We start from the raw sequence: 229,382 nt of genomic DNA on the forward strand, positions 1-229,382 counted from the left end.
CCGAGGCGCTCGACCTGGCCGCCGACCTGCACCGCGACGACCGGCGGGTACGCGAGCCGTACCTCAACCACCTGCTGCGGGTGTCGATCCGGCTGATGCACCACTACCAGGTGCGGGACGTGGACGTGATCGTCGCCGGGCTGCTGCACGACGCGGTCGAGGACCACCCCGCCGAGCTCGCCGGGCTCGACCCTTCGGCCACCGGGCCCGACGTGACCTCGGCGGCACTCGCCGCGCTGTCCGGCCGGTTCGGGTCGCGGGTCGCCCGGCTGGTCGCGGCGGTCACCAACCCGGCGTACGACCCGGGCCGGGACCGCGACGAGCAGTACCGGGAGCACGTGGCGGCGAGCCTGGAACGGGAACCCTGGGCGCGGGTGATCAAGGTGTCCGACTTCACCGACAACGGCGTGGGCGTGATCCACACGGTCGGGCCGAAGGTGGCCCGCGCCGCCGCCAAGTACCGCCCGCTGGTGCCGCTCTTCCGTGACCTGGTCACCCGGCCCGACACACCGCTGTCACCACCGGTCAAGCAGCACATCCTGGCCCAGCTCGACCTGGCCGAGGAACGCTTCAGCGCCATCCTCGACCACCCCGCCTGACGCCACCCGCGCACCACCCGGCTCGCACTCATCCTCACCTCGCCACTTCCCCGACCTGGCGCCCGGCTCGCCAGTTCCCCGAAGTGGCCGCATCCCCACTCACCGGACCCCACCACTTCCCCGACCTGGCGCACGGCCCACCACTAGGCCGGGGAAGTGGCGGGGAAACGGCACCCGGTCAGGCGGGCGCGGGTGGGCCGGCGAGCCGTCCGCCGAGCACGGCGGCGACGCGGTCGCGCAGGGCGGGCAGGCGGTCGGGGTGGTCGTGCAGCACCACCCGCAGCGTCTCGTGGCCACCGGCGGCGACCGCGCCCAGCACGTCCAGCAGCGTGCCGAGCTGGGCGGGCGGCTCGTCGGCGAGCAGGTCCGCCGCGTCGGTCACGACGACTGTCAGCGGACCGGCGTCGAGGCGGTCGGCGAGCGCGTCGGCGAGGGCGTCCCAGTTGCGGCCGTACCAGTCGGGCAGTTCCAGCGCACCGGCCAGCGTCTCGTGCAGCCCGGCCCGGGTGCGGCCGGCCGTACCGGAGACCGGCACACCGTCCGGTTCGGACGGAGTGCCGACGTACACGAGCCAGGCCGGCAGCCGCGTACCCATGATCCGTCCTTTCCCGACGGCGCCGACCGGGCACTGCGGGCCCGGCCGGCGTCGAGGCTGCTCAGAGCCGGTAGAAGTTGGCGTAGTGGTCGGGTGAGAACCAGGTCGCCCCGGTGCTCTTGTTGACCACGATCCGGTACGCGTCCCGGGAGGCGTTGCAGGCGCGCGGGTACACGTCGTACTCGTAGTAGGTGGCGCCGGTGGGCAGCTGTCCCTCGTAGTTGTAGAACCGGCCGCCGGCGAAGTTGCACTTGCCGCCGCTCCACGAGTACCAGCCGCGGCTGGTCGGGAAGCTCTTCGCGGACCAGCCGGATCGCGCGGTGCGCGCGTCGGCGCAGCGGGACTGCGTGCAGGAGCCGTAGACGGCTGCCGCAGCGGGCTCGGCGAGGCGGGTGGAGACCGTGGACGGTGCGACGAGCGCGGCGGCGGCCACGGCGGTGACCAGGGCGGACGCGGCGAGGGCGCGGCGTACGCGGGCGACGGCGGCGCGGAGCGGGGTCAAGGGATCCTCCTTGAACGGGACGACAGCGCATCGATCAGCATTGATGGCCGAACGATGCTCAGTCTGTCCGGGATCCTGCCCGCCGTACAGTCCCGATCCGGCGACGGCGATCCGAACCGCGCGTGAACACACGGTGGCGGGTGCGGACGGACGACAACGGCCGCCCGTCCGCACCCGCCGTGTGTGTCAGCGCGTGAACGCCTGGAACTCGGCGATCCGCACGTTCTGCGCCTGCGGGCTGGCGGTGGCGCAGTCGGTCGCCGCCCGCGGGTCGTCGTCCTGCTCACCGGCGTAGTCCGGCGCGCCCGTGCACTGGTTGGTCAGCACCTCGACGCGCAGGTGCGTGGCAGTGGTGCGCGGGATGTCGAACGACCGCATGATCAGCTCCGGCGCCCGGGGACGCGGCGCGACGGCCGGGAACGCGTCCGGCCGGCTGGTGTAGACCGGCCGGAAGTCCGCCGCGTCGGCGCAGGTCACCGGCCCCGTCGCGGTGCACGCCAGGACCCGGAACTGCCGCACCGCGGAGTACCGGCTCTGGGTTCCGGCGTCGGCGTCACCGGCGACCGGCGGGCGCAGCATGGCGCTCACCTGCACCCGGCGTACCTGCTGGACGTCACCGGCCAGGTCGACTGTGACCTGCCGGCCGGCGACCGGCGCGCCGAGCGCGGCCCAGTTGGTGGCCTCGTCCTCGTCGGCGATCTGCGGCAGGTTGATCCCGTCGCCGCTGACCGCCGCGCCCGCGGTGGCCGAGGCCAGGTTGGGTCGCAACGTCACCGGCAGTGTCCGGCTCTGACCCGCCTTTACGGTCACCGGGCCGATCCGGGTGTGACCGTAGCCGGGCGCCCGTACCACGAACTCGTACGTGCCGGGCACGAGGTCGACCCGGTCGGTGAGCGGGGTGGCCGCGTCGGTGTCCGCCACCGGCACGGCCCGGGCCTGGTAGCGCCCGACGAACAGCTGCGCGCCGGCCACCGGCCCGCGCTCGCCGACCGGCAGGAACCGCAGCGCGGCCTCCCGCGCGTACGGCGAGGTGAAGCCCGGCGTGGGGTCGGCGTCGGTGTGGCCGACGCTGGCCGCCGTCTCGCCGAGACCGCGCTTGGCGAACGCGTTCCAGAGCAGGTCCTGGTTGGCCCCGCCGAAGCGGATCCGGTCGGCGGCGAGCATCGCGTCCCGGGCGTCGACCATGCTGACCTGGCTGACCGACATCAGCAGGAACGAGTCGAAGACCAGCTGGATCCAACGCCGGTTACCGGGGCAGGCGGTGACGTCGCGGGCGCCGGTGGCGCACGCCTTCTGCACGGCCGGGGTGCCGCTGCCCCAGCGGCGCATCATGCCAGCCCGGATGTCGGCGTTCGTCGCGCTCCACAACTCGCCGGAGGCGTGCACCTGGAGGCCGACGAAGTCGTAGTCGACCGAGCTGTAGTTGAGCGGGCTGTCGCTCATGTTGTAGTTGCGGATACCCGCGTTCGGGTCCCCGGTGGTGTACTCGCCGATGGTGAAACCGCGCCGGCCGGGCGCGGCGTACCCGTGCTCGAAGAGGTACTCCATAGCGAGCTGGTCCGACCAGCTCTCGCTCATGCCCTGCGGCGAACTGACCCCGGCGCTCGGGCCGGCGATCATGCGGTTGGTGACCGCGTGGCCGTACTCGTGGGCGATCACCGACATGTCGAAGTCGCCGTCGACGCACGGCGCGTAGAACGAGCCCGCCATCGGCTGCCACAGGTACATGTTGGTGGTCGGCGCGACGCCGTCCGGCGGGGTGATCTGGTTGGCGTTGTTACGCGCCGCGAACGCGGGCGGACCGCCGCTGATGCCGCCGGCCTGAGCGTTGCCCTGCTCCGGGTCGTTACCGAGCCCGCCGCGGCCGAGGTTGTCCTGCTGCATGTTCCAGGTCTCCTCGGTGAACCCGAGGTGATAGGTCCAGTCGTGCATCCGGTTGTGCATGGCGAACAGGTTCGCCCGCGCCGCGTCGATGTCGTTCGCCTGCGGCGACGTGAACACCTCCGGGTTGCAGCGCTGCTCCTGCCACTGGTTCGTCCACGGGTAGTCGTACCGGCGGTCCGGGCGGGGCGTCGCGGTCTCGGTGCCGACGCTGAACGGGTCGTTGCTGTTCCAGTTCTGCACCGCGATCGCGTTGTTGCCCTTGGTCGTGGTGGTGGACTGGCCGGTGGCCGGGTCCACGTCCCACGCCGGGTGCCCGGGCACGCCCACCACCTCGGCGCAGCCGCGCGCCGGCACGGCGCACCACCGCTTGCGGGTGTCGGCCGACGACTTGTCGACACGCGGCGAGTTCGGGAAGACCTCCCACGAGGGGTGGTCGGCGTCGTGGTCGATCAGGTCCTCGCGGACCAGCACCGCGCCGTCGCGGGCGTCCACGTAGGTGGAGTAGGCAGCCGGGTCCGCGCCGGTGGTGTCCGCGCCGAGGACCACCTCCCACGCCGCGCGCGGCCCACGGTCCGCGGTGGGCACCGCGACCAATGAGGTACGCACGACCTGCGCGTCGGCACGGCCGGCGTCGGCGATCGCGGCCTGGCGGGCCTGCTCGGCGCTGATCGTGGCGGGGGCCGGTGTACCGGCGTCACGGGCGAGCGAGGAGCTGACGTGCCACACCGCTCCGTCGCGTACGCCGATCGACAGCATGCCGTCGACGGCGGCCGGCAGGTCACCGAAGCGCTGCCGGAACAGTACGGTGGCGCCCTGCCCCATCGGCGCCACGGTGAGCAGTTCCAGCGCGGCGGCACCCTCGGCGGTCAGGCCCAGCACGTCCCGGTTGGCTGCGACGTACGCGCGCGCGGCGGCGGCCGGGTCGGCGGGCAGCCCGGTGGCCAGGGGCTTGCCGGTGGAGGTGAGCGTGGCGGGCGTGCCGAAGTCGGTCCAGCGCACGCGGGCGCCGAGCGCGGCGGCGCGGTCGCGCTGCCGGTCGCTGGCGAGAACGCGGCCCTTGCGGTTGTCAGTGGCCTTGGTGTCGTGCCGGTCGCCCGGCAGGTGGTCGGGTGGCGCCTGGGTACGGGTCTGTTCCCGGGGTGCCGCCTGGCCGCCGCCAGCGGCGGTCAGGACCAGACCGGCTGCCAGCAGCAGCGCGGTGGTCCCCGTCAACGCACGGGATGGTGTGCGCACGGTCCCTCCTGTCATCGTCGAACGGCGATGTCCGTTCCGCCATCCGACCAGGACGATCAACCGTTCGACACCAGCCGAACATCCATAAATGTTGCTGCGTCGATTTCTCTGCGGCGCTGTCTCACCAGACGAGACACGAATAGATCTTGGTACGAGACGGCCCCCATGAGGGCCCTTTCGTACCAAGATCTCCACAGCGTCAGCAGCTATCAGGTCACGTTCTCTCCTGATCAAGCGTCGCCACTCTTCTCCTTGAGTTCGTCGTCCTCCCCGCGCCGACGCAGTGCCCACCCGCCGACCCGCCCGGAGAGCTTGCCGGTCGCCCATTTCGCCCGGTCGAAGGTGTCGTTGCCGAGGCGCCGAGCGGCGTCCACGCCGTCTGCTCCGGTCTCGAGAGCCTTGTCTCTCGCCTCCTTGGCCGCGTCCGTCCATCGTCTCGCCTCCGACGACTGCCGATCACCCTCGATCCCGAGCCGCCCGTGGAAGGTGACGATGGCGGCGGAGACGTGGTTGCTCGACTTCACCACCGCCGGTGAGTCCATCGGGTTCAGCAGCACCTTGGCGTTCGCCCTGCCCGCGGCCGCTTCCATGCGAGCCAGCAGACGCTCGGTGCACCGGGAGATGAGTTCGAGCCGGTTCTGCCGGGCGTTCCTCAGCCCGACGCGATGCCCGTCCAACTCGTCCGGCGACGCATCCAGCACCCGGTCGAGTTCGAGCACGGCGATCGCGTCCTGCAGCTGGAAGCAGCGGGCCAGGACGACGAGCCACTCCTGCGCCTTGGACTCCGCTTCCCTGGCCGCCTTGGCGAGATCACCGATAGCGGCTTTACGCTCCAACTTCTCCGCGAGCGCGTCGAGCTGACGCAACGCGTACGCCTGGGTTTCTGCGATCGTCGCCGGCGCGCCCTGCACCTTCGACCACGTGACCTCGTCGACCCGACCCCGCTGCTCGCGAATGGTCATGGACTCCTCGATGACGAAGCCCACGCCGATCATTCGGGCCAGCACCGCGTCCTTCTGGGCGCGGAGCACATCGTCGACCTTCTCGTCGATTGTGGCGAGATAGTCGGTGATCTCCTTCATGCTCTGCTGCATCGCGAGCTGCGCCATGAGTCCGGCGGCGCCGGCCAGCAGCGCCGGATTGCCGACCATCGACGCCTTGTCGATTTGGAGCCATTTGTGGATCGAGCCCGGATCGCCGACCATCGCGTGGCTGACACCTGGAGTCTTGGTCGGCATCAGCCCGTGCTTGTGCACGAGTTGGGCCGATTCCTTTGTCAGCTGCACCCAGCGGCCCGAGTTGGCGGCGATCTCGGAACCGGCCTGAGCCGCTGCCGTCCCCACCGTGAGCACAGACCCGAGCCGAGGCAGCCCGAGGTCCTTCGACGGCAGGCCCTCGGAGACGAGGAAACGTTCGACAGCCCTCGGCTCTCCGATGACCGCCAGTCCGTCGCCGTCGCTGATCAGCTGAATCTCGTTACCCATTGCCGGCTCCTGACAGCTGGGAGGGGAGAGCGACCCTGTCCGCTCTGTTCGCTGTGGCCTTGGGACTCTAGCCGTCCCGCCGACGGGACGGGTGTACCCGTACGTATCGATCTCCGCGACACGCCGCTACCGATGGCTCCCGCTTTCAGGTTCCGGACGTCGGCTCACACCGTCGCATCGAGGAAGGTGGCCACGACCCGACGGAAGCCGTGTGGATTCTCGACCCACGGCAGGTGACCGGACCCGGGGAGGCTGACCCGCTCGCAGTTCGGCAGCGCCTGCTCCAGCGAGTCGACGCCCCAGCGGGGACGGATGTCCTCGGGTCCGTCGATGATCAGCACGGGCAGGTCGAGTGTCCGGCACCGCGCCGCGATGTCGCAGGTGCGGAGTTCCTGCTTGACCTCGGCGTTGATGGCCCGGTTGCAGTCGTGGTTGATGCCCAGCCACGGCGTGGCCATGCCCTCGGCGTGCGTCATGGAGGCGTCAGGGTCGGCGAAGTCGGCCGACCATTGCAGGACCGCCCGTTCGCGTTCCTCCGCAGGAGTGAGGGTGCGCGCACCCAGCGCCTCCCACCGGTTCAGATGGGGCCCGAGCCGCCGCCGGAGATTCCGCTCGTAGTGCGGGTGCCAGCCGCGATCGGGGTCGATGCCGGTGCCGGACACGTAGATCAGGTGACTGACCCGTTCCGGGTGCTCGATCGCGTACCGCAGCGCCAGGTGCGCGCCCCACGAGTGGCCCAGCACCGCCGTTCGCGGTCCGGCCAGGTGTTCGCGTACCACGTCGAGGTCGGCGACGAAGCGGTCGATCGTGTACGGACCGCGCCGCTCGGAGCGCCCGCAACCACGCTGGTCCCACCGGATGACGCGGGCGCGATCGTCGAGCAGCCGGGCGACCGGGCCGAGGTAGTCCCACATGCCCGGGCCGCCGTGACAGAGCACCAGCGGCGCGCCGGCGCCGACCCGGTCGGCCCACAGGCGACAACCGTCTTCGGTACGCACGTCCGCAGTCATCGCCGACAGTATGGCGAGTCGCGCGCCGGCCGGTGGACCTGCTGGGCTGACGCCGGTTACGGCTCTCTCATCCAGGTCTTCGGGTCGGTCACGAAGACGCCCTTGCCCTGCTGCCGCCGGATCACCCGCAACGCTTCGAGACGCGCATACGCCATCTGCACGGTCCCATGACTGACGTCGTAGCGATCGCGCAGTTCAGCGATCGAGGGCAGCTTGTCCCCCGGCTTCAGCTTCTTTCCCCTGACGTCGGCGATCACATCGTCGGCGATGCGCCAGTAATCCGGCACTTCTCGCATGGCACTCCTCGCGTGGCGATCCGATTCGATCACACCGCGACTCGCCTAACAAGCAGCGTTGACTCATCTGACATGTCTAGTTAAGTTGCTTCCGGGCCGTTCCTCGCGTGGCAACGAGTTCGGCTCATCCCCCGGTCGGGGCGGGTGTGCGTACCCGTCCCGACCCTCCGGACAGCTCCGCCTCCGTACCGCCGATCCGGGCTGCGAGGGCGGAGCGGGCGGGCCGCCCGCGGCCGGCGTGCGGACGGCCCGCCCTTCCAGACCCACCGCGTCTCCGCCTGCCCTGGAAAGGACCGAAGTGACGCAGTATCGATCCGGCCGGATCTACTTGACCGGCCTACCGGCCCGGATGACCCCGCACGAGGTGCGCACCCACGTCTTCGACGCCCGCAGGCGCGGCGTCGACCCCGATCAGGTACGCGAGTTCCAGGCCCGGGTCGCCGACGAGCTGACCGAGCTGAACCGGCAGGTACGCCTGCTCGCGCAGGAGAACGAAAGGCTGAAGCGCGCCCTGCGGGACTGGCAGACCATGCACGCCCGGGAGTGCCGCCCGCCGAACGACGGCCACTGGTAGCGGTGCGCCCACAGCCCGGCGACCTGCTGCGCGTCGACGGCCGCGCGTCGGTGCAGTTCGGCGGCGACCGGGAGCTCACGTTCCGGGTCGTGTCGGTCGGCGCCGAGATGACGCACATGGGCTGGATCTGGCTGACCGGCTACGTGCTCAACCGCCGGGGCACCGCGACCGCGAAGCGGGACATCTTCGTGCAGCTCGCAGGGCTGCGCCGGGCCGGCGAGCCGATGCCGCACTGTCAGTCCTGGGTGCCGGCGAACAGCATCCAGGCGTCGATCTCGGTCGGTGCCAGCGGCCGCGCCGGCAGATAGGACGCCAGATCACGGAAGTCCGCCACGGCGTTGTGCACGCACACCGCGAGCGAGAAGTGCAGCAGTTCCCGCGCCACCTGCGCGTCGGGCGCCGTGACGTCGCCGAGCAGCGGGCTGCGCACGTCGAGCGCGAACACCACGTGACAGGCGCTCTGGTCGGCCTTCACGACGCAGTAGTAGCGCCCCGCCTCCGCCAGCCGGTTACGGATGTTCGCCCAGGCCATCGCCCCGGAGATGTCCGGCACGTCGGCGCCGGCCACGCAGGCCATCCGGAACACCCAGCGGGCCGGGTCATCCGGCGAGACCGCGCCGTAGACCAGCACCAGGCCGCCGCGGTGGAACACGGCGAAGCCCTGCACGTCGGGGGTGAGGTGCAGGAAGTCCGGGATCCAGACCCGGTCGTACTGCCGCTCGGCCAGGGACCGTAGGTATGTCACGGCCTGGCCGGCGGCCTGACGAGCGTCTACGCCCATGCGTTCTGGTCCTCCCCCGAAGGATCGCGGAGCCTCACGCTACGAAGCGCTTCGATCACGGATCAAGGTGCGCCGATCGACTCTGGATGGTCGGTCCCGTGAACGGGACCGAAACCGCCCTGAGTCCCACGGATAGGACTACGGGACGGCTCGTCCGATCGGTCAGCGCCCGCCCCTGAGCCGGGCGGAAGCGCCGTGCGCGCGGCTGCGCGCGTACACCGGTCGGGGTTGTTAGCGTGGATCGCGGACCGCCACGGCGGTCCGGCCACCCCTCGCCCGACGGCCCGCGCGTCCCGGTGACGCCGCGGGACGCGGTGCTGCGATCCGGCATGGAGGGGGTGCGATGACCGCGGTGCCGGAGGGGCCCGAGCCGGGCGGCGGCCGGCCGAAGCCCGGCGCGCCGGTGGACAGCCGGCGGCGGCGGTGGGCCGGACGGGCGCGGGCGCTGGGCGAAGCGGCGCGCGTGCGGACCCGGCGTTTCTGGGACGGCGCGCAGCCGACGCTGCGGCAGCTCTGGTGGACCGAGGAGCCGGTGACGGCGGTGACCACAGTCGACCGGCGCGTCCCGGAGCCGCTCGCGGTGCCGGCGCAGGGCCAGGTGTACGTGTTCCTGGTGCGCGCCACCTACACCTGGTCGTCGGAGACGGCCCGGCCGGAGTTGTTCGGCTGGTACGTGGACTACTTCCAGCAGCAGGCCACGCAACGCCTGCACCGGCTGGCCGTGCGGTGCGCGGCGGAGGTGCCGCCGCACCGCCCGCGCGACCTGCACGCCGCGTTGACCGCCGCGCTCGCCGACGAGGATCCGCCGCCCTGGACGTACGCGCGCGGCGAGGTGACGTTCGCCTGCGAGCCGGACGTCACCGTCCACCTGGACGAGCGGGTGCGCAAGCTGCTCCAGCCGTACTGGGAGCAGCGCATCGCGCTGGAGTGCGAGCGTGACCTGGCCCGGCGTCGCGCCGAGTACGCCGAGGAACGCGACCGGCGTGAACGACCGACGACGGCGCGGGCCGGGAAGGACGGCGAGCCGGCCGCCACGGCACCGCCTGCCGACGGGAGCGGACCGGCGGGAGCGGTACGGGACGCGCGAGGGAGGCCCGGCGAGGCGGGGCGGGCGCGGCGTGGAGCGCGGCCGGACGGACCGGTGGAGTCGTTCACCCCGCTGGAACCGCTGCTCCCCCCGCCCGTGCCGCGCACCGCTCCGGGACAGCGGCCCCGCCCGGGCGAGCCGGAGCCGCCCCAGGGCTGAGCCGGGACTGGCCCAGGTCCGAGCCGCGACGGTCAGCCCGGAACGGCGGCCGCCTCGGGGCGGGCCTGCCGGGCGGCCAGGTACGCGGCGAGCCCGGTGGCGTCCTCGGTGGCCAGGAACGCGCCGCGCGCGTTGACCAGCGTCTCGTCGGCGTGGGTGAGGCAGCCCCAGACCGTGTCGCCCCACGAGTCGGCGAGCTTGACCTCGGCCGGCTCGGTGCAGGGCTCGCCGCGCGGACCGCCGATCTGGCAGTGCGCGGGCGCGCCGTCGCGCCGGGCGGCGACCTGAGCGGCCCGGCGGACCGGCGCGGGCCGCCCGTCCGGTTCGGCCTGGGGTGCGGGCACTTCGAGCGCGCGGGTGAACAGGATCGTGTTGCCGGCGGGGTCGACTGTGCGGCACTCGCCGCCGGGAGCGGTCTCGACCCGGTGACCCGCCGCGACGAGGCGTTCGGTGGTCGCGGCGACGTCGTCGACGTGGAGGTACAGCGTGGCCGGGGCCGGGGCGCCCTCGACGATCAGCAGGTTCAGGTCGCCGCAGCGCAGGCGCGACCGGCCGTCCTCGCCGGGCTGCCCGGTGTAGCCGAACAGCGCGTAGAACCGGCCGGCCGCGTCGGCGTCACCGACGTTCAGCACCGGGACCTGACCCTGAACTCCGCTGCGCACCGCGCCACTCTACCCATTGGTGCTCTGTAAATCACGTCTTGCAGATCGGGTTTCTGCCCCGGCGGCCCGACCCCGGATCAGCAGCCGTTGGTGCTGGTCTGGTTGCGCTTCAGCCCGTCGGACCAGGTGACGCCCTGGACGACGGCCACCACCACGCTGCCGTCGTGGATCTGCTCGTAGTGCAGGTGCGGGCTGAGGTCGTACTTCGCCGACGTCGCGCCGACCCGGCCGATGACGTCTCCGCGCTTCACGGTGTCGCCAGTGGCCACGGCGCGCGAGTCGAGGTGGGCATACCGGGTGCGCCAGCCGTCGCCGTGTCCGATGACGATGGTGTTGCCGTAGCCGGAGGTGGTGGAGTAGTACGACTCCAGCACGGTGCCGGCGGCGCTGGCGACGGTACGGCGACCGAGATCGTCGGGGCTGCCGTTGGCGTCGTAGTGGTTCCAGTCGATGGCGTGGGCGGGGCTGTGCCCGTTCCAGTTGTTGCCCTGCCAGGTCTGGCCGCACAGGAACGGCATCCGGAAGCCCGGCCGGGCGGCCTGCGCGGGCTGCACACCGAGCATCGCACCGGCGACGACGGCGGTCGTGAGCAGCGCCGGCACGCGCCGCCGGGCGGCGGTGGTCATCAGCGACATCGTTCCCCTCCTCGCATCGAGTGACACGGATCGATGCTAGGGGTGGCGCAGGGTCAGGTAAATACCTACAGCAATGAACGCCCGATCAAAACTTTCCTACGTTCAACCGACCAGGGCGGCGTAGCGGCCGCGACGGTCCAGCAGCGCGTCGTGGGTGCCTGATTCGACGATCCGGCCGTGGTCGAGCACCGCGATGCGGTCGGCGCCGCGGACGGTGGAGAGCCGGTGCGCGATGGTCACCACCGTGCGGCCCCGGGCCAGCTCGTCCAGCGCCCGCTGGACCGCGCGTTCGGTCTCGGTGTCCAGCGCGCTCGTCGCCTCGTCCAGCACCAGGATCCGCGGGTCGCGCAGCAGCGTGCGGGCGATCGCCAGGCGCTGCTGCTCGCCGCCGGAGAACCGGTGGCCGCGCGAGCCGACCAGGGTGTCGTACCCGTCGGGCAGCGCGGCGACGAGGTCGTGGATGCGGGCGGCGCGGGCGGCGGCCTCGATGTCGGCGTCGGTGGCGTCCGGGCGGGCGTACCGGAGGTTGTCCCGCACGGTGCCGTGCAGCAGGTACGTCTCCTGGCTGACCACGCCCACGACGGCGGCCAGGTCGGCCGGGCGCAGGTCGCGCAGGTCGATCCCGTCGATGGTGATGCGGCCGGCGTCCGGATCGTGCAGCCGGCTGATCAGCGCGGCGAGTGTGCTCTTGCCGGAGCCGGTCTCCCCCACCAGGGCGAGGCTGGTGCCGGCCGGGACGTCCAGGCTGACGCCCGCGAGGGCGGCGGTGTCGCTGCCCGGGTAGCTGAAGGTGACGTCCTCGATCCGCAGGTGGCCGCGGGCGGTGGCCGGGTCCAGCGGGACCGGGCGGGCCGGCTCGGCGACCTCGACGGGCAGGTCGAGGTATTCGAAGATGCGGGCGAACAGGGCGAGCGACGCGGTGAGCGTGACGCCGACGTTGAGCAGGCCCATCAGCGGCCGGAACAGGTTGCCCTGGAGCGCGGTGAACGCGACGAGCGTGCCGATGGTGAGCGTGCCTGCGGTGCCGGGCAGGCCGGCGCTCAGGTAGATCACCGCGGGGATGGCGGCGAAGACGATGCTCATGGCGGCCATCCGCCAGCGCCCGGCCAGCTCCGAGCGCAGTTCCAGGTCGACCAGGCGGGCCGAGGAGGCGGTGAACCGGTCGACCAGGGCCGGGCCGGTGCCGAGCGTTTTGGCCAGCCGTACGCCGCTCACCGACAGCCCTTCCTCGATGGTCACGGTGAGGTCGGCCAGTTCACGCTGGCGCTGGGCGGTGATCTCCCGGCGCAGCCGGGCGACCCGACGGGTGAGCCAGAGCGCGGGCGGCAGCACGACCGCCGAGACGAGGGTGAGGCGCCAGCTCAGCGCCAGCATGGCGATGGTGGTGGCGACCACTGTGGTGAGGTTGGCGGCGATCGAGGTGGCGGTGGAGGTGACGACCGACTGCATGCCGCCGATGTCGTTGGTGATGCGGGACTGGACCTCGCCGGTGCGGGTGCGGACGAAGAAGCCGATCGACTGGCGCTGGAGGTGGGCGAAGACGTCGGTGCGCAGCCGGTGCATGACCTGCTGGCCGACGCGGGTGGAGATCAACGTCTGGGCGACGCCGAGTACGGCGGTGACGGCGGCGACCGCGACCATGCCCGCGACCAGCCAGGCCAGCAGCGTCAGGTCACGCTCGGGCAGGGCCCTGTCGATCACGGTACGCAGCAGGAACGGCGTGGCCATCGCGATGATCGAGGACGCCACGATGATCGCCACCACGGTGGCGAGCGGGCCGCGGTGGGCGGTGAACAGGCCGCCGATGCGGCGCAGGGACACGTCGCGGGCCTGGGCCTTCTCGGCGGGGGAAACGGTGCGGCCGTCACGGCGGCCGTCGGGGATGCGATCCAACTGTGCTCCTCGTGTGGGGGACGATGCTGAGGTTACCTCAACATGAGGGAACAACACGAAAGCCTGTTACCGTATTCCCCGTGGACGGCAGCGACGAGAGCCTGGCCGAGACGTTCTGGGCGGTGACCCGGCGGCTGCGGCACCAGACCAAGCGCGCGCTGGAGCCGTGGGAGATCAGCCCCGGGCACGCGCGGGCGCTCGGTGTGCTGATGCGTCACGGCGCGCTGCGGCCCGGCGCGCTCGCCGAGCACCTGCGCATCGCCCCGCGCTCGGCAACCGAGGTGGTCGACGGGTTGCAGGAGCGTGGCCTGGTCGAGCGCCGGCCCGACCCGGCCGACCGGCGGGCCACGCTGGTCGCCCCGACCGCCGAGGGCGAGCGGGTGGGCACGGCGATCCGGCAGGCCCGGGCCACCGAGGCGGAACGGTTCTTCGGCGCACTTTCGCCGGAGGACCGCGGCGAACTGACCCGCATCCTGCGCCGCCTGCGCGAGGACTAGCCCCGATTTCACCCGTTCCGGGTGAGGCGACGGGCCCCCTGGCGGGGAATAGCGCCATCGGGAGGAGGGCCGATGGCCGACGCCACCGAAGAGTTCTTCCGGGGCCTGGGGCAGCGCAGGCAGCGTGGGCTGACAGCGCTCCACGAGGGCACCGTCCGGTTCGACATCGCCGGTGACGGGTCGGTCGACCACTGGCTGGTCTCCATCGCCCGGGGCGAGGTCACCGCGGCACGGCAGGCCACCGGCGGGGACGCGGTCGTCCGGGCGGACCGGGCCGTCTTCGACCGGATCGCCCGGGGCGAGGCGTACTTCCTGACCACCGTCCTGCGCGGCGAGGCCGAGGTGGAGGGCAGCCCCCGGCTGTTCGCGACCGTACGCCGGCTGTTCCCCTCCCCGCCCGGCTCGCGCCCGGAAGGACACCGGGGAGACGAGCATGGGTGACGACCACGTCGGCATCTTCGACGGGACGATCTTCCTGGTCTGCGACCGGGCCGGCGACATCGTCCCGGCGGCCGACGGCACCCACGGCCTGTTCGCCCACGACACCCGCCTGCTGTCCCGGTGGCAGCTCACCATCGACGGCGAGCGGCTCAGCACGCTGTCCATCGACGACATCCAGTACTTCGAGAACCGGTTCTACCTGGTCCCGGGCGCGCAGGACGTCTACGTCAACAGCACGCTCGAGGTGCGCCGCACCCACAGGCTGAACAGCGGACTCCACGAGGAACTGGTCCTGGTCAACAACGACCGGCGAGCCGTCGACCTGACCGTACGGATCGAGGTGGACGCGGACTTCGCGGACCTCTTCGCGGTCAAGGAGGGCACGACGAACCGGGAGGGGCGGCACTACCGGCGGGTCGACGGCCCGCGACTCGTCCTGGGTTACCAGCGCGAACGCTACCGCCGCGAGACGATCGTGTCGGCGACGGCTCCGGCGGAGGTGGACGAGAACGGCCTGACGCTGCGCGTGCACATCGAACCGCACGGCCGGTGGCAGACCCGGCTGACCGCCGAGCCGGACCTCCCCCTGCCCCGCGGGCTGGAACGGCTCAGCCTGCCCGGACGGGTCGAGGGCAACGCCCGGGACAAGCCCGCCGAGCTACGGGAGTGGCTGGACCGGGCGCCGCGACTGGAGACCAGCTGGGGGCCGTTGCAGAACACCTACCGGCAGAGCCTCATCGACCTGGCCGCGCTGCGGTTCAGCCCGTTCCTCGCCGGGACCGGGTGCGTGCTGGCCGCCGGGCTGCCCTGGTTCATGAGCCTGTTCGGCCGCGACAGCATCCTCACCAGCCTCCAGGCGCTGCCGTTCGCACCGGAACTCGCCGCCACCACGCTCACCGTGCTCGCGTTCCGCCAGGGCAGCCGGATCGACGACTTCCGGGAGGAGGAGCCGGGCCGGATCCTGCACGAGATGCGCTACGGCGAGCTGACCGTCTTCGACGAGACGCCGCACAGCCCCTACTTCGGCAGCGCGGACGCCACTCCCCTGTTCCTCGTGCTGCTCGACGAGTACGAGCGGTGGACCGGCGACGCCGCCCTCGTGCGCGCGGTGGAGCAGGAGGCGCGGGCGGCCGTCGACTGGATCGACCACTACGCCGACCGGGCCGGCAACGGCTACGTCTCCTACGAGCGGCGCAACCCGGTGAACGGCCTGGAGAACCAGTGCTGGAAGGACTCCTGGGACGGCATCTCCTACCGCGACGGCCGGCTGCCGGGCTTCCCGCGCGCCACCTGCGAACTCCAGGGGTACGCGTACGACGCGAAGGTGCGCACCGCCCGGCTGGCCCGCGAGATCTGGCACGACGCGGCGTACGCGGACCGGCTGGAGCGGGACGCCGCCGACCTCAAACGCCGCTTCAACCACGACTTCTGGATCGACGACGGCGAGTACATGGCGCTGGCGCTGGACGGCGACGGCAGCAAGGTGGACGCCCTGTCGTCGAACATCGGCCACCTGCTGTGGAGCGGCATCGTCGAGGAGCCGAAGGCCGAGGCCCTGGTGCGGCACCTGATGTCACCGGCGTTGTTCAGCGGCTGGGGTGTCCGCACGCTGGCCGAGGGCGAGGCGCGCTACAACCCGGTCGGCTACCACGTCGGGACCATCTGGCCGTTCGACAACTCGTTCATCGCCTGGGGACTGCGGCGCTACGGGTACGCCGACGAGGCGGCCCGCATCGCGGCCGGCATCCTGGACGCGGCGGCCTTCTACGACGGCCGGCTGCCGGAGGCTTTCGCCGGGCACGCCCGGTCCGAGACCCGCTACCCGATCCGGTATCCGACCGCGTGCAGCCCGCAGGCCTGGTCGGCCGGGGCTCCACTGCTGCTCCTGCGGACGATGCTCGGCCTGCGGCCGGTCGGCGACGATCTCGTGGCCCGGCCCGCCCTGCCTGCTAGCCTCGACTACGTGGCATTGCTCGACGTCCCCGGCCGCTGGGGGCGCCGGGACGCCTTCGGCAGGAGCACCGCCGCCGGCGGCCTGAGCCGCTACGAGCTGGCGCCGCAGCAGCTCTCCGCACCCTGACGGGACCGACATGCAGCGCATCGACTGGGCATACACCGCAGTCGTGGGCGTCCACTGGCAACCCGAGGTGGTCAGCCCCGACGGCGTCTTCGGCGCGTACTTCGCCGACCAGGTGGCCCGGCACGGCGTGGCGGCGAACGCGGCGCGGGTCGCCGCAGCCGCTCGGGCCGCGGGCGGTCTCGTGGTCTTCACCCGGGTCGCCTACCGGCCCGGCTATCCGGACCTGATCGCCAACACCCCGAGCTTCGCGATGATCGCCGAACGCGGGGCGTTCCTGGAGGGCGACCCGAAGACCCGGATCGTCGACGAGGTCGCGCGGCAGCCCGGCGACGTGGTCGTCACCTCCACCCGGCTCGGCGGGTTCACCGGCACCGACCTGGACCTGATCCTGCGCGGCCGGGGCGTGCGGACCGTGGTGCTCACCGGCGTCGCGACGAACCTGGCCGTCGCCTCCACCGCCTACCAGGCGGTCGACAACGGATATCGCATCGTCACCGTCGCCGACGCGTGCACGGCGGCCACCGACGAGCTGCACGACGCCTACCTGAGCACGCTGGGCCAGCTGGGCGAGGTGGCCACCACCGGCGAGGTCGCCTGACCGGCCGCCGGAACGCTCAGCGCGGGCCGGCGGGGCGCTCAGCGCAGGCCGGCGGCGATCGCGTCGACCAGCAGCGCGCCCAGCATGCGCGCCATCACGGCGCGGGCGGTCTCCACGTCGAGCCCCATCGAGTCGCGCATCATCGACCACGAAGACCAGGTGCCGGCCACCGTCAGCGCGTCCAGCAACTGCGCCCGCCCCGGCCCGGCCTGCGCCAGCTCCGGGGCGAACACCGCCTCGATCTCCTGCCGGACCCGGGTGACCGCCGCCTCCCGGTTGCGCCGCAACTGCGGGGAGAACGGCTCCCGCAGCGCCGACGCGCGGGCCGAGGGCGCCAGCACCTCCAGCAGCCGGGCGCGCTGGTCGCAGAACGCGGCGATCCGGGCGGTCAGCGGCAGCTCCGGCGGCACCGGCTGCCAGAGCGCGGCCTGCCGTTCGCCGACCCGCCGCCCGGTCGCGGCGAACAGCGTCTCCATGTCCTTGAAGTTGGTCCAGAGCGTACGCAGCGACACCCCGGCCCGCTCGGCGATCCGTTCCCCGGTGGGCCGCAGGTCACCGGAGTCGATCAGGGCCAGGTGCGCCTCCACGATCGCGGCCCGGGTCCGCTCGGCCCGCGCCGCCCGGCCGTCCACCCGCTCCGGCGGGTCGGCCTCCACCTCGATCATGGGTACGGAATCTCCTGTTGCTCGGGTACCGGCGGCCACTCTACGTGCGTGCCACCGGGCGACCGGCACCCGGCCGCCCGGCGGGACGCCTCAGGCGGTCGGCACCGCGTCGGCGGGCGGGTTCGTCGGCGGCTCGGTGAACTCGGTGACCGCGCCGTCGCCGTCGTCCGTGGTGTACGCAGGGCCGAAGTACTCCTGCACGCCGTTGCTCACCTTGGTGAGCCGCACACCGCCGTAGCCGGCGTGCACGCCGTCGGCGTACCGGAAGGGGACCAGGCCGGGCCCGCGGAAGCCGCCCTTGCGCACGGCCTCGACCAGCTTCTCCCGGGTGGGGTCGGGCCCGGCGGCGAGCATCGACTGCACGAACGTGTACGCCATCGAGTAGCCGTAGATCGCGTTGCCGTCGACCGGGTTGCCCGCGTTGTACTTCTGGTGGATCTTGGTGAACTCCTGGATCCACGGGTTCGCGGTGTCGGCCACGTTCGGCAGGTAGTTGTCGGCCACCATGCCCTCGAGGATCACCTTCTTGTCGCCGAGCTGGGCGGCCAGCGTGGTGTAGTCGGCGCCCACGTTGGAGACCACCCACTGCGCCTTGAAGCCCTGTCCGGCGGCCTGGCCCATGGCGAGCGCGGTGAAGCCGGGGATGGTCGCCGAGATGACCACCTGGCAGCCGGCCGCGCGCAGCGCCCCGATGGCCGGGCCGACCTGCTGATTGGTGGTGGTGTACGTCTGCTTCGCCGCGACCGGGCCGAGGATCTGCTCGACGCCGGCCAGGGAGTCCCTCCCGAAGTCGTCGTTCTGCCCGAAGTGGCAGACCTTCGCGCCGGGGAACTCCTTCTTGACGTAGGTGGCCAGGATCTTGCCCTCGACCGTGTAGTCGGGCTGCCAGCCGAACGTGGTCGGGTACTTGTCCGGATGGTTCCAGTTGCGGCTGCCGGAGGCGACGAACAGGTCCGGCACCTTCTGCGTCTTGACGAACTCCAGCACGTTCGTGTGCGTCGGCGTGCCGAGGCCGCCGAGCAGCGCGAAGACCTTGTCGTCGAGCACCAGCTTGCGAACCACGTTCTCGGTGTTGGCGGGGTTGTAGCCGTCGTCCATGACCTTGTAGACGATCTTCCGGCCGTGCACACCGCCCTTGCTGTTGACGTGCTCGAAGTACGCCTTGGTGGCGGCGGAGATCTTCGAGTAGCCGGGGGCGGCCGGTCCGGTGAGCGGTTGGTGGGTGCCGATGACGACCTCGGAGTCGCTGACGCCGGGGACGTTCTCGGCGGCCTGCTTCTCGTCGTCGGCGCAGGCAGGCAGCGCGGCCAGCAGGGCCAGGCCGGCGGCGGCCGCGAGAACGCGGCGGGTGGTGGGGCGCATGGTTCTCCAATCCGGTGCGACGGTGCGAACGGTGTGGGTGGAACCGGTGAGGTCAGCGGTCCGGCGACCGGCGGGTGGCGGGACGACGGCGGACGGCCCTGCGCAGGCGGGTGGAGAGGGCACGCACCCCGCCCTGGAGGCCGCCCGGGGCGGCGAGCATGACGACGATGAGGATCAGACCGAACACGGCGAGCGCGAGGTTGCCCTCGAGCCGCTGGGTCAGCCCGGCGGAGAGGCTGAGGTGTTCGGTGAGCAGGCCGGGCAGGTCCTGGAGCGCGACCAGCAGCACCGCTCCCCAGACCGCACCGGCCAGGCTGCCCAGCCCGCCGATCACGATCGCCATGAGCAGGAAAAGCGACAGGTCCAGCGGGAACTTGCCGGGCGCGACGGTGGCGGTGAGCATCGCGTACACGCCGCCGCCGAGGCCCGCGCAGGCGGCGCTGACCACGAACGCGAGCACCTGCGTGCGGGCCACCGGGATGCCGGCGAGCCGGGCCGCGACCTCGTCGTCGCGGACCGCCCGCAGGGACCGGCCGAAGCGGCTGCGCACCAGGTTGGCCAGCAGCAGCATGGTGAGCAGCGCGGCGGCCAGCGCGATCCAGGCCAGCCAGCGTTCCGGCTGGAAGTAGGCGCCGAGCGCCGCCGGTGGCGTCGGCGCCGGGAACCGCAGCCCCTGCTCGCCGTTGAACACGCCGGTGAAGATCGTGGTGACCGCCGGGACGAGCGTCGCCACCGCCAGGGTCACGCCGGCCAGGTAGGGGCCGCGCAGCCGGGCCGCGGCCAGCCCGACGACCAGCCCGCCGAGCGCTGTCACCGCGACGGCGACGAGCAGCGACGCCGGCAGCGTCCACCAGCCGCGTACCGCTCGCTCGTCGAGGGCCTGCTGGGTCAGCGCCACGGTGTACGCGCCGGTGGCCATCAACGCGCCGTGCCCGAGCGAGAGCTGGCCGTTGAGTCCGACCAGGACGGTGTGCCCGGCGGTGACGCAGAGGAACGCGCAGACGCGCGCCACCTGGAGGTTCTGGTACGGCGCGAGCTGGTTGGTCACCAGCACCACGAGCGTGCCGGCGAACACCGCGAGCGCCAGGTGGCGCAGCAGCGTGGAGCCGCGCGCCTCGCGTCCGGCGGGGGCGCCGGGGAGCAGCCGCCGCAGCGGGGACGGCGCGGCGGGCGCGATCTCGGTGGGGGTGCTCGTCACACGTGCCTCGCTCTCGCCGCGGAGAAGAGCCCGCCGGGGCGGACCAGCAGGACGGACAGCAGCAACACCAGGACGGCCAGCGGGGTGGTGTCCGGTCCCAGGTAGCCGGTGACGTAGGACAGGATCAGCCCGACCAGCAGGCCGCCGACCACCGCGCCCACCGGGCTGTCCAGGCCGCCGACCACGGCGGCGGTGAACGCGACCACGAAGACCAGGTCCATGGCGTGCGAGTGCAGGCCGAGTCCGGTGGGGACGACGAGCATGCCGGCGAGTGCGCCGACCCCGGCGGCGAGCGCCCAGCCCAGCGTGAGCATCCGGCCGACGCTGACGCCGAGCAGCCGGGACACCTCGGGCGCGAACGCGGCGGCCCGCATCCGCAACCCCACCGGGGTACGGGTGAACAACAGCGCGAGCAGCGCCACCACTGTGAGCGCCGCGCCGAGCACCCACAGGTCGTACGGGGACAGCGCGGCCACCCCGCCGATGGTGAGCGCGTCGGTGTCGAACGGCGCAGGCGCGGGCCGGTAGTCGTTGCCGAAGACCATGCCGAGCACCGCCTGGATGACGAGCACCAGGCCGAGCGCGACGATCACCTGGTTGAGCGGGCCGCCGGGGCCGGCGAACCGCATCAGCACCCGCTCCACGAGCGCGCCCAGGGCCAGTCCGGACAGGATCGCGGCGGCCAGGCCCAGCCAGTACGAGCCGGTGGCGGACACGACCGCGTACCCGACGTAGGCGGTGGCCACGGCCATCGCGCCCTGGGCGAAGTTGACCACCCGGGCGGCCCGCCAGATGAGCACCAGCGCGAGCGCGAACGCCGCGTAGACCGCCCCGGAGGCGAGCCCGTCGAAGGTGAGGAACCAGAACCGCTCCATCCGCGACCCCTTCCTAGAATCCGAGGTACGCGTGCCGGAGCTGGTCGTCGTCGCGCAGCCGGGCGGCCGGCGCGGCCGTCACCACCCGCCCGAGCGACATGACGATGCCCTGGTCGGCGACGGACAGCGCGGAGCGCACGTTCTGCTCGACGAGCAGCACGGTGAGCCCCCGCTCGTCGCGCAGCCGCCGCAGCAGCGCCATGATCTGCGCGGCCACCTTGGGCGCCAGGCCCAGCGACGGCTCGTCGAGCAGCAGCAGGCGGGGCCGGGCGATCAGCGCGCGGCCGATCGCGAGCATCTGCCGTTCCCCACCGGAGAGCTGGTGCCCGGCGTGGTCGCGGCGGCGGGCCAGCGCGGGGAACAGCTCGTACACCTCGTCCTGCGCGCGCCGGGCGTCGGCCCGGTCGCGCCGCCACAGCCCGCCCAGGCGCAGGTTCTCCGCCACTGTCAGCTCGGTCACCACGCCGCGGCCCTCGGGCACGTGTGCCAGGCCGCGCCGGACCAGGTGTTCCACCCGGACGCCGCGCAGGTCCTCGCCCGCGTACCGGACCCGGCCGGCGGTGGGCCGCAGCAGACCCGAGAGGGTCCGCAGCAGCGTGGTCTTCCCCGCGCCGTTGGCGCCGAGCACGGCGGTGACGGTGCCGGCCGGGACGGTGAAAGCGACGTCGCGCAGCACCGGCACGGGCCCGTAGCCGCAACTGAGCGCCTCCACCTCCAGCACGGCGGTCACGACGCGCTCCCGGTCGGCTCGGCCGGCACGTCGGCACCCAGGTACGCCTCGGTGACCCGGGGGTCGTCGCGGATGCGCTCCGGCGGCCCGGCCGCGATCACCTTGCCGAAGTCGAGCACCACCAGCTCGTGGCAGACCGACATGACCAGGTCCATGTGGTGCTCGACGAGCAGCACGGCGCAGCCGTCGTCGCGTCCGGGCAGCGCGCGGACCAGGTCGGCCAGTTCGGCCACGTCGTCGGCGCCGAGACCGCCGGCCGGTTCGTCGAGCAGCAGCAGCCGGGGCCGGGCGATCAGCGCGCGGGCCAGCGCGACTCGCTTGCGCACCGGGTACGGCAGGGTCGCGGGCGCCGCGTCGGCGTACTTCTCGATGCCCAGCTCGGTGAGCAGGTCCAGCGCCCGGGCGCGCAGCCGCCGTTCGTCGTTGTCGCTGCGGGGCAGGCCGAACAGGGCGGCGGTGAAGCCTGCGCGGGCGGTGTGGCTGGCACCGGCGACCACGTTCTCCAGCACGCTCAGCCCGGCGAACAGGCCGACGCCCTGGAGGGTGCGGGCGATGCCGAGGCGGGTGAGGGCGTGCGGGCGGGGCCGGAACGGCCGCCCGTCGAGGGTGAGCGAGCCCTCGGTCGGCCGGACGAAGCCGCAGACCACGTTGAACAGCGTGGTCTTGCCGGCGCCGTTGGGGCCGATCACGCCGACGATCCGGCCGGGCGGCACCCGCAGCGAGACGTCGTCGAGGGCGACCAGGCCGCCGAAGCGTACGCCGACGTGGTGCAGCGCCAGGCCCGGTTCGTCGGTGGCTGTGGCCGGTGGGCTCATCGTCACCTCGTGCCGGTCGACGGAGCGCGGAAAGACTAATTACATCGGGAGTGTACTTTTCTCTGCCGCCGCGTCAATGCCCAGGCAATCGCCGCTCGCTTCTGGGGCGTTGCCGGCCTCCTACGTGCACTGTCGGTGTGATCATCCCGGCATACGGTCGCGGGCGCGGCGCAGGAACGTCTGCTCCGCCGCGTTGCCGGTGCCGGCGATCGCCGCGTCGTACGCCGTCCGCGCCTGCGCCGGGCGGTTCAGCCGGCGCAGCAGGTCGGCCCGGATCGCGTGCCACACGTGGTAGCCGGCCAGGTCCAGACGCTCCACCTCGGCCAGTCCCGCCGCCGGTCCGCGTACCTCGGCCAGGGCGACCGCCCGGTTCAGCGCGACCACCGGCCCGGGCGCGACGGCGGCGAGCTGGTCGTAGAGCGCGAGGATCTGTCCCCAGTCGGTGGCGGCGGCGGTGGGCGCGTCCGCGTGCACCGCGCCGATCGCGGCCTGGATCTGATACGGGCCGGGCCGGCCCCGCCGCAGGCACCGGCGGACCAGGTCCTGCCCCTCGGCGATCAGCTCCCGGTCCCACCGGCCACGGTCCTGCTCGGACAGCGACACCGGCACGCCGTCCGGGCCGGTACGGGCAGCGCGGCGCGCCTCGGTGAGCAGCATCAGCGCGAGCAGGCCGAGCGCCTCCGGCTCGTCCGGCATCAACGTCACCAGCAGCCGGCCCAGCCGGATCGCCTCGGCGCCCAGCTCGGCGCGGCCCAGCCGCTCCCCCGCGCTCGCCGTGTGCCCCTCGTTGAAGATCAGGTACACCACGGCGAGGACCCCGCGCAGCCGGTCCGGCAGGTCGGCGTCGCGCGGCACCCGGTACGGGATACCGGCGTCGCGGATCTTCGCCTTGGCCCGGACCAGGCGCTGCGACATGGTGGGCTCCGGCACCAGGAAGGCGCGCGCGATCTCGGCGGTGCTCAGGCCGCCGAGCAGGCGCAGCGTCAGCGCCACCCGGGCGGGAGCGGCGAGCGCCGGGTGGCAGCAGGTGAAGATCAGGCGCAGGCGGTCGTCGGGCACGGGCCCCTCCTCGGCGGGCGGGTCGTCGTCGGCGTGCAGCAGGGCGGCCTCGGCGTGCCGGGCGGCCCGGGTCGCCTCGCGCCGCAGCCTGTCGATCGCGCGGTTGCGGGCGGTGGTGATGATCCAACCGGCCGGGCTGGCCGGCGGCCCGTCGGCGGCCCACCGCGACACGGCGACGGTGAACGCCTCCTGGACCGCCTCCTCGGCGAGGTCGATGTCGCCGAGGAGGCGGACCAGGACGGCTACCGCGCGGCCGTACTCGGCCCGGAAGACCCGTTCGACGTCGGTCATCCCTCGCCCTGGAACGGGCGGACCTCGATCGGCAGCGTGGTCGCGAGGGCGTAGCGGCGGCCCCAGTCCAGCGCGGCGTCCAGGTCGGGCGCCCGGATGATGGTGACGCCGCCCAGGTACTCCTTGCCCTCGGCGAACGGCCCGTCGGTGACCAGTACCTCGTCACCGGCCGGGCGCAGCACGGTGGCGGTCTGCGGGTCGTGCAGGCCGTTGCCGAACACCCAGCACCCCGCCTCCCGCAGGTCCCGGCCGATGGCCTCGACCTCGCGCATCACCCCGGCCAGGAACTCCGGGTCGGGACGGCCCTGACCGGCCGGCTGGTACATGCTGATCAGGTACTGCTTCATCGGTGTCTCCTCACCGCCGGGGACGGCCCCGCGCCGCCCTCTCACCCTCCACACGAACGACTGATGCCGGTTTCGACACGCCGGGCCGGGTGAATCCGGCCGGGAGCGGGGTACGCCGTTGCGTGCGCCGTCACCGGGTCGTCGTCGTGGGCGCCGGGTTCTCCGGTCTGGCCTGCGCGCTCGCACTGGACGCGGCGGGCGCCGAGGTACGGGTGCTGGAGGCGCGGGACCGGGTGGGCGGCCGGACGCGCAGCCGCCCGCTACCAGACGGCGGCTGGCTGGATCTCGGCGCGCAGTGGATCGGCCCGACCCAGGACCGGATGTACGCGCTCGTCGCCGCGTACGGCCTGACCACCTTCCCCTCCCCCGCGCAGGGTGCGGCGGCGCTGCTGCTCGGCGGACGTCCGGCCACCGGCGAGCCGCCGGGGCTGTCCGCGCTGCTGGGCACGCTCGACGAGATGGCGGGCACGCTCGACCCGGCCGCGCCGTGGCGGGCCGCCGAGGCGGCACTGTGGGACCGGATCACGTTCGGCGGCTGGCTCGACGCGAGCGCGGCCGGCCCGGTCACCGCCGGATACGCGGGCCGGATGCTCGCCGGTGGCCTGCTGGCCGCCTCGGCGGACGAGGTCTCGCTGCTGCACATGCTGTTCTACCTGCGCAGCGGCGGCGGCACCCGGTCGCTGCTGCGCATGGCCGGTGGCGCCCAGCAGGACCGGATCGCCGGTGGTCCGGCCGCGCTGGCCGAGCGGATGGCCGCCGCGCTGCCGCCGGGGAGCCTGTGCCTGCACGCCCCGGTGGACGGCGTCGCGCAGGACGGCGACGGCGTGCGGGTGCGCGCCGGCGGCGAGACCTACCGCGGCGACGCGGTGGTGGTCGCGCTGGCACCGACGCTGGCCGGGCGCATCCGGTACGACCCGCCGCTGCCCCCGCTGCGCGACGGGCTGACCCAGCGGATGCCGATGGGTGTGGCGCTCAAGGTGCACGCGCTCTACCCGGAGCCGTTCTGGCGCGCCGACGGCCGCTCCGGCGTGTCCAGCACCGACACCGGGCCGCTCACCGAGACGGTGGACAACTCGCTGCCGGACGCGCCGGGCGGGGTGCTCACCGCGTTCAGCTACGGCGCGCAGGCCCGGGCGCTGCGCCGGCTTCCGCCAGACGCCCGCCGGGACGCGCTGTGCGAGGCGCTCGCCGCGATCTTCGGCCCGGCCGCCGCGCACCCCGACGACCTCGTCGAGTACGACTGGTCGGCGGACGAGTGGACGCGCGGCTGCTTCTGCGGTGTCCTGCCACCCGGCGCGTGGTGCGCGTACGGCCCGGAACTGCGGACGCCGGTGGGCCGGGTGCACTGGGCCGGCACCGAGACCGCGACCCGGTGGAGCGGCTATCTGGAGGGCGCGGTGACCGCCGGCGAGCGCGCCGCCGCCGAGGTGCTCGCCCAGCTCGGCTGAGCACCCGATTCAGTGAGATTCTTCGATGCAGTCTATTGAAAAGTTTCTCCGCCCTGTGCCCTAATGACGACAGTTCCTTTCGTCATACTCCCGCCGCCGAAGCGCGGCAACCCCCAGGGAGGACAGATGCACAGATCGATCCGATCGGCGCTGCGCGCGGCCGGAGCCGCACTGCTCGTCACCGTCACCGTCGCCGCCGCGACCCTGACCGGGGCGGCCCCCGCCGGCGCCGCCCCGGCCGGGCTACCCGGCATGGACGTCTCCAGCTACCAGGGCAACGTGAACTGGTCCGGAGCGTGGGCCAACGGCGCCCGGTTCGCCTACGTCAAGGCGACCGAGGGCACCTACTACACCAACCCGTACTTCGCCCAGCAGTACAACGGCTCGTACAACGTCGGGATGATCCGCGGCTCGTACCACTTCGCCCGCCCCGACACCACCAGCGGCGCCACCCAGGCCAACTACTTCGTCGACCACGGCGGCGGCTGGTCGAAGGACGGGCGGACGCTGCCCGGCGCGCTGGACATCGAGTACAACCCGTACGGCGCGACCTGCTACGGCCTGAGCCAGGCGTCGATGCGCAGCTGGATCGCCTCGTTCGTCAACCAGTACCACGCCCGCACCGGCCGGTGGGCCACCATCTACACCACCACCGACTGGTGGAGCACCTGCACCGGTAACACCTCGCAGTTCGCCGCAAACAACCCACTGTGGATCGCCCGCTACTCCAGCAGCGTCGGCACGCTGCCGGCGGGCTGGGGCACGTACTCGTTCTGGCAGTGGTCCTCCTCCGGGGTCTTCCCCGGTGACCAGAACGTGTGGAACGGCTCGCTCGACCGGCTGCGCGTCCTGGCCTGCAACGGACCCTGCTGAGACCGGCCCGGGCGTGGCGGGCGGTGCCGGTCCCGCCACGCCCGGCCGCCCCTCTCTCCCGAGGAGGTTGCGATGTCCCTTCCCGTACCCCGGCGGACCGTGCTGCGCGGCGCGGTCCTGCTCGGCGCCGCCGCCGGCGTCGGCGCGCTGACCCAGATCGGCTCCGGCCCCGGCGCGCGGGCCGCCGCCACCCGGGTCGACCAGCCGACCATCGCCAACTGCGCGACCTGGGGCGCCCGCCCGCCCTCGTCGCCGGTGAGCGTGGTGACCAGCCGGCCCAACAAGATCATCGTCCACCACACGGCGTTCCCGAACACCACCGACTACAGCCTCGCCCAGGCGTACCGCAACTCCCGCGACATCCAGGACCTGCACATGGACGGCAACGGCTGGCTCGACTCCGGGCAGCACTTCACCAACAGCCGGGGCGGCTACCTGACCGAGGGCCGGCACGGCAGCCTCTACGCGCTGCTGCACGGTCAGACGATGGTGCAGGGCGCGCACTGCGTCGGGCAGAACAGCCAGGCCATCGGCATCGAGAACGACGGCATCTACCTGGACGTGCAGCCGCCGCAGGCGCTCTGGAACAGCCTCGTCACGTTCTGCGCGTTCACCTGCGAGCAGTACGGCATCGCGCCCACCGAGATCTACGGGCACAAGGACTTCAACGACACGCAGTGCCCGGGCCTGCTGCACGACCGCCTGCCGGAGCTGCGCCGTACCGTCGCCGCCCGTCTGGGCGGCTGACCCACGGGGGTACGCGGGGCGCCCGGGTGCGACGGGCGCCCCGCGACGCGTCAGTCCTCGCTTATATAAGCTACCCGTGATACAAAGGGGTCGTGCACGCCTTCGACGTTCTCGGCGACCCGGTCCGCCGCCGGATCCTGGAGCTGCTCGCCGACGGCGAGCAGCCCGCCGGCGCGCTCGGCGAGACCGTGCGGCGCGAGTTCGGCATCAGCCAGCCCGCCGTCTCCCAGCACCTCAAGGTGCTGCGCGACCACGGCTTCACCACGGTACGCGCCCAGGGCACCCGCCGCCTCTACGCCGTGGATCCCGGCCCGCTGCGCGAGATCGACGCGTGGCTGGACGGGTTCCGCCGCTTCTGGACGCCACCACTGGCGGCGCTCGCCACCGAGCTGGCCCGGGGCCGCCGCGAACGACGGCTGCGCGAGGACACCACAGACGACGAGAGGACCGAACCATGATCGACGTGACCGGACAGATCAGCGCCGTCGAGCGCCGCATCGGCGACCGCACGCTCCCCGCCGGGCAGGCGCGGGTGCTCACCATCGCCCAGACGTACGACGCACCCGTCGCCGACGTCTTCGACGCCTGCACCAACCCGGAACGGATACCCCGCTGGTTCCTGCCGGTCTCCGGTGACCTGAGCCTCGGCGGCCGGTACCAGCTGGAGGGCAACGCCGGCGGCACCGTCGAACGCTGCGATCCGCCGCACGGCTTCGCCGCCACCTGGGAGTTCGGCGGCGAGGTGAGCTGGATCGAGGTGCGGCTGCGCGAGGCCGGTCCGGGGCGTACCCGCTTGGAGCTGGAACACGTCGCGCACGTCGACGACCAGCGGTGGGCCGAGTACGGTCCGGGCGCGGTCGGCATCGGCTGGGACCTGGCGCTGGTCGGGCTGGCCTCCCACTTCGCCGCCGACGGCACGGGCGTCGATCCGGCCACCGCAGCCGAGTGGATGGCCTCACCCGAGGGCCTGCGCTTCGTCACCGAGTCGAGCAACAGCTGGACAAGGGCGAGCATCGAGTCCGGCACCCCCACCGAGCAGGCACAAACCGCAGGCACCCGAGTAACCGCGTTCTACACAGGCGCCCCCACTCCCTAACCCTCCCGCCCTCGCCTCGCCTCGCAGATCTTGCAGTTCGGGCCCTTGTGATGCCCCTTTCCGCCTGGATTGCGGGGCACTAAAGCGCAAGATCGGCGAGGACCACGGGGCGCGGTGGAGAGTTGGCGCCCGCCCCGGCGAGAGATCTTGGTAGGAAATGGTCCCTACAGGGGCCTCTTCCTACCAAGATCTCTCGCGATCCCGGGATACGGAACGCGTTTCCCTCGGCGTGGGACGTCGCGCCTCGTGAGGCGGGTAGGAGGCAGGCTTCGGGCGACTGCGTCGACGGGTGACGCGCGACGGGCCGCGAGACGGTCAACGTCGGTGCGCGGGAGGCGCGCGGTGCCTTGCCGGGGGCGAAAAGCGGCGGTGGGATGTCGGTGGGTTCGGGCAGACTGCGGGGCATGTCGATCCGTACCGTCGCCGACCTGACCGCCGCGCTCGACGCCGGTCGGACGGTCAAGTACCTGCACTTCTGGGGGCACCGGCCACGGCCTGACGGCAGCATCGGCGCGAGCTGCCTGAGCCAGTGGTGGCCGGCGGCGTTCACTGTGGACGGCCGGGAGTTCGCCACCGCCGAGCACTGGATGATGTGGCACAAGGCGACCCTCTTCGGTGACCACGCGATCGCCGAACGCGTGCTGGCGGCCGGGCATCCGCACCGGGCGAAGGCGCTCGGCCGGCAGGTCCGCGACTTCGACGAGGCGACCTGGGTGGCCCGCCGGTACGAGATCGTGGTGGCCGGCAGCATCGCCAAGTTCGGCCGGCACGAGCCGTTGCGGCGGTTCCTGATCGGCACCGGCGACCGGGTGCTCGTCGAGGCCAGCCCGACCGACCGGGTCTGGGGCATCGGCCTGACCGCCGACGATCCGCGCGCCGACGACCCGGCGACCTGGCGGGGCGACAACCTCCTGGGGTTCGCCCTGATGGAGGCGCGCGCCGCGCTCGTCGCCCCGAGGGGTGACGCCTGACCTCGGGCGACAGGTGCGGGTAACGTGCTGCGGCGTGACCGCGTACTCGCACTGCTCGTTCTGCGGCGCGGCCTACCCGGCGGGCGCCGGGTGGCCGCGTGTCTGTTCCTCCTGCGGGGAGACGGTGTGGCGTAATCCGCTGCCGGTGGCGGTGGCGGTGCTGCCGGTCCGCACGCCGCAGGGGCTCGGGGTGGTGGTGGTGCGCCGCGACATCGAGCCGGCGCGTGGGCAGCTCGCGCTGCCGGGCGGCTTCATCGAGTACGGCGAGGAGTGGTCCGAGGCGCTCGTCCGTGAGCTACGCGAGGAGACCGGGCTGCGAGCCGAGGCCGCCGAGGCGCGCCTGTTCGCGGTGCACGGCGCCCCGGCCGGCGGCACCATGATGGTCTTCGGGGTGCTGCCCGAGCGGCCGGTCGGCGACCTGCCGCCGTCGGCGCCGACCGAGGAGGCCACCGAGTGGCTGGTGCTCACCGATCCGGTCGAGCTGGCCTTCTCCACGCACACCCGGGTGCTTGCCGACTTCCTCGCCGGGCAACGCCCGCTCTGACCGGACCGAGCACGGCAGTGGCCGCCGTCGCCACACCACACAGCGGCGGCCACGAATCCGCGACGGTCAGCCGCGGGCCGGGACGGGCTGGGGTGAGAACGGCACGGCGGCCGGCGCCTCGGCCTCCGGCTCACCGGCCGGGTGCCGCCACAGCCCGCGCCGCCGCAGGATCGGCAGCACGCCCTCGCCGAACCAGTACGCCTCCTCCAGGTGCGGGTGGCCGGAGAGGATGAACTCGTCCAGGCCGAGCGCGTGGTACTCGGCGATCCGGTCGGCGACCTCGGTGTGGCTGCCGACGAGTGCGGTGCCCGCGCCGCCGCGTACCAGCCCGAATCCGGCCCACAGGTTCGGCGAGACCTCCAGCCCGTCGCGGGAGCCGCCGTGCAGGTCGAGCATCCGCCGCTGCCCCTCGGACTCGCTGCGCCGCAGCCCTTCCTGCACGGCGCGCACGTCGGCCTCGGGGATGCCGTCGAGCAGCTTGCGTGCCTGGGCCCACGCCTCCTCGGCGGTGTCCCGGCTGATCACGTGCAGCCGGATGCCGTACCGCAGCTCGCGACCGGCCTCAGCGGCGAGCCCGCGGATCCAGTCCAGCTTGCCGGCCACCTGCGCGGGCGGTTCGCCCCAGGTCAGGTACACGTCGCTGTGCCGGACCGCCACCGGCCCGGCCGCGCCGGACGACCCGCCGAAGTAGACCGGCGGCACCGGGTCGGGCACCCGGCTGAGCCGGGCGCCCTCGACCCGCACGTGGGCGCCGTCGTGGTCGACCGTCTCGCCGCGCCACAGCGCCCGCACCACGTGCAGGAACTCGTCGGTACGCGCGTAGCGGGCGTCCTTGTCCAGGAAGTCGCCGTACGCGCGCTGCTCGGCGGACTCGCCGCCGGTGACCACGTTGAGCAGCAGCCGCCCGCCGGACAGGCGCTGGAACGTGGACGCCATCTGCGCGGCGAGGGTGGGTGAGAGCAGGCCGGGCCGGAACGCGACGAGGAATTTCAGCCGCTCGGTCACCTCGGTGAGCATGGCGGTGGTCAGCCAGGCGTCCTCGCACCAGGCGCCGGTCGGGGTGAGCGCCCCGGCGAAGCCGAGCTGTTCGGCGGTGCGGGCGATCTGCCCCAGGTACGCGACGCTGGCCGGTCGCGCGCCACCGGCCGTGCCGACCGGCACGCCGTGACCGCCGCCCACGATGTCCCGGCTGTCGCCGTAGGTCGGCAGGAACCAGTGGAAGGTGAGCGACATGGTGTACCTCCGGTGCGTGGTCGGACGGGCCGCCTCCTGAGTGGTGGGACGACCACGCCGACACACTACCCATAAAACCTATCGGGTTGGTAGGTTGCTGTCGCCCGCCGACGGCCGGGCCCATCCCTCCCCGAGGAGTCGCCATGCGTACCCCCAGATCGCGCCGCCGGCCGGTGGCCGCGCTGCTCACCACCCTCGCGCTGCTCGCCGCGACGGCGCTGACGGCCTGCGGCGGCGAGGCGGCCGACGCCAGCGGCGGCGACGGTCCGCTGCGGATCGGCTATCAGCGCTTCGGCGGGCTCAGCCTGGTCAAGGCGCGCGGCGACGCGAAGAACGTCACCTGGTCGCTGTTCGAGAGCGGCCCGGCCCTGACCGAGGCGCTCAAGGCCGGCTCGATCGACATCGGCCAGGTCGGCGAGGCGCCGCCGGTGTTCGCCGCCGCCGGGAAGATCCCCTTCTCCGTGATCGGCACGTCGGCGCCGATCCCGCAGGGCGAGGCGGTGCTGGTCAAGGCGGACAGCCCGTACCGCGGCTTCACCGACCTGCGCGGGAGGACGGTCGCGCTGAACAAGGGCTCCAACGTGCACTGGCTGCTGGTGAAGCTGCTGGAGGCGAACAGGATGACGCTCGCCGACATCAAGGTGAAGTACCTCAAGCCCGCCGAGGGGCGGCCCGCGTTCGACAACGGGCAGGTCGACGCGTGGATCATCTGGGATCCCTACTTCGCGCTGGCCGAACAGCCCGGCGTACGGGTACTGGCCGACGCCACCGGCCTGGCCGGCAACCGCGAGTACGTGCTGGCCGCACCGGACGCGGTGAAGAACCGCACCGACGACGTACGCGCGTTCCTGGACACGTACCGGCAGACCACCGACTGGGGCATCGCCCACCCGGGCGAGCGGGCCGCCGTCCTCGCACCGGAGCTGAAGATCCCGCTCGACGTGACCACCCGGGCGCTGGCCCGCAGCGCCAAGCCGCTCGCCCCGGTCACCCCGGAGATCGGCGCGGAGTTGCAGGCCATCGCGGACAGCTTCGTGGAGCTGAAGCTCGTGCCCGGACCGGTCGACATCGCCGGACGGGTGGACGGCCGGTTCAACGAGGCGTTCCAGTGAGCGGTCCGGCGCTGGCCGAGGCCGCCCCTGCTCTCGTACCCGATCGGGTGTCGCCGCGGCGGTCGCGGGCCCGCGCGTCGCTGCGGTGGCGGCGCGCGGTGAGCCCGGTCGTGCTGGTGCTCGCCTGGGAGGTCGCCGCGCGGACCGGGCTGCTCGCCCCGGAGAAGCTGCCGGCGCCCAGCGCGGTGCTGGCAACCGGGTGGCGGCTGGCGCGCGACGGGACGCTCGGCGTGCACCTGCTCGACTCGCTCACCCGCGCCGCCCTCGGCCTGCTCATCGGCGGCGGCCTGGCGCTGGTGCTCGGCGCGGCGGCCGGGCTGCTGCGCCTCGGCGACGACCTGGTCGACCCGCCGGTGCAGATGGCCCGGATGCTGCCGCACCTGGGCCTGGTCCCGCTGCTGATCATCTGGGTCGGCATCGGCGAGTCGCTGAAGGTCACGCTGGTCGCGCTCGGCGCGTTCTTCCCGATCTACTTCAACACGTACGCCGGCATCCGCGACATCGACGAACGCCTGGTGGAGGCGGCGCGCACCTGCGGTCTCGGCGCGGCGGCCCGGCTGCGGCACGTGGTGCTGCCCGGCGCGCTGCCGTCGCTGTTCCTCGGGCTGCGGCTGGCCATCGGCGCGGCCTGGCTGAGCCTGGTCGTCGGTGAGCAGGTGAACGCGCAGACCGGCGTCGGGTTCCTGATGATGGAGGCGCGCGAGTTCAGCCAGACCGACGTGGTGGTGCTCGGCCTGCTCATCTACGCGCTGCTGGGCCTCGCCTCCGACCTGCTCATCCGGTACGCGGAGAGGAGGACGCTGGCGTGGCGACGCGGACTGCGCGCGACCTGACCGGGCCGGTGCTCACCGCGCGGGCGGTGACCCGGTCCTTCGGCCCGGCCGTGGTGCTGGCCGGGGTGGACCTGACCATCGCCGCCGGGGAGACGGTGGCGCTGCTCGGCGGCAGCGGATCCGGCAAGAGCACGCTGCTGCGCGTGCTGGCCGGGCTCGACGGCGACGCGGGCGGCGAGCACGCGGTGCACGGCACCGCCGCCGTCGTGTTCCAGGAGCACCGGCTGCTGCCGTGGAAGCGGGTCGCCGACAACGTGGCGCTCGGCCTGACCGGGCCGGACGTGAACGACCGGGTCGGTCGCGCGCTGGCCGAGGTCGGGCTCGCCGGCCGGGGCCGGGCCTGGCCCGCCGAGCTGTCCGGCGGGCAGGCGCAGCGCGTCGCGGTGGCCCGCGCGCTGGTCCGCGAACCGGACCTGCTGCTGCTGGACGAGCCCTTCGGCGCACTCGACGCGCTGACCAGGCTGCGCATGCAGGGGCTGCTGCGGCGGCTGCGCGCCCAGCACGGCTTCGCCGCACTGCTCGTCACACACGACGTGGAGGAGGCGCTGCTGCTGGCCGACCGCGTACTGCTCCTCGACGACGGCGTGATCGCCGAGGAGGTGCCGGTACGCCTCGGCCCCACCCCGAGCCCCGACGACCCGGCCCTCGGCGCGCTGCGCCGCCACCTGCTCGACCGCCTCGGCGTACCCGCCGGCTGACCGCGAGGGAGAACCGATGACCCGCTGGACACCCGACCCGACCTTCTACCCCTCCCCCGCGCTCGCCGCCACCGCGCCGGCCGAGAAGCTCGCGTACGTCGCCGCGTTCGACCGCGCCGGGCAGCGCCCCGACGCCATCGCGGTGCTCGACACCGACCCGGACTCCGGCTCGTACGGCCGGGTGGTGGGCTGGACCGAGCTGCCGAACACCGGCGACGAACTGCACCACTTCGGGTGGAACGCGTGCAGCAGCGCGCTCTGCCCGACCGCGCCGCACCCGCACGTGGAACGCCGCTACCTGATCGTGCCGGGGCTGCGCTCGTCCCGGATCCACGTGCTCGACACCAAGCCCGACCCGCGCCGGCCGAACCTGGTCAAGGTGATCGAGGCGAAGGAGCTGGGCGAGCGTGCCGGGTACTCCCGCCCGCACACCGTGCACTGCGGGCCGGACGGCATCTACGTCTCCGCGCTCGGCGGCGCGGACGGGCAGGAGGGGCCCGGCGGCATCGCCGTGCTCGACCACACCACGTTCGAGGTGCGCGGCGCGTGGGAGGCCGACCGGGGGCCGCAGTTCCTGGCGTACGACTTCTGGTGGCACTACACGCAGGACGTGCTTGTCACCAGCGAGTGGGGCACGCCGTCGATGATCGAGGACGGCATCATCGGTGAGCTGCTGCTGGGCCGCAGGTACGGGCACGCGATCCACTTCTGGGACCTGCCCAGGCGCCGGCACGTGCAGCGCGTCGACCTCGGCGACCAGTACCAGATGCCGCTGGAGCTGCGCCCCGCGCACGACCCGACGAAGTCGTACGGCTTCGTCGGCGTGGTGATCAGCGTCGAGGACCTGTCCGCCTCGATCTGGCTGTGGCACCGCGACGGCGACACCTGGGCGGTGACCAAGGTGATCGACATCCCGGCCGAGCCGGCCGACCCGGCCGACCTGCCGGACCTGCTCAAGCCGTTCGGGGCGGTGCCGCCGCTGGTCACCGACATCGACCTGTCGGTGGACGACAGGTTCCTGCACGTCTCCTGCTGGGGCACCGGCGAACTGATCCGCTACGACGTCAGCGACCCGTTCCACCCGGTACGCGTCGGCTCGGTGCGCCTGGGCGGCATCGTCAACCGCACCCCGCACCCGGCGTACCCGGACGAGCCGCTGGCCGGCGGCCCGCAGATGGTCGAGATCAGCCGCGACGGCCGCCGCGTGTACGTCAGCAACTCGCTCTACGGCGCCTGGGACGACCAGTTCTACCCCGACGGCGTGGGCGCCTGGGTGGCGAAGCTGGACGTCGACCCGGCGACCGGCGGCCTCGTGCCGGACCCGCGGTTCTTCCCGCGCGGCGAGGAGTTCCGCGGCCTGCGCGTGCACCAGACCCGGTTGCAGGGCGGCGACGCCTCGTCCGACTCGTACTGCTTCCCGTGACCGGCGCGACCTGGGCGGCGCTGGCCGGACTCGGCGCGTTCCACGGCCTGAACCCGGCGATGGGGTGGCTGTTCGCGGTGGCCCGGGGCCTGCAGGAGCGCCGCCGGGCCGCGCTGCTGGCGGCCCTGCCGCCGATCGCCGCCGGTCACCTGGCGTCGGTGGCGGTGGTCGCCGCCCTGGTCAGCGCCACCCGGTCGGTCACCGCGAGCACACTGGTCGCGGTGACCGGCGGGGTGCTGCTTGTCGGGTTCGGGATGTGGCGGCTGCTGTCCCAGCGGCACTTCCGGTGGGCCGGGATGCGGCTGTCGGCGGCGCAGCTCACCGCCTGGTCGTTCCTGATGTCGGCGGCGCACGGCGCGGGCCTGATGCTGCTGCCGGTGCTGCTCGCCGAACCGGCGGCCGGCGGAGGCCCGCACGCCGGGCACCTCGCCGCCGCGCCGGCCGGCGCGCTGACCGGCCTGCTCGCCGCCGCCGTGCACACAGTCGCCATGCTCGCCGTCGCGCTGGTCGTGGCCCTGCTGGTGTACGAGGTGCTCGGCGTCGGTGTGCTGCGCCGGGCCTGGTTCAACGTCGACCGGCTCTGGGCCGGTGTGCTCGTGGCGGCCGGGGTGGTGACGCTGATCGCTGCGGCGTGAGTCGCCACCACCTGCGACGGATCGACGAAAAGTCCTACTGATTGAATAGGAAAGGCAGCGTCGCCTACCCCGGAGGTCAGCAGTGAGTCACTCCCCGTCCCCCGCCGAAGCCGTCCACGACGCCGACCGGAGCCGGCAGTGGCTCGCCGGGCAGGCACACGGGCCGGGCGTCGACCGCGACCGGCTGCTGGAGGTGGGTGCGGCGATGGCCGCGGTGACCGCCGCCGCCGCGGAACGCGAGCCGGTCGCTGTGGCGTCCGCGCCGGTCGGCGTCGACCCCGGCGCGCCGATCGTCAAGCCGCTGCCGGCGGAGCTGCTGCGCCCGCTGGACACCAACGCCGAGATGCGCTGGCCGTCGATGGCCGGCCAGGGGTACGTGGTCCCGATCGACCGCTTCTTCGTCCGTAACCACACCGTCACGCCGCACCTGGACGCGGCCACCTGGCGGCTGCGCCTGTTCGGCGACGGCCTGCGCGGCGCGCCGACCCGCGACAATCCGGTCGAGTTCGACTTCGACGAGCTGCGCCGGCTGCCCGCCGAGGAACACGCGGCGCTGCTGGAGTGCGCCGGCAACGGGCGGCGCTACTTCGCCGAGCAGCAGGACGAGCCGGCCCCGGGCGTGGCGTGGGGGCTCGGCAGCGTCGGCGTGGCCCGGTGGCGGGGCGTGCGGCTCGGCACGGTGCTGCGCCTGGCCGGGCTGCGCGACGAGGCGGTCGACGTGATGCCCGAAGGACTCGACCCGGACTACGTCAGCGGCGGGGTCAACCTCGGTCGGGTACGCCGGCCGATGCCGGTCGCCAAGGCGCTCGACGACGTGCTGCTGGCGTACGAGATGAACGGCGAGCCGCTGCCAGCCGACCACGGCTTCCCGGTACGCGTCGTGGTGCCCGGCTGGGTCGGCATCTCCTCGATCAAGTGGGTGGGCGCGATCGAGGTCTCCACCACTGCCCTGTTCTCGCCGTGGAACACGCAGTTCTACCGCATGTTCGGCCCCGGTCACCCGGCCGACGGCACCGTGCTCACCGTCCAGCCGGTCCGCAGCGCGTTCGAGCTGCCCTGGGACGCCCGGGTGCCGGCCGGCGAGGAGATGCTGCTGACCGGCCGTTCCTGGTCCGGCAACGGCCCGATCGCGCACGTCGAGGTGGACACCGGCGACGGGTGGCGCCCGGCCGACCTGGTCGCCGCCGACCGGGGTGGGGCCTGGCAGCGCTGGACCGTCCGCTGGTGCCCGCCGGCCGCGGGCCGGCACGTGCTGCGCGCCCGCGCCACCGACTGCACGGGCGCGGTCCAGCCCGACCGGGCCGCGCCGAACGACCTCGCGTACCTGTTCGACGCCGTGGTGGCCCACCCGGTGACCGCCTGCTGACCGCCGCTCAGGTGGTGCCGAGGTAGGGCGGCGGCACGGTGTCGGTGAGCCACACCCCGTTCGCCGAGCGGTAGAACAGGTACCCGGCCTCCGCCATCGCCGCCGCGTCCACGGTCAGCACCACCACCGCGCCGCCCCGGCGCGCACCGACGCGCCGGGCCGTCGCCACATCAGGCGACAGGTGTACGTGGTGCCGCCCGCCCCGGCGCAGCCCCTGCGCCCGGATCGCGTCCAGCACTGCCTCGCCGGTGCCGTGGAACAGCCGGGGCGGCGGCGCGGCCGGGGTCAGACCGAGGTCGACCGGGACGGAGTGCCCCTGGTTGGCGCGGATCCGGTCGGCCCCGTCCGGGCCGGCCTCCACGGCGAAGCGCTGCTTGTCGTTACCCGCGACCACGGCGTCCAGTTGGGCGCGGCTGATCCTCAGCCCGGCGAGCACGTCGGCCACCGGCACCCAGCCGGCCCGGTCGAGTCGCAGCCCGTACGCGTCGGGCCGGTGCCGCAACGCCAGCGACAGCCGCTTGCTCACCCGAACGAGATCCCGATGTTCCACCGGCTTAGTGTGGAGCCACCCCCGTCCCATGTCGACGCAGTTCCCCCGCCCGCCCTCGCCCCGCCTCGCCTCGCCCCGCCTCGTCGATCTTGCGGTTTGCGCCCCTCGAGTGTCCGGTTCGCGCTTACTGCCGGGGCCGGAACTCCATGATCGACGGGCTGGGGAGCTGAGGGCGGAGGCGGGGGACGCGACCGGGGTTGGCGGGAGGAGCGGGGTCAGGCGGCGGCCCGCTCGGGGAGGGGACGGCGGCGGTGGGACGGGTCGGTCAGGGTGGGCGGGGACCAGGCGCCGTCGGGCTGGTAGAGGTTCGTACCGGGCGGGACGATCTCGTCGATACGGTCCAGCACCGCGTCGTCGAGCGTCAGCTCCGCCCCCGCCAGCAGCGCGTCCAACTGGTCCATCGTGCGCGGCCCGATGATGGTCGACGTGACCGCCGGGTGCACGGCGGTGAACGCCACGGCGAGCTGCGGCAGCGTGCAGCCCACCTCGTCGGCGAGCGCGACCAGTTCCTCGACGGCGGCGTACTTCGCGGTGTTGCCCGGTAGCGCCGGATCGAACCGGGCCGGGGTGAGTGCCGGACGGCCCGCGCCGAGGTCGACGGGCCGCCCCTGCCGGTACCGGCCGGACAGGAACCCGGAGGCCAGCGGGCTCCACACCAGCACACCCATCCGGTAGCGGCGGCAGACCGGCAGCACCGACGTCTCGATACCACGCGCCAAAATCGAGTACGGCGGCTGCTCGGTGCGGAACCGGGCGAGCGCCCGCCGTTCGGCGACGTGGTGCGCCTCCACGATCTCCTCGGCCGGGAAGGTCGAGCAGCCGAACGCACGGATCTTCCCGGCCCGGACCAGGTCGGTGAGCGCGCCGAGCGTCTCCTCGACGTCGGTGGTGTGGTCCGGGCGATGCACCTGGTAGAGGTCGATCCAGTCGGTGCCCAGCCGGCGCAGGCTGTCCTCGACCGCACGGACGATCCAGCGTCGCGAGTTGCCGCCCCGGTTGGGCCCCTCCCCCATCGGGAAGTGGACCTTCGTGGCGAGCACCACGTCGTCGCGGCGGCCGCGCAGGGCCTTGCCGACGATCTCCTCCGACTCGCCGGCCGAGTACATGTCGGCGGTGTCGACGAAGTTGATCCCACGGTCGAGTGCCGCATGGACGATCCGGGCGCAGTCGTCGTGGTCGGGGTTGCCGACCGCGCCGAACATCATGGTGCCGAGGCAGTGGACGCTGACCTCGATGCCGGTGCCGCCGAGGACGCGATAGCGCATGTGAACTCCCTGGGTCGCACCGCGCCGGCCGGGTGGCGCGCGGTCCGGTCACGGTAGGAGTTCGAGTGCGCTGGAGGTCAACCGTCGGCGGGTTCCGCGCTGCCGGCGAGGTAGCCGGCCGCCTGCAACTCGAACAGCTCGCGGTAGAGCCCGCCCTGCGCCATCAGCGTGTCGTGGTCGCCTGACTGCACGAGCCGGCCGTGGTCCATCACGAAGATCCGGTCGGCGTGCCGGACGTTCGCCAGGCGGTGGGTGATCAGCACGACGGCCCGGTCCGGGTGCCGCCGCAGATGCTGGAAGAGGGCGTGCTCGGCACGCGCGTCCAGCGCGGCGGACGGCTCGTCGCAGATCAGCAGCCGGGCGTCGCGGTAGAGGCCGCGTGCGGCCACCAGCCGCTGCCACTGCCCGCCGGACAGGTCCTGGCCGTCCTTGAACTGCCGGTCCAGCAGCGTGTCGTATCCGAACGGCAGCTCGCTGATCATGTCGTGCGCGGCGGCGTCGCGGGCGGCGGTCTCCACGCTCGGTCCGGGGCCGTCGGCGCGGTCGTGGCGGCCGACGCGAATGTTCTGCCGGGCGGTGAACGGGAACTTCCACCAGTCCTGGCTCATCACCGCGACCTGGGCGGCGGTCTGGCGTGGGTCCAGTTCGGCGGTGTCCACGCCGTCCCAGCGGATCGTGCCGCCGGTGGGCCGGTAGAGGCCGGCGATCAGCTTGGCGAGCGTGGTCTTGCCGGAGCCGTTCTCCCCCACCAGCGCGATCACCTCACCGCGCCGGAACGTGAGGCTGACCTCGTCGACCGCCGCGCTGTCGGTGTCCGGGTAGCGCAGGCTGACCCGGTCGACGTCGATGCGCGTGAACCCGTCGACGGGCAGGTGCCCGCCGGCCGGGATCCGCCGTGCCGCCCGGTCGAGGAAGTCGCGGTAGTCCTGGTAGTAGAGAGCGTCCTCGTAGAGCGAGTTGGTGGCGAAGATCGCGGTGCGCAGGCTCGTACGCGCGGCCTGGAGCGCGAGCAGCGCGGTGGCCGCCGCCGCGAGCGCCACCACGCCGCCCATCAACAGCCCGCCCAGTACGGCATAGACCGCGAACGCGGCCACGCCGGTCACCGACAGGCCGAGTCCTCGGGTAACGGTCTGCGAACGGGCCAGCCGGAGCTGCGCCTGGGTCTCGACGGTCATCATCCGGTGGTACTCGGCCAGCAGGAAGTCCCGCATCTGGTAGGCACGGATCTCGGCGGCGGTGTGCCGATCGGCCATCAGACGGGCCAGCAGGTACATCCGGCGGCGACGGGTGATCCAGGCCAGCAGCGCCAGGTACTGCCGCCGCGCCAGTTTGACCGCGGTGACGGCCTCGGGCACCGCGGCGAGCAGCAGGCACGGCAGCAGGACGGGCTGGATGACGGTGACCGCGGCGGCGGTCGCCAGCACACCCACGACGCCGGTCACCAGGTTCACGGTGTGGTCCACGATCGACGCGGCCTCGGCCATGCCCCGATCGCGGGCACGATCCATCTCCTCGGCGAAGCCCGCGTCGTCGAACGCGGCGAGTTCCACAGCGGTGGTCGCCTCGAACAGCCGGAGTTCCACCTGGTAGTTGATCTGCGGGATGAGCCGCGCCTGCGCCCAGCCGGCGGCGACAGTCAGCGCTCCCCGGGCCGTCACGGCGGCGGCCGCGAGCAGCAGCGCGGGCAGGGCCGCCCGGATCCGGTCCGGTGTGGGCCCGTCGGCGAAGAGTTGCTGGAGCACGCCGGTGGTGGCGAGCAGCCCGAAGGTGGTGAGCAGGCCGGCGACCACGTTGAGCCCGATCGAGGCGAGCGTGTCCCGGCGGCTGGTCGCCCAGGCCAGGCCGATGGCCTCGCGGACGAGGGCGGGCAGCCGGCGCGCCACCGACCAGAAGCTGGTGTGGGCGAACTCGGTGGCGCGGTTCATCCAGTGCCCGTCCGCCAGCTCCGGCAGCGGCGTTTCGTCGCCTGCCGCGCTCCCGGCCGGGGCGGATTCGTCCGGCGGGTGCTCGTCCGAGGGGCGCCGAGGACCGAAAACCGCTGCCATACGCGTCTCCTCCGGTACGCCGACGACTCCGGAGCTTACGTTCCGCAATCGACAGATGTCTCCCCGTGTTCGGCGTGTCGTACAGGCGTCCCAACGGCGTGTCCCGTGGCGGTGGCCGGAAAGACCCGCCCGCACGGTGGTCGCCGCCGGGTCGCGTCGCGCGCGACCAGTCCGGGTGGCAGGCTTGTGGGGTTCGCCGGCGTGCGCCGGCCGACCGCCCGTCGTGAAGGAGAAGATCGACCCGATGGCTGTGGACGTCACCACCACCGACGAATGGCAGGCGCTGCGCAAGCACGCCGAGGCGATGCGCGCCACGCACCTGCGCGACCTGTTCGCCGCCGACGGGCAGCGGGGTGAGCGGCTCACCGGTGAGGTCGCCGACCTGCACGTGGACTACAGCAAGAACCTCGTCACCGACGAGACGATCGCGCTGCTCGGCGCGCTCGCCGAGCGGGTCGGCCTGACCGACCGGATCGCGGCCATGTTCGCCGGACGGCACATCAACGTCACCGAGGACCGGGCCGTGCTGCACACCGCGCTGCGCCTGCCGGCGGACGCGTCGCTCACCGTGGACGGCCAGGACGTGGTCGCCGACGTGCACGCCGTGCTGGACCGCATGTCGGCGTTCGCGCAGCGCCTTCGCTCCGGCTCGTGGCGGGGCCACACCGGCGAGCGGATCACCACAGTGGTGAACATCGGCATCGGCGGGTCGGACCTCGGGCCGGTGATGGCGTACGAGGCGCTGAAGGCGTACCGGGATGCGGGCATCAGCTGCCGGTTCGTGTCGAACATCGACCCGACCGACATCCACGACAAGACCGCCGATCTGGACCCGGCGAGCACGCTGTTCGTCGTGGTCTCCAAGACGTTCTCCACCCAGGAGACGCTCGCCAATGCCGACCAGGCGCGGCGCTGGCTGCTCGCCGGGCTGGACGCCGACGACGACGCGGTGGCGCGGCACTTCGTCGCGGTCAGCACCAACGAGCAGCGGGTCCGGGACTTCGGCATCGACCCGGAGAACATGTTCGGCTTCTGGGACTGGGTGGGCGGACGCTACTCGCTGCCGTCGGCGGTCGGCCTGTCGGTGATGCTGGCGATCGGGCCGGACCGGTTCCGCGAGATGCTGGCCGGCTACCACGCGGTCGACGAGCACTTCCGGTCCGCTCCGGTGGAGCGCAACGTGCCGGCGCTGCTCGGCCTGCTCAACGTCTGGTACACCGACTTCCTCGGCGCGGAGACCCACGCGGTGCTGCCCTACTCGCAGTACCTGCACCGGTTCCCCGCCTACCTTCAGCAGCTCACCATGGAGAGCAACGGCAAGTCGGTACGCGTCGACGGCTCGCCGGTGACGTACCCGACCGGGGAGATCTTCTGGGGCGAGCCGGGCACCAACGGGCAGCACGCCTTCTACCAGCTCATCCACCAGGGCACCCGGCTGATCCCGGCGGACTTCATCGCGTTCAGCCGGCCCAACCACGACCTGGGCGACATGCACGACCTGTTCATGTCGAACTTCTTCGCCCAGACCGCCGCGCTGGCGTTCGGGCGGACCCGGGAGCAGGTGGAGGCCGAGGGCACCGCGCCCGAGGTGGTGCCGCACCGGGTGATGGCGGGCAACCACCCGACCACGTCGATCCTGGCGCCGAAGCTCACCCCGGCGACGCTGGGCCAGCTGATCGCGCTCTACGAGCACATCACGTTCACCGAGGCCGCGATCTGGGACATCAACGCCTTCGACCAGTGGGGTGTGGAGCTGGGCAAGGTGATGGCCAACCAGCTCGCGCCGAAGCTCACCGGGCCGGACCCGGACCTGGCCGACGTGGACACCTCGACCGCCGAGCTGATCCGCCGCTACCGGGCCGAGCGCGGCCGGAGCTGACCGCACCCCGTGGCGTCCCGCGTACACAGGCGGGACGCCACGGGTCAGCGGCGCAGCAGGTCGGCGTGGGCGGCGCGCAGCCGGGTCAGCGCCGCGTCGCCGGCCGGCGCGCGGCGGTCGAGTTCGGCCCACGCCTCGGCGAGCGCGTCGGCCAGCGCCCGCAGCTCGGCGGCGTGCCGCCGGCTGGACTGCCGGTGCAGCTCCTCCAGGCGGCGGGCCCAGCCGGCGCTGATCGCGGCGACGCGTTCGGCGTCCGCGCGCGCCTGAGCGCCGGTGCGGGCGGCGGACGCGGGCACGATCGCGGCGACCGGCCGCGGATCGCCGTCGCGGGTGACGACTGTGACGGTGTCGGTCAGCTCGGCCAGGGAGACGAGCTGGGTGAGCCGGGTGCGGACCTCGCGCAGCGGCAGGGCGCGCGGCTGGGGGGACCGGTCGGCCAGTGCGGGGACAGCCATGGACAGATGTTCACGTCCGGGTACGACAATTTCGGCGGTCAGCCGGTCCACTCCGGCGCCAGCACGGACCAGACCTCCAGGTCGGCGCGGCCGTCGGGCGTCGGTGCGGCGCCGCGCATGACGCCGTCGCGGCTCATGCCGAGCCGTCGCGCGACGGCGACGCTGCGGTCGTTGCCGGCCTTCGTGACCCACTCGACGCGGTGGATGCCGCGCTCCCGCACCGCCCAGTCGATGACGAAGCGGGCGGCGCGGGTGACCAGGCCCTGCCCCTCGGCGCCGGGTTCCAGCCAGCAGCCGGCCTCGCACACCCCGCGTTCGGTACTCAGCGACACGAACAGCACGCCGCCGACGAGCGTGCCACGCTGCCAGATGCCCCAGATGCCGCCGTCGTCGCGGGCCCACCTGTCGGCGTACGCCTGGAGGACCTTGCGGGCCGACGCGGCGTCGGTGGCGACGAAGGACGCGCCGACCCAGGGTGAGATGTGGTCGCGGCAGCGGTCGAGGTTGGCCAGGAACTCGTCGGCGTGCCAGGGCGACAGTGGACGCAGCTCGGCGTCGTCGGTGAGAGCGTGGGCGAACATCAGGGGAAGCTAGCAGGACCGTTCCGCTTTTGTCGGTCGGTCCCTCTACGGTCTGCGCCGTGAACGCCGTCCAGACGTACCGATACCTTCAGCCGTCCGCGCTGCGCGCCGCCGGTCTCGATCTGCAGACCTGTGGCGGCCCGGCGGCCAACCCGCGCTTCTTCGCCGGGTTCCTCACCGCCCCGGCCGCGTCGGCGGCCGGGCTGCTCGCCGTCGCCGAGGTGGCCCGCACCCGCTACCACCAGCCGGTCAACCCGGCCAGCCTGGACCCGGTGGTGACCGGCAGCCGCGACCGCCTGCGGTTCGAGTCGTTCTCCGGCTGCTGCGGGGTGTACGCGCGGATGGACGTCCTGCCGGCCGGGCTGGACGGGGAGATCAGCGGCCACGGCACCACGAACGTGGATGTGAACCCGCCGCTGCGGGAGGCGCTGGCCCGGGTGGGTGGCATCGAGCCGCTGCACGTGGCGGTCGGCCCGGACGACCTGACGGTCTCCACCGTGGACGGCGCGGTGGTCGAGCGGAAGGTGCCGCTGCCCGGCCGCTGGCTGCGCGGCTTCGCCGAGGTGCACGTGCTCACCGCCGGCTTCGAGCCGCGCGCCGAGATCGCGGCGGCGGAGGCGGCGGCGTTCCTGCGCCGGCTGCCCGCCGCGAACGACCGAAGCGTGCTGTGGGCGGTGCCCGCCGGGCGTACGCTGCGGCTGACGTCCCGCCCGGTGCCGGGCGCTGTCTGCCTGGCCGGTGCGGGCCGGCTGGCGGCGCTACGCGGCGTGCTGCGCCACGCCCGCACCCTGCGGGTGTACGGCCCGGCGGTGCGCACCGGGTCGCCGGCCGTGCCGAGCACCTGGGAGCTGGACGCCGGGGCGCTGCGGGTGTCGCTGACGCTGTCCCCCGAGCCGTACCGGGGGTTCTCCGGTGAGGGCGCCGCCCTGGCGGCGCTCGCCGGTGACGACGTGGTCGACGACGCGGAGCTGGTGGGCGCGCTGCTCAACTGGGATCCGGCGATCGACGTGGCCGCGCTGGCCGACGCCGCCGCGCTGCCCGACGAGCGGGTGCGGGCCGCGCTCGCCCAGCTGGGCACCGCCGGGCGGGTCGGATACGACGTGGCGGACGGGGCGTACTTCCACCGGGTTATGCCCTACGACGCGGGCCGCGCGGAGCGGGACAACCCGCGGCTGGTCGGCGCGCGTGCGCTGGTCGAGCGCGGCGCCGTCGAGCGCGACGGCGCCGACGCGACGGTCCGCACCGACGCCGAGACCTACCGGGTACGACGGCACCCGGACGGCGCGTACTCCTGTTCCTGCCGCTGGTGGGCGCGGCACCGCGGGCAGCGGGGGCCGTGCCGGCATGCGCTGGCGGTGTCGATGGTCGCGGCGCCGGTGGGGGCGCTGTCGTGAGCGGCTTCGTCGAGGCTGTGGTGCGCGGCCGGATGTCGGAGGTCCGGTCGGCCCTGGCCGGGTTGGACGAGCCGGCCCGGCGGGCACTCGGCGACGACCTCGTCGCCGACGTGCGCCGCAGGCGGGACGCCTGGTGGTGGCAGGGCGAGGCGGCCACACTGGCGGTCGCAGCGGTGGGGACGCTGAGCACCCCGACGAAGGTGGCCGCGCTGCTCGGCCGCCGCTCGGTCTGGCTGAGCGGCGTCGACGCGGCGCCGGTGGTCGACGTCGCCCGGGAGCGCGGGGTGACCTGGCTGGCCGACGTGGCGTACAAGCTGGCCGACCGGCTCCCCCGGGACCGGATGGTCGCGGGCTGGCGGTTCGTCGCCGGTCTCCTGCTGGCCGAGAAGGCTCCGCCGCCGACGGGGGACGACTTCGTGCGAGGCTGGGCCGCTGCGCAGGGCTGGCCGGATCCGCGCGGAACGCGTCCGCCGACTGTGGACCGGCTGCGTGCGGACCCGTTCCTCGACGCGCTGTTGCCGCGCCTGTTCGAGGTGGACGGGGTCGGCACCGAGCTGGCCCGCGGCGACGGCGCGGGCACGGAGGCGCTGCCCCGGGCGCTGGCGGCGCTGGCGGCGGAGGGCCGGCTCGACCGGGCGGTCCTGCTCAACGGCGTCCTCGGCCGGCTGCTGCGCGGCGACCGTCCGGGCGCGCTGCGCCCGTTCCTGGTCCTGCACGACCTGCTGACGCCGACCCCGGACGAGGTGGCCGTGCGGTCGAGCGCCTATCTGCGGCTGCTCGCCGACGGTCCCGGGCCGGTGGCCCGCGCCGCACAGCGGACGCTACGGCAGGCCGGTGACGCCGCCGAGCCGGAGGCGCTGTGGGAGACCGCCCGGACGGTGCTGGCCCGGCCGGAGAAGGCACTGGTCCGGGCGCAGGTGTCCTGGCTCGACCGGCTGGCCCGGCAGCACCCGGACCAGGCTGCGGAGATCGGCGCGGTGCTGGCCGTGGCGGCCGGCCACCCGGACGCCGGCCTGCGCGAACGCGCGCTGACGCTGGCGGCGCGCCACGGTCACCGGCCGGTGGCCGTCGCCACCGTGGCCGAAGCCCGCGACGACCTGCCGCCGCCGCTGCCGGCGGCGGCCGCGCCGCCACCGATCCAGGATGTGGACGAACTGGTGGAGGAGATCGCGGCGTCGCTCGGCCGGCGCTGGCCCGCGCTGACGACGGAACGCGTCATGGACGGCCTGGTCCGGCTCGGCACCGCCGACCGCGAGCGGCTCACGGCGGCGCTGCTGCCTGTGGTGCGCCGCGAGCAGGTCGGCGCGTACGACCATCCCTGGTCGGTGTTCAACATCTCGGTCCAGATGCACGGGCTCCTGCTGGCCGTCTGCGGCGACGCCGAGGCGGCGACCCGCCGCGACCAGTGGAGCACGCTGCTGGCCGAGTCCCGCCCACGCGCGCCGCTCCCGTTCCGGGGTGGTCCGCCGGTGCCGGCCACACGCCGGCCCGCGCCCGTCCAGCTCGCCTGCGCCCGCCTGGCCGAGATCGGGCAGCGCCTGGACGGCCGCGACGACCCGGGCCTGCTGTCCACGCCGACCTCGGTCACCGGGGCGATCGAGCCGGTGGCGCTCTACGAACGGCTGGCCGCGCTGGGTGGCCGTCCGGTGTGGCGCTGGGATCTCGCGCAGGCCCTGCTGCGCCTGCCGACCGGCGTCGACGGGCCACTTGCCGAACGTGCCGCGGCGCTGCGCACGCCGGCCGGTGACGAGCTGGCCCGCTGGCTGCGTGGCGACGCCGTGCCGGCCCCGGCGCAGCAGGTGGTGACGGTGGGCCGGCGGGCGCGGTCGGCCGGGTACGACTGGGGCTACGACCGGCTACCCGAGGGCCGGACGCTCGTCGCGCTCACCCCGCCGGATGGCGTCGAGGACCGGCTCGGCCTGCTCACCCTGACTCCCACGCCGATCGGCCGGTGGACCGACGGCTGGGGTGACGTCTGGCCGGCCGTCCTGCCCGGGCACCGGGGCGTGGTCGCCGCCCACCTGCTGCCCGAGGTGGCCGGCGCGGCGCAGGAGGACACCCTCGGGCACGCCGCCGCCCTGCCGGTGCTGGCCGAGTGCACGGGCGCGGGCGGACCGGCCCTCGACCTCGCGCTGGCCTACGGGTTGTGCGCCCGCCACGAGGCGGACCGGGTGGCCGCGCTCGACGCGGTGCTGATCCTGGCCGCCGCCGGTGACCTGGACGCGCCGGCGACCGGCGAGCACCTCGGCACGCTGGCGGCCGGCGGGCAGGTGACGCTGACCCGGGCGGTCACGCCGCTGCGCGACGCGGTGGCGGCGGGTGCTCCGCTGAGCGTGTGGCGGCTGCTCGCCGCGGCGTTGCCGCCGTTGCTGACCGCGCCGACGCCGCCCCGGGGCACGCCCGACCTGCTGGCGCTGGCAGCGGAGACGGCGACCGCGACGGGTGTCCGGACCGAGGTACCCGGACTGGCCGACGTGGTGGCGCGGGGCGGTGGCAGCCGACTGGTCGCCGAGGCCCGCCGGCTCGCCGCCACCCTGGCCGCCTGAAACGGGGCCGCACCGCCCGAGCGGCCACGCAGTGCCGAACGGGCAGCGGGCCGGCATGCGGACGTGTCGGTCCGCCGCGCCTACCTGCCCCGCGCCGGACGGGCCGGTCAGCCGCCGCCGTCGCGGGGCAGGTAGGCGCGCAGCGCGTCGAACTCGGCCACGGTCAGGTAGGACGGGTTCGCCGCCTGCGGCTGCCGGAGCACCTCCGCGCCGGCCAGCCGCGGGTCTGCGCGCAGCACCTCGCGGCGTACCCGCAGCGGCTCGTCCAGGATCGTCAGGTCCAGCGGCGCGGTCCACGCCTCGCCCGGCGCACCTGGCTCCGGCGGGGCGGCGATCCGGCCGACGCCCCAGACGCCGTACAGCGCCCGGCCCCTGCTGCCGCTGGCCCAGAACACGACCGGCTGACCGGCGCGCATCAGCCGTAACCGGTAACCCGGGCGGACGCACCAGCCGGTGACGCGCGGGTCGGCGGAGAAGCGGGCCGTCAGGTCCACCGCGTCCGCGTTGCCCTTGATCAACCAGGCGCCGAGGTCGTCGACTGTCACCCGCCGCTCGGTCATCCACCCATTCTGCGGCCCGCCCCGCGAACCCGCCGGGCAGCGCCCACGGCCACAGCCGCGGCGGTCAGATGATCAGGTGAGTCCAGTAGGTGAGCCACACCGCGAACAACGCGCCCTGCAGCAGCGTCAGCGCGGCGGTGAGCCAGCCGTCGAGGCCGGGCAGCCGCGCCCAGCGGGCCAGCACGAACGCGACCGGGAAGGCGGCGAGCAGGTAGCGCAGCAGGCTCTTGTACACCGGCGGGCCCATCGACAGCGGCACCAGCACCATGACGAGCGTGTAGACCAGGTATGGCCAGTCGGCGCGCCGGCGCAGCCCGACGACCGCCACCGCCAGCATCGCCACCGCGATCCAGACCCGCAGCGCGTCGGCCGAGTTGCCGCCGGTCAGCGCGGACGCGGCGGTCCCGAGCGGGCTCTGCAGCCGGATCCCCCAACCCGTCTCCTGGGCGTGCTGGTAGGCGAACCAGTCGCCGCTCTGCCAGCGGCAGAACGCCATGAACGTCAGCCAGCCCGCCGGGACCAGCAGCAGCGGCCAGCCTTGCCGCAGCAGGCGCGGCCACGCCCGGGGTCCGGCCCGCCAGCCGTGTTCGCGCAGCAGCACCAGCGTCAGCGGCACCACCACGAGGAAGCCGACCGAGCGGCTCATCGCCAGGAAGTAGCCGACGACGCCGACGAGCAGCCAGCGGCTCCGCTCGGCGTACCAGAAGGCGGCCAGCGTCAGACAGACGAACAGCGACTCGGTCAGCGCCGCCTGGAACAGGAACGCCGTCGGCAGGAGCAGCAGGTACCGGACCGCTCGCCGGCTGCCGGCCGGTCCCGCGCCGCCGAGCAGCAGGCCCCCCAGCCGGTACGCGTAGTAGAGCTGGAACACCAGCGCCACGTTGCTCACGAGCAGCAGCGCCCACGCGGTGTGCCCGCCGAGCAGCGGTGCGATCGGCCGGGCCAGGAACGGGTAGAGCAGCGGGAAGCCGAAGTCCGGCCAGGGCCGGTCCAGCGGCAGCCGGGCCAGGTGCTCGTAGAGGAACGAGTCCCAGGCGAACCAGAGCGAGAACCAGCGGTGCGGCGAGATCGCGTCCTGCTGGGCCCGCATCGAGGTCTCGCCGGGCGGCGGCGCGCCCGGCACCCCGTCCCAGGCGGTGAGCACCAGCACGCCGATCAGGCTGAGCACGAGCTTCGAGCCGGCGAAGACGGCGAGCACGAATCCCCACGGCTCAGGCAGCCGGCGGACCGGAGACCCGCGCGACCACCACCGGGTACGCCCGGAGCGCGCAACGCCGCGGAGGCCGCCCGCGCGGCCGGCCTCGGCCGTGCCGCCGGCGTCGGCCCGCCGCTCCTCCGCCATCGCGCTCCCACCGGTCGACCCTGGCCGACGTGCCCGGCCGGAAACCCGGCCCGCATTCCCCATCCCACCCCGCCCACACCCGCCCCGCCTCGGCCCCACCCCCACCCCCGGCCCCGGCCCCAGCCCCGGCCCGGCCCGGCTCCGGCCCCGTCGATCATGAGGTTGGCGGCGACAAATCGGACGCCAACCGCCGCCAACTTCATGATCGACGGGCCCGGGGGGTGGGGCCGGGCAGGGCCGGGCGGGGCCGGGCGGGGCCGGGCGGGGCGGTCGGCGGATCGGTATGGACCGGCAGGTGAGAACGCGGTCAGGGTGGGTATGCGCGCTGCCGCATCGGCAGGCGGGGGGCACGCACGGCATGAGCGACGGCGACGGGACCGTGGTCATCGGGGCGGGGCCGGCCGGGCTCACCGCGGCGTACGAGTTGCTGCGGCACGGCGAGCCGGTCCGGGTCTACGAGGCCGACGACGTGGTGGGCGGGATCAGCCGGACCGTGGAGCGCGACGGCTGGCGCTTCGACATCGGCGGGCACCGCTTTTTCACAAAGGTGTCCCGGGTCGAGGACTTCTGGCACGAGATCCTCCCCGACGAGGACTTCCTGCTCCGGCCGCGGATGAGCCGGATCTACTACCGGGGCGCGCTGTTCGACTACCCGCTCAGCGCCGGCAACGCGCTGCGCAACCTCGGCCTGCTGGAGGCGGTGCGCTGTCTGGGCTCGTACGGCCGGGCCCGGCTGCGGCCACCGAAGGACCAGTCGCACTTCGAGGGGTGGGTGTCGGCGCGATTCGGCTGGCGGCTCTACTCGATCTTCTTCAAGACGTACACGGAGAAGGTCTGGGGGATGCCGGCCGACCGGTTGCAGGCCGACTGGGCCGCCCAGCGGATCAAGAACCTGTCGCTTGCCACGGCGATGCGCAACGCGCTGCTGCCCCGGCGCAACCGCACGGACGTGACCAGCCTGATCGAGGAGTTCCAGTACCCGAAGCACGGCCCGGGGATGATGTGGGAGCGCTGCGCCGAGGAGGTCGTCAAGCGGGGCGGCACGGTGCGTACCGGTGCCTGGGTGACCGAGGTGCACCGCTATCCGGCCGCGCGGCGGGCCACCGCCGTGACGGTGGCCGACGCGGGCGGGGAGCGCACCGAGCCGGCCGACCACGTGATCTCCTCGATGCCGATCTCCGCGCTGGTGCGGGCCATGCGCCCGGAGGCGCCGTCCGAGGTGCGGGCCGCCGCCGACGACCTGCGGTATCGGGACTTCCTGACCGTGGCACTGGTGGTGCCGGAGGAGTTCTCGTTCCCGGACAACTGGATCTACGTGCACGACCCGGCGGCCCGGGTGGGCCGGATCCAGAACTTCGGCTCGTGGTCGCCGTACCTGGTGAAGGACGGGCGGACCTGCCTGGGGCTGGAGTACTTCGTGTTCGAGGGTGACGAGATGTGGCGGACGCCGGACGCCGAGCTGATCGCGTTCGCCACCGCGGAGCTGGAGCGGCTGGGCCTGGTCAAGCCCGGGTGCGTCGAGGCGGGCTACGTGGTCCGGATGCCGAAGGCGTACCCGGTCTACGACGAGCGGTACCAGCACAACGTCGACGTGATCCGGGACTGGCTCGCAGCGAACGTACCGAACGTGCACCCGGTCGGCCGCAACGGCATGCACCGGTACAACAACGCCGACCACTCCATGCTGACGGCGATGCTGACCGCGGAGAACATCGCGCACGGCGCGGAGCACGACGTCTGGACCGTCAACGTCGAGCAGGACTACCACGAGCAGCGCAGCCCGTCGCGGCACGGCACGGGCCGGGACGCGCCTGTCGTCCCGGCCCGGCGGTGAGGCCCCGGGCGTGAGGTGGTCGTGACGGGCGGCGTTGTGCCGGTCACCTAGTGTGGATCGGGACCGGCCCCCTTCCGGCGTCGCCACCTCCGGGCCCTGCGAGGACTGATGACCTTCAGCATCGGCATCTTCGACCTCTTCACCTACCTCACCCCCGGGTCGCTCTACCTCACATTGACCGCCTACCTCGCGGTCCGGCAGGACTGGGTGCGGCTTGACGACCTGAGCCGACAGCCCACGCCGCTGCTCCTGCTCCTGGCCCTGCTGCTCGCCTACGTGCTGGGCAATGCCACGTACGGCCTCGGTCGTGTCGTCGACCGGGCGCTGCCGTTCTGGAACTGGGGCCGATTCGACGCCCGCCGAGTGTTCGCGGAGCAGGCCCTCGGCGCGGCCGGCTCGCGGATGCTCACCGCGCCCTGGGGGGTGCTGCTCGCCGCGGCCGAGTTGCACAACCGCGAGGTGGCCGCCGAGGCGACGCGGATGCGGGCGATCGGGTTGATGATGCGGAACGGCACGGTGCCGCTGCTTCTCGGCGCGGTCCTGGCCGTGGTCGAAGCCGGTCGCGGGTTCGGCGGGACCGCGGCGGTCCTCGCCGGGCCGGCTCTGCTCGCCGTCGCGGGTGGCGCCGCCTGGCGGAGCGTGGTGCTGCGGTTCTGGGCCGAGTTGAAGACGTTGGAGATCTGCTTCGTCATCCCGGACATCGAGGACCGGCTCCGCGGTCCGGCCGGAACGGAACCGGCTGGAGGCCCCCGCGCGTGAGGGTGGTCATAACCGCTGGACGACCGCCGCGGCGGTGCTGCTAGCCTTCTGGGCAGGTCATGAGCGCCAGCGCGAAGCCCCGGCTCGCTGGCCGGCAACCCTCCTCCGCGGTGGGGTGCCCCGGGTGAAGACCAGGCACCGGCAGCCGCCGGTGCAAGCGTGGCCTGGCACCCAGGTCAGCAACAGACCAGGGAGACCGATGTCCGCACCACCCTCCACCCCGTCCGGCGATGTCGCCGCGTACCCGGCCCGCTTCGCGCTGGTCAAGCGCCGCCACGTCGACCTGATGCGGGTGTGCAGCGACGCCTGTCGCCTCGCGCGCTGAGCGAGCGCCACCCCTCCTTTCCCCGTTCCACCCTTCTCCGGCCCGGCCGTCCGTCCGGCGGGCCGGCGCCGACGCGCACCTCCGCGCGTCCATCCACTCTGGAGAGACATCGTGCGTTTCCGTACCGTCCTGACCCGTGCCGCCGCCGTCGGCGCGGCCGCCCTGCTCGCCGTCACCGCGCTCACCGCCTGCGGCAGCGACGACACCGCCGCGGCCGACAACCCGTACGGCCTGCTCCAGCCCGGCGTGATCCGCGCCGGCACGCTCACCGACGCCCCGCCGAACGTCTTCCTGAAGGACGGGAAGTTCACCGGCTTCGACAACGAGCTGCTGCGTGCCGTGGCCGACAAGATCGGCCTGAAGGTGGAGTTCGTCGGCACCGACTTCTCCGGCCTTCTCGCCCAGGTCAACAGCGGCAAGTTCGACGTGGGCAGCTCCTCGATCACGATCACCGAGGCGCGCAAGAAGACAGTCGACTTCGGCAACGGCTACGACTTCGGCTACTTCGGCCTGGACGTGCCGGCCGGCTCCTCGATCACCGGCTTCGACCAGCTCGCCGGCAAGCGCGTGGTGGTGGTCCAGGGCACGGTGCAGGACGACTACGCCACCAGGCAGAACCTCGACCCGGTGCGGGTGCCCGACTACAACAGCGCGATCAACCAGCTCAAGGCCGGTACCGCTGACGCCTGGATCGCCCCGGCCGAGATCGGCGACAAGTCCGCCGCCGACAGCAACGGCAAGATCAAGGTCGCGGCGAAGCAGCTCAGCCCCACCCCTACCGCGTACGCGGTGGCGAAGGGCGACGACAAGCTGCGCGAGGCGCTGAACAAGGGCCTCGACGAGGTCATCGCCGACGGCACGTGGAGCCGCCTGCAGGCCGAGTACTACCCGGGGCGGCCGATCCCGGCCGACTTCAAGCCGGGCAGCGGGTCGGTGGCGGTGCCGTCGCCGTCGGCCGCCTCCTGAACCGGTAACCGAGCACGAGCGGGGCGGACGGAGCGGACATGGATCCACTGAGCACGCTGTGGGAGACGTTCTTCGACTGGGACTCGATGCGCGAGGCGCTGCCCGAGATGCTCACCGTCGGGCTGCCCAACACGCTCACCCTGGCGGTCTCCGCCGCCCTGCTCGGCTCGGTGCTGGGCATGCTGCTGGCCGTCGCCGGCATCTCGCGTACCCGATGGTTGCGGTGGCCGGCACGGGTCTACACCGACGTGTTCCGCGGCCTGCCGGCCGCGGCGACCATCCTCCTGATCGGCGTGGGCCTGGCGCCGCTCGGCATGCAGGTGTGGGGCCCCAACCCGTATCCGCTGGGCGTGCTGGCGCTGTCCCTGATCGCCGCCGCCTACCTCGGTGAGATCTTCCGGGCAGGCATCCTCAGCGTGGAGGCCGCCCAGTTGGAGGGCGCGCGGGCGCTCGGCTTCTCCTGGGGCGAGGCGATGCGCCTGGTGATCATCCCGCAGGGCGTACGCCGGGTGCTGCCCGCCTGGGTCAACCAGCTCATCGCGCTGATCAAGGACTCCAGCCTGGTCTACTTCCTCGGCCTGCTGGCCAGCCAGCGGGAGTTGTTCCGGATCGGGCAGGACTACGCGGCCAACACCGGCAACCAGTCCGCGCTGCTGCTGGCCGGGCTGTTCTACCTGGTGCTGACCGTGCCGCTGACCCACGCGGTCAACTGGCTGGACCGGCGGCTGCGGCAGGGCCGCCCGGCCGCGCCGCCCGAGCCGGAGCCGGATGCCGAGCCGATCGACCTCACGCCGTCCGGAAGGGACCCGCGATGACCACCACCACGACCTCGGTCAGCCTGGCCGTCCGCGACGTGCACCTGGCCTTCGGCGCGCACCGGGTGCTGCGCGGCGCGGACCTGGACGTGGCCCGGGGCCGGGCGGCCTGCGTCATCGGCCCGTCCGGCTCCGGCAAGTCGACTCTGCTGCGCACCATCAACCGGCTGATCGAGCCGGACCGGGGTGACGTGCTGCTGGACGGGCGCAGCGTGCTGCGCGACGACCCGGACGCACTGCGTCAGCGCATCGGCATGGTGTTCCAGCAGTTCAACCTGTTCCCGCACCTGAGCGTCCTGCGCAACATCACGCTGGCGCTGCGCAAACTCAAGAAGCTGAGCGAGGACGAGGCGGTGGCGCTGGCCCGCGCCCAGCTCGACCTGGTGGGCCTGGCCGGCAAGGCGGACGCGCGACCGGCGCAGCTCTCCGGCGGCCAGCAGCAGCGCGTCGCCATCGCGCGGGCGCTCGCGTTGCGCCCGCAGGTGATGCTGTTCGACGAGGCGACCAGCGCGCTGGACCCGGAGCTGGTCAAGGGCGTGCTGGCGGTGATGGCGGACCTGGCCGCCGCCGGGATGACGATGGTCGTGGTGACCCACGAGATGGGGTTCGCGCGCAGCGTCGCGGACACGGTGGCGTTCATGGACGCGGGCGTGGTGCTGGAGTCCGGCCCGCCGGAGGCGGTGTTCGAGGCGCCCGAGCATCCGCGGCTGCGACGCTTCCTGTCCCAGGTGCTGTGACAGACCCGCGGCCTCAGCCCTTCACCGCGCCGATCAGCACGCCCTTGACGAAGTGCCGCTGGATGAACGGGTAGACCGCGACGATCGGCGCGACGGTCAGCACCACCACCGCCATCTTGACCGCCTCGGTCGGCGGCATGGTCACCCCGCTGCTGCCGCCGGAGGTGTGCGGGGCCTGCCCGGCCAGCAGGTAGCTCTGCAGCACCCGCTGGATCGGATACATGTCGTTGCGGTCGATGAACAGCAGCGCGTCGAACCAGACGTTCCAGTAGCTGACCGCGTAGAACAGGCCGACCACCGCGATCACCGCGCGGGACAGCGGCAGCACGATGCGCGCGAGCGTCCGGAAGTCGCTCGCGCCGTCGATGCGGGCGCTGTCCAGCAGTTCCGACGGGATGCCCTGGAAGAACCCGCGCACCACGACCAGGTTGAACACGCTGATCGCCGGTGGCAGGACCAGCGCCCAGATGGTGTCCTTCAGCCCCAGCCCGGTGACCACCAGGTAGCGCGGCACCAGCGGCGGGTAGACCAGGAACGGGATCAGGAAGTACGCCAGCAGCCAGCGGTGTCCCAGCGAGCCGGGGCGGGACAGCCCGTACGCGGCCAGCACGGTGACGGTCAGTGCGATGGCGGTGCCGAAGACGGTGACCAGCGTGCTGATCCACAGCGCCCGGGTCACAGCGCCGCCGGCGAAGATCGTCTCGTACGCGGACGTGTCGATGCCGCGCGGCACGACCACCAGGCCGCCGGCCCGGGCGATGGTCTCCCGGGAGGAGAGGCTGGTCACCAGGATCACCCAGAGCGGGAAGAGTACGCCCGCGACCAGCACGGTGAGCATGACGGCCTTGAGCCCCTGCCCGACCGGGGTGGGTGGTTCCTGCCACACCGGCCGGCGGGATCGGTCACCGGCGGCCCGGCGGATGAGCGTGGTCATGACTTCGAGTAGATCCCTCGTTCGCCGAGCATGTGCGCCACGCGGTTCGCGGCCAGGATCAGCACCAGCCCGATGACGGCCTTGAACAGTCCGGCCGCCGCGCCGTAGCCGTAGTTCCCGGTGGCGATGGAGAAGTGGTAGACGAAGGTGTCGAGCACCTCGGCGGCCTGCCGGCCGACGGCGTCACGTTGCAGCAGGAACTGCTCGAAGCCGACCGAGAGCGCGTCGCCCAGCCGCAGGATGAGCAGCAGCACGATCACCGGGCGCAGGCCGGGCAGCGTGACGTGCCACAGCCGCCGCCACCGGCCGGCGCCGTCCGCGGCGGCGGCCTCGTAGAGGTTCTGGTCGATGGTGGACAGCGCGGCGAGGAAGACGATGGTGCCCCAGCCGACGTCCTTCCACACCGCCTCGACGGTGACCAGGACGATGAACGTGTCCGGGTTGGTCATCACGTTCCACGGTTGCATCCCGGCCTCGCGCATGCTCTGGGCGAGCAGCCCGGCGCCGCCGAGCATCGCGACGAAGAACGTCACCACCAGTACCCAGCTGAAGAAGTGCGGCAGGTAGACGATGGTCTGGATCAGGCCGCGCAGCCGGCTGGACAGCAGGTTGTGCAGCGCGATGGCCAGCAGGATCGGCAGCGGGAAGAAGAACACGAGCTGGAACGCGGTGATCGCCAGCGTGTTGCGGAACGCGTCCCAGAACGCCGGGTCGTCGAACAGCAGCTGGAACTGCCCGAAGCCGATCCAGTCGCTGTGCAGGAACGCCTGCCACGGGTTGTCGCCCAGGTAGGGATTGTAGTCCTGGAACGCGATCACGTTGCCGGCGATCGGCAGGTAGCTGAAGATCAGCAGGATGAGGAAGCCGGGCGCCACCATGGCGAGCAGTTGCCAGTCCCGGCGCAGCCGGGTGCGCAGCGGCACACGGCGGCGGGACGGGCGGCGTCGGGGCGGGCGGCCCGGTGGGGCCGGCGCGTCCGGCCGGGCCTGTTCGGGCCCGGCCAGGACGGCCGGCTCATTCACCGGCCCTCCTTGGGCAGCGAGTCGGCGAGCAGCTTGCGGGCCTCCTCGCCGCCGTTCGCCTTCCACTCCTTGACGATGGCGTCCACGTCGGCGAGCGGCCGGCGGCCGCGCAGCACGTCGGTGAACTTGTCCTCGGTGGGCACCTGGTTGGCCTTGTAGGCCGCGGGCATCTCCAGCTTCACCCCGGCCCAGGGGTTGGGCTCCATGTGCTTGACCATCTCGTTGGAGTACGCGAGCACGTCCGGCACGAAACGCGGGGTGTCCGGGAACGGCCCGATGGTGGGGTTGCGGCCGCTGATGAAGAAGTACTGGTTGGCGATCTCCTTGAACGCCAGGTCGGTCTTGACGGGCCCGTTCGGCGACGGGGTGTGGTGCTTGCCCGCCACGCCGAAGTCCCGCAGCTGGGCCTCCTGGCTGCCGAGCGGCGCGGAGCACCAGTTGATGATCCGCAGCAGCTCCTGGACCCGGTCCTTGCCGAGGCCCTTCTTGACGAACGTGTAGGAGATCGGCTCGTCGTCGCCCCAGACCAGCGGGTCGCCCCCGGTGGCGGAGAAGACCGGCACCGGCTGGATGTTCAGCTTGGGGTTGGTCTTCTGGTGCTCGGCCTGGGCGCCCTGCCAGAAACCGACGCCGTCCTGGAGGAACACGATCGCGCCGTTCTTGGCGAACAGCTGCTTGGCGTCCGCGCCCTTGCTGGCCACGACGTCCGGGTGGACCAGGCCGTCCGCGTAGATCTTGGCCATGACCTCCAGCGCGCGGCGGAACTCCGGGGTCTCGTACTTGAACTCGGGCGTACCGTCCGGCTTGACCCGCCATCCGCCCTTGTGGCCCGGCACCTTGTGGAACATCTGGATCATGGCGAACACGTCGTTGAACGCCCACACCTTGCGCGCCGGGTCGGTGACCTGCTTGGCCGCAGCGAGCAGGTCGTCCAGGTTCGACGGAACGCCCAGGCCGCGGGCGTCGAGCACGTCCTTGCGGGTGAACAGCGCCCACGGGAACGGCCCGTCCGTGGGGTTGGGCACGGACATGATCCGCTCGTTCCACACCGCCCGCCGCCAGGCCCCGGTGGGGAAGCTCGCCAGCATCGGGTACGCGGCGGCGGCGTCGCCCTTCAGGTGGTCGGTCAGGTCCTCGAAGAGCACCTTGATCGCCTCGGCGAAGCGCGGGATCTTCTCCACCTCCCACCCCGGCACGCACAGCAGGTCCGGTACGTCCCGCGCGCCGAGCATCGCATTGAGCTTGTCGGCGTACGTGTTGCCGTCCTGGATGGTGAAGTTGACCGGCACGCCCAGCTCGGCGTTCACGGCCTGGAGGTAGGCGCTCTGCGCGGCTCCGGGCGGCGCCGGGCCCCAGGCGGGGGTCATCGCGGTGACCTGCTTGCCGCTGGTGCCGGGCTTGTCGGTGATGGCGTCGACGAGGTTCGCCGGGTAGCTGGTGTAGCCGTCGGGCACCGGGCGCGTACCCGTGATGTCGGGTTTGATGCCGCCGGGCAGGTCCTTGCGGGTGGGCAGCAGGCCGGAGACGGCGTCGAGGTTCTGGGCGGCGCCGGAGCCGGCCGGCTTCTCCGAGCAGCCGGCGAGCAGCGGGCCGGTGGCGGTGGCGGCCACGCCGAGGCCGACCAGGCCGAGGAAGCGGCGGCGGGAGGAGCCCGGGTCGGGGTGGTGCGCGGTCATCGGTCCCCCTTCGGGAAGGGAAGCGCAGTGGATTAGTTCGTATGGATGGTCAACAAACTAATCACGACCGTGAGCTTGCACAAGGGCGGACCGGATCGACACGGCGGTCAGGCCGGGCAGCGGTCGGACAGCGCGTACCGGGTGAGGACCACGTCGCCGATCTGGCGCACCTCGACCACCCGGGCCCGACGCCCCGGGTGCCACGGGAAGCGGCCGTCCCCGACGAAGCGCGGCGCACGCCCGTCCCCCACGAAGAACGGCGCCACGACCAGGTGCAACTCGTCGGCCAGGCCGGCGGTGAGGAACTGGCGGTGGACCGTCCCGCCGCCCTCCACCATCAGGCGCGTCACCCCGCGCCCGGCCAGGTCGGCCACCACCGCCTCCGCGGTGGCCGGATCCCCCGCGTCGACCACCGTGGACACCGCGCCCACCTGCTCGCGGGCCTTGTCCACCACGCCGCTCGGGCAGTACACCAGCTTGAGCCCGTCGCCCGCGGTGAAGAACCGGGCCCGCGGGTCGAGGTCGCCGCTGCCGGTGACGGTCACCTTCACCGGCGACGGCGGCAACCCGCGCGTCACCCGCGCGGCGCGCCGGTGCTCGCTGCGCACCAGCAGGCGGGGGTCGTCGCGGCGCACTGTCGCCGCGCCCACCAGGATCGCGTCGCATCCGGCCCGTGTCGCGTCCACCCGGTCCAGGTCGTCGTCGTTCGACAGCAGCAGCCGCTCGGTGCTCGCGTCGTCGATGTAGCCGTCGATCGACATCGCGCAGCTGAGCAGCACGTACGGGCGGGTGGTCACGGCACGAACGGCAGGTCGAGGGCGTGATCGGCGCGGGTCACCTTGGCCGCCAGGTAGCCGGCGTTGGCGGGCGACAGGTGCACGCCGGTGGACACCCGGTCGGCCACCGTCACGCCCAGCCGTTCGAGCTGGGCCGCCTTGTCCGGATTGTTGCTGAGCAGGGACACCCGGTCCACGCCCAGCGCGGCGAGCATCTGCGCGGCCACCGTGTAGTCGCGCTCGTCCGCGCCGCGCCCGAGCGCCAGGTTCGCCTCGTACGTGTCGAGGCCGCCGTCCTGCAGGGCGTACGCGTCGAGCTTGGCGTACAGGCCGATGCCGCGCCCCTCCTGCCGCAGGTAGAGCAGGTAGCCGCCGGCCTGGGCGATCCGCTCGACCGCCTCGCGCAACTGCGGGCCGCAGTCGCAGCGCTGGCTGCCGAACACGTCCCCGGTGAGGCACTCGCTGTGCGGGCGGACCAGCGGCGGGTCGGCGTCGGCGTGCTCACCGAGACCGAACGCCAGGTGCTCGCGGCCGTCGACGAGTCCGTGGAAGGTGTGCACGCGGGCCGTGGTCACGTAGCCGTCGGGGAACCGGAGCGGAACCGTCACGCGGGTCCGGACCGTCGCGGTGGGCAGCGTTTCGTCCATGGTTCTCCTGTCGTCCGGTCGCCGGGCGGACCCGGCGACGCACACCTCGCTCCCCCACCGTAGGCGGGATCACCGACAGTTGCCGGGCTCGCGCCGGGGCAGCCGCCGTGCGAGCAGCACCGCAGCGCCGGGGAGGCTGGCCACCAGGACCAGCGCGCCGTACACCGTGCCGGTCGCCACACCCTGCGCGGCGGTCAGCCCGGCCGAGGCGAACGCCCACGCGGCCACCCCCTCGCGCGGCCCGAAACCACCCACGTTCAGCGGCACCGCCATCGCCAGCAGCGCCAGCAGCGTCAGCGGCAGCAGGTGCGACAGCGGGGCGTCCGCGCCGGCCGTGCGGGCGGCCACCACGAACGTGGCCAGGTGACCGGCGAACACCACTGTCGAGGCGATCACCACGCCGGCCCAGGTCCGGCGGCCCAGCACCCCGGAGCGCACGTCGGTCAGCGCGGTGCGGGCCGCCCGGGCGAACCGGGACGCCCCGGAGCGGGGCACCGCGCGGGCGGCCAGCACCAGCGCCAGCGCGACCACGGCGAGCACTGCCGCCAGCGCCGGCAGGTACCGGCGGACCGGCGACGGGAACGCGGCGAGCAGTGCCACCGCGATGACCACCTGCACCACCTGCCCGGCGGTGCGCTCCCACACCACCGCCCGCACGCCCCGGGCCACGTCCCCGGCGTCGCGGCCGTGCCGTACCGCCCGGTGCACGTCGCCGAGCACGCCGCCGGGCAGTGTGGAGTTGAGGAAGACCGCCCGGTAGCAGTGCGCCACCGCGGCGCGCATCGGCAGCCGTACGCCCAGCCCACCGGCGACCAGCGACCAGCGCCAGGCGCAGCAGACGGTGGTGATCACGCCGATGCCGAGCGCGGCGGCCAGCGCGGGCGCGTCGATCAGCCGCAGCCCGGCCAGGAACGGGCCGGTGCCCACCGAGGCGACGAGCGCGGCCAGCAGCGCGAGCCCGAGCAGCGGGCGGAGCCAGGCCCCGCCCGTCCGGGCCCGGCGCGGTGGCGCGGGCGTGACAGCCGGTACGGGTCCGGCAACGGCGACGTGTGACAAACGGTCCTCCCTCGTTCCCACCGGTTGTCACGTGCCAGCAGCCGGTTCGGTTCAGCCGGTGAGCAGGTCCGCGTGGTGCAGCACGACGTCGAGCCGCCCGGCGGCGGCCTCGGCGAGCCGCCACTTCTGATACGTCGCGGCGGGTCCGGACAGATGCGGTCGTTCCTCGATCGCCGCGTCGACCCAGCCGGTGAGCCACTCGGCGGCCAGTTCCGCCTGCTCCGGGCCGAGCCGCCAGGGGGTGGATCGCACCAGCGTCTCGACCCCGTGGCGGCGGAACGCGACCACCGTGACGTCCACGGCATCCGGCCCGAGCAGCACCCGGCCGTCGACGGTGCGGCGCTGGTGGGCGTTGAACGCCGCGGTCAGCTCGGCGTCCAGCGGATCCGGCGGGGTGAAGTCGACCCGTCCGGTCACGGTGAGCGCGAACAGCGTCGGGTGGCCGGCGCAGGCCGCCGCCATCCGCTCGATCTCCTCGGCGGTGAGCATGTCCAGCAGCGCCGACGCGGTGATCAGGTGGGCGTCGGCCAGGTCGGCGGCGGTCAGCCGGGTCACGTCGGAGCCGCGCGTGGTCACGGTGACCTCGGCGCCGTCGGCGGCGGTGAGCCGCCCGGCCCGGGCCAGCGCCAGCAGGTCCGCGTCGCGTTCGTGCAGCACCCAGCGCTGCGGGCCGGGCAGCCGGGGCGCGAGCCAGCGCGCCATCGATCCGGTGCCGCTGCCCAGGTCGTGCACGACGAGCGGCCGGCCGGCGGGCAGCCGGTCGCGGACCGCGTCGGCCAGCTCGGTGCTGCGGGCCGCCGCGTCGGCCGGCTCGCGCAGTCGCAGCCAGTCCGCGAAGCCGGGCGGGAGTGAGGTGGTCATGCCGCGGTCGCCTCCTTCAGTGCCGTCGCCAGCCGGTCCACGGTGACCGGCCAGCCGGTGAGGGTGTGCCGCCGCTGCCGGGCGGCGCGGCGCAGCCGGTCCCGCAGGCCCGGGTCGGTGAGCCAGCGGCGCAGCGCCGCGGCGGTCGCGCCCGGGTCGCCCGGCGGCACCAGCAGGCCGGGCCGGCCGCCGCCGGGGGCGTGCCCGAGCGTGTCCGGCAGGCCGCCGGTGTCGCTCGCCAGCACCGGTACGCCCCGGGCCAGCGCCTCGGTGACCACCATCCCGTACGTCTCCCGCCGCGACGGCTGAACCAGCAGATCGGCTGCCGCGTACGTGGCGGCCAGGTCGGGGCCGGTGCGCGGCCCGGTGAGCCGGACCCGGCCGGCGAGACCGGTAGCGGTGAGCCGTCCGCGCAGCCGGTCGGCGAACGCCCGGTCCCGGTCCGGTGGACCGACCCAGTCGCAGGTCCAGTCCAGGTCGGCCACCTCGGTGAGCGCGGCGGCGAGCACGTCGTGGCCCTTCACCGGGGTGACCGCGGCGACGCAGAGCAGCCGTCCCCCGCCGGGCGTGCCGTCGGCGACGGGCGCCGGGTCGACCCCGGGTGGCGCGACAGTCACCCGTTCGGGGCGCAGCCGGTAGCGGTCGAGCAGCCGGTCACGGGTCCACGCGCTGGTGGCGACCACTACGGTGGCCGCCGCCAGCGACCGTGCCTCCGTCTCACCCTCGATCGGCAGGTGCACCAGGATCACCAGGCGCAGCCGCGCGGCGTGCGGGGCGAGCACGTCCGGCACGGTCGAGGCGACCAGGCCGTCGAGCAGCACCGGTACGCCATCGGGCAGCCCGCCGAGCAGCCCGGTCAGGTCGGCGCGTTCCCCCGGCCCCGGATGCGGCCAGCCACCGGGCACCTGGTGTTCGCGTACCGTCCAGCCGCGCGCGGCCAGGCCCCGGCAGACCCGGCGGTCGTAGGCGTTGCCGCCGCTGGGGTCCGCCGGGTCGTCGATGTCGCCCGGCAGCACCACGTGGACGACTGTCATCCGGTCAGAGCGACCGCTCGTAGCTCGCCCAGGCGATGTGCGACTCGTGCAGCGTGACGGTGATGCCGGCCAGGCCGCGCGCGCCCTCCCCCAGCCGGCCGTCGTGCACCGCGTCGGCGAGCCGGTCGGCGATCGTCCGCGCGAGCACCTCAGTGGTGGTGTTCACCCCGGCGAAGGCGGGCTCGTCGTCGAGGTTGCGGTAGTTCAGCTCGGCGAGCACGGCCTTGAGCTGCTCGGTGGCCAGCCCGATGTCGACCACGATGCCGTCGTCGTCCAGCTCGGCGCGGCGGAACGTGGCGTCGACGACGAACGTCGCCCCGTGCAGCCGCTGGGCCGGGCCGAAGACCTCGCCGCGGAAGCTGTGGGCGACCATCATGTGGTCCCGGACGGTCACGCTGAACACGATCACTCCTCGCCGTAGGTGATGAGATGACACAGCGCCGGCAGCTCACCGGAGGCGAGCCGGTCCAGCACGTCGGGCAGGTCGTCGAAGCGGGACCGGCCGGTGAGCAGCGCGTCGAACGCCGGGTCGGCCAGCAGGTCCAGGGCGAGCGCGAGCCGGTCGGCGTAACTGCGGTCGGCCCGCCGGGGCGACACGGTGCCGACCTGGCTGCTGCGGATGCCCAGCCGTCGGGAGTGGAACGCGCCGCCCAGCGCCAGCGTGACCGGCCGGTCGCCGTACCAGCTCAGTTCCAGCACGGTGCCCTCGGGGCGCAGCAGTTCCAGGCCGCGTTGCAACCCGTCGGCGGTGGCGCTGACGTGCACCACGAGGTCGCGCTCGCCGGTCGCGTCGGCGGGCGTGGCGAAGTCGGCGCCGAGCGCGGCGGCCACCTCGGCGCGGGCCGGGTCGATGTCGACGAGTTCGACCCGTACGCCGGGGAAACGGGTCAGCAGCGCGGTGACCGCGCAGCCGACCATCCCGCCGCCGATCACCGTGACCCGGTCCCCGACCAGCGGGGCGGCGTCCCAGAGCGCGTTGACAGCGGTCTCCACGGTGCCGGCCAGCACCGCGCGCTGCGCCGGCACGGCGTCCGGCACGACGGTCACGGCGTCGGCCGGGACCACATACGCGCTCTGGTGCGGGTAGAGGCAGAACACGGTACGGCCGAGCAGCCGCTCGTCGCCCGCCTCGACGGTGCCGACGCTGAGGTAGCCGTACTTGACCGGCGCCGGGAAGTCGCCCTCCTGGAACGGCGCGCGCATGGCGGAGTGCTGGTCGGCCGGGACGCGGCCGGTGAACACGAGCGTCTCGGTGCCGCGGCTGACGCCGGAGAAACGGGTCCGGATCAACACCTCACCGGGGCCGGGCGCGGCGAGCCGGACCGGCCGGATCTCGCCCTGGCCGGGCGCGCGGAGCCAGAACGCGTGGGCGTCGACCGTCACGAACTCTCCTCTTCCCCGCATTCCGACCGAGTTGTCGATCATAAACACGGAAGCGGGGCGTCAGCGGTTCGAACCGCCCGCGACCCGATGCTCAGGCGGCACGCCGGCGCTGCTCCGTACGCCAGGTCTCGGCCTCGACCCGGTCGGAGTCCCGGTCCCCGGCCAGTTCCATGGCCCGGTGGGCGGCGGTCAGCGCGTCACACGGCGCGACCTGACCGTCACACAGCAGGCTCTCGCACCGCCCGGACCGGTCGGGCCGGTGGGCGACTGCAACGTCGTACGCGGCCCGCCAGAGCAACGGGTCGGTGACTCCCCGTGGCAGGTCGGCGTCCAGACTGGACCTGTTGCGGATCGTGTCGGGCACCGTGTCCCCCTTTGCGTCGTCGCTACCGTCCCAGTGACCGGTTGAGCGCAGATCAAACCTCTCACCTGCGCACATGCTCTGACCAGCGGTGTTTGTCACGCCGGATAGGCGCGCGTCTCGGCTGCCTTGACCGCCGCCCACACCGGGCGACCGGGGATCAGTCCGAGATGGGCCGCGGCGGCGGGCGTGACGTCGGCGGCGACCTCGACCGGCCCGGCGAGCTGCACGCGCAGGTTGTCACCGTGGCGTTGCACACCGCTCACGGTGGCCGCCCACACGTTGCGCGGGCTGCCCTCGGGCCGGGACGGGTGCAGCGCGACGGCAGCCGGCGGGTATGCGACGAACGCCTCACCGTGGACGGTGTCGGCGGTGGTGAGTGTCAGCTCACCGACGGTGACCGTGCGCCCGTCGGCGCGGCCGCGGTGCAGGTTGAGGCCGACCAGCCGGGCCACATAGTCGGTGCGCGGCCGGCCCGTGACGGTTGCGGCGTCGCCCTCCTGCACCACCCGGCCGTGCTCCACGATGACCAGTCGGTCGGCGAGCACCAGGGCGTCGAGGGGGTCGTGGGTGACCAGCAGCGTCGCGCCGGAATGCGCGCCGAGGTGGCGCTGGAGTTCGGCGCGGGTGTCCAGCCGGGTCCGGGCGTCGAGCGCGGCGAGCGGCTCGTCGAGCAGCAGCAGCGCCGGGTCGACGGCGAGCGCGCGGGCCAGCGCGACCCGCTGCGCCTGCCCGCCGGAGAGCTGCCGGGGCCGGCGCCGGGCCTGGTCACCGAGGCCGACCCGGTCCAGCCACTCCTGGGCCCGGGTGCGGGCGGCACGCTTGCCGGCGCCCCGGCGGCGCGGCCCGAACGCCACGTTGTCCAGCGCGCTGAGGTGCGGGAACAGCAGGTAGTCCTGGAACACCACGCCGACCGGCCGGCGTTCCGGCGGCGTCCACACCCGGCGGTCCGGCCGGTCCAGGTCGGCGCCGCCGAGCGTGAGGTGACCGGCGCTGAGCGGGTGCAGCCCGGCGAGCACCCGCAGCGCTGTGCTCTTGCCGGCACCGTTGGGGCCGAGCAGCGCCACCACCTCACCGGCGGCGATGCGAAGCCGCACGTCGAGGGTGAACCCGTCCCGCTCGGCGACCAGATGCGCGTCCAGCAGCGCGCTCATGTGCTTCCGACCCACCTGTCGCGCAGCGCGGCGAGGATGACCACGGAGACGGTGAGCAGGATCAGGCTCAGCACGATCGCCGCCTGCAGGTCGGTCTCCAGCGCCAGGTACACCGCCAGCGGCATGGTCTGGGTGCGGCCGGGATAGTTGCCGGCGAACGTGATGGTGGCGCCGAACTCACCGAGCGCCCGGGCCCAGCAGAGCACCGCCCCGGCCGCCACGCCCGGGGCGACGAGCGGCAGCGTGACCCGGGTGAAGGTGGTGAACCGTCCGGCGCCGAGCGTGGCGGCGGCCTCCTCGTACCGGGGGTCGGCGCCGCGAAGCGCACCCTCGACGGCGATGACCAGGAACGGCATCGCCACGAACGCCTCGGCCAGCACCACTCCGGCGGTGGTGAACGGCAGCGTCACGCCGAAGGTCTCGTCCAGCCACGACCCGATCAGCCCGCGCCGGCCGAAGACCAGTAGCAGCGCCACGCCGCCGACCACCGGCGGCAGCACCAGCGGCACCGTGACCAGCGCCCGGACCAGCCGCCGGCCGGGGAACTCCACCCGCGCCAAGAGCCAGGCCAGGGGTACGCCGAGCGCCACGCAGAGCAGCGTGGCGACGGTGGCGGTCTCCAGCGACAGCCGCAGCGCGGTGAGCACGCCCGGTTCGGTCAGCCGCCGGGGCAGCGTGGTCCAGGGTGCCCGGAGCAGCAGGCCGGCGAGCGGCAGGACGAGGAAGGCGAGTCCGAGCCCGGCGGGCACGAGCAGGGCGATCGGCACCCGCTGCCGGCGTACGGTGCGGCTCATGCGCCGGGCGGCGCCTGGAACCCGGCGGCGGTGAGCACGGCGAGCCCGGCGTCGGAGCGGACGAAGTCGACGAAGGCGCGGGCGCCGGCCGGGTTGCCGGCGGTGCGCAGCACCACGATCGGGTAGTCGTTCACCGCGCGCGCCGACTCGGGGAACTCGACGGCGTCGAGTCCGGGGGCGGCGCGGACGTCGGTGCGGTAGACCAGTGCCGCGTCGACCTCGCCGAGGCGCAGCTTGGCCAGCGCGCCCTTGACGTCCTGTTCGAGCGTGGCAGGCGTGAGCCGCACACCAGCGGCGTCCAGCGCGGTGCGCGCGGCGGCGCCGCAGGGCACCTGCTCGGCGCAGATCGCCACCTTCACTCCGGGGCGGGCGAGGTCGGCCAGGCCGCCGACCCGGGCCGGGTTACCAGCAGGTACGGCGACGACGAGCTGGTTGCGCACCAACACGGCAGGTTCACCGGCCGCGTCACCGGCGTCGGTGACCGTCTTCATGGTGGCCGGGGAGGCGGCGGCGAACACGTCGGCGGGCGCCCCCTGGGTGATCTGGGTGGCGAGCCCGGAGCTGCCGCCGAAGTTGAACGTGACGGTGCTGCCGGGGTGCGCGGCCTCGTAGTCCTTGCCGAGCCGGGTGAACGACTCGGTGAGCGAGGCGGCGGCGAACACCGTCACCGGGCCGGCGCCGTCCGGATCGGCCGGCCCGTCGGTGCTGCCGCAGGCGGTCAGGCCGAGCGTCGTCACCAGCGCGGCGGCGAGCGCGGCGCGGATCCACCGTACGGTCACGGGCTGGTCCTTCCCCTGGGGGTGGCCGGGGCGCGCTCGACCACGACGGTGGTCGACTTGATCACCGCGACGGCGACGGAACCGACCTGGAGGTCGAGGTCGTCGACGGCCTCGCGGCTCATCAGCGACACCACCCGGAACGGCCCGGCCTGGATGTCGACCTGGGCCATCACGGTGTCCTTGACGACGGCGGTGACGATGCCGCGCAGCCGGTTGCGGGCCGAGGACAGCTCGGGGTGGCCGGGGGCGCGGACGAACGCGGCCACGTCGGCGCCGTCGAGCACCCGGTGACCGTGCTCGTCGCGGGTCGCAGGCAGCTTGCCGGCGTCGATCCAGCGGCGGACCGTGTCCGCGCTGACCCCGAGCAGCTCGGCCGCCTCGCCGATCCGGAACACCGTCACGCGCTCACCCTAGCGGCCCGCAGGTGCGAGCCGGAAGGGGCATCCTCGCTCGCATCGGCGAGCCGCCAGGCGGATCGGGACCCGGAACTGCGGTTCAGTCGGCCGGGGCGATCCGGACCCGGCGCAGCAGTTGGGCGTTGAGCGCGACCACGATCGTGGAGGCGGACATCAGCACCGCGCCCAGCGCCGGGCTGAGCGCGACGCCCGCCCACGCGAGGACCCCGGCGGCGAGCGGGATCGCGACGACGTTGTAGCTGGCCGCCCAGGCCAGGTTCTGCCGCATCTTCCGGTACGACGCGCGGGACAGCCGGATCACGCCGCCGACACCGCGCGGGTCGGAGCCGGCGAGTACCACCCCGGCGGACTCGATCGCCACGTCGGTCCCGGCGCCGATGGCCAGCCCGACGTCGGCGCGAGCCAGCGCCGGCGCGTCGTTCACGCCGTCGCCGACCATCGCCACCGTCAGTCCCCGGTCGCGCAGCTCGGCCACCGCCTTGTCCTTGTCGGCGGGGAGCACCTCGGCGAAGACCTCGTCGACGCCGGGCCGGAACCCGAGGTCGGCGGCGACCGCCTCAGCGACCGGGCGCGCGTCGCCGGTGATCATCACGATCTTGCGTACGCCGAGGTCGCGCAGCTCGGCCACGGCGGCCCGCGCCTCCGGGCGGACCTGGTCCTCCAGCCCGAACGCGGCGGTCACCTCCGGCGGGCCGCCCTCGGGCAGCCGGACCAGGTGCAGCACCGCGGCACCGCGACCCGACCACTCCTGCGCGGCCCGGGCCAGGTCGTCCGGCACCGGGGCGCCGAGTTCGCGCAGCAGCGCCGGCCCGCCGACCGCCCAGTCGACGCCGTCCACCGTGGCGCGCACGCCCCGGCCGGTCAGCGCCCGGAAGCCGCGCGCGGCCGGGCGGGCACCACGGGCGTCGGCGGCGGTCACGAGCGCCCGGGCCAGCGGGTGCTCGCTGTCGGCCTCCACCGCGCCGGCCAGGGCCAGGGCGGCCGTCTCGTCCGTCCCGCCGGTGGCGGCCACCCCGGTCACCGTGTGCCGGCCGGTGGTGAGCGTGCCGGTCTTGTCGAACAGGACGGTGTCGACGGTGCGCATCCGCTCCAGCGCGAGCCGGTCCTTGACCAGGATGCCGGCGCGGGCCGACAGCGCTGTGGACAGCGCCACCACCAGCGGGATCGCCAGACCGAGCGCGTGCGGGCAGGCGATCACCAGCACGGTCACGGTGCGTACCACCGCCTGGTCGGGGTCGCCGAGCAGCGCCCACACCGCGAACGTCGCCAGGCCGGCGAACGCCGCCAGGTAGAACAGCAGCGCGGCGAACCGGTCGGCGAGCACCTGCGCGCGCCCGCCGGAGGCCTGCGCCTGCGCGACGAGCCGCCCGATGCCGGCCAGCGCGGTGTCCGCGCCGACGGCCTCGACGCGTACCCGGAGGGTGGAGTCGGTGGCGACGGTGCCGGCCACCACCCGGTCGCCGGCGGCGCGCGCCACCGGCCGCGACTCGCCGGTGATCATCGACTCGTCCAGCTCGGCGGCGCCCTCGACGATCCGCCCGTCGGCCGGCACCCGCCCACCGGGGCGCACCAGCACCAGGTCGTCCACCCGCAGCTCACCGACGGGCACCGGATGCGGCTGCCCGGCGTCGTCCAGGCGCTCGGCGTCGTCGGGCAGCAGCGCGGCGAGGGCGCCGAGCGCACCACGCGCCTGCCCGACCGCCCGCATCTCCTGCCAGTGGCCGAGCAGCATGATGGTGACCAGCGCGGCGAGTTCCCACCAGAAGTCCAGGTCGAACAGGCCGAGGCTGGTGGCGGCCGAGGCGAGGTACGCGACCACGATCGCCATCGAGATCAGCAGCATCATCCCGGGGGCGCGCTCGCGCAGCTCACGCAGCCCGCCGGTGAGGAACGGCCAGCCGCCGTACGCGAACACCACGGTGCCGAGCACCGGGCCGACCCAGCGCACGCCGGGGAACTCCAGCGAGTAGCCGAACCAGTCCATCACCATGTGGCTGGTGGCGACGATCGGCACGGTCAACGCGAGGCTCAGCCAGAACCGGCGGCGGAACTGCTCCGGGTCGTGCCCCGCGTGCGCGCCGTGGTCGCCGTGGTGGGCGGTGTCGTGACCGGATCCGTGCTCCATGCCGCCCACCATACCCCCTGGGGGTACCCGTCCACATCAACTCGGCGAAGTGGCGTGGGCGACAGCGGAGGTCACTACCTGTCGTAGACGGTCACCGGGATGCCGCGGTCGGACAACGCACGCCGGATCAACGGCTCGATCCGTTGCCACGAGCCGCCGGCCAGCCCGCAGCCGATGCGCGGCATGTGGACCGACGCGCCCAGTTCCTCGGCGTGGCCGGCAACTGTCGCGAGGCAACGCTCCACCGCGTCGTACCGGATCGGCGGCCCGGCGCTGCCCCGGCGCATCCCGCGCTGGCCCAGCATGTTGGCCACCCACAGGTCCGGCGCGACCCGGACCAGCCGGACGGCACCCAGCCCGAAGTCGTTGCCGGCCCGGTGCCGGTGCCACTCCCGGTAGTCGCGTTCCGGCTCCGGCCAGCGCCGCGAGACGGCGAGCACGAAGCCCTTCCCCCACCCGCCGAGATCGTTGCAGACGTGGGCGACGATCTTGGGGCCCTTCGCCTGCGGGCTCGTCGCGTCGCCGCGCACGATCCGGAACTCCGCCATGCCCCGCATGCTGCCGCAGGGGTACGACGCTCAGCGCTGGGGGCGGGCGCCGACGCTCGGCCGGTCGGCCGGAGTCCGGCCCTGCCAGGGCCAGCGACCGTCCAGCTCCACCTCGAGGGAGAAGCTGAGGAACGTGCGGACCAGCACGATCAGCGCCAGCACGCCGACGCTGGTGAACGTGGGCGACACCGCTACCGTCCGGATGATGTCGCCGCCGACCAGGAACTCCAGGCCGAGCAGGATGGCCCGGCCGACCCCCTGCCGGTACGCCCGGTAGTGCGCGACCACCTGACGGGTCCGGGCGCAGCGCACCGCGAACACCGCCGTGGCGACCGCGACGCCGACCGCGATGACGAACACCCCGGCCAGGTCCAGCAGCGCCCCGACGTGCTGGACGATCTCCTTCGTCGACACCCGGCACCCCCGCACCAGCCTGGCGTACGGCCGGTCGCGGGGGCGGCGTTTCCGCGCTCCCGGTCGACGGGAGCGCGGAGCATGCTCAGTCCTGAGCCTGCCAGCGGTAGAAGACGGTGGCCACCGAGTCCTGCGGGCCCTGCCACTTCTCCGGCCGGTACGGCTCGATGTACGGGCCCAGGTCCTGCATCACCTTGCCGAAGGCGGGCTTGTCGCCGTGCTGGTCGCGGGTCGCCTCGGCCGCCGACGACTCCTGTTCGAGCAGGTGCACGTAGACGTCGTCGATCGAGTAGAGCCAGCGCCCGGTGACGCCGAGGTCGGTCGGGAGCGACCCGGCGTCGGACTCGCCGAAAACCCGGGCCACGTCCGGCTCGGCGCCCGGCTTGATCCGCCCGACGATCACGGTGAGCGTGGTGTCGACTGGCGGCTCCCCCTCGGGCGCCCAGTGGTAGAACTCCTTCGCGACCGAGTCCGACGGGTTCTTCCAGTAGCGCGGGTACGGGGTGACGTACGGGCCGATCTCCTCGGCGATCTTCTGGAAGGCGGGCAGGCCACGGGTCTGCCCGGAGATCCGCGGGTCCTGCTCCCGCTCGATCACGTGGATGTAGAGGTCGTGGTGCGACAGCAGGTACCGGCCGATGACGCCCAGGTCCTGCGGCCGGGTGGCCTGGTCGTAGTGGCCGAACACGCCGCCGACGATCTGTTCGCTGCCGGGGACCATGTGACAGACGATCACGTTACGGAAGACCATGACTGCTCCTTGACGATTGCGACGAGGACGGGGGCGCGCGACGGCGGCGCCGTCAGGCGGTGAAGGTGACAGGCAGTTCCAACAGGCCGCGGAACGGCGAGGCGGCCGGGAGCCGGCGCACCTCGGCCAGCGGTACGCCGAGACGCAGTCCGGGCAGCCGCCGCAGCAGCGCCCCGAGCGCGACTTCGGCCTCCATCCGGGCCAGCGAGACGCCCAGGCAGTAGTGGACGCCGTGCCCGAACCCGAGGTGCGGGCCCCGGACCCGGCGCAGGTCCAGCCGGTCGGGGTCGGCGAAGTGCGCCGGGTCGTGGTTGGCCGCGTTGATCGCCACCCCGACGATCGCGCCGCGCGGGATGCGTACGCCCTGGTAGTCGACGTCCTCGGTGGCGATGCGCGGGCTGGCCACGGGCAGCGGCCCGTCGAAGCGCAGCAGCTCCTCGATCGCGGCGGGCAGCAGGCGGGGCGAGTCGCGCAGCAGTTCCATCTGCTCGGGGTGGGTGAGCAGGGCCAGCACGGCGTTGCCGAGGAAGTCGGCGGTGGTCTGGTGCCCGGCGAACAGCAGCAGGAACGTGGTGGTGACCAGTTCCGCCTCGGACAGCGTCCCGTCCTCGTCGACGGCCTTGATCAGCGCGGCGATGATGTCGTCGGCCGGGTCGTCGCGCTTGGCGCGGACCAGCCCGGCCAGGTAGTGGTGCAGCCGGAGCTGGGCCTCCTGCACCGCGGCCCGTTCCTGCGCCGGCGGCCGGCTGGTGGAGCCGGAGGTGCGGATCACCTGGGTCCAGTCGAGCACCCGGTCGTGGTCGGCCGGCGGCACGCCGAGCAGTTCGCAGATGACTGTCATCGGGAGCGGGATGGCGAACTCGTGCATCAGGTCCGCCTCGCCGTGCGGCGCCATCTTGTCGATGAGCTGGTCGACGGTCGACGCGATCCGGGGGCGCAGCGCCTCGATCCGCCGCGGCGCGAACGCCTGCGACACCACCCGGCGCAGCCGGGTGTGCTCCGGCGGGTCGGAGTTGAGCATGTTGCGGTTCAGGCCCTCGGAGTTCGGGCCGAAGATCTTCAGGTAGTGCTGCCCCGGGCCGTACAGGTCCTTGGACAGGCGCGGGTCGGTCAGCGCGGTGCGGGCGTCGTCGAATCGGGTGATCAGCCAGGAGTCGAAGCGCGGCGAGCCGACCGGGCAGACCGGCCGGTCGGAGCGCAGCCGGGCCAGCGCGGGGTACGGGTCGGCGGCGAACGCGTCGGTGTAGAGCTCGTTCGCCGGCATCACGTCGTCGGTCATCGCCTCTCCCCCGGCTCGCCGGCCACGCTGTGCAGCACCTGGTAGGTGTGCCGGTCGGCGGACTCGCGCAGCTCACGGATCATGCTCAGCAGCCGGTCGCGGTGCGTGCTGCGGCCGAACGCGTCGAGCCGCTCGCGGTCCGCCCAGTCGCTGATGATCAGGTAGCTGCGCGGGTCGTCGGCGTCGCGAACCAGGTCCTGGTGCAGGCAGCCGTCCAGCGTGCGGATCTGTTCGGCCGCGGTGAGCCACTCCGCCTCGAAGCGCTCCTCGCAGCCCTCCCGGGTCCGCATCGACAGCACGGTCCGGACCCGGCTCACCGGACACTCCCGAAGACCAGGTGCAGGTGCTTGCGCAGCGCGTCCGGGTCGACCGGCGCGCCCCGGAACCCGATGTGCCCGTCCGGGCGGATCAGGTACAGACCGGTGCCGGCCAGCCCGTACGCGCCGCGGAAGCGGCGCTCGGCGTCGCGCACCACCGGCGGGTCGAGCAGTCGCGGTTCGTCGGCGTCCGGGTCGAGCAGCAGGTACGCGTCGAGTTCCCCGCCGGCGAGCCGCCGCGCGTCGGCGCACAGGCCGGTGACCGCGGCCAGTTCCTCCGTGCCGGCCGTGCGGTCGGCGTAGAGCAGCAGTGTGTGCCGGGTGCCCCGGGTCAGGTCACGCAGCCGCAGCGGGTGGCCGACGCCGCGCCGGCGCAGCCCGTCCACGTCGGGCGCGATGTCGCCGGGACGGGGCGCGTCGCCGAGCGCGGCCGGGTCGGCGACGGTTTCCCCGACCAGTGGGCTGCCGGCGTAGCTGAGCAGCATGGACATCTCCTGGAGGAACTGCCGTTCCAGGTCGGCGCGGTCCACCTCCTCGGTGCCGGCCATCCGTACCGCCCGGCCGACGATCTCCTCGCCCTCCGGCCGCCGCTCGGTCTCGTAGCTGTCCAGCAGGCCGGGCGCGGCCAGCCCGCGTACCGCCAGGGCGAGCTTCCAGGCCAGGTTCCAGGTGTCCTGGATGCCGGTGTTCATGCCCTGGCCGCCGGCCGGCGGGTGCAGGTGGGCGGCGTCCCCGGCGACGAACACGCGGCCCTCGCGGTAGCGGTCGACGATGCCGTGGCTGATCCGGAACACCGACGACCAGCGCAGGTTGCTCGCCCGGGTGCCGGGCGGCGCCAGGCGGTCCAGCGCGGCCTGCACGTCCTCGATCGTCGGTTCGTCGAGTTCCTCGCTGAACCCGGGCGGGGCGTCGCGGCCACCGGTCTGGGCGAAGAAGCGGGGCGGCGCGAGGGTGGCGATGCGGTAGCGGTGCTCGCCACGCAGCGGTACGCAGACGAGCATCCCGTCCATCTGCCCGTCGGTCATGTGCAGGAACCGCAGCAGGTGCCCGTCCGGCATATCCCAGTCCACGTCGACGTCCACCAGCATGAACAGTTGCGGGAACCGGCCCAGCCCGCCGGTGAAGGTGAGCCCGAGCCGCTCCCGTACCCGGCTGTGCGCGCCGTCGGCGCCGACCAGGTACGCCGCGCGTACCGTCTCGGTGCCGCCGTCGGCGGTGCGGACGGTGGCGGTCACGCCGTCGGCGTCCTGGGTGAAGTCGACGAGTTCGGCGCCGCGCTGCGGGCGGACGCCGAGGGTGGCCAGCCGGTCGGTGAGGATCCGTTCGGTCTCGTACTGCGGCAGGCCGAGGTGGTCGTACGGCAGGCCGGGCAGTTCCCAGCTCATCCGGTGGGTCTGCTCGCCGTTGACGAAGACCGTGTTGCCGGTGAGCCAGATGCCGGCGTCCATGGCCTCCCGGACGACGCCCTGCTCCTCCCAGATCTCCATGGTGCGGCAGTGCACGCCGATCGCCTTGTCGGCGTGGCCGGGCGGGGTGGCCTGCTTGTCGATCACCAGGCAGTCGATGCCCCGCCGGGCCAGCTCGACGGCGGCGGTCAGCCCGGTGGGACCCGCCCCGACGACGAGTACGTCTGTTGTCCTGTGCACGTCGGCCTCCCAGCCCGTGGTGGGGTGTCGGCGGCCGTCCGCGTCTGGCACGACGTGGAACAGCCGGCGCCGGATGTCGAGAAGGAACGGCGCGATCGGCCCGGCCTGCGCGGAGGCGTGGGCCGGGTCGCCGATCCAGGCGAGGAACGGCGCGGAGCCGTCCCACTCGGCGAAGATGTGGTGGATGTCCGAGCCGGGCGCCCGCAGCAGTTGTTCGCGGCGGTAGCCGGGTATCGCCGCCATCCGCCGGACCACCTCGGGGTAGCCCTTGTGGAACTCGGCGAGCCGGTCGAGCGGCACTGTGAGTTCGACGTCCACGTAGACCGGACCCGTCCCGTCCCCGGTCTCCCGCATCAGGGGGTAGCCGGGATCGCCGTCCGGCTCGGTCAGCGGCCGGAACAGGTCGGCCAGGCGGGCCGCCACCGGCCCGCGCCGGTACGCGCGCAGCGCCGCGTCGTCGGCCCACTCGGTGACGACGACGAAGCCGCGCGGGTCGAGGGCGTCGCGCAGCAGCTCGTGCCGCAGGTTGCCGGGCAGTGCGCCGAGCTGCCCGGCGACCGTCTCGAAGGCCGGCCCGACCGCGGGCTCGCAGCCGGGGCGCGCGCGCAGCCGGAGCATCGTCCTGATCATGCAGCCCCCTCGAACGGTGCGGTCGTCGTGCCGCGACCCTGCCGCAGCGCGCGTCACCGCCTCGTCACCGTCGGCCCGCCGGACGTCCGGCCCCGGTGACGCCGCCGGGACGGCGCACGCTTATTGCAAAGCTTTGGCAACAAGCCTCGACAGGGCCGCGGTCGGTAACTATCGTGAGGGGCATGACTCCTTACGATCTGGATGTACGGGCCTGGCAGGAGAGCTGGGACCGGCAGCAGGAGGCGTACCTGCCCGACCGGGAGCACCGCTTCGCGGCGATGCTCGACGCCGTCGAGGCGGCCGCCGGCGACCGGCCGCCACGCGTCCTCGACCTCGCGGGCGGCACCGGATCGATCAGCCTGCGGACGCTGGCCCGCCGGCCCGACGCCGAGGTGACGGTGCTCGACCTCGACCCGGTGCTGCTCACCCTCGCCGAGGCGGCGCTGGCCGGGCGGGCCACAGTGGTCACCGCCGACCTCAACCGGTCCGACTGGGCCGCCGCGCTGCCGCACCGCGACTTCGACGCCGTGCTCACCGCCACCGCCCTGCACTGGCTCGACGGCCCGCGCCTCGCGCGGTTGTACGGCGAGATCCGCGACGTGCTGCGCCCCGGCGGGGTGTTCGTCAATGCCGACCACATGCCTGACGAGGCGCTGCCGACGCTGACCGGCCGGCTGCACACCCGGGCGGGCGCGCTGCGGGCGGCCCGGCACCGCGCGGGCGCGGCGCTGTCCTGGTCGGACTGGTGGGAGCGGGCAGCCGACGATCCGGTGCTCGGTCCGCTGGTGGAGAAGCGACGGCAGATCTACCCGACCGGGCACAGCCCGGAGTGGAACCCGCCCGCGGCATGGCACCTGGACGCGCTGCGCGCGGCTGGCTTCACCGAGGCCGGCGTGCTCTGGCGCGGCGGCGCGGACGCCGCCGTGGCGGCACTGCGCTGATCCCGGCGGCACGCCCGGCGCGGCGGCCGACGCCACGCGTGCCGAGAGCGGCGGGCGGCGGGCGGTCAGGACAGCAGGCGGGCCAGTTCGGTACGCGAGCGCACGCCCAGCCGGTGGAAGACGTTGCGCAGGTGGTGGTCGACGGTCCGGGTGGACAGGCACATCCGGGTGGCGATCTCCCGGTTGGTCGCCCCCTCCGCGACCAGCCGGGCGATGTGCAACTGCTGCCCGGTCAGCAACTGCTCCGGGCCGCGCCGCACCGGCCCGACCGACTCCCCCGCCGCGCGTAGCTCCTCCCCCGCCCGCTCGGCCCACACGGTGGCGCCGAGCAGCGTGAACGCCTCCCGGGCCCGGTGCAGGTGCGCCCGGGCGTCCCGGGGGCGGCGCCGGCGGCGCAGCTCGCGACCGAACAGCAGCTCGGTGCGGGCGCGCTCGAACCGGTCGGTGTCGGCCGGGTGCAGCCGCAGCGCCGCGTGGAACTCCCGTTCGGCCTCCGGGCCGCCGCGCGGCGCGAGCAACGCCCGGCAACGCGCCGCCAGCGCCCGCCGCGACGGGCTCGCCGTGCTGCTGGCCCAGTGGTCGAACACGGCGAGCGCGGCGGCCGGCCGCCCGCCGTCGTGGGCGGCGGCCTCGACGAGGTACGGCGTGGCCATCACCTGGACCAGCACCTGCCCCCGGCCGGTGCCGGTACGGGCGAGCGCGGACAGCCGGGCCACCGCGTCGGCGTACCGGCCGTCGATCAGGTCCAGCACGCCCAGCGCCCAGCGGGCGTACGCGTCCGGCCGGCTTCCCGGTGCGGCGCCGTCGCCGATCTCGGCGATCCGGGCCAGCGCGGCGTCCCGGTCGGCGCGGACGGCGGCCAGCACGGCGAGGATGCCGAGATGTACCTGGGCGCAGACGTGCTGGCCGGTGGCGCGGGCGGCGCGCACGCCCTCGCGGGCGGTCTCCGCCGCCGCCTCGTGCCGGCCCAGCCAGTACTCGGCGACTGCTCGCAGTTCCAGCGCTCGGGGCAGCAGGGACAGCTCGCCGCGCGCGCGGGCCACCTCGACCGCCCGGCCGGCGAGCCGGTGCGCGGGACCGTCCACGGCGACGAGCAGGGCGGCCGCGGCGGCGCAGACGAGCGCGCCGGGAGTGAGCGAGGGCCCGGTCAGCCGGCCGCCGAGGACGACGACGCGGCGCAGCGCCGGGCCGCCACGGGCGTGGTCGCCGCGCAGCGTCGCGCCGACGCCCGTAGCGAACGTGGCCAGCAGGTCGAGGTCGGGCGGGTCGCCGGGCCGACGCAGCGCCTCGGCCCGGCGGGCCACTTCGGCGTACCGGTACTGGTCGCCGGTGACGCAGATGGCCTCGCCGGCGCGGACCAGCGCGAGCAGCGCGGCCCGCCGGTCGGTCGGCGCTACCACGTCGGCGGCGGCCAGCAGCGTGGCGACCGCGGCGGCAGGCGCGTCGCAGCGCAGTTGCATCTCGCCGCGGAGCAGGTCCGCCCGGCTGTGCGCCGGCCCGGCGGTCAGGCGGCGCAGCAGCCCCCGGGCCTGGTCCGGGTCGCCGGCGGTCCAGGCACATCGCGCGGCGGCGATGGTCAGCTCGGCGGCGCGCCCTGGGTCGGGGCTCAGCTCGGCGGCCCGGCGCAGCACGACCGCCGCGGCGGCGCGGTCCGGCACCTCGTCGACCGCCGCGCTCAACTCGGCGGCGAGCGTGTCGGCCGGACAGTCGGCGGCGATGGCGTGGCGCAGCGCCCGGCCCAGCGCACCCTCGGCGAGCGTGCCGGCCAGCAGCAGGTGGGCCGTGCGCAGGTCGGCGAGCGGCGCGACGGCGGTGATCATCGTGCGGGCGAGCGGGTGCGGAAACGTCACCCCGCCCGGCCCGGTGCGCAGCAGGCCGGCGGCCTCGGCGGGCGCGAGCGCCTCGACGGTCAGGCCGGCCGCCCACGCGGCGCGGACCAGCGTGGCCGGGTCGTCGCCGGGGTCGAGCGCGGCGAGCAGCACCAGGCGGCGGGTCGGTTCCGGCAGCAGGTCCAGGCGAGCCCGGTACGCGGCGGCGAGCGTGCCGTCCACCGGCGGCGTGCCGGGCAGCGGCGCCTCGCCCCGCCACTGGACCGGGGTGAGCGTGCCGGCCAGGTCGGCCAGCGCCGCCGGGCTGCCCCGGCTGAGCGCGGCCAGCGCCGTGGCCACCGCCGCGGGCGGCCGCTCCCGCAGGCCGGCGAGCATGGCGTGGCACTCGTGGGCGTCCAGCGGGCGCAGCCGGTGGGCGGGTACGCCGTCGACGGTGGCCGGTGCGGTGGCGGTCAGCAGCATCGCCACCGGCAGCCGGCGCAGCCGGCGCGCCACCACCGCCAGGGTCCAGGCGCTCTGCGGATCGCCGATGTCGAGGTCGTCCACCGTGCACAGCAGCGGCCGGTCCGCCGCCGCGGCGGCGAGCAGGGACCGCACCGCCGCGGCCAGGGCCAGGCGCTGCTCGGCCGGGCACCCGTCGCCGCCGAGCGCGCGGCGCAACAGCCGGCGTTGCCGCACCGGGAGCGCGGTGTCCGCGTCCAGCACCGGGTCGAGCAGGCGGTGCAGCCCCGCGTAGGGCAGTGTCGCCTCGTCGGCCAGGCCCGCACCGGCGAGCACCGCGCGCTCCCCCGCCCACCTGCGGGCGTACGCCAGCAAAGCGCTGCGCCCGGAGCCGGGCGGCCCGTGGAACAGCAGCGCACCGCCGTCCTCGCGGTCGAGAAGCCGGCGGATCGCGTCGCACTCCTCGTCCCGGCCCCACAGGTCTATATGCACTGTCGATGCAGAAACCATGCATGCAGTGTCACAGATGGGCAACCCGTCGGAAAAGAGGCGGACACGCTCCCGGGGTGGTCGCCGTGGCGACCACCCCGGGAGCGGACCGGATTCAGGCGCTCGGGCAGGTGTTGCGGTACTCCTGGATCGCCGACCCGCTCGGGCCGGGGCAGAGGAACTGCTCGTAGCGGGTGTCGTCGTCGACGAACCGCTTCAGCCAGGCGACCATCTGCTTCGCCGTCGGCGTGTTCGTCGTCTGCGGGAAGAAGTGGCTCGCGCCGTCCAGCTCCAGGTACGCCTTCTCGGACGACGCCGGGATGCTGTTGTAGAACGGGATCGAGTGGGTCGCCACCGGCGCCACACTGTCGGTCTCGCCGCCGATGATGAGCGTCGGCACCCGCACCTCGGACCAGGTCTTGTCCAGGTTCCACGGCGCCAGCGGGACGGCGGCCTGCAACGACGGCCGGGCCGCCGCCGCCTCCAGGCTGCCGCCGCCACCCATCGAGTGCCCGGCCACGGCGAGCCGGGACGAGTCGATCCGGCCGCGCACCGAGCTGCGCTCGGTCAGGTAGTCCAGCGCGGCCAGGAGCTGGCGGCCCCGGCTGTCCGGCTGGTCCAGCCGGGTGTTGGTCTCGATGCCGATCACCACGAAGCCGTGCGAGGCGATCCGCGGCCCGAGCCAGCTCAGGCTGGACCAGGAGGCGGTGTAGCCGGGCGAGATGGCGACCGCGCCGAAGGTGCCCTCGGCGGTGCTGGTCGGGTAGTAGATGACGCCGCCGCCGAAGCCGGTAACGCTCAGCGAGGAGACGTTTATCGACGAGGTGGCGAACGGGCCGCGGCTGGCCTCCAGGATGGCGCTCGTGGGCGCCGGGCCGCGCTCGTAGGGACTGGCGGCGTTCGCCGCGGCCGGCACGGCGAGGGCGCCGCCGGTGGCGAGCAGCGCGGCCACGGCGAGGCGGGCGAGGGCACGGACGGGGGTACGGGAACGGGTGGTGGTGGGCACGTCGGTCACTCCTTGCGCCGGAATTACATCGACATGCGTCAGCATCGATGCCCGGCCGCCGGTGCGCATCGGTGAAATCACCGGTCCCCGGGCGGTGACCCGGCCGTGACATGCACGGCGGACGATTGCCCCATGCATCCGACGCGACGGCACCTGACCCGGCGGCACCTGCTCGGCGCCACAGCGGCAGCGGGCGTCACCGGCCTGGCCACCGGCTGCGACCCGGACCGCCCGGCGGGCGGGACCGCGGCGTCCGACGACGCGCCCGCCCTGGATCCGGCCAGTTGGGACAACGTCCGCGCCCAGTTCGCGCTCGACCCCTCCCGGGCGCACCTGGCCACGTTCGTCTTCGCCCCGCACCCGGCCCCGGTACGGGCCGCCGTGGCCGTCCACCGGGCCGGCCTCGACCGGGACGCTTCCGGCTACCTGGCCGCGCACGAGGAACGGCTGGACCGCGCGGTGCTCGCTGCGGCGGCCGGGCACCTCGGCGCCCGCTCGGACCACATCGCGCTCACCGACTCCACCACCATGGGCCTCGGCCTGGTCCACAGCGCGATCCGGCTGCGACCGGGCGAGGAGGTGCTGACCACCGAGCACGACTTCTACGCCACGCACGAGGCGCTGCGGTTGCGCGCCGAACGCGACGGGGTGACGGTGCGCCGTGCCCGCCTCTACCGGGACGCGGCCACGGCCACGGCGGACGAGATGGTCGCCGGCCTGACCGCGGCGCTCACGCCCCGCACCCGGGTGGTGGCGCTGACCTGGGTGCACTCCAGCACCGGCGTGAAGCTGCCGGTACGCCGGCTGGCCGAGGCGGTCCGCGAGCGCAGCCCGGAGGCGTTACTCTGCCTCGACGCGGTGCACGGCTTCGGCGCCGACGCGTCCACACCCGAGCAGCTCGGCTGCGACGTGCTGGTCTCCGGCTGCCACAAGTGGCTGCTCGGGCCGCGCGGCACCGGCCTGGTCTGGGCCGCCGAGCGGGCGTGGGCGCGGATGACGCCGGTGATCCCGACCTTCGACGGGCGGGCCATCGGGCGTTGGATGGCCGGCGGGACCGGCGGGGCGCCCGTGCCGCCGGGCCTGGCGCACACGCCCGGCGGCTACCACAGCTTCGAGCACCGGTGGGCGCTCGCCGACGCGTTCGCGTTCCACCGGCGCATCGGCCCGGCCCGGGTCGCCGAACGCACCCGGGAGCTGGCGAACCGGCTCAAGGATGGGCTGGCCGGGATCCGGGGCGTCCGGCTGGTCACGCCGCGCGCAGCCGACCTGTCCGCCGGGGTGGTCTGCTGCGAGGTGGCGGGCGTGCCGGCGGACCGGGCGGTGGACCGGCTGCGGTCGGCCGGCGTGATCGCCAGCAGCACCCCCTACCGGCCGTCCTACCTGCGCTTCGGCGCGACGATCGCCAACGGCGAGCAGGACGTGGATTCGGCGCTGCGGGCGGTCCGCACGCTGGTCTGAGCCGGCCCGGCTGTCACTCGGTGAACTCGCAGAAGGACAGCACCCTGTCGAACCGCCGTGCGGCGAGGTCGTCGTGGCGGATCAGGAACCGCGCGTTGACGTACTCCTCGTCCGGTACGCCGAACTGGGCCAGCGGCACCCATTCGCGCATCACCCGCTGTTCTTCCTCGTACCGGGCCACCATCCGCTCCGCGCGGGGCAGGGACCACCCCTGCTGAACCCGCTCCGGGTCCATCATGATCACCTCGGGCGGATCCTGCGCGGAGATGGTGTAGCCGCCGACGAAGACGTCGTGCTGGATCCACCAGTCCCGCTCCGGCCAGAGCTGCTCGGCCAGCGCGCTCATCTCCTTGCGATGCGGCATGTCGCGCAGGAGCTGGATCTGGGTGTCGCACAGCCACTCCTCCGAGCGGTCGAGCCAGTCCGGCAGCTCCGCCTGGACGGCCGCGTACATCTCGTGCTCGGGGGTGAGGAAGGACTCCCGGGCGGTCCCGGCGGGTAGGACGTACTCGCCGTCGGCCGTCTCGGCGCCGGCCGGGACGTACACGACCCGCGAGTACGCCTTCTCGTTCTCGATGCCGCAGGCGTCCTGTGCGCCCTCCTGGTCGAGGAAGAACAGCAGCGTGCCGTCGGCCGGCAGGGCGAGGTCGGGAACCCGGGGCAGCGCCGCGCAGTCGAGCCGGAGCAGGAACGGCAACGGCAAGCCCGCCGGGCACGTGGGCCACGGCATGCCCACCGGCAGCCGCGGCCGCCCGCCCCGCCGCCCGGCGTGCACGCCCTCCTCGCGCTGCCAGGCGTGGATCCGGAACCGGATCAGCTCCGCGAAACGGGCCACCTCGTCCTCGGGCACACCCTGCTCGATCGCCGTCCGCCGGAATTGATCTCTCTCGTTCATGATCGTGAGGGTAGCCGCACCGTCCGACATGGAGCGTGGACCGGGATCAGGGCCCGGTACGCGGCCGCACCGCCGGCGACCAGGTCACGTCGTAGCGGTCGGCTGCCACCGCCTCGGCGAACGCGGTCGCCGCCGCCGGTGAGCCGGCGATGCGCCAGTCCTTCTCCTTGTCCACCTCGAACCAGATCAGCCCGATCAGGCCCGGATAGCGGGGCAGGGCGCGGAACGTGTCCCGGATCCACCGCGCCTTGTGCCCGGCGGCGTCGGCCGCGCCGGTCTCGGTGACCACGAGCGGCTTGCCGGTGACCTTGCGGACCTCCGCGATCGTCGGGCCGAAGATCTGGTCGAACGACCAGTACGTCTTGGTGAACGCGCCGCTGCCGTAGTAGCCGGTGACGCCGACCCAGTCGACGTACTCGTCGCCCGGGTAGAGCCCGGTGACCCCGGCGGTCGTCTTGTCCCAGCGCGCGTTCGGGCTCCACACCCAGGTGACGTTCGTGGCGCCGGCGGCGGTGAAGACGTCGTGCACGTGCCGCCAGGCGCGGACGTAGTCGCCGGGGCGGTTGCCGTTGGCCCGCTCGCACCAGGGGTACCAGTCGCCGTTCATCTCGTGCGCGAAGCGGATCGCGACCGGGTAGCCCAGCGACCGCACCCCCTCCGCCCAGGAGCGCAGGTACGCGTCGAAGTCGCCGCGCGCGATCCGGGACAGCCGGTAGTCCGGCTGGGTGGCGCGCAGCCGGTCGATCTGCCTGTCGGTCAGGTCGGTGCGGCGGGCCGCCTTGTCGACCGTGTGGTCCCACGGCTCCCAGCCGAGCATCGGCATCATGCCCCGCTCGGCGATCCGGTCGAACAGGCTCCGGTCGAACTCGGCCGACGCCCAGTCGGCGCCGAAGAGCATCACCTGCGGCGCGCGCCCGGCCGCCTCGGCGAAGCTGTCGACCGGCGCGAAGTCGTACGGTCCCTTGTCCGTCATCACGCCGAAGAACGCCTGCCCGGGCGGCGGGAACGGGCCGCCGCGCGGGCTCGGCACGACCGCCGCCGGCACGTCGGTGCTCGCCTGCGGCGTCGCCGGGGCGGGCCGTTGCGCCGAGGCGTCGGTGCCCGGGTCGCGCCACGCGCCCGGCGCCACCACGAAGGCGTACGCGAGCAGCAGCAACCCGGCCAGCGCCAGGCCCATCCGGGGCAGCGTCGGCCTCAGCACGGCACACCGCCCTCGGTCACGGTCCGGGGTACCACCTGCGGTTCCCGGGCCGGTTCGGCGGCCCGGTCCCGGCGGGCCCGCAGACTCTCCGCCCAGGAGATCAGCGGCGGGGCGAGCCCGGTCAGCAGCGTCAGCACCGGCCAGACCCGCAGCAGCGGGTAGTCGTGATCCAGCGCGAAGCTCGCCGCGAGCAGCCCGGCGGCGGCGAGCGCCCAGCACAGGTGCAGCCGGAACGTACGCGCCGACTCGACAGTGCGCAGCGCACCCTTGGCGGTGACCACGAAGCCGAGCTTGCGGCGCAGCAGCGCGCCCACCGCGGCGGCCACGTACACCGGCCCGGCGAACAGGGCGAGCGCCATGCCGACCATGCCCACCTCCTCCCGCTCGTGCGGGGCGATGTTGAATCGGCGCAGCCACAGCCAGAGCAGGAACCAGGTGCCGATGGTGGAGCCCCACAGCGTTGCCCAGATCTGCGGGTCGAGCCGGCCCGCGTCGACGCCGGTCAGCAGGTAGAGCGCGGTGGCGGCGTTGCCGAGCAGCAGGCTCACCGCCACGCTCGGGTAGTAGAACTGGAGCAGGCGGTACTGCCAGCGGCGGCGGGACGGCAACTCGCGCGGCGTACGCAGCTCGCGGCGGAGCAGGATCTCGCAGATCCCGGCCGCCCAGCGCTTCTGCTGGTTGAAGTAGTCCGCCCAGGAGGTCGGTCCCTCGCCGAGCGCCACCACGTCCGGGGTGTAGACGCCCTTCCACCGGTTGCCGGTGGCCGGGTTGACGGCGGCGTGCACGCGGATGCTGGTGAGGTGGTCCTCGATGATCGAGTCCTGGTAGCCGCCGATGGTCCGCCAGGCCGCCGGGCGGTAGAGGTGCCCGGTGCCGGTCAGCAGCGGCGCGTCCAGTCCGTTGCCGCCGCGGGCGATCAGCCCGTTGTAGAGGTACTGCTGCACCGAGGCGCCGTGGGCGACGAAGTTCTGGTGCATGTTGCCGTACACCTGGGGGGTCACCACGAACGCGACGTCCGGGTCGCGGAAGTAGCCGAGCGTGCGTTCCAGGAAGTTCGGCAGCGGCACGTGGTCCGGGTCGACGTTCGCGACCACGTCGTAGCGGTGCTCGTGCTCGGCCCGCCAGGCGTTGTGGTTGCCGGACTTGGTCCGGGCCCGGAACTCGCCGCCGGGCCGGTTGTACTCGGGCCGGCCCTTGCGGGTGAAGTGGCGGACGCCCAGCCGCGCGGCCATCGCCCGGACCGCCGGGTCGTCGCCCTCGTCGAGGATCCACACGTCGACGTGCCCGCAGTAGACGATCTCCCGCAGCCGGCGCAGTGTCCGCTCGGCGACCTCGATCGGCTCCTTGCTCGGCACGATCGTGGTGAGCAGGGCGACCCGCAGGCCGACCGGCGGGTCGACCGGCACCGGGTCCCGGGCGTGGTAGGCGAAGACCCAGACCACCACGTTCTGCGCCAGGCGGATCAGTTCGACGCCGACGACGACGCAGAACGCGAGCCGGGCGGCGACGGTCTGCCAGCCGCCGAGGCCGACGACGCCGGGCCCGGGCACGTGCTGGGGCAGCAGCAGCCAGCCGACGAAGACCAGGCCGGCGGCGCTGTTGACGAGCACCAGCAGCGTCAGCACCAGCCGCGCGGCGACCGAGGCGGTGGGGCGGAACTCGACCGCCGCGTCGGGGCGGCGGGGCGGTCGCAGCGGGCCGGCGGTGGCACCGCAACGGGCGTACGCGAGGCGGGCGCGGACGTTGCGCTGCCGGCGGTCCGGATCGGCCGGCGTCCCGGGCGGGACGGGCGCGATCGGGCGGGCACCCGGCGGCCCGGCCGTCGTGGCGCGGGACGGGCGTGTATCGGCGGCGACGGCCACGTTTCCCCCATGGTCTGCAGGCTCTGGAGCCGACCGAATGCTAAGCCGACAATTAACCGCAAAAGGGGCGAATCAGGCGGAGGTCGCCCGATCGTCGACGGTCACCACGGGAGCTGGTCCGCCACGGCGAGCAGCGCGACGAGAGCCAGCACGGCGACGGCCCCGGCGACTCGTGCCCGGGACAGGGCGACCCCGCCGAGCACCGCCCAGGCCGGCACCGTGAACAGCAGGTTCGCCGCCGACCAGACCGGCGCGGCCTGCGCCAGCGCCAGCAGTCCGAGCGCCGGCACCAGCGCCCAGGCGGTGCAGATCGCGGCGGCGTACCGCAGCGGAAGGCTGAACAGCGCCAGCCCGGCCAGCACGCCGCCGAGCACGGCGACGCCGAACAGGTCACCGGGCGTGGCCGCCAGCACGGCGGCGCCGGGTCGCACGCCGGACGACAGATGACCGCCGTCGCGCAGGCCGGCGGCGAGCAGCGCGGCGGCCGGGAGCAGCCCGAGGACCACCGCGGCCAGCCACCTGACGGCGACACGGCGACGGAACGCCAGCACGATCCAGCCGTGGCCGGCGAGCAGCAGCAACGCCACCGGCTGGCAGAGGCCCAGCAGCAGCACCGCGCCCGCGTAGGGCATGAGCCGCCGCAGGGCCGGCCGGTCCAGCGCGGGCACCAGCAGCCAGGTGGCGAGTACGGCGGCGAACACCGCCAGGGCGTACGGCTGCGCCTCCTGCGCGTACCGGATCGAGGTCGGCAGCACCGCGAAGATCGCCCCGGCCGCCAGGCCGGCGGCGGGCGTGGCGATCCGGGCGGCGAGCGCGCCGACGAGCGCCGCGGCCCCGATCATGGCCAGCAGCGACGGTACGCGCAGCGCCAGGTCGGCCGCGCCGAACAGCGCCGCCCAGCCGCGCAGGAAAAGGTGGTACGGCCCGAGCGCGACCTCGTCGCCGGTCAGGGCGGCACCGATCCCCGGCCACGGCGACGTGATCGCGCGCCGGGTCGCGAGTTCTCCGGCGCTCGGCGCCGACGCGGTGATCCGGGCGACGCCGAGCGCACCCGTGAGGGCCGCCGGCAGCAGCCAGGCCGCGATCCGCCAGCGCCACACGGCGGTCGCGGCGCGGGCGGTGGCCCGGCGCGGCCGGTCCTCGCCCCACGGGTCCTCGACCGCGGCGTCCCCGAGCCGGGGCAGGACCATGGTGTCCGCGTCCATCATCGTGACTCACGCATCCCTGTGGGTGCCGGCGACCGGGATCCAGCCGGGGCTGGATGACATCCTGGAGCCTACTGAGCCAAAAACGACATAACGCCAATATGAGATGAAAGGGTCCGCCGATCGCCCCGTGGACGACCGGCGGACCCGGCTCAGCGAAGGTCGACGGTCGTCCAGCGGGGCGAGGCGGCGGTGATCTCTACGGTGTCGCCGGTCAGCGTCGTCCGCGCCTGGACGTCGCGCCGGGCGCTCGTGCCCACCCAGACATCGACCTCTCCGGGCTCCACCACGCGCGTGAGCGTGCGGTCGGTGAAGGCCAGCCGCGTGTTCGGCACGGTCAGCTCGACGGTCACCGAGGCGCCCGGCTCCAGGCGCACCCGCCGGTAGCCGAGCAGCTGCGCCACCGGCCGGGTCACCGAGGCGACCAGGTCACGGCCGTAGAGCTGCACCACGTCGTCACCGGCGACCGGGCCGGTGTTCGTCACCCGCACCGACACCTTCAGCGCCTCGCCGGTCGGCACCTCGGCCGGCACGGTCAGGTCGGTGTACGCGAACGTGGTGTAGGACAGCCCGTGCCCGAACGGCGCGACCGGCGTCGCCGGCAGGTTGGTGCCGTTCATGCCCGCCCCCAGCTTCGGGTGCAGGTACGAGTACGGCTGCGCGCCCGCCGAGCCGGGCAGGGTGACCGGCAGCCGGCCGGACGGGTTGACCCGTCCGGAGAGCACACCCGCGATCGCCCCGGCGCCCTCCTCGCCCGGGAAGAACGTCTGCACCACCGCCGCGCACCGGGACAGCGCCCAGCCGAGTGCGTACGGGCGGCCGGTGAGCAGCACGAGGACGACCGGGGTGCCGGTGTCCAGCACCGCCTCGACGAGCTGGCGCTGCACGCCGGGCAGCTCCAGGTCGTCCCGGTCGCAGCCCTCGCCGACGGTGCCGCGCCCGAACAGGCTGGCGTGGTCGCCGACCACGAGGACCGCCACGTCGGCGGCGGACGCGGCGGCGAGCGCCTCGTCGAACCCGGACCGGTCCGCCGAGTCCACCTCGCAGCCGGTCGCGAAGGTGACCCGGTCGGCGCCGAACTCGGCGCGCACCGCCTCCAGGACGGTCGGCACCTCGAAGCCGGTCTCCACGCCCGGGTGGTGGGCCAGCACGTGGTTGAGGAACGAGTAGCAGCCGAACAGCGCGCCCTGCCGGTCGGCGTTCGGCCCGACGACCGCCACCCGGCGGCCCGCCGGCAGCGGCAGCACGCCCTCGTTGGCGACCAGGACGACCGACTCCTCGGCGAGCCGGCGGGCGATCGACCTGTGCTCCGGCGAGTCGAGGTCGATCGCGCCCGGCGGCTCGTCGTCGAACGTGGCGTCGAGCAGCCCGAGTTCCTGCTTCTGGCGCAGGACGCGCAGCACCGCCCGGTCGACGAGCGCCTCGTCGACTCTGCCCGTCCGCACCGACTCGGTCAGGGTCAGGAAGGCGTCACCGGTGGGCAGCTCGATGTCGAGGCCCGCGCTCAGCGCCTGCACGGCCGCGTCCGCGTTGTCGGCCGCGACGTGGTGCAGCAGGTTGAGGAAGGCGACGCCGTAGTAGTCGGCCACCACCGTCCCGTCGAAGCCCCACCGCTCCCGCAGCAGATCGGTGAGCATGGTCGGATCGGCGGCGACCGGCACGCCGTCGATCTCCGCGTACGAGTGCATGACGCTGCGCGCGTCGCCGTCCCGGATCGCCATCTCGAACGGCGGCAGCAGCACGTCGGCGAGTTCCCGGGGACCGGCGTGCACCGGGCCGAAGTTGCGCCCGGCCCGCGAGCCGGAGTAGCCGGCGAAGTGCTTCAGCGTCGCGAGCACGCCCTGCGACTGGAGTCCCCGCACGTACGAGGTGCCGATGGTGCCGACGAGGTACGGGTCCTCGGCGATGCACTCGTCGACCCGGCCCCAGCGGGGATCCCGGATCACGTCCAGCACCGGGGACAGTCCCTGGTGGATGCCGAGCGCGCGCATCGAGGCACCGATCGCCGCCGCCATCTCGGTGACCAGCTCCGGGTCGAACGCGGCACCCCAGGCCAGCGGCGTCGGGAAGGTCGCCGCCTTCCACGCCGACAGGCCGGTCAGGCACTCCTCGTGCACGATGGCCGGGATGCCCAGCCGGGTGCCCGTCACCAGGTCCCGCTGGAACTTCCACAGCCAGGCGGCGCGGGCGGCGGCGTCGACCGGACGGGTGCCGTAGGCGCGGGTGAGGTGACCCAGGCCGTGCCGGGAGAAGTCGTCGAGCCGGCCGCTGTCGGCGAACTCGCCCTGCAGGGGCGCGACCGCCTCACCGTCCTCCTTCTCCCAGAACCCGACGAGCTGCGCGACCTTCTCCTCGATCGTCATCCGAGCGAGCAGTTCCCGTACGCGCGTCTCGGCGTCGTGTCCGTCCGGCCGGTCGTGGTCCGAACCTGCCTGAGCCGGTACCGGCCCGTCCACCACCGCGTGGACCTCTGTCATGGTGTGCCTTTCCACTGGTTGTGCTGGTGCCGCCGCCGCTCAGCCCTTGACCGCGCCCTGGAGACCGCCCACGATCTGCTTCTCCGCCAGGGTGAAGAACAGCAGCGCCGGCAACATCGCCAGCGACGTGAAGGCGAGGACTCCCGCGGTGTCGGTGGTGTACTGGCTGGAGAAGTTCTGCACGCCCAGCGGCAGGGTGTGCAGGTTGACGTCCCCGAGGACGAGCAGCGGCAGGAGGAACGCGTTCCAGCTCGCCACGAACGCGAGGATGCCGACGGTGACGACCGCGGGCCGCGACAGCGGCAGCACGATCCGCCAGAGGAAGCCGAGCCGGCCGGCGCCGTCGATGGCGGCCGCGTCCTCCAGCTCCCGCGGGATGGCCGACAGGAACGGCCGCAGGATGACGATCGTCAGCGGCAACGAGAAGGCCACCTGCGGAAGGATCACCGCGTAGTAGGAGTTGATCAGGTTCAGGTCGCGCAGCATGAGGTACAGCGGCAGGATCGCCGCGCCGGCTGGGAACAGCAGGCCGAGGGTGAAGAAGGTGTAGAGCCCTTCGCGGCCGCGGAACGTGTAGCGGGCGAGCACGAACGCGGCGGCCATGCCGAGCACCACCACGCCGAGCGTGGTGCCGAGGGCGACCACGGCGCTGTTGAACGCCTGCTTCCAGAAGTCGCTCTGGGTCAGCACCCGGTAGTAGTTGTCCCAGACCCACGGGTCCGGCAGGCCGGCCGGGTCGTCCACGATCTGCGGCGTGGTCCGGAAACCGCCGACGACGACGTACACGACGGGTGCGATCGACACGGCCGCGACCGCGAGCGCGATCGCGTACGTCAGCGGCGAGCTCCACTGCACCGGCCGGCGCCCGGCCGAGGGGGCGGATACGGAGTTCACGGCCACTGTCACTTCCCCTTCCGGGTGATGGCACCCTCGATGTCCCGGCGGAGCAGGAACCGCTGGAACAACAGCGCCGCGACGAACGAGATGGCGAACAGGATCACGGCCACCGCGTTGCCGTAGCCCCAGAGCCGGGCGAAGAAGCCGTTGTCCACCATGTACGTCGCCATGGTGGCCGAGGCGCCGAGGGACCGTACCGCCGGCACCGAGGTCACCCAGATCATGTCGAAGACCTGCAGCGAGCCGATCATCGACAGGAACATCCAGATCCGGATGGTGGGGCCGAGCAGCGGCAGCGTGACGTGGCGCTGGATCTGCCACCAGCTCGCGCCGTCGATCTCGGCGGCCTCGTTCAGCTCCTGCGGCACGTTCGACAGGCCGGCGAGCAGCAGGATGATGGCGAAGCCGACGTATTTCCAGGTCAGGACGAACAGCAGCGTCCAGATCACCACGTCCAGGTCGGCCAGCCACGCCTGCACCAGGCCGCCGAGCCCGATCGACTGCAGCAGCGCGTCGAGCGTGCCGTTCTCGGTCAGGATCAGCTTCCACATGATGCCGACGGTGACCTCGGCCAGCACGTACGGCACGAACACCAGCAGGCGGAACGCCGAGCGCCCGCGGAAGCGGCGGTTGAGCAGGAGGGCGATGCCCAGCGCGACCGGACCCTGGATCAGCAGCGACCCGAACACGATGATCGCGTTGTTGCGCAGCGCGTCCAGGAAGATCGGGTCCTGGAAGGCGAGCGTGTAGTTGCGGAAGCCGACGTACTCGGTGGGCGGGCCGACGCCGCGCCAGCGGAACAGGCTGTAGTAGAACGCGAAGCCCATCGGCACGAGCACGAACATCACGTAGATGACGACCGCGGGCGTGGTCAGCCCGATGATCTCGTACCACTTGCGACGGGTCTCGGCGCGGCGGGAGGCGGCCCGTGCGCCGCCGGGCCGGAGGCCCGCCGGCGGCGCTTTCGCGCCGACGGCGGGCGTACGGGTCTGCGATGCGGACGTCACTTGCTTGCGGCCGCCTTCATGGCCGAGACGACCTTCTCAGGTGTCCCGTTGCCGGCGAAGATCGCGACGATCGCGTCGTTCATCGCGGTGCCGACGGTGCTGCCGAAGGCCGTGTCCAGCCAGAGCTGGACGTAGGTGGCCGACGCGGTGGACTCCAGGATGGACTTCAGCGCCGGGTCGGTGACGCCGTCGGCAGCACCCTTGGCGACGGGCAGGCCGGTGCCGGTGGCGGCGTAGCCCTTCTGCACCTCGGGGCTGACGATGTACTTGAGGAACTCGACGCACTCGGCCGGGGCGTTCTTGGCGCAGGCGAAGCCGTCGCCGCCGCCGAGGGCCGCCTTCGGGTCACCGGCGGAGCCGGAGATCGCCGGCACCGGGAACCAGCCGAGGAACTTGCCCAGGGCCGCCTTGTCCGTGGCGACGGTGTCCAGCGTGCCGCGGTTCCAGTCGCCCATCAGCTCCATCGCGGCCTTGCCGTTTGCTAGAAGGCCGTTGGCGCTGGTCGGGTCGTTCTGACCCGGCGTGGCGATGAAGTTGTTCTGGAACGGCTTAGTGTCGATGAAGGTCTTCAGGTCCTGGCCGGCCTTGACGAAGCACGGGTCGTCGAAGGTCCGGTCCTTGGAGGCCTTCTTCAGCGTGTCGACCGAGCAGGCACGCAACGCGAAGTTGTACCACCAGTGCGCGGCCGGCCACTTGTCACCGGCGCCGAGGGCGATCGGAACGACGTTGATCGCCTTGAGCTTGGTGACGGCGGCGTTGAGCTCGTCGAAGGTGGTCGGCGGCGCCGTGATGCCCGCCTTCGCGAACATGTCCTTGTTGTACCAGATGCCCTCGATGCCCATCCGGAACGGCAGGCCGTACTGCTTGCCCTCCACCTGCCAGATCTCGGCGGCGCTGCCGATGTCGGCCACCTCGCCCTTCACCTGGTCGGTGATGTCCTTGAGGTAGTCGGCCTCGACCTGCTCGCGCATCTCGCCGCCGCCCCACGCCTGGAAGATGTCCGGCGGGTCGTTGCTCAGCAGCGCGGCGGGGAGCCGGGTGCGCTGGAGCTGGTTCGTCTCGATCGCCTCGATCTCGATCTTGACGGTCGGGTGGGCCGCGGAGAAGTCCTTGGCGACCTTCTCCCAGTACGTCTTGCCGGGTCCGTCCTGCGACGCGTTGTGCCACCAGGTCAACGTCACCGGGTTCTTGTACAGCTCGCTCTCGGCGGCCTTCTCCTCGTCGCCACCACCACTGCACGCGGAGGCCAGCAGAGCGCTTGTCACAAACAGTGCCAGGGCGGCACCAGCACGGCGCTTCATCACCACAGATGTCTCCTCGACCACTCAGTCGGGTTACCTGCCGGGGAGTTTTACAGGGCCGTAACGTGAAGTCAATCGGTATCGATAACGTTTTCGACATCGTCTTCGATCCCCCTGGAAGTGCCCTCTATCATCGTCGGCGTGGTGTTCCAGGAGCGCGTCAAGATGTCGGACGTGGCACGTACGGCCGGCGTCTCGGTGGCAACTGTATCGAAGGTTGTCAATGGTCGGTACGGCGTCGCGCAGGCCACCGTCGAACGCGTCCAGCAGGTGATCCACGAGCTGGGGTACGAGGCCAGCCTGGGGGCGCAGAGCCTGCGCAGCCACCGGACGAACGTGCTGGGCATCCTGGTCGCCGAGTTCGAGCCGTTCTCCACCGAGCTGCTCAAGGGCGCGTCCCGCGAGGTCGCCGGCAGCGGCTACCAGTTGCTCGCCTACTCCAGCGGTGACGGCGAGGGCGCGGCCATAGGGTGGGAGCGGCGCTCCCTGGCGCGGCTGTCCGGCACGCTCATCGACGGCGCCGTGATCGTGACGCCGACGGTGGTCGAGACCAAGCACGGCTTCCACGTGGTGGCCGTCGACCCGCACACCGGCCCGTCCGGCCTGCCCACCGTCGACTCCGACAACTTCGCCGGCGCGGTGCTGGCCACCGACCACCTGCTGTCGCTCGGGCACCGGCGGATCGCGCACATCAGCGGCCGCCCCGACCTGGAGTCGGCCCGGCTGCGCGAGGCCGGGTTCCGCAAGGCGATGGCCGACGCGGGCGTGCCGGTGGACGAACGGCTCGTGCGGGTGGGCGGTTTCCGCACCGAGACCGCCGCCAGCACTGCGGCCGAGCTGCTCGCGCTCGCCGACCGGCCGACCGCGATCTTCGCCGGCAACGACCTCTCGGCCATCTCCACGGTGGACGTGGCCCGCGGCCTCGGCCTGCGCGTACCGGAGGACCTTTCGGTGATCGGCTTCGACAACATCCCCGAGTCGGCGCTCGTCGACCCGCCCCTCACCACGATCCGGCAGCCGCTGCAACGCATGGGCGCCGAGTCGCTGCGCCTGCTGATCGACCTCATCGCCGGCGTCGAGCGGGACACCCACATCCAGCTCCCCACCGAGCTGGTCGTCCGGGCCTCCTGCCACCCGCTGCGCTGACGCACCGGCTCACCCTTCTCGCGCAGGTGATTGACGGACGGCTATCGGCGTCCGTAATGTTTCGGGCTACTTCCGGAAGGTTGATCGGAAGTTTCGGAAGCCGCATCGTCAGTCCACCCTGGCGCCCGCCGAACCGTTCCACGGCGCGGCGTCTCCGGCACCGCCACCGCCGGCCCCCGGGCCGCGCGCACCCTCCCGAAAGGAACGACCATGAAGCTGAGACGATGGCTCGCCGCCGGCGCCGTCGCCGTCGCGACCGCCACCGCCCTCAACGTCGTCCCCGCGACGGCCGGACGCCCGTACGACCCGGCCGCGCAGAGCCTGCGTGAGCTGGCCAAGCGCCACGGCCTGTACGTGGGCACCGCCGTGGACATGGCCGCACTCAACGACGCCTCCGAGCCGCGCTACCGCGAGCTGGCCGCGTCGGAGTTCTCGACCGTGACCGCAGAGAACGTGATGAAGTGGGAGAGCCTCGAGCCCACCCGGGGCACCTACAACTGGGGCCCGGCCGACGAGCTGGTCGAGTTCGCCCGCAAGAACAACCAGCGGGTCCGGGGCCACGTGCTGGTCTGGCACAACCAGCTGCCCGCATGGCTGACCAGCGGTGTCGCGGACGGCTCGATCAGCAAGGCCGAGCTGCGCCAGATCCTGCGCAACCACATCACCGCCGTGGTCACCCACTTCAAGGGCAAGATCTGGCAGTGGGACGTGGTGAACGAGGCGGTCAGCGACCCCTGGGACACCCCGTCCACCCTGCACTACAAGGGGTTCTGGGCGCAGAACCTCGGGCCCGGCTACATCGCCGACGCGTTCCGCTGGGCCCGCGCCGCCGACCCGAAGGCGCTGCTGTTCTACAACGACTACAACATCGAGGCGTTCGGCTCCGGCAACCCGGCCGACGACAAGACGCAGTTCGTCTACAACATGGCCCGTGACCTGCGGGCCAAGGGTGTGCCGATCGACGGCGTGGGCGCACAGGGCCACCTGGGCACCCAGTACGGCAACTTCAGCACGCTCCAGGTGGTCGCGGCGCTGCGCAAGTTCGCCGGGCTCGGGCTGGCCACGGCCCTCACCGAGGTGGACGTGCGCAGCCAGATCACCGAGGGGGTGGAGGCCGGCGACTCCGCGGAGATCAACCCGCGCCTGCAGGCGTCCGCGGCGGGCTTCAGCGTGCTGATGCAGGCCTGCCTGGCCGAGCGGCACTGCCTGTCGTTCACGCTCTGGGGCTTCACCGACAAGCACTCCTGGGTGCCCGGTGCGTTCTCCGACCCGCCGGAGGGCCTGGCCACCGTCTACGACGAGAACTACCAGCCGAAGCTGGCGTACCACGAACTGAAGGCCGACCTGATGTTCTCCGGTCCGCCCTACGTGCTGCCGCGCATCCCGCAGCACCCGCGCCGCTGACTGTCGCGCGGAGGGGCCGGCCTGCGGGCCGGCCCCTCCGTCGCGGTGCGCCACGGGATCACGCTCACGCCGCCCGGCGCCGGCCCAGTTCCGACTCCAGCCGTCCGATGAGCGTCTTGCGGGCCTTGCCGCCGCGTTCCCGGCGCAGCGCCGCGTCGAGCTGGCGGGTGTCGAGGTCGCGGACCAGTTTGACCGCCTCGGTCACCGGCAGCTCGTTGATCTGCTCGGCGGCGGTGGCGTCCCGGCGGGCCCGCTTCGCCGGGCCCGTGTTCGGCACGTACTGGCGGCCGGAACGCGACGCGCGGCGCTTGCGGGTGTCGGTGGCCCGCCGTTCGGTCTCCGACAGCTCCTCCCACGCCCGTTCAGGCAGGTAACGGCGCGTTTCGCCGCCGCTGCGGGCACGCGTGTCACCGCTGCGGGTCTGCCACTTCTCGCCGCCCCAGCGTTGCAGCGAGCGCTGCCGTGCGTCCTTCGGACCCTCGAATCCCCCGCCGGCCTTCTTGTACTCGTTCGTCAGCAGCTGCGACTTGCGGGCCGACCACTGCCCGGGCCGTCCGCCCTTGTCGGAGGCGCGGATCTCGGCCTTGAGGCGCTCCCGCAGTTCCGGCTCGGTGTACTTCGCCATGACGCAGCGTTACCCGGACCGGCAGCGGCCATGCCGGTCAGCGGGACGACGGCCGGTAGACCAGATCCATCGTGTCGCTGCGGCCGGACCAGTCCAGCCGCAGCCGCCAGCACCCGGCGGCCGGCAGGTCGACGATGGACGGCCCGGGCCCGCCCGCCACCTCCCGGACGACCGGGGTGTCCGTCCCGTCCCGCGTCGCGGTGATCACCAGCGGGGTCCGCGGTGCCGGCTCGGACCGGCCGGGCTCGGGGCGGGACACCCAGAGGATCTTGTTGTTCGCGCCGTCGCCGCGCGCGTGCACCAGCGGATACGCGAACAGGATCGCCACGATGTCGCCCCGGGTGCCGAAGACGTGCCGGATCCGGGTGTCGCCGGTGAACCCGGCATCCGCCCAGTCCGGCAGCCGGCCGGTCTCCAGTCGCTCGGCGCAGGCCGCCGGCGCGGCCGGTCCGGTGGCGGGCACGGTGCCCGTGGCCGGCCCGCCGGCCGGTTGCGCGGCCGGGCCGGCGGTGCACCCGGCCAGCAGCAGGACCGGCACCAGTAGGACTCTTCTCGGAACGGACATCCGGCCTCCCCCGTTGACGACTCTCGTCGACAGGACACCGCCCGGCGTCCCGAGGTTCCCGCCGCACTCACTCGAGCGAGGACGCGATGTCGAGCGCCTGCTCACGGGTCAGGTCGCCCTCCAGCCGGTAGCTCACCCCGGCCCGCTCCCAGATCAGCGTGGCGGCGGACAACCGCGCGGTGGCGACCCGTTCCGTGCCCGAGCGGTCCACGTACGCGAGCGCGTGCGGACCACCGACCCAGATCGCGAACTCGCCGCCGACGTGGGTGAGCGTCACGTCCGCCCCGAGGGACCGCTTGTGGAACACGATGTCGAGCGAGCCGTCGAAGGCGTCCAGCCGGACCGTCCCGCCCCGGTAGAGCAGGCTGGCGACCCGGTGGGCGCCGGTGCCGTCCGGATCGGCGACGAGCACGTGTTCCGGTGCGCCGAGCCGGGCCGGTACCCGGATCGGGAAGCGGACCTGCCGCTGTGCCTCGGCCAGGGCGATCTCGTGCTGCGCGGGCAGCGGCGACGGCGTACCGGTCGGCGGCAGGGCGGGCGCGGTGTCCACGACCACCCCGGAGAACCGCAACAGCCCGGTCACCGCGTCGGCGAGCGCGGCCCGCCCCGGCGGCAGCGCCGCCACGAGCACGGTGGCGAGCGCGGCGGCCAGCACGTACCGCCACCGGCGGCGCGGCGCGGGCACGTCGAGCCGGGCCCGCACCCGGGCGGTGAGGTCAGGTGTGCGCGCCGGCTCCAGCCAGCCGGTCAGCTCCCGCAGCTCCCGTTCCAGGTCATCCACGGTGCGCCACCTCCCGATCCAGCAGGGCACGCAGCTTCGCCAGCGCCCGGTGGGTCCGCGACTTCACGGTGCCCCGGGCCACCCCCAGCACGGTCACCGTCTCGTCCTCGCCGAGGTCGAGCAGGTAGCGGCAGACGATCACCTCGCGGTCGCGGGCGGGCAGCCGGCGCAGCGCCCCGACCAGCTCGGCCCGGCGCTCGGCCGCCAGCACCGCGTCGAGCCCGTCCTCGGCGGTGACCGCCGCGACCGGGTCCGCCGCCGCCGCGCGCAGCGTCAGCCCGTCCCGCCGGGTCCGCGTCCGGTGCAGGTTCCGGGTCTCGTTGGCGACGATCGCGAGCAGCCAGGACCGGAACGACGCCTCGGCCCGGTAGCGGGACAGTTTCCGGTACGCCTTCACGAACGCCTCCTGGACCACGTCCTCGGCGTCCGGACCGGCGCCGAGCAGCACCGCCGTCCGGTACGCGGACGCGGTGTGCCGGGCGACCAGGGCGTCGTACGCCTCCCGGTCGCCGGCGCGTACGCGGGTGACGAGGTCGTCGTCGTCCAGGGCAGCCTCCGCCGTCGGTCCGCTTCCATGACACCGCCCGGGGCGGCCGGGTTCCATCAGGCGTTTGACCGGGTGCCGGGGCGGAAAGAGTGGCGGGATGAGCTGGGCGAAGAGAGCCGTACCCGCAGCTGTCGCCGCCGTCGCCGCGCTGGCGGCGCGGGACCTGCTGCAACGCGACCACGCGCTGCGCCGCAACTTCCCCGTGCTGGGCCGCGCCCGGTACCTGATCGAGTCGATCGGCCCGGAGCTGCGGCAGTACATCGTGGCCGGCAACGACGAGGAGCGGCCCTTCACCCGCGACCAGCGGCGCTGGGTGTACGCCTCGGCCAAACAGGAGAACAACTACTTCGGGTTCGGCACCGACAACGACATCGAGCACACCTCCGGCTATCCGATCATCAAGCACCGAACGTTCGGCCGGGCGGTGCCGCCGTCGGCGCCGACCGCCGGGCACGACGTGACGCTGCCCTGCGCCAAGGTGCTCGGCGCGGCGCGTGGCCGGGCGCGGGCGTTCCGGCCGGAGTCGGTGGTGAACATCTCCGGGATGAGTTTCGGCTCGCTGTCCGCGAACGCGGTGGAGGCGCTCAACCGGGGCGCGGCGCTGGCCGGCTGCCTGCAGAACACCGGCGAGGGCGGGCTGTCGCCGTACCACCGCAACGGCGGTGAGCTGGTCTTCCAGCTCGGCACCGCGTACTTCGGCTGCCGCGACGAGCAGGGCCGGTTCAGCCTGGAACGGCTCAAGGACCTGGTGGCGTCGGCGCCGGTACGCGCGCTGGAGATCAAGCTCAGCCAGGGTGCCAAGCCGAGCCTCGGCGGCCTGCTGCCGGCGGCGAAGGTCTCCGCCGAGATCGCCGCCACCCGAGGCATCCCGGCCGGTCAGGACTGCGTCAGCCCGTCCCGGCACGCCGAGTTCTCCGACTGCGACAGCCTGCTGGACTGGGTGGAGCTGCTCGCCGCCGAGACCGGCCTGCCGGTCGGCATCAAGTCCGCCGTCGGTGACCTGGGGTTCTGGGAGGAACTGGCCACGCTGATGCGCGACACCGGGCGCGGCGTGGACTTCGTGACCGTCGACGGCGGCGAGGGCGGCACCGGCGCCGCACCGCTGATCTTCAGCGACTCGGTGTCGCTGCCGTTCCAGCAGGGCTTCTCCCGGGTCTACCGCACCTTCGCCGAACGCGACCTGCACGAGCAGGTGGTGTTCGTGGGCGCCGGCAAGCTCGGCCTGCCGGACAACGCCGTGGTGGCGTTCGCGCTCGGCGCCGACATGGTCAACGTCGGGCGGGAGGCGATGCTGGCGATCGGCTGCATCCAGGCGCAGAAGTGCCACACCGACACCTGCCCGACCGGCGTCGCCACGCAGAACGCGTGGCTGGCCCGGGGCCTGGACCCGGCCCGCAAGTCGGTGCGGGCCGCGAACTACATCCGTACGCTGCGCCGCGACCTGGTCAAGGTGGCCGAGGCGTGCGGCGTCGAGCATCCCGGGCTGATCGGCACCGACTCGGTGGAGATCCTCGACGGCCGGACCTCGTCGATCCCGCTGGACCGGGCGTTCGGCTACCGGCCGGAGTGGGGGAGGCCGTCGGCCGCCGACCGGGCGGAGATCGTCCGGCTGATGACGGCCGAGGCGCCGCGGGGCGGCAGCGCGCCACCCTCCCCCACCGCCGTCGGCTGACCCGGACCGCGGGAAATCCGGTCGGCCGCCGCGCCGCCGCCGCGTACAGTCCGCCGCATGGCTGTGGACACCAGGCCGGCGGTGCGCGCCGGCCCATTCCGGCTGCTCCCGCTGGGTGTGGTCTTCCTGACCGTCGGTCTGTCCACCGCCGTGGTGCTGCCGTTCCTGTCGCTGTTCCTCGACCGGGAGGTCCACGCCAGTCCGTTACGGGTGACCGTGTTCCTGGTCGTCGCCCCGCTGTCCGGGGTGGTCGCCTCCGCGCTGATCGGCCGGCTGTCGGACCGCCTGCCGATCCGGCGCGCGCTGCTTGTCGGCGCCGCGCTGGCCGGTGTGGTGGGCGCGGGGACGACCGCGTACGTCCGCGACTACTGGATCCTGCTGGGGCTGACCGCCACCGCCACCGCGCTGGCGAACTCGCTGTTCCCGCAGTCGTTCGCGTACACCCGGGCGCTGTTCGACAGGGACGATCCCACGCGGGCCGCGTTCGGCGTCAGCCTCATGCGTACCGTCTTCTCGGTCGCCTGGGTGGCCGGGCCGGCGCTGGCCGCGGTGCTGCTCGACGTCGGCGGCTTCCGCCTGGTCTACGGCATGGCCGCCGTCATGTACGCGCTGGCCGCGCTGGTGGCCGCGTTCCGGCTGGAGGAACTGCCGCTGCCGGCGCGGCCGGTTGCGGCCGATCCGGACGGCGCGGTGCCCGGCCCGCGCGGCGCGTCCCGGCTGCGGCTGGCGCTGACGGCGCTCGCGTTCGTGCTGCTCCAGTGCCCGCTGACGGTCGGCGTGCAGGCGATGCCGCTGTTCATCGACACCGAACTGAACGACGATCCCTCCCGCGCCGGCCTGGTGCTGGGCCTGTGCGCGGCGCTGGAGATCCCGCTGATCCTCGGGCTGGGCGCGCTGACCGCGCGGGTCCGGCTGCGGCCGCTGATCCTGGTCGGCGGTGCCTGCGGGGTCGCCTACTACGCGACCGCCGCGCTGGCGCCGAGCGTGCCGGTCCTGCTGTTCGCGCAGCCGGTGAACGCGCTGTTCATCGCCGCGGTGTCCGGCGTCGGCATCGCCTACGTGCAGGATCTGCTGCCGGGCGAGCCGGGCCGGGCCACCACGCTGTTCACAAACACGTTCCCGATCGGCGCCATGCTCGCCGGGCCGCTGCTCGGGCTCTCCGCGCAGGTCGGCTACCGGTGGGCGTACGGCATGAGCACCGCGCTGTGCGCGGCCGGGCTGCTGGTGCTGCTGCTGACCCGGCCGACGGCCCGGGCCTGACCGGGGTCAGCGACGCCGCACCAGGACCACGTGGTCGATCAGCTCGCCGGTCCGGCCGTCCGGGCCGGTGGCGGTACGGCGCGCCGCGCCCAGCCGCTCGGTGTCCCAGCCGTCCGGGTCGAGGTTCATCGCGGCCAGGATCTCCTCCGGTTCGGCGAACCGGTGGTGGCCGGTGTCGGGCCCGGCCCAGGGCGGCGGCGCGCCGTGCTCGACCACGAGCAGCCGGCCGCCGGGCGCGACCGCCTCGGCCGCCGGGGGCAGCACCGTCTCCCGGGGCAGGACCAGCGGCGACTGGAAGAACTGCGCGGACACCAGGTCGTACCGGCCGGGCGGGAAGCCCTGGGTGAGGTCGTGCCGGACGGTGGTGATCCGCTCCGCCACCCCGGCCCGCTCGGCCTCCACGGCGAGGCGGTCCAGCGCGACTGACGAGATGTCCACGGCGGTGACCCGCCAGCCGCGCGACGCCAGCCACACCGCGTCGCCGCCCTCACCGCTGCCCAGGTCGAGCGCGGTGCCCGGGGGCAGCGTGCCGGCCACCTCGGCCAGGACCGGGTTGACCCGGCCGCTCCAGATCCGGTCCCGCTGGCCGTACCGCTCGTCCCAGAACCGGGCCGGGTCGGTGTCCGCCGCCGGGTGCTCGTGGTGGTGCCCCGTCATGTCTGCCTCCTCGCCGCCGGGCGTCTCCCGCCCGAGCCCCGCCATCGTGCGCCGCAACTCAGCGGACAGCAAGGAACCTTGCCGTTCCGGCAAACGAGCACAACCGCACGAGCAGGGGGTAGCGGACGGCCGGACGCCGCGCTACCGTCGAGAGCAGATACCCCCGGGGGTATAGCCGATCCGGAAGGAGAACGCCCATGCGCGAGGTCGACCTGACCACGTTCGCCACCGCCCACGCCGACGGGGCGACGGTCATCGACGTCCGGGAGACCGCCGAGTACCTCGGCGGCCATGTCCCCGGTGCCCGTTGTGTGCCGCTGGGTCATCTGCCCGCCCAGATGACGCAGGTGCCCCGCACCGGCCCCGTCTACGTGATCTGCGAGGCCGGCGGACGCAGCCGGGTCGGCGCCGAACTGCTCGAACGCGCGGGCATCACCGCCCTCTCGGTCACCGGCGGCACCTCGGCCTGGGTGCGCTCGGGCCGCCCGGTCACCGCGGGCAGCCGGCCGTGACCGGGCGCCCGGAGACGGCGGCCGCTCCGCGCACCGGCTTCCTCCGCCGCCTGCTCGGCCCCCGCGTCGCCCGGGTCACCCCGGCGGAGGCGGCGGCGCTGTCCGGCGCGGGCGCGCTGCTGCTCGACGTCCGGGAACCCGCCGAGTGGCGGGCCGGACACGCCCCCGGCGCCCGGCACATCCCGCTCGGCCAGCTCGCGGACCGGCTGTCCGAGGTGCCGGCGGACCGGCCCGTGGTGACCGTCTGCCGGTCCGGCGCGCGGTCGCGGCGGGCGGCCAAGTTGCTCGCCGCGGCGGGCCACGAGGTGCACGACCTGACCGGCGGCATGCGGGCGTGGACGAACGCCGGGCTGGCGGTACGAGCCAAGGGCGGCAGGCCGGGCCACGTGGCCTGAGCAGACCCCTCATCACCAGGAGAAGGAGCACGGCCGATGTTGTTCACCCAGTACTACCTCGACTGCCTGTCCCAGGCCTCGTACCTGATCGCCGACGACCGCACCGGCCGGGCCGTGCTCGTCGACCCGCGCCGGGACATCGACGAGTACCTCACCGACGCGAAGGCGCACGGCCTGACCATCGAGGGCGTCGTCAACACCCACTTCCACGCCGACTTCCTCGCCGGGCACCTCGAGGTGGCCGCCGCGACCGGCGCCTGGATCGGCTACGGGAGCCGGGCCGAGACCGAGTACCCGAGCCGCAAGCTCACCGACGGCGAACGGATCAGCCTCGGCGACGTGACCCTGGAGATCATGGAGACCCCGGGCCACACGCCGGAGTCGATCAGCATCCTGGTCTACGAGCGCGCCGACGACCCGGTCCCGTACGGCGTGCTGACCGGCGACGCGCTGTTCATCGGCGACGTGGGCCGCCCCGACCTGCTCGCCTCCTTCGGCGTGACCGCCGAGGAACTCGGCCGGATGCTCTACGACAGCGTGCAGCACAAGCTGATGGGCCTGCCCGACGAGGTGCGCGTCTTCCCCGCCCACGGCGCCGGCTCGGCCTGCGGCAAGAACCTGTCCACCGAACGGCAGTCCACCATCGGCGAGCAGCGCCGCACCAACTACGCCTGCGCGCCGATGAGCGAGGAGCGCTTCCTCGCCCTGGTCACCGGCGGGCAGCCGGCCGCGCCCGGCTACTTCGCCTTCGACGCGGTGCTCAACCGCAAGGCGCGTGAGCTGTTCGACCACGCCCGGCCGGCCCGCCCGCTCACCCCGGCCGAGTTCCTGGCCGCCCGGGCCGACGGCGCCGTCGTGGTCGACGCCCGCGACCCGCAGGAGTACGCGACCGGGCACCTTCGCGGTGCGCTCAACGTGCCGGCCGACGGCCGGTTCGCCGAGACCGCCGGCAGTGTCGTCGCGCCCGACCGGCCGGTGCTCGTGGTGGCTCCGCAGGACCGGGAGGAGGAGATCGTCGTCCGCCTCGCCCGGATCGGCTTCGACCGGGTGATCGGCTACCTGCGCGAGCCCGAGGGCGCCTTCCTGGAGATGGTCGCCGAGATGACCCGGGCGAGCCGGGTCACCGCCACCGAGCTGCGGGAAGCCCTCGACGGCCCGGACACCCCGGTCGTGCTCGACGTCCGCAACGCCGGTGAGCGGGAGCAGGGCGCCGTCCAGGGCTCCCTGCACATCCCCCTCGCCGAGTTGACGCGGCGCCTCGACGAGGTGCCGGCGGACCGGCCGGTCGTCGTGCACTGCGCCGGCGGCTACCGCTCCTCGGTCGCGGCCAGCCTGCTGCGCAACGCCGGGCACGCCGACGTGTCCGACCTGCTCGGCGGGTACGGCGCCTGGCAGGGCCTGCACGCCGCCGCGTGACCAGCAGTCCGGGCCGGGCGGGGCCCCCTCCCCCGCCCGGCCCGGGTCGTCCGGCGCCGTCAGGATTAGCACTCCCCTCGCATGGGCAGACAATTGTCATCGGACACGCGAACGAGGGAGCTGACGGCATGGCGAAGGGCGACATCGACACCTACCAGCAGGACGGGCAGTGGAAGAACCGCCCGGAGGGCAACGAGCGCGCGACCAGCCGCCACGACACCAAGGCGGAGGCCGAGGCGGCCGGCCGGGAGATGGCGGCCGAGCGCGGCGCCGAGCACGTGATCAAGAAGCAGGACGGCACCATCGGCGAGAAGAACACGCACCCCCGCAGCCGCGACCCCCGGGAGATCCCGGGCTGAGCACGCAGCGCAGGCAATATACGGCGCCGGACCCGCTCGGGTCCGGCGCCGTATCGCGTACCGGCGGGTAGTGAGTGGCTGGCTAAAAACTTTTGTTCGGTTCCTACAACGGTCCCCGCTCAGGCTTCGGCCGTTACGACATGGCGCCGCCCGCGCACAGCCGGAAAGGTGAGGCGAGCCGGGGGCATCGCCGCGCCCGGCGCGCAGGAGTGGGTCAACCGAAGGGGACGGTCACGTGTTCACCCGTGTCGCCATCGTCAACCGTGGTGAGGCCGCGATGCGGCTCATCCACGCGGTCCGGGAACTGGCCGCGGAGACCGGCAGCCGGATCGAGACCGTCGCGCTGTACACCGACGTCGACCGTACCGCCACCTTCGTCCGGGAGGCGGACGTCGCCTACGACCTGGGGCCCGCGTCCGCCCGCCCGTACCTCGACCTGAAGACCCTGGAGCGCGCGCTGGTCGAGACCGGCGCGGACGCCGCGTGGGTGGGCTGGGGTTTCGTGGCCGAGGATCCGGCGTTCGCCGAGCTGTGCGAGAAGGTCGGCGTGACGTTCGTCGGGCCCAGCCCGGACGCCATGCGCAAGCTCGGCGACAAGATCGGCGCGAAGCTGATCGCCGAGGAGGTCGGCGTGCCGGTCGCGCCGTGGAGCCGCGGCGCGGTGGAGAGCCTGGACGACGCGCTGCGCGCGGCCGCCTCGATCGGCTACCCGCTGATGCTCAAGGCGACAGCAGGTGGCGGCGGGCGCGGCATCCGGGTGATCCGCAGCGACGCCGAGCTGGCCGACGCCTACGAGCGCACCAGCCAGGAGGCGGCGCGGGCGTTCGGCAGCGGCGTGGTCTTCCTGGAGCGCCTGGTCACCGGCGCCCGCCACGTCGAGGTCCAGGTCATCGCCGACGGTCAGGGCACCGCGTGGGCACTCGGCGTACGGGACTGCTCGGTGCAGCGGCGCAACCAGAAGGTGATCGAGGAGTCCGCGTCGCCGGTGCTGAGCCCGGAGCAGACCGCGGAGCTGAAGGCGTCGGCGGAGCGGCTGGCGGTCGCGGTCGGGTACCGGGGCGCGGCCACCGTCGAGTTCCTCTACCACCCGGGCGACCGGCTGTTCGCGTTCCTGGAGGTCAACACCCGCCTTCAGGTCGAGCACCCGATCACCGAGTCGACCACCGGGTTCGACCTGGTCAAGGCGCAGCTGCACGTGGCCGGCGGCGGCCGCCTCACCGGTGAGCCGCCGGTCGAGCGCGGGCACGCGATCGAGGCGCGGCTCAACGCCGAGGACCCGGACCGTGACTTCGCGCCCTCCCCCGGCCGGATCACCCGGCTGGATCTGCCCGCCGGACCGGGCATCCGGGTCGACACCGGGGTCAGCGAGGGCGACACCATCCCGGCCGACTTCGACTCCATGATCGCGAAGATCATCGCGTACGGCCGGGACCGGGACGAGGCGCTGGGCCGGCTGCGCCGGGCGATGGCGAACACCACTGTGGTCATCGCCGGTGGCGCGACGAACAAGAGCTTCGTGCTCGACCTGCTCGACCAGCCCGAGGTGATCGACGCCAGCGCCGACACCGGCTGGATCGACCGGGTACGCGGCGAGGGCCGCCTAGTCGCGCACCGGCACTCCGCCGTGGCGCTGGCCGCTGCCGCGATCGAGGCGTACGAGGAGGACGAGACCGCCGAACGGCAGCGGCTGCTGTCCACCGCGGCCGGTGGACGCCCGCAGGTGCAGCACCGCAGCGGCCGGCCGCTGGACCTGAAGCTGCGCGGCGTGACCTACCGGATGCGGGTCGCCCGGGTCGGTGCGCACCGGTTCCGGGTCGGTGTCGAGGCCGGTGGCGACGTGCGCACCGCGGATGTCGAGCTGGACCGCTTCGACCGGCACACCGGCCAGGTCGCCGTCAACGGCGCCCGGTTCCGCCTGCTCACCGACACCCACGGCCCGGTCCACCTGGTCGAGGTGGACGGCGTGACGCACCGGATCAGCCGCGACGAGGGCGGCGTGCTGCGCTCCCCCATGCCGGCGCTGGTGGTCGCCACGCCGCTCGCCGTCGGTGCGGAGGTCGAGGCCGGCGCGCCGGTGCTGGTGCTGGAGGCGATGAAGATGGAGACGGTGCTGCGGGCGCCGTTCCGGGCCCGCCTCAAGGAGTCGTCGGTGGCGGTCGGCACCCAGGTCGAGGCCGGTGCGCCGCTGCTGCGCCTGGAGCCGATCGCCGAGGAGGGCGCCGAGGCGGCCGCCGGCCCGGCCGGACCGGCTGTCGAGCTGGACCTGCCCACGGCGCCCGCGGACGTGCCGGCGCGGTCCCGGGCCGAGCGCGGCCAGGAGGACCTGTGCGCGCTGTTGCTCGGCTACGACGTGGACCCGCACGACGAGCGGCGGGTGCTCGACGACTACCTGGACGCGCGGCGGGCGGCCACCGAGGCCGGGCACCGGCCGCTGGCCGAGGAACTGGAACTGGTGAACGTCTTCGCCGACCTGGCAGAGCTGAGCCGTAACCGGCCCGGCGGCGACGACGGGCCGGGCGGGCACGTGCACAGTGCCCGCGAGTACTTCCACACCTACCTGCAGAGCCTCGACGTCGAGCGGGCCGGTTCGCCGGACTCGTTCCGGGCCCGCCTGGCGAAGGCGCTCGCCCACTACGGCGTCACCGAGCTGGACCGCTCCCCCGAGCTGGAGGCCGCGGTCTTCCGGATCTTCCTGGCCCAGCAGCGGGCCGCCGCGGACGCCACGGTGATCGCCGCGCTGCTGCGTTCCTGGCTGCGCGAGCCGCCGCCGGACGAGGCGCTGCGCGAGCCGGCCGGCCTCGCGCTGGAGCGGCTCGTCGCGGCCACCCAGGTCCGCTTCCCGGTGGTCGCCGACCTGGCCCGGGGCGTGGTGTTCGCCTGGTTCGCCCAGCCGCTGCTGCGCCGCAACCGGGCCCGGGTCTACGCCCAGGTCCGCACCCACCTGCGGCACCTCGACGCCCAGCCGGACGCGCCGGACCGCGCCGAGCGGATCGCCGAGATGGTGCGCAGCACCGAGCCGCTGGTCCGGCTGCTCGGCCAGCGCCTGGTCCGCAACGACGTGGACAACGCGGCCATGCTGGAGGTGCTGACCCGCCGCTACTACGGCAACAAGGCGCTCACCGAGGTGCGCACCCGCACCGCCGGTGGCTGCACGTTCGTGGTGGCCGGGCGGGACGGGTCGAGCGTGGTCTCGGCCGCCGTCCGGTTCGACGCGCTCGGCGACGCGCTGCGCGGGCTGGCCGAGGTGGCCCGGGATTGCGAGGCCGTCGACGCGGACGTCTACCTGGCCTGGGAGAACCAGCCCGACGACCTGGACGCCACCGCCGCCGCCCTGCTGGAGGTGGTGAACGCGCACCCGCTGCCGCAGCAGGTGCGCCGCCTCACCACCACCGTCGCCGGGCGCGCGGGCGCGGTGATGCACCATCACGTCACGTTCCGCCCCGCCGAGGGCGGCGGGATGGCCGAGGAGCGCCTGATCCGCGGCCTGCACCCGTACATCGCGCAGCGGATGCAGCTGGAACGGCTGCGCGAGTTCGACCTGACCCGGCTGCCGTCGCTGGACGAGGAGGTCTACCTGTTCCAGGCGGTCGCCCGGCAGAACCCGTCCGACCAGCGGCTGGTCGCGTTCGCGCAGGTGCGTGACCTGACCGAGCTGCGGGAACAGGACGGCCGGCTGGTGGCGCTGCCGACCACCGAGGACACCGTGGCGGCATGCATCGACTCGATCCGCCGGGCGCAGTCGCGGCGGCCGTCGAAGTCGCGGTTCCCGACCAACCGGATCGTCGTCTACGTGTGGCCGCCGAGCGAGCTGACCCGCGAGGAGATGGAGCTGATCGCCGGGCGGGTACGCCCGACCACTGTGGGCGCCGAGCTGGAGGAGATCCTGTTCATCGCGCGGCAGCGCGACCGGCGTACCGGCGAGCTCACCAAGGTGGGCGTGCGGATCACCTTCGACGTGAGCGGGCACGCGCAGCTGACGGTGGGCGAGCCGCCGGCCGAGCCGGTCGAGCCGCTTGACGACTACCGGCTGAAGGTGCTGCGCGCGGCCGGCCGCAACACGGTCTACCCGTACGAGCTGACCGGTCTGCTCGGTGACTTCGTCGAGCACGACCTGGACGCCGGCCACCAGCTGGTGCCGGTGGACCGGCCGAAGGGCCGCAACACCGCGGCGATCGTGGCCGGCGTGGTGACCACCCCGACGCCGCGGCACCCGCAGGGCGTGACCCGGGTGGTGCTGCTCGGCGACCCGACCAAGTCGCTGGGCGCGCTGTCCGAGCCGGAGTGCCGGCGGGTGATCGCCGCGCTGGACCTGGCGCAGCGGATGGGCGTGCCGCTGGAGTGGTACGCGCTGTCCGCCGGCGCCCGGATCTCGATGACCTCCGGCACCGAGAACATGGACTGGGTGGCCGCGGCGCTCAAGCGCATCGTCGAGTTCACCCAGGACGGCGGTGAGATCAACATCGTGGTGGCGGGCATCAACGTCGGCGCGCAGCCGTACTGGAACGCCGAGGCGACGATGCTCATGCACACCAAGGGCGTGCTGGTCATGACGCCGGACTCGGCGATGGTGCTCACCGGCAAGCAGTCGCTCGACTTCTCCGGCGGCGTCTCCGCCGAGGACAACTTCGGCATCGGCGGCTACGACCGGGTGATGGGGCCGAACGGACAGGCGCAGTACTGGGCGCCGGACCTGCCGGCCGCGCGGGACGTACTGATGGCGCACTACGACCACACGTACGTCGCGCCGGGCGAGGAGGCGCCGCGCCGGGCCGTCACGATGGACCCGGTGGACCGGGACATCTGCGGCTACCCGCACGCGGTGGCCGGCAGCGACTTCGCCACGGTGGGCGAGATCTTCTCCGCCACCGCCAACCCGGACCGCAAGAAGCCGTTCGACATCCGTACGGTGATGCGGGCCCTCGCCGACCAGGACCACCCGGTGCTGGAGCGGTGGGCCGGCATGGCCGACGCGGAGACCGCTGTGGTGCAGGACGTACACCTCGGCGGCATCCCGGTGTGCCTGCTCGGCATCGAGTCCCGCTCGGTGCCCCGGCACGGCTTCCCGCCCACCGACGGCCCGGACACGTACACCGCCGGCACGCTGTTCCCGCGCTCGTCGAAGAAGGCCGCGCGGGCGATCAACGCGGCCAGCGGCAACCGGCCGCTTGTCGTGCTCGCCAACCTGTCCGGCTTCGACGGCTCACCCGAGTCGATGCGCAAGCTGCAACTGGAGTACGGCGCGGAGATCGGCCGGGCGATCGTCAACTTCCGCGGCCCGATCGTGTTCTGCGTGATCTCGCGCTACCACGGCGGCGCGTTCGTGGTCTTCTCCAAGGCGCTCAACCCGGACATGACGGTGCTGGCGATCGAGGGGTCGTTCGCCTCGGTGCTCGGTGGCGCGCCCGCCGCCGCCGTGGTGTTCGCCGGCGAGGTCGCCGCCCGCACCGCCGCCGACGCGCGGGTACGCGACCTGGAGGCGAAGGTCGCCGCCGCGGCCGGCACCGAGCGGGCGACGCTCACCGCCGAGCTGGACGAGCTGCGCTCGTCGGTGCGGGCGGAGAAGCTGGGCGAGGTGGCCGCCGAGTTCGACCGGGTGCACAGCATCCAGCGCGCGGTCGAGGTCGGCTCGGTCGACGCGGTGATCCGCGCCGCCGAGCTGCGTCCCCGCGTCATCGAGGCGATCGAGGCGCGTCTGCGCTGACACGTCGCACCGCCGGACGGCGGGTGGGCCTTCGGGTCCGCCCGCCGTTTCGCGTGCGCCGGTAGTTGACGGACCGTCAGTCGCATGGTGTGCTCAATCGGTAATGGAAACCGTATTCGTTAGCGATGACGGAGGACCCATGTCGCTCACCGTTCCGCCCGCCCTGCTGCACGCCGCCGAGACCGGTCCCGTGAACGAGGAGGAGTTCGTCGCCTGCGTCCGCGACTCCCTGCCGTACGCCTGGGAGACGGTCAGCCGGGTCGCATCCGACCTGGCCGCGTCCGACGCCGAGTTCGCCGACAACGTGGTGCCGCCGCCGGGCGACGCCGAGCGCGGGCAACTCCTGCGCGCACTCGCCAGCGACGCGATCCGCGCCGGCCTGGAACGGCACTTCGGGGTGACGCTGGCGTTCCAGAACTGCCACCGGGTGGCAGCGTTCCGCCCCGGCGCGGCCGGCTCCGAGGCGTACCGCCGGTTCACCTCCAGCCGGGGCCAGTTGCTCAACCAGTCACCGACGCTGCGCAACTGCTGACGGTGGCCCGCCGCGGGCGGGTCACCGCCCGCGGCCGGCTCACGCGGCGCAGCGGTCGCAGGTGCCGAAGATCTCCAGGGTGTGCCCGACGTCGGTGAAGCCGTGCTGCGCGGCGACCTGGTCGGCCCACCGCTCCACGGCCGGGCCGGCCACCTCCACGGCCCGGCCGCAACGGCGGCAGACCAGGTGGTGGTGATGGCGGCTCTGGCTGCACCGCCGGTAGAGGTGCTCGCCGCCGGGTAGCCGCGCCGAGTCGATCTCGCCGTTGTCGACGAGCATCTGCAGCGTCCGGTACACCGTGGTGAGGCCGACCTTCGCCTGCCGCTGGACGAGCATCTGGTGCAGCTGCTGCGCGCTGTGGAAGCCGTCCAGCTCCCGCAGCAGCGCGAGCACCTCGGCGCGCTGGCGGGTGTTGCGGGTCGCCCCGGTCGTCACCTGGCTCACCGTCGCCTCCCTCGTCCGGGCACCCGCCCGGCACCCTCGTCCGGCCGCGGCCGCGGCCGTGCCCGGCGCGCCACTGACACCCGGAACCATTATGCCTTCCGGGCGCACCGCCGACCCCCGGTCGGCGACGGTCCGCCGGGCGGGGTGTGACGTGATCGACCACCCGGGCCGGAACTATCCGGCGTACCGCGCCGACAAACGGTACGAACACCGGATCTTCGAGGGGACGACGTCATGCCCAGCACCACCAGCCGCCGCTTCCTGCGCCCGGCGGCCCTGATCGGCGCCGCCGTGCTCGCCGCGTCGGTCACCGCCTGCGGGTCCTCGGACACGCCGTCCGCCGCCACGCCGTCCTCGGCTTCGGCGTCGGCCTCGGCCCCGGCGAGCGCGGCGGCGGGCGTGCTCACCGTCCGCGACCCCTGGGTGAAGGCCGCCGACAAGGGCATGACCGCCGCGTTCGCCACGCTCGCCAACGACGGCGACACCGACGTCACGATCACCGGGGTGACCACCGACGTCTCCCGGGCCGAGATCCACGAGATGGCCATGACCGACGGCAAGATGGCGATGCGACAGAAGCAGGGCGGCGTCGTGGTCGCTGCCCGCTCCCAGGCCGCCCTGGAGCCCGGCGGCGACCACCTGATGCTGATGGACCTGACCCGCCCGGTGCGCCCCGGCGACCAGCTCGACATCACGCTCACCTTCGCCGACGGCCGGACCCAGACGTTCACCGCGGTGGCGAAGCCGTTCACCGGCGCCCAGGAGTCCTACGCACCCGGCCACGGTGAATCCCCGATGCCGGAAATGAGCATGAGCCCGGCGTCATGAGCGACAGTCCCGCCACGCCCCGCCGGGTGAGCCGGCGTGGCCTGCTCACCGGCGGCGCGATGGCCGCCGGGGGCGCGCTGGCCGGCGCCGGCGCCCTCACCGCCGTCCGTTCCGGCACTGCCGGGGTACGCCCCGACGACGCCGTCCCGGTGGCCCAGGTCGGCAGCGCGGTCGAGCCGTTCCACGGCACCAGGCAGTCCGGGGTCACCACCGACCCGCAGGCGCACGCCGCGTTCGTCGCGTTCACGCTGCGCCCCGGCACCGACCGGGCCGCGCTCGGGCGGATGCTGCGGCTGCTCTCCGACGACGCGGCCCGGCTCACCCAGGGCCGCCCGGCGCTGGCCGACACCGAGCCGGAACTGAGCGTCCTGCCGGCCCGGCTGACAGTCACGTTCGGCTTCGGTCCCGGGCTCTACGCCGCCGCCGGGCTCGACGATCGGCGGCCCACCTCGGTGGCCGACCTGCCCGCGTTCGGCATCGACCGGCTGCAACCCCGCTGGTCCGGCGGGGACCTGCTGCTGCAGATCTGCGCCGACGACCCGCTCACAGTCGCCCACGCCCAGCGGGTCCTGGTCAAGGACAGCCGTCCGTTCGCCGTCGTCCGCTGGGTGCAGCAGGGCTTCCGCCGGGCCGCCGGCGCCGAGCCCGGGCGTACCCAGCGCAACCTGTTCGGGCAGCTCGACGGCACCGCCAACCCGAAGCCCGGCAGCCCGGCGGACACCGCGGTGTGGGTGACCGACGGACCGGACTGGCTGCGCGACTCGACCACGCTCGTGGTGCGGCGGATCAGCATGAACCTGGAGACCTGGGATCTGCTGGGCCGCGCCGACCGGGAACTCGCCGTGGGGCGGCGCCTCGACACCGGCGCGCCGCTGACCGGCCGGGCCGAACACGACGAGCCCGACTTCGCCGCGCTCGGCCCCGACGGGCTCACCGTCATCCCCGACTTCTCGCACCTGACCCGGGCCCGCGTCACCGACGACCGGCAGAAGATCCTGCGCCGGCCGTACAACTACGACGGCGTGCCGACGCCCGAGGGCGACGCGGACAGCGGGCTGGTCTTCGCCTCGTACCAGGCCGACATCGCCGCTCAGTTCCTGCCCATCCAACGCCGGCTCGCCGAGCGCGACCTGCTCAACGAGTGGACCACCCCGATCGGCTCCGCCGTGTTCGCCGTACCGCCCGGCTGCCCCGAGGGCGGCTGGATCGGCCGGCAACTGCTCGGCTGACCAGCACAGGAAGGCGCGTCATGCGTACCCGTTCCGTCACCGCGCTGCTCGCCGCGGTCTTCACCGCCCTGCTGCTGGTTCCGGCCACACCGGCGGCGGCGCACAACTCGCTCCAGGAGGCCACGCCGGCGCGCGACGCCCGGCTCACCGCCGCGCCGACGCAGGTCACGCTGCGGTTCATGCAGGGACTGAACCCCTCCTTCACCACGATCACGGTCAGCGATGCCGGTCAGCGCAAGGTCCCCACCTCCGCACCGGCGGTGAACGGTGCCACCGGCACCGTGACGATCGACGAGCCGCTGGGCAACGGCACCTACACGGTCGCGTACCGGGTGGTGTCCCGCGACGGCCACCCGGTCCAGGGGTCGTACCGCTTCACCGTGGCCGACCCGGCCGCGCCCGCACCGTCGGCTGCCGCGTCGTCGCCGGCTCCCGCATCGTCGCCGGCTGCCGCGTCGACCGGCGTGGACGCCGCGGGCGGGCCGGACGCCTCGGGCGCGCGGTCCGGCGACGACGGCCCGCCGGTCGCGCTGCTTGCGGGTGGGGCGGCCGCCGGTCTGCTCGTGGTCGCCGGAATCGTGCTGCTGATCGCGCGCCGGGTGCGCGCTCACCGCACTGACCACTGACGGCGAGAGGGCCGCGCGCGCCTCAGCGGGCGGGCGGCGGGCCGACGCTGCGGCGCGGCACCAGCGTCGGCGCGATCGTCTGCCGCAGCGGCCCGACGGTCTGGGACTCGATCTGTGCCAGGAGCAGGTCCAGGCTCGCCGCGGCGACAGCGCCGAAGTCCGGCCGGACGGTGGTCAGCGGCGGGATGAAGTATGCCGCCTCGGGCACGTCGTCGAACCCGACCACGCTGATGTCGTCGGGGACGCGGCGGCCGTGCTCGTGCAGCGCCCGCAGCACGCCCAGCGCCAGGTGGTCGTTGGCGGTGAAGACGGCGGTGACCTCCGGCATCCGGGCCAGCATCTGGCCACACCGGTAGCCCGCCGCAGCCGACCAGTCGGCATGGACCAGCGGCGGGATCTCGGCGCCGGCCAGCCGCAGCGCCTCACGCCACCCCTCGATCCGGCCGGCGCTGTCGAACCAGTCCGACGGCCCGGACACGTGCCACACCGTGCGGTGCCCGGCGGCCAGGAGGTGCTCGGTGGCGGCCCGGGCGCCGGCGACCTGGTCGACGGTGACAAGCGGGATCGGCCGCCGCGGGTCGCCGTCGACAGTCACCAGCGGCACGTCCTGGGGCAGCCGTTCCAGCGCCTCCCCGGCGGACTCGACCGGCGCGATCACCACGATGCCGGCGACCCGGTGCGCCAGGTGCCGTTCCACGGCGGCCGAGATGGAGCGGTGGTCGAGGTCGCGGACGCTGCCGACGCTCACCGCGAAGCCGGCCTCGGCGGCGGTCTGCTCCAGCGCCGCGAGCAGCGACGCCGGGCCGTAGAGCGTGGTGTTCTGCGCGACCACGCCGATCACCTGGGACCGGCCGGTCACCAACGCGCGGGCCGCGCGGTTGGGCCGGTAGCCGAGTTCGGTGATGGCGGCCTGCACCCGCAGCCGGGTCTGCTCACGCACGTTGGGATGCCCGTTGAGAACCCGGGAGACCGTCTGGTGCGATACCCCGGCGAGGCGGGCCACGTCCGTCATCGCAGGACCGCGCACGGCCACCTCACTTTCGCCACTGCCCGCGGCCACACCCGGTCGATCTCGACCGGACCGTCCCGGGTGGCGACAGTCTACGCCAGCGGTCCCATCGGTATCGGCACCGTCGATCGCCCGTTCCCACAGTGGCGCGGCGATAACGGGGAATCGACAGGCGGCTCATTCCCTTCCGTTACGCAGGGCACGAACAGGCAGCTCGGAGCGGGTGGAATTGCGCCCGGGGTGCGGCATTTCCGGCGATTGCCGGAGCCGCACCCCGGGTTGTCGAAGATGTGTCAACGGCCGCGAATGGTGACCGTTGTCACGGTGTCGTCAGCGAGAACTGCCGCACCGTCACCGCGCCGCCAAGGGATTGGGTGGCGTAGTTGAAGAAGCCGAACCGGTAGCCCATGAAGAACTGCCACGCGTTGTTGAGCGTCAGCGCGTTGCCCAGCGACACGAAGTTCACCCCGTCGGTGCTGTAGGAGAACCGCGCCTGCCGCCCGGAGCCGGGCCGGATGTCGGCGTTGGCCCGCAACCAGATCCGCCCGCCGGACACCGCCGCGCCGGCGATCTCCGTCCCGGTGCTCGTGGTGTTCCAGTTCGAGCCCATGGTCAGACCGTTCGTCATCACCACCCGGGTCGCGCCGTTGTCCCGCCGTACGCCGATCCAGGCCGAACTGTCCCGCAGCATCGCCAGGCCGGCCCGGTCACCGTCGCGCATGGTCGAGTAGTCCAGCTCGATGGTGCCGGTCGAGGTCGGCCCCTGGATGCGGTGGGTGAGCGTGTTGCGGGCCCGGTACAGGTCGTTCGTGACGGTGGCGGTCTGCAACCGCAGGCCGTTGTTCACCGACCACCTGCTGTTGTCCGGGTTGTGGTTCCACTCGTACTGCACGCCGAGCGTGGTGCCGGAGAACGTGTCGGTGCCGGTGAGCGGCTTGACCGGACGGGTCGGCAGCGGGTTGGGGTAGCTCGCGCCCCAGGCCCCGTTGACGGTCTGCAGCTGCGGCCAGCCGTCGGAGGTCCAGGTGATCGGCGCCAGCGTCGGCATCCGGCCGCCCGGGTACGCGTCGGTGAACGCCATGTAGTACCAGGCGCCGGTCTGCGTCTGCACCAGCCCGCCCTGGTGCGGTACGCCGCCACCGGAGATCGGGCCGGGCAGGTTCAGCAGCACCTGCCGCTGCTCGTACGGGCCGAACGGGCCGTTCGTGGACTTCAGCACGTACTGGCCGTTGGCCGGCCGGGTCAGCCAGATGTAGTACGCGCCGTTGCGCTTGTAGAAGCGCGCCCCCTCCAGCGTGCCGATGCTCGACGGCGTCTGGTAGACCTGCTGGGCCCGGACCTGGCTGCGCCCGTCGGCGGACAGCTGGGCCACGCTGATCGTGCCGTTGCCGTACGCGACGTACATGGTGTCGTTGTCGTCGATCAGCATGCCGGCGTCGTAGTAGCAGTTGGGGATGGTGCTCAGGCGGCTCCACGCCCCGTCCACGGCGGTGGCGGTGTAGATGTGGGTCTGCGCGAAGTCGATGCACCCGGCCCAGTAGAACGTGCGGTTGCTCGGCCGGTAGTTCAGCGTCGACGCCCAGATGCCGTCCACGTACGCCTGCTCGCTCGCGCTCAGGTCGTACTTGGTGCCGAACTCCAGCCGCGGCACCGAGTGCCCGGCGAACTCCCAGTTCACCAGGTCCCAGGAGCGCAGCACCGGGGCGCCCGGCGAGTAGTGCATGGTGGAGGCGGACATGTAGTAGACGTCGCCGACCCGAATGATGTCGACGTCGGCGAAGTCCTGCCAGACGGCCGGGTTGGTGAAGTTGCCGCTCGGCGTGCCCGGGTCACCCGGGTTGCCGCCGACCCGCACCAGCTGCCACTGCTGGTTCGCGCCGTTCCAGTCGTCGTACTGCACGATGTTGCCGCCGTCCGCGGTGGAGGCGTTCTGCACTTCCATCACCTTGTTCGAGTTCCGGTTGATCAGCCGGACGTACCCGCCGTCGGAGTCGGCCAGCCGGAACTGCTGGTTGGTGCCGCCGTGGTCGGTCCACTGGACCACCGCCGCGCCGTTGGCGGTGGACGCGCCGGTCACGTCCAGCACCTTGCCGGAGTGCCGGGACCGCAGCCGGTAGTAGCCGCCGCCGGAGTCCACGAACTGCCACTGCTGCCAGGCACCGTCGTTGCGCGTCCACTGGGTGATCCGCGCCCCGTCGTTGGTGGCCTGGTTGTACAGGTCCAGCGCCTTGCCGCTGTTGCGGTTCACCAGCACGTAGTACGCGCTGGTGTCCACAGTGGCCGCCGAGACGGGCGCGGGCACGGCGCCCACCACCACGCCACCGACAAGCAGCGCCACCACCCCGGCCATCAGCCGGGACAAGCGCCCACGTCCACGGGACAGTCGAGCCGTCACCATGATCCTCCTTCGTCGACCGGAGCCCGGGCACGGCGGCACGCGCCGACGACGTCGGCGTTATCGCTAACAGCGATGCCCACCCAGGCGGGAGTCGGATCCCTGGCAACTGCGGCGCAGATCGCGCCCGGAACGGCCCGCGAGCGGTGCCGGTGACCCTATCCATCGACTGTGAGCGATAACATGTCGTTCGTCAAGCCGTAACGAGGGGCACCGCCGCGCGGGCCGGCACGATCGGCCGGCGAGGGCTCAGAAGCCCCGGGCGAGCCGGTAGTACGCCTGGTTCCAGCGCAGTTCGTCGGCGAAGCGGTGCGGACGCGTCTCGGCGTCGATGACCACCAGCTCGGTGCGGGCCATCGCGGCCAGGTCGCGCAGCTCCTCCACGCCGACAGCCTGGGACAGCACGGTGTGGTGCGGCGCGCCCGCGGTGATCCACGCCTCCGCCGAGCCGGCCAGGTCGGGCTGCGGACGCCAGACAGCGCGGGCCACCGGCAGCCGGCGCAGCGGGTGCGGCGGCGGCACCACGTCCACCGCGTTGGCGACCAGCCGGAACCGCTCCCCCATGTCCGCCATGCCCAGCACCACGGCCGGGCCGGGCGCGGCATCGAAGACCAGGCGTACCGGGTCCTCCCGGCCGCCGATGCTCAGCGGGTGCACCTCCGCGCTCGGCACGTCGGCGGCGATGCTCGGGCACACCTCCAGCATGTGCGCGCCGAGGATCAGCTCCTGGCCGAACGTCAGGTCGTAGGTGTAGTCCTCCATGAAGGAGGTGCCGCCCGGCACGCCGACGGCCATCGCCTTGAGCGTGTGCACCAGCACCGAGGTCTTCCAGTCCCCCTCGCCGCCGAAGCCGTAGCCCTCGGCCATCAGGCGCTGCACCGCGATCCCGGGGAGCTGGCGCAGCCCGCCGAGGTCCTCGAAGTTCGTGGTGAACGCCCGGAACCCGCCGGCGTCGAGGAACGCGCGCAGGCCCAGCTCCTGGCGCGCCGCGTACCGCAGCGAGTCGTGCCGGTCCCCGCCGGGCCGCAGCTCGGCGGCGACGCGGTAGGTGTCGTCGTACTCCTTGACCAGGTCGTCGACCTGGGCGTCGGGCACCTGGTCGACGGCGGCCACCAAATCGTTGACGCCGTAGGTGTTGACCGAGACGCCGAAGCGCAGCTCCGCCTCGACCTTGTCCCCCTCGGTGACCGCGACGTCGCGCATGTTGTCACCGAAGCGGGCCAGCCGCAGCGTCCGCACCGCGGACCAGCCGATCGCGGCGCGGGCCCAGGCCGCGACCCGCCCGACGACCCGCGGGTCGGTGACGTGCCCGGCGACGGTCTTGCGGGCCACCCCGAGCCGGGTCTGGATGAACCCGAACTCCCGGTCGCCGTGCGCGGCCTGGTTGAGGTTCATGAAGTCCATGTCGATGTCGTCCCACGGCAGCGCCACGTTCGCCTGCGTGTGCAGGTGCAGCAGCGGCGTGCGCAGCGCGTCCAGCCCGGAGATCCACATCTTGGCCGGGGAGAACGTGTGCATCCAGGCGATCACCCCGACCGCGCCCTGCGTGGCCGCGTCCCGGCAGGCGGCGAGGATGTCCGCGCTGGAGGTGAGGACCGGCTTCCAGACCACGCGTACGGGGATGTCCGGCGACTCGTCCAGGCGCGCGGCGATCTGCCGGGACTGCTCGGCGACCTGCCGCAGGGTGTCCTCGCCGTAGAGGCCCTGGCTGCCGGTGAGGAACCAGACCTCGGGCTGGGGGTGAGTTGCCATGTTGTTGCCTTCCGCGCTAGGAACCGTCACTTGAACCGGATGCCGATGAGGCGCTGGAGGAGGATGAACGCGAACAGCAGGCCGCCGATCACGATCTTGGTCCACCAGGAGTTGAGGCTGCCGTCGAACGTGATCAGCGTCTGGATCACGCCCAGCACCAGCACGCCGAGCACGGTGCCGAAGACATATCCGGAGCCGCCGGTGAGCACGGTGCCGCCGATCACCACGGCGGCGATCACGTCGAGCTCCATCCCGACGGCGATCAGCGGCGCGCCGGACAGCGTGTAGAACGACAGCAGGATGCCGCCGATGGCCGAGCAGAGCCCGCTGATCGTGTAGACGGCGATCCGGGTCCGCGCCACCGGCAGGCCCATCAGCAGCGCCGACTGCGCGTTGCCGCCGACCGCGTACACGTTGCGGCCGAACCGGGTGTACGCCAGCACGTACGCCGCGATCAGCACCACGGCGAACGCGATCAGCACGCTGATCGACACGAAGTTACCGGCCGGGTCGCCGATGCGCTGCTGCGACATCGAGGTCCAGAAGCCGTCGGTGATGGAGATCGAGGCGTCGCTGATGAACGTGCACATGCCCCGGGCGAAGAACATCCCGGCGAGTGTCACGATGAACGGCTGGATCTCGAAGAAGTGGATCGCGCAGCCCATCAGGAAACCGAGCGTCGGGCCGATCAGCAGCGCGATCACCAGCACCAGGGCGGCGGGCAGGCCGTCGCGCAGCAGCGACGCCGACACCATCGCGGTCATCGCCACCACCGAGCCGACGGACAGGTCGATGCCGCCGGTGAGGATCACGAACGTCATACCGACCGCGACGACGAGCAGGAAGCCGTTGTCGATGAAGACGTTGAAGACGACCTGGACGTTGGAGAAGGCGCGGTACTGGGACACGCCGATGCCGTACATGACCAGCAGCAGGGCGAGCGTGGCCAGCACCGGGACGTGCCGCCGGGGCAGGCTGGGCCGCCACGACCGGCCGGTGGTCAACGACGTGCTGCTCATGCCGGCACCTGCTCCTTCTCCCGCTGCGGTGCCGCCGGGCCGGGTTCGGCCCCGCGCCGTCGCCGGCGCAGCCGGGCCCGGAACGCCGGGGCCTGCACGAGGCAGACGGCGATGACGACGACGGCCTTGAACAGCAGCGACGTCTGCGGCGAGATGTTCATCGCGTACACGGTGGTGGTCAGGGTCTGGATGATCAGCGCGCCGAGCACGGTGCCGCCGAGGGAGAACCGGCCGCCGGCCAGCGACGTGCCGCCGATGACGACGGCCAGGATCGCGTCGAGCTCGATCCACAGGCCGGCGGCGTTGCCGTCGGCGCTGGAGACGTTCGCGGTGACCATGAAACCGGCGAGCGCGGCACAGGCGGCGCTGATCACGTAGACGAGGAAGACGATGCGCCGCGACCGGATGCCGGCGAGTCGGCTGGCCTCGGCGTTGCCACCGACCGACTCGACGATCAGGCCGAGCGCGGTGCGGCGGGTGAACGCGGCCACGAGCAGCGCGGCGGCGAGCGCGATCAGGATGGCCAGCGGCAGCGTCAGGAAGTGCCCGAGCCCGATCGCCCGGTACGGACCGGAGTTGATGGTGATGATCTGGCCCTCGGTGACCAGCTGGGCGATGCCCCGCCCGGCCACCATGAGGATCAGCGTGGCGATGATCGGCTGAATGCCGATGACCGCCACGAGTATCCCGTTCCAGGCGCCGAGCACGAGCGCGGCGCCGAAGGCCAGTGCGAGCGCGGTGGCCACCGTGGCCGGGCTGTTCTGGTCGGCCGCCCCGCTGATGTGCAGGCAGGCGATCGCGCCGCTGATCGCGCAGAGCGAGCCGACCGACAGGTCGATGCCGCCGGTGGCGATGACGAGCGTCATCCCGAGCGCCACCAGGATCAGCGGCGCGCTCAGCCGGAGGATGTCGATCGGCGTGCCGTACAGGTGGCCGTTCTTGACCTCGACGGCGAGGAAGCCGGGACGGTAGACGGTGTTCGCGGCGATCATGACCACGAGTACGAGTGCCGGCCAGAACAGGCGGTGGCCGGTCAGCGGGCGGAGGCGGTCGGCGACGGCGGTCACGGGGTCACCTCCTCCCGGGGCGTTCCACTGGCGATGGTGCGCATGACGCGGTCGGCGTCGAGCGTGTCGTCGTTGTCGAGCTGGGCGACCATCTCGCGGTCGCGCATCACCGCGACCCGGTGGCTCAGGCGCAGCACCTCCTCCAGCTCGGCGGAGATGAACAGCACCGCCATGCCGCCGTCGGAGAGCTGCACCACCAGCTTCTGGATCTCGGCCTTGGCACCGACGTCGATGCCACGGGTCGGCTCGTCCAGGATCAGCAGGCGCGGCTCGGTGATCAGCCAGCGGGCCAGCAGCACCTTCTGCTGGTTGCCGCCGGAGAGGTTGCGCACCGGCAGCTCCGGGTTGGCCGGGCGGATGCTCAGCGCCTCGACGTACCTGCGGACCAGCTCGTCCTGGCGGCGGCGCGGAATCGGACGCAGCCAGCCACGCGCGGCCTGCATCGCCAGGATCATGTTCTCCCGGACGGTGAGTTCCGGGACGATGCCCTCGGCCCGGCGGTTCTCCGAGCAGAACCCGACGCCCTGACCGATGGCCTGGATCGGGTTGCGGACCGGAGCCCGGCCGCCGTCGAGCCGGACCTGGCCGTGGTCGGCCCGGTCCGCGCCGAAGATCAGCCGCGCCACCTCGGTCCGGCCGGAGCCGAGCAGGCCGGCCAGGCCGACCACCTCGCCGGCGTGGATGCGCAGGCTGAACGGGGCGACCGCGCCGCGCCGGCCGAGTTCGGCGGCGTCCACGAGCGGCGCCGCGCCGCCGGCCTCGACGGTGGCGCGCTTCTGCTGCTCGTCGAGCCGCTCCAGCACGTCCAGCTCCTGCCCGATCATCTTCTCGACCAGGCTGAACTGCGGCAGCTCCTCGGTGCGGTACTCCCCCACCAGCGTGCCGTTGCGCAGCACCGTGATCCGGTCCGCGATGCCGTAGACCTGGTCGAGGAAGTGGGTGACGAACAGGATCGCGATCCCCTCGTCACGCAGCTGCCGCATGATCCGGAACAGCTGCGCGACCTCGCCGGCGTCCAGGCTGGACGTCGGTTCGTCCAGGATCAGCACCCGGGCCCGCACGTCGATCGCCCGGGCGATGGCGACCATCTGCTGCACCGCCAGCGAGTACGAGCCGAGCGGCGCGGAGACGTCGAGGTCGAGGTCGAGCCGGGCCAGCAGGTCGCGGGCCCGGCGGCGCATCTCGCCCCAGCGCACCGCGCCGAACCGGCGGGGCTCCCGGCCGATGAAGACGTTCTCCGCCACCGACAGGTTGGTGCAGAGGTTGACCTCCTGGTACACGGTGCTGACACCGGCCGCGGCGGCCTGCATCGGACCGGAGAACGAGACCTGCTCGCCGTCGAGCGTGACGACGCCCGCGTCGGTCCCGTAGACGCCGGTCAACACCTTGATCAGGGTGGACTTGCCGGCGCCGTTCTCGCCCATCAGGGCGTGGACCTCGCCCGGGAACAGCCGGAAGTCGACGTCGTGCAGCGCGCGGACCCCGGGGAAGGTCTTGCTGATGCCGGTCATGGTCAGGACCGGACGGTTACCCGTCATCCCATCGGACCTCTTCTTCGACGGTGGTGGTACGGGGGCCGCCGTCGGTTGCGACGGCGACCCCCGGGTGACTCAGTACTTGCGGTTGGGCAGTGCCTCCTTGGCCTGCTCCTGGGTGAACGTGGTCTCCTCGGTCTCGATCCGGGCGGGCACGTCCTCGCCGGCCTTGACCTTCTTGACCAGGTCCATCAGCTGCGGGCCGAGCAGCGGGCTGCACTCCGCGATGAAGTTGAACTTGCCGTCCGCGAGGGCCTGCATGCCGTCCTTCACCGCGTCGACGGTGATGATGGTGATGTCCTTGCCGGGCGTCTTGCCGGCCGCGGTGATCGCCTCGAGCGCGCCCAGGCCCATGTCGTCGTTGTGCGCGAAGAGCACGTCGATCTTCGGGTTGGCCTTGAGGAACTGCTCCATCACCTGCTTGCCGCCGGCGCGGGTGAAGTCACCGGTCTGCGAGGCGACGATCTTCAGGTTGGGGTTGGCGGCGATCGCCTCGGCGAAGCCCTTCTTCCGGTCGTTTGCCGGCGCCGAGCCGGTCGTGCCCTGCAGCTCGACGATGTTGACCGGGCCGGACGCCGACTTCTTCTGCTCCACCAGCCACTCGCCGGCGAGGCGGCCCTCCTTGACGAAGTCCGAGCCGAGGAACGTCTTGTAGAGCGACTTGTCGGCCGAGTCGACGGCGCGGTCGGTCAGGATCACCGGGATCTTGGCGTCCTTGGCCTCCTTGAGCACGGTGTCCCAGCCGGACTCCACCACCGGCGAGAAGGCGATCACGTCGACCTTCTGCTGGATGAAGTTGCGGATCGCCTTGATCTGGTTCTCCTGCTTCTGCTGGGCGTCGTCGAACTTCAGCTCGATGCCCGCCTCGGCCGCCGCCTCCTTGATCGAGGTGGTGTTGGCGGTGCGCCAGCCACTCTCGGCGCCCACCTGGGAGAAGCCCAGGACGATCTTGTCGTTGCCGTCGCCGGAACCGCCGCCGGTGTCGCTGTTGCCGCACGCGGCCATGCTGGCGGCGAGCAGCACGCCGGCGAACGCCGCGATGACCGTGCGTGCCGTGCTCCTGCTTCTCATCGATTCTCCTCCGGGGTTGGATGTTCCGGGCACACGGCCGGCGGGAGCCGGAGCGGCCCGGGTGTGGTGGTGGGGGGGTGCGCGGCGCGGTCCGAGGTCAGTGCGCCGGCGGGCGTTGGCCGTACACGTTCTGGTAGCGGTCGTAGAGCGAGTCGATGTCGGCCGGCGCGATCGGCACCGGCCGGCCGAGCGCCCGGGCCAGGTGGGCGGTGCGGGCCACGTCCTCGCACATCACCGCGGCCTTGACCGCCGCCCGCGCGTCGCGGCCGATGGTGAAGACGCCGTGGTTGCGCATGAGCACCGCGGGTGAACGGTGGCCGGACAGCGTGCTGACGATGCCCTTACCGATGTCGTCGCCGCCGATCAGCGCGAACGGCCCGATCGGGATCTCCCCGCCGAACTCGTCGGCCTGCGCGGTCAGCCAGCACGGGATCGCCTCGCCGCGGGCCGCCCAGGCGGTGGCGTACCCGCTGTGCGTGTGCACGACGCCGCCGACCTCGGGCATCGCGCGGTAGACGTAGGCGTGCGCGGCGGTGTCGCTGGACGGGGCGCCGTCGCCGTCGACGACGGTGCCGTTGAGGTCGCAGACCACCATGGCCGCCGCGGTCAGGTCGTCGTAGTCGACGCCGCTGGGCTTGATGACCATCAGGTCCTGACCGGGTACGCGGGCCGACACGTTGCCGGCCGTCCAGGCGACCAGGTCGTAGCGGGTCAGTTCGCGGTGCAGGCGCGCCACCGTCTCGCGCAGCGCGTCGACCTGGCTGTTCATCCGACCACCTCCAGGGTCGCGGCGGCGCGGTCCGCGGCGGCGTCGACCGCCGCGTTGCGGATCGCCCGCAGGCGGAGCATGACGTCGTTCGCGCCGCGGCCGAAGTGGTCGTGCAACGCGCGGTACTCGGCGTACAGGGCGTCGTAGGCCCGGACGTTCTCCGGTACGGGCCGGTAAACGGCCTCGTCGATGCGCCCCATCACGGCGGACGCCTCGTGGATCGTCGGGTACGCACCGGCGGCCACCGCCGCGTGGATGGCCGAGCCGAGCGCCGGGCCCTGGGCGGAACCGATGATGCTCAGCGGCCGGTTCGTCACGTCGGCGTAGATCTGCATGAGCAGCCGGTTGGAGGTGAGCCCACCGGCCACCACCAGATCGTCGACCGGCACACCGGCCTGCGCGAACGCCTCGACGATCATCCGGGTGCCGTACGCCGTGGACTCCAGCAGCGCACGGTAGACGTCCGGCGGCCGGGTGGCGAGCGTCAGCCCGACGATCATCCCGCTCAGGTCGTGGTTGACCAGCAGGGACCGGTTGCCGTTCCACCAGTCCAGCGCCACCAGGCCATGCGCGCCGACCGGCTGGGCGGCGGCGGCCTCGGTGAGCCGCTCGTGCGAGTCGAACCCGGCCGGGGCGGCGTGCCGCACGAACCAGCCGAAGATGTCCCCCACGCCGCTCTGCCCGGCCTCGAAGCCCCAGGCGCCGGGGCTGATGCCGCCGTCGACCACGCCGCACATGCCCGGCACCTCGGCCGGGTGGGTGCCGTTGAGGACGTGGCAGGTGGAGGTGCCCATGATGGCGACCAGCCGGCCGGGCCGCAGCGCCTGGGCCGACGCGGCGGTGACGTGGGCGTCGACGTTGCCGGCCGCGACCGCGATGCCCTCGGGCAGCCCGGTCCAGGCGGCGGCGCGGGCGCTGAGCGTGCCGGCCCGCGCGCCCAGCGGCAGCAGCGGACCGTCCAGCTTGGTCACGAAGTCGGCGAAGCCGGGGTCGAGCGCGGCCAGGTAGTCCGCCGACGGGTAGCGGCCGTCCTGCCGGATGCCCTTGTAGCCGGCCGTGCAGACGTTGCGCGTCTCGGCGCCGCAGAGCTGCCACACGATCCAGTCGGCGGCCTCGATGAACCGCTCGGCCCGCCGGTAGACCTCCGGGTCCTCCTCCAGGATCTGCAGGCCCTTGGCGAACTGCCACTCCGCGGAGATCTTGCCGCCGTAACGGCCGAGCCACGGCTCGCCGCGCTCGGCCGCCAACGCGTTGATCCGGTCGGCGTGCGGCTGCGCGGCGTGGTGCTTCCAGAGCTTCACCCAGGCGTGCGGGCGGTCGCGCAGTTGCGGGATCTCGCACAGCGGCGTGCCGTCGGCGAGCGTCGGGAGCACGGTGCAGGCGGTGAAGTCGGTGCCGATGCCCACCACCCGGGACGGGTCCACGCCGGCTTCGGCGAGCGCGGCCGGCACCGCGTGGCGCAGCACGTCGCGGTAGTCGTCCGGGTCCTGGAGGGCCCAGTCCGGGGGCAGCGCCGGGCCGCCGTCGGGAAGCGCGGTCTCGATGACCCCGCGCCGGTACTCGTGCACCGCCGTACCGAGTTCGGCGCCGTCACGGACCCGGACCACGAGCGCCCGCCCGGACAGTGTGCCGAAATCGACCCCGATCACGTACCGATCCGACGCGTCCACTTCGCTCATTTGCACCTCCGCCGTGTCACGGGGTTAGTGTTAGCGCTCACATATACATCCGTCAAGACACCTCCGGGCAACAGCTGCGTAACGAGCAGCGACACTCGGAACCGACGTCCGCCGCCCCGCGCGGACCGGCCCCGCCGCCGGCCGGGAGATCCACGCCAACGGTGCGGCCAAGCCGCGGGCCGACGCCCTGTTAACGACAACAACCGATGGAACTTCCGGAAATTCTCTCGGCGCTCCGGCCGCCCCGGGCCCCGGCGTCCAGACGCCGCCGCCGAGCCGCTCAGAGGGCCACTCAGCGGCTCTTTTTCTCGCCGCGACGCCCGCGGAGAACGGTCGCCGAGGGCCGCCCGCAGGCCGCCAGCCTATTTACAGTGTTTGATGTCAGCGATAACATTTCGCCATCCCCACATGTGGCGCCGCTGTCCGGGAAACCCCGGCGCCGCAGCCGGGCGGCGACGGACGGCGACCCCGTCGACCGCCGGAACCCCACCACCCACGAGCGCCCGCCGGCACCGACCGGCCGCTGGAACTGCCGTGCCGCGTCCGTCCCCGTGGACCACGGGCGACGCCGTGCGACCGGCGGGCCGCTCCCTTCCGGGCACCGCCACGGACGGCGCCCGGCCACCGAGGAGGACCCAGTGCGCAGATGGACCCGACGGACGCTCGCCGTCCTGGGCGTCGCGGCGGTGGCACTCGCCGCGACAGTCACCGACCAGGCCGTGGCACCGCATCCCGCCCGGGCGCTGGACAACGGCGTCGCCCGTACCCCGCCGATGGGGTGGAACACCTGGAACACCTTCGGCTGCAACATCAACGAGACCCTCATCCGCCAGACCGCCGACGCGATGGTCAGCAACGGCCTGCGCGACCTCGGCTACAAGTACGTCGTCGTGGACGACTGCTGGTTCGACCCCAACCGGGACGCGCAGGGCAACCTCCAGGCGCACCCGCAGCGGTTCCCCAGCGGGATGAAGTCGCTCGGTGACTACCTGCACGCCCGGGGCCTGCTGTTCGGCATCTACCAGGTGCCGCTGGACAAGACCTGCGCCCAGGTCGGCGGCACGTTCCCCGGCGCCACCGGCAGCCTCAACCACGAGTACCAGGACGCGCGGCAGTTCGCCGCCTGGGGCGTGGACTACCTCAAGTACGACTGGTGCTCCGGCACCGGCACCATCAACGACCAGGTGGCGCGGTTCGGCATCATGCGCGACGCGCTGGCCTCCACCGGCCGGCCGATCGTCTACAGCATCAACCCCAACAGCTACCACGCCAAGACCGGGCCGCTGCGCAACTGGAGCGACGTGGCGAACCTCTGGCGAACCACCGAGGACATCACCAACGCGTGGAACACCGGCCAGGCCAACGGCTACCCGATGGGCATCCAGAACATCGTCGACGTCACGGTGCCGCTGGCCGGATACGCCGCGCCCGGCGGGTTCAACGACCCGGACATGCTCGAGGTGGGCAACGGTGGCATGAACGACACCGAGATGCGCAGCCACTTCGCGCTCTGGTCCATGCTGGCCGCGCCGCTGATGATGGGCAACGACGTGCGCTCGGCGAGCGCGGCCACCCTGGCGATCCTGCGCAACGCGAACCTGGTCGCGATCAACCAGGACACGCTCGGCCGTCAGGCGGTCCAGGTCTCCTTCGACGGCACGCGGCGGGTGCTGGCCAAGCCGCTGGCAAACGGCGACGTGGCGGTTGCGCTGTTCAACCAGGGCGGCTCGACCACCACCGTCTCCACCACGGCGGCGGCCGTGGGCAAGAGCGGCAACTCGTTCACGCTGCGCGACGCGTGGACCGACGCCACCTCCACCAGCACCGGCACGATTTCCGCCAGCGTGCCCGCGCACGGCACCGTGGTCTACCGGGTCAGCGGGGGCGGCACCACCACCCCGCCGCCGGTCCCGACCACGTTCCGGCTGCGCAGCGAGTCGTCCGGCCGGTGCCTCGACGTGGACAACGCCGGCACCGCGAACGGCACCGGGACGCTGATCTGGGACTGCCACAACAACGCCAACCAGCAGTTCACCGCCAACGGGCAGGCGTTGCAGGTGCTCGGCAAGTGCCTGGACGTGCCGACGAACGCGACGGCCGGCACCCGGGTGCAGATCTGGGACTGCAACGGCGGCACCAACCAGCAGTGGACCGTCAACGGCAACGGCACGGTGAGCAACGGGCGCTTCCCGTCGCTGTGCCTGGACGTCGACAACGCGGGCACCGCCAACGGCACCCGGGTGATCGTCTGGACCTGCCACGGCAACGCCAACCAACGGTGGAGCCGGGCGTGAGCGGCTACGGCCGGTGAACGGCGGCCGGCCGGACGAAGGGGCGAGCGTCCGGCCGGCCGTCACCGGGCGCCGGCCGCCCGGCGCTTGTTCCAGATGTCGAACGCCACGGCGACGAGCAGCACCAGGCCCTTGACCACCGACTGGACGGACTGGTCGACGCCCATGAGCTGCATGCCGTTGCTCATCACCGCCATGATCAGGCCACCCACCATGGCGCCGACCACGGTGCCGACGCCACCGGTGACGGCCGCCCCGCCGATGAACGCCGCCGCGATCGCGTCCAGCTCGAACATGTTGCCGGCCGCCGGCTGGGCCCCGTTGGAGCGGGACGAGTAGATGACGCCCGCCACGGCGGACAGGAAGCCCATGTTGACGAAGATCCAGAAGTTGACGCGCTTCACCCGTACGCCGGACAGCATCGCCGCGGGCAGGTTGCCGCCGATGGCGTACACCTGGCGGCCGAACACCGTACGGCGGGTGAGCAGGCCGTAGACGAGCACGAGCACGGCGAGCACGATCAGCACGATCGGCAGGCCCCGGGCGTGGGCGAGCTGCCAGGCGAACCACATGACCACGGCGCCGACCACCACGATCCGCAGGACGAACAGCGGGAACGACTCCACCGGCTGCTCGTGGCGCACCCGGGCGACCCGGGTCCGGAACACGCTCACCGCGTACCCGACCACGGCGAAGGCGCCGATGAACAGCGTGAAGGCGTCGTAGCCCTGGCCGCCCAGCAGGCCGTTGAGGAAGCCGGCCGCGACCCGCTGGTACTCCTCCGGGAACGGCGACAGCGAGATGTTGTCCAGCACGCGCAGCGTCAGACCGCGGAACAGCAGCATGCCGGCCAGGGTGACGATGAACGCCGGGATGCCGGCGTACGCGACCCAGAGCCCGTGCCACGCGCCGACCGCGACACCCACCGCGAGCGCGGCCAGGACGCCGGCCCACCAGGGCATGCCCTCGCGGATGACCAGCACCGCCGAGACCGCTCCGGTGAGCGCCACCACCGATCCCACGGACAGGTCGATGTGGCCGCCGATGATCACGATCACCATGCCGATCGCGAGCACCAGGATGTAGGAGTACTGCAGGACGATGTTCGTCAGGTTGCCGGGGCTCAGCGAGACGCCGTCGGTCAGGACGGCGAACAGCGCGACGATCACCACCAGGGCGATGTAGATGCCGCTCTGCCGCAGGTTGCCCAGGATCAGCGCGCGCGGGTCGCTGGTGCCGGTGTGCAGGCTCGCCGCCGCGCCGGTGTCCGGCGCGGCGACCTTCTGGGGCGTGGGCTTCGTGCTGGTCATCGGACGAGATCCCTGTCCTTGGTCATGAGTTCCATCAGGTTCTCCTGGGTGGCGTCGGCCACCGGCGTCTCCCCGGTGATCCGCCCGGCCGCCAGGGTGTAGATGCGGTCGCACATGCCGAGCAGCTCGGGCAGTTCGGAGGAGATGAGCACGACGGCCTTGCCGTCTGCCACCAGCCGGTTGACGATCGTGTAGATCTCGAACTTGGCGCCCACGTCGATGCCCCGGGTCGGCTCGTCGAGGATCAGCACGTCCGGGTCGGTGAACAGCCACTTCGCCAGCACGACCTTCTGCTGGTTGCCGCCGGAGAGCTTGCCCACCACCGACATCACCGTCGGCGCCTTGATGTTCATGTCGCGCCGCCCCCGCTCGGCGACCTGAATCTCCCGGTTGCCGTCGATCCAGCCACGGCTGGCCAGCTTGTGCAGCGCGGCGGCGGAGACGTTGCCCCGCACGTCGTCGATCAGGTTGAGGCCGTAGTGCTTGCGGTCCTCGGTGGCGTACGCGATGCCGTTGGCGATGGCCTCGGCCACAGTGCGCGCCCGTACCTCACGGCCCCTGACGAACAGCCGGCCTCTGATGTCCCGGCCGTACGCCCGGCCGAACACGCTCATCGCCAGCTCCGTGCGCCCGGCGCCCATCAGGCCGGCGATGCCGACGACCTCACCGGCGCGTACGTGCAGCGAGGCCCGGTCGACGACCAGGCGGTCCTGGGTCGGGTGGCGCACCGACCAGTCCTCGATCCGCAGCACCTCGTCGCCCGGGGTGACGCTGCGGCTCGGGTAGAAGGCGGCCAGGTCGCGCCCGACCATGCCGCGGATGATCCGGTCCTGGGTGACGGCGCCGTCGGACATGTCCAGCGTCTCGACGGTACGGCCGTCGCGGATGACTGTGGTCGAGTCGGCGACGGCGGTGATCTCGCCGAGCTTGTGCGAGATCATGATGCAGGTGATGCCCTGGTCGCGCAGGCGGCGCATCAGGTCCAGCAGGTGCGCCGAGTCGACGTCGTTGAGTGCGGCCGTGGGCTCGTCGAGGATCAGCAGCCGTACCTTCTTGGACAGCGCCTTGGCGATCTCCACGAGCTGCTGCTTGCCGACGCCGAGCTGGATGACCGGGGTGACCGGGTTCTCGTGCAGCCCGACCGACCGCAGCAGCGCCGCGGCCTCCGCGTTGGTCCGGTGCCAGTCGATCAGCCCGCCGCGGCCGCGGCGCTCGTTGCCGAGGAAGATGTTCTCGGCGATCGACAGGTAGGGCACCAGGGCGAGTTCCTGGTGGATGATGACGATGCCGCGGGCCTCGCTGTCCTGGATCCCCCGGAATCCGACCGGCTCGCCGTCGAAGACGATCTGGCCGTCGTAGCTGCCCGCCGGGTAGACCCCGGACAGCACCTTCATCAGGGTGGACTTGCCGGCGCCGTTCTCACCGCAGATCGCGTGGATCTCGCCGCGCCGTACGGCGAGCGAGACGTCCTGGAGCGCGGCCACGCCCGGGAAGGTCTTCGTGATGCCCCGCATCTCGAGGATGTGATCGCTCATGGGTATCCGTCCTGCTCGTGGTCGAGGTGTCCGGAGCGGACGGGCCCGGTGGCGCGGTGGCCGCCGGGCCCGTCGCCGCGCGGGTCAGCCGGCCCGTCCGGCGGCGACCTCCTGCTCGGTCAGGTAGCCGGAGTCGATCAGGACGGACTTGATGTCCTCCTTGTAGACGGTCTGCACCGGCAGCAGGAACGCGGGCACGACCTTGACGCCGTTGTTGTACGCCTTGGTCTCGTTGGCCTTCGGCTCCTCCTTGCGCAGGAACGCCTCGGCGGCGATGACCGCCTGCTCGGCCAGCAGCCGGGTGTCCTTGAACACCGTCGAGCTCTGCACGCCGTCGTTGATCAGCTTGACCGAGGCGACCTCGGCGTCCTGGCCGGTCACCACCGGCATCTTCTTGGCGCCGCCGCGGTAGCCGGCGTTCTGCAGCGCGGTGATGATGCCGCGGGACAGGCCGTCGAACGGCGACAGCACGCCGTCGACCTTGCTGCCGTCGTTGTAGCTGGAGGTGAGCAGGTCCTCCATCCGCTTCTGCGCGGTCTCCTGCTGCCAGCGCAGGATGGCCGCCTGCTCGATCTTGGTCTGCCCCGACTTGACCTTCAGCGTGCCGGCGTCGAAGTACGGCTTGAGCGTGTCCATCGCGCCGTTGAAGAAGAAGCCGGCGTTGTTGTCGTCCAGCGACCCGGCGAACAGCTCCACGTTGAACGGGCCGGTCGCGGTGCCCTTGGCGCCGTCCTTGGTGAGCAGGCCGAGGCCGACCAGGAGCGCGTTGGCCTGCGCCACGCCGACCTTGTAGTTGTCGAAGCTGACGTAGAAGCTCACGTTCGGGCTGTTGCGGATGAGCCGGTCGTAGGAGATGACCGGGATCTTCGCGGCCGCGGCGGCCTGGAGCTGGCCGCTGAGCGCGGTGCCGTCGATCGGGGCGATGACCAGCACGTCCGCGCCCTGCGTGATCATCTGGTCGATCTGCTGCGACTGGGTCGGGATGTCGTCCCCGGCGTACTGCAGGTCGACCTTGTAGCCCTTGGCCTGGAGCTTCTCCTTCACCGAGTTGCCGTCGGCGATCCATCGTTCCGAGGTCTGCGTCGGCATCGAGACGCCGATCGTCAGGTCGCCGGGCTTGGCCGAGCTGGTGTCTCCGCCGCCTCCCGCGCCCTCGCCGCTGCAGGCGGCCAGGCTGATCGCGAGCGCGGCACCGCTGAGTGCGGCCAGAAGTCGTCTGCGCACGAGCGTCCTCCCTGTCGTGGCGGTCCCTGTGACACAGGTAACCCTCACGGGGAGTGTTAACGCTCACAAGTTGCCCCGTCAACCAAACGCGCGAAATGCGCATGTCTCTTTCTCGTAACAGAGACGGCGGTCCAGGTCGGACGGGACGGCGTGACGGAGCACCGCGGGGGCGGCGCGCGCCGCCCCCGCGGTGGCCCGGATCAGGTCGCGGAGCAGGTGGGTGTCATGCCCGATCCGCTGCCGTTGCCTTGGAACCCGAACTCGGCGCTCTGGCCGGCGCCGAGCTGGCCGTTGTAGTCCACGTTCGTGAACCGCACCGTGCCGCTGTTACCACTGGCCGTCGCGCTCCAGGTGTTCGTGATGCTCGCGCCGCCCGGCAGCGTCATGCTGACCGTCCATCCCCGGGTGCCCGACGAGCCGGCTGTCACCTTCACGTTGGCGACGAAGCCACCGGTCCAGGAGTTCAGCGTCACCGAGGCCGAACATCCACCCTGGCCCGGCGGCGGGGTGGTCGGGTTGTTCGGCGGCGGCGTCGTGGTCGGCGGCGGGTTGTTGCCCCCGGCGTTCAGCGCGTCGAGCACCGCGTTGTACGCCGCCTTCTTGTTGCCCGAGCAGTCGAACAGCAGCGCGTTGTCCGAGCCGCGCCACGAGTCGCAGTCCCGCACGCCCCACACCGTGATGCCGGTGCAGCGCGACACCGCCAGGCAGGCGCGGGTCACGGCGGCGTAGATGTTCGCCTGGTTGCCGCCGGTCATCACGTCCAGCTCGGTGATCTGCACCTCGACGCCCAGGTCGGCGAAACGCTGGAGGTTGGCCTGGTAGTCACCGGGGATCGTGGTGCCCAGGTGCGACTGGAAGCCGACGCAGTCGATCGGCACGCCCCGCGACTTGAAGTCGCGGACCATGTTGTAGATGCCCGTCGACTTCGCGTTGATGCCGTCGGTGTTGTAGTCGTTGTAGCAGAGCTTCGCGCCCGGGTCGGCGGCGCGGGCGGCCCGGAACGCGGCCTCGATCCAGTCGTTGCCGGTGCGCTGCAGGTTCGAGTCGCGGCGCCCGCCGCTGCCGCCGTCGGCGAACGCCTCGTTCACCACGTCCCAGGCGTAGATCTGCCCGCGGAAGTGGGTGGCGACCTGGGTGACGTGGTTGATCGCGGCGTTGCGCAGCGCGCTGCCGGACAGGCCCTGCGCCCACGACGGCTGCTGCTGGTGCCAGAGCAGCGCGTGCCCGCGCACCGACATGCCGTTCGCGCGGGCGTGGCTGACCAGCCGGTCGCCACCGGTGTAGCTGAACCGCCCCTGCTGCGGCTCGGTGGCGTCCCACTTCATCTCGTTCTCGGCCACCACGGAGTTGAACTCGCGGTTCAGCACCGTGGCGTACGTGTTGTCGGACAGCTTGTTGGTGGCGACCGCGGCGCCGAAGTAACGGCCCTTCTCGGCCGCCGCCGCGCGCAGCGTGGTGCCGGCGCTCGCGGCCGGCGCCAGGGCCACGGCCATCCCGGCGGCGAGCGCGCCGGCCAGGATGCCGGTGGTCAGCAAGGCTCTCTTTCGTCTCATGCGGATTCCTCTTCCGGGGGTTACGCGATGGTGGTGGTGCGAATCCCCGACCCCGCGTCCGGTGGCGGTGTCGGGGTACGCCCAGCGCGGCTCGCCCGGTGAGCCTTGCGGCGCTCGTGCCCTGCCATCGACTGTGAGCGATAACATCCCCCGGCGTCAACCCCTGCCGCCTAGGGATAGACGTCCTCGTGCGCCTTGCGGTAGTCGACGATCTCGTCCAGCCGGCCGGTAGCGGCGTGCGTCACCCAGGCCGGGTTGCCCAGCAGCGCGCGACCCAGCGCGACCAGGTCGAACTCCCCGTCCGCCAGCCGCGCGGCCAGGCCCGCCACCGACTCCGGGCCGTCCGGGCGCAGGAAGTCCCGCCGCAGCCCGACCGAGCCGACGGTGATCGACGGCAGGCCGGTGAGCCGCTTCGCCCAGCCGGCCAGGTTCAGCGCCGAGCCGGGGAACGCGGGCTGCCAGAAGCGGCGCTGCGAGGCGTGCAGCACGTCGGCGCCGGCCTCGGCGAACGCGCCGAGGATTCGCGCCAGCTCGGCCGGGGTCTCGGCGATCCGCGCGTCGAACGCGCGCTCCTTGAACTGGGAGAATCGCACGATCACCGGCCGGTCCGCCGGGACCTGCGCGCGGACCGCGCGCACCACCGCCGCCGGGAACGCCGCCCGCCGCTCCGGTGAGCCGCCGAACGCGTCGGTCCGGCGGTTCGTGTACGGCCACAGGAACTCGTCCAGCAGGTAACCGTGCGCGGCGTGGATCTCGATCGCGTCGAACCCGGCCCGGACCGCGACCCCCGCCGCGTCCGCGTACGCCGCGAGCAGGGTGTCCACGTCGGCGGCGGTCATCGCGTACGGCGCCGGGCGGCCCGGCTCGCGTACCCCCGAGGGGGTCCACGCCGGACGGCCGTCCACCGGCTCACGCAGGCTGCCCAGGTGCCACAGCTGCGCGGCGATCCGGCCGCCGGCGGCGTGCACCGCCTCGACCACGCCCCGCCAGCCGGCCTCGGCCGCGCCGGCGGTCATCCGCGGCACGGTGTCCTCGTGGCCGGCGCTGGGATGGTCCACCAGCACGCCCTCGGTGACGATCAGGCCGATGCCGGCCGCGGCGCGGCGCCGGTAGTAGTCGGCCATCTCGGGCGTCGGCACGCCGCCCGGCGCGCGGTTACGGGTCATCGGCGCCATGACGAAGCGGGACGGCAACGACAGGCCGGCGACGGTGACCGGCTCCAGCAGCGGCGTCACCGGCGATGCGGTGTCCAGTGTCGCGTTCATGACCCGACGCTAGGAGTTGACACCGGTGTCAAGGGCAAGCGCTCAGGCGGCCGGATCCCGGGTGTCCTCGGTCACCGTCATGTCGGACACCACGTCGTCGAGCACCGCGACGGCGTGCGCGAGCCGCGCCATCTCGGCGGTCATCCGAGCCCGCTCCTCGCGCAGCCGGTCGGTGAGCCACGACGTGCGGATCTCCGGATCGGTCACGCAGGGCAGCAGCTCGGCCATCCGGCGGCTGCTCAGCCCGGCGTCGAACAACCGCTGGATGAGCCGGACCCGGTCCACCGCCGAATCGGCGAAGACCCGCTGCCCGCTCGGCGTCCGCAGGGCGGCGAGCAGGCCCTGCTGCTCGTAGTACCGGATGGACCGGGCGCTCACCCCGGTACGCGCCGACAGCTCCCCGATCCGCATCGCGCCTCCCCGCTCGCCGGACCTCCATCATCGAGCATGCCGCGCCGGTCAGGACAGCAGCTCGACGTACCCGTCGGTGCCGTGCACCCGGATCCGCCCGCCGTCGGGGATCAACCGGGTCGCGTCCGGCACCGCCACCACCGCGGGCAGGCCGTATTCGCGGGCGATCACCGCGCCGTGCGTCATCAGGCCGCCCACCTCCGTCACCAGGCCCGCGACTGCGACGAACAGCGGCGTCCAACTCGGGTCGGTGTGCGCGGTGACGAGGATGTCGCCCGGCTCCAGGTCGGCACCGGCCAGGTCCGTCACGACCCGCGCCCGCCCCTCGACGACGCCGGCCGAGACCGCCAGCCCGGCCAGGGCGCCCGGCGGCACGTCGGCGCGCCGGTACGAGCCGTTCAGGGCCTCGCCGTCCGAGGTGAGCACCCGGGGCGGGGTGAGCGCCTGGTGCGACCGGAACTCCTCCCGGCGCCTGCGGATCAGCCCGGCGTCCACCCGCCCGGTGGCCGCGACCTCCCGGAACTCGTCGAAGGTGAGGTAGAAGACGTCCTCCGGGCCGGCGAGCACACCGGCGCGGGCCAGCCGGTCGGCCTCCGCCATGAGCGCCTGCTTGTACACGGCGTAGCGGCTGACGATGTCGTACTTCGGGTACTCCCGGTAGCCGGCGAACGTCCGTACCCGGTCGATCATCGCCTGCGTCTCGGCGGCCTTGCGCTCGCCGTCGGGCAGCGCGCGCAGGCGGTCGAGCACCTCCCGGGCCTTCGCCCACGCCCGCTCCCGGCCGTCGGCGAAGCGGCGCGCGGCGGCGCCCGGGGCGAAGGTGCGGACGTGGTCCAGGATCAGCGGCACGAGCGTGGCCGGGCACTCGCTCCACCGTGGCCGGGTGATGTCGATCTCGCCGACGCAGCGCATGCCGTACCGGTCCAGGTAGCCCTCGACGGCCGCGCGTGCCTCGACGCCGCCCGGCAGCTTCGGCAGTTCGTCCAGGAACCCGTCGTCGGCGCCGTCCCGCAGGAACGCCACCACCTCGGGGTACGCGCGGACCACGTCGGCCACGTCGAGCAACGCCAGGCCCATCTCGGCGGTGACGTTGCCGGGCGCGGACAGCGTGAGCGTGTCGGCGGCGTCGCGTTCGCCGAGCCACTCCCCCAGCTTGTCGTTGAGCCACCAGGTGGCCTGCATCCCGGCCATGATCACCTGAGCGCTCACCGGATCGGTGAGCACCCGCTTGTGCTCGGCGAACGCCTCGTCCAGGAAGTCGAACAGCCCGGACCCGGACCGGCCCCGGATGTCGCGGCGCAGGGCGGCGACCGACTCCCGGCTGCGCTCGATCAGCGCGGTGACGATCGCCGGGTCGGTGTCGATCGAGGGCGGCGGCCCGCTCGCGGGCGGGCCGGCCGGTGCGGGGTCCGGCGCGGCCGGTGCAGGGTCCGGCGCGACCGGTACGACGTCACGGGCGAGGACCGTCTCCAGCGCGTCCCGGGTGAGCGGGTCGGCCCGGCCGATCATGCCCAGGAACGCGGCCCGGCCCGCCGCCGTGGACAGGTGCGGCGTGGCGTCGACGAACAGCCGGCCGCCCGCCTCGTGCATCGGCGCCATGGCGGTGAGCCGCCACATCGACAGGCCCAGCGGCCTCATCGCGTCGGTCATCATCTGCTGGTGGCCGACCGACAGGTAGACGTGGAACCGCCCGTCCGCGGCGGCCGCCGGCACCGGGAACAGCGTGGTGATCGGCCGGCTCTGGAGGATGTGGACGTCGTCCCCGGTCACTGCCCACTCGACGTCCTGCGGGCAGCCGAAGTGCGCCTCGATCCGCCGGCCCAGCGCGGCGAGGCGTACCGCCTGCGCGCCGGTCAGCGCGGGCTGGGCCTGCCGCGCCGGGTCGACCGGTGTCTCCCGGGTGCCGCCGCCGGGTGCCGCGTGCACCGCCCGCGCCTTCGCGCCGATCGTCCGGCCGGCCACCACGCCGTCGCGCACCGTGAACACGTCCGGGTTCACCAGGCCGGAGACCAGGGCCTCGCCGAGACCGAAGCCGGCCTCGATCGACACCACCGTCCGGTCGCCGGTGACCGGGTCGGCGGTGAACATGACCCCCGCCGCGTCCGGGACGACCATCCGCTGCACCACCACCGCCATCTCCACGGCGCGGTCGTCGATGCCGTGGCGCCGCCGGTAGGTCACGGCACGGTCGGTGAACAGCGAAGCCCAGCAGCGGCTGACGTGCCGCAGCACCTCGGCCGTGCCGACCACGTTGAGGTAGGTGTCCTGCTGGCCGGCGAACGAGGCGTCCGGCAGGTCCTCGGCTGTCGCACTCGACCGCACGGCGTACGCGGCCTCCGTGCCGAGCCCGGCCAGCGCGGCGGTGACCGCCGCCGCGACCTCGCCCGGCAGCGGGGCCCGCTCGACCGCGCGACGGACCTCGGCGGCGGCCGCGCGGATCGCCGCCGGGTCGTCCGCGTCCGCGCGGGCGAGCCGCTCCAGCGGGCCGGCCAGCGCCGGCGTCCGCGCCACGGCCAGCCGGAACGCATCGGTGGTGACGCAGAAACCCGGAGGTACGCGCACCCCGCCGAGCCGCGTCAGCGCCCCCAGGTGCGCACCCTTGCCCCCCACCGCGGCGATCCGCGTCTCGTCCACCTCGTGCAGTTGCCACACGTACCGTCCGGTCATGCCGTGCCCCCGTTTTCGCAGCTCGACCCGCATCGGCCGATGATTCTGCGGCATCACCGGGGCCTTGCGGCAAGACCCGGGGTGCGATATACGTTGATAGTGGCGAGGAGAGGTGTCTCCTTGCCTTTAGTTTTTCCGCACCACCAACCCTTGCCCTGACCCGCTGCCGTCGCGTGAGTCAGATCTCCCCGCCCCGGGTGGAGTGCCGGGGGCGCGACGGGGCAAGAAGCGACCACGAGGCCGCGACGCGGCCCGGACGAGCGGGACCGGACGGGGTGGGGGAGACTCGGGCGATGAGCGGCGCTGACACCGACCCGCGTACGCGTGCCGACGTCTTCGCCGTCGACGGTGAGATCGGGCCGGACCTGGCGCGGATCGACTGGTCGGCGCACCCACTGGGCCCGCCGGACACCTGGCCGCAGAGCCTGCGGACCGCGGTGCGGATCCTGCTGTCCTCCCGGTTCCCGATGTGGATGGCCTGGGGGCCGCAGCTCACCTTCTTCTGCAACGCCGCCTACCGGCGGGACACGCTCGGCCGCAAGTACCCGTGGGCGCTGGGGCTGCCGGCGAACGAGGTGTGGGCGGAGATCTGGGACGACATCGGCCCCCGCGTCGACACCGTGCTGCGCACCGGCGAGGCGACCTGGGACGAAGGGCTGCTGCTGTTCCTGGAACGCGCCGGCTACCGCGAGGAGACCTACCACACGTTCTCCTACAGCCCGCTGCGCGCCGACGACGGCGGACTGGTCGGAATGCTCTGCGTGGTCAGCGAGGACACCGAGCGGGTCATCGGCGAGCGGCGGATGGCGACGCTGCGCGACCTCGGCTCGGACCCGAGCGTCATCCGCACCGAGCAGGAGACACTCGCGTTCGTCAGCCGCCAGCTGGCCCGCAACCCGCAGGACCTGCCGTTCACCCTCACCTACCTGTACGACGACGGCGGGGCCCGGCTGGTGGAGGCGACCGGCCTGCCGGACGGGCACCCGGCGGCCCCGGCCACGCTGTCGCTCGATGACCCGGCCGCCCCGTGGCCGGCCGGCGCCGTCGGCGAGGGCGAGTCGGTGCGGGTCACGCTCGACGGCCCGGCCTTCGCGGACCTGCCGACGGGCGTCTGGCCCGCCGCGCCGGCCGAGGCGCTGCTGGTGCCGCTGCGCCAGCAGGGCGGTGCGCCGTACGGGTTCCTGGTCGCCGGGCTGAACCGCTACCGGGCGCTGGACGACGGGTACCGCGGCTTCGTGGAGCTGACCGCGGGGCATCTGGCCACCGGCATCGCCAGCGCCCGCAGCTACCAGGCGCAGCAGCGGCGGGCCGAGGAGCTCGCCGAGCTGGACCGCGCGAAGACCGCGTTCTTCTCCAACATCAGCCACGAGTTCCGCACCCCGCTGACCTTGATCATGGGACCGCTGGACGAGCTGCGCAGCCGGTTGCCGGACGCCGACGAGCGGGTCCGGGCCGAGCTGGACGTGATCCGCCGCAACGGCCTGCGCCTGGGCAAGCTGGTGAACAGCCTGCTCGACTTCTCCCGGATCGAGGCCGGGCGGATGCAGGCCCGCTACGAGCCGGTGGACCTGGCCGCGGTGACCGCCGACCTGGCCAGCGTCTTCCGGTCGGCGATCGAACGGGCCGGCCTGTCCTTCGAGGTCGACTGCCCGCCCCTGCCCGAGCCGGTACACCTGGACCTCGGCATGTGGGAGAAGGTGGTGCTGAACCTGCTCAGCAACGCGCTGAAGTTCACCTTCGACGGCACCATCCGGGTGGAGCTGCGCGGCGAGGGCGACGCGGCCGTGCTGCGGATCTCCGACACGGGCATCGGCGTACCCGCCGACGAGATGCCGCGCCTGTTCGAGCGGTTCCACCGCATCGAGAACGCCCGCTCCCGTTCCGACGAGGGCAGCGGCATCGGCCTCGCCCTGGTCAAGGAGCTGGTCACGCTGCACAGCGGTGACATCGACGCGCACAGCACGGTGGGCCGGGGCACCACCTTCACGATCCGGCTGCCGTTCGGCACCGCGCACCTGCCCGCCGACGCGCTCGCCCCGGCGGGCACCGACCGGACACCGGCGTCCGCCGAACCGTTCGTGCAGGAGGCGCTGCGCTGGCTGCCGGCCGAACCGGACGGCGCCGTCGGCGGGGACGACCCGGCCGGCGGAACACTCCAGCCACTGCGCGGCGGGGCACCGGCCCGCATCCTGGTGGCCGACGACAACGCCGACATGCGGGAGTACCTCACCCGGCTGCTGCGCTCGGCCGGGCACGAGGTGCACGCGGTCGCCGACGGGCGGGCCGCGCTGGACGCAGCCCGCGCGCACACTCCCGACCTGGTGGTCAGCGACGTGATGATGCCCCGGCTCGACGGCCTGCAACTGGTCGCCGCGCTGCGCGCCGACCAGCGGACGGCCGGCACCCCAGTGCTGCTGCTGTCCGCCCGCGCCGGTCAGGAGGCCTCGATCGAAGGGCTGGAAGCAGGCGCCGACGACTACCTGGTCAAGCCGTTCCCGGCCGCCGAACTACTGGCCCGCGTCCGCGCGAACGTGGAACTGGCCCGGCTGCGCAACCACCACGCCCGCTGGCGTACCGCGCTCGTCGACTCGTTGCAGGAGGCGTTCTTCGTCTGCGACGAGGACGGCGCGGTCGTCGAGATCAACGCGGCGTTCACCGGCATCCTCGGGTACGGAACCGAAGGGCTGCCCTATCCGGCGGTGCACCCGTGGTGGCCGGACCGGGAGGCCGAGCCCGAGGCGCACCGCCAGGTGGCGGAGGCGTTCTCGACGCTCGTGGGGCAGACCCGTGGCACGTACACCGTGCCGGTGACCCACCGCGACGGGCACCGGATCTGGATCTCGGCCGCGTTCAACCAGGTCGACGACCCGGACAGCGGCCGCCGGATGATCGTCGGCACGTTCCGCGACGTCACCGCCGAGCACTACGCGGTGCAGCGGGAGACCGCCCTGGCCGGTCTCAGCATGCGACTGTCGGAGGCCGACGATCTCACCGACGCGCTGCTCGGGGTGCTGGACGAGCTGCGCAAGCTGTGGCGCGCCTCCGGCGTGCTCACCGCCGTCTTCGGCGACCTGCCCGCCCCCGAGGTGACCGCCACCGACCCGGCGGCACGGTGGGACACGCTGCCGCCGGAGCGCCGGCAGGCGCTGCTCGCGCTGCGGGACACCCCGCTGCTGACGCCGGTGGCGACGCGTACGCACGGCGCCGGCATCGCCGTCGAGCACCCGCACGGCACCATGGCGCTCTGGATCGACCTGGGCGAGAAGCGGCCCTTCACCGAGCAGGACCAGACGCTGCTGGCGCTGCTGGCCGGCCACATCGGTCAGGGCCTGCACCGGGTGCACCAGATCGACCAGCAGCGGGAGACCGCGCTGGCCCTGCAACGGGCCATCCTCGGCCCGGCGCAGCTCCCCGCCGGTTTCGCGGTGCGGTACTCCCCCGCCGCGATGCCGCTCAAGGTCGGCGGCGACTGGTACGACACCGTGGAACTGCCGGACGGGCGCATCGGCATCGTGGTCGGCGACTGCGTGGGACACGGCCTTCAGGCCGCGACGGTGATGGGTCAGCTGCGCAGCGCCTGCCGCGCGCTGCTGTTGCAGGACCCGAGCCCGGCCCGCACGCTCGTGGCGCTGGACCGGTTCGCCGCGCTGCTGCCGGGCGCGTCCTGCGCCACCGTCTTCTGTGGTGTGCTCGACCCGGCCACCGGCCTGATGCGCTACTCCAGCGCCGGTCACCCGCCGGCCATCGTGGTCCGCGCCGACGGCACTCCCGAGCTGCTGCAGCACGGCCGGTCCCGGCCGCTGGCCGTACGCCTCGGGCAGGAACGTCCGGAGGCGGAGACGTCGGTGCCGCCGCGCGCCACCCTGATGCTCTACACCGACGGCCTGGTGGAACGCCGCCGTCAGCCGATCACCGCCGGCATCGCCCGCGCCACCGACGCCATCCAGCAGGGCCACCACGCGCCGGTCGAGGTGCTGGCGACCGAGATCATGGACCGGCTCACCCCGGACGGGGGCTACCACGACGACGTGGCCCTGCTGCTCTACCGTCACCCCGGGCCGCTGGAACTGGAGTTCCCCGCCGAGTCGACGCGCCTGGCCGAGGTCCGCACCGCGCTGCGGGGATGGCTGGACCGTTGCGGGCTGGCCCCGGGTCACGCGTACAACATCCTGGTGGCGGCCGGGGAGGCGTGCGCCAACGCGATCGAGCACGGGCACCGCGACAACCCGGGCGGACGGATCCGGCTGCGCGCCGCCGCCACCGCCGGCGCGCTGCGCCTGAGCGTCACCGACAGCGGCCACTGGCGCGACCGGGACCAGCCTCCCGACCCGCACCGCGGCCGGGGACTCGTGCTCATGCGCGCGCTGATGGACAGCATCAGCGTCACCCCGGGGGCCACCGGCACCACCGTCGACATGCAGGCGAGGATCACGCCATGAGCACGTCCCTGACTCTGACCACGAGCGACAGCCCGGACGGCGTCCGCGTCCTGGCCGCCGTCGGTGAGATCGACATGAGCAACGCGTCCACCTTCGCCGACGCGCTGGCCGACGCCGTACGCCCCGACGGCGAACCCCTGGTCGTGGACCTCACGAAGGTGGAGTACCTGGACAGCGCCGGGCTGGCCGCGCTGTTCCCGCACGCCGACCGGATCACGCTGATCGCCGGCCCGCTGCTGGAGCCGCTGCTGACCATCTCCGGGCTGGCCGACCTCACCACGGTCCGCAGCGCCTGACGCCGCAGCGGCGTCAGGCGCTCTCGCGGGCCGGGCGCCGTCGGCCCTGTCGCCTGGCCGGGCGCTGCCGCGGGGTCAGGCGCCGTTGCGGACGATCACCAGCGGCGAGTGGGCGTGGTGCAGCACCGCGTGGCTTACCGAGCCGAGCAACAGCCCGCCCAGCGCGCCCCGGCCGTGCGCGCCGACCACCACGAGCTGGGCGTCCTTCGACTCCTCCACGAGCACCCGGGCCGGGGCGCCGCGCAGCGACCGCTGCCGTACCGGCACGTCCGGGTAACGCTCGGCCCAGCCGGCGATCGACTCGGCGAGGACGCGCCGGGACTCCTCGGCGAGCGCCTCCGGGTCGTACACCAGCGGCAGGATGTCGCCGGGGCCGATCGGGGTGGGGTACAGCCAGGCGTGCACCACGATCAGCGACGCGCCCCGGCGGGCGGCCTCCTCGTACGCGTACCCGACCGCCGCGGTGGACAGCTCGGAGCCGTCCACGCCGACCACGACCGGGCCATCGGCGCGCGCCTCGCCGCGCGTCACCAGCACCGGGCAGTGTGCGCGGGCCGACACCTGGAGCGTGACCGAGCCGATCAGCAGGCCGGCGAACCCGCCCAGGCCCCGGTGGCCGAGCACGATCAGCGCCGCCTCGCGGGACTCGGCGACCAGCACCGCAGCCGGTGCGCCGTCGACCACCACGCCGGTGACCGGGACGTCCGGGGCGACCTTGCCGGCCTCGGCGACCGCCTCGGCGACGACCCGTTCGGCCTGGTTGCGCAGGCCGGCGCCGGCGGGCGCGCCCGGGGCCGGGGTGAGCGGCGCGCGGGTCAGCGGCCAGATGAACGCGTGGACGACCTGCAGCGGCCGGTTGCGGTCGGCAACCTCGCGGGCGGCCACCCGGACCGCGTCCAGCGAGGCGGCGGAGCCGTCCACGCCCACCACGACGGGGGCCTGCGAGTGGATCGTCATGTCGTCCTCCTTCACTCGTGCTCAGCCTGCCGGTCAGGCGGCCGGCCCGGCAGGGTCCGGGGTCACGGCGTGCGGGCCGTTGGTCCCGCGGAAACGGCGGGTCAGCCGCAGCACCAGCCCCGGCAGTACGCCGATCGCGGCGCAGGCGAGCAGGTCGAGCGCGCTGAGCGGGGACGTGCCGAGCAGCTCGCGCAGCGGCGGCAGCAGCACGCCCGCGACCTGAAGCACAGCGGAGATCGCCACCGCCACCGGCAGCGCGAGGTTGCGCTCGCGCGAGCCCGGGGTACGGATCGCGCGGACCGCCAGCGCCACGCCGAGCTGGGCCAGGCCGAGCACCACGAACACCACCGACTGCCACGGCCGGTCGGCCGCCGCGGCCCACACCCCCGCGCCCAGCGTCGCCGCGGCGATCAGCCCGCCGGTGACCAGCACGTCCCGGCCCAGGCCGGCGCCGAGCACCGACTCCTGCGGCGAGCGGGGCGGCCGGCGCAGCGTGCCCGGCTCGGCCGGCTCCGCGCCGAGCGCCACCCCGGGGACGCCGTGGGTGAGCAGGTTGATCCAGAGGATCTGCGCCGGCAGCAGCGGCACCGGCAGGCCGAACAACGGGCCGAGCAGCATCACCGCGATCTCGGCCACGCCACCGGCGAGCGCGTAGCGCAGGAAGCGGCGGATGTTGTCGTAGATCCGGCGGCCCTCGCCGATGGCGGTCGCCACGGTGGTCAGGTCGTCGTCGACGAGCACCAGATCGGAGGCCTGCCGGGCCACCTCGGTGCCGCCGCCCATCGCCACGCCGATGTCCGCGCGGCGCAGCGCCGGGGCGTCGTTGACGCCGTCGCCGGTCATCGCCACCACATGCCCCCGGTTCTGGAGGCCGGCGATGATGTCGAGCTTCTGTTCCGGCTGGGTCCGCGCGTACACCCGGGTCTCGGGGTGGGCGCCGCCCGGGTCGCCGTCGTCGCCGTTGGCGAGCGGGTCGCCGTCGCGCCAGAGCCCGAGCCGTCCGCCGATGGCGGCAGCGGTCGCCGGGTGGTCGCCAGTGATGAGGACCAGCCGGATGCCGGCCTCCTCGAAGCCCGCGGCGATGCCGGGCGCAGCGGCGCGCAGCGGGTCGCCGACCGCGACCAGGCCCAGCGGGCGCAGGCCGGTCGGCCGGGCCGGGTCGGGCAGGGTGTCGACCACCGCGGAGGCCACCGCCAGCACGCGCAGCCCTTCGGTGGCGAGCCGGTGCGCGGCGTCGGTCAGCTCGGCCAGTTCCGCGGCGTCGGCGTCCACCAGCGGCGCGGCCAGCAGGTTCTCCGGCGCGCCCTTGCAGACCACCAGGTAGCGCCCGTCGCAGCGGCGGTGCACGGTGGTCATCCGGCGCAGGTCCTGGTCGAACGGGGCCTCCGCGACGCGGGGCCAGGCGTCCCGGGTGGTGTCCGGGTCCAGGCCGCAGCGGGCGCCGAACGTGACGAGCGCGGCCTCCAGCGGGTCACCGATCGCCGTCCACTCGGGCCGCTCGTCGGTCGGCGGCGTCACAGTGGCGTCGTTGCAGAGCAGCCCGGCGCGGGCGAGGGCACGCAGCTCGTCGGGGGCGCTCACCGGCTCGCCCCGGTGGTGCACCTCGCCGTCGGGCGCGTAGCCGGTGCCGGTGACGGCGTAGCGGTCGCGGCCGGGGACGACCGCGTACTGCACCGCCATCCGGCCCTCGGTGAGCGTGCCGGTCTTGTCGGAGGCGATCACGGTGACCGAGCCGAGGGTCTCCACCGCGTGCAGCCGGCGGGGGATGGCGCGGCTACCGGCCATCCGGCGCGCCCCCAGGGCGAGCGCCAGCGTGACGACGGCGGGCAGCGACTCCGGTACGGCCGCCACCACGAGGCTGACGGCGGTGACGGCCATCTGCGTGACCGGCCGCCCGTCGAGCACGCCGATGGCGAAGACCAGCCCGGAGAGCACCACGGCGGTCAGGCCGAGCACGCGGCCGAGCGAGGACAGGCGTCGTTGCAGCGGGGTGGGCGCCGGCCGGGTCGCCGCGACCAGGGCGCTGATCCGGCCCAGCGCGCTCGCCGCGCCGGTGCGCGCCACGGTTCCGGTGGCGCGGCCGGTGGTGACCACGGTGCCGGCGCTGGCCTCCTCCCCCGCGACCCGGGCCACCGGCACCGACTCGCCGGTCAGCGCCGACTCGTCCAGGCTGAGGCGTACCGCGTCGGTGAGATCGAGGTCGGCGGGCACCACGTCGCCCGCCTCCAGCCGGACCAGGTCGCCGCGCACCAGGTCGGCGGCGGGCAGCACGAGGTCACGGCCGTCGCGGACCACACGCGCGGTCGGTGCGGCGAGCCGGTCCAGCGCGGCGACGGCCCGGTCGGCGCGTACCTCCTGCACCACGCCGATCGCCGTGTTGATCAGGACTACCAGCACGATCACGGCGGTGTCCGGGTAGTCGCGCAGCAGCGTGGTCACCACGGCGGCGGCGAGCAGCAGCGCCACCAGCGGGTCGGTGAGCTGGCGGAACACCCGGCCGGCCAGCCCGCGTTTGCGCGGGGCGGCAACGGTGTTCGGGCCGTCGGCGCGCAGCCGGGCGGCCGCCTCGGCCGAGCCGAGCCCGGTCGCGGGGGCCGGAGAGATCTCGGTGGGCGTCGTCGCTGTCGCCGGCCCGCCGTTGATCACCACATCGTCCTCCATGTCGTCGCCGCCCGCGCCGGGCAATCCCAGCATGCCGCGCGGGCGGGCACGGATCGCAGGGCCGAGGGCCTGTCGGATCCGGGACCAACGGCCCCCGCGTACGGGGCAGCGCGGCGCCCGGCGCGCCGGTAACGTCCGCTCGGTGAACCGGACACGCGCCGCCACCGGGCCGACACCTCCGTCCCGTCACCGGTGGCTCCGGTGGACGCTCGCGGTGCTCCTCCTCGCGTCGGCCGGGTGCGGGAGGGGGATCGGGGAGGAGAACGGCGACGCGCTGGCGCGCGACGCCGCGGCGGCGGAGGCGAAGCAGCTCAACACGGAGCTGGGGCACCGCAACCGGGCGCGGGACGCCGGGTCGATCGCGGCGGCCGAGATCGTCCAGGAGCCGACCGACGCCGCGTCCGGCGGTGGTGTGACAGTCCGGCGGGAGGCGCTGGCCTGGTCCGGGCGCACCTCCGGGAACGAGCGGGCCACAGTCGACGTGCGGTTCGTGGTGACGGTGCCGGAGCAGCCGCCGGTGTCGATCGGTGGCGCGAGCAACAGCGCCGGTGAGGCCGTGCGCTGCTACCGCTACGAGTTCGAGCTCTACCGCTACACGACGTACCACGAGATCGACTGTCCGAGCGGCCCCGCTCCCTCGCCGCCCACCGCCGCGCCGGTGCCGAAGGTGCCCGAGGACGGGCGGCAGCGACTCACCGCCGTGCTGCGCACCGCCACCGCGGAGACGCTGGCGGACGCGGTGCGGGCGGCCTTCCCGCAGGACTGGATCACCGTCGACACGACGGTGCACGAGGGCGCGCTCGTCGCCGCCGTCGGCGTACCGGCCGAACGGGACTGCCTTCTGCTCGTCCGCACGCCGGCCGGGAAGATCGAATCCCCCGGGTACGACCGGATCTGGCTGGAGCCGGGCGAGACCGGCTGCAAGACCGCCCTCTACGTGGCACCGCCGCGCTGACGTACCGGTTTGCCGCGTGGTCGCCGGGGCACCTGACGGTCATGACTGATCCGGAGCAGTTCCAGCGGCAGCAGGAGGGCGCGCTCGAGCGCGGGCAGGTGTTCCAGGACGCCGAGGGGCGGCGTACCCGGGACCCGGGTGCCGGGGCGGAGAACGCGGAGAGCGAGGCCGACCGCAACGCCGAGCGTCTGGCACGCGGCGAGGTGGGCCCGGGCGTGCCGGAGGACTGACGTGCCGAGGCGGGTGTCAATGTAGCGTTGACAGGTGACCCTGGACCACCTGTCCGAGATCGCCGCGGCCCGGGTCCGGCTGGACGACCGCGAGCTGGACCTGATCGACCGGGCCCGGCACGGCGGCGCCACCTGGGCCGAGATCGCGCGGGCGCTGGGCCTGGGCAGCCGGCAGGCCGCCGAGCAGCGCCGGCAACGCCTCGTCGCGGCCCGGCGGGCCCGCCTGTCCCGGCTCGATCCGGCCGGTGCCCCCGACCTGCCCGTGCTGCGGGCGGCGGTCACCGACCTGCACCGCTGGATCGAGGCGGACCGCGCGTGGGACGGCCGTTTCCCCAGTGCGGCGTTGACGCGCCGCACCTGCGCGCTCGCGCTGGACGCCGGCGCCGGGCCGCTGCACACGCTGGCCGCGCATCTCGCCGACGACCTGGCCGGGGCCGGGAGGCGGCTGCCCGCACCGGCATGCGACGCCGCCCGGCGCATCGTCGCCGCACTGTCAACGTCGCATTGACGTACGCCCGAGGCATTGCCTCTTGGCGGCTCAACTCCGGAGGATGTGAGTCCACCAGACTCAATCTCTCGGGGGATCCATGCGTCGCAACGCCGTCCTGTTCGTGGCCGTCTCGCTGCTGTCCGGTCTCGGCGGCAGCGCCATGGCCCTGGTCTGCGGCATCTGGATCCTGGACCTGACCGGCTCGACCGGGCTCGCCGCGCTGGCCGGGCTCTGCGTCTACGCCCCGACGCTGGCCGGCCCGTGGCTCGGCGGCCTGCTCGACCGGGTGCCCCGGCGTCCGCTGGTGATCGGCGTCAACCTGGCGCTCGCCGCCGCGCTGCTGAGCCTGCTGGCGGTACGGGGGCCCGGCGAGGCGTGGCTGATCTACGCGGTCTCGCTCGCCTACGGGATCGGCTACGTGCTCGTCGACGCCGGCGAGACCGCGCTGCTGCCCGCCGCGCTCCCTCCGGCCCGGCTGGCCGACGTCAACGGCTGGCGGTCGAGCGCGCAGGAGGGCGTGAAGCTGGTGGCGCCGCTGGCCGGGGCGGGCCTGTACGCGTGGCGGGGCGGGCACGTCGTCGCGGTGCTCGCCGCCGTCGTACCGGTGCTCGTGGCCGTGCTGTACGGCGCGTTACGCCTGACGCGGACCGTCCCCGCTCCCCCGGCCGCCCGCCCGGCGGGGGTTCGGGACGGGCTCGCCGCGCTGCTGGCCCGGCGGGCGGTACGCGTACCCGTGGCGCTCGCGGCGGTGTCCATCGCGATGTCCGGCTTCACCACCGCGGCGCTGTACGACGTGGTGGTCACCGGCCTCGGGCTGCCGTCCACCTTTCTCGGTGTGCTCGCCGGCGCCCAGGGTGCCGGATCGCTGCTCGCCGGGCTGGTGGTCGGCCGGCTGGTCCGCCGCCACGGCGAGATCGCGGTCGGTGCCGCCGGCACGGTCCTGTTCGCGGTCGGCTGTCTCGGGCGCTGCCTGCCCTGGTGGCCGGGCACCGTGGCCGCCTCGGTGGTGATCGGCGTCGGTCTGCCGTGGACGCTCGTCGCGGCGGTCACCGCCGTGCAGACGTACACGCCGCAGGCGATCCTCGGACGGGTCGCCGGGACCGCGAACACCGCGATGTTCGGCCCGATCACGCTGGCCATCCCGCTCGGGTCGGCGGCGGTCGCGGCCGGCGGCCGGCCGCCGCTGGTGCTCGCCGCCGTGGCGTGCCTGGCCGCGGCACTGGCGGCGGCCGTCCGGCCGGGTCGTCAGCCCGCGGCCGGCGGGCCGGACAGGTGGCGGATCAGCTCCGGCCGGGAGCGCAGCCGAAGCTTCCGGTAGACGTTGCCGAGGTGGTACTCGACGGTCTTCGGTGACAGGAAGACCCGGGCCGCGATCTCCCGGTTCGTCAGGCCCTCCGCCACGTGCAGGGCGATCAGGCGTTCCTGGCCGGTCAGCCGGTCGACGGTCCGGTCGCCGGGTTCGGGCGGCCGCCGGCCGGTGGCGTCGATCTCGGTGCGGCACCGCCGCGCCCAGCCCTGCGCACCGAGCGCCTCGAACAACCGCAGCGCGGCGTGCAACTGGACCCGCGCGTCCCGGCGGCGCCGTGCCCGGCGCAGCCGCTGCCCGTAGCTGAGCAGCGTCCGGGCCCGTTCCAGCGGGACGACGGCGGGATCGCACCGGGCCAGCGCCGCCGCGAAGACCTCGTCCAGGTCCGGTTCGCCGGCGAGCAGGCCCTCGACGCGCGCGGCGGCGGCCCGGGCGGCGGCACCACCCGTACCGGCCAGGTCGCGCAACCGCCGCACCGACCGCTGCGGGTCGGACAGGTGCGCGTACGCCTCGGCCAGCTCGGCCGCGACGGGCAGCCACCCCGGTTCGGCGATGCCGCCGTCGCGCTGGGCCCGGCGGACCCGTTCCAGCTCGGTCACGGCGTCGTCCCAGCGCGCCCCCACCACCGCCACGATCCCGGTGGCGTATCGGAGCCGGACCTCGATCTCCCGGAACTCGCCCGGCAGGAGCCGGCGGGCGTCGCCGACGTGCGCGAGCGCCTCCGGCTCCTCGCCGAGCAGCGCCTCCACCAGGGCCAGCGCGGCCAGCGCCTCCGCCCGCAGCACCGGAAGCGCCACCTGCTCGGCGATCCGGACCGCCTCGGCGGCGGCCTGGTACGCCGCGTGCAGCCGGCCGGTGCGCCACTCCAGCCCGGCGAGCCGGGGCAGGGCGTACGCCAGCAGGAACACGTCGTCGGCGGCGCGGGCCCGGTCGATCTCCGGTTCCAGCAGCGCCCGCGCGGTGTCGTGGTCCCCGATCCAGCAGAACACCTCGGCCAGCTCCGCCGCCGATCCGTCGGCGTGGCCGGCGCAGGCGGCGAGCAGGGTACGGGCCGACGCGACCCCCTCGGGCAGCCCGGCCAGCACCTGCGCCGCGGCCAGCCGGATCGGCCCCTTCGGCCAGGTCGCGCCCGTATCAGCGGCGGCCAGCTCGGCCACCCGCGCGCACAGCGGCACCATGCCGGTGACGTCCAGCCGCGCCCAGAACTGGTTGACGCGGGCGCTCATCAGCCGGGCCGCGCCGAGCGGATCCGCTTGCGCGTACGCCTGCGCGTCTGCCACGTACGCCTCGGCGCCCGCCATGTCACCGTGCTGCTGCGCCAGGTGGGCGAGCAACGGCTTGACCCGGCAGCGCAGGTCGGCGCGCCGGGTCAGCCCGATCGCCTCCTCGCCCAGAGTGACGGCGTGCCGGCTCGCGCCGGCGTTGGCCCAGGCGCGGGACGCGGCGGCGAGCCGGGACGCGCGTACGTCCGGGTCGGGGGTCAGACGGGCGGACCGCTCGTACGCGCGGGCCTCGGCCACCACGCCGCCCCGGCGTTGCGCCCGCTCGGCGGAGCCGGCCAGCAACGCGGCGACGCCCTCGTCGGGCACGGTGGTGGCGGCCGCGAGATGCCAGGCCCGGCGGTCGGCGGTGTCGTCGCCGGTGAGCGCGGCGGCCACCGCCAGGTGGGCGGCCCGCCGCCGGCCGGGGCCGGCGACCGAGTGGACCGCGGCGCGGGTCAGCGGGTGGCGGAACGTCACCTCGCGGTCGGTCACCCGGATCAGCCCGGCGTCGACCGCCGGGTCCAGCACGCCCAGGCGCAGCCCGTCCGCCGCCAGGATCCGCTCCAGCAGCGCCGGGGTGGTGGCCTCGGTGACCGCACAGGCGACGAGCGGACGCCAGGTGTCGTCGGGCAGCCCGCGGGCGTGCGCCAGGACGGTCATCTCGATGCGGTCGACGAGCACGAGAGGCTCCCGCAGCGGCAGCCATCCGTTGCGGTGCTCGTCGGACAGCGTCGCCGGCAGTTCGGTCAGCGCGAGCGGGTTGCCGGCGGTGGCCGCGGCCAGGTCGGCGGCGACCCGGCGGTCCAGGCCGGCGCGCATGGCGAGCCGGATCGCGTCGTCCCGTGCCAGACCGGTCAGCGGCAGCTCCGGCAGGCCGGGCGCGGGGAACGCGGGGGCGTCGCGGGCCGCGAAGACGACGGCGACCCGGTCCGCGAGCAGGCGCCGGGCGGTGAACAGCAACGCCTCCGCCGAGGCCGGGTCGATCCAGTGCGCGTCGTCGACCAGGCAGAGCACCGGCGTGTCCTCGGCCGCCGTCGTGAGCAGGCTCAGCGTCGCCACGTACGCGGCGAGCCGGTTGACCGGACCGGAACCGCCGCCGATGGCGAAGACGGTACGCAGCGCGTCGGCCTGCTGAGCGGGCAGATCGCCGAGGCGGTGCAGCAGCGGGCGCGCCAGTTGGTGCAGCGCGGAGAACGGCAGCTCCGCCTCGAACGGGGCGCCGGTGGCGCGCAGCACCCGCATCCCGGTGGACCGGGCGGCACAGTGCTCCAGCAGCGCCGTCTTGCCCACGCCCGCCGCGCCGCGCAGCACCAGGGCACCGCCGTGACCGTCGACCGCGTCGGCCAGCAGCGCGCCGAGCCGCCGGCACTCGTCGGCGCGCCCGAGCAGGGCGTCCTCACCGGTGTCCGTGGCCGTGCCGACGGCACCGGCCGGCGCCGGACCGCTGCCCATGACCGCACGCTAGCCGCCGGTGTGGTCCGGGCGGGCGGGCGCGACGCGAACCCGACAGGGTGCCCGCGCGGCCTCGTCGACTAGGAGGAACCCGGATCCGGGGGCCGTCACGGATCCCTAGCGTCGTCCCCAGTCGTCCGGCCGGTGACCACCGGCGGAAGCGGGACGGCGACACGACTCCGAGGGGAGACACCATGATCGGGAAGAGAGCGGCCGGGGTGCTGGCGGCGGGACTGCTCGCCACCGGGTTCGGGGTGGCGTCCGGCCCGCCGGCGCAGGCCGCGACCGGCCACTACGCCATCGTCAACTACGGCAGCGGCAAGTGCCTCGAGGTGGACCGGTCCGGTGCCCCGTCGTCGCTCGGCGGCCGGGTCGTGCAGCGCACCTGCGACGGCCAGGCCGTGCAGCGCTGGTCGCCGGTGGGCCGGGACACCTACACGTTCGTCAACCAGTTCAGCGGCATGTGCGTGGACGTCCGCAACGGGGTGAACGCCGACGGCACGCCGTTGCAGCAGTGGGCCTGCACCGGCACGTCGAGCATGAAGTGGACGGTCGACCCGAACTCGTTCGCGGGGGTGCACCAGATCAGGTCGCAGATCGGTGGCCGGTGCATGGACGTGCGGAGTGGATCGGACGCCGACGGCGCGACCGTCCAGATCTACCGCTGCACCGGGTTCGGCAACCCGGCCCAGGTCTGGTCGTTCGCGGCCGTCTGACCGGCGCGGATGCGGCCCGTCCCCAGGGGTGAGGGGGACGGGCCGCACGATCGTCAGCGCCAGGTGTCGCTGACGGCCCGGGTGCCGGCGGCCGGCGTGGTGAGCGTCCGGTTCGCGCCGGACTCCCAGATCACCGTGCCGTCCGGGTTCTTCTTGACGTACTTGTACTCGACAGCGGTGTTCGCGGGCAGGTCGACTGTGGCCCGCCAGACCGGGTAGGCGGCCGGCGAGAGGGCGACGGCGGCGGCCGGGTTCCAGCCGCCGAGCGCCGGGATGTTGCCGACCACGAACACGTTCTGCCCGTAGACGGTGGTCGCGGTGGCGGAGAACGTGGTGGCCACAGTCGTGCTGACGGTATCGCCGCGGAACGTCTCGGTCACCGCGTACGTGCCGCCGGCCGGGGTGGTGAACGTCCGGTTCGCACCGGACTCCCAGGTGACGGCGCCGGCGGCGGTCAGCTTGACGAACTTGTACTCCGCCGCGGTGGACCGGGGCAGGCTGACGGTGGCGCGGTAGGTGCCGCCGCCCTGCGCGGCGAGCTTGACGCCGTTCGCGGGCGTCCACGAGCCCAGCTCGGGGATGTTGCCGACGACGTGGACGTCCTGCCCGGCGGCCACGTTCGCGGCGACGGTGAACGTGGTGGCGATCCGGTCAGCCGGGCTGACGGTGGGCGACGCCGTCGGCGAGGCGGTCGGCGAGACCGACGGGGACGCGGTCGGGGAGGCCGTCGGAGACGGGCTCGCGCCCGGCCGGGCGTTCACGTGGATCGCGACCGCGTCGTCGGCCGGGAGGGTCACTGTGGCCCGGCCGCCGGACACGGTCACCGTGGAGCCGGTGCAGCCGCTGCCGGTGGCGACGCCGGAGATGACGTCGCAGTACCGTCCGTCGGCGAGCCCGGTGACGAAGGTGGCGGTGGTGGCCGAACCGGAGTCGTTGATGCCGATCCACGCCCGGTCGCCCCGGTGGAAGCCGATCACGTTGCTGTTCACCGTGGTGAAGTCCGAGACGGTCCTCACCGGGCGGGCCGCGTTGGCCCAGCCGACCATGCCCTTGACGCCGGTGGTGCGGCTCAGGCAGTTCCAGGCGGCGCCGCAGACGGTGTCGGTGACCCGGCCGGTGCCGTCGTGCGGCGGGGACTGGTTGCGGTTGGACCAGGTGAAGCTGTCGTAGACCGACGGCTTGCCGTGCGGGTAGGCAAGCGCGAAGTAGTTCGCCAGCACGTAGTCGGTGCCGTTCTTGTACGACAGCACCACGCCGTCGCGCTCCAGGTCGTGGTTGGTGACCATGGCGAAGACGTTGGCGCCGGGCGCGTCGAGGTTCCAGTTCGGCACGTTCGCCAGCGCCGAGATCGAACCCTGGAACGCCGAGCGGATGCCCTTGGCGTACGCGAAGTCGAGCACGTCGCCGTTGCCGATGTAGGCGCGGGCCTGCAACGCCGGGTTGCTCGCACCGTCGAAGATCTCCTGCGCGACGTACGGGCGCCGGCCCTCGGCGACGGTGTCGTTCAGCTTGCCGAGGATTGCCGCGAAGTCGTCCTTGCGGATGTGCTTGACCGCGTCGACCCGGAAGCCGTCGACGCCGAGCCCGATCAGGTCGTTCAGGTAGCCCGCGATCTTGTTGCGGACCGCTTCCTTCTCGGTGTAGAGGTCGGACAGCGACAGCAGCTCGCAGCTGGTCACCTGGGCCTCGTTGTTCCAGTCGCTGATCGTGCCGCCGGTCGGGCAGTTGTCGCCGGGGCGGTGGAAGTCACCGTCGCCGTACGGCACGGCCGGGTAGCTGTAGCCGGAGAACTCGGTGCCGGCGTAGCCGCGGGTACCGGCCGGGTTGTTGGTGCCGGCCATGTGGTTGACCACCGCGTCGACGTAGACGCGCACACCGGCGTTGTGACACGCGGTGACCATCGCGGCGAACTGCTGGCGGTTGCCGAACCGGCTGTCCAGCTTGTACGACACCGGCTGGTACACCTCGTACCAGGGGTACGCGCCGTCGGCACTGGCGGGCAGCTTCACCGACTCCTGCGGCGGCGCCACCTGCACCGCACCGTATCCGGCTGGTCCGAGGTGGTCGGTGCAGGCGGCGGCGACCGAGGTCCAGTTCCATTCCCAGAGGTTGGCGGTCACCTCGCTGTCGTTGAGGACGACGGCGGCGCGGGCGGGGGCGGGGGCGGTGGTGGCGGCGGCGACGGCGACGGCCACCGTGCCGCCGGCCGCGACGAGCGCGGCGGCGAGCAGCAGACGACCGGCGCGGCCACGGTGTGGCCTGGCGGAGTGCATGGCTGGGGGACCTCTTCCGTGGGTTCGAAAGGGTGAGCGGGGGTGGGGCGGCCGTCCCGGGTAGCGAACACCATGCGCCATCCATGAAAGTCTTTGCAAGGGCTTGCGGCAAAGTTTTCGAAACCAGCAGGCAACACGAGTAGGCTCGGATTCGCGACCACCAGCGACGATCCACGCTGGACCGAGTGGGCCGACGCTCAGCCGAGATCCCGCTGCTCGGGACGGGACGAACCGCTGCGCGGGACGACCGCAACTTCCGAGCAGATTTTCCAACGTTTGCGGGCCGGCGCGTGCTGCTGATCCCCCGGACACGGACGAGCCCCGGCCCGTCGCGGCGCGACGGACCGGGGCTCGCTCGGATGTGGCGGATCAGGCCAGGTCGAAGCGGTCCAGCTCCATGACCTTCGTCCAGGCGGCGACGAAGTCGCGGACGAACTTCTCCCGCGCGTCGTCGCTGGCGTAGACCTCGGCGAGCGCCCGTAGCTGCGAGTTGGAGCCGAAGATGAGGTCGACCGCGGTGGCGGTCCACTTCACCTGGTCGGTCGCCAGGTCGCGGATCTCGTACACGTGCTCCTCGGACTCCGCCGCCTTCCACCGGGTACCCGGGGAGAGCAGGTTGACGAAGAAGTCGTTGGTGAGCACGCCGGGCCGGTCGGTGAGGACGCCGTGCGCGGCGCCGCCGACGTTGTTGCCGAGCGCGCGCAGACCGCCGACCAGGACGGTCATCTCCGGCGCGGTCAGGTTCAGCATGTACGCGCGGTCGACGAGCAGCACCTCCGGCTGGGTCTTCTCGCCCGGCCGCAGGTAGTTGCGGAACCCGTCGGCGCGCGGCTCCATCACCCGGAACGACTCGACGTCGGTCTGCTCCTGGGTGGCGTCGGTGCGACCCGGGTGGAACGGCACCGTGACCTCGACGCCGGCGTCGCGCGCCGCCTGCTCGACAGCGGCCGAGCCGGCCAGCACGATCAGGTCGGCGAGCGAGATCTGGGCGCCGCCGGCGGCGTTGAACTCCTGCTGGATGCCCTCCAGGGTGGCCAGCACGGTGGCGAGCTGCTCGGGCTGGTTGACCTCCCAGTTGCGCTGCGGCTCCAGCCGGATCCGCGCGCCGTTGGCGCCACCGCGCTTGTCGGTGGAGCGGTAGCTCGCGGCCGAGGCCCAGGCGGTGGAGACCAGCTGGGCGGTGGTGAGGCCGGACTCCAGCACCTTCGCCTTGAGCGCGGCGACGTCGGCGTCGTCCACCAGCTGGTGCGCGGCGGCCGGCACCGGGTCCTGCCAGAGCTGGGCCTCGGGCACCCACGGGCCGAGGAAGCGGCTGACCGGGCCCATGTCACGGTGCAGCAGCTTGTACCAGGCCTTGGCGAATGCCAGCGCGAACTCGTCCGGGTTCTCCAGGAAGCGGCGGGAGATCTTCTCGTACGCCGGGTCGACGCGCAGCGACAGGTCGGTCGTGAGCATGGTCGGCTTGTGCTTCTTCGACGGGTCGTGGGCGTCCGGGATGATCGCCTCGGCGTCCTTGGCGACCCACTGCTTGGCGCCGCCGGGGCTGGTGGTCAGCTCCCACTCGTAGCCGAAGAGGATCTCGAAGAACCGGTTGCTCCACTGGGTCGGCTTGTCGGTCCAGGTGACCTCGAGGCCGCTGGTGATCGTGTCGCCGCCCTTGCCCTCGCCGTACGTGCTCAGCCAGCCCAGGCCCTGCGCCTCCAGCGGCGCGGCCTCCGGCTCGGGGCCGACGTGCCGGTCGGCCGGGCCGGCGCCGTGGGTCTTGCCGAACGTGTGGCCGCCGGCGATCAGCGCGACGGTCTCCTCGTCGTTCATCGCCATCCGGCGGAACGTCTCACGGATGAAGTGCGCCGCCGCGAGCGGGTCGGCGTTGCCGCGCGGGCCCTCCGGGTTGACGTAGATCAGACCCATCTCGGTCGCGCCGACGCCGGCCACCATGTCCTTCTCGGAGGCGTAGCGCTCGTCACCCAGCCAGGTGTCCTCGGGACCCCAGAAGATCTCCTCCGGCTCCCAGACGTCCTCCCGGCCGAAGCCGAAGCCGAAGGTCTTGAAGCCCATCGACTCCAGCGCCACGTTGCCGGCGAGCACCAGCAGGTCGGCCCAGGAGATCTTCTGGCCGTACTTCTGCTTGACCGGCCAGAGCAGCCGGCGGGCCTTGTCCAGGTTGGCGTTGTCCGGCCAGCTGTTCAGCGGCGCGAACCGCTGCCCGCCGTCGCCGGCGCCACCGCGGCCGTCCTCGATGCGGTAGGTGCCCGCGGCGTGCCAGCTCATCCGGATCATCAGGCCGCCGTAGTGGCCGAAGTCGGCCGGCCACCAGTCCTGCGAGGTGGTGAGCACCTCGCTGATGTCCCGCTTGAGCGCCTCGACGTCGAGCTTCGCGAACTCCTTGGCGTAGCTGAACTCCGGGCCCAGCGGGTTGCCCTTGGACGAGTGGGCGTGCAGCACCGACAGGTCGAGCTGGTTGGGCCACCAGTCGCGGTTGCTGCGCGGACGACCGCCGGTCTTCGGGGTCGGCGAGTCGATCGCCGGGTTCTCGCTCTCGCTGCCGTGCGCGGTCACCGAGTCGTGCGCGACCGGGCAGCCGGCCGCCTCCTTGGCGTCCACGCCCTGCGGGCTGACGGGCCGGTTGTCCTGGGTGTCGCTCATCTGCTTCCTTCCGAACTGGCGGATCACTGGGCGGTGCGGTCGGCCGCGCAACCGGGGCAGGTGCCCCAGTAGACGACCTCCGCCTCGTCCACCACGAAGCCGTGGTCGTCCGAGGCGGTGAGACAGGGGGCGCGGCCGACGGCGCACTCGACGTCGGCGATGGCGCCGCAGGAACGGCACACGACGTGGTGGTGGTTGTCTCCCACCCGCGACTCGTAGCGGGCCGTGGCGCCGGCCGGCTGGATGCGCCGGATCAGCCCGGCGTCGGTGAGGGCCCGGAGCACATCGTAGACCGCCTGGTGGGACACGGTGGGCTGCTCGGCGCGGACCAGGGCGATCACCGTGTCGGTGTCGACGTGCGGGTGGTCGCGCAGCGCGGACAGCACCGCCAGGCGGGGCCGGGTCACCCGCAACGAGACCGCCCGGAGCTGCGTCTCGAAGTCGGCCGTCATGCGACGACCTTAGTCCGGTCTTTTGGAATCAATCAAGTTTTTGCCCAGGTGTGTCGGCCGTCACATCATGGCACTCCCGGCGCACGAAACGGGGGTGCCGCGCCAGGCGCGGCACCCCCTCCCCGGAAAAGGGCTCAGGCGGCGGAACAGGTCGCCGTCGGGGTGTTGCTGTTGCCGTTCTTGTAGAGCGTGATGCCGAAGTTGTTGCCGTTGCCGTTCGGGCGCGCGGTGAGCGTGCCGCTGGTGCCGCTGATCGACGCGTTCCAGCTGTTCTGCAGGCTCTGCCCGCCCTGGGTCTGGATGCTGACCACCCAGTTGCTGGTGCCGCTGACCGAGAAGGTCACGTTGAACCGGTCGCCCCACTCCTCGGCGCGGCTGACGCTGACCGTGCAGCCACCGTTGTTCGGCGGCGGGGTGGTCGGGTTGCCACCGCTGGTCCCGCCGATCGTGATGTTGGAGTTGCCGCTGCTCTGGTAGCCCTCGGTGGCCAGGATCTGGTAGTCGTGCGAACCGAGGTTCATGCCGTAGCGCGACCAGGCGTCGAAGTGGTTGCCGGAGGTGATGGTGCCGCCCACGCGCTTCGACTGGCGGACGCTCCAGTACTGGTAGAACGTCCGGGTGCCCTCGATCGAGGGGGCGTTGACCCGCTGGGTGCGGTAGATGTCGTACGTGCCGCCGTCGGAGGACACCGAACCCATGTAGCCGCTGCCCGGCGGGCGCCAGCTACCCCAGCTGTCCACGATGTAGTACTCGACGAGCGGGTTGCGCGTCCAGCCGTAGAGCGTCAGATACGCGTTGCCGGACGGGTTGAAACTGCCGGAGTAGCTGACCGTGCGGCGGCCGCCCGGGTTCCAGCCCTTGCCGGCGACGAAGTTGTTGATGTTGCTCCACTGGGTGCTGTACTGACCACCGTTGCCCATGGTCATGGAGACGTTGCCACTGTCCTTCCAGAAGGAATAGAAGTAGCCGTTGTTGGTGCCGGTGGAGTTCGACGTGACGGTGGTGTCGGCGTAGGCCGGACCTGACGCGACGGCCGTCGCCCCGGCGGCGATCAGCGCCACGGCACAGGCACCGCCGAGGGCCATCCTGAGGCGTCCGCGCCTGCGGATGCCCGTACGGACGGGGGCGTCTTTCATGGACGGGTTTCCTCCCTGTGACGGCTGGCGGGCGGCCAGCTTCCGGTGGCGCGAGCCGCGGGTGCTCGCCCGCCCGCGGACGGCGGGACCGGGGCGACAGCCGCGCCACGGGTGGTGGTCGGACATCGACGTCAATCGAGATACGCCGATGGCCACAGTATTGGAGCCCTGGTTCATCCTGTCAACAAGTTCCGGAAATGTTGTGGTAACCCCGGCCCGGACCCTGAACGGCCGTTACGGCTGCCGAAAAGCGCCTCCGAACAGCATCGACGGGCCGGCGACAGCTGCCCGGACGTCATCGGAGGCGATGGGATCCCGAAAACTTTCGGTTCTGTTCCGGATCAACACCGCCACCGCCGGTAGGCGCGCGCGAGCGGGCGGGGCCGGGCCGGACCGTCCACATTTGACGGCTCGCCGGACGCTCGGTTCAATGACGGCCGGACCGGATCGGACCCGATTCCGGCCGGGTGAACCGAGGACGCCGCGCACCGGCAGGGCGTCCGTCATCACCGGAGGGACCGCCCTGTGACACCCGATGCCCCCGGCGCGCGCCCGCGGCCGCGCCGGATCCCGCGCGGCGTCGTCGCCGCCGGCGCCGCCGGGCTGGCGGCGCTGAGCCTGGCGGTCGCCGCCCTCAGCGGGAGCGTCGCCACCGCCCGCGACGACGAGCCGGCCGGCCGGGCCGTCTCCGCCGAGCACCTGGCCGCCATCCGGGCCGCTGCCCGCTCCTGCCCCGCGCTGACCCCGGCGCGGCTGGCCGGGCAGCTGATGGCCGAGTCGGGTCTGGACGCGCGGGCCGAGCGGACCGCGTCCGGCGGCCGGGGCCTGGCCGGACTGGACGACGAGCGGTGGCGGACCTGGGCGCCGTGGCCGGACGCGCAGCGCACCGACGGCGCGGCCAACATCCTCGCGCTGGCCCACCACATGTGCGACCTGGCCGGGCAGGTGCGCGCGGCTGCCGTCCCCGGCGACCCGTGGCGGTTGTCGCTCGCCGCGTTCCACACCGGGTTCGAAAAGGTACGCGCCGCCGAGGGGGTGCCCTCGGCGGCGGTCCCGTACGTCGACGAGGCCGGCCGGTACGCCGCCTACTACGGGCGGCAGGACGGCTTCGCCGAGACCGGCCCAGCCGGCGGCGAGGGTGAGCGCCGGCAGCCCAGGGCGGTCCCCGCCGCGTACGTCCGCCTGGTGGTACGGGCCGGCTCGGTGTGCCCGCAGGTGCCCCCGGCCGCTGTCGCCGCGCAGCTGATGGCCTCCTCCGGTTTCGACCCGAACCTGCTCGGCGACGGTGGCCGAAAGGGCATCGCCCAGTTCCGGCCCGAGCTGTGGCGTGCGTACGGCCCGTCCGGCGCCTCGCCGTGGGACCCGCAGGCAGCGGTACCGGCGGCCGGCGCCACGCTCTGCGCGCTGCGGCGGGAACTGGCCGCGCTCGACGGCGACCCGGACCTGCTGGCGCTGGCGGCGTACCGCGACGGGACCGACGCCGTGCGCCACACCGGCGGCGACTTCGACGCCGGGACGCAGGCGTTCCTGCGCACGGTCCGGGAGTTCACCGACTTCTACGCCCTCGACGGCCGGCTGCGCGGCACGCCGGCGAGTTCCGGCACCCCGTCGCCCGGTACCCGGACGCCGAAGCCGCCGGCGTCGTCGGCCGCGCGCCCGTCCACGTCGGCGCCGGCGGCGGGCACGTCGAAGGAACCGGCGAAGCCGGCCGCGCCGGTCCGCCCGGCCGGCGCGAAACAACTCGTCGGCAAGGAGACCGGCCTGTGTGCCAGCGGCGGCAGCGGGGACGGCGTACGCGTCGTGCTGCGGGCCTGCCGGGAGGAGCGCTCCCAGTGGTGGACGTTCGCGTCCGACGGCAGCGTCCGGGTCGAGGGCGGCCTCTGCCTGGACGTGGCGTGGGGCGAGAAGCGCGACGGCGTACCGGTGCAGACGGCGTGGTGCAGCGGCAACCCGGCGCAGAAGTGGGAGTGGATCGAGAGCCAGGGCCGGCGGTCGCTGTTCAACCGGGCGACCGACCGCTGCCTGGACGTCGACGGGCACGCCGCGGGCGCGCCGCTGAACGCCTGGACCTGCGTGTTCAACGTGAAGCAGACCTGGTCGCTGCGCTAGCCGGGCGACCAGGCCCGGATCAGGGAGTCGAGCCGAGGACCAGCCCGAACGCCCCGCAGCAGGCCAGGCCGACCACCGGCAGCAGGACCAGCATGACGCTGTAGTTGGACCACAGGCCGAACCGGGTGACGTCGGTGCCGTAGCCGTCGTACACCCGGTTGCGCCACCCGCCGAAGCGGAACGCGAGGTGGTGCGCGGCCCCCGGCTGTACCGCGAGCGTCGTGGTGACGAGCGGGACGCCCATGAAGTCGGTGTACCTGACGTCGTGCGCGCCGGCCGGCACCGCCACGTGCCAGGTCCCCTCGCCGGGGATGGCGACCACCTGACGGTTGATCTTGAAGCGGCTGGTCACCGGCACCGGGATCAGGTACGGCCCGCGGTTCACCGAGACGACGAGCACCCCGCAGCCGGGCGGCGGGGTGATCGGGTGCGGGTAGGCGATCAGCGGGCTCACGCCGCCGGGCATCGGCGGGTACGGCTGCGAGGGGAGGTAGGACACGGCTGGATTCTGGCACGGCCGCGCCAGCCGTCGATGTCCCCCGGTCAGCCGGTGCCGGGCGCTCCGGCGCCGGCGAGCAGCCGCTGTCGCATGAGGAACTTGCGGACCTTTCCGGTCGGCCCGGTGACCACGTCGTCGTCGGGGACCGTCACGACCCGCCGCAGCGTCGCGGCCACCGCCGGCCCCAGCGCGGCCCGGACCCGTTCGGTACGGTCGTGCGCCGGATCGGCGTCGGCGGCGAGCAGGAGCAGCACGTCGGTGACGGTCGTGCCGTCCTCCCCCGCCGCCGCGAGGACTGTGCAGTCGCGGACGTCCGGGCAGTGCCGGAGGATGCGCTCCTCGGACAGCGCGGTGTACAGCCAGGTGCCGCCGCCCAGGTCGACCGCGTCGCTGGCCCGGTCGACGTGGTGGTAGTCGCCGGCCGCGTCGCGGTACATCAGGTCGCCGGTCAGGTAGTAGCCGCCCAGCCGGGTGCGGTACGTGGTGACCGAGTCGTTCCAGTAGCCGAGCGCCAGGGTCGGCGACTTGAGGCCGACGTGCCCCACCTGCCCCGGCGGGACCTCCTCGCCGGTGTCCACGTCGAGCAGGGCGATCTCGGCGAACGGGTACGGCTTGCCGACACAGCGGTCGTAGCGGTCGCTGCCGAGCCGGTGGGTGATCCGGAACGCGCCGTGCCCCATCTCGGTGGAGCCGAGCATGTCGACGAACTTGGAGCCGGGAACGTCGACCATGCCGTCGCGGGTGTACGCGGGATGGCTGCCGACCGCGACGAGCCGGCGGACGTGCGCCTCGTGCGCGCAGTCACCGGTGTTGAACCAGTTGCGCACCGAGCTGAGGTCGCGGGTGGTGAGGTCGACCCGGGCCAGCTCGGACCAGGTCACCGCGAAGCCGAACACGCCGGTGGGGCGCCACCGTTCGATCGCGGAAAGGATCGTCTCGGCGCTGCGCGCGAACGGGCCGCCCTGCGCGGACAGACACAGCAGCTGGTAGCCGTTGCAGAGCGCCTGGTTGAGCGTGATGATGCCGGCGGCGTGCGCGGCCGGCAGCGCGGACATCTCCCGCACCTCGCCGTACGGCCGGGACTCGGTGAGCCGGACCGCGCGGATCGCGGCGAACAGCCCGTGGTGCGAGTGGACGATCGCGGCGGGCACCCGGGTGGTGCCCGAGGAGTGGGTGATGACCACCGGTTCCTGCGGGTGGTGCCGGTGGTGCGGCGGCGCCTGCGCCGGGTCGCCGGTGCCGGTCTGCGCCGCGTCGCCGAGGATCGGCGCGCCGAGGGCGTGCTCGGCCAGGGCGGCGTGGTCGGCGTCGACCACCACCCCGGCCCCGCGCAGCCGCCTGACGAACTCGGCCGCCAGCTCGACCGGCATGTTGCCGTTCATCAGCGCCGGGATCGCGCCGAGCCAGGTCAGCGCCAGGAAGTTGAGGAACACGTCTGGTGCGGAGGTCACGTACACCGCGACCGGGTCGGCCCGGCCGACGCCGCGCGCCCGGAACCAGGCGGCCCGGGCCGCGACCCGCTCGGTGAGCGTGGCGAGCGACAGCGGCGTCCAGGCGGGGATGCCGTCGACGTCGGCGTCGAACGTCACCCGGGGCATGTCCATGTCGGCGCCGTGTTCGGCCAGCCGGAGCAGCACGTTGCCCGCGCCCAGCTCCATGTCGGCCGCCAGCGTCGCCCGGAAGTTGTCGGCACCCAACGAGTGGCCTCCTCAGCTGACACGCGTCACGGCCGCGCCCCGTACCGGCCGCCGAGCGGGGACACGATCAGGCTAGAGCGCCCGCCACGCTGAGACAATGGTCGATGCACGGACGGTCAGGAGACCTCGCGGTTGAACAGGTGCGACGACCAGAACAGACTGGCGGCGGCCAGCCCGGACATGATGAGCGCGCCCTGCCACACCACGGTCTGGGTGATCTGGCCGGCGAACAGCGCGCGCATGCCGTCGGTGGCCCAGGCGAACGGGTTCCACACCGCGACCCGCTGGATCCACATCGGCGCCAGCACGAGCGGGATGAGCACGCCGGCGAGCAGCGACACCGGCTGGCCGACCGTGTTCACCAGCACGCCGAGGCTGTTCTCGTTGCGCACCAGCAGCGCGATGTCGTACGAGATCGACGTGCTGAGCAGCACCATCACCGACAGCAGCGCGTACGACACCAGCAGGTTCGCCAGGTGCACCCGCAGGCCGAACGGCAGCGCCACCAGCGTGACCACCACCGCCTGCACCACGTTGAGGCACACGTGCATCAGCGCCCGGCCCAGCAGCAGGCCGGTCCGGCTCACCGGCGTCACCCGGCACCTGTCGATGATGCCCGCGCGCAGCGCGCTGAGCAGCCCGTACCCGGCGAACAGGCCACCGAACAGGCCCATCGCCACGAACAGGCCGGGCACGTAGATCCGGTACGCGTCGGCGTACGACGCGGCGCCCCGGTCGACCATCACCACCTTGAGGAACGGTGCGAACAGGATCAGGTAGGTGATCGGCTGGGCCAGGCTGAACGCGACCATCACCGGGTTGCGCACCATCAGGCCGGCCTCCTGCTGGAAGATCAGCCAGGTGTCGCGGACGAGCTTCACGCCGTACTCCTCTCGGCGTCCGGTCACTCGGCGAGCGACCGGCCGGTCTTGGCCAGGAACACGTCGTCGAGGCTGGGTCGGCGGGCCTCGATCGCGCCGGGCTCGATGCCCCTGTCGTAGAGCGCCCGCATGATCTGCGGGATGGCCGTGGCGGCGCTGTCCACGTAGAGCCGCAGTGTGCCGTCGACCGGCTCGGCCGCGTGCACGTACGGCGCCTCGGCCAGCAGCTTCGTCGCGGCCGGCAGGTCGCCGCCGGTCTGGTCCGCGACGTCGGCGGTGGCGAAGTCGATGGCGACCACGTCGCCGGAGATCTCGCGTTTGAGCGCCGACGGGGTGCCCTCGGCCACGATCCGCCCGGCGTCGATGATCGAGACCCGGTCGCAGAGGCTGTCGGCCTCGTCCAGGTAGTGGGTGGTGAGGAAGATGGTCATGCCCTCCTCGCGCAGCCGCCGTACCTCCTGCCACATCCGGACCCGGCTGGGTGGGTCGAGCCCGGCGGTGGGCTCGTCCAGGAACATGACCTGCGGCGAGTGGATCACGCCGAGCGCCACGTCGAGGCGGCGGCGCTGCCCGCCCGAGTACGTCTTGATCTTGCGGTCGGCGAAGTCGTCGAGCTGGAACGCGCGGATCGCGCCGGCGGCCAGGTCCTGCGCCACCGACTTGGACAGCCCGTGCATGCGGGCCTGGAGCACCAGGTCACGCCGGGCGGTGGAGTCGTCGTAGGTGCCGCTGGCCTGCGCCACGAAGCCGATCCGCCGCCGGACCTGCGCGGGTGCGCGCAGCAGGTCGACCCCGGCGATGGTGGCCGCTCCCCCGCTGGGCCGGATCAGCGTGGCGAGCATCCGCAGCGTGGTGGACTTCCCGGCGCCGTTCGGGCCGAGGAACCCGACGATCTCGCCGCGCCGTACCGCGAAGTCGACACCGCGCACGGCGTCGACTGTGGTGGCGCCGCGCCCGCGTCCGACCCGGAAGGACTTGCGTAGGCCGGTGGCCTCGATCATCGAGCCTCCTCGTGCGGCAGGACGCCGGCGCGGGTGCGTCAGGTCAGGCTAGTTCCGCGCCGACGGTTGGACAACGGTCGATGCGTCAGGCGTCGGCAGCCGTGCGTGCCAACGCGGCGAGGTGCGCCGCCGCCGCCCGCGCGCCGCCGGCCGCCGCGAACGACTCACCGACCCGGCGCGCCCCGGCCCGGTACGCCGGTTCGTCGAGCACCGCGCTGAGCGCGGCGGTCAGCTCCGCCGGGGTCGCCGTGCCGAAGGAGACCGCCAGACCGGCTCCGGCCCGGCACACCTGACTAGCGACCGCCGGGTGGTCGTGCCGGATCGGCGCGACCACCACCGGCACGCCGTGGGCCAGCGCCTCGGACACCGTGCCCAGCCCGCCGTGGGACACCAGCGCGTCCAGTCGCGGCATCAGTTCCAGCACCGGCACCCGCGGCGCGACCAGCACGTGCGGCGGCGGGTCGGGCACCAGGCCGGGCCCGGCGGTGAGGATCACCTGGACCCGGCCGGCGAGCGGCGCGGTCGCCGCCGTCATCCGCCGGAAGAAGTCGGCGGCGAGATGCTCGGCCATCGTGCCGACGGTGACCAGCACGTGCCGGCGGCCGGGATCCCACGCCTCCCAGGCGAACGCCGGCGCGTTCGGCCGCCGTCCCAGTGCGGGCCCGGTGAGCACACAGCCCGGCGGCAGCGGCGCCGGGCCGGTCAGCGCCGCGGTGGTCAGCCCGATCACGAGGTACGGCGAGAAGCGCAGGTCGATCGTCTCGCCCACGGGGACGTCGGTCATCGCCCACACCCGGCGGATCTGGGCGCGCACCCAGTCGGTGAACTCGGGCATCTCCTCCGTGGGCGGCGTCAGCTCCAGCATGCCGACGCAGAACGTCGCCCACGGCAGCCCGCGGCGGTGCGCGGCGAGCGCACCGGCCAGCGCGTACTGGTCGGCCACCACCACGTCCGGCTCGTACCGCTCGACCGCCGCGTCGGCGGCGTCGCGGATGAATCGGTTCGCCGGCAGCACGTGCCCCTCCCAGAGGCTGCGCACCGAGGCCGCCCCGGACGCGCCGTCGGGCCGGTAGTAGCGCTTGCCGGTCGGGAACAGCACGGCATCCGGGCCGACCAGCGGGCGCAGGTCGCTGCGCGGCCCGACCCAGGCCACCTCGTGCCCGGCCACCTCCAGTTGCTGGGCGATGGCGACCGGGGCGTGCAGGTGGGACTCCACCGGCAGCACGACGAACAGAAAGCGAGCCACGTCGATATGATCGCACGCGCGTTGACATCCACCGGCGTCACTGATCTGATCCGTGTCGTGACGGTACGCGTATGACGGCGATCGACGCCGTCTCGGTGTTCCTGCCGCAGCGCCGGGTGCCGGTCGAGAGCCTGGCCGCGCCGCTGGGCCTGACCGACATGCAGGTCCGCCTGTTCGGCCGCTTCCACGGCCTGACCGAGGTCCGCCGCGATCCCGGGTTGTCCCTGACCGACCTGCTGCTGCGCGCGGCGGGCGGCCTCACCGCGCTGCCCGCGCTGCGGCAGCGGGTGCGGTTCGTGGTGTACGGGCGGGCGTTCCCGGTGGTCACCCCCTATCCGGTCAACCCGCTGCACGAGGTGTGCCGCACGCTCGGGCTGAGCCACGCGCTCGCGTTCACGCTCACCCAGCAGTCCTGCGCGAGCGCGCTCGCCGCGATCGACGTGGCCGGGCGGCTGCTCGCGTCCGAACCGGACACGCCGGACGGCCCGCCGCTGGCCCTGGTGCTCACCGGGGAGAAGGCGTTCACCCGCGACGCCCAGTTCATCCCGGAGACGTCGGTGTTCAGCGAGGGCTCGTCGGCCTGCCTGCTCAGCGCCGGTGGCGGCCGGGACCGGCTGCTCGCGTACGCCTGTCACCAGCGGGGCGAGTTCGACGTGGCCGGCGGCGAGTCCCCGGCGCGGTTCCAGCGGGCGTACCGGCCGGCGCTGGCCGAGGTGATCGGCCGGGCGCTGGACCGGGCCGGGACGGCGCTGTCCGAGCTGCGGCTGGTGCTGCCGCACAACGTGAACCTGATGACCTGGAAGCGGTTGTGCCGGCTGATCGGGCTGCCGCTGGACCGGGTGCTGCTGGACAACGTGACCGAGACCGGCCACGTGTTCTGCGCCGACGCGTTCGTCAACTACCGCACCGCCCGGCAACGCGACCTGCTCCGGCCGGGTGACCGGTACCTGGTCGCGGCGGTCGGTGCCGGGGACGGCGCGACGTTCGCCGCCATGGTGTTCGAGCACTGAGCGGCGGTGGTCACCGTGGAGAGCGGACTCCGCCTGCTGCGGGCCGCCCGTCAGACGGTCACCGGCCCGGCCGCGCTGCTCGGCGATCCGGTGCTGCGCGAGCGCAGCGCCGGCTACCTGAGGGACCTGGCCCGGCCGTACGGGCTGCGGGTGCCGGACGGCCTGTTCGACGCGCCGTCGGCGGCGCTCGGGCAGTCCTACGGGGAGATGGCCGCCGAACTGATCCCGGCGGTCGTGCCGCCGGACGAGCCGGTGGACCTGCTGGTGCTGGCGTTCGCCGTGCACGACGTGCTGCCCGGCCGGGCCACCGCGGCGTACCTCAGTCACGTGTGCCCTGGTACGCCGATGTCGTTCGCGCTCTGCGACCAGGGTTCGGCGGCGGCGTTCACCGGGCTGCGGATCGCCCGCGACTACGGCTGCCGCCGGGCCCTGCTGGTCACCGTCGAGCAGGCGGTCCTGCCGTACGACGCGGCGGTGCCCGTACCTGCCCGCCACCGGGCCGTGGCCATGCTCTACGGCACCGCGGCCGACGACAACGCCGACAGCGGGACCGGCGGCGGTCCGGAGCGGATCGGGCTCGGCGCCGGTGCGCGGCTGACCGGGCTTCGCCAGCACGCCGACGTCGGCCCCGGCGAGGTGGCGGCGCTCGCGGCGGCCGAGGTGCGCGAGCTGACGGCCGGGCGTACCGATGTCGCGGTCGTGCTCGGCGCTGAACTCGCGGCTGTGTGGCCCGGTCCCGGCGGCGGCGCGGTGACGACCGGTCCGGAGCGGCAGCCGTCCACCGGCCTCTGGTGGGCGCTGCTGGACCGTCTCGCCGGGGACGCGGCGCGGCCCCGGCCGGTGGTGGTGGTGGCCGACTACGAGCCCGGCCTGGGCTACCTGAGCGTGGCCGCGCTGGCGCCGGCGGGCCGGTCAGAGCCCGTCGGCGAGCGCGGCGCGGACGAACGCGCAGAGCCGCTCGTTCGCCTCCGGAGCGCCGACGGTGATCCGGACCCCGGCGCCCGGTAGCGCCATCACCAGGATGCCCGCCGCCCGGGCCCGCTCGGCGAACGGCACGGCCCGCTCCCCCAGCGGCAGCCACACGAAGTTGGCCTCGCTCGGCGCGACGGTGAGCCCGAGGCCGCGCAGCGCGCCGATCAGGCGGGTACGCGCCGCCACCAGGTCGGTGCACCGCCGGGTCAGTTCGGCGCCCACCTCCGGTGTCAGGCTCGCCACCGCGGCCGCCTGGGCCAGCGCGGAGGGAAAGAACACCGCACCGGTGAGCGCGGCGGCCCGGGTGAGCCGGGGCGGCACCACGGCGTACCCGACGCGCAGCGCGGCCAGGCCGTACGCCTTGGAGAACGTGCGCAGCACGCAGACGTTGTCGTACGCCCGGTACAGGTCCATCCCGTCCGGCGAGCGCGGATCGGTGACGAACTCGCGGTACGCCTCGTCCACGATCACCGGCACGTCGGCCGGGACGCGGTCCAGGAACGCCTCGACGTCGTCGCGGCGCAGCGCCGTACCGGTCGGGTTGTTGGGGTTGCACAGCAGCACGCACCGGGTCCGGTCGGTGACCGCGTCCGCCATCGCCGGCAGGTCGTGGTCGTACCCGCGCATCGGGACGGGCACGGCACGGGCGCCGGCGTTGCCGACGATCAGCGGGTAGCCCTCGAACGACAGGGCCGGGTGGACGACGTCCGGGCGCGGCCCGAGGGACTGCACGAGGTGCTGGCACAGCCCGGCCGAGCCGGGGCCGACGAGGATCGCCTCGGGGCCGACACCGAGCCGCGCCGACAGCGCCGCCACGAGCGCCGACGACGTGCGGTCCGGATAGCGCTGGAGCGTCGCGGCGGCGTCGGCGACCACCCGCCGGATCCCCGGCAGCGGCGGGTAGGGCGTCTCGTTCATGGACAGGTCGGCCGGGGGTTGCGTCCCGACGGCGGTGGCAGGCGTCATCATCGTTCACTTTCCGACGGGACCGGTGGGGACGGGGTGTGCGCGTGCCGGTCGGCCAGCAGCCCGAGCTGGTAGAGCCGGTCGACGGCGGACAGCGGCCGCACGTCGGTGCCGGAGAGGTTGCCGGCGGTGAGCCCGAGCAGCCGGGGGTTCGCGGCGGTGCGGCGCATCATCCGCGCGCCGAGCAGCCTCGGCAGCCCGGACACGGCGGTGATCATGCGGGAGGCGTTGTGGCTGACGGTGGCGACGTGGTCCAGCCGGGGCCGCCGCGCCGCCTCGAAGGCCCGCAGTGCCCGGTCCACGGCGGCCGGTTCCGGCGCGCCGCCCTCGGCGGCCAGGCAGGCGGCGAGCGTCTCGGCGTCACCGAGGGAGCTGTTGACGCCCTGCGCCGCCATCGGGTGCACCGCGTGGGCGGCCTCACCGGCGAGCGCGAGACCCGGTACGGCCAGTCGCGCGCTGCGCAGCCGGTAGACCGCGAGCAACTGGCGCCGGTGCAGGCTCGCGCGCACGGCCGGGCCCAGCGGACGGATCGCCGGCACGTCGGCGAGCAGCCGTCCGCACCACGCGTCGAGGTCCACGCGGCCCCGGAACTCGTCCGGTGTGACCTGCACGTAGAGGCGGCACCGCCCGCCCGGCAGCGGGTAGACCAGGCAGAGTCCCCGGGCGGTGCGGTAGGCGGACACCTCGTCGGCCACCTCGGCGCCGTCCACGTCGAACGCGACCAGGCCGTGCGGGTACTCCCGGCGTTCCACGCCGATCCCGGCCGCGCGGCGCAGCGGCGAGGACATGCCGTCGGCCGCGACCACCAGCGGCGCCGCGACGTCCCGCTCGGCGCCGTCCGCGACGACCCGGACGCCGTCGATCCGCCCGCCGCTGTCGCGCCGGACGCCTGTCACCCGCACGCCCCACCGGACCTCCACCGTGGCGGGGAGCCGGCCGGCCAGCACCGCGCGCAGGTCGCCGTAGTCGGCGCAGAGGATCTGCCGGTACGCCCCGGGCAGGCCGGCGTAGTCCAGGCAGAGCAGCGGCTCGCCGTACGCGTCGCGGATGGCCAGCCGCCCGACCGGGCGCGCGCCGGTGGCCCGCAGAGCGCCCAGCGCGCCCCAGGAGTCGAGGATGCGTACCGTCTCGGGCTGGAGGATCTCGCCCTTGGCGATCGACGCCGGAGCGCGCTGCCGGTCGAGCACGAGCACCCGCAGGCCGAGCGCGCCGAGCGCGTGGGCGCAGGCCAGCCCGCCGGCGCCGGCACCGGCCACCACCACGTCGGCGCTCATCGGGCCACCGCGCCCGGTGCGGCGCCGGACGGCGCGGCGGCGGCCCGGCGGTACTCGCCGAGCGTCCGCAGCGCGAGCGCCTGGGTGATCACCGCGTTCGGGTACCGCATGTGGTGCCGGATGTAGTTGCAGACCCGGGCGGCGGGCCAGGCGCCGTCCGGTCCGGCGGCGGCCACCAGCCAGGCGACGCCCCGGTCCACCGCCCCGGCGGCGTCCGGGTCGCCGGTCGCGAGCAGGCCCTGCACCGCCCAGGACGTCTCCTCGACGGTGCCGCCGGTACCGTCGCCCGGGCCCCACGAGCCGTCGGGCAGCTGGGTGTCCCGCAACCACCGGGCCGCGCGGCGCACCACGTCGTGCCGGGCGTGCCCGACCCGGGACAGCGCGGCGACCACCACGGCGGTGCCGGAGGTGTGGTCGCGGTACCAGAGGTTCTCGAACGTGCCGTCGGGCGCGGCCCGGGTCAGCAGCCAGGCCGCCGCGCGGGCGATCGCCGGGTGGTCGTCCGGATGCCCGGCGTCGTGCAGCGCGAGGATCGCCTGGCTGGTGATGGCCGGGCAGGGTCCGTCGTTGGCGAGCCGGGTGTCGCGGACCCACAGGCTCCACGAGCCGCGGCTGTCCTGCCGGCCGACGAGCCACGCCAGGCCCTGACGCAGCACCGGGTCGGCGCCGGCGCCGGGGAGTCCGGCGAGCGCGGAGAGGATCTCGGCGGACTCCAGCGTGACCGGCCAGCCCCGGGCGTTCGAGTAGCTCCACCCGCCCGGCGGCACGTCCAGGACCTCGAACGCCTCCGTCTTGCGGGCGGCGTGCAGGAACTGCCGGGTGGCGTGCAGCTGGGGGTCGTCGGCGTAGCCGGCCGCGATCAGCCCGGTCGCCGCGTACCCGGTACGGGTGAGGTCCAGATTGGTGACCGCGTCCCAGGAGCCGTCGGGGCGTACCGCGCGGCGCAGCCAGCCGACGACGGCGCGGGCGATGTCGGGGGCCTCGCCGCTGCGGGCCAGGCCGAGCAGGACGAGCGCGGCCGGCCACGGGTCCTCGCTGAGCGCGCCGGTGCGGCCCTCGTGGTCGTGGATGGACCGCAGCAGCCGTACCGCCGCCGGACGGGCGCGGCGCAGCGTGGCCCGGCGCAGCCGACCCGCGGGCAGCATGCCGGCCTGCATCAGGGCGAGCCCGACGAACGGCGCGGTACGGAACGACAGGCGCTGCCGGCGCACCCGGTCGAACAGCACGATCTCCAGCGGCAGCCGGCGCAGCGGGCCGGCCTCGGCGGTCATCCCGGCCATCGTGAGCAGTTGCCGGCACAGCAGCGAGATGGCCGGGTCGGTGATGGTGTCGACGCCGCCGAGCGCGGCCAGCCGGGCCCGGCCCGCCGCGATCGCGTCGGCGCTGTCCGCCGGTGCGCTCAGCGCCAGCGCGGCGACCGCCACGGCGGTGGGTACGACGGCGGTGCCGGCGCCCACCACGCCACCCCAGCCGCCGTCGTCGTGCTGCGCGCGGCGCAGCCAGGCGGTTCCGGCGTCGACCAGGTCGGCGCAGCCGGACGGGTCGGCGGCGTGCACGGCGGCTACCGCGCCGGCGGTGCCGAGCACCGAGGCGGGCGGGTCGTCGCCGAAGGCGCCGTCGGGGCGGCGGCGGCGGAACAGCGCCTCGGCGCCGTCGGTGAGGGCCTTCCCGACGGCCTCGGCGGTCACAGCGGTCATGGCGCGTCCTCCAGCGGCAGTCGACTGCGGGTGGCGAGGGTCAGGCCCGCCACCGGCGGGCCGAGTTCGTGTCGGACGCGCATGCCGCGCTGCGCCAGCCAGGTCAGCAGCACCATCGGCAACGCGAGCGCGAGCTGCACGGCGACGCCGAGGCCGAGCCCGACCGCCGCCGAGGCCAGCACGACCCGCTCGACGACCAGGACCGAGTGGGCGCGCAGCGCCACCAGGACGGGCATCCCGTCGCGGCGCGCCACCAGCGGGGCCAGCGCGACGACGCCGGTGGCCAGGACGACGAGCACAGTCGCCAGGTACGACATCCGCGTGCCCGTGCCGGCCAGCAGTCCGGCGGTCACCGCGGCGCCGATCGTGACGGCGTAGAGCGCCACCACGGTCCGCACGGCCACCGGCACGCCCCGGCCCACCGGCAGCGTCCGGTAGCCGCCGGCACGATCGCCGTCGATGTCGCGCAGCGCGCCGACCAGGTTGGACATGGCGTCGTGCGACCAGAACGCGACGACGAGCGCGAGCAGCACCGGCACCGCCCAGGCACGGTCCGGCGCGATCCCGGCGGCGAGCGCGCCGTAGCCGAGCGCGACCGCGCCGAGCGCGCCGCGGACCAGGTTGCCGGCGATCCCCCGGGCCTTGAACCACCTGCTGTACGCCACGATGCCGCACCCGGCAAGCAGCGCCGCCAGCGTGGTGCCCCATCCGTCCAGCACGGCGAGGACGCCGAGCGCGGCGAAGCAGGCGCTGCCGCACCACAGGGCCGTGCCCGCGCGCAGCCGGCTGGACGGGATCGGCCGGTGCGGTTTGCTGCCGGCGTCGAGATCCCGGTCGAAGTAGTCGCCGAGGTAGTGGCCGCCGAGCCAGCCGGCGGTGGGCGCGGCCCAGGCCGACAGCAGCAGCCACGGGTCGTGCCGGCCACCGGCCACTGCGGCGCCGGCGAGGCCGACCAGTCCGACGTACCAGAGGGTGTAGGGCCGCCAGGTCTCCACGTGAGCCCGCAGTGCTCGCACGGCACCGGCCGTGCTCACGCCATCTCGCTCGTCATCCAGGCCGCGATGTCGGTGAGCACGTCCGCGCTCGCGGACGGGGTGAGCGCTGCGAGTTCGGCGCGGGCCCGCTCGGCGTGCTCCACCATCCGCCGCCGGGCGCCGGCGACCGCGCCCACGTCGTCGAGCAGGGCGGTGACCCACTCGACGTCGCCGGGGCCGGCGCCGCGGCGGTGCAGCACCGCCAGCAGCTCCACCCGTGCGGTGTCGCCGATCGCGTCGTACGCCAGCAGCAGCGGCAGCGTGGGCCGGCCGTTGTTGAGGTCGCTCGTCGCCGGTTTGCCGGTCTGCTCCGGGGTGGACAGGTAGGACAGCAGGTCGTCGCGGATCTGGAACGCGGTGCCGAGGTGCTCGCCGTAACGGGCCAGTGCGGCGGAGAGCAGCGGGTCGGCGCCGCCGAGCAGCGCGCCGATGTGGCACACGGCGCGGAACAGCGAGCCGGTCTTGAGCCGGATCATCTCCGGATACCAGCGGGCGCCCGCGTCCAGGTCGCCGACGAGCCGCGCCTCCAGCGCCTGGCCCCGGCACAGGTCCTGGCCGGCCTCGGCGAGCGCGGTGACGGCGGCGACGACCGAGGCCGCGGGGACCGCCCGGCCGCTCTCCACGATCGCCTGGAAGGCGTGGAAGATGAGGTGGTCGCCGGCCACGATGGCGCCGGGGATGCCGTACGCGACAGGGACCGCCGGGCGGCCGCGGCGCAGCGTGTCGGCGTCGATGATGTCGTCGTGCACGAGCGTCGCGACGTGCAGGTACTCGGTGCCGAGCGCGGCGGCGAGGACGTCCCGTGTCGATCCACCCACCGCCTCGGCGGCGTGCAGCGTCATCATCGGGCGGAGCATCTTTCCCGCCGGCAGCAGCGCGTAGCGGACGATCGCGTCGAGCTGGTCGGGCGTCTCCGGCCACCGCCGGCCGAGTTCGGCGCGCAGCAGCCGCCCCGATTCGCTACGGGCCAGGTCGTCGATGAAGGGCGGATATCGCGTGGAGCCAGCAACCGTCATGACGCGTCGACCCTTTCGCCAGGGATCGGCTAGTCGCCACGCGAGACGTTACCGGTAGGCCCTCCCCGGAACAACCATTGATAAATGCGCATGGACATGGGTGGCCACAAATGTCGTGACAGCATTCTTCAGCACATTGACCGAAGCACCGAGAAATCCACCGTTTGACCCACGGCCGCCATGTCGATGCATATACGTCAATGTTCGGGCGCACGGGGCGGCACCGGACAGGTACCACCCGCTCCGCCCGGGTCAGGTGCCGGCGGCGAACTCCATGAGCGTCAGCCCGTCGGTGCCGTGGTAGGTGCGCCGGGGCGTCAGACCCGCGGCGGCGGCCAGCGCGGTGAACTCGGGCACCCCGCGCTCCCGGCCGCCGACGAGCACCAGCATCCGCAGGTCGTACGGCGACAGGTGCGGCACGTGCGGCATCGTCGGCAGCACCTCGATGACGAGCACCCGGCCGGTGGTCCCGGCCGCCTCGGCGCAGCGCCGCAGGATCGCGGTGGCGTGGGCGTCGCTCCAGTCGGTGAGCGCGCGGGAGACCACGTACACGTCGGCACCGGGCGGCAGCGGGGCGAAGAAGTCCCCGACCACGGTCTCGGCCCGGTCGGCCAGCCCGCACGCGGCGAACGTCGCGGCGGCGGTGGCCACCGGCTCGTCGCGGTCGACGAGGGTGCCGCGCAGGTGCGGATGGGCGCCCAGCACCTCCCGCAGCAGCCCGCCCGCGCCGCCGGCCACGTCGACCACGTGGCCGGCCTCGTGCCAGGGGTAGAGCGCGGCGACCTCCGGCGCGGTGAACCGCTGCTGGCTGAGCATCAGCGCGTCGAAGTAGGCCCGATGGTCCGGGTGGGCGTCGAGGTCGGCCCAGAAGTCGCGCCCGTGCACCTCCCGGTAGCCGGGCCCGCCGGTGCGGATCGCGTGCGGCAGGCCCGTCCAGGCCAGGTCCATCCGCGCGCCGAGCCCGGCGAGGTCCAGGTAGGCGCCGTGGCCGCCGCCGTCGCGGTCGCAGAGCAGCTCGCCGACGTCGGTCAGGCCGAACACGTCCGGCGACACCTCGACGAACACGCCCCGGTGCACGAGGTAGCGCAGCAGGCGGCCCAGCGCGGCGGCGTCCGCCCCGCAGGCGTCGGCCAGCTCGCCCAGACCGGTGACGCCCGCGGCGATCCGGTCCGGCACGCGCAGCGTCACCGCCGTGCGGACCGCGAACGGGGTGGCCAGGTCGGTGAGCCGGTCGAGCCGCTCCCGCGCGTCACCCTCGATCCGGGCATCGATCGACACCGGCGCCTCCTCCCGCGTCGCGGGCCGGCACCGCCGCCCCCGCCGGTGCGCATGCTTCCAGGCGTACGGCGGGTGAGTCAACGACGACGGCTGGTGAGGACATTCATGGACGTGGAACAATTCGCGGGCCAGCGCAGGCGCGCAGACCGGAGGGATCATCGATGACCACATCCATCGCGGCCGAGGTCCGGCTCGTCTCCGGCGCGCTGGGCGCCGAGGTCCACGGCATCGACCTGAACACGCTCACCGACGAGGGCTTCGCGCTGATCCACGACCTGCTGCTCAAGCACCAGGTGATCTTCCTCGCCGGCCAGACCGGGCTGACGCCGCAGGCGCACGTCGCGTTCGGCCGCCGCTTCGGCGAGGTGGAGCTGCACCCGTACCTGCCCCGGCTGGACGGGCACCCGGAGATCGTCGTCATCGACTCCGCCGACGGCGGCAAGGTCGACGTCTGGCACACCGACATGACGTTCCACCAGAGCCCGCCGATCGCCTCGATCCTGCACCTGATCCAGCTGCCCGAGGTCGGCGGCGACACCATGTGGACCAACCAGTACCGGGTCTACGAGGCGCTCTCCGCGCCGATGCGGGACCTGCTCGACGGGCTGACCGCCATCCACGTCATCCGGATCGGCACCGAGTTCACCAGCCGCGCCGAACACCCGGTGGTCCGGGTGCACCCGGAGACCGGGCGCCGCTCGCTGTACGTCAACCGGTTGTTCACGTCGCACATCCCGCAGCTGACCCGCAACGAGAGCGACGCGCTGCTGGAGCACCTGTTCACCTTCTCCGAGAGTCCCCAGTTCACCTGCCGCTACCGGTGGCGGACCGGAGACGTCGCGGTGTGGGACAACCGGGTCACCCAGCACTACGCCGTGAACGACTACGACGGGCTGCGGCGCGGGCAGCGGATCACCGTGCTCGGCGACCACCCGACCGGCGACGAGCCCCGGTGGGAGCACTACGTCCCGGCGCCGGGCGAGCGCTACTGGCCGGGCCGGGTCAACGCGGTGGAGAGCTACTGACCGGCGGTCACCAGGTGACCGGGAAGGAGGCGATGCCGCCGTTCATCCGGTCGTGCCGCCACGGGATCTCCGCCAGCGGCACGGCCGGCGACAGCGCCGGCATCCGGGTCAGCAGCGCCCCGAGCGACAGCTCCACCTGCATCCGGCCCAGCGCCGTGCCGAGGCAGAAGTGCGGCCCGAAGCCGAAGGTCAGGTGCGGTACGCCGGGCCGGCGGTCGATGTCGAAGACGTTCGGCTCGGGGAAGAACCGGGGGTCGCGGTTGCCGGCCCACGGGATCGCCATCACGCAGTCGCCGGCCCGCATCCCGACCCCGCCGAGGACCAGGTCCGCACGGACCACCTGCACCCGGAACATGGCGCTCACCGACGTGTAGCGCAGGATCTCGTCGGTGGCCGTGGCGAGCTTGCCCGGCGCGGCGCGCAGCTTCGCCAGCTGCGCCGGGTGCTGGAACAACGCGCGCAGGCCCGCGCTCGTCGAATTGATCTCCAGCCCGCCCAGCAGCACGCCCATGGCCAGCTCGACCAGTTCGGCGTCGACCAGCTCGTGCGCGCCGCCGCCGCGGACCCAGGCCGAGAGCAGGTCGTCGCCGGGCTCGGCCCGCTTGCGCGTCAGCTGCCCGGCCAGGTAGTCCCGCAGCTCGGCCTGCGCGGTCGCGGCGGCGGCCGAGCCGTACGCGGTGACCGAGTTCAGCCCCTCGATCCAGGCGTAGAACCGGGGCCGGTCGGCGGCCGGGACGCCGAGTACGTCGCACACCACGAGCACCGGCAGCGGCGCCACCAGTGCGGCCACCACGTCGGCCGGGCGCGGACCGGCGAGCATGGCGTCGACCAGCTCGTCCACCAGCCGCTGCACCCGGGGCCGGAACGTCCCGATGCGCCGGGCGGTGAACGCGCGGCCGGCCACCCGCCGCACCACGGCGTGCGCCGGGCCGTCCATGTTCAGCTCCCGGGGACCGCCGCCGTCCGGTGTCGCCGTCGCGCCCAGCGGCAGCCGGGAGAAACGGGGGTCAGCCAGGACGGTGCAGCAGTCCTCGTAGCCGAGCACGAGCCAGGCCGCCCGCCCGTCGGGCAGCCGAACCCGGCTGACCGGCTCGGCGACGACCATCTCCAGCAGCTCGGCGGGAAGGTCACCGGTGAACGGTTCGAACGGATAGGAACGCAGCCCGGAATTGACTGTCACCGGGCCACCGGGCGGCTGATCGCGGTCCACCTCGGACATCGGCTAAGAGTCCAGCATCGGTTAGTCCGGCGTCAATATCCGCCGCGTGCGTCCGCAGCCTTCCGCGTACCGGCGTCGATCCCCTAGCATCGGTTCTCCAGGGCTGCCGTTTCGCCGCGCGGATTGGTGGGTTTTGACTGCGCCGCTGCGAATTCTGATGTCGACGTGGGGCTGGCGGTCGCATTTCTACAGCCTGGTCCCGCTCGGCTGGGCGTTGCAGGCCGCCGGTCACGAGGTACGGGTGGCGAGTCATCCGTCGATGGCCGCCACGATCAGCGCGGCCGGGCTCGCCGCCGTACCGCTGGGCGCGGACGTCGACTTCGCCGAGGCGTTCGCCGGCCGGATCGGCGCGGTGGCCCCGCTCGCCGGTTCCGCGCCGGCCGGCGCCGTCGAGCCGGCGATCACCGCCGACGGCGGGGTGGTCCGGTTCGCCGACGCCGTCCTCGACGACCTGGTCTCCTACGGCCGGTCCTGGCGGCCGGACCTGGTCCTCTGGGAGCCGTTCAACCTGGCCGCGCCGGTGGCCGCCGCCGCGCTGGGCGTGCCGGGCGTGCTGAACCTGTGGGGGCCGGACTCCTCGACCACGCTGCGCCTGGACCCGGACGAGGTGGTCGGGCCGCTGGCCGCCCGGTTCGGGCTGCGCGCCGCTGACGTACCGCTGGACGGCGTCCTGACGCTCGACCCGGTGCCGCCGCCGATGCAGGTGCCGATGCGGCGTCCCGGCCGTCCGGTGCGATTCGTGCCGTACAACGGCCCGGCCGTGGTGCCGGACTGGCTGCGCCGCCCGGCGGAGCGGCCCCGGGTGTGCGTCACGGCGGGCACCATGATGGCCGGCGCCGGGTTGCACGACCGGCTCGACCTGGGCGGGGTGATCCGTGCGGTGACCGGGCTCGACGTGGAGGTCGTCGTGGTGGTCGAACCGCGCCAGCACGAAGGGCTGGGCCGGCTGCCGGCCCGGGTCCGCCTGGTCGACGGGCCGCTGGCGGTCCGCCTGGTGCTGCCCACCTGCGCCGCTCTCGTGCAGCAGGGCGGGGCCGGCACCACCATGACCGCGCTCGCGTACGGCGTGCCGCAGCTCGTCCTGCCCCGGGTCAGCGACCAGCACTTCAACGCCGGGCGGCTGGCGGTCACCGGCGCCGGCACGTGGCTGGCGGGCGAGCAGGCCACCGCCGACGCGGTCCGGGACCACGTCGCCGGCCTGGTCGGCGACGGGCCCCGGCGGCGGGCCGCGGCGCTGATGCGTGACCGGGTCCGCGCCATGCCCGCCCCCGCCGGCCTGGTGCCGACGCTCGCCGCCCTGGCCCGGGGCGGCCCGATCTGAGGAGTCGCAGATGACGCAGGACCCACCCGCCATCCCGTACCCGCTCGCGCCGGCTCCGACGATCTACCACCCGTCGCCGGACTACACCCGGATGCGCGAGTCGTGCCCGGTGGCCCGGGTCGAGCTGCCCGACGGGGCGTGCGCGTACCTGGCCACCCGGCACGCCGACGTGCGCCGGGTCTTCACCGACCAGCGGTTCAGCCGGGCCGCCGCGGCCGGCCCGAACCGCCCGACCCGGGAACTCGGCTCGCTCGCCGAGGACTCGCTGATCGGGATGGACCCGCCGCGGCACACCACGATGCGCCGCGCCGTCTCGCACGCGTTCACCGTCCGCCGGGTGGAGGAGCTGCGCCCGACGGTCGCGGCGCTGGTCGACCGGATGATCGACGACCTGGAGGCGGCCGGGCCGCCGGCCGACCTGATCACGCACGTCTCCGGTCCCCTGCCGATCTCCGTGATCAGCACGCTGTTCGGCATCCCGGAGCGGGACCGGGAGCGGGTACGCCGGTGGTCGGACGCGCTCGTCGGCGACTGGGACGCCGACCCGGACGCGCCGCGGGCGGCGCTGGAGGCGTTCCGCGAGCTGATCGACCTGCGGCGGCGCGAGCCCGGCGACGACCTGATGAGCGCGCTCATCAAGGTCTGGGACGACCACGACGACCTGACCGAACGGGAGCTGGTGTCGGTCACCGCCGGAATCTTCGTGGGCGGGCACGAGACCACCACCAACCAGCTCAACCTGTTCCTGCTGGTGCTGGCCCGTCATCCCGAGCAGCTCGCCGGGCTGCGCGGCGACGATCCGGTGGCGGTGGCCCGGGCGGTCGAGGAGCTGTCCCGCTTCATCCAGCTCGGCGACAACGGGGTGCTGCTGCCCCGGGTCACGACCGAGGAGGTGGAGCTGGGCGGCGTACGCCTGCCGGCCGGCGCCGCGGTGCTGCCGGCGATCGCGTCGGCCAACCGGGACGCCACTGTGTTCCCGGGCGCGGACACGCTCGACCTGGGCCGCGTGCACAATCCGCACCTGGCGTTCGGCGCCGGCCCGCACCACTGCCTGGGCGCGGCGCTGGCCCGGATGGAGTTGCAGGAGGCGCTGGGCGCGCTGCTGCGAAGGCTGCCAGGGCTGCGGCTCGCCGTCGACGAGGCGGAGCTGCGGTTCCGGCCGGGGCTGGTGGTGCGCAGCCTGGAGTCGCTGCCGGTGACCTGGGACGCGTGACCGGAGGGGTGGCCGGTCAGCCGCCCGCCGATCCGGGGACGACCCGGGTCGGCGCGGCGGGGTCGAGCGCCGCCTCCACCGCCACCTCCTCCACGCCGCGCAGCAGCCGTTCCGCCTGCTCCTCGGTGAAGCAGCCGAAGTCGAAGATGACCTGGAGGTGGACCGTCTCGGGCTGGTCCTCGACGGTGATGAAGACCTGCTCGGGCAGGTGGTCCAGCGGGCCGTCCCAGACCAGGAACGTCTCGTCGGCCCGGCGGCGGATCCGCTCGGCGGTCACCGGGTCGTCGTGCAGCCCGCCGTCGGCCGCCTGCCGGGTGGTCACCCGCCGGTCGTTGATCCGGCAGCTGATCCGGGCCGGGTACCCGCGTTCGGCGTCCAGCCGGTCCGAGACCTCGGCGAGCTGTGCCGGGTCGTAGTAGGCGTACTTCCCGGCGGAGACGGCGGCCCGTCGGGCCCGCGCCACCACCTCGTCCACAGTGGTGTCCGCGGTGTCGACGCGCAGCACGCCGTTCTGGCTGAGCGGGGCGATGGCCTCGGCGAAGCCCGGCCGGAACCGGTTGCCGACGATGAGCTTGGCGGTGAGCGGGCTGACGCCGGTGGCCCGGCCGATCGCGATCGCGATGACCGCGAGCAGCACGCGCGAGGTGTCCGTGCGGGTCCGCGCCGCGATGGCCCGCACCGCCAGGTACGCCGCGGGCGAGCTGAACCGGCCGTGCCAGTACCGGTGGCCCCGGCGCCCACCGGCCGCCGGCTCGCCGAACGTCAGCGGCGGGACGTCCCGCAGGTGTTCGGCCCAGTGACGCACGGCCCGGTCGCTGAGCCGGCGCAGCGGCGGCGTCTCCTCCCGCCGGCCCAGTTCGAGGATCTGCACGGTACGCGGGTCGGCTACCCGGCGGACCGGCCGGCCGGCCAGGCCGAGGTCGGCCAGGATGAGGGACGTGGCGGTGCCGTCGACCACGAGGTGGTCGATCGTCAGCACCCGGTGCACCAGCGCGCCGCGGTGCCGGATCACCGCCATCTTCACCGACCAGTCCCGGTAGAGGTCGTAGTGGCTGAGCAGGCGGGCGTGGCCCAGGTCGTAGGCGAAAGCGGCCACGTCGGCCGGGTCCGCGTCGTCGGGCACGTCCATCACGTCCAGGACCGTCTCGCCGCTCGCCGACACGACCTGGCACGGGCCGCCGCCGTCGCCCGCGCCGAGCCGCATCCGCAGCGCCGGGTGCCGGGCCATCAGCGCGGCGAACTCGGCCGCCACCTGCTCGATCGTGACACCGGCGGGCATCGGGTGGGCGCCGCTGACGTTGTGCGTCCAGCCGGTCTCCCGCATGTCCTGCATGATGGCCTTCTGCCCCCAGGTCAGGGGCGCGGTGCCGGCGCCCGGCCCGGCGAACGCCACGGGAACCTGGGCCTGGACCGTCTGCGCTAACACCCGCTCATCAGAGCAACGCGCATCGGTGTGTGTCAACGTGACGGCGCAGGGTTACGCTGCCGTCCATGCGGGACGCCGTCCGGGTCTGGATCGTCGCGGCCGCGGTGCCGGCGGACGAGCTGGCCCGGTACCGGGCGGTGCTCGACGCGGACGAGCGGGACCGGGCCGCGCGGCTCGGCGCCGGGGCGCTGCGGGACCGGTTCACCGTGGCGCACGGCGCGCTGCGCGTCCTCGCCGGGCGGGCCACCGGCGCGCCACCGGCGGCGCTCACCTGGCGCCGCGGCCGGTACGGCAAACCGGCGCTGACCGGCCGGTGGAGCGGCCTGCACACGAGCCTGTCGTACTCCGGCGACCTGGTGGCGGTCGCGCTCAGCGAGGGCCGCCCGGTCGGGGTGGACATCCAGCACGTCGCGCCGGGCGGTGACCCGGTGTCGGCGTCCGCGCGCTTCTTCGACCCGCGGGAGGCCCGGCACGTCGCCGCCGGACCGGACCCGGCCGGCCGGGCGCTGCGGTTCACCCGGCTGTGGGCGCGCAAGGAGGCCGCGGTCAAGGCGGCCGGGGGCCGGCTGTGGCCCAACCTCGCCGTGCCGGTGCACCGGGTCGACGTGGTCGAGTGCGTCGAGCCGACCGGCCCGCACCGGCTCGCCGACCTGCCCACACCCGCCGGGTACGCGGTGGCGGTCGCGCTCGCCGGCGACCGGCCGTACGACGTCGAGTGCCACACCGGCCTCCGTCACGATCGGTGACGATCGCCGCACCCGTTGACACCTGCCGATGTCCCCTGCTCTGATGACTCCATGCCGACGCGCATGATCGACTCGTGGGACGCCCGGTGCTAGAACACGACGCGCCGGCCGACGCGCCGCCCCGTGACCAGGTCGTCGACCGCCTGACCGTCCTGCTGACCCGCATGCTCCGGCCGGACGCGCCGGTCACCGAGCAGACCCAGCTGATGGACGACCTCGGCCTCAGCTCCTCGCTCGGCCTGGAACTGCTGCTGTCGCTGGAGGACGAGCTGGAGATCCAGATCGACGTCGAGGAACTCGACGAGGATCGGATGGCCACGCTCGGCGACCTGGCCGACTACATCACCGCCAACTCCACCCCGCGCTGAGCAGGCCGAGACGTGGACCGGCCCGGCCTGAGTGTGGTGGTGCCCGCGCACGAGAACGGCTCCGCGCTCGACGCGACGCTGCGGTCGCTGACCCGGCAGACGCTGCCGCCCGGCGACTTCGAGGTGATCGTCGGTGACGACGGCTCGGCCGTGGCGCTGGGCCCGGTGGTGGACGCCTACCGGGACCGCCTGCGGATCGACTACGTCCGCAGCGAGCGGAACCGGGGCCGCAGCGCCAACCGCAACGCGGCGGCGGCCCGGGCCCGCGCGGACACGCTGATGTTCCTGGACGCCGACACGGTGGCCCATCCCGGGCTGCTGAAGCGGCACCGCGACTTCCACGCCGGGCGCGCCGGGCGGCCCGGGGTGCTGCTCGGGCAGCGGTACGACCTGGACTGGGCCGGCGCGGACGCGCTGCGCCGGGGTGAACCGGTCGCCCCGGCGATGCTCGACGCCGAACGCGGCGACCCGCGGCTGGAGGACATCGCCCTCCCCCAGCGGACGGACGACTTCCCGAGCGCGCCCTGGGTGCTTGGCCTGACCCACAACGCCTCGGTGGACCACGAGTCGTTCCGGCGGGTCGGCGGCTTCGACGAGGCGATGGTCAAGTGGGGCTTCGAGGACCTCGACTTCTTCTACCGGGTGTTCCACCTGCACGGCGCGCCGCCGGAGCTGTTCCGGCTGGACGTCGACGCGCTCTCGTACCACCTGCCGCACTTCCGCAGGACGTCGAACGGGCTCGCCTCGATGGACAACATGAAGTACCTGCTGCGCAAGCACCTGCGCTACGACGTCGAGGTGCTGTACGGGCTCAACACGTTCGGCCGGCACCTGGGCCGGATCCGGCTCTACGGCCAGGCCATCGAGGCGTACCGGGCCGGTGGGCTGGGCCGGCCGGACGTGCTGCCCGCGTCGTTGCGCGAGGAACTGGCGGCGAGCGCGGCGCTGGTCGTCGGCAACGGCGTGTCCGCACTGGACCTGGGCGCCGGGTCGCACACGTACGACCACGACGCGCCGGTCGGCGAGACGAACTCCCACCTGCTCGGCACCGTGCTCCAGCAGTTCAAGGCCGGTGCGCTGGACCTGATCGTCAACGTCGACATGTGGCGGTGCCTGCTCCCCGAGGACCTGCCCGCGTTCCTCACCCGAGGGCTGCTCAAGGCCGACCGGATCGAGCTGGTCGCCACCCGGACCGGCCCGGACCAGCGCGCCCTGCTGCCGGTGCCGCTGGTCGCCGACCTCGACTACGTGGCCGAGATGCTGCGCCCGCACTTCACCGTCGCCGTCGCCGCGTCCGACGCAGCGACCGTGATCACGCTCCGCTGAGATCCCGGCCGGGCGGGCGGGCCGGCCGCTCAGGCGGGGCGGGCCAGCACGAGGCTCACGTTGTGGCCGCCGAAGCCGAACGAGTTGGACAGCACCGCGTCCACCGCCACCGCCCGCGCCTTCTCGCGGATGTGGTCGACCTCGCCGTCGCGCTCCGGGTCGTCCAGGTTGTGGGTCGGCGGCAGCAGGCCGCGACGCAGCGCCTCGACCGCGATCGCCGCCTCGATCACGCCGGAGACCCCGAGCATGTGCCCGGTCACGCCCTTCGTCGAACTCAGCGGTGGCGGGGCGGCGCCGTACACCTCGGCGAGCGCGGCCAGCTCGGCGGCGTCCCCGGCCCGGGTGCCGGTGCCGTGCGCGTTGACGTACCCGATGTCGCCGGGCACCAGCCCGGCGTCGCGGACGGCCATCCGCATGCAGCGGGCCGCGCCGGCGCCGTCGGGGCGCGGCGTGGTCGGGTGGTGGGCGTCGTTCGTGGCGCCCCAGCCGAGCACGTCGGCATGCCGGTGGGCGCCCCGCGCGGCGGCGTGCGCGGCACGTTCCAGCACGAACACCCCGGCGCCCTCGCCGAGGACGAGCCCGTTGCGGCGCCTGTCGAAGGGGCGGCTCGCGGCGGCCGGGTCGGCCCAGCCGCGGGCCAGCGCGCGGGCGTTGCCGAACGCGTCGGCGAACGTCGGGAACAGCGGCGCCTCGGCGCACCCGGCGAGCACCACGTCCGCCTCGCCGGCGCGCAGGATGCGCAGCGCCTCGCCGATCGACTGCGCCCCGGCCGCGCACGCCGTGCCGATCGACGACGTGTAGCCGTGGATGCCGAACTTGATCGCGATGCGGGCCGCGCCCATGTTCGGCAGCGTGCCGGGCAGCATGTACGGGCTGACCCCGAACCGGCCCCGCCCGGCGCGGGCGAGCACCTGCTCCTCCAGCGTGGACAGACCGCCGACGCCGGAGACGACGACCGCCACCCGGTACGGATCGACGTCCCGGCCGATCCGCAGCCCGGCGTCGGCGAGCGCGTCCTCGGCGGCGCGCAGCACCATCACGATCGACCGGTCCACGACGCGGGACTCCGGGCCGGGCAGCACGCTCGCCGGGTCGATCGCCGGAGCGAACGCGGCGACGTCGACGACGCCGTGCAGCGGATGGCCGGCCGGCGGCCGGGTGAGCCCGGACCGGCCGTCGCAGACCGCGTCGAACACCTCGGCGGCGGTCGCGCCGACTGGGCTGACCAGTCCGATCCCGGTGACGGTGACCGGTTCGCGCACGCTCACCGGACCCGCCGCGCCGGCGTGGGCGCCGGGACGCCGCGCGGCCGGGTGCCGTGCCCCGACATCGGTCAGTGCGCCGAGGCCGGTGCGATGCGCGCCGCCACCGTCCGGCTGAACTCGCCGACGGTCATCATGGCGAGGTCCTCCGCCTCGTCGTCGTCGAAGGCGACCCCGAACCGGTCCTCCACGCGTACGGCCAGCTCGGCCAGGCCGAGGGAGTCCACGTCGAGCCCGGCCGGGCCGAAGACGGTGTCGTCGTCGACGTCGGAGACGTCGTACTTCATCTCGGTGAGTGCGGCGAGGAGGAACGCGCGGATCTCGTCGGTCATGTCCGGTGTTTCCCTTCCACGGTGTCCTGGCGGCGCGCTCGACCTGCTCGACGGAACCTGTGAGGCGCGGAGCGGACACTCCGCGTAGCATCGACCTTACTCGATCGGCTTGGTTTGGCAAGGTGCCCGGTCGGTCAGCCGTACCGGAAGCCGGTCGTACCCGCGCAGCATCAGCGCGCGGCGCGGGCCGGGCTCGGCGGTCAGCGCCGGGAAGCGGTCCAGCAGCCGGGGCAGCACCAGCCGCCCCTCGGCGCGGGCCAGCGTCGCCCCGAAGCAGTAGTGCGGCCCGGCGCTGAACGCCAGGTGCCGGTTGTCGGCGCGGGACGGGTCGAAGCGGTCCGGGTCGGGGAAGCGGCGCGGATCTCGGTTCGCGGCGCCGGTCAGCACCACCACGGTCCGGCCGGCCGGCACCGGCAGACCGGCGACCTCGGTGTCCACGGCGGCGTAGCGGACCGCGAAGTGCACCGGCGGCTCGTATCGCAGGATCTCCTCGACGTACGACGCGGCCAGCGACGGATCGGCGCGCAGCGCGTCCCGGGCGTCCGGCCGCTCGGTGAGCAGCACCAGCCCGTTGCCGAGCAGGTTCGCGGTGGTCCGGAACCCGGCGTTGTACATGATGATGAGGTTGGCCAGCAGTTCGTCGGAGGTCAGCCGGCCGGGTTCGTCGTCCAGGCCGCGCAGCAGCGCCGAGACGAAGTCGTCGCGCGGCGCCGCCCGGCGCGCGGCGACCAGGTCGGTGAAGTACGCGGTCAGCTCCGCCGCCGCCACGTTGGCGGCCCGGACCTCGCGCATGGACCGGCGGCCGATCTCCAGCACCGCGTCGAACGCGCGGACCCGGGACGGGAACCACTCCCGGTCCGCCCGCGGCACGGCCAGCAGCTCACCGATGACGTCACTGGGCAGCCGGAGCGCGAAGCGCGCCATGAAGTCGACCGTCCGGCCGTCCGCGCCCTCGGCGGCGAGCCCGTCGAGCAGGTCGTCGGCGATGCGCCCGATGGCCGGTTCCAGCGCGGCGACCCGGCGCGGGGTGAGCGCCTGGGAGAACAGGTGCCGGATCCGGAGGTGGTCGCCCTCGGCGGCGTTGAGCATCGACGACTGGAGGATCCGGATCACCTGGTGCTCGCGCCAGCGCACGCCGGTCCGGTCCAGGTACTCGGCGCCGAGCACCCGGAAGACCGGGTCGCGCAGCACCCGGTTGACCGCGTCGTACCCGTGCACGACGAGCGCGTGCGGGTCGGCGGGCCGCAGCGCGACCGCCTCCCCCGCCTCGTGCAGCCGGGCGTAGAACGGGTACGGGTCACGCCGTACCTCGTCACCGAGCAGTTCGTCGAGGGAGATGGTCACGCGCACGGCCGCTCCTCGCGAATGCCGGCGAGCATGTCGGCGGTGGTGTGCGCCCGGATGCCCGGCGGCACCGGCTCGGCGAACCGCGCGACGACCGCCCGGACGTGCGTCTCGGCGGCCTCGGCCAGTCCGTCGTAGACGGCCGCGAACACGTCCCGGGCCGCCCGGCGCGGCCACCCGGCCGGGAGCAGTTCCAGCGGCAGCCGCGGGTCGAGCGTGGGGAACCGCCGGTACGTGTCCATCACCTCGGTCCGGGCCCGTACGGCCGCGGCGCCGTCGACAGTGCCGAGCCGCGACACCATCGGGGTCCACCGGCGCAGGAAGGCCTCGTACTGTCCGCTGATCGCGTCGACGTCCCAGGCGTCCACGGGGGCGCGCTGACCGATCGCGTCCAGCGCGTCCTGCCGTCCCCGGAACACCGTGACCGCGCCGAGGGCGAGCGGGGCGAGCCGGGCCCGGGCGGGCGCGGTCAGCTCGTACGGCGAGATCCACAGCCCGTCGTAGAGCGGAGCGAAGCCGAGCCAGCGCAACTGGCCCCGCAGCGCCCGGCGTTGCGTCCCGTGGTCCTGCGGCAGCGAGAAGGCGACGACGGTCCAGCATCCGTCCCACGTCTGGACGTCGGCCGTGGAGGCGATGATCCAGTTCCCGCCGGCGGACAGGTACTCGGCGGCGGAGCGGCTGAGCCGGTAGAAGCTGTTGCGGCCCCGCCGGCTGCCCTCGAGCACCCCCCGGCGGGCCAGCCGGCTGATCGCGGTACGCGCCCCGGCGCTCGTCACCCCGGCCTCGCCGAGCAGGGCGACGATCGCCGCGGACGGCAGGTCGGCGCGGGTGCGCAGCGTGTAGTCGGCGAGCAGGGTCACCGCGACGCTCTGCGGCGAGGTGCCGGCCTGCCGCCGGGGCAGCCGCGCGGCGGGCCCCTCGTCCGGGTAGATCTCCTCGATGTCGAACGGGTTTGCCACACGCGCTCCGGCTCGGCTCAGGGACGGTGCACCGACTGTAGACGAACGCCGCCGCAGCTCATCGGAGCACATCGATTGACACTTCAGCGCCCGGCGGGAACACTATGTGCCACACGACGGAGCCAGGGCCGGGCGAGACACGTCAGTGGGCGAGACGCGACACCGCGGCGGTCCGGGCCGCCGACGCGGCGCGCACCCGCCCGTCACCGCCCGCACAGGGCGATCGAAGGAGATTCCGTGAGAATCAGAGCCAAGATGGTGGTGGCCCTGGCCGCGTCGCTGGCGGCGGCCGGCCTGGTGATCCCCACCGTCCAACCCGCGTACGCGGCGTCGCTGACCGAGGTGACCAGCTTCGGCGACAACCCCGGCCGGATGCGCATGCACGTCTACGTGCCGGACGCCCGCCCGGCCCGGCCGGCCACAGTGGTGGCCATGCACGGCTGCGGCGGCTCCGGCCCCGGCTTCTACTCCGGCAGCGAGTTCGCCGGACTGGCCGACCGGTACGGCTTCATCGTCATCTACCCCAGCGCGACCCAGCAGGCCGGCTTCGGCAACTGCTTCGACACCTGGTCCGACGCGGCCAAGCGGCGCGGCGGCGGCAGCGACCCGGTGTCGCTCATCTCGATGGTCCGCTACGTCCAGCAGCAGTACGGCGCGGACCCGGACCGGGTGTACGCCACCGGCAGCTCGTCCGGCGGCATGATGACCAACCACATGCTGGCGCTCTACCCGGACGTCTTCAAGGCCGGTGCGGCGTTCATGGGCGTGCCGTTCAACTGCTTCGCCGGCGCCGCCGACTATCCGCCCGGCTCCAGCCAGTGCACCGGCGGGAACATGAACCGCACCCCGCAGCAGTGGGGTGACGCGGTCCGCCAGGCGTACCCCGGCTACACCGGCCCCCGCCCCCGGGTGCAGTTGTGGCACGGCACCAACGACACGCTGGTGCCGTACTCGCTGCTCCAGGAGACGATCGAGCAGTGGACGAACGTGTTCGGGCTCAGCCAGAACCCCACCTCCACCGACACCCCGCAGTCCGGCTGGAACCGGCGGCGCTACGCCGACTCCACCGGCACCGTGCAGGTCGAGGCGTACAGCATCCAGGGCGCCGGGCACAGCCTGCCGTCGTCCGGCATGGCCGCGGCGGCGATCGCCTTCTTCGGCCTGACCAGCACGCCCGGGCCGACCACGCCCCCGCCGGGCCCGACCACGCCGCCGCCGGGCCCGACCACGCCGCCGCCCGGCCCGACCACACCTCCGCCGGGCCCGACCACGCCCCCGCCCGGCACCGGTGCCTGCTCGGTGCGGATCGAGCTGAACGCCTGGAACAACGGCCTGACCGAGAACATCACCATCAGCAACACCGGCTCGACCGCGGTGAACGGCTGGTCGCTGGCGTTCACGCTGCCCGGCGGCCAGACCATCACCTCCGGCTGGAACGCCTCGTACTCCCCCTCCTCGGGCCAGGTGACGGCGCGCAACGTCTCCTACAACGCGGCCATCCCGGCCGGCGGCTCGACCACCATCGGCTTCCAGGCCACGCACACCGGCAACACCGCCCGGCCCGGCTCGTTCAGCCTCAACGGCGCACCCTGCACACTCGCCTGACCGGCACTCCACACTCCGGCGTTCCTTCCCACGGCGCCGGGGGCGGCCCCGCGACCCGAGAGGTCGCGGGGCCGCCGTCTACTCGGCCGGCGAGGCCGGTTCCGGCTCCCCGCCGCGACTGATCCGCAGGGTCAACACGTCGGTGCGAACCGTGATGTGGCCGTGGAACAGCGGCGCGCCGCCCGTCCCGTAGCCGACCTGGGTCGCGGTGACCAGTGGGTGTCCGATCGCCACGCCGAGCCGCTCGGTGGCCTCCTCGTCGGCGAGCACCGCGGAGAGTTCGATCTCCGCCCGCCGCACCGGCATGCCGGTCGCGCTGGCCAGGAACTCGAACATGTCCAGGTCGATGCTGAGCAACCCGGACGGGTCGAGGTCGCGGCCGTCGAAGCGCAGCGGCAGGTGATCACGGATCCAGGCCGCCGGTACCCCGTCCACGGCGAAGAGCCGGTCGACCCGCCACACCGGCGAGTCCGGCTCCAGGCCGAGGACGCGGGCGCAGTCGGCCGGGCACTTCGCCCGGCTGACCGCCGCGTCCTGAAGCGTCGGACGGTGGCCCGAGGCGGTGATCCGGTCCCGCAGCGCGGTGACGTCCCCGATGGACACCGGCACCCGTTCGGCGTCGTCGTGCACGAAGGTGCCGATCCCCCAGGTCCGGGTGACCACCCCCTCGGCGACGAGCTGCCCCAGCACCTCGCGTACGGTCGCGCGACTGACCTCCAGACGCTCGGCCAGGTCCCGCTCGTTGGGCAGCTTCTCCCCCGACCGGAACTCGCTGCCGATCAGCTGCCGTAGCCGGCCGTGCGCCGCCTGTAGCGCGGTCTCCCGCCGAGCCATCCGCCCTCACCTCATCACTGCCCGCCGCCGCGTCGGCGTACGGAGTGTAGTTCGTCCGCGTGCGCTCAGCCGATCACCCGGGACGGCGTCACCAGACCTGCTCCAGCACCCGGATCGTGTTGCCGCCGATCACCTTGGCGATCTCGTCGTCGGAGTAGTCGTGCGCCACCAGCCAGCCCACGATGTTGCCGAACGCCTCGCCCGGATTCTCCAGCCCGGACACGTACTCCACCCGCGGGTGCTGCGGACGGTTGCCGGCGTCGTGGGCGTAGTTGCCGGCGTAGGTGTCGTGCACCCCCACGTGGTCGCCGAACATGGTGTCCGGGCCGAACGTGACGTGGTCGATGCCGACCAGGTCGACGCAGTAGGTGAAGTGGTCCATCACCGACTCGATCGAATGGTGCTGGTGCGCCTGCGAGAGCGTGGTGTGCGGGGCGGCCTCGATGCCGATCACGCCACCCCGCTCGGCACAGGCCCGGATCACCTCGTCCGGCTTCATCCGGGAGGTGTCCCAGACCGAGCGGGCACCGGCGTGGGTGATGAACACCGGCACCCGGCTGGCCTCGATCACATCCAGGCAGGTCTGGTCGCCGGAGTGCGAGATGTCGATGGCGATGCCGAGCTTGTTCATCCGGTCCACCGCACGCCGGCCGAAGTGCGTCAGCCCGCCGTCGTGCTTCTCCGACAGGCCCCCGCCCAGCATGTTCGCCTGGCTGTACGCGATACCGAGCTGGCGTACGCCGAAGCCGTAGAGGATGTCGATCCGGTCCAGCTCGTTCTCGATCGGACTGCTGCACTCCAGGCCGGCCACCAGGGCCAGCCGGCCGTCCCGCTTCGCGGCGTGGATGTCGTCCAGGGACGTGGCCAGGAAGACGTGGTCCTGCTTGTAGAGGTCGCTCATCCGCATCCCGAGGGCGTAGACGAGGTCGTTCCACTTCCAACCGTTCTCGCTCGTCACACAGGAGGCGCCGGCCATGAAGTTGTCGAAGACGGCGGTCAGGCCCGAGCGCGCCAGCCCCTCGTACCCGGTGCGCTGGCGGGCGGTGCGGTTGTAGGCCCGCAGCTCACTGACGTCGGCGGGCAGGACCACCGGATGCTCGTGCAGCGAGATGGCCGCGTGCTCGGTGAGCAGCCGCGTCACCCGCGCCCGCTGGGCGTCGGTCAGGCCGAGGTCGTGCTCCGGCACCCGGCCGATCTCCTCGGCCAACGTGAACACCCGGTAGTCCGAGTGCGGCTCCAGGTACGAGTACGACCTGTGACCCTTGTACCGGGGGGCGGGTTCTTGCAGCAAGACGCTTCTCCTTTGGCGATCGCCGGCCGTCACGCGGCCAGCGGGAAGTGGCAGGCAACCGGATGCGGCCCGGCGGCCAGCGGCGGCTCGGTGCTGGCACAGGTGTCGGTCGCCTGCCAGCAGCGGGTCCGGAAACGGCAGCCGGAGGGTGGGTCGACCGGGCTGGGCGGGTCGCCGGCCAGCAGGATGCGCTGCCGCTGCCGCCGGCCGGCCGGGTCCGGCACCGGCACGGCCGACAGCAGCGCCCGGGTGTACGGGTGCCGGGGCGACTCGTAGAGGTTGGTCTCCGGGCCGGTCTCCACGAGCTTGCCCAGGTACATCACGGCGACCCGGTCGGAGATGTGGCGCACCACGGACAGGTCGTGGGCGATGAAGACGTACGCGACGCCGAGTTCCTCCTGGAGCCGCTCCAGGAGGTTGACCACCTGCGCCTGGACCGACACGTCCAGTGCGGAGACGGGCTCGTCGCAGACGATGACGTCGGGGTTCAGCGCGAGCGCCCGGGCGATGCCGATGCGCTGACGCTGCCCGCCGGAGAACTGGTGCGGGTAGCGGTCCAGGTGCAGGCCGGGGTCGAGACCGACCAGGTCGAGCAGCTCCTTGATCCGCTCGACCCGGCGCCGGCGGTCCAGCACGTCGGGATGGATCTCGAACGGCTGGAGCAGGATCTCCCGGATCGTGCGGCGGGGGTTCAGCGAGGTGTACGGGTCCTGGAGCACGATCTGGATCCGCCGGCGCAGGGCCCGCAGCTCCCGCCCCCTGGCCTGGTGCACCACTGACGTGCCGAAGCGCACCTCACCGGAGGTGGGCTGCTCCAGCCCGACGAGCATGCGCGCCAGCGTGCTCTTGCCGCAGCCGGACTCGCCCACCACGCCGAGTGTCTCGCCCCGGCGCAGGTCGAAGGAGACACCGTCGACGGCCTTGACCACGCCACCGGAGGTGAACGGGACCCGTCCCTTTACCGGGAAGTGCTTGACCAGGTTCTCGACCCGCAGCACGACCTCATCGCCGGGTGGCATCGAGCACCTCCTCGTGGTGGTGACAGGCGCTGGCGCGGTCGGCCGGCAGCGCCAGCAGCGGCGGCAGGACGACCCGGCACTCGTCGGTGGCCCGGGGGCAACGCAGGTGGAACGGGCAGCCGGTGGGAAGCCGAGCCGGGTTGGGCGGAGCGCCGGGAATCGCGTAGAGCTGCTCGTCGCGCCGGTCCACCCGGGGCATCGAGTTGAGCAGCCCTTCGGTGTAGGGGTGCGCCGGGCCGGCGAAGATCTGCTCGACGGTGCCTCGTTCGACGATCCGGCCGGCGTACATCACCGCCACGTCGTCGGCGACCTCGGCGACCACGCCCAGGTCGTGAGTGATCAGGAGCAGGCCCATTCCGCTGTCCCGCTGGATCTCCGCGAGCAACTCCATCACCTGGGCCTGCACCGTCACGTCCAGCGCGGTGGTGGGCTCGTCCGCGATCAGCAGGTCCGGTTCCAGGGCGATGGCCAACGCGATCATGATGCGCTGGCGCATGCCCCCGGAGAACTGGTGCGGATAGTCCCGGATCCGGTCCTTGGCCGCCGGGATCCGCACCCGGTCGACCAGTTCGACGGCGCGGCGGCGGGCGTCGGCCCGGGACATGCCCCGCCGGACCCGCAGCACCTCCACGATCTGGTGTCCGACGGTGAAGACCGGGTTGAGCGCGGCCATCGCGTCCTGGAAGACCATCCCGATCTCTTCGCCACTGACCCGCTCCCGCTGCTTGCGGGGCAGGGTCAGCAGTTCCCGGCCCCGCAGCTGGACCGAGCCGGTGACCGTCGCCGGTGGCACGTCGAGGATGCCCGTCACCGCCTGCGCGGTGACGCTCTTGCCGGAGCCGGACTCACCGAGGATGGCAAGGGTCTGGCCCGACTCGACACGCAGCGACACCCCGTTCACCGCGTTCACCGGGCCGGTCGGGCCCGGGAACGCGACCCGCAGGTCGGCGATCTCCAGCAGGCTCATCGGAGCACTCCGGCCCGGCTGAGGAAGTCCCGCACCACCTGCTGGAACCGCTCCGGCTCCTCCAGCTGCGGCGAGTGGCCGGAGGACTCGAAGACCACCAGCTCGCCACGGGGCACCAGGTCCGCGATGACCTGCGAGGCGGCCACCGGGGTACGCCAGTCGTGCCGGCCCACAGTCACCAGGGTCGGGCACGTGATCGACGGCAGCTTCGGCTTCAGGTCGTAGCGCGGCATGTTCTGCCCGAAGGCGGCGTTGTGGGTGCGGTAGTGGAACCGGGTGGCGGCCAGCCGCGCCTCGTCCTTGGCCGGATCGTGCTGGTGGTCGTAGAGCGGCAGGATCGCTCGCCAGTACTCGCGCAACTGCTCGTTGCTCTCGAACCGGCCGGTGCCGATCCGTTCGATGACCCACTCCGGGATCACCGAACGGTCGGTGTTGCGGGCCCGCTCCACCGCCAGGTTGTCGTGCGCGGTGTCCGCGGCGGTGTCCCGCAGCACCAGCGCGGAGACCCGGTCCGGGTGGGCGATGGCGTACTCCATGGCGATGAACCCGCCGTACGAACCGCCGGCCATGACGATGGTCTCGTAGCCGAAGTGCGCGCGGATGGCGTCCACGTCGGCCACCCACTGCTCGTGGGTGAACGGTCCGTCGTCGCTGGACTCGCCGGAGCCGCGGGCGTCGAAGACGATGACCCGCATCCGGTCGGCGAACGGGCCGAACGAGCGCTTCGGCTCCTGGCGGGAACCGAGGCCCGGGGCACCGTGGTGCACGATCATGGCCGGGCCGTCGATCGGGCCGAACGCCTCGACGACCAGTTCCGCTCCGTTGATTCTCATCGGATCCCCTCGATGATGTTGGATGCCAGGTCACGCGGGTACCGGGTGAGCCGGCGCGGGCCGTCGTCCTGCACCAGGACCGTGTCGGAGATGCGGTAGCCGGCGTGGCCGGGCACGTAGACGCCTGGCTCGCTGGACAGCAGCATCCCGGGGGCGAGGACCGTGTCGTCGCCGTCGGCGACCCACGGCGCCTCGTGGTTCTGCAAGCCGATGCCGTGGCCCTGCCGGTGCCGGATGTAGTCGCCCAGCCCTCGTTCCCGCAGTACGTCCAGGCAGATCCGGTTGACCTCGGCGCAGGTACGCCCGGCGACCATCGCCTGGGTGCCCACCTCCTGGGCCTCCTGGTCGGCCTCGTAGTAGCGCACCTGCTCGGCGCTGGGCTCGCCGATGACGAACGTCCGTTCGCTCTCCACGAACCGGCTGGCCACCGCCGCGCCGAGGGAGAGGATCAGGGTGTCGCCCGGCTGGAGCCGACGACGGGTCGGCAGGCCGTGCGGCAGGGCGGAGTTCGGGCCGGCGTAGACCAGCCCGCCGGCCAGCTTGGTGGTGTAGACGACCAGGTCGTACTCGGCGTACATCCGGTCGGTGCCGTAGCCGATCACGTGCCGGGCGATCTCGTCCTCGCGCGGCAGCTGCCCTCCGGCGGCGAGCGCCTCCTCGATCAGGGCCCGTCCGGCGGCCAGCATGTCGTCGCAGATCCGCGCGGCGGCCTCGTGGAACGGGATCTCCTCGGGGAACTTGCGCAGCCGCAGCTCGGCGACCGCGTCCGTGGTCTCCAGGGTGGCCCCGTCGATGGCCCCGGCCAGCGCCCGGAAAGTGCCGACCGAAAGGCCCGCACCCACGCCGATGCGGCGGACCGGGCCACCCGGGCGGGACAACGCCGAGGCGAGCGTCTCCTCGGCGGTGACCACGCCCGGGTACTCGAAGTAGGTGACGGTCGGGACCGTCACGCCCTGCTGGGCCGCGTACTCCTCGTCGAGGCGCGGGATCACCAGCAGCGAATCCCCCACACGCGGCAGCCAGAGATACACCGGACGTTCGGTGGCGATGTAGAAGAAGCCGCTGAGGAAGGCGACCTCCGCCGGCGAGGTGGCCAGGAACCCGTCCAGACCACGTTGTTCGAGCGCCTCGGCGAGCCGGCTTCGGACGCTGTGGTAGAAGCTCTCGGGCAGTCGCATGGTCAGCCTCCGTTGCGACGGGGGTCGCGGGTGTCGTTGAACCGGGTTCCGGCGAGGGTCGCCGCCAGCACCAGGAACAAGATCGCCAGTGACGGGAAGAGCGTCTGCCACCAGGCGATCGCGATCGTGCCGCTGCGCTGGGCGTTGAGCAGGATCCGCCCCCAGGACCAGGCGTCCGGGTCGCCGAGGCCGAGGAAGCTCAGGCCCGCCTCGGAGATCACCGCCCGGGAGGCGGTGAGCAGCACGCTGACCACCATCAGCGAGACGACGGCGGGCAGGATCTCCCGGGTGACGATCCGCCAGCCGGTGGCCCCGAGCACCCGGGCGCCGTCGATGTAGGGCATCGCGCTGATCACCAGGCCCTGCGACCGGATCAGCCGGGCGACCTCGGGCCAGGCGAAGAACCCGATGATCAGGGTCAGCGTCGTGACGCTCGGGCTCACCACCGCCGCCAGCATGATCATCAGCGGCAGGGTGGGCAGCGCCAGCATCACGTCGGTGATCACCGTGGCGACCGCGTCGAACGGCCGGAAGTACGCCGCGGCCAGCCCGATCGCGGTGCCCAGCACGATGGCGAGCAGTGACGCGGCCAGGCCGATCACCATGCTGGTCCGGGTGCCCCAGACCACCTGGGCGAAGATGTCCTGCCCGAGGTCGTCGGTGCCGAACCAGTGCGCCCCGGAGGGGGGTTGCAGCACGTCCGCGCCGGCGCCGGCGGGCTCGTCGGCGATCAGCGGCGCGAAGATCGCCAGCAACGCCATCACGAGCAGCACCAGCACGGACAGCGCCACGACGGGCTGACGCAGGTAGCCGGAGAGGAAGGACCGCTTGGGCGCGGCCGGGGCCGGCGGCAGCGCCTGCTCGGTCAGCACGGGGGCACTCACGGCACCCTCCCTTCGGTGGCGGCGGACGGATCCGGGCGACGTGCCGCGACGCTGCGCGCGTTCACAGCCGGATCCGGGGATTGAGGACCGCGTAGAGCATGTCGGTCAGGGCGTTGGCGATCACCACGGTGACGGCGAGCATGATGAACGCACCCTGGATCACCGGGTAGTCCTGCTGCCCGACCGCCTCGTAGATCAGCCGGCCGACCCCGGGGTAGGCGAAGACCGTCTCGGTCAGCACCGCACCGCCGACCAGGGTGCCCAGTTGCAGGCCCATCAGGGTCAGTGCCGGCAGGATCGCGTTGCGCAGGCCGTGCTTCCACACCCGGCGCCGGGCCGAGAGACCACGCGCCTGCGCGGCGCGGATGTAGTCCTCGCCGAGGACTTCGATCATGTTGGTACGGAGGGTCAGCGCGTACGGGCCGAGCTGCACCAGGACCAGCGAGAGCACCGGCAGCACCAGGTGGTGGGCCAGGCTCAGGTAGGCCGCCGCGCCCCGGGTGTCCGGGTCGATCGCCCCACCGATCGGGAACCAGCCGAGCTGGGCGCCGAAGAAGACCAGCAGCAGGATCGCGACGCTCGGCACGAACAGCGCGTTCGCGCTGATCCCGAAGCCCTGCAACGCGCGGTCGAGCCACTTGCCGCGGTTGACCGCGGCGGCCACGCCGATCGGGATACCGACGGCGATGGTCAGGACGAACGCGCTGCCGGCCAGCAGCAACGTCCAGGGCAGCCGGTCGAGGATGATGTCGGTGACCGGCTGGATCTGACGGAACGAGATGCCCAGGTTGCCCTGGACCAGCTCGCGCAGGTACGACACGTACTGCTCCCACAGCGGACGGTCCAGTCCGTACGTCTTGAGCAGCGCCGCCTGCATCTCCGGTGTCATGTCGCCCTCGACCATGAGGGTCGTGGGGTCCCCCGGCAGGAGCCGGAGCAGAAAGAACGTCGAAGTGATCGCAATCCACACGGTCAGGACGGCCTTCAGTGCCCGGCTGAGCACGAAACGCGCCACGGGGGACCCCTCCTCTCCCTCTAGGTTGGGTGGGTTACTTGACCGGAGTGACCTGGGCCAGCGAGTACGCGGTGACCATGCCGAGCAGGTCCGACGGCGACGGGACGAAGCCGGTGAACTTGCTGGCGTTGTAGGCGAACTGGAAGTTCTCCACGTACAGCGGGGTCAGGTACGCCTGCTCGTGCACGACCTTGTCAATGTTCTTGATCTTGGTCTTGAACGCCTCCGCGTCGGTGGTGCCGGCCGCGTCGTTGATCAGCGCGTCCATCTCCGCCGACTCGAGCAGGTTGTAGTTGATGCCACCCGGGTTGCTGGACAGGTAGGTGCTGCGCAGCTGGTCCATCGGGTTGTCGAAGACACCCCACTGCGAGGCGTCGATGTCGTACTCGCCGTTCTTGGTGCGGGTGAGGAAGGTGTTCCGCTCCACGCACTCGTTCTCCAGCTTCACGCCGGCCTTCGCCGCGCTCTCCCGGAACAGCTGCACGACCCGGGTGATGTTGGCGTTGGACTGGTCGCACGCCACGCCGAACGTCAGCTCGTCGAAGAAGCCGTCGTTGTTGGCGTCCTTGTAGCCGGCCGCGCTCAGCTTGGCCTTGGCGCCCGCCGGGTCGAAGGGGTACGGCTGCAGCTCGGTGTTGTCGTACTCGGAGAAGATCGGCGAGATCGGGCCGGCCATCTGCTGGCCGTCGCCCTGCAGCACGGCCGAGATGATCGCCTTGGTGTCGACCGCCATCGACAGCGCCTGCCGGACGTCCTGGTCGGCGAGGTACTTGTTCTTCATGTTGTAGGTCAGGTGCGCGAAGCCGAGGGCGCCGACCTTCTTCAGCTTGATCTTGTCGTCGTTCTCGAAGGTCTTCGCCGCCGAGACCGGCACCGGGGTACCCATCATGTCGATGTCACCGTTGCGCAGCGCCAGCATCATGGTGTTCACGTCCGGGTAGACCCGGTACTCGACCTGGCTCACCGCGGCCTTGCCACCCGGCGCGAGCGGGTAGTGCTCGTTGCGCTTCATGACGTAGCGCTGGCCCTTGGTGATGCTGTCCAGGACGAACGGCCCGGCGCCGACCCAGTTGGAGTCGTTGGCGAACTTGGACAGGTCACCGGCCGGCTCGAAGATGTGCTTCGGCACGACCGACATCCAGAAGCCGACGCCCTCGGCGAACGGCGCGTACGGCTGGGAGAGCTTGAACTTGACGGTGGTGGCGTCCGGCGCCTCGACCGACTCGACCCAGGTCAGCTTCGCCGCGACGTTGCCGAGCTTGTACTTCATGATCGACTCGGCGGAGAACTTCACGTCCTCGGCGACCACCGGCTTGCCGTCGGTCCACTTGAAGTCGTCGCGCAGCACGAAGACGGCGGTCTTGCCGTCGTCCTCGTAGCGGTACTCCTTGGCCAGCTCCGGCGACTTCTTCGCGTTCTCGTCGATCCGCAGCAGGTGCGGGTACATCGCGTTGAGGATCCACGAGTCCGTCTTGCTCAGCGACTGGAGCGGGTTGAAGTTGCTCACGTCGGTGGTGGTGCCGATCCGCAGCACCGAATCCGACGACGAACCGCCGGAGGAGGACGTCTCCTCGTTCAGGCCGCAGCCGGAGACACCGAGCGTGGCCGCCATGCCGAGCGCGACAGCGAGCCGCCACCGACCCTTGACTGTCTTGTTCACCAAACCTCCTGAAGAACCCGGATGATGTTGCCGCCGATGACCTTGGCGATCTCCTCGTCGGAGTAGCCGTGCGTGACCAACCACCCGACGATGTTGCTGAAGCACTCCGCCGGGTTCTCCATGCCACTCACGTACGGAACCCGGGGGTGGTCCACCACGCCGTGGGCCTTTCCGATCGCCAGGTGCTGGGTAAAGCTGTCGTGCAGTCCGACGTGGTCACCGAAGTTGGTGTCCGGGCCGAACGCGACGTGGTCGATGCCGACCAACTCCACGCAGTAGGTGAAGTGGTCCATCACCGACTCGATCGAATGGTGCGGGTGGTCGCCCGAGAGGGTGGTGTGCGGAGCGGCCTCGATGCCGATCACTCCACCCCGCTCGGCACAGGCCCGGATCACCTCGTCCGGCTTCATCCGGGGGGTGTTCCAGACCGAGCGGGCACCGGCGTGGGTGATGAACACCGGCACCCGGCTGGCCTCGATCACGTCCAGCGACGTCTGGTCGCCGGAGTGCGAGATGTCGATGGCGATGCCGAGCTTGTTCATCCGGTCCACCGCACGCCGGCCGAAGTGCGTCAGCCCGCCGTCGCGGTCCTCGGAGAGGCCGGAACCGAGCATGTTCGCCTGGCTGTACGCGATGCCCATCTGGCGTACGCCGAAGCCGTAGAGGATGTCGATCCGGTCCAGCTCGTTCTCGATCATCGTGGCTGCTTCCAGGCCGGCCACCAGGGCGATCTGCCCGTTGCGCTTGGCCTCGAAGATCTGTTCGAGCGTGGTCGCCACCACCACGTGGTCCTGCTTGGCGACGTCGGCGAAGCGCAGGCCGATGTCGTAGATGACGTCGTCCCACTTCCAGGCGTGCTCGCTGGTCACGCAGCCGGTGCCGTTCATGAAGTTGTCGAAGACCGCGGTCATGCCGGAGCGGGCCAGGCCCTCGAAGCCGAAGGCGTTGCGGCCGGTCCGGTTGTAGTCGCGCAACTGCGTCACATCGGCCGGCAGGATCTTCGGGTGCTCGTGGAGCGAGATGGCCATGTGCTCACGCAGCAGCCGGGAGACCCGGGCTCGCTGCTCGTCGCTCAGGCCGAGGTCGTGTTCCGGCACCCGGCCGATCTGCGGCGCGAGCTCGAAGACCTTGTAGTCCACATGCGGCACCAGGTAGTCGAAGGACCGGTATCCGGCGTAGCGGGGGGCGGGTTCCTGCACTGGTCTGCTCACCTCGTCAGCTAGAGGCATGAGGATCGAGGTCTGACCTCATGCCTCGTGGAACGTACCGAGCACGACCGCGCCGCAGGAATACCTCGTGACCTTTCCGTTACCCGAATCGGGGAACATTCCCGCAGGTCGGGACAGGTGCAGCCGCCCAGGTCAACACAACTGAGCCAGACCGGACCGAACGCCCGAGGCCGTCGCGCCGAACGGGTGAGCGACCGCGATCCACCCCACCACCACCCGCGATTCCTCAAGGTGGTCAGACCACTGCGCAGCGGCTCGCAACCGCGGCGGGTAGCCCCGGACCGGCAAAACGTTGAACCTATCGGTTCAGTGTCGTACGGTGAACCTTGTGGTTCAGCAAGAGACGCTCGACCGGGTGTTCGCCAGCCTGGCCGATCCGACCAGGCGCGACATCCTGATCCGGCTCGGCGCCGGCCCGGCCACCATCAGCGAGCTCACCGAGCCCACCGGGATGACCCTCACCGGCATGCGCAAGCACGTCCGCGCGCTGGAGGACGCGGGCCTCGTGGTGACGTGCAAGGTCGGCCGGTCCCGGCAGTGCCGGCTCAGCGAGGCGCCGCTGGACTCGGCGATGGCCTGGATCGCCTTCTACCGACGGCTCTGGGCCCGTCGTCTCGACGGCCTCGACGCCTACCTCACACTCACCACGGAGGACCGCGACCATGACGCTCCACATGCGAGTGACACGACACCTTCCGGGCACCCCTGACGAGGCGTTCGACGCCTACACCGACGCCGGCAAACAGAAGATCTGGTTCGGCATCCTCGACGAGGAGCCCGGCATCGTGGAGATCGACGTCGACCTGCGGGTCGGCGGAAGGCAGACCGCGGTCTGGGGTCCCTCCCCCGACATGCTGTTCCGCGAGACGCAGACGTTCCTGGAGATCGACCGCCCGCACCGGCTGGTCACCGAGTCGACGGGCACCGGCCCGGACGGCACGACCATGACCACACGCATCGAGGTCACCTTCGAGGCGCGCGACGGCGGCACGCTGATGACTGTGGTGCAGAGCGGCTTCCCCACCCCGCAGCTGCGCGACTTCTTCGTCGGCGAGGTCTGGACCGGGGCGTTCGCCCGCATCGAGGCGTACCTGACCCGAGCGCACGCAGAGGAGACCTCCCGTGGCTGACCTGTCCCGTACCGCCGTCGTCGCGCTCGCCACCGCCGTCGCGGTGGTCGTCAACCTGATCATGTACGGGATCGGCCGCGCGGCCGGCGGCAGCTTCCTGTTCACCGCCGACGACCGGCGGGTCGAGGTCGACGCGGTGACCGTCGCGGGCTTCAGCGCGCTGCCGCTGGCGCTCGGGCTCACCGCCGTCGCCGTGCTGGCGCCCCGATTCGCCTGGGTGGTCCGGGCGGCGCTGATCATCGGCCCGGCGCTCGCGGTCCTCACGATCGCCACCATGACGCTGCCCGCCGACCTCGACACCACCAGCACGATCACGCTGGCGGTCTGTCACCTCACGCTCGCCCCGATCATCGTGGTCGCGGTGACCGCCCTCGGCCGGCGCGCGCGTCGCGCCGCCGCGGGCCCGGTCGCCGCCTGACGCCGGGCACGACAGGCCGCGCATCACCGGCCCCGTCACGGAGTGTGGCCGGGTAGACAACCACCACCACCATCTTGCCGACACCGCGTTGCTAACATGGCGACATGGTGTCGACAAGTTTGAGAGGTGGCGGCTGATGTTCCTGGCCATTCGCGAGCTGGGGTTCGCGCGGCTGCGGTTCGCCCTGATGGGGGCCGTGATCGCGCTGATCTCGGTGCTGATGGTGATGCTGTCCGGCCTCTCCGTCGGGCTGGTCCGTGACGGCGTCTCCGGCCTGCAGAACCTGCCGGTCACCTCGTTCGCCTTCGCCCACGGCGTGCAGCACGACTCGGCGTTCTCGCGCAGCGTGGTGGACGCCTCGGCGGTGGACACCTGGCGCGACCAGCCGGGCGTGGCCGAGGCGACCCCGTTCGGCAACACGCTCGTCAACGGGCGTACCGACGGGGGCACCGAGGTCGACCTGGCCCTGTTCGGCGTCGAGACCGACTCGTTCCTGTCGCCCGCCGTCAGCGAGGGCGACCGGCTCGGCCCGGCGGACGGGATCGTGGTGAGCCCCACCGCCATCGACGCGGGCCTGCGCGTCGGCGACACCGTGACGGTGGACCGGCTGGGCACGCGTCTGCGCGTCGTCGGCGTCACCCAGCAGCAGGACACGTTCGGCCACGTCGACGTGGCGTACGTGCCGCTGGCGACATGGCAGGCGGTCAAGTCCGGCACCCCGGCCGGCGCGCAGACGCCGGCGCAGGCGGCCCAGGAGATCACCGCCGTCGCGGTCCGCGCGGCCGACGGCGACTCGGTGGACCTGGCCGCGGGCGACAAGGCGGCGGGCACGGAGAGCCTGACGCTGGACGAGTCCTACGGCGCCTCGCCCGGCTACACCGCCGAGACGACAACGCTCCAGCTGATCCAGGGCTTCCTCTACGCGATCTCGGCGCTCGTGGCCGGCGCGTTCTTCGCGGTCTGGGCGATCCAGCGCAGGCAGGAGGTCGCCGTGCTGCGGGCACTTGGCGCCTCGACCGGCTGGGTGCTGCGCGACGCGCTCACCCAGGCACTCATCCTGCTGGCAGTCGCCATCGCGGTCGGCATGGGGATCGGCCTCGGTCTCGGCGCGCTGATCTCGGGCGGCAACGTCCCGTTCGCGCTGCACCCGCAGAGCATCGCCGCCGCCGCGGCCGGCCTGCTCGTGCTCGGCCTGGTCGGCGCGGCAGCCGCCGTCGTCCGCCTCACCTCCATCGATCCGGCGACCGCCCTGGGAGGCAACCGATGAGCAGCCGGCCCACCTCGTCCCCCTCGACGGCGGGCACCGCCCCGGCCGACCTCGGCCTGGTCATGCGCGGCGTCCACCTGCGGCACGGCGACGGCGCGGAGACCGTGCACGCGCTCGACGACGTGGACCTGACCGTCGCGCCCGGTGAGCTGGCCGCGATCGTCGGGCCGTCCGGCGCGGGCAAGTCCAGCCTGCTCGCCGTGGCCGGCGGGCTGGCCCGCCCGGACGAGGGCACCGTCACCGTGGCCGGGCACGACATGACCGTGTCCAGCCGCCGGGCGCGCACCGAGCTGCGCCGCCGGCACGTGGGGTTCGTGTTCCAGTCGGGCAACCTGCTGCCCGCGCTGACCGCCGCCGACCAGCTGCGCCTGCCGCTGCGGCTGGGCGGGCGGCGGGAACGGGCCGGTCGTGACCCGCTGGAGATGCTCGCGCACGTCGGTCTGGCCGGTAAGGCCGACCGGCGGCCGCACCAGCTCTCCGGCGGCGAGCGCCAGCGCGTCGGCATCGCCCGGGCGCTGATGACCGAGCCGTCGGTGCTGCTGGTGGACGAGCCGACGGCGGCGCTGGACCGGGCCCGCAGCCACGACATCGTGCAGCTGCTCGCCCAGGAGGCGCGGGAGCGCTCGGTGGCCGTCGTGATGGTCACTCACGATCACGACGTGCTGCAATACTGTGACACCATCTACGAGATGATCGACGGCAAGCTCGCCACCAGCAGCTGACCGACGACCAGGGAGCGACGCGGGCCGGACACGGGCGGCGGGAGACACGGGGAGGTCGCGATGCCGAAGATCCAAGCCTCGACCGTCGCGGAACACCGGGCCGCGCAGCGGGCGGCGTTGCTCGACGCCGCCCGCGCCCTGCTCTCCGAGCATCCGGAGCAGATCCCGAGCCTGGCCGACGTGGCCCGGCACGCCGGGCTGGCCCGGTCCAGCGCGTACTCGTACTTCAAGTCCCGCACCGACATGTTCGACGTGCTGGTCGCCGACACCTTCCCCCGGTGGTCGGCCTTCGTCGAGGAGCGGATGGCCGAGGCCCGCACGCCGGGGGCGAGGATCCTGGCGTACGTCGAGGCCAACCTGCAACTGGTTGCCCGGGGCGACCACGCGCTGGCCCGGGCACTGGCGTCGGCGGGCAACAGCGAGGTGTTGGCGACCTCCAGCCGGCTGCTGCACGACAGCCTCGAGGCGCCGTTGCGCGCTGCGCTCACCGAACACGGGGCGAGCGACCCGGACCGGATGGCGGAACTCGTCCAGTCGGTCGTCTACGCCCTGAGCCGCATGATCGAGAACGGTCTCGACCTTCCGGCGGCCACGGGCCTCGCCCGCGAGCTGCTCACCCCGTACCTGCGTCCGGACGCCGGCTGACCGCGCCCCTCCGGAACGGCCGGCGACCGCGCCTCCACCACATCCGCTGACGGACGACGGCCCGGGTCGTCGCGCCGGCCGCACCCACCGGCACGGCCGGGCGACGGCCCGGGCCGCTGCGTGCCCGCAGCCGCGCCGGGGAGACCTGCCGGCGCTCCCGGCGAGGGCCGCCGACGCGTCCGGTGCGGCCGTCCGAACGATCGGCACGGGCCGCCGACCGGCGAGCGGCGGCCGGCACTGTCGTCCGATCAGGAGGAACCGAACGATCGACCGCCGCATCGACGGTCATCATCGGTCAGCGTTCCGCCTAGTGGAACAGCAGCTCAGAGGCGGTGCGGTGAACTAAGTTACTGATCAGTAGCCCGTTGACGGCATGTGAACCCGGCCCTACCGTTCCACTCAATCGAACGGCGTACGGTTCATCCGAACGCTCTCGGCCTCGCCGAGTGCGGCCCGAAACAGGAAGTCCGAGGCATGCCTGACGACAAGCTTCTCGCTCTTCTCTCCCCCACCCGGCTCGGTCGTCTCACATTGCGGAACCGGGTCTTCGTCCCCGGCCACACCACCAACTTCGGACTGAACAACGTGCCCACCGCCCGCCACGTCGCCTACCACGCGGAGCGGGCGCGCGGCGGCGCCGGCCTGATCATCACCGAGGCCATCCGTGTGCACCCCACGAGCGCGGGCCGCAGCATCAGCCTCGGCAGCTTCGACGACTCGTCGATCCCGGCGTACGCGGCGGTGACCGAGGCCGTGCACGAGCACGGGGCCCGCATGTTCGCCCAGATCATGCACGCCGGACGCCAGGCCAACGGCGACGCGACGCGTACCGCCGCCTGGTCCTCGTCGCCGGTGCCGTGGGCGGCCGGCTCGCACGTGCCGCACGCGATGGGACGCCGGGACATCGCCGTCGTCGTCGAGGCGTTCGCCGCCGCCGCGCGGCGCATGCGCGAGGCCGGCTTCGACGGCCTGGAGGTGCACGCCGGCCACGGCCACCTGCTCCAGCAGTTCCTCTCGCCACACACGAACACCCGCGACGACGTGTACGGCGGCAGCCTCGACAACCGGATGCGCCTGACCCGCGAGGTGCTCACGGCGGTTCTCGCCGCCGCACCCGAGCTGCCCGTCGGGCTGCGGGTCAGCGCCGACGAGTTCCTGCCCGGCGGCCTCGACCCGGCCGCCGTGCTGGAGATCGTCGGGAAGCTGCGCGCCGAGTTCCCCCTCGCCTACGTGCACGTCAGCCACTCCGCCTACCACGGCAGCTTCTCGCTCGCGACGCAGATGGCGGACATGAGCTTCGGCCACGCCCCGTTCCGGCACCACGCGGCGCTGTTCAAGCAGGAGTTCCCGGACCTGCCGGTGCTCGCGGTGTGCCGGCTGGACAGCCTGCCGGAGGCGGCCGAAGTCGTCGCCGCGGGCGAGGCCGACCTGGTCGGCCTGGCCCGCCCGCACATCGCCGACCCGCACCTGGTCCGCAAGGCCGAGCAGGGCCGCCAGCACGAGGTACGCGCCTGCCTGGCCTGCAACCAGGGTTGCATCGGCCGGCTGGAGACCAGCCTGCCCATCTCCTGCGTGGTGAACCCCGAGGTCGGCGCCGAGCGGGAATGGGCCGACGCCTGGCCGGAACTGCCCGGGCCGTCCGGCGCGCGGGACGTCCTGGTCGTCGGCGGCGGTCCGGCCGGCTTGGAGGCAGCCCTCTCCGCGCACCGGGCCGGGCACCGGGTGACAGTGGTCGAGGCACGCGACCGGCTCGGCGGGCAGGTCGAGGTGGCCGCGCGCGTACCCGGACGGGAGCGGCTCGGGCTACTCACCCGTGATCTGGCCCGCGACGTCGAGGCCGCCGGCATCCCGGTCCGGCTCGGCCACCGCGCCGCCGTCGAGGACGTGCTGTCCGGCGGCTACCAGGACGTCGTCCTCGCCACCGGCTCCCGGCCCGCCCGGCGGGAGCTGCCCGGCGGTCCGCCGGTGATCGACATCTGGCAGGCCGTCGACCACCTGGCCGACCCCGGCTACCGGCCGGCCGGCACCGTCGTCGTGCTCGACGACGAGGGCACCTGGTCGGCGGCGTCGGTGGCGGAGGCGTTCGCCCGGCGGGGCGCCCGCGTCCACCTCGTCTCCCCCACCGCCACGGTGAGCGCCAAGATCACCACGTACTCACGGCTGGCGCTGCTCAAGCGCTTCGCTGACCTGGGGATCGCGGTCCACCCGATGCGGGCCGCCCGCGCCGCGGGCGCCACCGCGGTGGCGCTCGGCGGCCCGCTCGCCGGCGGCGACACGATCGTCGAGGACGTCACCACTGTCGTCGACGGCGGTTCGGCGCAGGCCGCGGACGAGTTGTACCGGCAGCTCGACGCGCTGCCCGACGGACCCCGCATCCACGTCGTCGGCGACGCGAACGCCCCCCGCACCGCCTTCGAGGCCGTCTACGAGGGACGGATGGCCGGCGCGTTCCTCGGCGCCTTCGACACCGCGTCCGCCCAGCGCGTGCGGTACGCCCACTGACCCGTCCACCCCGGTCGCGGTGCACCGCGGACCGGACCTCCCCCACCTGTAGAGGAGACAAGCATGCTGGACATCGAGGAGCGCCTCACCCTGGATGAGCGTTCCGCCGTGGACTTCGTCCTCGGCCTGCGCAAGCGATGGGCGGACACCGTCTACCCGGCGCTGCGCGACGAGTACGGCGCCACCGGGGCGTCGGCCACGACGATCGCCGACGCCGGTCAGGTGCTGCGTGGTCTTCCGCTCTACCCGTGGTTCAGCCACCTGGAGCGGGTGCAGCAGAAGATGCTCTGGAAGGTCGCGGGCGACGCGGTGCTCAGCCGCCGCGAGGAGCTGACCGACCAGCTCACCTCGCTGCCCGAGCAGCCGAAGGGCTCGCTGGAGCTGAACCCCGACCTGGAACTGCCGGACTGGTACACCGACTACGACATCCACATCCAGCCCGGCAGCTTCTTCTCCGACGACATGTCGGCCTACGTGTACGAGTTCGGCGCGCGCATCGTCATGCTGCGCGACAACGACGGCTACAAGTTCCACACGCTGTTCGCCAAGACCGCGCTGCCCGAACTGCCGGCGGCGACCCGGATCGTCGACATCGGGTGCGGTTTCGGCAAGAGCACCCGCCCGCTGCCGGCCAAGTACCCGACCGCGCAGGTGATCGGCGTGGACCTGGCCGCGCCGGGTCTGCGCCTGGCCCACGCCGAGGCCGAGGCGACCGGACTCGCGATCGACTACCGGCAGGCCGACGGCCGGGCCACCGGCATCGAGTCGGACAGCTGCGACGTGGTCACCGGCACGATGGTGCTGCACGAGATGCCGGCCGCCGCGATCCGGGAGACGATCCTGGAGGCCGCGCGCCTGCTCAAGCCGGGCGGCTCGCTGCGCTTCCTGGAGTTCATGCTCACCGGCGACCCGCTGCGCGACGCCACCGTCTACGAGCACGCCGAGCGCAACAACGAGCCGTTCTTCCACGACCTGTTCGGCTCCGACCTGATCGAGGTCTGCACCGAGGCCGGTCTGACCGACGTGTCGTGGACCCCGTTCGACGAGCGCCGCAACGGTGTCCAGCCGCAGGGCTGGGGCGACCGTCCCGAGTGGCACTTCCCCTGGGCCGTACTGGCCGCGACCAAGCCGGAGGCGTGATGAGCAACGAGTTCGACTACTTCGGAGACCCCAAGGTCGGCAAGCTGCTCGACCTGGTGCTGCAGCTCTCCACCGAGCTGCACGTGACCCGCCAGCGAGTACGCGTCGTCGAGGCGCTGCTGACCCGCTCCGGCGCGCTCACCGCGGGCGCCGTCGACGAGTTCGTCTCCACCGAGGAGGAGCAGCAGGTCCTCGACCGGGAGCGGGACGCGCTGCTGGCCCGCCTGATGCGCATCCTCACCGAGCACGGCCCCGCGGAGCACCCGCTGCGGGACCAGTGGGAGGCGGCGCTGAGCGAGAAGACCGGCTGATGAGCACACCGGACGCGCCCGGTCTGATCGACAGCTACCTGCAGCTGTGCGAGGACCGCGAACTCGACGAAGCGGGGCGCTTTCTCGCGGACGGGGCGCGGTTGGTCTTCCCGGGCGGCCGGGAGTACTCGTCGCTGCGGGAGATGGCGGCCGCGTCGACCGGAACCTACCGGTGGGTGCGCAAGCACCGGGACCGCTACCTGGTGGGCGAGACCGACGGGCGGGTCACGGTGACCTCGCTCGGGCGGCTGTACGGGGAATGGCTCGACGGCACTCCGTTCGAGGACATCCGCTACGCGGACGTCTTCGTGCTCGACGGCGGACTGATCGTCGAGCAGCACGTCTACAACGATCTGGCACTCGTCGCGCAGCAGCGCGACGCCTGACGGACAACGGTCGCGCGGCAGCGCGACAGCTGATTCCCCCACCTCCGCCGCTCCGGCGGCGGAGGTGGTCTCCCCCGACTCATGACGAGGTGTGTGCATATGAAACGAAAGTGGGCTCTGCTCCCGGCGGCGTTGGCCACCGCGCTGGTCCTGGCCGCGTGCGGCGGCGGCTCCGACGACGAGGCCGGTGGCGAGGGCAAGGAGGCGAAGCTGACCATGGCCATCGCCTCCGCCGTGATCGGCCCGAAGGAGGAGGTGGCCGTCTACGCGGTCGCCAAGGAACTCGGCTACTTCGCCGAGGAGAAGCTGACCGTCGAGACGATCAACGCCGACGGCTCGGTCGCCGCCCTCCAGGCGGTCGCGTCCGGCAGCGGCGACATCACCCCCGCCGACGCCGGCTCGGCGCTCGGCGCGGTGGAGAAGAACGTGCCGATCAAGGCCGTCGGCGGCCTGGTGCAGAACTGGCCGTGGGTGATGGCGGTCAAGCCGGACTCCCCGATCACCGGCGGCGCGGACCTGCGCGGCAAGAAGATCGGCGTGATCAGCCTGGCCTCCGGCTCGGCCCCGTACGCCCGCGCCTACGTCAAGGCCGCCGGCCTGGACCCGGCCAAGGACGTCGAGCTGCTGCCGGTGGGCGTCGGCGCGCAGGCCGCCGCCGCGCTCAACGACGGCAAGGTCGACATGCTGGCGCTCTACACCCAGGCGTACGCGGTCATCGAGAACGCCGGCACCGAGCTGAAGTACCTGACCAACCCGGACGTGTTCTCCGGCATCCGGTCGCTCACCTTCAGCGTCGGCGCCCGTGACTTCGACGCCAAGAAGGACTCGTACGAGCGGTTCCTGCGCGCGGCGTACAAGGCGATGCTCTTCTCGGCCAAGAACCCCGAGGCCGCCATGAAGATCGGCTACAAGGTGTTCCCGCAGATCCTCGCCGGCAAGTCCGCCGACGAGCGCCTCAAGGCGGACACCGAGAGCCTGGCCGCCTGGCTGAAGACGGCCACCCCGGCCAGCGGCGACCCGGAGCAGTTCGGCGACTGGGGCGCGATCAGCGACGAGGAGTGGGCGAAGACCCAGGCGTACACCAAGGAGGCCGGGCAGATCACCGGCGAGGTCGACCTCAAGAAGCTGTGGGACCCGAGCCTGCTCTCCGGCGCCAACAACTTCGACAAGGCCGCGGTGCTGAGCAAGGCCGCGAACTACACCGCCTAGGCAGCGGACAGCGGAAGGGATTTGGATGGCCATCAAGGCGACGGCCCGCCGGGCGCAGACGCAGGCTCCGGCATCGGTGTCGGAAGACTCCTGGATCGAGATCGACGGGCTGGACAAGGAGTACCGGCCCCGGAAGTCGGCACCGACCCAGGCGTTGAGCGACATCAACCTGACGGTACGTCGCGGCGAGTTCATCTCGGTCGTGGGACCGTCCGGGTGCGGCAAGACCACTTTGCTGAAGATCCTCGCCGGGCTCAGCCCGAAGTCCGGCGGCGCGGTACGGATCGCCGGGCGGGACGTGACGAAGCCCCTTCCCGAGGTCGGGATGGTGTTCCAGGCACCGACGCTGCTGCCGTGGCGCACCATCTTCGACAACGTGATGGTGCCGGCGGAGATCCAGCGACTGGATCCCCGCCGGCACCGGGAACGCGCCCAGCAACTGCTCGAGATGGTCGGTCTCAACGGCTTCGAGCAGAAGTACCCGCACGAGCTCAGCGGCGGCATGCAGCAGCGGGCCGGCATCTGCCGGGCGCTCGTGCACGACCCGGCGGTACTGCTGATGGACGAGCCGTTCGGCGCGCTCGACGCGATGACCCGCGAGTACATGAACGTGGAGCTGCTGCGCATCTGGCAGGAGAGCAACCAGACGATCGTGCTGGTCACGCACTCCATCCCGGAGGCGGTCTTCCTCTCCGACCGAGTGGTGGTACTCAGCCCCCGGCCGGGCCGCATCGCGGAGGTCATGGACATCGACCTGGAACGGCCGCGTGACCTCGGTGTCATGTCGTCCGACCGGGCCGGGGTCTACGTGGAGCGGATCCGCCGACACTTCAACGCCGCCGGCGTTATCGACTGACGAGGGACAGCCATGGCAACAAGCAACCTGGTCCGCGAGCCGGCCCAGCCACCGGCGCCGTCCGCCCGGCCCGCCCGGCCCGCCCGGCGCAAGTTCGACCTCCGCGAGAAGCCCCAGCTCTGGCTGGTCCCGACGGTCTTCGTCGTGGTCGTGCTGGCCTGGGAGTACGGTGTCCAGCTCATCGGCGTCGACGAGTACGTCCTGCCGCTGCCGTCGAGCGTGGTCGAGTCGCTGTGGCAGCAGCTCGGCGACGACCAGTTCTGGGGTCACTTCTGGGTGACCACCCAGGAGGCGCTGCTCGGGTTCGTGATCGGTGTCGGGGCGGCGCTGCTCCTCGGCACGTTCATCTCCCAGATCAAGATCGTCGAAGCCACCCTGATGCCGTACATCGTGGCCTTCCAGACCGTGCCGAAGGTCGCCCTGGCCCCGCTGTTCGTGGTCTGGTTCGGTTTCGGCCTGACCAGCAAGGTGGTCATGGCCGCGGTGATCTCGTTCTTCCCGATGCTCGTAAACGTCATCGAGGGCCTGCGGGCGGCCGACGCCGACAAGATCCAGATGCTGACCGTGTTCGGCGCGAGCAAGACCCAGATCTTCCGGATGGTCCGGCTGCCCAGCGCACTGCCGTTCATCTTCGCCGGCCTGGACATCGGCATCGTCTTCGCCATCCTCGGCGCGGTCGTCGGCGAGTTCATCGGCGCCAAGGAGGGCCTGGGCTACCTGCTGCTGCAGACCAACTACAACTTCGACATCGCCGGCATGTTCGCCGTCCTGGTGGTGCTGTCGGTGATGGGTCTGGTGGCGCACTTCGTGATCCGGCTGCTGCAGAAGCGGCTGGCCTTCTGGGCCGAGGACACGAAGGTGATCGGCGCGTGACGACAGCTGACGGGACCGCCGTCACGCGTGCGGAGCACCGGCCGGGCGTGGTTCACGCCCGCCCGGCCGGTGGCCGAACGGGAAAGGCAGGACACAAGACATGAACACCGATCCGAACCGGTTCGACGGGCGGGTGGCACTGGTCACCGGCGCGGCCCGCGGCATCGGCGCCCGCATCGCCGCGACCCTCACCGAGCGCGGCGCGACGGTGGCGCAGGCCGACCTGCTCGACGACTGGGCGGAGGCCGAGCTGACCGGCGGCGCGCACACCCGCCACCGGGTGGACGTCCGGTCGGCCGCCTCCTGCGCCGGCCTGGTGGCCGAGGTCGTGGACGCCCACGGGCGCCTGGACCTGCTCGTCAACAACGCCGGGATCGTCCGGCGCGGGCCCGCCGCGACGATGTCCGAGGAGGACTTCACCACCGTCCTGGACGTCAACCTGACCGGCACGTTCCGGATGAGCCAGGCCGCGTACCCGGCGCTGCGGCAGACCCGCGGCGCGGTGGTGAACATCGGCTCCACGAACGGGCACATCGCGGTGCTGAACACGCTCGGGTACTGCGTCAGCAAGGCCGGCGTGATGCACATGGCACGCGTGCTGGCGCTGGAGTGGGCGCCGGACCGGATCCGGGTCAACGCCGTCGGACCCACGATCGTGCCCACCGACATGACCGCCGACGTCCGCGGCGACGACGCGTACCTGGCCGACAAGATGGCCTCCATCCCGCTGGGCCGGATGGCGCAGCCGCAGGACGTCGCGAACGCGGTCGCCTACCTGCTCAGTGACGCCGCCGCCATGACCACCGGGCAGACGATCTTCGTCGACGGCGGCGTCACCATCCACTGACTTCCCCCTCTCCGACCCCTTCTGTGAGGACCACCATGCCCAAACCGGATACCGCGGCCGCCCTGGCGGCCGTCGACAAGCACTTCGACGAGTTCGTCGAGGAGCTCCAGCAGCTGTGCCGCATCCGCAGCCGCCGCCAGGAGCCGGAGCAGATGGAGGCCACCGCCGAGTTCATCGCCGGGTCGGTCCGCCGCTGGGGCGGCGAAGCCGAGATCATCCCGTGGGAGCAGTCGTACCCGTACGTGCTGGCCGAGGTGCCGGGCGAGGGTGACAAGGCGCTGCTGCACTTCACCCACTACGACGTGGAGGTCGAGCCGGCCGGTGACGACGCCGACTGGATCAGCCCGCCGTACGCGGCGGAGATCCACGACGGCCGGCTGTACGCCCGGGGCGTGGCCGACGACAAGGGCGTCGTCATGTCCCGCATCCACGCGGCGGCGGCCTGGAAGCTGGCCGGGCTGACCCCGCCGGTGACCAACCGGATCATCTTCGAGGGCAAGAAGTGGCTGCACAGCCCGGGTCTGGGCTCGTTCGTGCAGGCGCACGCCGACCGGCTCGCCAGCGACGCGGCCCTGTGGGAGAACTCCTGGCTCGACGGCGAGGATCGGCTGCTGCTCAAGCTCGCCGAGAAGGGCGTGCTCTACCTGCGGCTCACCGCGCAGACCCTGCCGCGCGACCTGACCAGCCAGAACACCGCGCTGCTGCCGGCCGCCACGGCCCGGCTGGCCGCCGCCCTGGCGCAGTTGCAGCGGCCCGACGGCACCGTGACGATCCCCGGTTTCGCCGACGACGCCCGGCCGCCGACGGACGAGGAGCGGGCGCTGCTGGAGAAGGTGGCGTTCGACGGGGACTTCCTGCGCAAGCGGGCCCAGGTCGACCGGTTCACCGGTGACCTGGACGACCAGGGCGCCGCGGTCGCCATCCGGACCGTGCCGACGCTCACCGTCGCCGGTTTCGCCGGCGGCGACATGCGCGACGACGTGACGCTCGGCATCCCGTCGACCGCCTCGGCGAAGCTGGAGATCCGGCTGGTGCCGGGCCAGGACCCGGACCGGGTGCTCGGCTGCATCCGCGACCACCTGGCGGCGACCGGCTTCGGTGACCTGCGCATCGAGGTGATGGCGACCAGCCGGCCCAACCTCACCGACCACCGGGACCCGTTCGTCGCGCTGGTCGCCGACGCGGCCCGCCGGGTGTACGGGACCGAGCCGGTGATCGAGCCGTACACGCAGTGGATCGGCAACCAGGGCGTGATCGCCGACCGGCCGATCGTCGGCGTCGGTGTGTCCCGCGCCGACTCCGGTGTGGACGGCCCGAACGAGAACATCCGGCTGGACGACTACAAGGCCGGCATCAAGCACGTCATCGAGGTCATGGCGGCGCTGGCGGTGACGGAGTGACCCGGGCCCGCGGCGTGGCCCGCCGCGCCTACGTCGACGTGCCGTGGGGTCAGGTGCACTACCGGCACGGCGGCGACGCCGACGCCCCGGTGCTGCTGATGCTGCACCAGTCCCCGCTCTCCTCGGCCACCTACGACGCGGTGATCGAGCCGCTGGCCCGCCGCGGCCTGCGGGTGATCGCCCCGGACACGCCGGGCTTCGGCATGTCCGACGCGCCCCCGCGCCCGTGGTCCATCCCGGAGTACGCGGCCGGGGTGTGGCAGTTCGCCGACGCCCTCGGGCTGTCCCGGGTGCACCTGCTCGGGCAGCACACCGGCGCGATCGTCGGCGCGGAGGCGCTGATGTCGGCGCCGCAGCGGGTGCACCGGCTGATCCTGCAGGGCATCCCGCTCTACGACGAGCAGGAGCGGGCGGAGAAGAAGCGGTCGTACGCGCCCGGCTACTCCCCGGCGCGCGACGGCGGGCACCTGAAGGTGATCTGGGACCGGGTGTACGGCCTGTACCCGCGCCTGACCCCGGAGGAGGCGAACCGCCAGGTCACCGAGTACCTGCTGACCGGTCCGGACTACGCCACCGCGTACCGGGCGGTGTTCGACCACCACGTGGACACCGCCGCCCTGGACGCGCTGCCCATCGTGCTGCTGCACGGCGCCGACGACCTGCTGGACCGGATGACGCCGCAGGTGCGGGCCGCGCTGCCCGGCGCCGAGCTGGTGACCATCCCCGGCGGCACCGACTTCGTGGCCGACGAGCAGCCGGAGGCGTTCGCCGACGCGGTCGCCGCGCAGGTGCACGCCGACCTCGGGCGGGAGGTGGCGGCATGAGCGCCGGCACCCCGGCCGCCGACGCGAAGGTCGTCCCGGCGAACACGCTCTACACCGCCACCGTCGAGGTCTCCGGCGGCCGGGGCGGCAGCGCCCGGTCGCGGACCGGGTCGCTGCGGGTCGACCTGACCCGTCCCGCCCAGCGGGGTCCGGACGCGCCCGGCACCGACCCGGAGGAGCTGTTCGCGGCCGGCTACGCGGCCTGCTTCGACAGCGCGCTCGCGGTCGCCGCCCGGCAGGCCGGCGTCAAGCCCGGCCCGACGACGGTGACCGCCTCGGTCTCCCTCGGGCAGACCGAGGACGGCCGGTACGCGATCGCCGTGGTGCTGGACGTGTCCGCGCCGCAGTGCCCGCAGGCCGACCTGGAACGCGCCGTGGAGCTGGCCGACCAGATGTGTCCCTACTCGAACGCCCTGCGGGGCAACACCGCGGTGGCGATCCGGGTCGATGGCCACCGCTGACCTGACCGAGCCCGCAGCGGTCCGCCACCCGGCGGATCCGCAGCGGCCCGCCGGCCCGATGGCCCTCGCCGTCGGGCTCGGCGCGGTCTACCTGATCTGGGGCTCGACCTACCTGGGCAACCGGGTGGCCCTGGACAGCATCCCGCCGCTGGTCGCCACCTCGGCCCGGTTCCTGGCCGCCGCGCTGCTGCTGTTCGCGGTGGCGGCGCTGCGCCGGGGACCGGCCGGGCTGCTGCTGCCCCGGCAGCAGTGGGGCGGGGTGGGCGCCAGCGGGCTGCTGATGGTCGGTGCGGGCAGCGCACTGCTAGCCCTGGGCCAGCAGTACGTGCCGACCGGGCTGACGTCGCTGGTGGTGGCCGGCATGCCGCTGTGGGTGCTGGTGCTGCGGCTGGCGGTCGGCCCACGGCCGTCGGCACTCGCGGCGGTGGGCGTACTGGGCGGTGTGGCCGGGCTGGCGCTGCTGTTCTCGGTGCCGACGAAGGGATGGCACCTCGGCGGGATGCTGCTGCTGGTGGTCTCCACGATGGTCTGGGCGCTGGGCTCGACGCTGTCGCAGCGGCTGCACATGCCGGCCGACCACCTGGTCGGCACCGGCTGGCAGATGCTCGTCGGCGGCGTCGCGGTGGCGGTGGCGAGCGTGGTCAGCGGTGAGCTGGGACGGTTCGACCCGGCCGGCGTCACCGGCCGGTCCTGGCTGGCGTGGACCTACCTGATGCTGGTGTGCACAGTGGTCGGCTTCAGCGTCTACACGTGGCTGCTGCGCAACGCGCCGATCCAGCTCGCGTCCACCTACGCGTACGTCAACCCGGTGGTGGCGGTCCTGCTCGGCATGATGGTGCTGGATGAATCGTTGTCCGGACGACAGGTGCTCGCCGGTGCCGTGGTGCTCGCCTCGGTGGCGCTCGTCATCGCGCGGGAGCGACCCCGGCAGGCCGACGGCCTTCCGCCCGGGAAGACCCCCGTCGCGCCCGCCTGACGCCCGGCGACCCCACGCACGTACGTCGACAGTGGAGGAACAGAGATGATCACGACAGCGGTCGTCGAGAGCACCGCCGGCCGGACCCGGTCCGGTCTGGGACGCGCCCTCGACATCGTCAACATCATCGCCGAACGGGCACCGGAGACCCTCGGCGTGTCGACGATCGCGCGGGAACTGGGCCTGCCGAAGGCGGTCGCGCACCGCATCCTCAAGGAGCTGGTGGCCGACAACTTCCTCACCTTCAACGAGGAGACCAAGCGGTACCGCCTCGGCACCGGCGCGCTGGCGGTGGGCCTGGCCGCGCTGCGTGCCCTGGACGTGCCGGACATCGCGCGCCGGTACCTGGTCCGGCTGGTCCGCGACAGCGGCGAGACCGCCACGCTGTCGGTGCGGCAGGGCTGGTCGCGCGTCTACATCGACCAGGTGCTCTCGCCGCACGAGGTCCGGATGTCGGTGTCCCTGGGCACCAGCCACGCGCTGCACTCCGGGTCGTCGTCGAAGGCGATCCTGGCCGCGCTGCCGGACGCCGAGGTCGACGACTACCTCGGTCACCACCCGCTGGACGCGGTCACCCCGGCCACCATCACCTCCACCGCCAAGCTGCGGGCCGACCTGGCCCGGATCCGGCGTCAGGGGTACGCGGTGAGCATGGGCGAACGGCAGAACGGCGCGGGGAGCGTGGCCGCGCCGGTGCGGTACGCGACCGGGCAGGTGTTCGGCTCGATCTCGCTGTGCGGGCCGCAGAACCGGTTCACCCCGGAGGTGTGCGCGGCGCACGGCGCGCTGGTCGCCGCGGCGGCGGCGGAGATCTCCGCCGAACTGGGTTTCCGGCCGCCGGCGCAGCGCGTCGCCGGCCGGACGGGTCAGGAACAGAACTGGGGAGGTGGAACAGGTGAGTGACGGACCGCTGACGGGCCTGCGGGTGCTTGACGTCTCGACGATCCTCGCCGGGCCGCTGTGCTGTCAGATCCTCGGCGACTACGGCGCCGACGTGATCAAGATCGAGCACCCGACCATGGGTGACAGCATGCGCGGCCACGGCAAGGCCAAGGACGGCCATCCCCTGTGGTGGAAGGAGATCTCCCGCAACAAGCGGCTGGTCGGGCTGAACCTGTCCGCGCCGGAGGGCGCGGCGCTGCTGTTGCGGCTGGCCGAGCGGGCCGACGTGCTGGTGGAGAACTTCCGGCCGGGCACGCTGGAGCGCTGGGGCGTCGGCCCGGAGGAACTGCACCGGGTCAACCCCGGTCTGGTGATCGCCCGGATCACCGGTTTCGGGCAGACCGGCCCGTACGCCTCCCGCGCCGGGTTCGGCACGCTGGCCGAGGCGATGAGCGGCTTCGCCCACCTGACCGGTACGGCCGACGGCCCGCCCACGCTGCCCGCGTTCGGGCTGGCCGACAGCATCTGCGGCATCGCCACCTCGTCGGCGGTGATGATGGCGCTGTGGCACCGGGAGCGCTCCGGCGGCCGGGGCCAGGTCGTCGACATGAGCCTGCTGGAGCCGATCATGACCGCTGTCGGTCCCGGCCCCACGGTCTACGACCAGCTCGGCGTGGTGGAGCAGCGGCAGGGCAACCGCTCGACGAACAACGCGCCGCGCAACACGTACCAGACCAAGGACGGGTCGTGGGTGGCGATCTCCACCAGCGCCCAGGCCATCGCCGAGCGGGTGCTGCGGCTGGTGGGCCACCCCGAGGTGATCGACGAGCCGTGGTTCCGTACCGGCGTCGGGCGGGTGGCGCACGCGGACCTGCTCGACGAGTACGTGGGGTCCTGGATCGCCGAGCGCACCCGCGACGAGGTGACCGCGGCGTTCGCCGAGGCCGGCGCCGCTGTCGCACCGGTCTACAGCGCCAGGGACATCGTCGAGGACCCGCACGTCCGGGCCACCGAGATGATCACCACGGTCGACGATCCGGACCTCGGCCCGATGCGGATGCACAACGTCATGTGGCGGATGTCGGAGACGCCGGGCCGGATCCGGTTCACCGGCCGCTCCCCCGGCGCCGACACCGACGCCCTGCTCGTCGAGGAACTCGGCTGCGACCCGGCCGAGATCGCCGACCTGAAAGCCCGTGGCGTCGTCGCCTGACGACGCCGACAGCCGAAACGCGAGGAACCCCGTGGGCACCACAGCCAGAACCGCCGACCGCCTGCTCGACGCCGTGCAGGCCGGTGTCACGATCTACGACCTGGGCCGGCGGCTGACCGTCGGCATGCCGCAGTCACCGAACCACCCGGCGTTCGGGCTCACCCTGCCGCGCCGCCACGGCGACATGGTGCGCGCCGACGGCGGCTCCGCCGCCAACGACCTGCTGGTGATGGGCACGCACGTCGGCACGCACGTCGACGCGCTCGCGCACGTCTCCCAGGACGGCCGGCTGCACGGCGGCGCCGACGCCGCCGCCGCGCAGGTCGGCGGCCGGTTCGACGAGCTGGGCGTGCACACCGTCGCGCCGATGGTCCGCCGGGGCGTGCTGCTGGACGTGCCCGCCGCGCTGGGCGTGGAGGCCTGCGAGCCCGGCTACGAGATCACCCCCGCCGACCTGGACGCCGCGGAGTCCCGGCAGGGCACGCCGGTGGGCGCCGGTGACGTCGTGCTCATCCGCAGCGGGTGGGGCCGGCTGTTCGACCACGAGGACCGCAACCAGTACATCGGCAAGGACTCCGGCGTGCCGGGGGTCGGCGCGGACGGCGCGACCTGGCTGGCGCAGCGCCAGGTGCACGCCGCCGGCGCGGACACCATCGCCTTCGAGTGCCTGCACCCGGGCAAGGGCCACAGCTCGCTGCCGGCGCACCGGATCCTGCTGGTGGAGCACGGCATCTACCTGATCGAGACGATGGCGCTGGAGGAGCTGGCCCGCGACGAGGTGCACGAGTTCACCTTCGTCATGGCGCCGCTGCCGCTGTACGGCGCCACCGGCTCCCCGGTGCGCCCGCTGGCGGTGATCAGCCGTGGCTGAGCCGACCCTGGGCCGCCACCTGGCCACCTTCGCCGCCGACACCGCCGCCGAGACGCTGCCCGACGAGGTGGTCGCCAGCGTCCGGGCCCGCGTCCTGGACGTGCTCGGGCTCTGCGTGGCGGCCCGGCCGCTGCCGACCAGCCAGGCGGCCCTCGCCTACGTCGAGGAGCAGGGCGGCCGTGGTCAGGCCACCGTCGTCGGCCTGGACGAGAAGGCACCCGCGGCGCTGGCCGCGTTCGCCAACGGCGTGCTGGCGCACTCGCTCGACTACGACGACACGCACCTGCCGTCGGTGCTGCACCCCAGCGCGTCGGTGGTGCCGGCCGCGCTGGCCGCCGCCGAGGCGTCCGGTGCGTCCGGGCAGGAGACCGTCGCGGCCATCGCGGTGGGCCTGGAGGTGTGCGTGCGGCTCGGCATGGCCGGGTACGACCCGGCCGCCGGCAACTCCGTCTTCTTCGAGCACGGGCAGCACGCCACCTCGATCTGCGGCACGCTCGGCGGCGCGGTGGCGGCGGCCCGGCTGCTGAAGCTGGACGCCGACGGCGCGCTCGACGCGCTCGGGGTGTCCGCCTCGATGGCGGCCGGTCTGATCGAGTCCAACCGCAACGGCGGCACCGTCAAGCGGATCCACTGCGGCTGGGCCGCGCACGCGGCGGTGAGCGCCGCGCAGCTGGCCCGGCACGGCGTGACCGGCCCGCCGACCGTGCTGGAGGGACGCTTCGGCTTCTTCCAGGCGTTCCTGCGCGGCGAGTTCGACGGCGACGAGATCGTCCGCGGGCTCGGCACCGACTGGGCGGTACCGGGCATCTTCTTCAAGCCGTACCCGGCGAACCACTTCACCCACGCCGCCATCGACGCGGCGATCGCGCTGCGCGAGCGCGGGTTGCCGCTGGACGAGATCGAGTCGATCACGCTCGGCGTGCCGACGCCGACGGTGCGCACCATCGGCCAGCCCATCGAGCGCAAGCGGGCGCCGCAGACCGGCTACGAGGCGCAGTTCAGCGGCCCGTACGCGGTGGTCGCCGGCCTGATCGGCGGCGGCGGTCTGGGCGTGGACCTCGCCGACTTCACCGACGCCCTGGCGCACGACCCGCAGCGGCGGGCGCTGATGGCGCTTGTCGACGTGGTGGGCGACGAGCGGTGCGACGCGATCTTCCCGCACCAGTTCCCGGCCGTGCTGCGGGTGGTCACCCGCGACGGGCGGGAGTGGGTGCAGGAGGTGCTCGCCAACCGGGGCGGGCCGCAGCGTCCGCTCAGCGACGCCGAACTGGCGGTCAAGTTCCGCACCAACGCCGCCGCCCTGCCGGCGGCGACCGCCGACCGCATCACCGAGGAGGTCCACCGGCTGGACCGGGCCCCCGACGTCCACGGCCTGATGGGCCTGATCAACCGCCGCTGAACCGAGCACGAGGAGCAACACCATGAGCACGTACGACCTGCTGCTGACGAACGTCCGCGTGGTCCGGCACGACCGGCCCGAACCCGAGCTGATGGACATCGGCGTCACCGACGGGCGGATCAGCCGCGTCGCGCCGCAGATCGACCGGGCGGAGGCCGCCCAGGTCGTCGACGGCGGAGGCCGGCTCGCCTTCCCCGGCGTGGTGGACGCGCACCAGCACTGGGGCATCTACAACCCGCTGAGCGAGGACGCCGTCTCGGAGAGCCGCGCGTCGGTGCAGGGCGGCGTCACCACGGCGCTGAACTACATGCGCACCGGGCAGTACTACCTCAACCGCGGCGGCCGGTACGCCGACTTCTTCCCCGAGGTGCTGGCCGCGACCGAGGGCCGCTCCTACATCGACTACGGCTTCCACCTGGCGCCCATGTCGCGGGAGCACATCGGCGAGGTGCCGTCGCTGGTGGAGGAGCACGGCGTCACCTCGTTCAAGATCTTCATGTTCTACGGCAGCCACGGCCTGCACGGCCGGTCCACCGACCAGAACTCGTTCCTGATGATCCCGGAGGGCGAGCGGTACGACTACGCCCACTTCGAGTTCGTGATGCGCGGCGTCCAGGCGGCCCGGGAGCGTTTCCCCGAGCTGGCCGACGAGATCTCGCTGTCGCTGCACTGCGAGACCGCCGAGATCATGAGCGCGTACACCAAGCAGGTCGAGCAGGACGGCACGCTGCGCGGGCTGGAGGCGTACCACGCGTCGCGGCCGCCGCACTCCGAGGGACTGGCCGTGTCGATCGCGTCGTACCTGGCGCACGAGACCGGTCTGCCGAAGATCAACCTGCTGCACCTGACCTCGGAGAAGGCTGTCGACGCGGCGCTGCGGATGGCGCGGGCGTTCCCGCACATCGACTTCCGCCGCGAGGTGACCATCGGCCACCTGGTCGCCGACATCGACACCGCGCACGGACTGGGCGGCAAGGTCAACCCGCCGCTGCGCCCGCGCGCCGACGTCGAGGCGCTCTGGGGGTACGTCCTGGACGGCAAGATCGACTGGGTGGTCAGCGACCACGCCTGCTGCAAGGACGAGGTCAAGTTCGGTGAGCCGCGCGACGACATCTTCGTCGCCAAGTCCGGCTTCGGCGGCGCCGAGTACCTGCTGCCCGGCCTGGTCACCGAGGGCAACCGGCGCGGTCTGTCGTACCAGCGGGTGGCGGAGCTGACCTCGTGGAACCCGGCGCAGCGCTTCGGCCTGCGCAACAAGGGCGCGCTGCTGCAGGGCTACGACGCCGACATCTGCCTGGTCGACCCGGACTCGACCTGGACGGTGCGCGCCGAGGACTCCGAGTCGACGCAGGAGTACACGCCGTTCGAGGGCTTCGAGCTCACCGCCCGGGTCACCGACACCTTCGTCCGCGGGCAGCACGTGCTCGTCGACGGCAAGGTGACCGGCGAGCCGGCCGGCCGCTACCTCGCCCGCCCGCAGCGGTAGGGGGAACGACTGATGGCGGTGGCGCGCAGTTACCTGTACGTGCCGGGCGACCGGGCGGACCTGCTGGACAAGGCGGCCGGGCGGGGCGCGGACGCGCTCGTGTTCGACCTGGAGGACGCGGTCACGCCGGCCCGCAAGGCGCAGGCCCGGGAGACGGTCGCCGGGTTCCTGGGCGCCGCCGCCCCGTCCGGCCCGGAGCTGTGGGTGCGGATCAACAGCGACCAGGTCGAGGCGGACGTCGAGGTCCTCTCCCCCGCCGCGGCCGGGGTGTGGGTGCCGAAGGCCGAGCCGGAACTGCTCGCCGAGGTCGACGCCGCGCTGACCCGGGTGCAGCGGCGGCTCGGCCCGGACGCCCCGGCGTTCCGGGTGGTGGCGCTGATCGAGACCGCCCGGGGCGTGCTCACCGCGCCGCGGGTGGCCGCCGCGCCCCGGGTGCTACGGCTCGGCCTCGGCGAGGCGGACCTCGCCGGTGAGCTGGGGCTTCAGCCGGGGCCGGACCGGGCGGAGTTCGCCCCGATCCGCTCCCAGGTCGTCGTCGCGTCGGCGGCCGCCGGCATCGCCCCCGCGGTGGGGCCGGTGGAGACCACGCTGCGCGACCCGGAACGGCTGGAGCGGACCACCCGGGCGCTGCTGCGGCAGGGCTTCCGGGCCCGCAGCGCCATCCACCCCGGGCAGATCGCGACGATCAACGAGGTGTTCACCCCCACCGAGGCCGAGGTGGCCTCCGCCCGGGCCGTGCTGGCGGCGCTGGAGCAGGCCGAACGCGGCGGCTCCGGGGTGGCCACCGACGCCGGCGGGCGGCTGCTGGACCGGGCGGTGGTGCGCGCCGCCACCGAGGTGGTACGCCGCGCCGAGGCGTCCGCCGGATGACCCGGAACGCCGGGCCGGGGACCGTCGACGGGTACGACGTGTCCCGGCCCGGCGTGGGTCAGGGCGTGCCGAGGGTGGCGCGGGCGGCCAGGATGTGCGCCCGCATCACCGAGCCGGCCCAGGCCCGGTCGCGCGCCTCGAACGCGTCGATCAGCTCCCGGTGGTGCGACATGCTGCGCGCCATCGCCGCCTCGTCGTACCGGCGGAACGTACGGTTCACCAGCGGCGTCTGCACCACCGCCCCGAGCAGCGCGCTCAACCGGCGGTTCCGCCCGGCGCCCAGGATGATCTCGTGGAACTGCGCGTTGCAGACCGCGATCCGGTCCGCCCGGTCCCGCCGCTGACCGGCCGCGTAGCCCTCCATCTCGGCGCACAGCTCGCGCAACCGGGCGATCTCCTCCGGCGTGATCCGGGTCGCGGCCAGCTCGGCGCCGTACCCCTCCAGCAGGGCGCGCAGCTCGAAGATCTCCTCCAGGTCCTGCTCCCGCCAGGCCGGGACGGTGGCGCCCCGGTTGGCCTCCCAGTCCACCAGGCCCTCGGCGTGCAGCCGGCGCAGCGCCTCCCGCACCGGGGTGCGGCTCACCCCCACCGCGGCGGCGAGATCCTCCTCGGAGAGCTTCTTCCCCGGCTCGTACGCCCCGCCGAGGATGCGCGTCTTGATCGACTCGTACGCCGACTGCGTGGCCCGGCCCATGCGTCCCCCTCTGTTCACCGATGGTGAACCTACATCGACGCGGTGGAACCGCCGTCGACGGCGTACTCGGAGCCGGTCACCTGCCGGGCCCGGTCGCCGGCGAGGAACAGCACCACCTCGGCGACGTCCTCCGGCTCGTTCATCCGGCCCAGCGGCAGCCGGCGCAGCTCGTGCACGACGTGGTCGGCGGCGGCGGAGACGTCGATGCCGAGCCGGAGCGCGACCGACTCCAGGTAGGCGTGCATGGTCGCGGTCCGGGTCGGGCCGGGCGCGACGGTGTTCACCCGCACGCCCCGGGAGCCGTACTCCAGGGCGAGGCCCTTGGCGAGGCTGAGCAGCGCGGCCTTGCTGACCGCGTAGTCGAGCATGTGCGGCTTCGGGTGCCGCGCCGCCTCGGAGCCGATGGTGACCACGCTGCCGCCGCCCCGCTCGACCATGAGCGGCACGAGCGCGCGGCACAGACGTACGCAGGACATCACGTTCACGTCCCAGGTGCGCTGCCAGGCCGCGTCGTCGATGTCGGTGAACGCGTCCCGGTACGGTGCGAGCGCCACGTTGTTGACGAGCACGTCCGCGCCGCCGTACCGGCTGGTCACCTCCCGCACGACGGCGGCGACGCCGACCGGGGTGCCCAGGTCGGCGGTGACCGGGACGCCCACGCAGGCGGAGACGTCCAGGTCGGCGGAGAGCACCTCGGCGCCCTCGTCGGCCAGCCGCCGGGCCACGGCGAGCCCGATCCCCGATCCGGCGCCGGTGACGACCGCTACCCTGCCCCTCATCCGCTTCCCCCCTCGGTGCCGCCACCGGCGAGCACCTCGTCGGTGTGCTCGCCGAGCGTGGGTGCGAGCCGGCCGGACGGCAGCGGCGAGGCCGACATGACGATCGGCGAGGCGATGCTGCGCAGCCGCCCGGCCACCGGGTGCTCGACGATCGACACCAGGCCGGTCCCGGCCGCTTCCTCCGCGCGCAGGATCTCCTCGTAGCCGGCCAGCGGCGCGCACGGCACGTCGATCGCCGACAGCTCCGCCAGCCACTCGGCGGTGGTACGCCCGCGCAGCACCTCGGCCACCACCCGGTAGAGCCCGTCGGCGTTGGCGATCCGCTTGCCGACGGTGTCGTAGTCGGGGTGGCGCAGCAGGTCGGCGCGCCCGACCAGGGTGAGGAACCGGTCCCACTGCCGGCCGGTGTAGATCAGCACGCACAGGTGCCCGTCGGCGGTGGCGTACGGACGGCGGTTCGGCGCTGCGGTACGCGGGTAGAGCGGCGGCCCGGTGGGTGGGTCGAACGTCCAGCCGTCGAGCTGTTCGAGCAGGCCGAAGGCGACCATCGTGTCGTACATCGGCACCTCGACGCGCTGCCCCTCGCCGGTGGCGTCGCGATGGCGCAGCGCGGCTAGCACGGCGGTGGACGCGGTGAGCCCGGTGATCTTGTCGGCGAGCGGCGTGACGACGTACCCGGGCTGGTCCTGGTTGACGCTCTGCAGCCGGGCGATCCCGGAGGCGCCCTGGATCACGTCGTCGTACGCGGGCCGGTCGGCGTGCCGGCCGGTGCCCCGGAAGCCGGGGATCGCGCAGTAGACGATCGCCGGATGCAGCGCGCGTACGTCGTCGTAGGTGAGCGCGAGCCGGGCCACGGCGGCCGGGCGCATGTTGTGCACAAGCACGTCCACCGTCGGCACCAGCCGGTCGAACGCGGCCCGGTCGGCGGGCGCCTTGAGGTCCAGCAGGACGCTCTTCTTGCCCCGGTTCATGTTGAGGAACACCGCCGCCATGCCGGGGGTGCGGGCGGCGCCGAGCTGGCGGGCGATGTCGCCGCCCGGCGGCTCCACCTTGATCACCTCGGCGCCCAGGTCGGCCAGCATCAGCGTGCAGTACGGACCGGAGAACGTGCTGGTCAGGTCCAGCACCCGCACTCCGGCCAGCGGCCCGGTCACGGGAACCCACCGGCCCGGCTCAGCATGCCCGGCAGCTCGGCGCCGAACACCTCGCCCAGCCACCTGGCGTTGCCGATCGCGGCCTCCTGCGACACCCCGGTCGGTGTCCCGGAGCGTTCCAGCGCGTACACCACGTCCTCGGTGGCCACGTTGCCGGTGGCGGCCGGCGCGAACGGGCAGCCGCCGATACCGCCGACGCTGGCGTCGATCGCCCGCGCCCCGGCCCCGACGGCGGCCAGGACGTTGGCCAGGCCCAGGTTGCGGGTGTTGTGGAAGTGCCCGCGCAGGCTCGCGCCGGTGCGCTCGCGCACGGCCGTGAACAGCCGCTCCACCTGGGACGGCACGGCCACGCCGATGGTGTCGGCGAGCGCCACCTCGTCCGGTGCCACCGGTGCCAGGTCGTCGACGACGCGCAGCACGCGCTCCGGCGGCGTCTCCCCCTCGAACGGGCAGCCGAACGCGGCCCCGACCGTGACCGACGCGCGCAGCCCCTGCTCGCGGGCGCGGGGCAGCAGCCGCCGCACCTCCGCGACCGCCTCCGCGGTGGTCGTGCCCTGGTTGCGCCGGCAGAACGTGTCGGTGGCGACCACCACGAAGTTGACCTCGGTGACGCCTGCGGCGACGGCCCGGTCCAGGCCGCGTCCGTTCATCACCAGGCCGATCGAGGCCAGGCCCGGCTCGTCACGGACCAGCGCCATCAGCGCGTCGGCGTCGGCGAGCTTCGGCACCTTCGCCGGGTTGACGAAGCTCGTCACCTCGACCCGCCGACTGCCCGCCGCGACGGCCCGGCGTACCAGTTCGGCCTTCTGCCCGGTGGTCAGCTCCGCCGGGTGGTTCTGCAGGCCGTCCCGGGGGCCGACCTCGACGATCTCGACGCTCAAGACAGCGCCTTCAGTCCGGCCTGCGCGACCTCCATGTCCTGCGTGTAGTGGCCGCCGCTGACCCCGATGCCGCCGACCAGCACGTCGTCGACCTTGACCGGATAGCCGCCGCCGAAGGTCACCAGCCGGTCGATCGCGGGCGGGGCGCCCATCGCCAGCGGGCCGTCGTCCTTGATGAAGTCGTACCAGCCGTCGCTGCTCAGCCCGAAACCGACTGCCGTGTACGCCTTGTCCTGCGCCAGCTGCACGCTCACCAGCGGCGCGCCGTCCATCCGCTCGTACGCCTTGAGCACGCCGCTCTCGTCGCACACCGCGACGGTGACCGCGAAGCCCATCTCCTCGGCCCGGGCGACGGCGGCGGCCACCATCGCCCGCGCGGCCGGCGCGGAGATCGAGCGCTTCTTCACCACGTACGGGTTCTTCGCCATGACTGCCTCCTCAGATCGCGCCGGCGGCGCGCAGTTCGGTGATCCGGTCGTCGGCCAGGCGCAGCACCTGGCGCAGGACCTCGTCGGTGTGCTCGCCCAGCCGGGGGCCCACCGAACGCAGCCGGCCCGGCGTGCGGGACAGCCGGGGCGCGACGTTCTGCATCGGGAACGCGCCCATCTCCGGGTGGTCGAGTTCGACGATCGCCTCGCGCGCGGCGAAGTGCTCGTCGGCCAGCATCTCCCGGGCGGTGTAGACCGACCCGGCGGGTACGCCGCCCAGATGCAGCAGCCGCAGCAGCGCGGCCGGCTCGAACGTGACGCTCCACGCCGCGATCAGGTCGTCCAGTTCGGCCTGGTGCGCGCCGCGGGCGGCGTGGGTGGCGTACCGCGGGTCGTCGGCCAGGTCCGGGCGGCCCATCACCGCCGCCAGGCGGCGGAACACCGTGTCCTGGTTCGCGGCGATCAGCACCGTGGCGCCGTCGCGCGTCGGGTACGCGTTGCTGGGTGCCACGTTGGGCAGGATCGAACCGGTCCGCTCCCTGACGTAGCCGGTGAGCGCGTACTCCGGCACGAGCGACTCCATCAGCGCCAGCACCGACTCGTAGATGGCACTGTCCACCACCTGCCCCTGGCCGGTGCTGCCCGCCACCCGCAACGCCATCATGGCGCCGAGCGCGGCGAACGTGCCGGCCAGCGAGTCGCCGAGGCTGACGCCGATGCGGCTCGGCGGCGTGGACGGGTCGCCGGTGACGTGCCGGATCCCGCCCATCGCCTCGCCGATCGAGCCGTAGCCGGCGCGGGAGGCGTACGGGCCGTCCTGCCCGAACGCGGTGACCCGCACGACGACCAGCCTCGGGTTGATCCGGTGCAGTTCCTCCGGCGCGAGCCCCCAGCGCTCCAGCGTGCCGGGGCGGAAGTTCTCCACGAACACGTCGGCGTCGGCGAGCAGGTCGCGCATGAGCTGCTGCCCCTCCGGCACCCGCAGGTTGCAGGTGACCGACTTCTTGTTGCGGGCCACCACCGGGAACCACAGCGACTTGCCGTGCGGCTTCTCCCGCCCCCACTGCCGCATCGGGTCACCGCCGTCGGGCTGCTCGACCTTGATCACCTCGGCGCCGAAGTCACCGAGCAGTTGCGCGCAGAACGGCCCGGCCAGCAGCACGCCGGCCTCCACCACCCGTACGCCGGTCAGCGGCCCGTCGGGAAAGCCGCCGGTCATCCGGCCGGCTCCGACAGTCCGAACATCTTCTCGATGCGCGCCTCGGCGAACCGGGAGACCGCGCCCGCCCGGGTCACCGAGCGGACACCCTCGATCTTCAGCAGCGCCGGGCGGACCAGCGAGCCCATGGTGACCGGCGCCGACGGGCAGGCCGCGCAGCGGCCGTGGAACGTCACCCGGGCGTCGCCGCGGGCGTCCACGTCGACTGTGACGCCGCCGCCGTGCGCCTCGACGAGCTGGCGTACCTTGCCGTCGAGCGCGCGGTCGGCGGCCTTCGCCGTCTTG

At 73.3% G+C, this 229,382-nt stretch carries 208 protein-coding genes and 1 riboswitch (2 of these 209 only partly in view); of the genes, 87 read left to right on the forward strand and 121 right to left on the reverse strand.

What is annotated here, in order from left to right; genetic code table 11:
* A protein-coding gene (locus O7546_RS16345) for an HD domain-containing protein (RefSeq protein WP_194799197.1) crosses the window boundary here: on the forward strand, positions 1-599 show its 3' portion. It extends 130 nt beyond the left edge of the window; 599 of the gene's 729 nt are visible here — the last part of the coding sequence; its start codon lies off the left edge, out of view; its stop codon occupies positions 597-599.
* Between the two features lie 178 nt (positions 600-777).
* Here the strand turns inward: O7546_RS16345 and O7546_RS16350 are convergent, their stop codons facing one another.
* The 6 genes from O7546_RS16350 to O7546_RS16375 form a co-directional block, all read right to left on the reverse strand.
* Positions 778-1,194, reverse strand: coding sequence for a barstar family protein (locus O7546_RS16350; protein ID WP_194799196.1), 417 nt, complete (start codon positions 1,192-1,194; stop codon positions 778-780).
* Between the two features lie 61 nt (positions 1,195-1,255).
* Entirely contained in the window at positions 1,256-1,696 is a 441-nt protein-coding gene (locus O7546_RS16355) for a ribonuclease domain-containing protein (RefSeq protein WP_194799195.1), read from the reverse strand.
* A gap of 186 nt (positions 1,697-1,882) precedes the next feature.
* Positions 1,883-4,792, reverse strand: coding sequence for a M36 family metallopeptidase (locus O7546_RS16360; RefSeq protein ID WP_281599242.1), 2,910 nt, complete (start codon positions 4,790-4,792; stop codon positions 1,883-1,885).
* A gap of 251 nt (positions 4,793-5,043) precedes the next feature.
* Positions 5,044-6,297, reverse strand: coding sequence for a hypothetical protein (locus O7546_RS16365; protein WP_194799193.1), 1,254 nt, complete (start codon positions 6,295-6,297; stop codon positions 5,044-5,046).
* A 164-nt stretch (positions 6,298-6,461) separates the two neighbouring features.
* The gene (locus O7546_RS16370; RefSeq protein ID WP_194799192.1) at positions 6,462-7,307 is read right to left on the reverse strand and encodes an alpha/beta hydrolase; all 846 of its coding nucleotides are present in this window, start codon (positions 7,305-7,307) and stop codon (positions 6,462-6,464) included.
* Between the two features lie 56 nt (positions 7,308-7,363).
* Positions 7,364-7,603: a winged helix-turn-helix domain-containing protein gene (locus O7546_RS16375; protein ID WP_064445718.1), complete on the reverse strand. Its 240-nt coding sequence runs from the start codon at positions 7,601-7,603 to the stop codon at positions 7,364-7,366.
* Between the two features lie 298 nt (positions 7,604-7,901).
* Here O7546_RS16375 and O7546_RS16380 point away from each other — a divergent pair, with 298 nt between their 5' ends.
* Positions 7,902-8,177: a DivIVA domain-containing protein gene (locus tag O7546_RS16380; protein WP_194799191.1), complete on the forward strand. Its 276-nt coding sequence runs from the start codon at positions 7,902-7,904 to the stop codon at positions 8,175-8,177.
* A gap of 2 nt (positions 8,178-8,179) precedes the next feature.
* A complete protein-coding gene (locus O7546_RS16385; protein WP_194799190.1) occupies positions 8,180-8,485 on the forward strand; it encodes a hypothetical protein in 306 nt (101 codons plus the stop codon).
* Here the strand turns inward: O7546_RS16385 and O7546_RS16390 are convergent.
* On the reverse strand, positions 8,413-8,958 hold the full coding sequence (locus O7546_RS16390) for a hypothetical protein (RefSeq protein ID WP_194799189.1): 546 nt from the start codon (positions 8,956-8,958) through the stop codon (positions 8,413-8,415). The genes O7546_RS16385 and O7546_RS16390 overlap by 73 nt on opposite strands.
* A 343-nt stretch (positions 8,959-9,301) precedes the next feature.
* Here O7546_RS16390 and O7546_RS16395 point away from each other — a divergent pair, with 343 nt between their 5' ends.
* Positions 9,302-10,204, forward strand: a complete 903-nt coding sequence (locus O7546_RS16395; protein WP_194799188.1) for a hypothetical protein — start codon at positions 9,302-9,304, stop codon at positions 10,202-10,204.
* 32 nt (positions 10,205-10,236) lie between these two features.
* Here O7546_RS16395 and O7546_RS16400 read toward each other — a convergent pair whose 3' ends face one another.
* The 3 genes from O7546_RS16400 to O7546_RS16410 form a co-directional block, all read right to left on the reverse strand.
* Positions 10,237-10,866 carry a VOC family protein gene (locus tag O7546_RS16400; protein WP_269697140.1) on the reverse strand — a complete coding sequence of 210 codons (630 nt, stop codon included), beginning with the start codon at positions 10,864-10,866 and terminating at the stop codon, positions 10,237-10,239.
* A 77-nt stretch (positions 10,867-10,943) separates the two neighbouring features.
* Positions 10,944-11,501 (reverse strand): M23 family metallopeptidase, encoded by a 558-nt coding sequence (locus O7546_RS16405; RefSeq protein WP_269697141.1) that lies wholly within the window; start codon positions 11,499-11,501, stop codon positions 10,944-10,946.
* A 102-nt stretch (positions 11,502-11,603) separates the two neighbouring features.
* Positions 11,604-13,394 carry an ABC transporter ATP-binding protein gene (locus O7546_RS16410; RefSeq protein ID WP_194799185.1) on the reverse strand — a complete coding sequence of 597 codons (1,791 nt, stop codon included), beginning with the start codon at positions 13,392-13,394 and terminating at the stop codon, positions 11,604-11,606.
* 80 nt (positions 13,395-13,474) lie between these two features.
* On the opposite strand from O7546_RS16410, the gene O7546_RS16415 reads away from it, so the two are divergent.
* The 4 genes from O7546_RS16415 (at position 13,475) to O7546_RS16430 (ending at position 17,010) form a co-directional block, all read left to right on the forward strand.
* Positions 13,475-13,891: a MarR family transcriptional regulator gene (locus O7546_RS16415; RefSeq protein ID WP_194799184.1), complete on the forward strand. Its 417-nt coding sequence runs from the start codon at positions 13,475-13,477 to the stop codon at positions 13,889-13,891.
* Positions 13,892-13,963: 72 nt separating this feature from the next.
* Positions 13,964-14,332: an SCP2 sterol-binding domain-containing protein gene (locus O7546_RS16420; RefSeq protein ID WP_269697142.1), complete on the forward strand. Its 369-nt coding sequence runs from the start codon at positions 13,964-13,966 to the stop codon at positions 14,330-14,332.
* The gene (locus O7546_RS16425) at positions 14,325-16,412 is read left to right on the forward strand and encodes a glycogen debranching N-terminal domain-containing protein (RefSeq protein WP_281599251.1); all 2,088 of its coding nucleotides are present in this window, start codon (positions 14,325-14,327) and stop codon (positions 16,410-16,412) included. The genes O7546_RS16420 and O7546_RS16425 overlap by 8 nt, the downstream gene beginning before the upstream one ends.
* Positions 16,413-16,422: 10 nt before the next feature.
* Complete coding sequence (locus O7546_RS16430) at positions 16,423-17,010, forward strand: cysteine hydrolase (RefSeq protein ID WP_194799181.1); 588 nt, start codon at positions 16,423-16,425, stop codon at positions 17,008-17,010.
* 38 nt (positions 17,011-17,048) lie between these two features.
* On the opposite strand, the gene O7546_RS16435 is transcribed toward O7546_RS16430, so the two are convergent.
* The 8 genes from O7546_RS16435 to O7546_RS16470 all read right to left on the reverse strand — a co-directional run bounded on the left by O7546_RS16435 (position 17,049) and on the right by O7546_RS16470 (position 24,352).
* Positions 17,049-17,675: a TetR/AcrR family transcriptional regulator gene (locus tag O7546_RS16435; RefSeq protein WP_194799180.1), complete on the reverse strand. Its 627-nt coding sequence runs from the start codon at positions 17,673-17,675 to the stop codon at positions 17,049-17,051.
* 90 nt (positions 17,676-17,765) lie between these two features.
* Complete coding sequence (locus O7546_RS16440; protein ID WP_281599254.1) at positions 17,766-19,037, reverse strand: ABC transporter substrate-binding protein; 1,272 nt, start codon at positions 19,035-19,037, stop codon at positions 17,766-17,768.
* 52 nt (positions 19,038-19,089) lie between these two features.
* Positions 19,090-20,235: a branched-chain amino acid ABC transporter permease gene (locus O7546_RS16445; protein ID WP_194799178.1), complete on the reverse strand. Its 1,146-nt coding sequence runs from the start codon at positions 20,233-20,235 to the stop codon at positions 19,090-19,092.
* Entirely contained in the window at positions 20,232-21,110 is an 879-nt protein-coding gene (locus tag O7546_RS16450; RefSeq protein WP_194799177.1) for a branched-chain amino acid ABC transporter permease, read from the reverse strand. The genes O7546_RS16445 and O7546_RS16450 overlap by 4 nt, the downstream gene beginning before the upstream one ends.
* 13 nt (positions 21,111-21,123) lie before the next feature.
* Entirely contained in the window at positions 21,124-21,840 is a 717-nt protein-coding gene (locus O7546_RS16455; protein ID WP_194799176.1) for an ABC transporter ATP-binding protein, read from the reverse strand.
* Entirely contained in the window at positions 21,837-22,655 is an 819-nt protein-coding gene (locus O7546_RS16460) for an ABC transporter ATP-binding protein (protein WP_194799175.1), read from the reverse strand. Before O7546_RS16460 ends, O7546_RS16455 begins: the two co-directional genes overlap by 4 nt.
* Positions 22,656-22,796: 141 nt before the next feature.
* On the reverse strand, positions 22,797-24,005 hold the full coding sequence (locus O7546_RS16465) for an RNA polymerase sigma factor (protein WP_194799174.1): 1,209 nt from the start codon (positions 24,003-24,005) through the stop codon (positions 22,797-22,799).
* Entirely contained in the window at positions 24,002-24,352 is a 351-nt protein-coding gene (locus O7546_RS16470) for a YciI family protein (protein WP_064445706.1), read from the reverse strand. Before O7546_RS16470 ends, O7546_RS16465 begins: the two co-directional genes overlap by 4 nt.
* Before the next feature lie 122 nt (positions 24,353-24,474).
* On the opposite strand from O7546_RS16470, the gene O7546_RS16475 reads away from it, so the two are divergent.
* The 7 genes from O7546_RS16475 (at position 24,475) to O7546_RS16505 (ending at position 30,031) form a co-directional block, all read left to right on the forward strand.
* On the forward strand, positions 24,475-25,800 hold the full coding sequence (locus tag O7546_RS16475) for an NAD(P)/FAD-dependent oxidoreductase (RefSeq protein WP_194799173.1): 1,326 nt from the start codon (positions 24,475-24,477) through the stop codon (positions 25,798-25,800).
* 126 nt (positions 25,801-25,926) lie between these two features.
* Positions 25,927-26,673, forward strand: a complete 747-nt coding sequence (locus O7546_RS16480) for a lysozyme (protein WP_281599264.1) — start codon at positions 25,927-25,929, stop codon at positions 26,671-26,673.
* A gap of 72 nt (positions 26,674-26,745) precedes the next feature.
* On the forward strand, positions 26,746-27,420 hold the full coding sequence (locus O7546_RS16485; protein WP_281599266.1) for a peptidoglycan recognition family protein: 675 nt from the start codon (positions 26,746-26,748) through the stop codon (positions 27,418-27,420).
* Between the two features lie 92 nt (positions 27,421-27,512).
* Entirely contained in the window at positions 27,513-27,878 is a 366-nt protein-coding gene (locus O7546_RS16490; RefSeq protein WP_194799170.1) for a metalloregulator ArsR/SmtB family transcription factor, read from the forward strand.
* Positions 27,875-28,516 (forward strand): SRPBCC family protein, encoded by a 642-nt coding sequence (locus O7546_RS16495; RefSeq protein WP_281599269.1) that lies wholly within the window; start codon positions 27,875-27,877, stop codon positions 28,514-28,516. The genes O7546_RS16490 and O7546_RS16495 overlap by 4 nt, the downstream gene beginning before the upstream one ends.
* 404 nt (positions 28,517-28,920) lie before the next feature.
* Positions 28,921-29,487 (forward strand): NADAR family protein, encoded by a 567-nt coding sequence (locus tag O7546_RS16500; protein WP_281599271.1) that lies wholly within the window; start codon positions 28,921-28,923, stop codon positions 29,485-29,487.
* A gap of 34 nt (positions 29,488-29,521) precedes the next feature.
* Positions 29,522-30,031 carry an NUDIX domain-containing protein gene (locus tag O7546_RS16505; RefSeq protein WP_281599273.1) on the forward strand — a complete coding sequence of 170 codons (510 nt, stop codon included), beginning with the start codon at positions 29,522-29,524 and terminating at the stop codon, positions 30,029-30,031.
* 66 nt (positions 30,032-30,097) lie between these two features.
* Here O7546_RS16505 and O7546_RS16510 read toward each other — a convergent pair whose 3' ends face one another.
* Positions 30,098-31,264 (reverse strand): LLM class flavin-dependent oxidoreductase, encoded by a 1,167-nt coding sequence (locus O7546_RS16510; protein ID WP_281599276.1) that lies wholly within the window; start codon positions 31,262-31,264, stop codon positions 30,098-30,100.
* A gap of 143 nt (positions 31,265-31,407) precedes the next feature.
* On the opposite strand from O7546_RS16510, the gene O7546_RS16515 reads away from it, so the two are divergent.
* The 6 genes from O7546_RS16515 (at position 31,408) to O7546_RS16540 (ending at position 37,331) form a co-directional block, all read left to right on the forward strand.
* A complete protein-coding gene (locus O7546_RS16515) occupies positions 31,408-32,376 on the forward strand; it encodes a sulfonate ABC transporter substrate-binding protein (protein WP_194799165.1) in 969 nt (322 codons plus the stop codon).
* Positions 32,373-33,209: an ABC transporter permease gene (locus O7546_RS16520; protein ID WP_194799164.1), complete on the forward strand. Its 837-nt coding sequence runs from the start codon at positions 32,373-32,375 to the stop codon at positions 33,207-33,209. The genes O7546_RS16515 and O7546_RS16520 overlap by 4 nt, the downstream gene beginning before the upstream one ends.
* Positions 33,182-33,907 carry an ABC transporter ATP-binding protein gene (locus O7546_RS16525; protein ID WP_194799163.1) on the forward strand — a complete coding sequence of 242 codons (726 nt, stop codon included), beginning with the start codon at positions 33,182-33,184 and terminating at the stop codon, positions 33,905-33,907. Before O7546_RS16520 ends, O7546_RS16525 begins: the two co-directional genes overlap by 28 nt.
* A 16-nt stretch (positions 33,908-33,923) precedes the next feature.
* Positions 33,924-35,330, forward strand: a complete 1,407-nt coding sequence (locus O7546_RS16530) for a selenium-binding family protein (protein ID WP_194799162.1) — start codon at positions 33,924-33,926, stop codon at positions 35,328-35,330.
* On the forward strand, positions 35,327-35,965 hold the full coding sequence (locus O7546_RS16535) for a hypothetical protein (RefSeq protein ID WP_194799161.1): 639 nt from the start codon (positions 35,327-35,329) through the stop codon (positions 35,963-35,965). The genes O7546_RS16530 and O7546_RS16535 overlap by 4 nt, the downstream gene beginning before the upstream one ends.
* Before the next feature lie 82 nt (positions 35,966-36,047).
* Complete coding sequence (locus O7546_RS16540; protein WP_194799160.1) at positions 36,048-37,331, forward strand: sulfite oxidase; 1,284 nt, start codon at positions 36,048-36,050, stop codon at positions 37,329-37,331.
* Positions 37,332-37,338: 7 nt separating this feature from the next.
* Here the strand turns inward: O7546_RS16540 and O7546_RS16545 are convergent, their stop codons facing one another.
* From O7546_RS16545 to O7546_RS16555, 3 genes are all read right to left on the reverse strand, one after another.
* The gene (locus tag O7546_RS16545; protein WP_194799159.1) at positions 37,339-37,881 is read right to left on the reverse strand and encodes an RNA 2'-phosphotransferase; all 543 of its coding nucleotides are present in this window, start codon (positions 37,879-37,881) and stop codon (positions 37,339-37,341) included.
* A gap of 215 nt (positions 37,882-38,096) precedes the next feature.
* On the reverse strand, positions 38,097-39,146 hold the full coding sequence (locus O7546_RS16550; RefSeq protein WP_194799158.1) for an aldo/keto reductase: 1,050 nt from the start codon (positions 39,144-39,146) through the stop codon (positions 38,097-38,099).
* A gap of 77 nt (positions 39,147-39,223) precedes the next feature.
* Positions 39,224-41,191: an ABC transporter ATP-binding protein gene (locus tag O7546_RS16555; RefSeq protein WP_194799157.1), complete on the reverse strand. Its 1,968-nt coding sequence runs from the start codon at positions 41,189-41,191 to the stop codon at positions 39,224-39,226.
* 244 nt (positions 41,192-41,435) lie between these two features.
* Between O7546_RS16555 and pgi the strand changes: the two genes are divergently transcribed.
* On the forward strand, positions 41,436-43,070 hold the full coding sequence (gene pgi, locus O7546_RS16560; RefSeq protein WP_194799156.1) for a glucose-6-phosphate isomerase: 1,635 nt from the start codon (positions 41,436-41,438) through the stop codon (positions 43,068-43,070).
* Positions 43,071-43,114: 44 nt separating this feature from the next.
* On the opposite strand, the gene O7546_RS16565 is transcribed toward pgi, so the two are convergent.
* Both O7546_RS16565 and O7546_RS16570 read right to left on the reverse strand, forming a co-directional pair.
* Positions 43,115-43,525 (reverse strand): hypothetical protein, encoded by a 411-nt coding sequence (locus O7546_RS16565; RefSeq protein WP_013286745.1) that lies wholly within the window; start codon positions 43,523-43,525, stop codon positions 43,115-43,117.
* Positions 43,526-43,563: 38 nt separating this feature from the next.
* A complete protein-coding gene (locus tag O7546_RS16570; RefSeq protein ID WP_194799155.1) occupies positions 43,564-44,106 on the reverse strand; it encodes a GNAT family protein in 543 nt (180 codons plus the stop codon).
* 59 nt (positions 44,107-44,165) lie between these two features.
* Between O7546_RS16570 and O7546_RS16575 the strand changes: the two genes are divergently transcribed.
* Together O7546_RS16575 and O7546_RS16580 are read left to right on the forward strand one after the other, a co-directional pair.
* Positions 44,166-45,500: an SWIM zinc finger family protein gene (locus tag O7546_RS16575; protein WP_194799154.1), complete on the forward strand. Its 1,335-nt coding sequence runs from the start codon at positions 44,166-44,168 to the stop codon at positions 45,498-45,500.
* Positions 45,497-48,046 (forward strand): hypothetical protein, encoded by a 2,550-nt coding sequence (locus O7546_RS16580; RefSeq protein WP_194799153.1) that lies wholly within the window; start codon positions 45,497-45,499, stop codon positions 48,044-48,046. The genes O7546_RS16575 and O7546_RS16580 overlap by 4 nt, the downstream gene beginning before the upstream one ends.
* Before the next feature lie 107 nt (positions 48,047-48,153).
* Here the strand turns inward: O7546_RS16580 and O7546_RS16585 are convergent, their stop codons facing one another.
* Entirely contained in the window at positions 48,154-48,606 is a 453-nt protein-coding gene (locus tag O7546_RS16585; RefSeq protein WP_269697147.1) for a hypothetical protein, read from the reverse strand.
* Positions 48,607-48,670: 64 nt separating this feature from the next.
* The gene (locus O7546_RS16590; RefSeq protein ID WP_281599290.1) at positions 48,671-49,948 is read right to left on the reverse strand and encodes a hypothetical protein; all 1,278 of its coding nucleotides are present in this window, start codon (positions 49,946-49,948) and stop codon (positions 48,671-48,673) included.
* A gap of 358 nt (positions 49,949-50,306) precedes the next feature.
* Here O7546_RS16590 and O7546_RS16595 point away from each other — a divergent pair, with 358 nt between their 5' ends.
* From O7546_RS16595 to O7546_RS16620, 6 genes are all read left to right on the forward strand, one after another.
* Positions 50,307-51,782, forward strand: a complete 1,476-nt coding sequence (locus tag O7546_RS16595) for an NAD(P)/FAD-dependent oxidoreductase (protein ID WP_194799150.1) — start codon at positions 50,307-50,309, stop codon at positions 51,780-51,782.
* Between the two features lie 108 nt (positions 51,783-51,890).
* Entirely contained in the window at positions 51,891-52,541 is a 651-nt protein-coding gene (locus O7546_RS16600) for a hypothetical protein (protein ID WP_281599293.1), read from the forward strand.
* A 55-nt stretch (positions 52,542-52,596) separates the two neighbouring features.
* Positions 52,597-52,707: riboswitch (SAM riboswitch) on the forward strand.
* A 33-nt stretch (positions 52,708-52,740) separates the two neighbouring features.
* Entirely contained in the window at positions 52,741-52,866 is a 126-nt protein-coding gene (locus tag O7546_RS16605; RefSeq protein WP_013286752.1) for a hypothetical protein, read from the forward strand.
* A 111-nt stretch (positions 52,867-52,977) separates the two neighbouring features.
* Positions 52,978-53,832, forward strand: a complete 855-nt coding sequence (locus O7546_RS16610) for an ABC transporter substrate-binding protein (protein ID WP_194799148.1) — start codon at positions 52,978-52,980, stop codon at positions 53,830-53,832.
* 38 nt (positions 53,833-53,870) lie between these two features.
* Positions 53,871-54,647, forward strand: coding sequence for an amino acid ABC transporter permease (locus O7546_RS16615; protein WP_194799147.1), 777 nt, complete (start codon positions 53,871-53,873; stop codon positions 54,645-54,647).
* The gene (locus tag O7546_RS16620; RefSeq protein WP_194799146.1) at positions 54,644-55,384 is read left to right on the forward strand and encodes an amino acid ABC transporter ATP-binding protein; all 741 of its coding nucleotides are present in this window, start codon (positions 54,644-54,646) and stop codon (positions 55,382-55,384) included. Before O7546_RS16615 ends, O7546_RS16620 begins: the two co-directional genes overlap by 4 nt.
* Before the next feature lie 13 nt (positions 55,385-55,397).
* On the opposite strand, the gene O7546_RS16625 is transcribed toward O7546_RS16620, so the two are convergent.
* The 22 genes from O7546_RS16625 to O7546_RS16730 form a co-directional block, all read right to left on the reverse strand.
* Entirely contained in the window at positions 55,398-56,318 is a 921-nt protein-coding gene (locus O7546_RS16625) for a carbohydrate ABC transporter permease (protein WP_281599296.1), read from the reverse strand.
* Positions 56,315-57,340 carry an ABC transporter permease subunit gene (locus O7546_RS16630; protein ID WP_194799144.1) on the reverse strand — a complete coding sequence of 342 codons (1,026 nt, stop codon included), beginning with the start codon at positions 57,338-57,340 and terminating at the stop codon, positions 56,315-56,317. The genes O7546_RS16625 and O7546_RS16630 overlap by 4 nt, the downstream gene beginning before the upstream one ends.
* Positions 57,337-59,016 (reverse strand): extracellular solute-binding protein, encoded by a 1,680-nt coding sequence (locus O7546_RS16635; RefSeq protein WP_194799143.1) that lies wholly within the window; start codon positions 59,014-59,016, stop codon positions 57,337-57,339. The genes O7546_RS16630 and O7546_RS16635 overlap by 4 nt, the downstream gene beginning before the upstream one ends.
* Positions 59,017-59,123: 107 nt before the next feature.
* Positions 59,124-59,813 carry a RibD family protein gene (locus tag O7546_RS16640; protein ID WP_194799142.1) on the reverse strand — a complete coding sequence of 230 codons (690 nt, stop codon included), beginning with the start codon at positions 59,811-59,813 and terminating at the stop codon, positions 59,124-59,126.
* Positions 59,810-60,439 carry a GTP cyclohydrolase II gene (gene ribA, locus O7546_RS16645; protein ID WP_135240544.1) on the reverse strand — a complete coding sequence of 210 codons (630 nt, stop codon included), beginning with the start codon at positions 60,437-60,439 and terminating at the stop codon, positions 59,810-59,812. Before ribA ends, O7546_RS16640 begins: the two co-directional genes overlap by 4 nt.
* 69 nt (positions 60,440-60,508) lie before the next feature.
* The gene (locus O7546_RS16650; protein ID WP_269698109.1) at positions 60,509-61,405 is read right to left on the reverse strand and encodes a lysylphosphatidylglycerol synthase transmembrane domain-containing protein; all 897 of its coding nucleotides are present in this window, start codon (positions 61,403-61,405) and stop codon (positions 60,509-60,511) included.
* Between the two features lie 141 nt (positions 61,406-61,546).
* Complete coding sequence (locus O7546_RS16655) at positions 61,547-62,356, reverse strand: class I SAM-dependent methyltransferase (RefSeq protein WP_281599301.1); 810 nt, start codon at positions 62,354-62,356, stop codon at positions 61,547-61,549.
* Positions 62,353-63,390: a glycosyltransferase family 4 protein gene (locus O7546_RS16660; protein ID WP_281599303.1), complete on the reverse strand. Its 1,038-nt coding sequence runs from the start codon at positions 63,388-63,390 to the stop codon at positions 62,353-62,355. Before O7546_RS16660 ends, O7546_RS16655 begins: the two co-directional genes overlap by 4 nt.
* A gap of 4 nt (positions 63,391-63,394) precedes the next feature.
* The gene (locus O7546_RS16665) at positions 63,395-63,793 is read right to left on the reverse strand and encodes a 6-carboxytetrahydropterin synthase (RefSeq protein WP_194799138.1); all 399 of its coding nucleotides are present in this window, start codon (positions 63,791-63,793) and stop codon (positions 63,395-63,397) included.
* A 2-nt stretch (positions 63,794-63,795) separates the two neighbouring features.
* On the reverse strand, positions 63,796-64,773 hold the full coding sequence (locus O7546_RS16670; RefSeq protein ID WP_281599307.1) for a zinc-binding alcohol dehydrogenase: 978 nt from the start codon (positions 64,771-64,773) through the stop codon (positions 63,796-63,798).
* Between the two features lie 91 nt (positions 64,774-64,864).
* Positions 64,865-65,137: a hypothetical protein gene (locus O7546_RS16675; protein WP_194799136.1), complete on the reverse strand. Its 273-nt coding sequence runs from the start codon at positions 65,135-65,137 to the stop codon at positions 64,865-64,867.
* Between the two features lie 95 nt (positions 65,138-65,232).
* Positions 65,233-66,288, reverse strand: coding sequence for an ABC transporter ATP-binding protein (locus O7546_RS16680; RefSeq protein WP_281599310.1), 1,056 nt, complete (start codon positions 66,286-66,288; stop codon positions 65,233-65,235).
* Positions 66,285-67,082, reverse strand: a complete 798-nt coding sequence (locus O7546_RS16685) for an ABC transporter permease (protein ID WP_194799134.1) — start codon at positions 67,080-67,082, stop codon at positions 66,285-66,287. Before O7546_RS16685 ends, O7546_RS16680 begins: the two co-directional genes overlap by 4 nt.
* Positions 67,079-67,861: a molybdate ABC transporter substrate-binding protein gene (gene modA, locus O7546_RS16690; protein WP_194799133.1), complete on the reverse strand. Its 783-nt coding sequence runs from the start codon at positions 67,859-67,861 to the stop codon at positions 67,079-67,081. Before modA ends, O7546_RS16685 begins: the two co-directional genes overlap by 4 nt.
* Positions 67,858-68,262, reverse strand: a complete 405-nt coding sequence (locus O7546_RS16695; protein WP_194799132.1) for a MerR family DNA-binding transcriptional regulator — start codon at positions 68,260-68,262, stop codon at positions 67,858-67,860. The genes modA and O7546_RS16695 overlap by 4 nt, the downstream gene beginning before the upstream one ends.
* 94 nt (positions 68,263-68,356) lie before the next feature.
* On the reverse strand, positions 68,357-70,402 hold the full coding sequence (locus tag O7546_RS16700; protein ID WP_281599313.1) for a heavy metal translocating P-type ATPase: 2,046 nt from the start codon (positions 70,400-70,402) through the stop codon (positions 68,357-68,359).
* Positions 70,403-70,476: 74 nt separating this feature from the next.
* Complete coding sequence (locus O7546_RS16705; RefSeq protein ID WP_194799130.1) at positions 70,477-70,950, reverse strand: macro domain-containing protein; 474 nt, start codon at positions 70,948-70,950, stop codon at positions 70,477-70,479.
* A gap of 30 nt (positions 70,951-70,980) precedes the next feature.
* Positions 70,981-71,364: a DUF1622 domain-containing protein gene (locus O7546_RS16710; RefSeq protein ID WP_194799129.1), complete on the reverse strand. Its 384-nt coding sequence runs from the start codon at positions 71,362-71,364 to the stop codon at positions 70,981-70,983.
* Between the two features lie 85 nt (positions 71,365-71,449).
* The gene (locus tag O7546_RS16715) at positions 71,450-72,115 is read right to left on the reverse strand and encodes a TcmI family type II polyketide cyclase (RefSeq protein WP_194799128.1); all 666 of its coding nucleotides are present in this window, start codon (positions 72,113-72,115) and stop codon (positions 71,450-71,452) included.
* A gap of 52 nt (positions 72,116-72,167) precedes the next feature.
* Positions 72,168-73,394, reverse strand: coding sequence for a cytochrome P450 (locus O7546_RS16720; protein ID WP_281599317.1), 1,227 nt, complete (start codon positions 73,392-73,394; stop codon positions 72,168-72,170).
* On the reverse strand, positions 73,391-73,711 hold the full coding sequence (locus tag O7546_RS16725; RefSeq protein ID WP_194799126.1) for an antibiotic biosynthesis monooxygenase family protein: 321 nt from the start codon (positions 73,709-73,711) through the stop codon (positions 73,391-73,393). The genes O7546_RS16720 and O7546_RS16725 overlap by 4 nt, the downstream gene beginning before the upstream one ends.
* Complete coding sequence (locus O7546_RS16730; RefSeq protein WP_281599319.1) at positions 73,708-75,987, reverse strand: FAD-dependent oxidoreductase; 2,280 nt, start codon at positions 75,985-75,987, stop codon at positions 73,708-73,710. The genes O7546_RS16725 and O7546_RS16730 overlap by 4 nt, the downstream gene beginning before the upstream one ends.
* A 182-nt stretch (positions 75,988-76,169) precedes the next feature.
* On the opposite strand from O7546_RS16730, the gene O7546_RS16735 reads away from it, so the two are divergent.
* Positions 76,170-76,928 carry a class I SAM-dependent methyltransferase gene (locus O7546_RS16735; protein ID WP_194799124.1) on the forward strand — a complete coding sequence of 253 codons (759 nt, stop codon included), beginning with the start codon at positions 76,170-76,172 and terminating at the stop codon, positions 76,926-76,928.
* Between the two features lie 65 nt (positions 76,929-76,993).
* On the opposite strand, the gene O7546_RS16740 is transcribed toward O7546_RS16735, so the two are convergent.
* Together O7546_RS16740 and O7546_RS16745 are read right to left on the reverse strand one after the other, a co-directional pair.
* Positions 76,994-79,708 carry a LuxR family transcriptional regulator gene (locus tag O7546_RS16740; protein ID WP_281599323.1) on the reverse strand — a complete coding sequence of 905 codons (2,715 nt, stop codon included), beginning with the start codon at positions 79,706-79,708 and terminating at the stop codon, positions 76,994-76,996.
* A 94-nt stretch (positions 79,709-79,802) separates the two neighbouring features.
* Positions 79,803-80,693, reverse strand: a complete 891-nt coding sequence (locus O7546_RS16745; protein WP_281599325.1) for an alpha/beta hydrolase — start codon at positions 80,691-80,693, stop codon at positions 79,803-79,805.
* Positions 80,694-80,825: 132 nt separating this feature from the next.
* Here O7546_RS16745 and O7546_RS16750 point away from each other — a divergent pair, with 132 nt between their 5' ends.
* Positions 80,826-82,151: an aminotransferase class V-fold PLP-dependent enzyme gene (locus tag O7546_RS16750; protein ID WP_194799121.1), complete on the forward strand. Its 1,326-nt coding sequence runs from the start codon at positions 80,826-80,828 to the stop codon at positions 82,149-82,151.
* 13 nt (positions 82,152-82,164) lie between these two features.
* Here O7546_RS16750 and O7546_RS16755 read toward each other — a convergent pair whose 3' ends face one another.
* From O7546_RS16755 to O7546_RS16790, 8 genes are all read right to left on the reverse strand, one after another.
* The gene (locus O7546_RS16755) at positions 82,165-83,046 is read right to left on the reverse strand and encodes a YwqG family protein (protein ID WP_281599327.1); all 882 of its coding nucleotides are present in this window, start codon (positions 83,044-83,046) and stop codon (positions 82,165-82,167) included.
* Between the two features lie 46 nt (positions 83,047-83,092).
* Positions 83,093-84,247, reverse strand: a complete 1,155-nt coding sequence (locus tag O7546_RS16760) for a glycosyl hydrolase (protein ID WP_269697160.1) — start codon at positions 84,245-84,247, stop codon at positions 83,093-83,095.
* Positions 84,241-86,109 (reverse strand): glycosyltransferase family 2 protein, encoded by a 1,869-nt coding sequence (locus O7546_RS16765; RefSeq protein WP_194799118.1) that lies wholly within the window; start codon positions 86,107-86,109, stop codon positions 84,241-84,243. The genes O7546_RS16760 and O7546_RS16765 overlap by 7 nt, the downstream gene beginning before the upstream one ends.
* Before the next feature lie 101 nt (positions 86,110-86,210).
* On the reverse strand, positions 86,211-87,317 hold the full coding sequence (locus tag O7546_RS16770) for a glycosyltransferase family 39 protein (protein WP_194799117.1): 1,107 nt from the start codon (positions 87,315-87,317) through the stop codon (positions 86,211-86,213).
* Between the two features lie 149 nt (positions 87,318-87,466).
* Positions 87,467-89,791 carry a glycoside hydrolase family 3 N-terminal domain-containing protein gene (locus tag O7546_RS16775; RefSeq protein ID WP_269697162.1) on the reverse strand — a complete coding sequence of 775 codons (2,325 nt, stop codon included), beginning with the start codon at positions 89,789-89,791 and terminating at the stop codon, positions 87,467-87,469.
* A gap of 39 nt (positions 89,792-89,830) precedes the next feature.
* The gene (locus O7546_RS16780) at positions 89,831-90,697 is read right to left on the reverse strand and encodes a carbohydrate ABC transporter permease (RefSeq protein ID WP_194799115.1); all 867 of its coding nucleotides are present in this window, start codon (positions 90,695-90,697) and stop codon (positions 89,831-89,833) included.
* On the reverse strand, positions 90,694-91,695 hold the full coding sequence (locus tag O7546_RS16785; protein WP_194799114.1) for a sugar ABC transporter permease: 1,002 nt from the start codon (positions 91,693-91,695) through the stop codon (positions 90,694-90,696). The genes O7546_RS16780 and O7546_RS16785 overlap by 4 nt, the downstream gene beginning before the upstream one ends.
* The gene (locus O7546_RS16790; protein ID WP_269697164.1) at positions 91,692-92,960 is read right to left on the reverse strand and encodes an extracellular solute-binding protein; all 1,269 of its coding nucleotides are present in this window, start codon (positions 92,958-92,960) and stop codon (positions 91,692-91,694) included. Before O7546_RS16790 ends, O7546_RS16785 begins: the two co-directional genes overlap by 4 nt.
* A gap of 177 nt (positions 92,961-93,137) precedes the next feature.
* Here O7546_RS16790 and O7546_RS16795 point away from each other — a divergent pair, with 177 nt between their 5' ends.
* Together O7546_RS16795 and O7546_RS16800 are read left to right on the forward strand one after the other, a co-directional pair.
* Positions 93,138-94,142: a LacI family DNA-binding transcriptional regulator gene (locus tag O7546_RS16795; RefSeq protein WP_262011873.1), complete on the forward strand. Its 1,005-nt coding sequence runs from the start codon at positions 93,138-93,140 to the stop codon at positions 94,140-94,142.
* A 210-nt stretch (positions 94,143-94,352) separates the two neighbouring features.
* Positions 94,353-95,546 carry an endo-1,4-beta-xylanase gene (locus tag O7546_RS16800; RefSeq protein WP_194799112.1) on the forward strand — a complete coding sequence of 398 codons (1,194 nt, stop codon included), beginning with the start codon at positions 94,353-94,355 and terminating at the stop codon, positions 95,544-95,546.
* A gap of 64 nt (positions 95,547-95,610) precedes the next feature.
* Here the strand turns inward: O7546_RS16800 and O7546_RS16805 are convergent, their stop codons facing one another.
* The 4 genes from O7546_RS16805 to O7546_RS16820 all read right to left on the reverse strand — a co-directional run bounded on the left by O7546_RS16805 (position 95,611) and on the right by O7546_RS16820 (position 98,121).
* Complete coding sequence (locus O7546_RS16805; RefSeq protein ID WP_194799111.1) at positions 95,611-96,171, reverse strand: DUF5872 domain-containing protein; 561 nt, start codon at positions 96,169-96,171, stop codon at positions 95,611-95,613.
* 37 nt (positions 96,172-96,208) lie between these two features.
* Entirely contained in the window at positions 96,209-96,736 is a 528-nt protein-coding gene (locus O7546_RS16810; RefSeq protein WP_194799110.1) for a hypothetical protein, read from the reverse strand.
* 67 nt (positions 96,737-96,803) lie between these two features.
* Positions 96,804-97,517, reverse strand: a complete 714-nt coding sequence (locus O7546_RS16815) for a hypothetical protein (protein WP_194799109.1) — start codon at positions 97,515-97,517, stop codon at positions 96,804-96,806.
* Positions 97,510-98,121, reverse strand: a complete 612-nt coding sequence (locus tag O7546_RS16820) for an RNA polymerase sigma factor (RefSeq protein ID WP_281599338.1) — start codon at positions 98,119-98,121, stop codon at positions 97,510-97,512. Before O7546_RS16820 ends, O7546_RS16815 begins: the two co-directional genes overlap by 8 nt.
* Before the next feature lie 40 nt (positions 98,122-98,161).
* On the opposite strand from O7546_RS16820, the gene O7546_RS16825 reads away from it, so the two are divergent.
* Complete coding sequence (locus O7546_RS16825; protein ID WP_281599340.1) at positions 98,162-99,736, forward strand: FMN-binding glutamate synthase family protein; 1,575 nt, start codon at positions 98,162-98,164, stop codon at positions 99,734-99,736.
* Positions 99,737-99,793: 57 nt separating this feature from the next.
* The gene (locus O7546_RS16830; protein WP_281599342.1) at positions 99,794-100,996 is read left to right on the forward strand and encodes a sugar efflux transporter; all 1,203 of its coding nucleotides are present in this window, start codon (positions 99,794-99,796) and stop codon (positions 100,994-100,996) included.
* A 6-nt stretch (positions 100,997-101,002) separates the two neighbouring features.
* On the opposite strand, the gene O7546_RS16835 is transcribed toward O7546_RS16830, so the two are convergent.
* Positions 101,003-101,653: a methyltransferase domain-containing protein gene (locus tag O7546_RS16835; protein ID WP_194799105.1), complete on the reverse strand. Its 651-nt coding sequence runs from the start codon at positions 101,651-101,653 to the stop codon at positions 101,003-101,005.
* Between the two features lie 197 nt (positions 101,654-101,850).
* Between O7546_RS16835 and O7546_RS16840 the strand changes: the two genes are divergently transcribed.
* From O7546_RS16840 to O7546_RS16865, 6 genes are all read left to right on the forward strand, one after another.
* Positions 101,851-102,165, forward strand: a complete 315-nt coding sequence (locus O7546_RS16840) for a rhodanese-like domain-containing protein (RefSeq protein ID WP_194799104.1) — start codon at positions 101,851-101,853, stop codon at positions 102,163-102,165.
* A gap of 50 nt (positions 102,166-102,215) precedes the next feature.
* On the forward strand, positions 102,216-102,560 hold the full coding sequence (locus O7546_RS16845; RefSeq protein ID WP_194799443.1) for a rhodanese-like domain-containing protein: 345 nt from the start codon (positions 102,216-102,218) through the stop codon (positions 102,558-102,560).
* 36 nt (positions 102,561-102,596) lie between these two features.
* Positions 102,597-103,976 carry an MBL fold metallo-hydrolase gene (locus O7546_RS16850; RefSeq protein ID WP_194799103.1) on the forward strand — a complete coding sequence of 460 codons (1,380 nt, stop codon included), beginning with the start codon at positions 102,597-102,599 and terminating at the stop codon, positions 103,974-103,976.
* Positions 103,977-104,104: 128 nt separating this feature from the next.
* Positions 104,105-104,335, forward strand: coding sequence for a DUF2188 domain-containing protein (locus tag O7546_RS16855; RefSeq protein ID WP_194799102.1), 231 nt, complete (start codon positions 104,105-104,107; stop codon positions 104,333-104,335).
* Positions 104,336-104,570: 235 nt separating this feature from the next.
* Entirely contained in the window at positions 104,571-110,036 is a 5,466-nt protein-coding gene (locus O7546_RS16860; RefSeq protein WP_281599346.1) for a carboxyl transferase domain-containing protein, read from the forward strand.
* A gap of 139 nt (positions 110,037-110,175) precedes the next feature.
* Entirely contained in the window at positions 110,176-110,568 is a 393-nt protein-coding gene (locus tag O7546_RS16865) for an SCO5389 family protein (RefSeq protein ID WP_194799100.1), read from the forward strand.
* A gap of 39 nt (positions 110,569-110,607) precedes the next feature.
* Here the strand turns inward: O7546_RS16865 and O7546_RS16870 are convergent, their stop codons facing one another.
* Entirely contained in the window at positions 110,608-111,012 is a 405-nt protein-coding gene (locus O7546_RS16870) for a transcriptional repressor (protein ID WP_194799099.1), read from the reverse strand.
* A 234-nt stretch (positions 111,013-111,246) separates the two neighbouring features.
* Between O7546_RS16870 and O7546_RS16875 the strand changes: the two genes are divergently transcribed.
* The 3 genes from O7546_RS16875 to O7546_RS16885 are packed head-to-tail and all read left to right on the forward strand — an operon-like array spanning position 111,247 to position 113,695.
* The gene (locus O7546_RS16875) at positions 111,247-111,840 is read left to right on the forward strand and encodes a copper chaperone PCu(A)C (protein WP_194799098.1); all 594 of its coding nucleotides are present in this window, start codon (positions 111,247-111,249) and stop codon (positions 111,838-111,840) included.
* Positions 111,837-113,069 (forward strand): Dyp-type peroxidase, encoded by a 1,233-nt coding sequence (locus O7546_RS16880; RefSeq protein WP_194799097.1) that lies wholly within the window; start codon positions 111,837-111,839, stop codon positions 113,067-113,069. The genes O7546_RS16875 and O7546_RS16880 overlap by 4 nt, the downstream gene beginning before the upstream one ends.
* A 20-nt stretch (positions 113,070-113,089) precedes the next feature.
* A complete protein-coding gene (locus O7546_RS16885; RefSeq protein WP_281599350.1) occupies positions 113,090-113,695 on the forward strand; it encodes a copper resistance protein CopC in 606 nt (201 codons plus the stop codon).
* Positions 113,696-113,717: 22 nt separating this feature from the next.
* Here O7546_RS16885 and O7546_RS16890 read toward each other — a convergent pair whose 3' ends face one another.
* The 9 genes from O7546_RS16890 to araB form a co-directional block, all read right to left on the reverse strand.
* Positions 113,718-114,707, reverse strand: a complete 990-nt coding sequence (locus tag O7546_RS16890; protein WP_194799095.1) for a LacI family DNA-binding transcriptional regulator — start codon at positions 114,705-114,707, stop codon at positions 113,718-113,720.
* 316 nt (positions 114,708-115,023) lie between these two features.
* The gene (locus tag O7546_RS16895; protein ID WP_228531501.1) at positions 115,024-117,054 is read right to left on the reverse strand and encodes an RICIN domain-containing protein; all 2,031 of its coding nucleotides are present in this window, start codon (positions 117,052-117,054) and stop codon (positions 115,024-115,026) included.
* 294 nt (positions 117,055-117,348) lie between these two features.
* Positions 117,349-118,851 (reverse strand): L-arabinose isomerase, encoded by a 1,503-nt coding sequence (gene araA / locus O7546_RS16900; RefSeq protein ID WP_194799094.1) that lies wholly within the window; start codon positions 118,849-118,851, stop codon positions 117,349-117,351.
* A 26-nt stretch (positions 118,852-118,877) separates the two neighbouring features.
* Positions 118,878-119,870: a galactofuranose ABC transporter, permease protein YjfF gene (yjfF, locus tag O7546_RS16905; protein WP_128137185.1), complete on the reverse strand. Its 993-nt coding sequence runs from the start codon at positions 119,868-119,870 to the stop codon at positions 118,878-118,880.
* Positions 119,867-120,937: an ABC transporter permease gene (locus O7546_RS16910; protein ID WP_194799093.1), complete on the reverse strand. Its 1,071-nt coding sequence runs from the start codon at positions 120,935-120,937 to the stop codon at positions 119,867-119,869. The genes yjfF and O7546_RS16910 overlap by 4 nt, the downstream gene beginning before the upstream one ends.
* The gene (locus O7546_RS16915) at positions 120,934-122,475 is read right to left on the reverse strand and encodes a sugar ABC transporter ATP-binding protein (protein ID WP_194799092.1); all 1,542 of its coding nucleotides are present in this window, start codon (positions 122,473-122,475) and stop codon (positions 120,934-120,936) included. Before O7546_RS16915 ends, O7546_RS16910 begins: the two co-directional genes overlap by 4 nt.
* Positions 122,476-122,547: 72 nt before the next feature.
* The gene (locus O7546_RS16920; RefSeq protein WP_194799091.1) at positions 122,548-123,543 is read right to left on the reverse strand and encodes an ABC transporter substrate-binding protein; all 996 of its coding nucleotides are present in this window, start codon (positions 123,541-123,543) and stop codon (positions 122,548-122,550) included.
* 97 nt (positions 123,544-123,640) lie between these two features.
* On the reverse strand, positions 123,641-124,312 hold the full coding sequence (locus O7546_RS16925; RefSeq protein WP_194799090.1) for an L-ribulose-5-phosphate 4-epimerase: 672 nt from the start codon (positions 124,310-124,312) through the stop codon (positions 123,641-123,643).
* Positions 124,309-125,991, reverse strand: coding sequence for a ribulokinase (araB, locus tag O7546_RS16930; protein ID WP_194799089.1), 1,683 nt, complete (start codon positions 125,989-125,991; stop codon positions 124,309-124,311). The genes O7546_RS16925 and araB overlap by 4 nt, the downstream gene beginning before the upstream one ends.
* Positions 125,992-126,629: 638 nt before the next feature.
* Here araB and O7546_RS16935 point away from each other — a divergent pair.
* Positions 126,630-128,285, forward strand: coding sequence for a ricin-type beta-trefoil lectin domain protein (locus tag O7546_RS16935; protein ID WP_194799088.1), 1,656 nt, complete (start codon positions 126,630-126,632; stop codon positions 128,283-128,285).
* 59 nt (positions 128,286-128,344) lie between these two features.
* Here O7546_RS16935 and mmsB read toward each other — a convergent pair whose 3' ends face one another.
* The 7 genes from mmsB to rph form a co-directional block, all read right to left on the reverse strand.
* Positions 128,345-129,592, reverse strand: coding sequence for a multiple monosaccharide ABC transporter permease (gene mmsB, locus O7546_RS16940; RefSeq protein ID WP_194799087.1), 1,248 nt, complete (start codon positions 129,590-129,592; stop codon positions 128,345-128,347).
* Positions 129,589-131,127 (reverse strand): multiple monosaccharide ABC transporter ATP-binding protein, encoded by a 1,539-nt coding sequence (gene mmsA, locus O7546_RS16945; protein WP_194799086.1) that lies wholly within the window; start codon positions 131,125-131,127, stop codon positions 129,589-129,591. Before mmsA ends, mmsB begins: the two co-directional genes overlap by 4 nt.
* 84 nt (positions 131,128-131,211) lie before the next feature.
* Complete coding sequence (gene chvE / locus O7546_RS16950; protein ID WP_071094585.1) at positions 131,212-132,351, reverse strand: multiple monosaccharide ABC transporter substrate-binding protein; 1,140 nt, start codon at positions 132,349-132,351, stop codon at positions 131,212-131,214.
* Between the two features lie 200 nt (positions 132,352-132,551).
* The gene (locus O7546_RS16955; RefSeq protein WP_194799085.1) at positions 132,552-133,904 is read right to left on the reverse strand and encodes an endo-1,4-beta-xylanase; all 1,353 of its coding nucleotides are present in this window, start codon (positions 133,902-133,904) and stop codon (positions 132,552-132,554) included.
* A gap of 170 nt (positions 133,905-134,074) precedes the next feature.
* On the reverse strand, positions 134,075-135,169 hold the full coding sequence (locus tag O7546_RS16960) for a 12-oxophytodienoate reductase (protein WP_194799084.1): 1,095 nt from the start codon (positions 135,167-135,169) through the stop codon (positions 134,075-134,077).
* A gap of 42 nt (positions 135,170-135,211) precedes the next feature.
* Positions 135,212-135,580 (reverse strand): MerR family transcriptional regulator, encoded by a 369-nt coding sequence (locus O7546_RS16965; RefSeq protein ID WP_269697174.1) that lies wholly within the window; start codon positions 135,578-135,580, stop codon positions 135,212-135,214.
* Between the two features lie 48 nt (positions 135,581-135,628).
* Positions 135,629-138,247, reverse strand: a complete 2,619-nt coding sequence (rph, locus tag O7546_RS16970) for a rifamycin-inactivating phosphotransferase (protein WP_281599363.1) — start codon at positions 138,245-138,247, stop codon at positions 135,629-135,631.
* 293 nt (positions 138,248-138,540) lie between these two features.
* Here rph and O7546_RS16975 point away from each other — a divergent pair, with 293 nt between their 5' ends.
* Together O7546_RS16975 and O7546_RS16980 are read left to right on the forward strand one after the other, a co-directional pair.
* Positions 138,541-142,686 (forward strand): SpoIIE family protein phosphatase, encoded by a 4,146-nt coding sequence (locus O7546_RS16975; protein WP_194799082.1) that lies wholly within the window; start codon positions 138,541-138,543, stop codon positions 142,684-142,686.
* Positions 142,683-142,982, forward strand: coding sequence for an STAS domain-containing protein (locus O7546_RS16980; RefSeq protein ID WP_194799081.1), 300 nt, complete (start codon positions 142,683-142,685; stop codon positions 142,980-142,982). The genes O7546_RS16975 and O7546_RS16980 overlap by 4 nt, the downstream gene beginning before the upstream one ends.
* Before the next feature lie 75 nt (positions 142,983-143,057).
* On the opposite strand, the gene O7546_RS16985 is transcribed toward O7546_RS16980, so the two are convergent.
* Together O7546_RS16985 and O7546_RS16990 are read right to left on the reverse strand one after the other, a co-directional pair.
* Positions 143,058-143,939 carry a universal stress protein gene (locus O7546_RS16985; RefSeq protein WP_281599367.1) on the reverse strand — a complete coding sequence of 294 codons (882 nt, stop codon included), beginning with the start codon at positions 143,937-143,939 and terminating at the stop codon, positions 143,058-143,060.
* 33 nt (positions 143,940-143,972) lie between these two features.
* Positions 143,973-146,633, reverse strand: a complete 2,661-nt coding sequence (locus O7546_RS16990) for a cation-transporting P-type ATPase (protein ID WP_194799080.1) — start codon at positions 146,631-146,633, stop codon at positions 143,973-143,975.
* Positions 146,634-146,742: 109 nt separating this feature from the next.
* Here O7546_RS16990 and O7546_RS16995 point away from each other — a divergent pair, with 109 nt between their 5' ends.
* From O7546_RS16995 to O7546_RS17010, 4 genes are all read left to right on the forward strand, one after another.
* A complete protein-coding gene (locus tag O7546_RS16995) occupies positions 146,743-147,555 on the forward strand; it encodes a hypothetical protein (protein WP_269697177.1) in 813 nt (270 codons plus the stop codon).
* Between the two features lie 41 nt (positions 147,556-147,596).
* Complete coding sequence (locus O7546_RS17000; RefSeq protein ID WP_013286843.1) at positions 147,597-147,785, forward strand: hypothetical protein; 189 nt, start codon at positions 147,597-147,599, stop codon at positions 147,783-147,785.
* A 34-nt stretch (positions 147,786-147,819) separates the two neighbouring features.
* The gene (locus O7546_RS17005; protein WP_194799079.1) at positions 147,820-148,293 is read left to right on the forward strand and encodes a hypothetical protein; all 474 of its coding nucleotides are present in this window, start codon (positions 147,820-147,822) and stop codon (positions 148,291-148,293) included.
* Between the two features lie 79 nt (positions 148,294-148,372).
* Positions 148,373-149,593: an MFS transporter gene (locus O7546_RS17010; RefSeq protein ID WP_194799078.1), complete on the forward strand. Its 1,221-nt coding sequence runs from the start codon at positions 148,373-148,375 to the stop codon at positions 149,591-149,593.
* Here O7546_RS17010 and O7546_RS17015 read toward each other — a convergent pair.
* Complete coding sequence (locus O7546_RS17015; protein WP_281599373.1) at positions 149,521-152,295, reverse strand: LuxR family transcriptional regulator; 2,775 nt, start codon at positions 152,293-152,295, stop codon at positions 149,521-149,523. The two genes, O7546_RS17010 and O7546_RS17015, sit on opposite strands and share 73 nt — an antisense overlap.
* A 194-nt stretch (positions 152,296-152,489) precedes the next feature.
* Between O7546_RS17015 and O7546_RS17020 the strand changes: the two genes are divergently transcribed.
* The gene (locus tag O7546_RS17020) at positions 152,490-153,011 is read left to right on the forward strand and encodes an RICIN domain-containing protein (RefSeq protein WP_194799076.1); all 522 of its coding nucleotides are present in this window, start codon (positions 152,490-152,492) and stop codon (positions 153,009-153,011) included.
* A gap of 53 nt (positions 153,012-153,064) precedes the next feature.
* On the opposite strand, the gene O7546_RS17025 is transcribed toward O7546_RS17020, so the two are convergent.
* From O7546_RS17025 to O7546_RS17040, 4 genes are all read right to left on the reverse strand, one after another.
* Positions 153,065-155,284 (reverse strand): carbohydrate-binding module family 20 domain-containing protein, encoded by a 2,220-nt coding sequence (locus O7546_RS17025; protein ID WP_194799075.1) that lies wholly within the window; start codon positions 155,282-155,284, stop codon positions 153,065-153,067.
* A gap of 369 nt (positions 155,285-155,653) precedes the next feature.
* Positions 155,654-157,930, reverse strand: a complete 2,277-nt coding sequence (gene katG / locus O7546_RS17030) for a catalase/peroxidase HPI (protein WP_194799074.1) — start codon at positions 157,928-157,930, stop codon at positions 155,654-155,656.
* A 23-nt stretch (positions 157,931-157,953) separates the two neighbouring features.
* Entirely contained in the window at positions 157,954-158,382 is a 429-nt protein-coding gene (locus tag O7546_RS17035) for a Fur family transcriptional regulator (protein WP_135240611.1), read from the reverse strand.
* Positions 158,383-158,516: 134 nt separating this feature from the next.
* Positions 158,517-159,518 carry a glycoside hydrolase family 11 protein gene (locus O7546_RS17040; protein ID WP_194799073.1) on the reverse strand — a complete coding sequence of 334 codons (1,002 nt, stop codon included), beginning with the start codon at positions 159,516-159,518 and terminating at the stop codon, positions 158,517-158,519.
* Positions 159,519-160,043: 525 nt separating this feature from the next.
* On the opposite strand from O7546_RS17040, the gene O7546_RS17045 reads away from it, so the two are divergent.
* The gene (locus O7546_RS17045) at positions 160,044-161,627 is read left to right on the forward strand and encodes a ricin-type beta-trefoil lectin domain protein (protein ID WP_281599379.1); all 1,584 of its coding nucleotides are present in this window, start codon (positions 160,044-160,046) and stop codon (positions 161,625-161,627) included.
* Between the two features lie 19 nt (positions 161,628-161,646).
* Here the strand turns inward: O7546_RS17045 and O7546_RS17050 are convergent, their stop codons facing one another.
* From O7546_RS17050 to O7546_RS17070, 5 genes are all read right to left on the reverse strand, one after another.
* A complete protein-coding gene (locus tag O7546_RS17050) occupies positions 161,647-162,126 on the reverse strand; it encodes a hypothetical protein (RefSeq protein WP_194799071.1) in 480 nt (159 codons plus the stop codon).
* Positions 162,127-162,170: 44 nt separating this feature from the next.
* Positions 162,171-163,784, reverse strand: a complete 1,614-nt coding sequence (locus tag O7546_RS17055; RefSeq protein ID WP_194799439.1) for a class I adenylate-forming enzyme family protein — start codon at positions 163,782-163,784, stop codon at positions 162,171-162,173.
* Between the two features lie 155 nt (positions 163,785-163,939).
* Positions 163,940-164,704, reverse strand: coding sequence for an ABC transporter permease (locus O7546_RS17060; protein ID WP_013476421.1), 765 nt, complete (start codon positions 164,702-164,704; stop codon positions 163,940-163,942).
* 23 nt (positions 164,705-164,727) lie between these two features.
* Positions 164,728-165,705: an ATP-binding cassette domain-containing protein gene (locus O7546_RS17065; protein ID WP_194799069.1), complete on the reverse strand. Its 978-nt coding sequence runs from the start codon at positions 165,703-165,705 to the stop codon at positions 164,728-164,730.
* Between the two features lie 85 nt (positions 165,706-165,790).
* Positions 165,791-166,951 (reverse strand): glycosyltransferase, encoded by a 1,161-nt coding sequence (locus O7546_RS17070; RefSeq protein ID WP_194799068.1) that lies wholly within the window; start codon positions 166,949-166,951, stop codon positions 165,791-165,793.
* Between the two features lie 71 nt (positions 166,952-167,022).
* Between O7546_RS17070 and O7546_RS17075 the strand changes: the two genes are divergently transcribed.
* Both O7546_RS17075 and O7546_RS17080 read left to right on the forward strand, forming a co-directional pair.
* The gene (locus O7546_RS17075; protein ID WP_194799067.1) at positions 167,023-167,961 is read left to right on the forward strand and encodes a 3-oxoacyl-[acyl-carrier-protein] synthase III C-terminal domain-containing protein; all 939 of its coding nucleotides are present in this window, start codon (positions 167,023-167,025) and stop codon (positions 167,959-167,961) included.
* 15 nt (positions 167,962-167,976) lie between these two features.
* Complete coding sequence (locus O7546_RS17080; protein ID WP_194799066.1) at positions 167,977-168,969, forward strand: 2-hydroxy-acid oxidase; 993 nt, start codon at positions 167,977-167,979, stop codon at positions 168,967-168,969.
* Here the strand turns inward: O7546_RS17080 and O7546_RS17085 are convergent.
* From O7546_RS17085 to O7546_RS17110, 6 genes are all read right to left on the reverse strand, one after another.
* The gene (locus O7546_RS17085; protein ID WP_228531443.1) at positions 168,874-169,899 is read right to left on the reverse strand and encodes a histidinol-phosphate transaminase; all 1,026 of its coding nucleotides are present in this window, start codon (positions 169,897-169,899) and stop codon (positions 168,874-168,876) included. The genes O7546_RS17080 and O7546_RS17085 overlap by 96 nt on opposite strands.
* Complete coding sequence (locus tag O7546_RS17090) at positions 169,899-171,173, reverse strand: NAD(P)/FAD-dependent oxidoreductase (RefSeq protein WP_194799064.1); 1,275 nt, start codon at positions 171,171-171,173, stop codon at positions 169,899-169,901. The genes O7546_RS17085 and O7546_RS17090 overlap by 1 nt, the downstream gene beginning before the upstream one ends.
* Positions 171,170-172,870: a prenyltransferase/squalene oxidase repeat-containing protein gene (locus O7546_RS17095; protein WP_194799063.1), complete on the reverse strand. Its 1,701-nt coding sequence runs from the start codon at positions 172,868-172,870 to the stop codon at positions 171,170-171,172. Before O7546_RS17095 ends, O7546_RS17090 begins: the two co-directional genes overlap by 4 nt.
* Positions 172,867-173,904 carry a UbiA family prenyltransferase gene (locus O7546_RS17100; RefSeq protein ID WP_194799062.1) on the reverse strand — a complete coding sequence of 346 codons (1,038 nt, stop codon included), beginning with the start codon at positions 173,902-173,904 and terminating at the stop codon, positions 172,867-172,869. Before O7546_RS17100 ends, O7546_RS17095 begins: the two co-directional genes overlap by 4 nt.
* The gene (locus O7546_RS17105; protein ID WP_281599390.1) at positions 173,901-174,920 is read right to left on the reverse strand and encodes a polyprenyl synthetase family protein; all 1,020 of its coding nucleotides are present in this window, start codon (positions 174,918-174,920) and stop codon (positions 173,901-173,903) included. Before O7546_RS17105 ends, O7546_RS17100 begins: the two co-directional genes overlap by 4 nt.
* A gap of 252 nt (positions 174,921-175,172) precedes the next feature.
* Positions 175,173-176,198, reverse strand: coding sequence for a methyltransferase (locus O7546_RS17110; RefSeq protein WP_281599392.1), 1,026 nt, complete (start codon positions 176,196-176,198; stop codon positions 175,173-175,175).
* Between the two features lie 161 nt (positions 176,199-176,359).
* Between O7546_RS17110 and O7546_RS17115 the strand changes: the two genes are divergently transcribed.
* A complete protein-coding gene (locus O7546_RS17115; RefSeq protein ID WP_269697182.1) occupies positions 176,360-177,223 on the forward strand; it encodes a TauD/TfdA family dioxygenase in 864 nt (287 codons plus the stop codon).
* Between the two features lie 7 nt (positions 177,224-177,230).
* On the opposite strand, the gene O7546_RS17120 is transcribed toward O7546_RS17115, so the two are convergent.
* Positions 177,231-178,442, reverse strand: coding sequence for a cytochrome P450 (locus O7546_RS17120; protein ID WP_194799058.1), 1,212 nt, complete (start codon positions 178,440-178,442; stop codon positions 177,231-177,233).
* Between the two features lie 157 nt (positions 178,443-178,599).
* On the opposite strand from O7546_RS17120, the gene O7546_RS17125 reads away from it, so the two are divergent.
* Both O7546_RS17125 and O7546_RS17130 read left to right on the forward strand, forming a co-directional pair.
* Positions 178,600-179,763: a nucleotide disphospho-sugar-binding domain-containing protein gene (locus O7546_RS17125; protein ID WP_269697183.1), complete on the forward strand. Its 1,164-nt coding sequence runs from the start codon at positions 178,600-178,602 to the stop codon at positions 179,761-179,763.
* A 10-nt stretch (positions 179,764-179,773) separates the two neighbouring features.
* Positions 179,774-180,976, forward strand: coding sequence for a cytochrome P450 (locus O7546_RS17130; protein WP_194799056.1), 1,203 nt, complete (start codon positions 179,774-179,776; stop codon positions 180,974-180,976).
* A gap of 16 nt (positions 180,977-180,992) precedes the next feature.
* Here the strand turns inward: O7546_RS17130 and O7546_RS17135 are convergent, their stop codons facing one another.
* Entirely contained in the window at positions 180,993-182,402 is a 1,410-nt protein-coding gene (locus tag O7546_RS17135; RefSeq protein WP_194799055.1) for a condensation domain-containing protein, read from the reverse strand.
* 65 nt (positions 182,403-182,467) lie between these two features.
* Here O7546_RS17135 and O7546_RS17140 point away from each other — a divergent pair, with 65 nt between their 5' ends.
* The 3 genes from O7546_RS17140 (at position 182,468) to O7546_RS17150 (ending at position 184,842) form a co-directional block, all read left to right on the forward strand.
* Complete coding sequence (locus O7546_RS17140) at positions 182,468-183,148, forward strand: 4'-phosphopantetheinyl transferase superfamily protein (RefSeq protein ID WP_194799054.1); 681 nt, start codon at positions 182,468-182,470, stop codon at positions 183,146-183,148.
* Between the two features lie 74 nt (positions 183,149-183,222).
* Entirely contained in the window at positions 183,223-183,516 is a 294-nt protein-coding gene (locus O7546_RS17145; protein WP_232236583.1) for a phosphopantetheine-binding protein, read from the forward strand.
* A gap of 12 nt (positions 183,517-183,528) precedes the next feature.
* Positions 183,529-184,842 carry a glycosyltransferase gene (locus tag O7546_RS17150; protein WP_194799053.1) on the forward strand — a complete coding sequence of 438 codons (1,314 nt, stop codon included), beginning with the start codon at positions 183,529-183,531 and terminating at the stop codon, positions 184,840-184,842.
* 29 nt (positions 184,843-184,871) lie between these two features.
* On the opposite strand, the gene O7546_RS17155 is transcribed toward O7546_RS17150, so the two are convergent.
* From O7546_RS17155 to O7546_RS17170, 4 genes are all read right to left on the reverse strand, one after another.
* A complete protein-coding gene (locus tag O7546_RS17155) occupies positions 184,872-186,110 on the reverse strand; it encodes a beta-ketoacyl-[acyl-carrier-protein] synthase family protein (protein ID WP_281599403.1) in 1,239 nt (412 codons plus the stop codon).
* Between the two features lie 65 nt (positions 186,111-186,175).
* Positions 186,176-186,436, reverse strand: a complete 261-nt coding sequence (locus tag O7546_RS17160; protein ID WP_013286876.1) for an acyl carrier protein — start codon at positions 186,434-186,436, stop codon at positions 186,176-186,178.
* 96 nt (positions 186,437-186,532) lie between these two features.
* Complete coding sequence (locus O7546_RS17165) at positions 186,533-187,786, reverse strand: cytochrome P450 (protein ID WP_281599407.1); 1,254 nt, start codon at positions 187,784-187,786, stop codon at positions 186,533-186,535.
* Positions 187,777-188,739, reverse strand: a complete 963-nt coding sequence (locus O7546_RS17170; protein ID WP_194799050.1) for a PaaX family transcriptional regulator C-terminal domain-containing protein — start codon at positions 188,737-188,739, stop codon at positions 187,777-187,779. Before O7546_RS17170 ends, O7546_RS17165 begins: the two co-directional genes overlap by 10 nt.
* A 237-nt stretch (positions 188,740-188,976) precedes the next feature.
* Between O7546_RS17170 and O7546_RS17175 the strand changes: the two genes are divergently transcribed.
* The gene (locus O7546_RS17175) at positions 188,977-190,344 is read left to right on the forward strand and encodes a PHB depolymerase family esterase (protein WP_269697187.1); all 1,368 of its coding nucleotides are present in this window, start codon (positions 188,977-188,979) and stop codon (positions 190,342-190,344) included.
* A gap of 78 nt (positions 190,345-190,422) precedes the next feature.
* On the opposite strand, the gene O7546_RS17180 is transcribed toward O7546_RS17175, so the two are convergent.
* The 10 genes from O7546_RS17180 to O7546_RS17225 form a co-directional block, all read right to left on the reverse strand.
* Positions 190,423-191,178, reverse strand: coding sequence for a GntR family transcriptional regulator (locus O7546_RS17180; protein ID WP_194799048.1), 756 nt, complete (start codon positions 191,176-191,178; stop codon positions 190,423-190,425).
* An 88-nt stretch (positions 191,179-191,266) separates the two neighbouring features.
* Complete coding sequence (locus O7546_RS17185) at positions 191,267-192,469, reverse strand: membrane dipeptidase (RefSeq protein ID WP_198033260.1); 1,203 nt, start codon at positions 192,467-192,469, stop codon at positions 191,267-191,269.
* Positions 192,470-192,498: 29 nt separating this feature from the next.
* A complete protein-coding gene (locus tag O7546_RS17190) occupies positions 192,499-193,488 on the reverse strand; it encodes a dipeptide ABC transporter ATP-binding protein (protein ID WP_194799047.1) in 990 nt (329 codons plus the stop codon).
* On the reverse strand, positions 193,472-194,455 hold the full coding sequence (locus O7546_RS17195; RefSeq protein ID WP_194799046.1) for an ABC transporter ATP-binding protein: 984 nt from the start codon (positions 194,453-194,455) through the stop codon (positions 193,472-193,474). Before O7546_RS17195 ends, O7546_RS17190 begins: the two co-directional genes overlap by 17 nt.
* Positions 194,452-195,288: an alpha/beta hydrolase gene (locus tag O7546_RS17200; RefSeq protein WP_281599414.1), complete on the reverse strand. Its 837-nt coding sequence runs from the start codon at positions 195,286-195,288 to the stop codon at positions 194,452-194,454. Before O7546_RS17200 ends, O7546_RS17195 begins: the two co-directional genes overlap by 4 nt.
* The gene (locus O7546_RS17205; protein WP_281599416.1) at positions 195,285-196,466 is read right to left on the reverse strand and encodes a Xaa-Pro peptidase family protein; all 1,182 of its coding nucleotides are present in this window, start codon (positions 196,464-196,466) and stop codon (positions 195,285-195,287) included. The genes O7546_RS17200 and O7546_RS17205 overlap by 4 nt, the downstream gene beginning before the upstream one ends.
* Before the next feature lie 2 nt (positions 196,467-196,468).
* The gene (locus tag O7546_RS17210) at positions 196,469-197,350 is read right to left on the reverse strand and encodes an ABC transporter permease (RefSeq protein ID WP_262011951.1); all 882 of its coding nucleotides are present in this window, start codon (positions 197,348-197,350) and stop codon (positions 196,469-196,471) included.
* A 61-nt stretch (positions 197,351-197,411) separates the two neighbouring features.
* Positions 197,412-198,365: an ABC transporter permease gene (locus tag O7546_RS17215; RefSeq protein ID WP_194799043.1), complete on the reverse strand. Its 954-nt coding sequence runs from the start codon at positions 198,363-198,365 to the stop codon at positions 197,412-197,414.
* Between the two features lie 34 nt (positions 198,366-198,399).
* On the reverse strand, positions 198,400-200,025 hold the full coding sequence (locus O7546_RS17220; protein ID WP_281599421.1) for an ABC transporter substrate-binding protein: 1,626 nt from the start codon (positions 200,023-200,025) through the stop codon (positions 198,400-198,402).
* Positions 200,022-201,236 (reverse strand): membrane dipeptidase, encoded by a 1,215-nt coding sequence (locus O7546_RS17225; RefSeq protein WP_281599423.1) that lies wholly within the window; start codon positions 201,234-201,236, stop codon positions 200,022-200,024. The genes O7546_RS17220 and O7546_RS17225 overlap by 4 nt, the downstream gene beginning before the upstream one ends.
* A 346-nt stretch (positions 201,237-201,582) precedes the next feature.
* On the opposite strand from O7546_RS17225, the gene O7546_RS17230 reads away from it, so the two are divergent.
* The 24 genes from O7546_RS17230 (at position 201,583) to O7546_RS17345 (ending at position 223,942) form a co-directional block, all read left to right on the forward strand.
* Positions 201,583-201,963: a metalloregulator ArsR/SmtB family transcription factor gene (locus tag O7546_RS17230; protein WP_194799041.1), complete on the forward strand. Its 381-nt coding sequence runs from the start codon at positions 201,583-201,585 to the stop codon at positions 201,961-201,963.
* The gene (locus O7546_RS17235) at positions 201,917-202,384 is read left to right on the forward strand and encodes an SRPBCC domain-containing protein (RefSeq protein WP_194799040.1); all 468 of its coding nucleotides are present in this window, start codon (positions 201,917-201,919) and stop codon (positions 202,382-202,384) included. The genes O7546_RS17230 and O7546_RS17235 overlap by 47 nt, the downstream gene beginning before the upstream one ends.
* Complete coding sequence (locus tag O7546_RS17240; RefSeq protein ID WP_194799039.1) at positions 202,377-202,802, forward strand: DUF6069 family protein; 426 nt, start codon at positions 202,377-202,379, stop codon at positions 202,800-202,802. Before O7546_RS17235 ends, O7546_RS17240 begins: the two co-directional genes overlap by 8 nt.
* A gap of 136 nt (positions 202,803-202,938) precedes the next feature.
* Positions 202,939-204,069 carry an ABC transporter permease gene (locus O7546_RS17245; RefSeq protein ID WP_194799038.1) on the forward strand — a complete coding sequence of 377 codons (1,131 nt, stop codon included), beginning with the start codon at positions 202,939-202,941 and terminating at the stop codon, positions 204,067-204,069.
* Positions 204,066-204,791: an ABC transporter ATP-binding protein gene (locus O7546_RS17250; RefSeq protein ID WP_194799037.1), complete on the forward strand. Its 726-nt coding sequence runs from the start codon at positions 204,066-204,068 to the stop codon at positions 204,789-204,791. The genes O7546_RS17245 and O7546_RS17250 overlap by 4 nt, the downstream gene beginning before the upstream one ends.
* Positions 204,792-204,851: 60 nt before the next feature.
* Positions 204,852-205,436, forward strand: a complete 585-nt coding sequence (locus O7546_RS17255; protein WP_194799036.1) for a TetR/AcrR family transcriptional regulator — start codon at positions 204,852-204,854, stop codon at positions 205,434-205,436.
* 474 nt (positions 205,437-205,910) lie between these two features.
* Positions 205,911-207,938, forward strand: a complete 2,028-nt coding sequence (locus tag O7546_RS17260) for an FAD-dependent oxidoreductase (protein WP_194799035.1) — start codon at positions 205,911-205,913, stop codon at positions 207,936-207,938.
* A 63-nt stretch (positions 207,939-208,001) separates the two neighbouring features.
* Entirely contained in the window at positions 208,002-209,078 is a 1,077-nt protein-coding gene (locus O7546_RS17265) for a class I SAM-dependent methyltransferase (RefSeq protein ID WP_194799034.1), read from the forward strand.
* Positions 209,078-209,389: a hypothetical protein gene (locus O7546_RS17270; protein WP_194799033.1), complete on the forward strand. Its 312-nt coding sequence runs from the start codon at positions 209,078-209,080 to the stop codon at positions 209,387-209,389. Before O7546_RS17265 ends, O7546_RS17270 begins: the two co-directional genes overlap by 1 nt.
* Positions 209,389-209,775: a hypothetical protein gene (locus O7546_RS17275; protein ID WP_194799032.1), complete on the forward strand. Its 387-nt coding sequence runs from the start codon at positions 209,389-209,391 to the stop codon at positions 209,773-209,775. Before O7546_RS17270 ends, O7546_RS17275 begins: the two co-directional genes overlap by 1 nt.
* 99 nt (positions 209,776-209,874) lie before the next feature.
* On the forward strand, positions 209,875-210,984 hold the full coding sequence (locus O7546_RS17280; protein ID WP_194799031.1) for an ABC transporter substrate-binding protein: 1,110 nt from the start codon (positions 209,875-209,877) through the stop codon (positions 210,982-210,984).
* Positions 210,985-211,060: 76 nt separating this feature from the next.
* A complete protein-coding gene (locus tag O7546_RS17285) occupies positions 211,061-211,840 on the forward strand; it encodes an ABC transporter ATP-binding protein (protein WP_120573737.1) in 780 nt (259 codons plus the stop codon).
* Positions 211,841-211,852: 12 nt separating this feature from the next.
* Entirely contained in the window at positions 211,853-212,713 is an 861-nt protein-coding gene (locus tag O7546_RS17290) for an ABC transporter permease (protein ID WP_091417004.1), read from the forward strand.
* 100 nt (positions 212,714-212,813) lie between these two features.
* On the forward strand, positions 212,814-213,560 hold the full coding sequence (locus O7546_RS17295) for an SDR family NAD(P)-dependent oxidoreductase (RefSeq protein ID WP_281599436.1): 747 nt from the start codon (positions 212,814-212,816) through the stop codon (positions 213,558-213,560).
* Positions 213,561-213,595: 35 nt separating this feature from the next.
* Positions 213,596-214,960, forward strand: a complete 1,365-nt coding sequence (locus O7546_RS17300) for a M20/M25/M40 family metallo-hydrolase (protein ID WP_194799029.1) — start codon at positions 213,596-213,598, stop codon at positions 214,958-214,960.
* A complete protein-coding gene (locus O7546_RS17305) occupies positions 214,957-215,784 on the forward strand; it encodes an alpha/beta fold hydrolase (protein ID WP_194799028.1) in 828 nt (275 codons plus the stop codon). The genes O7546_RS17300 and O7546_RS17305 overlap by 4 nt, the downstream gene beginning before the upstream one ends.
* Entirely contained in the window at positions 215,781-216,245 is a 465-nt protein-coding gene (locus O7546_RS17310) for an Ohr family peroxiredoxin (protein ID WP_194799027.1), read from the forward strand. The genes O7546_RS17305 and O7546_RS17310 overlap by 4 nt, the downstream gene beginning before the upstream one ends.
* Positions 216,232-217,221, forward strand: coding sequence for an EamA family transporter (locus tag O7546_RS17315; protein ID WP_194799026.1), 990 nt, complete (start codon positions 216,232-216,234; stop codon positions 217,219-217,221). The genes O7546_RS17310 and O7546_RS17315 overlap by 14 nt, the downstream gene beginning before the upstream one ends.
* A 45-nt stretch (positions 217,222-217,266) precedes the next feature.
* Positions 217,267-218,124, forward strand: coding sequence for an IclR family transcriptional regulator (locus O7546_RS17320; protein ID WP_135240658.1), 858 nt, complete (start codon positions 217,267-217,269; stop codon positions 218,122-218,124).
* Entirely contained in the window at positions 218,117-219,316 is a 1,200-nt protein-coding gene (locus tag O7546_RS17325; protein WP_194799025.1) for a CoA transferase, read from the forward strand. Before O7546_RS17320 ends, O7546_RS17325 begins: the two co-directional genes overlap by 8 nt.
* Positions 219,317-219,347: 31 nt before the next feature.
* A complete protein-coding gene (locus O7546_RS17330) occupies positions 219,348-220,187 on the forward strand; it encodes a cyclase family protein (RefSeq protein WP_194799024.1) in 840 nt (279 codons plus the stop codon).
* Entirely contained in the window at positions 220,180-221,586 is a 1,407-nt protein-coding gene (locus O7546_RS17335; protein ID WP_194799023.1) for an MmgE/PrpD family protein, read from the forward strand. The genes O7546_RS17330 and O7546_RS17335 overlap by 8 nt, the downstream gene beginning before the upstream one ends.
* A 22-nt stretch (positions 221,587-221,608) precedes the next feature.
* Positions 221,609-223,072: a dihydroorotase family protein gene (locus O7546_RS17340; RefSeq protein ID WP_194799022.1), complete on the forward strand. Its 1,464-nt coding sequence runs from the start codon at positions 221,609-221,611 to the stop codon at positions 223,070-223,072.
* Between the two features lie 12 nt (positions 223,073-223,084).
* Positions 223,085-223,942: a CoA ester lyase gene (locus tag O7546_RS17345; RefSeq protein WP_281599445.1), complete on the forward strand. Its 858-nt coding sequence runs from the start codon at positions 223,085-223,087 to the stop codon at positions 223,940-223,942.
* Positions 223,943-224,000: 58 nt separating this feature from the next.
* Here O7546_RS17345 and O7546_RS17350 read toward each other — a convergent pair whose 3' ends face one another.
* The 7 genes in view from O7546_RS17350 to O7546_RS17380 are tightly spaced (at most 29 nt apart) and all read right to left on the reverse strand, a layout consistent with a single transcriptional unit that may run on beyond the window.
* Entirely contained in the window at positions 224,001-224,636 is a 636-nt protein-coding gene (locus O7546_RS17350; RefSeq protein ID WP_013286904.1) for a GntR family transcriptional regulator, read from the reverse strand.
* Positions 224,637-224,665: 29 nt separating this feature from the next.
* The gene (locus O7546_RS17355; RefSeq protein WP_269697192.1) at positions 224,666-225,415 is read right to left on the reverse strand and encodes an SDR family oxidoreductase; all 750 of its coding nucleotides are present in this window, start codon (positions 225,413-225,415) and stop codon (positions 224,666-224,668) included.
* Complete coding sequence (locus O7546_RS17360) at positions 225,412-226,569, reverse strand: CoA transferase (RefSeq protein WP_269697193.1); 1,158 nt, start codon at positions 226,567-226,569, stop codon at positions 225,412-225,414. The genes O7546_RS17355 and O7546_RS17360 overlap by 4 nt, the downstream gene beginning before the upstream one ends.
* Complete coding sequence (locus tag O7546_RS17365) at positions 226,566-227,450, reverse strand: hydroxymethylglutaryl-CoA lyase (protein ID WP_194799019.1); 885 nt, start codon at positions 227,448-227,450, stop codon at positions 226,566-226,568. The genes O7546_RS17360 and O7546_RS17365 overlap by 4 nt, the downstream gene beginning before the upstream one ends.
* Positions 227,447-227,878, reverse strand: a complete 432-nt coding sequence (locus tag O7546_RS17370; RefSeq protein WP_013286908.1) for a heme-binding protein — start codon at positions 227,876-227,878, stop codon at positions 227,447-227,449. Before O7546_RS17370 ends, O7546_RS17365 begins: the two co-directional genes overlap by 4 nt.
* A gap of 10 nt (positions 227,879-227,888) precedes the next feature.
* Positions 227,889-229,097: a CoA transferase gene (locus O7546_RS17375; protein WP_281599449.1), complete on the reverse strand. Its 1,209-nt coding sequence runs from the start codon at positions 229,095-229,097 to the stop codon at positions 227,889-227,891.
* Positions 229,094-229,382 carry the 3' portion of a NifU family protein gene (locus O7546_RS17380; RefSeq protein WP_194799017.1) on the reverse strand. The gene runs 11 nt beyond the window's last position, so 289 of the gene's 300 nt are visible here — the last part of the coding sequence; the start codon falls outside the window, past its right edge — the gene reads right to left on this strand; it ends in the stop codon at positions 229,094-229,096. The genes O7546_RS17375 and O7546_RS17380 overlap by 4 nt, the downstream gene beginning before the upstream one ends.

This window comes from Micromonospora sp. WMMA1976, assembly GCF_027497335.1.
In the GTDB taxonomy this organism is placed as follows: domain Bacteria; phylum Actinomycetota; class Actinomycetes; order Mycobacteriales; family Micromonosporaceae; genus Micromonospora; species Micromonospora aurantiaca.

What these genes read in the sequence shown, in the direction of transcription:
- O7546_RS16350 (WP_194799196.1), bottom strand. Translation starts at nt 1,194, where the DNA reads ATGGGTACGCGGCTGCCGGCCTGGCTCGTGTACGTCGGCACTCCGTCC.
- O7546_RS16365 (WP_194799193.1), bottom strand. Translation starts at nt 6,297, where the DNA reads ATGGGTAACGAGATTCAGCTGATCAGCGACGGCGACGGACTGGCGGTC.
- O7546_RS16370 (WP_194799192.1), bottom strand. Translation starts at nt 7,307, where the DNA reads ATGACTGCGGACGTGCGTACCGAAGACGGTTGTCGCCTGTGGGCCGAC.
- O7546_RS16375 (WP_064445718.1), bottom strand. Translation starts at nt 7,603, where the DNA reads ATGCGAGAAGTGCCGGATTACTGGCGCATCGCCGACGATGTGATCGCC.
- O7546_RS16390 (WP_194799189.1), bottom strand. Translation starts at nt 8,958, where the DNA reads ATGGGCGTAGACGCTCGTCAGGCCGCCGGCCAGGCCGTGACATACCTA.
- O7546_RS16395 (WP_194799188.1), top strand. Translation starts at nt 9,302, where the DNA reads ATGACCGCGGTGCCGGAGGGGCCCGAGCCGGGCGGCGGCCGGCCGAAG.
- O7546_RS16405 (WP_269697141.1), bottom strand. Translation starts at nt 11,501, where the DNA reads ATGTCGCTGATGACCACCGCCGCCCGGCGGCGCGTGCCGGCGCTGCTC.
- O7546_RS16420 (WP_269697142.1), top strand. Translation starts at nt 13,964, where the DNA reads ATGGCCGACGCCACCGAAGAGTTCTTCCGGGGCCTGGGGCAGCGCAGG.
- O7546_RS16425 (WP_281599251.1), top strand. Translation starts at nt 14,325, where the DNA reads ATGGGTGACGACCACGTCGGCATCTTCGACGGGACGATCTTCCTGGTC.
- O7546_RS16430 (WP_194799181.1), top strand. Translation starts at nt 16,423, where the DNA reads ATGCAGCGCATCGACTGGGCATACACCGCAGTCGTGGGCGTCCACTGG.
- O7546_RS16435 (WP_194799180.1), bottom strand. Translation starts at nt 17,675, where the DNA reads ATGATCGAGGTGGAGGCCGACCCGCCGGAGCGGGTGGACGGCCGGGCG.
- O7546_RS16440 (WP_281599254.1), bottom strand. Translation starts at nt 19,037, where the DNA reads ATGCGCCCCACCACCCGCCGCGTTCTCGCGGCCGCCGCCGGCCTGGCC.
- O7546_RS16450 (WP_194799177.1), bottom strand. Translation starts at nt 21,110, where the DNA reads ATGGAGCGGTTCTGGTTCCTCACCTTCGACGGGCTCGCCTCCGGGGCG.
- O7546_RS16460 (WP_194799175.1), bottom strand. Translation starts at nt 22,655, where the DNA reads ATGAGCCCACCGGCCACAGCCACCGACGAACCGGGCCTGGCGCTGCAC.
- O7546_RS16465 (WP_194799174.1), bottom strand. Translation starts at nt 24,005, where the DNA reads ATGACCGACGTCGAACGGGTCTTCCGGGCCGAGTACGGCCGCGCGGTA.
- O7546_RS16470 (WP_064445706.1), bottom strand. Translation starts at nt 24,352, where the DNA reads ATGAAGCAGTACCTGATCAGCATGTACCAGCCGGCCGGTCAGGGCCGT.
- O7546_RS16480 (WP_281599264.1), top strand. Translation starts at nt 25,927, where the DNA reads ATGCACAGATCGATCCGATCGGCGCTGCGCGCGGCCGGAGCCGCACTG.
- O7546_RS16485 (WP_281599266.1), top strand. Translation starts at nt 26,746, where the DNA reads ATGTCCCTTCCCGTACCCCGGCGGACCGTGCTGCGCGGCGCGGTCCTG.
- O7546_RS16495 (WP_281599269.1), top strand. Translation starts at nt 27,875, where the DNA reads ATGATCGACGTGACCGGACAGATCAGCGCCGTCGAGCGCCGCATCGGC.
- O7546_RS16500 (WP_281599271.1), top strand. Translation starts at nt 28,921, where the DNA reads ATGTCGATCCGTACCGTCGCCGACCTGACCGCCGCGCTCGACGCCGGT.
- O7546_RS16510 (WP_281599276.1), bottom strand. Translation starts at nt 31,264, where the DNA reads ATGTCGCTCACCTTCCACTGGTTCCTGCCGACCTACGGCGACAGCCGG.
- O7546_RS16515 (WP_194799165.1), top strand. Translation starts at nt 31,408, where the DNA reads ATGCGTACCCCCAGATCGCGCCGCCGGCCGGTGGCCGCGCTGCTCACC.
- O7546_RS16530 (WP_194799162.1), top strand. Translation starts at nt 33,924, where the DNA reads ATGACCCGCTGGACACCCGACCCGACCTTCTACCCCTCCCCCGCGCTC.
- O7546_RS16550 (WP_194799158.1), bottom strand. Translation starts at nt 39,146, where the DNA reads ATGCGCTATCGCGTCCTCGGCGGCACCGGCATCGAGGTCAGCGTCCAC.
- O7546_RS16555 (WP_194799157.1), bottom strand. Translation starts at nt 41,191, where the DNA reads ATGGCAGCGGTTTTCGGTCCTCGGCGCCCCTCGGACGAGCACCCGCCG.
- pgi (WP_194799156.1), top strand. Translation starts at nt 41,436, where the DNA reads ATGGCTGTGGACGTCACCACCACCGACGAATGGCAGGCGCTGCGCAAG.
- O7546_RS16565 (WP_013286745.1), bottom strand. Translation starts at nt 43,525, where the DNA reads ATGGCTGTCCCCGCACTGGCCGACCGGTCCCCCCAGCCGCGCGCCCTG.
- O7546_RS16570 (WP_194799155.1), bottom strand. Translation starts at nt 44,106, where the DNA reads ATGTTCGCCCACGCTCTCACCGACGACGCCGAGCTGCGTCCACTGTCG.
- O7546_RS16585 (WP_269697147.1), bottom strand. Translation starts at nt 48,606, where the DNA reads ATGACCGAGCGGCGGGTGACAGTCGACGACCTCGGCGCCTGGTTGATC.
- O7546_RS16590 (WP_281599290.1), bottom strand. Translation starts at nt 49,948, where the DNA reads ATGGCGGAGGAGCGGCGGGCCGACGCCGGCGGCACGGCCGAGGCCGGC.
- O7546_RS16595 (WP_194799150.1), top strand. Translation starts at nt 50,307, where the DNA reads ATGAGCGACGGCGACGGGACCGTGGTCATCGGGGCGGGGCCGGCCGGG.
- O7546_RS16600 (WP_281599293.1), top strand. Translation starts at nt 51,891, where the DNA reads ATGACCTTCAGCATCGGCATCTTCGACCTCTTCACCTACCTCACCCCC.
- O7546_RS16605 (WP_013286752.1), top strand. Translation starts at nt 52,741, where the DNA reads ATGTCCGCACCACCCTCCACCCCGTCCGGCGATGTCGCCGCGTACCCG.
- O7546_RS16615 (WP_194799147.1), top strand. Translation starts at nt 53,871, where the DNA reads ATGGATCCACTGAGCACGCTGTGGGAGACGTTCTTCGACTGGGACTCG.
- O7546_RS16620 (WP_194799146.1), top strand. Translation starts at nt 54,644, where the DNA reads ATGACCACCACCACGACCTCGGTCAGCCTGGCCGTCCGCGACGTGCAC.
- O7546_RS16625 (WP_281599296.1), bottom strand. Translation starts at nt 56,318, where the DNA reads ATGACCACGCTCATCCGCCGGGCCGCCGGTGACCGATCCCGCCGGCCG.
- O7546_RS16635 (WP_194799143.1), bottom strand. Translation starts at nt 59,016, where the DNA reads ATGACCGCGCACCACCCCGACCCGGGCTCCTCCCGCCGCCGCTTCCTC.
- ribA (WP_135240544.1), bottom strand. Translation starts at nt 60,439, where the DNA reads ATGGACGAAACGCTGCCCACCGCGACGGTCCGGACCCGCGTGACGGTT.
- O7546_RS16655 (WP_281599301.1), bottom strand. Translation starts at nt 62,356, where the DNA reads ATGACCACCTCACTCCCGCCCGGCTTCGCGGACTGGCTGCGACTGCGC.
- O7546_RS16660 (WP_281599303.1), bottom strand. Translation starts at nt 63,390, where the DNA reads ATGACAGTCGTCCACGTGGTGCTGCCGGGCGACATCGACGACCCGGCG.
- O7546_RS16680 (WP_281599310.1), bottom strand. Translation starts at nt 66,288, where the DNA reads ATGAGCGCGCTGCTGGACGCGCATCTGGTCGCCGAGCGGGACGGGTTC.
- O7546_RS16685 (WP_194799134.1), bottom strand. Translation starts at nt 67,082, where the DNA reads ATGAGCCGCACCGTACGCCGGCAGCGGGTGCCGATCGCCCTGCTCGTG.
- O7546_RS16700 (WP_281599313.1), bottom strand. Translation starts at nt 70,402, where the DNA reads ATGGAGCACGGATCCGGTCACGACACCGCCCACCACGGCGACCACGGC.
- O7546_RS16705 (WP_194799130.1), bottom strand. Translation starts at nt 70,950, where the DNA reads ATGGCGGAGTTCCGGATCGTGCGCGGCGACGCGACGAGCCCGCAGGCG.
- O7546_RS16715 (WP_194799128.1), bottom strand. Translation starts at nt 72,115, where the DNA reads ATGGTCTTCCGTAACGTGATCGTCTGTCACATGGTCCCCGGCAGCGAA.
- O7546_RS16720 (WP_281599317.1), bottom strand. Translation starts at nt 73,394, where the DNA reads ATGACCGACGACGTGATGCCGGCGAACGAGCTCTACACCGACGCGTTC.
- O7546_RS16730 (WP_281599319.1), bottom strand. Translation starts at nt 75,987, where the DNA reads ATGATCAGGACGATGCTCCGGCTGCGCGCGCGCCCCGGCTGCGAGCCC.
- O7546_RS16735 (WP_194799124.1), top strand. Translation starts at nt 76,170, where the DNA reads ATGACTCCTTACGATCTGGATGTACGGGCCTGGCAGGAGAGCTGGGAC.
- O7546_RS16740 (WP_281599323.1), bottom strand. Translation starts at nt 79,708, where the DNA reads ATGGTTTCTGCATCGACAGTGCATATAGACCTGTGGGGCCGGGACGAG.
- O7546_RS16750 (WP_194799121.1), top strand. Translation starts at nt 80,826, where the DNA reads ATGCATCCGACGCGACGGCACCTGACCCGGCGGCACCTGCTCGGCGCC.
- O7546_RS16755 (WP_281599327.1), bottom strand. Translation starts at nt 83,046, where the DNA reads ATGAACGAGAGAGATCAATTCCGGCGGACGGCGATCGAGCAGGGTGTG.
- O7546_RS16770 (WP_194799117.1), bottom strand. Translation starts at nt 87,317, where the DNA reads ATGATGGACGCGGACACCATGGTCCTGCCCCGGCTCGGGGACGCCGCG.
- O7546_RS16775 (WP_269697162.1), bottom strand. Translation starts at nt 89,791, where the DNA reads ATGACAGAGGTCCACGCGGTGGTGGACGGGCCGGTACCGGCTCAGGCA.
- O7546_RS16800 (WP_194799112.1), top strand. Translation starts at nt 94,353, where the DNA reads ATGAAGCTGAGACGATGGCTCGCCGCCGGCGCCGTCGCCGTCGCGACC.
- O7546_RS16805 (WP_194799111.1), bottom strand. Translation starts at nt 96,171, where the DNA reads ATGGCGAAGTACACCGAGCCGGAACTGCGGGAGCGCCTCAAGGCCGAG.
- O7546_RS16810 (WP_194799110.1), bottom strand. Translation starts at nt 96,736, where the DNA reads ATGTCCGTTCCGAGAAGAGTCCTACTGGTGCCGGTCCTGCTGCTGGCC.
- O7546_RS16820 (WP_281599338.1), bottom strand. Translation starts at nt 98,121, where the DNA reads ATGGAACCCGGCCGCCCCGGGCGGTGTCATGGAAGCGGACCGACGGCG.
- O7546_RS16825 (WP_281599340.1), top strand. Translation starts at nt 98,162, where the DNA reads ATGAGCTGGGCGAAGAGAGCCGTACCCGCAGCTGTCGCCGCCGTCGCC.
- O7546_RS16830 (WP_281599342.1), top strand. Translation starts at nt 99,794, where the DNA reads ATGGCTGTGGACACCAGGCCGGCGGTGCGCGCCGGCCCATTCCGGCTG.
- O7546_RS16835 (WP_194799105.1), bottom strand. Translation starts at nt 101,653, where the DNA reads ATGACGGGGCACCACCACGAGCACCCGGCGGCGGACACCGACCCGGCC.
- O7546_RS16840 (WP_194799104.1), top strand. Translation starts at nt 101,851, where the DNA reads ATGCGCGAGGTCGACCTGACCACGTTCGCCACCGCCCACGCCGACGGG.
- O7546_RS16850 (WP_194799103.1), top strand. Translation starts at nt 102,597, where the DNA reads ATGTTGTTCACCCAGTACTACCTCGACTGCCTGTCCCAGGCCTCGTAC.
- O7546_RS16855 (WP_194799102.1), top strand. Translation starts at nt 104,105, where the DNA reads ATGGCGAAGGGCGACATCGACACCTACCAGCAGGACGGGCAGTGGAAG.
- O7546_RS16865 (WP_194799100.1), top strand. Translation starts at nt 110,176, where the DNA reads ATGTCGCTCACCGTTCCGCCCGCCCTGCTGCACGCCGCCGAGACCGGT.
- O7546_RS16875 (WP_194799098.1), top strand. Translation starts at nt 111,247, where the DNA reads ATGCCCAGCACCACCAGCCGCCGCTTCCTGCGCCCGGCGGCCCTGATC.
- O7546_RS16880 (WP_194799097.1), top strand. Translation starts at nt 111,837, where the DNA reads ATGAGCGACAGTCCCGCCACGCCCCGCCGGGTGAGCCGGCGTGGCCTG.
- O7546_RS16885 (WP_281599350.1), top strand. Translation starts at nt 113,090, where the DNA reads ATGCGTACCCGTTCCGTCACCGCGCTGCTCGCCGCGGTCTTCACCGCC.
- O7546_RS16890 (WP_194799095.1), bottom strand. Translation starts at nt 114,707, where the DNA reads ATGACGGACGTGGCCCGCCTCGCCGGGGTATCGCACCAGACGGTCTCC.
- O7546_RS16895 (WP_228531501.1), bottom strand. Translation starts at nt 117,054, where the DNA reads ATGGCCGGGGTGGTGGCGCTGCTTGTCGGTGGCGTGGTGGTGGGCGCC.
- araA (WP_194799094.1), bottom strand. Translation starts at nt 118,851, where the DNA reads ATGGCAACTCACCCCCAGCCCGAGGTCTGGTTCCTCACCGGCAGCCAG.
- yjfF (WP_128137185.1), bottom strand. Translation starts at nt 119,870, where the DNA reads ATGAGCAGCACGTCGTTGACCACCGGCCGGTCGTGGCGGCCCAGCCTG.
- O7546_RS16915 (WP_194799092.1), bottom strand. Translation starts at nt 122,475, where the DNA reads ATGACGGGTAACCGTCCGGTCCTGACCATGACCGGCATCAGCAAGACC.
- O7546_RS16920 (WP_194799091.1), bottom strand. Translation starts at nt 123,543, where the DNA reads ATGAGAAGCAGGAGCACGGCACGCACGGTCATCGCGGCGTTCGCCGGC.
- O7546_RS16925 (WP_194799090.1), bottom strand. Translation starts at nt 124,312, where the DNA reads ATGAACAGCCAGGTCGACGCGCTGCGCGAGACGGTGGCGCGCCTGCAC.
- araB (WP_194799089.1), bottom strand. Translation starts at nt 125,991, where the DNA reads ATGAGCGAAGTGGACGCGTCGGATCGGTACGTGATCGGGGTCGATTTC.
- mmsB (WP_194799087.1), bottom strand. Translation starts at nt 129,592, where the DNA reads ATGACCAGCACGAAGCCCACGCCCCAGAAGGTCGCCGCGCCGGACACC.
- mmsA (WP_194799086.1), bottom strand. Translation starts at nt 131,127, where the DNA reads ATGAGCGATCACATCCTCGAGATGCGGGGCATCACGAAGACCTTCCCG.
- O7546_RS16955 (WP_194799085.1), bottom strand. Translation starts at nt 133,904, where the DNA reads ATGAGACGAAAGAGAGCCTTGCTGACCACCGGCATCCTGGCCGGCGCG.
- O7546_RS16960 (WP_194799084.1), bottom strand. Translation starts at nt 135,169, where the DNA reads ATGAACGCGACACTGGACACCGCATCGCCGGTGACGCCGCTGCTGGAG.
- O7546_RS16965 (WP_269697174.1), bottom strand. Translation starts at nt 135,580, where the DNA reads ATGCGGATCGGGGAGCTGTCGGCGCGTACCGGGGTGAGCGCCCGGTCC.
- rph (WP_281599363.1), bottom strand. Translation starts at nt 138,247, where the DNA reads ATGACCGGACGGTACGTGTGGCAACTGCACGAGGTGGACGAGACGCGG.
- O7546_RS16975 (WP_194799082.1), top strand. Translation starts at nt 138,541, where the DNA reads ATGAGCGGCGCTGACACCGACCCGCGTACGCGTGCCGACGTCTTCGCC.
- O7546_RS16980 (WP_194799081.1), top strand. Translation starts at nt 142,683, where the DNA reads ATGAGCACGTCCCTGACTCTGACCACGAGCGACAGCCCGGACGGCGTC.
- O7546_RS16985 (WP_281599367.1), bottom strand. Translation starts at nt 143,939, where the DNA reads ATGACGATCCACTCGCAGGCCCCCGTCGTGGTGGGCGTGGACGGCTCC.
- O7546_RS16990 (WP_194799080.1), bottom strand. Translation starts at nt 146,633, where the DNA reads ATGCTGGGATTGCCCGGCGCGGGCGGCGACGACATGGAGGACGATGTG.
- O7546_RS17000 (WP_013286843.1), top strand. Translation starts at nt 147,597, where the DNA reads ATGACTGATCCGGAGCAGTTCCAGCGGCAGCAGGAGGGCGCGCTCGAG.
- O7546_RS17010 (WP_194799078.1), top strand. Translation starts at nt 148,373, where the DNA reads ATGCGTCGCAACGCCGTCCTGTTCGTGGCCGTCTCGCTGCTGTCCGGT.
- O7546_RS17015 (WP_281599373.1), bottom strand. Translation starts at nt 152,295, where the DNA reads ATGGGCAGCGGTCCGGCGCCGGCCGGTGCCGTCGGCACGGCCACGGAC.
- O7546_RS17020 (WP_194799076.1), top strand. Translation starts at nt 152,490, where the DNA reads ATGATCGGGAAGAGAGCGGCCGGGGTGCTGGCGGCGGGACTGCTCGCC.
- O7546_RS17025 (WP_194799075.1), bottom strand. Translation starts at nt 155,284, where the DNA reads ATGCACTCCGCCAGGCCACACCGTGGCCGCGCCGGTCGTCTGCTGCTC.
- katG (WP_194799074.1), bottom strand. Translation starts at nt 157,930, where the DNA reads ATGAGCGACACCCAGGACAACCGGCCCGTCAGCCCGCAGGGCGTGGAC.
- O7546_RS17035 (WP_135240611.1), bottom strand. Translation starts at nt 158,382, where the DNA reads ATGACGGCCGACTTCGAGACGCAGCTCCGGGCGGTCTCGTTGCGGGTG.
- O7546_RS17040 (WP_194799073.1), bottom strand. Translation starts at nt 159,518, where the DNA reads ATGAAAGACGCCCCCGTCCGTACGGGCATCCGCAGGCGCGGACGCCTC.
- O7546_RS17055 (WP_194799439.1), bottom strand. Translation starts at nt 163,784, where the DNA reads ATGGAGCTGGGCGCGGGCAACGTGCTGCTCCGGCTGGCCGAACACGGC.
- O7546_RS17065 (WP_194799069.1), bottom strand. Translation starts at nt 165,705, where the DNA reads ATGATCGAGGCCACCGGCCTACGCAAGTCCTTCCGGGTCGGACGCGGG.
- O7546_RS17075 (WP_194799067.1), top strand. Translation starts at nt 167,023, where the DNA reads ATGACGGCGATCGACGCCGTCTCGGTGTTCCTGCCGCAGCGCCGGGTG.
- O7546_RS17085 (WP_228531443.1), bottom strand. Translation starts at nt 169,899, where the DNA reads ATGACGCCTGCCACCGCCGTCGGGACGCAACCCCCGGCCGACCTGTCC.
- O7546_RS17090 (WP_194799064.1), bottom strand. Translation starts at nt 171,173, where the DNA reads ATGAGCGCCGACGTGGTGGTGGCCGGTGCCGGCGCCGGCGGGCTGGCC.
- O7546_RS17095 (WP_194799063.1), bottom strand. Translation starts at nt 172,870, where the DNA reads ATGACCGCTGTGACCGCCGAGGCCGTCGGGAAGGCCCTCACCGACGGC.
- O7546_RS17105 (WP_281599390.1), bottom strand. Translation starts at nt 174,920, where the DNA reads ATGACGGTTGCTGGCTCCACGCGATATCCGCCCTTCATCGACGACCTG.
- O7546_RS17115 (WP_269697182.1), top strand. Translation starts at nt 176,360, where the DNA reads ATGACCACATCCATCGCGGCCGAGGTCCGGCTCGTCTCCGGCGCGCTG.
- O7546_RS17120 (WP_194799058.1), bottom strand. Translation starts at nt 178,442, where the DNA reads ATGTCCGAGGTGGACCGCGATCAGCCGCCCGGTGGCCCGGTGACAGTC.
- O7546_RS17125 (WP_269697183.1), top strand. Translation starts at nt 178,600, where the DNA reads ATGTCGACGTGGGGCTGGCGGTCGCATTTCTACAGCCTGGTCCCGCTC.
- O7546_RS17130 (WP_194799056.1), top strand. Translation starts at nt 179,774, where the DNA reads ATGACGCAGGACCCACCCGCCATCCCGTACCCGCTCGCGCCGGCTCCG.
- O7546_RS17140 (WP_194799054.1), top strand. Translation starts at nt 182,468, where the DNA reads ATGCGGGACGCCGTCCGGGTCTGGATCGTCGCGGCCGCGGTGCCGGCG.
- O7546_RS17160 (WP_013286876.1), bottom strand. Translation starts at nt 186,436, where the DNA reads ATGACCGACGAGATCCGCGCGTTCCTCCTCGCCGCACTCACCGAGATG.
- O7546_RS17180 (WP_194799048.1), bottom strand. Translation starts at nt 191,178, where the DNA reads ATGGCTCGGCGGGAGACCGCGCTACAGGCGGCGCACGGCCGGCTACGG.
- O7546_RS17190 (WP_194799047.1), bottom strand. Translation starts at nt 193,488, where the DNA reads ATGCCACCCGGCGATGAGGTCGTGCTGCGGGTCGAGAACCTGGTCAAG.
- O7546_RS17195 (WP_194799046.1), bottom strand. Translation starts at nt 194,455, where the DNA reads ATGAGCCTGCTGGAGATCGCCGACCTGCGGGTCGCGTTCCCGGGCCCG.
- O7546_RS17200 (WP_281599414.1), bottom strand. Translation starts at nt 195,288, where the DNA reads ATGAGAATCAACGGAGCGGAACTGGTCGTCGAGGCGTTCGGCCCGATC.
- O7546_RS17205 (WP_281599416.1), bottom strand. Translation starts at nt 196,466, where the DNA reads ATGCGACTGCCCGAGAGCTTCTACCACAGCGTCCGAAGCCGGCTCGCC.
- O7546_RS17235 (WP_194799040.1), top strand. Translation starts at nt 201,917, where the DNA reads ATGACGCTCCACATGCGAGTGACACGACACCTTCCGGGCACCCCTGAC.
- O7546_RS17245 (WP_194799038.1), top strand. Translation starts at nt 202,939, where the DNA reads ATGTTCCTGGCCATTCGCGAGCTGGGGTTCGCGCGGCTGCGGTTCGCC.
- O7546_RS17250 (WP_194799037.1), top strand. Translation starts at nt 204,066, where the DNA reads ATGAGCAGCCGGCCCACCTCGTCCCCCTCGACGGCGGGCACCGCCCCG.
- O7546_RS17255 (WP_194799036.1), top strand. Translation starts at nt 204,852, where the DNA reads ATGCCGAAGATCCAAGCCTCGACCGTCGCGGAACACCGGGCCGCGCAG.
- O7546_RS17260 (WP_194799035.1), top strand. Translation starts at nt 205,911, where the DNA reads ATGCCTGACGACAAGCTTCTCGCTCTTCTCTCCCCCACCCGGCTCGGT.
- O7546_RS17265 (WP_194799034.1), top strand. Translation starts at nt 208,002, where the DNA reads ATGCTGGACATCGAGGAGCGCCTCACCCTGGATGAGCGTTCCGCCGTG.
- O7546_RS17270 (WP_194799033.1), top strand. Translation starts at nt 209,078, where the DNA reads ATGAGCAACGAGTTCGACTACTTCGGAGACCCCAAGGTCGGCAAGCTG.
- O7546_RS17275 (WP_194799032.1), top strand. Translation starts at nt 209,389, where the DNA reads ATGAGCACACCGGACGCGCCCGGTCTGATCGACAGCTACCTGCAGCTG.
- O7546_RS17280 (WP_194799031.1), top strand. Translation starts at nt 209,875, where the DNA reads ATGAAACGAAAGTGGGCTCTGCTCCCGGCGGCGTTGGCCACCGCGCTG.
- O7546_RS17290 (WP_091417004.1), top strand. Translation starts at nt 211,853, where the DNA reads ATGGCAACAAGCAACCTGGTCCGCGAGCCGGCCCAGCCACCGGCGCCG.
- O7546_RS17295 (WP_281599436.1), top strand. Translation starts at nt 212,814, where the DNA reads ATGAACACCGATCCGAACCGGTTCGACGGGCGGGTGGCACTGGTCACC.
- O7546_RS17300 (WP_194799029.1), top strand. Translation starts at nt 213,596, where the DNA reads ATGCCCAAACCGGATACCGCGGCCGCCCTGGCGGCCGTCGACAAGCAC.
- O7546_RS17310 (WP_194799027.1), top strand. Translation starts at nt 215,781, where the DNA reads ATGAGCGCCGGCACCCCGGCCGCCGACGCGAAGGTCGTCCCGGCGAAC.
- O7546_RS17315 (WP_194799026.1), top strand. Translation starts at nt 216,232, where the DNA reads ATGGCCACCGCTGACCTGACCGAGCCCGCAGCGGTCCGCCACCCGGCG.
- O7546_RS17320 (WP_135240658.1), top strand. Translation starts at nt 217,267, where the DNA reads ATGATCACGACAGCGGTCGTCGAGAGCACCGCCGGCCGGACCCGGTCC.
- O7546_RS17340 (WP_194799022.1), top strand. Translation starts at nt 221,609, where the DNA reads ATGAGCACGTACGACCTGCTGCTGACGAACGTCCGCGTGGTCCGGCAC.
- O7546_RS17345 (WP_281599445.1), top strand. Translation starts at nt 223,085, where the DNA reads ATGGCGGTGGCGCGCAGTTACCTGTACGTGCCGGGCGACCGGGCGGAC.
- O7546_RS17350 (WP_013286904.1), bottom strand. Translation starts at nt 224,636, where the DNA reads ATGGGCCGGGCCACGCAGTCGGCGTACGAGTCGATCAAGACGCGCATC.
- O7546_RS17355 (WP_269697192.1), bottom strand. Translation starts at nt 225,415, where the DNA reads ATGAGGGGCAGGGTAGCGGTCGTCACCGGCGCCGGATCGGGGATCGGG.
- O7546_RS17370 (WP_013286908.1), bottom strand. Translation starts at nt 227,878, where the DNA reads ATGGCGAAGAACCCGTACGTGGTGAAGAAGCGCTCGATCTCCGCGCCG.
- O7546_RS17375 (WP_281599449.1), bottom strand. Translation starts at nt 229,097, where the DNA reads ATGACCGGCGGCTTTCCCGACGGGCCGCTGACCGGCGTACGGGTGGTG.